The 227,275-nt window shown below is 63.6% G+C and carries 207 protein-coding genes, 2 tRNA genes, 3 pseudogenes and 1 riboswitch (2 of these 213 running past the window's edge); of the genes and pseudogenes, 118 read left to right on the top strand and 94 right to left on the bottom strand.

Features of this window, described 5'->3' with window-relative positions; translation table 11 throughout:
• On the bottom strand, positions 1-468 hold the 5' portion of the coding sequence (locus tag AWB77_RS16075) for a DciA family protein (RefSeq protein WP_061135432.1). The gene continues 18 nt to the left of window position 1, outside the view; 468 of the gene's 486 nt are visible here — the first part of the coding sequence; the start codon lies at positions 466-468; its stop codon lies off the left edge, out of view.
• Positions 469-754: 286 nt separating this feature from the next.
• Between AWB77_RS16075 and secA the strand changes: the two genes are divergently transcribed.
• From secA to AWB77_RS16055, 4 genes are all read left to right on the top strand, one after another.
• The gene (gene secA, locus AWB77_RS16070) at positions 755-3,568 is read left to right on the top strand and encodes a preprotein translocase subunit SecA (protein ID WP_061135472.1); all 2,814 of its coding nucleotides are present in this window, start codon (positions 755-757) and stop codon (positions 3,566-3,568) included.
• A 161-nt stretch (positions 3,569-3,729) separates the two neighbouring features.
• A complete protein-coding gene (gene argJ, locus AWB77_RS16065; RefSeq protein ID WP_061135431.1) occupies positions 3,730-4,971 on the top strand; it encodes a bifunctional glutamate N-acetyltransferase/amino-acid acetyltransferase ArgJ in 1,242 nt (413 codons plus the stop codon).
• 13 nt (positions 4,972-4,984) lie between these two features.
• The gene (locus AWB77_RS16060) at positions 4,985-5,848 is read left to right on the top strand and encodes an ATP-binding protein (protein ID WP_061135430.1); all 864 of its coding nucleotides are present in this window, start codon (positions 4,985-4,987) and stop codon (positions 5,846-5,848) included.
• Complete coding sequence (locus tag AWB77_RS16055) at positions 5,845-6,276, top strand: NUDIX domain-containing protein (RefSeq protein WP_061135429.1); 432 nt, start codon at positions 5,845-5,847, stop codon at positions 6,274-6,276. The genes AWB77_RS16060 and AWB77_RS16055 overlap by 4 nt, the downstream gene beginning before the upstream one ends.
• Before the next feature lie 15 nt (positions 6,277-6,291).
• On the opposite strand, the gene yacG is transcribed toward AWB77_RS16055, so the two are convergent.
• The 9 genes from yacG to AWB77_RS16010 form a co-directional block, all read right to left on the bottom strand.
• Positions 6,292-6,483 carry a DNA gyrase inhibitor YacG gene (gene yacG, locus AWB77_RS16050; protein ID WP_008342966.1) on the bottom strand — a complete coding sequence of 64 codons (192 nt, stop codon included), beginning with the start codon at positions 6,481-6,483 and terminating at the stop codon, positions 6,292-6,294.
• 64 nt (positions 6,484-6,547) lie between these two features.
• The gene (gene zapD / locus AWB77_RS16045; RefSeq protein ID WP_061135428.1) at positions 6,548-7,303 is read right to left on the bottom strand and encodes a cell division protein ZapD; all 756 of its coding nucleotides are present in this window, start codon (positions 7,301-7,303) and stop codon (positions 6,548-6,550) included.
• A 169-nt stretch (positions 7,304-7,472) separates the two neighbouring features.
• Positions 7,473-8,078: a dephospho-CoA kinase gene (gene coaE / locus AWB77_RS16040; RefSeq protein WP_061135427.1), complete on the bottom strand. Its 606-nt coding sequence runs from the start codon at positions 8,076-8,078 to the stop codon at positions 7,473-7,475.
• 16 nt (positions 8,079-8,094) lie between these two features.
• On the bottom strand, positions 8,095-9,006 hold the full coding sequence (locus AWB77_RS16035; RefSeq protein ID WP_061135426.1) for a prepilin peptidase: 912 nt from the start codon (positions 9,004-9,006) through the stop codon (positions 8,095-8,097).
• Positions 9,007-9,037: 31 nt separating this feature from the next.
• Complete coding sequence (locus AWB77_RS16030) at positions 9,038-10,243, bottom strand: type II secretion system F family protein (RefSeq protein ID WP_061135425.1); 1,206 nt, start codon at positions 10,241-10,243, stop codon at positions 9,038-9,040.
• Positions 10,240-11,406 (bottom strand): GspE/PulE family protein, encoded by a 1,167-nt coding sequence (locus AWB77_RS16025; RefSeq protein WP_061135424.1) that lies wholly within the window; start codon positions 11,404-11,406, stop codon positions 10,240-10,242. The genes AWB77_RS16030 and AWB77_RS16025 overlap by 4 nt, the downstream gene beginning before the upstream one ends.
• A 71-nt stretch (positions 11,407-11,477) precedes the next feature.
• Entirely contained in the window at positions 11,478-12,767 is a 1,290-nt protein-coding gene (locus tag AWB77_RS16020; RefSeq protein ID WP_061135423.1) for an HlyC/CorC family transporter, read from the bottom strand.
• 142 nt (positions 12,768-12,909) lie between these two features.
• A tRNA-Pro gene (locus tag AWB77_RS16015) sits at positions 12,910-12,986 on the bottom strand.
• A 40-nt stretch (positions 12,987-13,026) separates the two neighbouring features.
• Positions 13,027-14,019 (bottom strand): polyprenyl synthetase family protein, encoded by a 993-nt coding sequence (locus tag AWB77_RS16010; protein ID WP_061135422.1) that lies wholly within the window; start codon positions 14,017-14,019, stop codon positions 13,027-13,029.
• Between the two features lie 293 nt (positions 14,020-14,312).
• On the opposite strand from AWB77_RS16010, the gene rplU reads away from it, so the two are divergent.
• The 4 genes from rplU to proB all read left to right on the top strand — a co-directional run bounded on the left by rplU (position 14,313) and on the right by proB (position 17,295).
• Positions 14,313-14,624: a 50S ribosomal protein L21 gene (rplU, locus tag AWB77_RS16005; protein WP_008342953.1), complete on the top strand. Its 312-nt coding sequence runs from the start codon at positions 14,313-14,315 to the stop codon at positions 14,622-14,624.
• 25 nt (positions 14,625-14,649) lie between these two features.
• A complete protein-coding gene (gene rpmA / locus AWB77_RS16000) occupies positions 14,650-14,910 on the top strand; it encodes a 50S ribosomal protein L27 (RefSeq protein WP_061122473.1) in 261 nt (86 codons plus the stop codon).
• A 142-nt stretch (positions 14,911-15,052) separates the two neighbouring features.
• Positions 15,053-16,150, top strand: a complete 1,098-nt coding sequence (cgtA, locus tag AWB77_RS15995) for an Obg family GTPase CgtA (RefSeq protein WP_061135421.1) — start codon at positions 15,053-15,055, stop codon at positions 16,148-16,150.
• Positions 16,151-16,176: 26 nt separating this feature from the next.
• Positions 16,177-17,295 (top strand): glutamate 5-kinase, encoded by a 1,119-nt coding sequence (gene proB, locus AWB77_RS15990; RefSeq protein ID WP_061135420.1) that lies wholly within the window; start codon positions 16,177-16,179, stop codon positions 17,293-17,295.
• A 53-nt stretch (positions 17,296-17,348) separates the two neighbouring features.
• Here the strand turns inward: proB and AWB77_RS15985 are convergent, their stop codons facing one another.
• Positions 17,349-17,939 (bottom strand): CNP1-like family protein, encoded by a 591-nt coding sequence (locus AWB77_RS15985; protein WP_061135419.1) that lies wholly within the window; start codon positions 17,937-17,939, stop codon positions 17,349-17,351.
• A 118-nt stretch (positions 17,940-18,057) separates the two neighbouring features.
• Positions 18,058-18,702, bottom strand: coding sequence for an RNA pyrophosphohydrolase (locus tag AWB77_RS15980; RefSeq protein WP_061135418.1), 645 nt, complete (start codon positions 18,700-18,702; stop codon positions 18,058-18,060).
• A 246-nt stretch (positions 18,703-18,948) separates the two neighbouring features.
• Here AWB77_RS15980 and AWB77_RS15975 point away from each other — a divergent pair, with 246 nt between their 5' ends.
• Together AWB77_RS15975 and AWB77_RS15970 are read left to right on the top strand one after the other, a co-directional pair.
• Positions 18,949-20,685: a proline--tRNA ligase gene (locus AWB77_RS15975; RefSeq protein ID WP_061135417.1), complete on the top strand. Its 1,737-nt coding sequence runs from the start codon at positions 18,949-18,951 to the stop codon at positions 20,683-20,685.
• Positions 20,685-21,284: a MarC family protein gene (locus tag AWB77_RS15970; RefSeq protein ID WP_061135416.1), complete on the top strand. Its 600-nt coding sequence runs from the start codon at positions 20,685-20,687 to the stop codon at positions 21,282-21,284. The genes AWB77_RS15975 and AWB77_RS15970 overlap by 1 nt, the downstream gene beginning before the upstream one ends.
• Before the next feature lie 45 nt (positions 21,285-21,329).
• Here the strand turns inward: AWB77_RS15970 and AWB77_RS15965 are convergent, their stop codons facing one another.
• Both AWB77_RS15965 and ffh read right to left on the bottom strand, forming a co-directional pair.
• Positions 21,330-21,881: a hypoxanthine-guanine phosphoribosyltransferase gene (locus AWB77_RS15965; RefSeq protein WP_061135415.1), complete on the bottom strand. Its 552-nt coding sequence runs from the start codon at positions 21,879-21,881 to the stop codon at positions 21,330-21,332.
• A 125-nt stretch (positions 21,882-22,006) separates the two neighbouring features.
• Entirely contained in the window at positions 22,007-23,374 is a 1,368-nt protein-coding gene (ffh, locus tag AWB77_RS15960) for a signal recognition particle protein (protein ID WP_061135414.1), read from the bottom strand.
• Between the two features lie 110 nt (positions 23,375-23,484).
• Between ffh and AWB77_RS15955 the strand changes: the two genes are divergently transcribed.
• Positions 23,485-24,396, top strand: a complete 912-nt coding sequence (locus AWB77_RS15955) for a cytochrome C assembly family protein (RefSeq protein ID WP_061135413.1) — start codon at positions 23,485-23,487, stop codon at positions 24,394-24,396.
• A 28-nt stretch (positions 24,397-24,424) separates the two neighbouring features.
• Entirely contained in the window at positions 24,425-24,757 is a 333-nt protein-coding gene (locus tag AWB77_RS15950; RefSeq protein WP_061135412.1) for a PP0621 family protein, read from the top strand.
• A 124-nt stretch (positions 24,758-24,881) separates the two neighbouring features.
• Here AWB77_RS15950 and AWB77_RS35820 read toward each other — a convergent pair whose 3' ends face one another.
• On the bottom strand, positions 24,882-25,031 hold the full coding sequence (locus AWB77_RS35820) for a hypothetical protein (protein WP_157694821.1): 150 nt from the start codon (positions 25,029-25,031) through the stop codon (positions 24,882-24,884).
• 436 nt (positions 25,032-25,467) lie between these two features.
• Between AWB77_RS35820 and AWB77_RS15945 the strand changes: the two genes are divergently transcribed.
• Positions 25,468-28,485, top strand: coding sequence for a ribonucleoside-diphosphate reductase subunit alpha (locus AWB77_RS15945; RefSeq protein WP_061135411.1), 3,018 nt, complete (start codon positions 25,468-25,470; stop codon positions 28,483-28,485).
• A gap of 731 nt (positions 28,486-29,216) precedes the next feature.
• Here AWB77_RS15945 and AWB77_RS15940 read toward each other — a convergent pair.
• Positions 29,217-30,614, bottom strand: a complete 1,398-nt coding sequence (locus tag AWB77_RS15940) for an MFS transporter (protein ID WP_061135410.1) — start codon at positions 30,612-30,614, stop codon at positions 29,217-29,219.
• A 123-nt stretch (positions 30,615-30,737) separates the two neighbouring features.
• Here AWB77_RS15940 and AWB77_RS15935 point away from each other — a divergent pair, with 123 nt between their 5' ends.
• The 4 genes and pseudogenes from AWB77_RS15935 to AWB77_RS34435 all read left to right on the top strand — a co-directional run bounded on the left by AWB77_RS15935 (position 30,738) and on the right by AWB77_RS34435 (position 34,031).
• Positions 30,738-30,950, top strand: a complete 213-nt coding sequence (locus AWB77_RS15935) for a DUF3820 family protein (RefSeq protein WP_061135471.1) — start codon at positions 30,738-30,740, stop codon at positions 30,948-30,950.
• Positions 30,951-31,631: 681 nt separating this feature from the next.
• Positions 31,632-32,885 (top strand): ribonucleotide-diphosphate reductase subunit beta, encoded by a 1,254-nt coding sequence (locus AWB77_RS15925; protein ID WP_061135408.1) that lies wholly within the window; start codon positions 31,632-31,634, stop codon positions 32,883-32,885.
• Positions 32,886-32,988: 103 nt separating this feature from the next.
• A pseudogene (locus tag AWB77_RS36885) lies at positions 32,989-33,316 on the top strand (hypothetical protein).
• 31 nt (positions 33,317-33,347) lie between these two features.
• On the top strand, positions 33,348-34,031 hold the full coding sequence (locus AWB77_RS34435; RefSeq protein WP_074168895.1) for a histone H1-like DNA-binding protein: 684 nt from the start codon (positions 33,348-33,350) through the stop codon (positions 34,029-34,031).
• 237 nt (positions 34,032-34,268) lie between these two features.
• Here AWB77_RS34435 and AWB77_RS15915 read toward each other — a convergent pair whose 3' ends face one another.
• The 10 genes from AWB77_RS15915 to AWB77_RS15870 all read right to left on the bottom strand — a co-directional run bounded on the left by AWB77_RS15915 (position 34,269) and on the right by AWB77_RS15870 (position 42,485).
• Entirely contained in the window at positions 34,269-34,748 is a 480-nt protein-coding gene (locus AWB77_RS15915; protein ID WP_061135407.1) for an outer membrane lipoprotein, read from the bottom strand.
• A 17-nt stretch (positions 34,749-34,765) separates the two neighbouring features.
• Complete coding sequence (locus tag AWB77_RS15910; RefSeq protein WP_061135406.1) at positions 34,766-35,704, bottom strand: carbohydrate kinase family protein; 939 nt, start codon at positions 35,702-35,704, stop codon at positions 34,766-34,768.
• A 113-nt stretch (positions 35,705-35,817) separates the two neighbouring features.
• Positions 35,818-36,318, bottom strand: a complete 501-nt coding sequence (gene tpx, locus AWB77_RS15905) for a thiol peroxidase (RefSeq protein ID WP_061135405.1) — start codon at positions 36,316-36,318, stop codon at positions 35,818-35,820.
• A 120-nt stretch (positions 36,319-36,438) separates the two neighbouring features.
• Positions 36,439-37,755 carry a zinc-ribbon and DUF3426 domain-containing protein gene (locus AWB77_RS15900; protein WP_061135404.1) on the bottom strand — a complete coding sequence of 439 codons (1,317 nt, stop codon included), beginning with the start codon at positions 37,753-37,755 and terminating at the stop codon, positions 36,439-36,441.
• A 50-nt stretch (positions 37,756-37,805) separates the two neighbouring features.
• Entirely contained in the window at positions 37,806-38,708 is a 903-nt protein-coding gene (prmA, locus tag AWB77_RS15895; protein ID WP_061135403.1) for a 50S ribosomal protein L11 methyltransferase, read from the bottom strand.
• Between the two features lie 25 nt (positions 38,709-38,733).
• Positions 38,734-40,101 carry an acetyl-CoA carboxylase biotin carboxylase subunit gene (accC, locus tag AWB77_RS15890; RefSeq protein ID WP_061135402.1) on the bottom strand — a complete coding sequence of 456 codons (1,368 nt, stop codon included), beginning with the start codon at positions 40,099-40,101 and terminating at the stop codon, positions 38,734-38,736.
• Positions 40,102-40,254: 153 nt separating this feature from the next.
• Positions 40,255-40,728, bottom strand: coding sequence for an acetyl-CoA carboxylase biotin carboxyl carrier protein (gene accB / locus AWB77_RS15885; protein ID WP_061135401.1), 474 nt, complete (start codon positions 40,726-40,728; stop codon positions 40,255-40,257).
• Positions 40,729-40,804: 76 nt separating this feature from the next.
• Positions 40,805-41,074, bottom strand: a complete 270-nt coding sequence (locus AWB77_RS15880) for a hypothetical protein (protein WP_061135400.1) — start codon at positions 41,072-41,074, stop codon at positions 40,805-40,807.
• Between the two features lie 205 nt (positions 41,075-41,279).
• A complete protein-coding gene (locus tag AWB77_RS15875; protein WP_061135399.1) occupies positions 41,280-41,819 on the bottom strand; it encodes a TlpA family protein disulfide reductase in 540 nt (179 codons plus the stop codon).
• Between the two features lie 18 nt (positions 41,820-41,837).
• Positions 41,838-42,485: a hypothetical protein gene (locus tag AWB77_RS15870; protein ID WP_061135398.1), complete on the bottom strand. Its 648-nt coding sequence runs from the start codon at positions 42,483-42,485 to the stop codon at positions 41,838-41,840.
• A gap of 199 nt (positions 42,486-42,684) precedes the next feature.
• Here AWB77_RS15870 and mpl point away from each other — a divergent pair, with 199 nt between their 5' ends.
• From mpl to pyrF, 16 genes are all read left to right on the top strand, one after another.
• A complete protein-coding gene (mpl, locus tag AWB77_RS15865) occupies positions 42,685-44,088 on the top strand; it encodes a UDP-N-acetylmuramate:L-alanyl-gamma-D-glutamyl-meso-diaminopimelate ligase (protein WP_061135397.1) in 1,404 nt (467 codons plus the stop codon).
• Positions 44,085-44,684: a YqiA/YcfP family alpha/beta fold hydrolase gene (locus tag AWB77_RS15860; RefSeq protein ID WP_061135396.1), complete on the top strand. Its 600-nt coding sequence runs from the start codon at positions 44,085-44,087 to the stop codon at positions 44,682-44,684. Before mpl ends, AWB77_RS15860 begins: the two co-directional genes overlap by 4 nt.
• Before the next feature lie 62 nt (positions 44,685-44,746).
• Complete coding sequence (locus AWB77_RS15855; RefSeq protein ID WP_061135395.1) at positions 44,747-46,801, top strand: ribonuclease catalytic domain-containing protein; 2,055 nt, start codon at positions 44,747-44,749, stop codon at positions 46,799-46,801.
• Positions 46,798-47,646: a shikimate dehydrogenase gene (aroE, locus tag AWB77_RS15850; RefSeq protein ID WP_061135394.1), complete on the top strand. Its 849-nt coding sequence runs from the start codon at positions 46,798-46,800 to the stop codon at positions 47,644-47,646. The genes AWB77_RS15855 and aroE overlap by 4 nt, the downstream gene beginning before the upstream one ends.
• A 1-nt stretch (position 47,647) precedes the next feature.
• Complete coding sequence (gene mtgA, locus AWB77_RS15845) at positions 47,648-48,406, top strand: monofunctional biosynthetic peptidoglycan transglycosylase (protein WP_061135393.1); 759 nt, start codon at positions 47,648-47,650, stop codon at positions 48,404-48,406.
• 341 nt (positions 48,407-48,747) lie between these two features.
• Entirely contained in the window at positions 48,748-49,683 is a 936-nt protein-coding gene (locus AWB77_RS15840; protein ID WP_061135469.1) for an IclR family transcriptional regulator, read from the top strand.
• Positions 49,680-50,654, top strand: a complete 975-nt coding sequence (locus AWB77_RS15835) for a 2-dehydro-3-deoxygalactonokinase (RefSeq protein WP_061135392.1) — start codon at positions 49,680-49,682, stop codon at positions 50,652-50,654. Before AWB77_RS15840 ends, AWB77_RS15835 begins: the two co-directional genes overlap by 4 nt.
• A gap of 14 nt (positions 50,655-50,668) precedes the next feature.
• Positions 50,669-51,346, top strand: coding sequence for a 2-dehydro-3-deoxy-6-phosphogalactonate aldolase (locus tag AWB77_RS15830; RefSeq protein ID WP_061135391.1), 678 nt, complete (start codon positions 50,669-50,671; stop codon positions 51,344-51,346).
• Positions 51,343-52,119 carry an SDR family oxidoreductase gene (locus AWB77_RS15825; protein ID WP_061135390.1) on the top strand — a complete coding sequence of 259 codons (777 nt, stop codon included), beginning with the start codon at positions 51,343-51,345 and terminating at the stop codon, positions 52,117-52,119. The genes AWB77_RS15830 and AWB77_RS15825 overlap by 4 nt, the downstream gene beginning before the upstream one ends.
• Positions 52,120-52,248: 129 nt before the next feature.
• A complete protein-coding gene (locus tag AWB77_RS15820) occupies positions 52,249-53,256 on the top strand; it encodes an arabinose ABC transporter substrate-binding protein (protein ID WP_061135389.1) in 1,008 nt (335 codons plus the stop codon).
• Between the two features lie 55 nt (positions 53,257-53,311).
• Positions 53,312-54,826, top strand: coding sequence for an L-arabinose ABC transporter ATP-binding protein AraG (gene araG / locus AWB77_RS15815; protein WP_061135388.1), 1,515 nt, complete (start codon positions 53,312-53,314; stop codon positions 54,824-54,826).
• Between the two features lie 13 nt (positions 54,827-54,839).
• The gene (gene araH, locus AWB77_RS15810) at positions 54,840-55,856 is read left to right on the top strand and encodes an L-arabinose ABC transporter permease AraH (protein ID WP_061135387.1); all 1,017 of its coding nucleotides are present in this window, start codon (positions 54,840-54,842) and stop codon (positions 55,854-55,856) included.
• Between the two features lie 656 nt (positions 55,857-56,512).
• Positions 56,513-57,301: an SDR family NAD(P)-dependent oxidoreductase gene (locus AWB77_RS15805; protein WP_061135386.1), complete on the top strand. Its 789-nt coding sequence runs from the start codon at positions 56,513-56,515 to the stop codon at positions 57,299-57,301.
• On the top strand, positions 57,298-58,155 hold the full coding sequence (locus AWB77_RS15800) for an SMP-30/gluconolactonase/LRE family protein (RefSeq protein WP_374728696.1): 858 nt from the start codon (positions 57,298-57,300) through the stop codon (positions 58,153-58,155). Before AWB77_RS15805 ends, AWB77_RS15800 begins: the two co-directional genes overlap by 4 nt.
• Before the next feature lie 89 nt (positions 58,156-58,244).
• Complete coding sequence (locus tag AWB77_RS15795) at positions 58,245-59,354, top strand: aldose 1-epimerase (RefSeq protein ID WP_061135384.1); 1,110 nt, start codon at positions 58,245-58,247, stop codon at positions 59,352-59,354.
• 88 nt (positions 59,355-59,442) lie between these two features.
• Positions 59,443-60,258 carry an orotidine-5'-phosphate decarboxylase gene (pyrF, locus tag AWB77_RS15790; RefSeq protein WP_061135383.1) on the top strand — a complete coding sequence of 272 codons (816 nt, stop codon included), beginning with the start codon at positions 59,443-59,445 and terminating at the stop codon, positions 60,256-60,258.
• A gap of 15 nt (positions 60,259-60,273) precedes the next feature.
• On the opposite strand, the gene AWB77_RS15785 is transcribed toward pyrF, so the two are convergent.
• Genes AWB77_RS15785 through thiL form a run of 3 tightly spaced genes read right to left on the bottom strand, consistent with a single transcriptional unit; the run spans position 60,274 to position 62,315 of the window.
• The gene (locus AWB77_RS15785; protein ID WP_061135382.1) at positions 60,274-60,774 is read right to left on the bottom strand and encodes a CinA family protein; all 501 of its coding nucleotides are present in this window, start codon (positions 60,772-60,774) and stop codon (positions 60,274-60,276) included.
• A 28-nt stretch (positions 60,775-60,802) separates the two neighbouring features.
• Entirely contained in the window at positions 60,803-61,336 is a 534-nt protein-coding gene (locus AWB77_RS15780) for a phosphatidylglycerophosphatase A family protein (protein ID WP_208601522.1), read from the bottom strand.
• A complete protein-coding gene (thiL, locus tag AWB77_RS15775) occupies positions 61,326-62,315 on the bottom strand; it encodes a thiamine-phosphate kinase (RefSeq protein WP_061135381.1) in 990 nt (329 codons plus the stop codon). The genes AWB77_RS15780 and thiL overlap by 11 nt, the downstream gene beginning before the upstream one ends.
• 241 nt (positions 62,316-62,556) lie before the next feature.
• On the opposite strand from thiL, the gene AWB77_RS15770 reads away from it, so the two are divergent.
• From AWB77_RS15770 to AWB77_RS15760, 3 genes are all read left to right on the top strand, one after another.
• Positions 62,557-64,851, top strand: coding sequence for an NADP-dependent malic enzyme (locus AWB77_RS15770; RefSeq protein ID WP_061135380.1), 2,295 nt, complete (start codon positions 62,557-62,559; stop codon positions 64,849-64,851).
• A gap of 426 nt (positions 64,852-65,277) precedes the next feature.
• Complete coding sequence (locus AWB77_RS15765) at positions 65,278-65,772, top strand: guanyl-specific ribonuclease (protein WP_061135379.1); 495 nt, start codon at positions 65,278-65,280, stop codon at positions 65,770-65,772.
• A 4-nt stretch (positions 65,773-65,776) separates the two neighbouring features.
• Entirely contained in the window at positions 65,777-66,340 is a 564-nt protein-coding gene (locus AWB77_RS15760) for a barstar family protein (RefSeq protein WP_061135378.1), read from the top strand.
• 84 nt (positions 66,341-66,424) lie between these two features.
• Here the strand turns inward: AWB77_RS15760 and AWB77_RS15755 are convergent, their stop codons facing one another.
• Together AWB77_RS15755 and AWB77_RS15750 are read right to left on the bottom strand one after the other, a co-directional pair.
• Entirely contained in the window at positions 66,425-67,162 is a 738-nt protein-coding gene (locus AWB77_RS15755; RefSeq protein WP_061135377.1) for a 16S rRNA (uracil(1498)-N(3))-methyltransferase, read from the bottom strand.
• Between the two features lie 52 nt (positions 67,163-67,214).
• Positions 67,215-67,628, bottom strand: coding sequence for a VOC family protein (locus AWB77_RS15750; RefSeq protein WP_061135376.1), 414 nt, complete (start codon positions 67,626-67,628; stop codon positions 67,215-67,217).
• A 480-nt stretch (positions 67,629-68,108) separates the two neighbouring features.
• Here AWB77_RS15750 and tkt point away from each other — a divergent pair, with 480 nt between their 5' ends.
• The gene (tkt, locus tag AWB77_RS15745) at positions 68,109-70,160 is read left to right on the top strand and encodes a transketolase (RefSeq protein WP_061135375.1); all 2,052 of its coding nucleotides are present in this window, start codon (positions 68,109-68,111) and stop codon (positions 70,158-70,160) included.
• 48 nt (positions 70,161-70,208) lie between these two features.
• A complete protein-coding gene (gap, locus tag AWB77_RS15740) occupies positions 70,209-71,219 on the top strand; it encodes a type I glyceraldehyde-3-phosphate dehydrogenase (RefSeq protein WP_061135374.1) in 1,011 nt (336 codons plus the stop codon).
• A gap of 66 nt (positions 71,220-71,285) precedes the next feature.
• Here the strand turns inward: gap and AWB77_RS15735 are convergent, their stop codons facing one another.
• The gene (locus AWB77_RS15735; protein ID WP_061135373.1) at positions 71,286-71,675 is read right to left on the bottom strand and encodes a hypothetical protein; all 390 of its coding nucleotides are present in this window, start codon (positions 71,673-71,675) and stop codon (positions 71,286-71,288) included.
• 281 nt (positions 71,676-71,956) lie between these two features.
• The gene (fur, locus tag AWB77_RS15730) at positions 71,957-72,385 is read right to left on the bottom strand and encodes a ferric iron uptake transcriptional regulator (protein ID WP_008342866.1); all 429 of its coding nucleotides are present in this window, start codon (positions 72,383-72,385) and stop codon (positions 71,957-71,959) included.
• A 175-nt stretch (positions 72,386-72,560) separates the two neighbouring features.
• Between fur and AWB77_RS15725 the strand changes: the two genes are divergently transcribed.
• From AWB77_RS15725 to AWB77_RS15685, 9 genes are all read left to right on the top strand, one after another.
• A complete protein-coding gene (locus AWB77_RS15725; RefSeq protein ID WP_061135372.1) occupies positions 72,561-73,361 on the top strand; it encodes an outer membrane protein assembly factor BamE in 801 nt (266 codons plus the stop codon).
• A gap of 120 nt (positions 73,362-73,481) precedes the next feature.
• Entirely contained in the window at positions 73,482-74,279 is a 798-nt protein-coding gene (dapB, locus tag AWB77_RS15720) for a 4-hydroxy-tetrahydrodipicolinate reductase (RefSeq protein ID WP_061135371.1), read from the top strand.
• Between the two features lie 17 nt (positions 74,280-74,296).
• A complete protein-coding gene (locus AWB77_RS15715; protein ID WP_061135370.1) occupies positions 74,297-74,962 on the top strand; it encodes a MotA/TolQ/ExbB proton channel family protein in 666 nt (221 codons plus the stop codon).
• Between the two features lie 8 nt (positions 74,963-74,970).
• Complete coding sequence (locus AWB77_RS15710; protein ID WP_061135369.1) at positions 74,971-75,411, top strand: ExbD/TolR family protein; 441 nt, start codon at positions 74,971-74,973, stop codon at positions 75,409-75,411.
• 189 nt (positions 75,412-75,600) lie between these two features.
• Positions 75,601-78,195, top strand: coding sequence for a leucine--tRNA ligase (leuS, locus tag AWB77_RS15705; protein WP_061135368.1), 2,595 nt, complete (start codon positions 75,601-75,603; stop codon positions 78,193-78,195).
• Positions 78,195-78,797 carry an LPS-assembly lipoprotein LptE gene (locus AWB77_RS15700; RefSeq protein WP_061135367.1) on the top strand — a complete coding sequence of 201 codons (603 nt, stop codon included), beginning with the start codon at positions 78,195-78,197 and terminating at the stop codon, positions 78,795-78,797. The genes leuS and AWB77_RS15700 overlap by 1 nt, the downstream gene beginning before the upstream one ends.
• A gap of 22 nt (positions 78,798-78,819) precedes the next feature.
• Positions 78,820-79,914, top strand: coding sequence for a DNA polymerase III subunit delta (holA, locus tag AWB77_RS15695; RefSeq protein ID WP_061135366.1), 1,095 nt, complete (start codon positions 78,820-78,822; stop codon positions 79,912-79,914).
• Between the two features lie 108 nt (positions 79,915-80,022).
• On the top strand, positions 80,023-81,294 hold the full coding sequence (locus AWB77_RS15690; protein ID WP_061135365.1) for a glutamate-5-semialdehyde dehydrogenase: 1,272 nt from the start codon (positions 80,023-80,025) through the stop codon (positions 81,292-81,294).
• 12 nt (positions 81,295-81,306) lie between these two features.
• Positions 81,307-81,723 carry a CopD family protein gene (locus AWB77_RS15685; protein WP_061135364.1) on the top strand — a complete coding sequence of 139 codons (417 nt, stop codon included), beginning with the start codon at positions 81,307-81,309 and terminating at the stop codon, positions 81,721-81,723.
• Here AWB77_RS15685 and AWB77_RS15680 read toward each other — a convergent pair.
• Together AWB77_RS15680 and AWB77_RS15675 are read right to left on the bottom strand one after the other, a co-directional pair.
• A complete protein-coding gene (locus tag AWB77_RS15680; protein ID WP_157694820.1) occupies positions 81,710-83,608 on the bottom strand; it encodes a tetratricopeptide repeat protein in 1,899 nt (632 codons plus the stop codon). The genes AWB77_RS15685 and AWB77_RS15680 overlap by 14 nt on opposite strands.
• A gap of 45 nt (positions 83,609-83,653) precedes the next feature.
• Positions 83,654-84,493 carry a MurR/RpiR family transcriptional regulator gene (locus AWB77_RS15675; protein WP_061135362.1) on the bottom strand — a complete coding sequence of 280 codons (840 nt, stop codon included), beginning with the start codon at positions 84,491-84,493 and terminating at the stop codon, positions 83,654-83,656.
• A gap of 299 nt (positions 84,494-84,792) precedes the next feature.
• Between AWB77_RS15675 and edd the strand changes: the two genes are divergently transcribed.
• The 6 genes and pseudogenes from edd to AWB77_RS37445 form a co-directional block, all read left to right on the top strand.
• Entirely contained in the window at positions 84,793-86,742 is a 1,950-nt protein-coding gene (gene edd, locus AWB77_RS15670; RefSeq protein WP_061135361.1) for a phosphogluconate dehydratase, read from the top strand.
• Positions 86,743-86,801: 59 nt separating this feature from the next.
• Positions 86,802-87,434, top strand: a complete 633-nt coding sequence (gene eda, locus AWB77_RS15665) for a bifunctional 4-hydroxy-2-oxoglutarate aldolase/2-dehydro-3-deoxy-phosphogluconate aldolase (RefSeq protein WP_061135360.1) — start codon at positions 86,802-86,804, stop codon at positions 87,432-87,434.
• Positions 87,435-87,894: 460 nt separating this feature from the next.
• Positions 87,895-89,055: a DUF2827 domain-containing protein gene (locus AWB77_RS15660; RefSeq protein WP_082852666.1), complete on the top strand. Its 1,161-nt coding sequence runs from the start codon at positions 87,895-87,897 to the stop codon at positions 89,053-89,055.
• Positions 89,052-90,203, top strand: coding sequence for a DUF2827 domain-containing protein (locus tag AWB77_RS15655; protein ID WP_061135359.1), 1,152 nt, complete (start codon positions 89,052-89,054; stop codon positions 90,201-90,203). Before AWB77_RS15660 ends, AWB77_RS15655 begins: the two co-directional genes overlap by 4 nt.
• Before the next feature lie 45 nt (positions 90,204-90,248).
• On the top strand, positions 90,249-91,376 hold the full coding sequence (locus tag AWB77_RS15650; RefSeq protein WP_061135358.1) for a DUF2827 domain-containing protein: 1,128 nt from the start codon (positions 90,249-90,251) through the stop codon (positions 91,374-91,376).
• A gap of 273 nt (positions 91,377-91,649) precedes the next feature.
• Positions 91,650-99,485 (top strand): annotated as a pseudogene (locus tag AWB77_RS37445) (ESPR-type extended signal peptide-containing protein); the annotation flags it as partial.
• Here AWB77_RS37445 and AWB77_RS36340 read toward each other — a convergent pair.
• Entirely contained in the window at positions 99,473-100,378 is a 906-nt protein-coding gene (locus AWB77_RS36340) for a hypothetical protein (RefSeq protein ID WP_244158557.1), read from the bottom strand. The pseudogene AWB77_RS37445 and the gene AWB77_RS36340 sit on opposite strands and share 13 nt — an antisense overlap.
• Here AWB77_RS36340 and AWB77_RS36870 point away from each other — a divergent pair.
• Positions 100,344-101,534 carry a YadA family autotransporter adhesin gene (locus AWB77_RS36870; protein WP_244158556.1) on the top strand — a complete coding sequence of 397 codons (1,191 nt, stop codon included), beginning with the start codon at positions 100,344-100,346 and terminating at the stop codon, positions 101,532-101,534. The genes AWB77_RS36340 and AWB77_RS36870 overlap by 35 nt on opposite strands.
• Positions 101,535-101,895: 361 nt before the next feature.
• Here the strand turns inward: AWB77_RS36870 and AWB77_RS35805 are convergent, their stop codons facing one another.
• Positions 101,896-102,234, bottom strand: coding sequence for a hypothetical protein (locus tag AWB77_RS35805; RefSeq protein ID WP_157694817.1), 339 nt, complete (start codon positions 102,232-102,234; stop codon positions 101,896-101,898).
• Between AWB77_RS35805 and AWB77_RS15620 the strand changes: the two genes are divergently transcribed.
• The gene (locus AWB77_RS15620; protein ID WP_061135352.1) at positions 102,220-103,584 is read left to right on the top strand and encodes a GntP family permease; all 1,365 of its coding nucleotides are present in this window, start codon (positions 102,220-102,222) and stop codon (positions 103,582-103,584) included. The two genes, AWB77_RS35805 and AWB77_RS15620, sit on opposite strands and share 15 nt — an antisense overlap.
• A gap of 10 nt (positions 103,585-103,594) precedes the next feature.
• Positions 103,595-104,092: a gluconokinase gene (locus AWB77_RS15615; protein WP_061135351.1), complete on the top strand. Its 498-nt coding sequence runs from the start codon at positions 103,595-103,597 to the stop codon at positions 104,090-104,092.
• Positions 104,093-104,151: 59 nt separating this feature from the next.
• Here AWB77_RS15615 and purB read toward each other — a convergent pair whose 3' ends face one another.
• The 3 genes from purB to AWB77_RS15600 all read right to left on the bottom strand — a co-directional run bounded on the left by purB (position 104,152) and on the right by AWB77_RS15600 (position 107,349).
• Positions 104,152-105,540 carry an adenylosuccinate lyase gene (purB, locus tag AWB77_RS15610; protein WP_061135350.1) on the bottom strand — a complete coding sequence of 463 codons (1,389 nt, stop codon included), beginning with the start codon at positions 105,538-105,540 and terminating at the stop codon, positions 104,152-104,154.
• Between the two features lie 75 nt (positions 105,541-105,615).
• A complete protein-coding gene (gene murU / locus AWB77_RS15605; RefSeq protein ID WP_061135349.1) occupies positions 105,616-106,317 on the bottom strand; it encodes an N-acetylmuramate alpha-1-phosphate uridylyltransferase MurU in 702 nt (233 codons plus the stop codon).
• A 6-nt stretch (positions 106,318-106,323) separates the two neighbouring features.
• Positions 106,324-107,349, bottom strand: coding sequence for an aminoglycoside phosphotransferase family protein (locus AWB77_RS15600; protein WP_061135348.1), 1,026 nt, complete (start codon positions 107,347-107,349; stop codon positions 106,324-106,326).
• 227 nt (positions 107,350-107,576) lie between these two features.
• Here AWB77_RS15600 and AWB77_RS15595 point away from each other — a divergent pair, with 227 nt between their 5' ends.
• The 4 genes from AWB77_RS15595 to rsmA all read left to right on the top strand — a co-directional run bounded on the left by AWB77_RS15595 (position 107,577) and on the right by rsmA (position 113,246).
• Positions 107,577-109,967: an LPS-assembly protein LptD gene (locus AWB77_RS15595; protein ID WP_061135347.1), complete on the top strand. Its 2,391-nt coding sequence runs from the start codon at positions 107,577-107,579 to the stop codon at positions 109,965-109,967.
• Positions 109,968-110,074: 107 nt separating this feature from the next.
• Positions 110,075-111,418 (top strand): peptidylprolyl isomerase, encoded by a 1,344-nt coding sequence (locus AWB77_RS15590; RefSeq protein ID WP_061135346.1) that lies wholly within the window; start codon positions 110,075-110,077, stop codon positions 111,416-111,418.
• A gap of 4 nt (positions 111,419-111,422) precedes the next feature.
• The gene (gene pdxA / locus AWB77_RS15585) at positions 111,423-112,406 is read left to right on the top strand and encodes a 4-hydroxythreonine-4-phosphate dehydrogenase PdxA (protein ID WP_061135345.1); all 984 of its coding nucleotides are present in this window, start codon (positions 111,423-111,425) and stop codon (positions 112,404-112,406) included.
• A gap of 24 nt (positions 112,407-112,430) precedes the next feature.
• Positions 112,431-113,246, top strand: coding sequence for a 16S rRNA (adenine(1518)-N(6)/adenine(1519)-N(6))-dimethyltransferase RsmA (rsmA, locus tag AWB77_RS15580; RefSeq protein ID WP_061135344.1), 816 nt, complete (start codon positions 112,431-112,433; stop codon positions 113,244-113,246).
• On the opposite strand, the gene AWB77_RS15575 is transcribed toward rsmA, so the two are convergent.
• The gene (locus tag AWB77_RS15575; protein WP_061135343.1) at positions 113,228-113,482 is read right to left on the bottom strand and encodes a hypothetical protein; all 255 of its coding nucleotides are present in this window, start codon (positions 113,480-113,482) and stop codon (positions 113,228-113,230) included. The two genes, rsmA and AWB77_RS15575, sit on opposite strands and share 19 nt — an antisense overlap.
• 150 nt (positions 113,483-113,632) lie before the next feature.
• On the opposite strand from AWB77_RS15575, the gene AWB77_RS15570 reads away from it, so the two are divergent.
• Positions 113,633-114,889: a metallophosphoesterase family protein gene (locus tag AWB77_RS15570; RefSeq protein WP_061135342.1), complete on the top strand. Its 1,257-nt coding sequence runs from the start codon at positions 113,633-113,635 to the stop codon at positions 114,887-114,889.
• Between the two features lie 3 nt (positions 114,890-114,892).
• On the top strand, positions 114,893-118,372 hold the full coding sequence (locus AWB77_RS15565) for a YhaN family protein (RefSeq protein ID WP_061135341.1): 3,480 nt from the start codon (positions 114,893-114,895) through the stop codon (positions 118,370-118,372).
• A gap of 6 nt (positions 118,373-118,378) precedes the next feature.
• Here AWB77_RS15565 and AWB77_RS15560 read toward each other — a convergent pair whose 3' ends face one another.
• The 10 genes from AWB77_RS15560 to ydfG form a co-directional block, all read right to left on the bottom strand.
• Positions 118,379-119,443 carry a helix-turn-helix transcriptional regulator gene (locus tag AWB77_RS15560; RefSeq protein ID WP_061135340.1) on the bottom strand — a complete coding sequence of 355 codons (1,065 nt, stop codon included), beginning with the start codon at positions 119,441-119,443 and terminating at the stop codon, positions 118,379-118,381.
• Positions 119,444-119,590: 147 nt separating this feature from the next.
• A tRNA-Lys gene (locus AWB77_RS15555) sits at positions 119,591-119,666 on the bottom strand.
• A 148-nt stretch (positions 119,667-119,814) separates the two neighbouring features.
• Entirely contained in the window at positions 119,815-120,564 is a 750-nt protein-coding gene (gene ybgF, locus AWB77_RS15550; protein ID WP_061135339.1) for a tol-pal system protein YbgF, read from the bottom strand.
• Between the two features lie 36 nt (positions 120,565-120,600).
• Positions 120,601-121,107, bottom strand: coding sequence for a peptidoglycan-associated lipoprotein Pal (pal, locus tag AWB77_RS15545; protein ID WP_061135338.1), 507 nt, complete (start codon positions 121,105-121,107; stop codon positions 120,601-120,603).
• A 55-nt stretch (positions 121,108-121,162) separates the two neighbouring features.
• The gene (gene tolB, locus AWB77_RS15540; RefSeq protein ID WP_061135337.1) at positions 121,163-122,455 is read right to left on the bottom strand and encodes a Tol-Pal system beta propeller repeat protein TolB; all 1,293 of its coding nucleotides are present in this window, start codon (positions 122,453-122,455) and stop codon (positions 121,163-121,165) included.
• A 130-nt stretch (positions 122,456-122,585) separates the two neighbouring features.
• A complete protein-coding gene (gene tolA, locus AWB77_RS15535; protein WP_061135336.1) occupies positions 122,586-123,689 on the bottom strand; it encodes a cell envelope integrity protein TolA in 1,104 nt (367 codons plus the stop codon).
• On the bottom strand, positions 123,686-124,129 hold the full coding sequence (gene tolR, locus AWB77_RS15530) for a protein TolR (RefSeq protein ID WP_061135335.1): 444 nt from the start codon (positions 124,127-124,129) through the stop codon (positions 123,686-123,688). Before tolR ends, tolA begins: the two co-directional genes overlap by 4 nt.
• A 15-nt stretch (positions 124,130-124,144) precedes the next feature.
• Positions 124,145-124,822: a protein TolQ gene (tolQ, locus tag AWB77_RS15525; RefSeq protein ID WP_008342801.1), complete on the bottom strand. Its 678-nt coding sequence runs from the start codon at positions 124,820-124,822 to the stop codon at positions 124,145-124,147.
• A gap of 164 nt (positions 124,823-124,986) precedes the next feature.
• On the bottom strand, positions 124,987-125,478 hold the full coding sequence (ybgC, locus tag AWB77_RS15520; protein ID WP_061135334.1) for a tol-pal system-associated acyl-CoA thioesterase: 492 nt from the start codon (positions 125,476-125,478) through the stop codon (positions 124,987-124,989).
• 97 nt (positions 125,479-125,575) lie between these two features.
• On the bottom strand, positions 125,576-126,322 hold the full coding sequence (gene ydfG, locus AWB77_RS15515) for a bifunctional NADP-dependent 3-hydroxy acid dehydrogenase/3-hydroxypropionate dehydrogenase YdfG (RefSeq protein WP_061135333.1): 747 nt from the start codon (positions 126,320-126,322) through the stop codon (positions 125,576-125,578).
• Positions 126,323-126,528: 206 nt separating this feature from the next.
• Positions 126,529-126,627: riboswitch (ZMP/ZTP riboswitch) on the top strand.
• Between the two features lie 166 nt (positions 126,628-126,793).
• Between ydfG and glyA the strand changes: the two genes are divergently transcribed.
• The 7 genes from glyA (at position 126,794) to AWB77_RS15480 (ending at position 131,360) form a co-directional block, all read left to right on the top strand.
• A complete protein-coding gene (gene glyA, locus AWB77_RS15510; protein ID WP_061135332.1) occupies positions 126,794-128,041 on the top strand; it encodes a serine hydroxymethyltransferase in 1,248 nt (415 codons plus the stop codon).
• A gap of 18 nt (positions 128,042-128,059) precedes the next feature.
• Positions 128,060-128,542: a transcriptional regulator NrdR gene (nrdR, locus tag AWB77_RS15505; RefSeq protein ID WP_061135331.1), complete on the top strand. Its 483-nt coding sequence runs from the start codon at positions 128,060-128,062 to the stop codon at positions 128,540-128,542.
• A 161-nt stretch (positions 128,543-128,703) separates the two neighbouring features.
• Positions 128,704-129,252, top strand: a complete 549-nt coding sequence (locus AWB77_RS15500; protein WP_061135330.1) for a GspH/FimT family pseudopilin — start codon at positions 128,704-128,706, stop codon at positions 129,250-129,252.
• Positions 129,249-129,632, top strand: coding sequence for a type IV pilus modification PilV family protein (locus AWB77_RS15495; protein ID WP_061135329.1), 384 nt, complete (start codon positions 129,249-129,251; stop codon positions 129,630-129,632). The genes AWB77_RS15500 and AWB77_RS15495 overlap by 4 nt, the downstream gene beginning before the upstream one ends.
• Positions 129,629-130,417, top strand: coding sequence for a type IV pilus assembly protein (locus tag AWB77_RS15490; RefSeq protein ID WP_061135328.1), 789 nt, complete (start codon positions 129,629-129,631; stop codon positions 130,415-130,417). The genes AWB77_RS15495 and AWB77_RS15490 overlap by 4 nt, the downstream gene beginning before the upstream one ends.
• Positions 130,414-130,899, top strand: a complete 486-nt coding sequence (locus AWB77_RS15485) for a pilus assembly PilX family protein (protein ID WP_061135327.1) — start codon at positions 130,414-130,416, stop codon at positions 130,897-130,899. The genes AWB77_RS15490 and AWB77_RS15485 overlap by 4 nt, the downstream gene beginning before the upstream one ends.
• Positions 130,900-130,907: 8 nt before the next feature.
• Positions 130,908-131,360 carry a type IV pilin protein gene (locus AWB77_RS15480; protein ID WP_061135326.1) on the top strand — a complete coding sequence of 151 codons (453 nt, stop codon included), beginning with the start codon at positions 130,908-130,910 and terminating at the stop codon, positions 131,358-131,360.
• A gap of 7 nt (positions 131,361-131,367) precedes the next feature.
• Here the strand turns inward: AWB77_RS15480 and AWB77_RS15475 are convergent, their stop codons facing one another.
• From AWB77_RS15475 to AWB77_RS15460, 4 genes are all read right to left on the bottom strand, one after another.
• Positions 131,368-131,868 carry a DUF3318 domain-containing protein gene (locus AWB77_RS15475; RefSeq protein ID WP_061135325.1) on the bottom strand — a complete coding sequence of 167 codons (501 nt, stop codon included), beginning with the start codon at positions 131,866-131,868 and terminating at the stop codon, positions 131,368-131,370.
• Positions 131,869-131,886: 18 nt separating this feature from the next.
• Positions 131,887-132,267 carry a phage holin family protein gene (locus AWB77_RS15470; protein ID WP_061135324.1) on the bottom strand — a complete coding sequence of 127 codons (381 nt, stop codon included), beginning with the start codon at positions 132,265-132,267 and terminating at the stop codon, positions 131,887-131,889.
• 177 nt (positions 132,268-132,444) lie between these two features.
• Entirely contained in the window at positions 132,445-132,747 is a 303-nt protein-coding gene (locus tag AWB77_RS15465; protein ID WP_008342781.1) for an ElaB/YgaM/YqjD family protein, read from the bottom strand.
• A 254-nt stretch (positions 132,748-133,001) separates the two neighbouring features.
• Positions 133,002-134,192, bottom strand: a complete 1,191-nt coding sequence (locus tag AWB77_RS15460) for an acyl-CoA dehydrogenase (protein ID WP_061135323.1) — start codon at positions 134,190-134,192, stop codon at positions 133,002-133,004.
• 97 nt (positions 134,193-134,289) lie between these two features.
• On the opposite strand from AWB77_RS15460, the gene AWB77_RS15455 reads away from it, so the two are divergent.
• Complete coding sequence (locus AWB77_RS15455) at positions 134,290-135,078, top strand: IclR family transcriptional regulator (protein ID WP_061135322.1); 789 nt, start codon at positions 134,290-134,292, stop codon at positions 135,076-135,078.
• A 4-nt stretch (positions 135,079-135,082) separates the two neighbouring features.
• Here the strand turns inward: AWB77_RS15455 and kynA are convergent, their stop codons facing one another.
• From kynA to kynB, 3 genes are read right to left on the bottom strand one after another with little or no spacing between them, the layout of a single operon-like run.
• A complete protein-coding gene (kynA, locus tag AWB77_RS15450; RefSeq protein ID WP_061135321.1) occupies positions 135,083-135,958 on the bottom strand; it encodes a tryptophan 2,3-dioxygenase in 876 nt (291 codons plus the stop codon).
• 13 nt (positions 135,959-135,971) lie between these two features.
• The gene (kynU, locus tag AWB77_RS15445) at positions 135,972-137,222 is read right to left on the bottom strand and encodes a kynureninase (RefSeq protein ID WP_061135466.1); all 1,251 of its coding nucleotides are present in this window, start codon (positions 137,220-137,222) and stop codon (positions 135,972-135,974) included.
• A gap of 26 nt (positions 137,223-137,248) precedes the next feature.
• Positions 137,249-137,875, bottom strand: coding sequence for an arylformamidase (gene kynB / locus AWB77_RS15440; RefSeq protein WP_061135320.1), 627 nt, complete (start codon positions 137,873-137,875; stop codon positions 137,249-137,251).
• 134 nt (positions 137,876-138,009) lie between these two features.
• On the opposite strand from kynB, the gene AWB77_RS15435 reads away from it, so the two are divergent.
• Complete coding sequence (locus AWB77_RS15435; RefSeq protein ID WP_061135319.1) at positions 138,010-138,513, top strand: Lrp/AsnC family transcriptional regulator; 504 nt, start codon at positions 138,010-138,012, stop codon at positions 138,511-138,513.
• Between the two features lies 1 nt (position 138,514).
• On the opposite strand, the gene AWB77_RS15430 is transcribed toward AWB77_RS15435, so the two are convergent.
• Complete coding sequence (locus tag AWB77_RS15430) at positions 138,515-139,027, bottom strand: flavin reductase family protein (RefSeq protein WP_061135318.1); 513 nt, start codon at positions 139,025-139,027, stop codon at positions 138,515-138,517.
• A gap of 302 nt (positions 139,028-139,329) precedes the next feature.
• Here AWB77_RS15430 and msrA point away from each other — a divergent pair, with 302 nt between their 5' ends.
• Complete coding sequence (gene msrA / locus AWB77_RS15425) at positions 139,330-139,878, top strand: peptide-methionine (S)-S-oxide reductase MsrA (protein ID WP_061135317.1); 549 nt, start codon at positions 139,330-139,332, stop codon at positions 139,876-139,878.
• Positions 139,879-139,892: 14 nt separating this feature from the next.
• Here the strand turns inward: msrA and AWB77_RS15420 are convergent, their stop codons facing one another.
• The 3 genes from AWB77_RS15420 to pdxH all read right to left on the bottom strand — a co-directional run bounded on the left by AWB77_RS15420 (position 139,893) and on the right by pdxH (position 142,923).
• On the bottom strand, positions 139,893-140,954 hold the full coding sequence (locus AWB77_RS15420) for a DUF72 domain-containing protein (protein ID WP_061135316.1): 1,062 nt from the start codon (positions 140,952-140,954) through the stop codon (positions 139,893-139,895).
• 11 nt (positions 140,955-140,965) lie between these two features.
• Positions 140,966-142,180, bottom strand: coding sequence for a class I SAM-dependent methyltransferase (locus tag AWB77_RS15415; RefSeq protein WP_061135315.1), 1,215 nt, complete (start codon positions 142,178-142,180; stop codon positions 140,966-140,968).
• Positions 142,181-142,281: 101 nt separating this feature from the next.
• Entirely contained in the window at positions 142,282-142,923 is a 642-nt protein-coding gene (gene pdxH, locus AWB77_RS15410) for a pyridoxamine 5'-phosphate oxidase (RefSeq protein ID WP_061135314.1), read from the bottom strand.
• Between the two features lie 289 nt (positions 142,924-143,212).
• Here pdxH and AWB77_RS15405 point away from each other — a divergent pair, with 289 nt between their 5' ends.
• Positions 143,213-144,058, top strand: a complete 846-nt coding sequence (locus AWB77_RS15405; RefSeq protein WP_061135313.1) for a tRNA threonylcarbamoyladenosine dehydratase — start codon at positions 143,213-143,215, stop codon at positions 144,056-144,058.
• A 31-nt stretch (positions 144,059-144,089) separates the two neighbouring features.
• Here AWB77_RS15405 and trxA read toward each other — a convergent pair whose 3' ends face one another.
• Both trxA and AWB77_RS15395 read right to left on the bottom strand, forming a co-directional pair.
• Complete coding sequence (gene trxA / locus AWB77_RS15400) at positions 144,090-144,938, bottom strand: thioredoxin (RefSeq protein WP_061135312.1); 849 nt, start codon at positions 144,936-144,938, stop codon at positions 144,090-144,092.
• A 68-nt stretch (positions 144,939-145,006) separates the two neighbouring features.
• Entirely contained in the window at positions 145,007-145,906 is a 900-nt protein-coding gene (locus tag AWB77_RS15395) for a pirin family protein (RefSeq protein WP_061135311.1), read from the bottom strand.
• 178 nt (positions 145,907-146,084) lie between these two features.
• On the opposite strand from AWB77_RS15395, the gene AWB77_RS15390 reads away from it, so the two are divergent.
• Positions 146,085-146,351: a hypothetical protein gene (locus AWB77_RS15390; RefSeq protein ID WP_061135310.1), complete on the top strand. Its 267-nt coding sequence runs from the start codon at positions 146,085-146,087 to the stop codon at positions 146,349-146,351.
• Positions 146,352-146,524: 173 nt separating this feature from the next.
• Complete coding sequence (locus AWB77_RS15385) at positions 146,525-147,403, top strand: EamA family transporter (RefSeq protein ID WP_061135309.1); 879 nt, start codon at positions 146,525-146,527, stop codon at positions 147,401-147,403.
• Positions 147,404-147,422: 19 nt separating this feature from the next.
• Here AWB77_RS15385 and AWB77_RS15380 read toward each other — a convergent pair whose 3' ends face one another.
• Together AWB77_RS15380 and tsaE are read right to left on the bottom strand one after the other, a co-directional pair.
• A complete protein-coding gene (locus AWB77_RS15380; RefSeq protein WP_061135308.1) occupies positions 147,423-148,925 on the bottom strand; it encodes an N-acetylmuramoyl-L-alanine amidase in 1,503 nt (500 codons plus the stop codon).
• Positions 148,907-149,479, bottom strand: coding sequence for a tRNA (adenosine(37)-N6)-threonylcarbamoyltransferase complex ATPase subunit type 1 TsaE (gene tsaE, locus AWB77_RS15375; RefSeq protein WP_061135307.1), 573 nt, complete (start codon positions 149,477-149,479; stop codon positions 148,907-148,909). Before tsaE ends, AWB77_RS15380 begins: the two co-directional genes overlap by 19 nt.
• An 18-nt stretch (positions 149,480-149,497) precedes the next feature.
• Between tsaE and queG the strand changes: the two genes are divergently transcribed.
• The 5 genes from queG (at position 149,498) to plsY (ending at position 153,396) form a co-directional block, all read left to right on the top strand.
• Entirely contained in the window at positions 149,498-150,730 is a 1,233-nt protein-coding gene (queG, locus tag AWB77_RS15370) for a tRNA epoxyqueuosine(34) reductase QueG (protein WP_061135306.1), read from the top strand.
• Positions 150,727-151,209, top strand: a complete 483-nt coding sequence (locus tag AWB77_RS15365) for a methylated-DNA--[protein]-cysteine S-methyltransferase (RefSeq protein ID WP_061135305.1) — start codon at positions 150,727-150,729, stop codon at positions 151,207-151,209. The genes queG and AWB77_RS15365 overlap by 4 nt, the downstream gene beginning before the upstream one ends.
• Positions 151,206-152,135 carry a site-specific tyrosine recombinase XerD gene (gene xerD / locus AWB77_RS15360; RefSeq protein WP_061135304.1) on the top strand — a complete coding sequence of 310 codons (930 nt, stop codon included), beginning with the start codon at positions 151,206-151,208 and terminating at the stop codon, positions 152,133-152,135. The genes AWB77_RS15365 and xerD overlap by 4 nt, the downstream gene beginning before the upstream one ends.
• Positions 152,136-152,241: 106 nt before the next feature.
• Positions 152,242-152,733: a Cys-tRNA(Pro) deacylase gene (ybaK, locus tag AWB77_RS15355; protein ID WP_061135303.1), complete on the top strand. Its 492-nt coding sequence runs from the start codon at positions 152,242-152,244 to the stop codon at positions 152,731-152,733.
• A 36-nt stretch (positions 152,734-152,769) separates the two neighbouring features.
• Positions 152,770-153,396 (top strand): glycerol-3-phosphate 1-O-acyltransferase PlsY, encoded by a 627-nt coding sequence (gene plsY / locus AWB77_RS15350; protein ID WP_061135302.1) that lies wholly within the window; start codon positions 152,770-152,772, stop codon positions 153,394-153,396.
• A 71-nt stretch (positions 153,397-153,467) separates the two neighbouring features.
• Here plsY and AWB77_RS15345 read toward each other — a convergent pair whose 3' ends face one another.
• Complete coding sequence (locus AWB77_RS15345) at positions 153,468-153,953, bottom strand: YajQ family cyclic di-GMP-binding protein (RefSeq protein ID WP_061135301.1); 486 nt, start codon at positions 153,951-153,953, stop codon at positions 153,468-153,470.
• 100 nt (positions 153,954-154,053) lie between these two features.
• On the opposite strand from AWB77_RS15345, the gene murB reads away from it, so the two are divergent.
• Complete coding sequence (gene murB, locus AWB77_RS15340; RefSeq protein ID WP_061135300.1) at positions 154,054-155,070, top strand: UDP-N-acetylmuramate dehydrogenase; 1,017 nt, start codon at positions 154,054-154,056, stop codon at positions 155,068-155,070.
• Between the two features lie 57 nt (positions 155,071-155,127).
• Here the strand turns inward: murB and AWB77_RS15335 are convergent, their stop codons facing one another.
• On the bottom strand, positions 155,128-156,357 hold the full coding sequence (locus tag AWB77_RS15335; RefSeq protein ID WP_061135299.1) for an argininosuccinate synthase: 1,230 nt from the start codon (positions 156,355-156,357) through the stop codon (positions 155,128-155,130).
• Positions 156,358-156,517: 160 nt separating this feature from the next.
• On the bottom strand, positions 156,518-157,447 hold the full coding sequence (argF, locus tag AWB77_RS15330; protein WP_061135298.1) for an ornithine carbamoyltransferase: 930 nt from the start codon (positions 157,445-157,447) through the stop codon (positions 156,518-156,520).
• A gap of 513 nt (positions 157,448-157,960) precedes the next feature.
• On the opposite strand from argF, the gene AWB77_RS15325 reads away from it, so the two are divergent.
• On the top strand, positions 157,961-158,299 hold the full coding sequence (locus AWB77_RS15325; protein ID WP_061135297.1) for a DUF3579 domain-containing protein: 339 nt from the start codon (positions 157,961-157,963) through the stop codon (positions 158,297-158,299).
• Between the two features lie 181 nt (positions 158,300-158,480).
• Here AWB77_RS15325 and rpsT read toward each other — a convergent pair whose 3' ends face one another.
• Positions 158,481-158,759, bottom strand: a complete 279-nt coding sequence (rpsT, locus tag AWB77_RS15320; protein ID WP_061135296.1) for a 30S ribosomal protein S20 — start codon at positions 158,757-158,759, stop codon at positions 158,481-158,483.
• Between the two features lie 367 nt (positions 158,760-159,126).
• Between rpsT and murJ the strand changes: the two genes are divergently transcribed.
• On the top strand, positions 159,127-160,677 hold the full coding sequence (gene murJ, locus AWB77_RS15315) for a murein biosynthesis integral membrane protein MurJ (protein ID WP_061135295.1): 1,551 nt from the start codon (positions 159,127-159,129) through the stop codon (positions 160,675-160,677).
• On the top strand, positions 160,677-161,516 hold the full coding sequence (locus AWB77_RS15310; protein ID WP_061135294.1) for a SirB1 family protein: 840 nt from the start codon (positions 160,677-160,679) through the stop codon (positions 161,514-161,516). The genes murJ and AWB77_RS15310 overlap by 1 nt, the downstream gene beginning before the upstream one ends.
• Before the next feature lie 27 nt (positions 161,517-161,543).
• On the opposite strand, the gene AWB77_RS15305 is transcribed toward AWB77_RS15310, so the two are convergent.
• The 5 genes from AWB77_RS15305 to lpxK all read right to left on the bottom strand — a co-directional run bounded on the left by AWB77_RS15305 (position 161,544) and on the right by lpxK (position 165,414).
• Complete coding sequence (locus AWB77_RS15305) at positions 161,544-162,302, bottom strand: 3-hydroxyacyl-CoA dehydrogenase (RefSeq protein WP_061135293.1); 759 nt, start codon at positions 162,300-162,302, stop codon at positions 161,544-161,546.
• A gap of 150 nt (positions 162,303-162,452) precedes the next feature.
• Positions 162,453-163,118, bottom strand: coding sequence for an adenylate kinase (gene adk, locus AWB77_RS15300; RefSeq protein WP_061135292.1), 666 nt, complete (start codon positions 163,116-163,118; stop codon positions 162,453-162,455).
• 290 nt (positions 163,119-163,408) lie between these two features.
• Positions 163,409-164,200: a 3-deoxy-manno-octulosonate cytidylyltransferase gene (gene kdsB / locus AWB77_RS15295; RefSeq protein WP_061135291.1), complete on the bottom strand. Its 792-nt coding sequence runs from the start codon at positions 164,198-164,200 to the stop codon at positions 163,409-163,411.
• A 10-nt stretch (positions 164,201-164,210) separates the two neighbouring features.
• The gene (locus tag AWB77_RS15290) at positions 164,211-164,417 is read right to left on the bottom strand and encodes a Trm112 family protein (RefSeq protein ID WP_061135290.1); all 207 of its coding nucleotides are present in this window, start codon (positions 164,415-164,417) and stop codon (positions 164,211-164,213) included.
• Positions 164,398-165,414 carry a tetraacyldisaccharide 4'-kinase gene (gene lpxK, locus AWB77_RS15285; protein ID WP_061135289.1) on the bottom strand — a complete coding sequence of 339 codons (1,017 nt, stop codon included), beginning with the start codon at positions 165,412-165,414 and terminating at the stop codon, positions 164,398-164,400. Before lpxK ends, AWB77_RS15290 begins: the two co-directional genes overlap by 20 nt.
• Positions 165,415-165,916: 502 nt before the next feature.
• On the opposite strand from lpxK, the gene xseA reads away from it, so the two are divergent.
• The 4 genes from xseA (at position 165,917) to AWB77_RS36325 (ending at position 169,654) form a co-directional block, all read left to right on the top strand.
• Positions 165,917-167,284 (top strand): exodeoxyribonuclease VII large subunit, encoded by a 1,368-nt coding sequence (xseA, locus tag AWB77_RS15280; protein WP_061135288.1) that lies wholly within the window; start codon positions 165,917-165,919, stop codon positions 167,282-167,284.
• Positions 167,285-167,492: 208 nt separating this feature from the next.
• Positions 167,493-168,074, top strand: a complete 582-nt coding sequence (locus tag AWB77_RS15275) for a superoxide dismutase (RefSeq protein ID WP_061135287.1) — start codon at positions 167,493-167,495, stop codon at positions 168,072-168,074.
• 222 nt (positions 168,075-168,296) lie between these two features.
• Positions 168,297-169,433: an acyltransferase family protein gene (locus AWB77_RS15270; protein WP_074168894.1), complete on the top strand. Its 1,137-nt coding sequence runs from the start codon at positions 168,297-168,299 to the stop codon at positions 169,431-169,433.
• Positions 169,434-169,501: 68 nt separating this feature from the next.
• Complete coding sequence (locus AWB77_RS36325) at positions 169,502-169,654, top strand: hypothetical protein (protein ID WP_167354143.1); 153 nt, start codon at positions 169,502-169,504, stop codon at positions 169,652-169,654.
• A gap of 3 nt (positions 169,655-169,657) precedes the next feature.
• Here the strand turns inward: AWB77_RS36325 and AWB77_RS15265 are convergent, their stop codons facing one another.
• The 3 genes from AWB77_RS15265 to AWB77_RS15255 all read right to left on the bottom strand — a co-directional run bounded on the left by AWB77_RS15265 (position 169,658) and on the right by AWB77_RS15255 (position 173,315).
• Complete coding sequence (locus AWB77_RS15265) at positions 169,658-170,929, bottom strand: EAL domain-containing protein (protein ID WP_061135285.1); 1,272 nt, start codon at positions 170,927-170,929, stop codon at positions 169,658-169,660.
• A 209-nt stretch (positions 170,930-171,138) separates the two neighbouring features.
• Complete coding sequence (gene mdtD / locus AWB77_RS15260) at positions 171,139-172,572, bottom strand: multidrug transporter subunit MdtD (RefSeq protein WP_061135284.1); 1,434 nt, start codon at positions 172,570-172,572, stop codon at positions 171,139-171,141.
• Positions 172,569-173,315: a GntR family transcriptional regulator gene (locus tag AWB77_RS15255; protein ID WP_061135283.1), complete on the bottom strand. Its 747-nt coding sequence runs from the start codon at positions 173,313-173,315 to the stop codon at positions 172,569-172,571. The genes mdtD and AWB77_RS15255 overlap by 4 nt, the downstream gene beginning before the upstream one ends.
• Positions 173,316-173,483: 168 nt before the next feature.
• Between AWB77_RS15255 and AWB77_RS36865 the strand changes: the two are divergent.
• Positions 173,484-173,842: pseudogene (locus AWB77_RS36865) on the top strand (type II toxin-antitoxin system RelE/ParE family toxin).
• A gap of 323 nt (positions 173,843-174,165) precedes the next feature.
• Here AWB77_RS36865 and AWB77_RS15245 read toward each other — a convergent pair.
• Positions 174,166-175,380 (bottom strand): MFS transporter, encoded by a 1,215-nt coding sequence (locus AWB77_RS15245; protein ID WP_061135282.1) that lies wholly within the window; start codon positions 175,378-175,380, stop codon positions 174,166-174,168.
• Positions 175,381-175,711: 331 nt separating this feature from the next.
• Here AWB77_RS15245 and xdhA point away from each other — a divergent pair, with 331 nt between their 5' ends.
• From xdhA to xdhC, 3 genes are read left to right on the top strand one after another with little or no spacing between them, the layout of a single operon-like run.
• Positions 175,712-177,235 carry a xanthine dehydrogenase small subunit gene (gene xdhA / locus AWB77_RS15240; protein ID WP_061135281.1) on the top strand — a complete coding sequence of 508 codons (1,524 nt, stop codon included), beginning with the start codon at positions 175,712-175,714 and terminating at the stop codon, positions 177,233-177,235.
• Between the two features lie 17 nt (positions 177,236-177,252).
• Positions 177,253-179,616, top strand: a complete 2,364-nt coding sequence (gene xdhB / locus AWB77_RS15235; protein WP_061135280.1) for a xanthine dehydrogenase molybdopterin binding subunit — start codon at positions 177,253-177,255, stop codon at positions 179,614-179,616.
• A complete protein-coding gene (gene xdhC / locus AWB77_RS15230; RefSeq protein WP_061135279.1) occupies positions 179,613-180,119 on the top strand; it encodes a xanthine dehydrogenase accessory protein XdhC in 507 nt (168 codons plus the stop codon). Before xdhB ends, xdhC begins: the two co-directional genes overlap by 4 nt.
• A gap of 10 nt (positions 180,120-180,129) precedes the next feature.
• Here the strand turns inward: xdhC and AWB77_RS15225 are convergent, their stop codons facing one another.
• The 4 genes from AWB77_RS15225 to AWB77_RS15210 all read right to left on the bottom strand — a co-directional run bounded on the left by AWB77_RS15225 (position 180,130) and on the right by AWB77_RS15210 (position 184,525).
• The gene (locus tag AWB77_RS15225; protein ID WP_061135278.1) at positions 180,130-181,050 is read right to left on the bottom strand and encodes an AraC family transcriptional regulator; all 921 of its coding nucleotides are present in this window, start codon (positions 181,048-181,050) and stop codon (positions 180,130-180,132) included.
• Between the two features lie 80 nt (positions 181,051-181,130).
• Positions 181,131-182,117, bottom strand: a complete 987-nt coding sequence (locus AWB77_RS15220; protein WP_061135277.1) for a LysR family transcriptional regulator — start codon at positions 182,115-182,117, stop codon at positions 181,131-181,133.
• Positions 182,118-182,250: 133 nt separating this feature from the next.
• A complete protein-coding gene (locus AWB77_RS15215; RefSeq protein WP_061135276.1) occupies positions 182,251-182,910 on the bottom strand; it encodes a 2-hydroxychromene-2-carboxylate isomerase in 660 nt (219 codons plus the stop codon).
• 139 nt (positions 182,911-183,049) lie between these two features.
• Positions 183,050-184,525: a TAXI family TRAP transporter solute-binding subunit gene (locus AWB77_RS15210; RefSeq protein WP_061135465.1), complete on the bottom strand. Its 1,476-nt coding sequence runs from the start codon at positions 184,523-184,525 to the stop codon at positions 183,050-183,052.
• A 578-nt stretch (positions 184,526-185,103) separates the two neighbouring features.
• Here AWB77_RS15210 and AWB77_RS15205 point away from each other — a divergent pair.
• Positions 185,104-185,475, top strand: a complete 372-nt coding sequence (locus AWB77_RS15205; RefSeq protein WP_061135275.1) for a BON domain-containing protein — start codon at positions 185,104-185,106, stop codon at positions 185,473-185,475.
• Between the two features lie 251 nt (positions 185,476-185,726).
• Complete coding sequence (locus AWB77_RS15200; RefSeq protein WP_244158554.1) at positions 185,727-187,892, top strand: D-(-)-3-hydroxybutyrate oligomer hydrolase; 2,166 nt, start codon at positions 185,727-185,729, stop codon at positions 187,890-187,892.
• 4 nt (positions 187,893-187,896) lie between these two features.
• On the opposite strand, the gene AWB77_RS15195 is transcribed toward AWB77_RS15200, so the two are convergent.
• The gene (locus tag AWB77_RS15195) at positions 187,897-188,646 is read right to left on the bottom strand and encodes a DUF2242 domain-containing protein (protein ID WP_061135274.1); all 750 of its coding nucleotides are present in this window, start codon (positions 188,644-188,646) and stop codon (positions 187,897-187,899) included.
• A gap of 206 nt (positions 188,647-188,852) precedes the next feature.
• On the bottom strand, positions 188,853-189,200 hold the full coding sequence (locus AWB77_RS15190; protein ID WP_061135273.1) for a DUF4148 domain-containing protein: 348 nt from the start codon (positions 189,198-189,200) through the stop codon (positions 188,853-188,855).
• A 381-nt stretch (positions 189,201-189,581) separates the two neighbouring features.
• Here AWB77_RS15190 and AWB77_RS15185 point away from each other — a divergent pair, with 381 nt between their 5' ends.
• On the top strand, positions 189,582-189,872 hold the full coding sequence (locus tag AWB77_RS15185; protein ID WP_006999126.1) for a co-chaperone GroES: 291 nt from the start codon (positions 189,582-189,584) through the stop codon (positions 189,870-189,872).
• 79 nt (positions 189,873-189,951) lie between these two features.
• Positions 189,952-191,592: a chaperonin GroEL gene (groL, locus tag AWB77_RS15180; RefSeq protein ID WP_061135272.1), complete on the top strand. Its 1,641-nt coding sequence runs from the start codon at positions 189,952-189,954 to the stop codon at positions 191,590-191,592.
• A 103-nt stretch (positions 191,593-191,695) separates the two neighbouring features.
• Here groL and AWB77_RS15175 read toward each other — a convergent pair whose 3' ends face one another.
• Genes AWB77_RS15175 through thiD form a run of 3 tightly spaced genes read right to left on the bottom strand, consistent with a single transcriptional unit; the run spans position 191,696 to position 193,804 of the window.
• The gene (locus AWB77_RS15175) at positions 191,696-192,088 is read right to left on the bottom strand and encodes a hypothetical protein (protein ID WP_061135271.1); all 393 of its coding nucleotides are present in this window, start codon (positions 192,086-192,088) and stop codon (positions 191,696-191,698) included.
• A gap of 23 nt (positions 192,089-192,111) precedes the next feature.
• Positions 192,112-192,891: a DUF72 domain-containing protein gene (locus tag AWB77_RS15170; protein ID WP_061135270.1), complete on the bottom strand. Its 780-nt coding sequence runs from the start codon at positions 192,889-192,891 to the stop codon at positions 192,112-192,114.
• Between the two features lie 37 nt (positions 192,892-192,928).
• Positions 192,929-193,804 carry a bifunctional hydroxymethylpyrimidine kinase/phosphomethylpyrimidine kinase gene (gene thiD / locus AWB77_RS15165; protein ID WP_061135269.1) on the bottom strand — a complete coding sequence of 292 codons (876 nt, stop codon included), beginning with the start codon at positions 193,802-193,804 and terminating at the stop codon, positions 192,929-192,931.
• 280 nt (positions 193,805-194,084) lie between these two features.
• Here thiD and AWB77_RS15160 point away from each other — a divergent pair, with 280 nt between their 5' ends.
• Both AWB77_RS15160 and AWB77_RS15155 read left to right on the top strand, forming a co-directional pair.
• Positions 194,085-194,255 (top strand): rubredoxin, encoded by a 171-nt coding sequence (locus AWB77_RS15160; RefSeq protein WP_025527884.1) that lies wholly within the window; start codon positions 194,085-194,087, stop codon positions 194,253-194,255.
• Positions 194,256-194,617: 362 nt separating this feature from the next.
• Complete coding sequence (locus AWB77_RS15155) at positions 194,618-196,012, top strand: hypothetical protein (RefSeq protein WP_061135268.1); 1,395 nt, start codon at positions 194,618-194,620, stop codon at positions 196,010-196,012.
• On the opposite strand, the gene AWB77_RS15150 is transcribed toward AWB77_RS15155, so the two are convergent.
• Complete coding sequence (locus AWB77_RS15150; RefSeq protein ID WP_061135267.1) at positions 196,009-197,505, bottom strand: cryptochrome/photolyase family protein; 1,497 nt, start codon at positions 197,503-197,505, stop codon at positions 196,009-196,011. The two genes, AWB77_RS15155 and AWB77_RS15150, sit on opposite strands and share 4 nt — an antisense overlap.
• Before the next feature lie 30 nt (positions 197,506-197,535).
• Here AWB77_RS15150 and AWB77_RS15145 point away from each other — a divergent pair, with 30 nt between their 5' ends.
• The 6 genes from AWB77_RS15145 to AWB77_RS15120 are packed head-to-tail and all read left to right on the top strand — an operon-like array spanning position 197,536 to position 202,203.
• On the top strand, positions 197,536-198,114 hold the full coding sequence (locus AWB77_RS15145) for a YqgE/AlgH family protein (RefSeq protein WP_061135266.1): 579 nt from the start codon (positions 197,536-197,538) through the stop codon (positions 198,112-198,114).
• Positions 198,111-198,557 carry a Holliday junction resolvase RuvX gene (ruvX, locus tag AWB77_RS15140; RefSeq protein WP_061135265.1) on the top strand — a complete coding sequence of 149 codons (447 nt, stop codon included), beginning with the start codon at positions 198,111-198,113 and terminating at the stop codon, positions 198,555-198,557. The genes AWB77_RS15145 and ruvX overlap by 4 nt, the downstream gene beginning before the upstream one ends.
• On the top strand, positions 198,544-199,059 hold the full coding sequence (gene pyrR / locus AWB77_RS15135; RefSeq protein WP_061135264.1) for a bifunctional pyr operon transcriptional regulator/uracil phosphoribosyltransferase PyrR: 516 nt from the start codon (positions 198,544-198,546) through the stop codon (positions 199,057-199,059). Before ruvX ends, pyrR begins: the two co-directional genes overlap by 14 nt.
• 43 nt (positions 199,060-199,102) lie before the next feature.
• Complete coding sequence (locus tag AWB77_RS15130) at positions 199,103-200,113, top strand: aspartate carbamoyltransferase catalytic subunit (RefSeq protein ID WP_061135263.1); 1,011 nt, start codon at positions 199,103-199,105, stop codon at positions 200,111-200,113.
• A 9-nt stretch (positions 200,114-200,122) separates the two neighbouring features.
• Complete coding sequence (locus tag AWB77_RS15125; RefSeq protein WP_061135262.1) at positions 200,123-201,400, top strand: dihydroorotase; 1,278 nt, start codon at positions 200,123-200,125, stop codon at positions 201,398-201,400.
• Positions 201,401-201,402: 2 nt separating this feature from the next.
• Positions 201,403-202,203, top strand: coding sequence for a lysophospholipid acyltransferase family protein (locus AWB77_RS15120; protein WP_061135261.1), 801 nt, complete (start codon positions 201,403-201,405; stop codon positions 202,201-202,203).
• Here the strand turns inward: AWB77_RS15120 and AWB77_RS15115 are convergent.
• On the bottom strand, positions 202,172-203,026 hold the full coding sequence (locus tag AWB77_RS15115) for a symmetrical bis(5'-nucleosyl)-tetraphosphatase (protein WP_061135260.1): 855 nt from the start codon (positions 203,024-203,026) through the stop codon (positions 202,172-202,174). The genes AWB77_RS15120 and AWB77_RS15115 overlap by 32 nt on opposite strands.
• 347 nt (positions 203,027-203,373) lie before the next feature.
• On the opposite strand from AWB77_RS15115, the gene rfbB reads away from it, so the two are divergent.
• The 11 genes from rfbB (at position 203,374) to wecB (ending at position 220,088) form a co-directional block, all read left to right on the top strand.
• Positions 203,374-204,435 (top strand): dTDP-glucose 4,6-dehydratase, encoded by a 1,062-nt coding sequence (gene rfbB / locus AWB77_RS15110; protein WP_061135259.1) that lies wholly within the window; start codon positions 203,374-203,376, stop codon positions 204,433-204,435.
• 9 nt (positions 204,436-204,444) lie between these two features.
• Positions 204,445-205,338, top strand: a complete 894-nt coding sequence (gene rfbA, locus AWB77_RS15105; RefSeq protein WP_061135258.1) for a glucose-1-phosphate thymidylyltransferase RfbA — start codon at positions 204,445-204,447, stop codon at positions 205,336-205,338.
• A complete protein-coding gene (gene rfbC / locus AWB77_RS15100) occupies positions 205,323-205,874 on the top strand; it encodes a dTDP-4-dehydrorhamnose 3,5-epimerase (RefSeq protein WP_061135257.1) in 552 nt (183 codons plus the stop codon). Before rfbA ends, rfbC begins: the two co-directional genes overlap by 16 nt.
• Positions 205,871-206,761 (top strand): dTDP-4-dehydrorhamnose reductase, encoded by an 891-nt coding sequence (rfbD, locus tag AWB77_RS15095; RefSeq protein WP_061135256.1) that lies wholly within the window; start codon positions 205,871-205,873, stop codon positions 206,759-206,761. The genes rfbC and rfbD overlap by 4 nt, the downstream gene beginning before the upstream one ends.
• A complete protein-coding gene (locus AWB77_RS15090; protein ID WP_061135463.1) occupies positions 206,743-207,648 on the top strand; it encodes a glycosyltransferase family 2 protein in 906 nt (301 codons plus the stop codon). Before rfbD ends, AWB77_RS15090 begins: the two co-directional genes overlap by 19 nt.
• Before the next feature lie 39 nt (positions 207,649-207,687).
• The gene (locus AWB77_RS15085) at positions 207,688-209,844 is read left to right on the top strand and encodes a glycosyltransferase family 2 protein (RefSeq protein WP_082852665.1); all 2,157 of its coding nucleotides are present in this window, start codon (positions 207,688-207,690) and stop codon (positions 209,842-209,844) included.
• A gap of 147 nt (positions 209,845-209,991) precedes the next feature.
• Positions 209,992-210,780 (top strand): ABC transporter permease, encoded by a 789-nt coding sequence (locus tag AWB77_RS15080; RefSeq protein WP_061135255.1) that lies wholly within the window; start codon positions 209,992-209,994, stop codon positions 210,778-210,780.
• A 70-nt stretch (positions 210,781-210,850) separates the two neighbouring features.
• Positions 210,851-213,298 (top strand): glycosyltransferase, encoded by a 2,448-nt coding sequence (locus tag AWB77_RS15075; protein WP_061135254.1) that lies wholly within the window; start codon positions 210,851-210,853, stop codon positions 213,296-213,298.
• An 87-nt stretch (positions 213,299-213,385) separates the two neighbouring features.
• Positions 213,386-214,849, top strand: a complete 1,464-nt coding sequence (locus AWB77_RS15070) for an ABC transporter ATP-binding protein (protein ID WP_061135253.1) — start codon at positions 213,386-213,388, stop codon at positions 214,847-214,849.
• 15 nt (positions 214,850-214,864) lie between these two features.
• Positions 214,865-218,914, top strand: a complete 4,050-nt coding sequence (locus AWB77_RS15065; RefSeq protein WP_082852664.1) for a glycosyltransferase — start codon at positions 214,865-214,867, stop codon at positions 218,912-218,914.
• Positions 218,915-218,960: 46 nt separating this feature from the next.
• A complete protein-coding gene (wecB, locus tag AWB77_RS15060) occupies positions 218,961-220,088 on the top strand; it encodes a non-hydrolyzing UDP-N-acetylglucosamine 2-epimerase (protein ID WP_061135251.1) in 1,128 nt (375 codons plus the stop codon).
• Positions 220,089-220,110: 22 nt separating this feature from the next.
• Here wecB and AWB77_RS15055 read toward each other — a convergent pair whose 3' ends face one another.
• The 4 genes from AWB77_RS15055 to AWB77_RS15040 all read right to left on the bottom strand — a co-directional run bounded on the left by AWB77_RS15055 (position 220,111) and on the right by AWB77_RS15040 (position 225,229).
• Positions 220,111-220,506, bottom strand: a complete 396-nt coding sequence (locus AWB77_RS15055) for a GtrA family protein (protein WP_061135250.1) — start codon at positions 220,504-220,506, stop codon at positions 220,111-220,113.
• A 2-nt stretch (positions 220,507-220,508) separates the two neighbouring features.
• Positions 220,509-221,459, bottom strand: a complete 951-nt coding sequence (locus AWB77_RS15050) for a glycosyltransferase family 2 protein (protein WP_061135249.1) — start codon at positions 221,457-221,459, stop codon at positions 220,509-220,511.
• 8 nt (positions 221,460-221,467) lie between these two features.
• Positions 221,468-223,768 carry a hypothetical protein gene (locus tag AWB77_RS15045; RefSeq protein WP_063936509.1) on the bottom strand — a complete coding sequence of 767 codons (2,301 nt, stop codon included), beginning with the start codon at positions 223,766-223,768 and terminating at the stop codon, positions 221,468-221,470.
• Positions 223,769-223,831: 63 nt separating this feature from the next.
• A complete protein-coding gene (locus tag AWB77_RS15040) occupies positions 223,832-225,229 on the bottom strand; it encodes a hypothetical protein (RefSeq protein ID WP_157694816.1) in 1,398 nt (465 codons plus the stop codon).
• 165 nt (positions 225,230-225,394) lie between these two features.
• Between AWB77_RS15040 and AWB77_RS15035 the strand changes: the two genes are divergently transcribed.
• From AWB77_RS15035 to AWB77_RS15025, 3 genes are all read left to right on the top strand, one after another.
• On the top strand, positions 225,395-225,799 hold the full coding sequence (locus tag AWB77_RS15035) for a GtrA family protein (protein WP_061135247.1): 405 nt from the start codon (positions 225,395-225,397) through the stop codon (positions 225,797-225,799).
• Positions 225,800-226,143: 344 nt separating this feature from the next.
• Positions 226,144-227,172, top strand: a complete 1,029-nt coding sequence (locus AWB77_RS15030; RefSeq protein ID WP_061135246.1) for a glycosyltransferase family 4 protein — start codon at positions 226,144-226,146, stop codon at positions 227,170-227,172.
• Between the two features lie 13 nt (positions 227,173-227,185).
• Positions 227,186-227,275 carry the beginning of an O-antigen ligase family protein gene (locus AWB77_RS15025; RefSeq protein WP_061135245.1) on the top strand. 1,221 nt of this gene lie beyond the right edge of the window, so 90 of the gene's 1,311 nt are visible here — the first part of the coding sequence; the start codon lies at positions 227,186-227,188; its stop codon lies off the right edge, out of view.

Here is a 227,275-nt window from a genome sequence, read left to right as displayed (position 1 = left end):
CGCCTGATGCCGTACGGCCATGCGCGCGAGTGCTTCCTGCAAAGGCGACGGCTCGAGCGATTCGGCCAGATCATGGAGCGCCGATGCGCCCGCCTGAGACATCCGCGCCTGTTTCGGCGGCGCGGGCTCTTTCATCGATTGCGGGCGCACGCGGATCTTCAGCGCATTGACTGCCCAGCCGCGCTGCTGGAGATCGGCAAGCAGACGCGGCTCCAGATGCCGCAAACGCGCCGCCAGCGCGTTATGCGCTGCAAAGAGCGCGAGCACGCCGTCCTTGAGGAAGCCCGGCTCCACGTTCGACGCCAGATAGTCCGGCAACAGCGCGTTCAGATCGCGCTGCATCGCCGCCATTTGCTCGACGCCCGCGCGCAGCGCGCGGAAGGCATCGGTGCGGTCGAGCACGTCGGCGATGGCTTGCGGCCGGCGCGGATCGAAACCCGATCTTGAATTTGTAGAAAAGCGGCTCATTTTTTGTTTAGGCGGATGCCTGACGGAACGATTCGATTGTACGCGACGCACGCCATCGTTCCGGCCGGGCGGGCCCGCCGACGGCCTTTGCTCAAATGCTTCAACCTGTTGACTGTCGCGTTCCGCCGACGCAGGCGCGGGCACACCGACGCAAGGTCTGCCAGACTCACATGCTAAAATTCCCGATTCGATTTCACCCTATGGACTTAAGTCGCCGAGGTTCTCCGAGCCCGGACGCAGCTTGGTGCTGTGGCCCGTCCGAAGCCGCGACGCAGACACTGATCCGATGACGACCGGTTTCCTTCAGAAGATTTTTGGCAGCCGCAATCAGCGGCTGGTCAAGCAGTATCAAAAGACCGTTGCGGCGATCAATGCCCTCGAGCCGACCGTCGAGAAGTATTCGGACGACCAGTTGCGCGCCAAGACCGATGAGTTCCGCCAGCGGGTCGCGGGCGGCGAATCGCTCGACGTGATCCTGCCTGAGGCATTCGCCGTCTGCCGCGAGGCGAGCAAGCGCATCTTGAAAATGCGCCATTTCGATGTTCAGCTCATCGGCGGCATGGTCCTGCACTACGGCAAGATTGCCGAAATGCGTACCGGCGAGGGCAAGACGCTCGTCGCGACGCTCGCGGCCTATCTGAACGCGCTGTCCGGGCGCGGCGTGCACGTCGTGACGGTGAACGACTATCTCGCCCAGCGCGACGCCGAATGGATGGCGCGTCTCTACAACTTCCTCGGCCTGTCCTGCGGCGTGAATCTGTCGCAGATGGAGCACTCGCAGAAGCAGGAAGCGTACGCGGCGGACATCACGTACGGCACGAACAACGAGTTCGGCTTCGACTATTTGCGCGACAACATGGTCTACGAGACCAACGCGCGGGTGCAGCGGCCGCTCAATTTCGCGATCGTCGACGAAGTGGACTCGATCCTCATCGACGAAGCGCGCACGCCGCTCATCATCTCCGGTCAGGCGGAAGATCACACCGATCTCTACGTGCGCATGAACGCGCTGCCGCCGCTGCTCGAACAGCAGATCGGCGAAGAGAAGGCGGACGGCACCGGCGTCGAAAAGCCGGGAGACTACACGCTCGACGAGAAAGCGCGTCAGGTGTTTCTGACGGAATCCGGCCACGAAAAGGCCGAGCGCCTGCTTGCCGAGTGGGGCCTGATCGGCGAAGGCGAAAGTCTGTACGCGCCGCAGAACATCACGCTGATGCACCACATCTATGCCGCGCTGCGCGCGCATACGCTTTTCCTGCGCGATCAGCATTACGTGGTGCAGAACGGCGAAGTCGTGATCGTCGACGAATTCACGGGCCGCATGATGACCGGCCGCCGCTGGTCGGACGGTCTGCATCAGGCGGTTGAAGCCAAGGAACACGTCCAGATTCAGGCCGAGAACCAGACGCTCGCGTCGATCACGCTGCAGAACTATTTCCGCATGTACGCGAAGCTGTCCGGCATGACCGGCACGGCCGACACGGAAGCCTACGAATTCAACGAAATCTATGGCCTGGAAACGGTCGTGATTCCGACGAACCGTCCGCCGAAGCGCGTCGACAAGCAGGATCAGATCTACAAGACGTCGAAAGAGCGTTACGACGCGGTCATTCGCGACATCCGCGATTGCGTGGAGCGCGGTCAGCCGACGCTCGTCGGCACGACATCGATCGAAGCGTCCGAATTGCTGTCGGGTCTGCTCGGGCAAGCGGGCGTGAAGCACGAAGTGCTGAACGCGAAGCAGCATGCGCGCGAAGCGGCGATCGTCGCGGAAGCGGGCCGTCCGGCCGCCGTCACGATTGCGACGAACATGGCCGGCCGCGGCACGGACATCGTGCTCGGCGGCAACGTCGAGAAGCAGGCGTCGTTCATCGAAGCCGATCTGTCGATTCCCGAAAGCGAAAAAGCCGCGCGCATCCAGAAACTGCACGACGAATGGCAGGCGCTGCACGATCACGTGAAGGCGGCGGGCGGCCTGCACATTATCGGCACCGAGCGTCACGAATCGCGCCGTATCGACAACCAGTTGCGCGGCCGCGCGGGCCGTCAGGGCGACCCGGGTTCGTCGCGCTTCTATCTGTCGCTGGATGATCCGCTTCTGCGCATTTTCGCGGGCGACCGCGTGCGCGCGATCATGGATCGCCTGAAGATGCCGGAAGGCGAGCCGATCGAAGCGGGCATGGTCACGCGTTCCATCGAAGGCGCGCAGCGCAAGGTCGAAGCGCGCAATTTCGATATCCGCAAACAACTGCTCGAATACGACGACGTCGCCAACGATCAGCGCAAGGTGATCTATCAGCAGCGCAACGAACTGCTCGAAGCGAACGACGTGCAGGAAACCATCGCCGCGATGCGCCAGAGCGTGATCGGCGACGTCGTGCGCACGTTCGTGCCGGCGGGCAGCATCGAAGAGCAGTGGGAAGCGCCGGAACTGGAAGAAGTGCTGCGCAACGAATGGTCGCTCGATCTCGCCGTTCAAGAGATGATCAACGAGTCGAATTCGATCGATTCCGAAGAGATCTGCGAAGCCGTGCTCGCCGCCGCCGACGAAGCGTACGAAGCGAAGGTCGCGATGGTCGGCCGCGAGTCGTTCAGCGCGTTCGAGCGCTCGATCATGCTGCAGACGCTCGACAGCCGCTGGCGCGAGCATCTCGCCGCGCTCGATCACTTGCGCCAGGGCATTCATCTTCGCGGCTATGCGCAGAAGAACCCGAAGCAGGAATACAAGCGCGAGGCGTTCGAACTCTTTGCCGCGATGCTCGATGCCGTGAAGCAGGAAGTCACGCGCGTCGTCATGAACGTGCAGATCCAGTCGCCGGAACAGCTCGAAGAGGCGGCCGAGCAGTACGAAGAGAAGGGCAGCCATCTGGAGAACGTGTCGTTCACGCACGCGGACTACAACGCGCCCGCCGCCGAGCCGACGCCCGCCGCAGCCGCCGCGAGCGCGACGGCGCAAATGGTCAGCCAGGCAATGGCCGCCGGCGACGACATCAGCGTGGCAACGCGTCCCTCGGACGACGTGCCGAAGGTCGGCCGCAACGATCCATGCCCGTGCGGCAGCGGCAAGAAGTACAAGAACTGTCACGGCAAGCTGGTGTAATCGGCCGATGACTGCAGGAACAAGCGACGCAGCAATGCGTCGTTTGTCTTTGCAGAACTCAACAATTCACGGCGCCGGTTCCACTCAGCCGGCCGGCGTCAGTTTTCCATCAAGTGCCGGTTCGATGAGCCGGCGCGCGCAACAATCAGCGAGACGCGAACATGGCCGTCAATTTCCCCTCGATCGATCCCGCAGCGCTTCATCCTGTCGCCGGCGTCACGCTCGGTTACGCCGAGGCGAACATCCGCAAGCCCAATCGCAAGGACGTGCTCGTCATTCGTGTCGATGAAGGCGCGAGCGTTGCGGGCGTCTTCACGCAGAACCGCTTCTGCGCGGCGCCGGTAACGGTCTGTCGCGAGCATCTCGCGGCGGCGGGCAAAGGCGGCAAAGGCATTCGCGCGCTCGTCGTGAACACGGGCAACGCGAACGCGGGCACCGGCGACCCGGGCATGGCGCACGCACGCGAAACCTGCGCCGAACTCGCGCGTCTCGCGAACCTCGACGCGCAGCAGATCCTGCCGTTCTCGACCGGCGTGATTCTGGAACCGCTTCCGATCGATCGCCTGAAGGCGGGACTGCCGGCCGCGCTCGCGAGCCAGAAGGCCGCGCACTGGTTCGACGCCGCGCAGGCCATCATGACGACCGACACGCTGCCGAAAGCCGTGTCGCGCCAGGTGACGATCGATGGTCACGTCGTCACGCTGTCGGGCATCAGCAAGGGCGCGGGCATGATCCGCCCGAACATGGCGACGATGCTCGGTTTCCTCGCGTTCGATGCGAACGTTGCGCAACCGGTGCTCGACGAACTCGTGAAGCATGTCGCGGATCGCTCGTTCAACTGCATCACGATCGACGGCGATACGTCGACCAACGATTCGTTCATCCTCATTGCGTCGGGCAAGTCGTCGCTGCCGGCGATCGCATCGACGGATTCGCCCGGCTATGCCGCATTACGCGACGCCGTGACCGAAGTCGCGCAGGAACTTGCGCAACTCATCGTGCGCGACGGCGAAGGCGCGACCAAGTTCATGACGATCACGGTGGTAGGCGGCAAGGACGCGGCGGAATGCCGTCAGATCGCGTACGCGATCGGTCATTCGCCGCTCGTAAAGACCGCGTTCTACGCATCCGATCCGAACCTCGGCCGCATTCTCGCGGCGATCGGCTATGCGGGCGTGACGGACCTCGACGTCGGCAAGATCGATCTCTATCTCGATGACGTGCTCGTCGCGAAAGCCGGCGGCCGCAATCCCGAGTACAGGGAAGAAGACGGCCAGCGCGTGATGAAAAAGAGCGAGATCGCGATTCGCGTGCTGCTCGGACGCGGCAGCGCGCAGGCGACCGTCTGGACCTGCGACCTTTCGCACGATTACGTGAGCATCAACGCCGACTATCGCTCGTAAAAGCGGAAACCCGATGGACAAACTCGAACAATTTCTCACGCGCGCCGAGGCGGTACTGGCGCGCATCGAAGGCATGTTGCCGCCCGCGGCGCCCGATATCGACTGGGAATCCGCAGTGGCTTTTCGCTGGCGCAAGCGTCAGGGGCGCGGTTTCCTGCAGCCCGTGTCCGCCATTTCGCAGATTTCGCTCGACGACCTTCAAAACATCGACCGTCAGAAGAGCCTGATTCAGCAGAACACGCAGCAGTTCGTGAACAATCTGCCGGCGAACAACGTGCTGCTGACTGGCGCGCGCGGCACGGGCAAGTCGTCGCTGATCAAGGCGTGTCTGAACGCGTATTCGAAGGACGGTTTGCGGCTCATCGAAGTCGACAAGGACGATCTGCACGATCTCGGCGATATCGTCGATCTGATCGCGACGCGGCCCGAGCGCTTCATCGTCTTCTGCGACGATCTTTCCTTCGAGGAAGGCGAGTCGGGCTACAAGGCGCTGAAGGTGGCGCTTGACGGTTCGGTCGCGGCGCAATCGGACAACGTGCTGATCTACGCGACGTCCAACCGCCGCCATCTGTTGCCGGAATACATGAGCGACAACGAGACGTACAAGCACACGTCCGATGGCGAGATTCATCCTGGCGAAGTCGTCGAGGAGAAGATTTCGCTGTCGGAGCGCTTCGGTCTTTGGGTCAGCTTCTATCCGTTCAAGCAGGACGATTATCTGGCGATCGTCGCGCACTGGCTGAAGCACTTCGGTTGCGATGACGCGGATATCGAGAACGCGCGCGGCGATGCGCTCGTCTGGGCGCTCGAACGCGGCTCGCGCTCGGGCCGCGTGGCGTGGCAGTTCGCGCGCGACCGCTCGGGACGCAAGCAATGACCGGCCCGCAACCGGACATCGCGCCCGATGGCCGCAAGGTAACGGAAGTCGCCGTCGGCGTGATGGTGCAGCACGACGGACGCTATCTGCTTGCGCAGCGGCCCCCGGGCAAACCGTACGAAGGTTACTGGGAATTTCCGGGCGGCAAGCTGGAACCGGGCGAGAGCGTCGAGGCGGCGCTCGGGCGCGAACTGCACGAGGAACTGGGTATCGACGTCACCGCGTGTCAGCTCTGGCGCACGCTCGAGCACGACTATCCGCACGCGTACGTGCGTCTATTCTTCTGCAAGGTGACGGGCTGGAAAGGGTCGCCGCTCGGGCGCGAGGGGCAGGCGATTGCCTGGCAGACGCTGCCCGTCGATGTCGCGCCGCTTCTGCCCGCAGCCATTCCGATTCTCGAGTGGCTCGAAGAGGAAGAGCGCGAATAACGGCGCTTCGGGCGCTTAGTTGAGGCCGCCGCGATTATCTTCATCCGGCGGCGTTTCCTGCGAGTTTCCCGCGATCTTGTACTTTTCGGCTGCCCACGCACCGAGATCGATCTGCTTGCAACGCTCCGAGCAGAACGGGCGAAAGCGGTTTTCGGGAACCCAGCGGACATCCTTGCCGCAGGTCGGGCATTTGACGACAGTGGTCATGACGATTGCGAATCGAGTCGGTTACGGACGGTATTTGACCATATGAGGCCGAACCGCTCACGATTCAAAGGCTGCAAAGCGTCAGATGAAACGGCACGTCGACATCGACAGCGCGCGGTTTCAGATCGCCGTCCTGAACGGTGAATCGCACCCACAGCATGTACTTGTTCGCGCTCGCTTCCGGAATCACGCGGGTGTCCGGCGAAACGCGCACCTGCATCAGCTGATACGTGCGTCCGGACAGCATCTGCTGATAGCTGCCCTGCATCGCCATGACTTTCGATGACTGCCCCGATTCGCGCGCGAGCCGCAGTACGATGGCGGCCGCGTCGCGCAGTGCGAGCATCGGCATGACCCACTTCGCGATGTCCTGGCGACGCTCCTCGACGGGCAACTGCTGCCAGGCGTAATACGACGGCAGATCGAACTTGCACGTTCCACCGGGAATGATCGTGCGGCTGCGGATGCTCGCGAGCCATTCGTTGTCAGCGAGATGCTGGCCGGTCTTGCCGTGCATGTCGGTCAGACCGCCAAGCGTCTGCTCGATTTCGCCGAGCACGGCTTCGAGCGCTTCCTGTTCGATACCCGGATTGCCGCGAAACGGCGCCAGCGTTTGCCGCTGCCGCTCCAGTTCCTTCATCAGATCGGCCTTGAGATCCGTTCGGCCTGCGACTTCGGCGATCTCGAAGAGTGTCGTGAGCGCGACGTGATGTTCCCGCGCGTCTTCCTGAGTCAGAAAGAACGTGAAGCGCTCGAACAGGTCCTCGAGGCGCAACAGCGTCCGGATTCGCTCGTTGAAGGGATACTCGTAAAGGATCAAGCGCGCTCGCCTCGGCGTGGGTCGGTTGCTTCCTTGAGCGGAAGTGAGCACATTCTAATGCCGCATCCTCACCCTAGCAAATCGGGGCATATTCGCGCGGCAAACTGCCCGTTTCGACGCGAAACCGGGAACTTTCCGACGATTTCGCAAACTCAGGCGATCACGCGCTTCATGCCGAAGCGAGCGACAAATATCGCGCGTGAAGCGCGTCGACTTGCTGCGCGAGCGCGTCGCGCGTGGCGATTTCGTTGTTGATGACGATATCGTCGGCCGCAGCAAGCCGCGCCTCGCGTGACGCCTGCTTTGCCATGATCGCGAGCACCTGTTCGCGCGTGAAGCCGTTGCGCCGCATGACGCGCGCAATTTGCGTCTCGACAGGACAGTCCACCACCAGCACGCGCGAAACGCGGCTCGCCCATTCGCCGGATTCGACCAGCAGCGGCACGACGACGATGTGATACGCGCCCTGCGCGGCAAGGCGCTGGCGTTCCGTCTCGGCGCGAATCAGCGGATGCACGATGCCTTCGAGACGCGCCTTCGCGGTGTCGTCGGCGAAGACGAGCGCGCGCATTTTCGCGCGGTCGAGCGAGCCGTCCGCGGCGATAAAACCGTCGCCGAACTCGCCCGCGATCAGCGGCATCGCCACGCCGCCCGGCGCCGTGATTTGATGCGCGATCAGATCGGCGTCGATCAGCGGAACGCCGCGCGCCGCGAAGAGATCGGCGACCGTGCTCTTGCCGCTGCCGATGCCGCCGGTGAGGCCAATGCTGAACATCCGTTGCTCCCTTCGATCATCCCAACAATGCGTAGAGCGGCGTGCCGACGAAAAGCGTGATCGCACCGCCCGCCGCGAGAAACGGCCCGAATGGAAGCGGCTCCTCGAAACGCATGCGCTTGCGCCACGTCGCTACGATGCCGAACGCGGCGCCCGCGACAGCCGCAATAAGCAGCACTTGCGCGAGCGCCGACCAGCCGAGCCAGGCGCCGATCGCGGCGAGCAGCTTGAAGTCGCCGTAACCCATGCCTTCGACGCCGCGCACGAGCTTGAACAGCCAGTACACGCACCACAGAAAGACATAGCCTGCGATCGCGCCGGCCACGGCATCGTGCAGCGTCGCGAAACCGCCATCGCCGAAATTGACGATGAGTCCGGCCCAGAGCAAAGGCAGCGTCAGCACATCGGGAAGATAGCGCGTGTCGTAGTCGATGAGCCCGGCGGTGAGCAGCGTCGCGCACAGTCCGAAAGCGGCGAGCGCGGGCCACACCGGGCCGAACGCGTAAAGCGAGAGCGCCGCGAGCGCGGCTGTCGCGAGTTCGGTGAGCGGATAACGCGGGCTCACGCGCGCGCCGCACGCCGAACAGCGGCCGCGCAGCGCCAGATAGCTTACGACCGGAATGTTTTCCCACGCGCGCAACACATGCTTGCAATGCGGGCAGGCGCTGCGCGGCACGGCGAGATTGAAGCGCTCGGGGTACGCGTCCGCCGGAACTTTCGGCGCTTCGGGCGCGGCGGCGTCCACTTCCGCGCGCCACGCGCGTTCGAGGATGACCGGCAGACGATGCACGACGACGGTCAGAAAGCTGCCGATCACGAGGCCGAACACGATGACGAACCCGTACTGCACGGCGACAGGCAGCGCGGCGAACGCCGCCAGATAGGGGCTCGCGAAATGCGCGGTGGACGGATCGAACGAAGGCTGCATGATGGTCGAACGGTTGCTCTGGCCCGCGATGCTACACCACGTTGCCGAGCTGAATGATAGGAAGATACATCGCGATGACGAGGCCGCCCACGAGCGCGCCCAGCACGACAATGACGATCGGTTCGCAAAGACTCGCGAACCCGCCGATGCGCTCGTCCACTTGCCGGTCGGCGAGCGTGGCGAGATCGAGGAGCATTGCATCGAGCGAGCCGGACTCTTCGGCGACCGCGATCGGCTGCACGACGTCCTGCGGGAAGCATCCGGAGGCGCGCATTGCGGCCGCGAGCCGTTCGCCGTTGCGCAGACGCGCGGCGATATCGACGGTGGCGCGGTCGAATACGCGATTTCCGGTCGCGTGCGTGAGCGAGTCGAAGGCATCGGACAAAGGCGTGCCTGCCGAAAGCAGCGTGCCGAGCGCGCGGCTCCATCGCGCGACGGCGAGGGCGCGCAGCAGCTTGCCCGCGAGCGGAAGATGCAGCGCGACGCGATCGGCGGATTCGCGCGCATCGGGTGATCGCTTCATCCAGTTCCAGGCTACGACCGCCGCGCAGCCGAGCGCAACGGCAACCGGCACGCCGACACGCGCGACGCCATTCGAAAGCGCGAGCACGAAACGCGTGGGCGCGGGCAGCGCGGCGCCGAAGCCGTCGAAGATCGTCTTGAAGGTCGGCACCACGCCGATCAGCAAGCCCGCCGTGATCGCGAGCGACAACAGCAGCACCATGAGCGGATAAGTGAGCGCCGCGCGCAGTCTCGCCCGTTGTGAGGCGGCGCGCTCGCGGTCGTCGGCGAGACGCGCGAGCACCGTCGGCAACGCGCCCGCGACTTCGCCGACCGAAACGAGCTGACAGTACAACGCGCCGAACGCGGCCGGATGCTGCGCCAGCGCCGCCGAAAACGGCACGCCGCGTGTGATTTCGCGCGCCAGTGCGCGGACGATGCGCGGCAGGCCGCCGCCCGCCGCGCTGCCGCCCAGCAATTCGAGCGCGCCCGCGAGCGGTAATCCAGCCCGCAGCAGGCCGGCGAGCTGCCGTGTGAAGACGGTTACGTCCGCGGCCTTCGCTTTGGGCGGCGGCGCGGCGCCGAGCGTTTCGAGCGCGGTGACGATCATGCCTTCGCGCCGCAGCGAGGCACGCGCGGCGAGCGCGTCGCTGGCGATGATCTTCCCTCGCTTCGACCGGCCTTCGGCGTCGAGACCATGCCAGGCGAAGCGCTTTTCGAGCGCGTCGGACATCATTCGGCCTCCGTCGCTTCGGCCGCTTCGGCGACGCTCGTCACCCCTTCGCGCACGCGTGCGAACGCCGCATCGCGCAAGCCGGGCATGCCGCGCGACTGTGCCGCGCGCGCGATTGCATGCGTCGCCGCACGCGACACGATCAGCTCGCGAATGTCGTCGCAAACCGGCATCACCTGATGCACGCCGACGCGCCCCCGATAGCCGATGCCGTGACACGCCGGACAACCGCGCGCCTCGAACGGATGGAAGCCGTCCGCGAGCGGCAGCGCCGACCGCACGCGGCAGAACTCGCACAGCTTGCGCACGAGCCGTTGCGCGGTGACGAGCCTGAGCGCGGCAGCGAGGTTGTAGGGCGCGACGCCGATATCGATGAGACGCGCGATCGCGGCGGGCGCGTCGTTCGTGTGCAAGGTCGAGAGTACGAGGTGCCCGGTCTGCGCGGCCTTCACCGCGACGTCCGCGGTTTCGGCGTCGCGAATCTCGCCGACCATGATGACGTCAGGGTCCTGGCGCATGAACGCACGCAGCGCCACGGCGAAGGTCAGCCCGGCCTTTTCGCGCACGCTTACCTGATTGATGCCCGCGAGCTGGATTTCGACGGGATCTTCGACGGAGCACACGTTGCGCGCCTCGGCGTTGAGCATCTGCAGGAAGCAGTAGAGCGACAGGGTTTTGCCGCTTCCGGTCGGGCCGGTGACGAGGACGAGACCGTGCGGCGCGCGTATCGCCGATTCGACCGAGTGGCTTTGCGCGTCGTCGAGACCGAGCGCGGCGAGCGACAGATCGGGCGGGAGCGCGTCGAGCCGCCGCAACACGAGCTTCTCGCCGAAGAGCGTCGGAAGCGAGTTGACGCGATAGTCGCCCATCCGTCCGCCCGGCAGATTCAGGCGCAGCCGTCCGTCCTGCGGCACGCGCCGCTCGGCAATGTCCATGCGCGCGAGCACCTTGATCCGCGTGACGAACGCGTCGCGCAAATGAGGCGGCGGGCGCTTCAAGACGTGCAACGCGCCGTCGACGCGCAGGCGGATGCGCCACGCGTGCTCGGCTGGCTCGACGTGAATGTCGGACGCGCCGCGCTCGGCGGCTTCGCGCAAGGTGTCGGTCAGCAGCGAGACGGCGGGCGTCTCGTGATCGGATGCGGAATCGCGGGAAGGGGAAAGCATGGCGTCGGGCCTGGAGTCGAGATGATCCGATCATCTCGCCCGCGCACGCGGACGCCCAGTCGTCCGAATGGCTAACGCAGCGTGTGTTTCGTGGGCGCGAGCGGGCGGAAGATCTTGACCGTGCGGATCGCCTGATCGTCGCTGCGCATGACTTCGAACGTCACGTTCGCGATCTGCACGGAAACGTCGCCGTCCGGAATGTCTTCGAGCGTTTCGAGGATCAGGCCGTTGAGCGTCTTCGGGCCGTCCGTCGGCAGCGTCAGATGCAGCCAGCGGTTCAGTTCTCGCAGCGGCATGCTGCCCGCCACGATGCACTCGCCGTTCTCGTCCCAGCCGCCGCGCGAGCCGGCACCGCGCGGGATCGTCGTCGTGAATTCGCCGATCAGTTCCTCGATGATGTCCTCGGGCGTGACGAGCCCCTGCAATTCGCCGTATTCGTCGACGACGATCGCGATCCGCTGACCGCTCTCCTGGAAGTATTGCAACTGCTGGAAGACCGGCGTGCCCGCGGGCACGAAATACGGCTCGGTGAGCAGTTCGCGCAGCGTGTCGCGTTCGAGCTCCTGGTTATGCAGCGCGGAAAGCGTCTTGCGCACGTGCAGGATGCCGAGCACACGATCGATGTCGCCCTGGAAGACAACGAGCTTGTTGTGATAGCACGTCTCGAGCTGATGCAGGATCTGCTCGAAAGGCGCGTCGAAGTCGAGTGCTTCGATGCGCCGGCGCGGGATCATCACGTCGTCGACGGTGATGTTCTCCAGATCGAACAAGTTGAGCAGAATGCTGCGGTGTTTGGTCGGCATGAAACTGCCGGTTTCCAGCACGATGGTGCGCAGTTCTTCCGGCGAAATGCGCTGGTCGCGCTTGGTGCGCGTGTTGATGTGCAGCGCGGCGAGAATCGCATTGGCGAACAGGTTCACGAACCAGATGAGCGGCCGCGCGATACGCATGAGCGGCGCGAGCACGAGGCTCGCGGGCAGCGCCACTTTTTCGGGATAGGTAGCGCCGACGATTTTCGGCGCGATCTCCGCGAACACGATGATCAGGAACGCGATGACGCCCGTCGTGATCGACAGGACGAGATTGTTATGGCCGAAGGTGCGCAGCGCGATCGATGTCGTGAGCACCGGGATGATGGTGTTGATCAGGTTGTTGCCAATCAGGATCACGGAAAGAAGCTGGTCGGTTTTCGCCAGCAGGCCTTGCGTCGTGCGTGCGCGTAGCGATCCCTGGCTTGCGAGATATTTCAGGCGATGGCGGTTGAGCGCCATCATCGACGTTTCGGAGATCGAGAAGAAGCCGGAAAGGAAGAGAAGCAGAAAAATGGCGCAAATTTGCGCCCATAAGGGAAGGTTGTCCACGCGGTGATCGAGTAGGGGCGGAGATGGGAGGCAATATAACAGACGGGCGAACAAGGCCGCCCTCGGCCGCTCGGCCAACGCGAGCGGCTTGCTGCGGAAAATAAAAAACCCGCATGGCGGACCATGCGGGTTTTTTCGATTCTGGTCGGGGTGAGAGGATTCGAACCTCCGGCCTCTACGTCCCGAACGTAGCGCTCTACCAGGCTAAGCTACACCCCGAATTCGACCACCTTGGACTCCTACGACTTTTTAGTCTCGTTTAAGACTGTCTTGCCGTCGAGTAAGAACATAATTCTAGCAGGCTCTCTTTATAGATGGAAGAGGGAAATGAAGAAATCGCATTTGCCGCCGCCTGTGCTTCCTTTCGCGCGCACTCCAGCGTGTGGTCCAGCGCGCCGGATGTGGTGATTGCATGGAAGATCGTGTCGAAGCGGTCCGTGCCGCCTTGCTCGATCGCCTCGCGCGCGAGCGCCGCCTGCTCCGGCGTGCCGTGCTCCATCAGATAGATGAGCGGTAACGTGGGCTTGCCTTCGCGCAGGTCGTCGCCGGCGTTCTTGCCCATCGATTCGGGCGTGCCGGTGTAGTCGAGCCAGTCATCCATGATCTGGAACGCCGTGCCGATGCGCCGCCCGAACTCCGCCGCCGCCGCTTCGGTGCGCGCGTCCGAGCCCGAGAGCACCGCGCCGAGCTGCGCCGCCGCCTCGAAAAGCTTCGCCGTCTTGTAGCGGATCACCTGCATGTAGCGCGCTTCGTCGACGTCCGGATCGTGCATGTTGAGCAGTTGCAGGACTTCGCCCTCGGAGATGATGTTGGTCGCAACCGACAGAATCTCCATCACGCGCATCTTGCCGACGCTCACCATCATCTCGAACGAGCGCGAATACAGAAAGTCGCCGACGAGCACGCTCGCCGCATTGCCGAAAAGCGCATTGGCGGTCTTGCGGCCACGCCGCAGATCGGATTCGTCGACGACGTCGTCGTGCAGCAGCGTCGCCGTGTGAATGAATTCCACCACGGCCGCGAGTTCGTGACGATGACCGGTCGTGTCGCCCAGCGCCCCGGACACGAGCAGCAGCAACGCGGGGCGCAACCGCTTGCCGCCCGCGCCGATGATGTACTCCGAGATCTGGTTGATCAGCATCACTTCTGATGCCAGGCGCTGCCGGATGACGCGATTGACCTGCTGCATGTCCTCGGCGATCGGGGCGAGCAGTGCGGCGGCGTTGGGAGAGGAAGTGGCGGTCGACGACATGATCGGCAAAAAAGGTAATCCGGCGGATTATAAGGCGAATCCGACAGACGACGGGGTTCGGGTGTTTCGATTCGTGCGACGTCGGCGAAATTCGGATACGGTTCGCTGACTTTTCGCTTCGTTTTCGCCGAGGTTCGGCTCCGGTCCGCGCGCGGTGCCAGACGTGCGCGCATCGCCATCACACTTTGACGTCGAGCGTAACCCTATGTATAATCGCGTGTTTTCCCCGCGTGGTGCGTGGGAAATGTGAAGTTTCCCGCGCGAGCGGGAAAGAATTCTGAGTGAGGTTCTCAATGTACGCGGTCATAAAAACCGGCGGCAAGCAGTACAAAGTTGCCGTTGGCGAAAAACTTAAAGTAGAACAGATACCGGCAGACATTGACGCTGAAATCACGCTCGACCAGGTTCTCGCAGTAGGCGAAGGCGAATCGATTCAGTTCGGTACGCCGCTGGTCAGTGGGGCTTCCGTCAAGGCTACCGTCGTGTCCCAAGGTCGTCACAAGAAAGTGACCATCTTCAAGATGCGTCGCCGGAAGCACTACCAAAAGCACGCTGGCCATCGCCAGAACTACACCGAACTGCGCATCGACGCGATCAACGCGTAAGCGCATCGGTTAAGGAGCTAAGCAAATGGCACACAAAAAAGCAGGCGGGTCTTCCCGCAACGGCCGCGACTCCGAGAGCAAACGCCTCGGCGTGAAGGTGTACGGCGGCCAGGCAATCAACGCGGGCGGCATCATCGTTCGCCAGCGCGGCACGCGCATGCATCCGGGTGAGAATGTCGGCATCGGCAAGGATCACACGCTGTTCGCGCTGACCGACGGCCACGTGAAGTTCGTGACCAAGGGCGCCGCACGGAAGCACACGGTCGTCGTCGTCCCGGCAGCGTAAATCTTACGCACGGGCTTCAGGACCGAAAAAGGCCCCGCGAAGTTCGCGGGGCTTTTTCTTTGGCGGATACAAATGCAGTTGTCCGTGACCGGCACACGCAGGTCGCGGCAAAATAGAGCGAATACACGGGACGGAGCAACGCATGAAGTTCATTGACGAAGCGAGGATCGAAGTCATCGCCGGCGACGGAGGAGATGGCAGCGCGTCGATGCGCCGCGAAAAGTTCGTCCCGTTCGGCGGACCGGACGGCGGCGACGGCGGGCGTGGCGGCAGCGTCTACGCGGTCGGCGATCGTAATATCAACACGCTGATCGACTACCGGTTCTCCAAGAAGCACCAGGCGCGCAACGGCGAAAACGGCCGCGGCGCGGACTGCTACGGCAAAGGCGGCGACGACATCACGCTGCGCATGCCGGTCGGCACGATCATCTCGGATCAGGAAACAGGCGAAATCATCGCCGATCTGACCGAGCACAATCAGCAGGTCCTGATCGCGCAGGGCGGCGCGGGCGGGCTCGGCAATCTGCATTTCAAGTCGAGCACGAACCGCGCGCCGCGTCAGAAAACCGATGGGAAGCCGGGCGAGCGCCGCATGCTCAAGCTCGAGCTGAAAGTGCTCGCCGACGTCGGCCTGCTCGGCATGCCGAACGCGGGCAAGTCCACGTTCATCTCGTCGGTGTCGAACGCGCGGCCGAAGATCGCCGATTATCCGTTCACGACGCTCGCGCCGAATCTCGGCGTGGTGCGTGTCGGGCCGAGCAAGAGCTTCGTGATCGCGGACATTCCGGGTCTGATCGAAGGCGCGGCGGAAGGCGCGGGGCTCGGGCATCGTTTCCTGCGGCATCTCCAGCGCACGGGCGTGCTGCTGCATCTCGTCGACATGGCGCCGTTCGACGAAAACGTCGATCCGGTCGCGGAGGCGAAGGCGATCGTCAACGAATTGCGCAAGTACGACGAGTCGCTCTACGAGAAGCCGCGCTGGCTCGTGTTGAACAAGCTCGACATGGTGCCGGAGAATGAACGCGAGGCGCGTATCGCCGATTTTGTCGAGCGTTTCGAGTGGGATGGTCCGGTCTACGAGATTTCGGCGCTGACAGGCCAGGGCTGCGAAGCGCTCACGTACGCGATCTACGACTACATTTCGCAGCATTCGGACGCATCGCGCGCGGCGGAGGCGGAAGATCTCGCCGCCGACGTGCGCTTTCGCGACGATGCACGCGACGGCGCAGCGAAGGAATAAAAGCAACCACGAGGAGAAAGCGCACGATGCGTTCGGTCATCGCCGCTGCGAAGCGAATCGTAGTGAAAGTGGGGTCGAGCCTCGTCACCAATGACGGTCGCGGGCTCGATCATGCGGCAATCTCGCGCTGGGCGTCGCAAATCGCGGCGCTGCGCGAAGAGGGCAAGGAAGTCGTGCTCGTGAGTTCGGGCGCGATTGCGGAAGGCATTCACCGGCTCGGCTGGACGAAGCGCCCGCGCGAAATCGACGAATTGCAGGCGGCGGCCGCTGTCGGCCAGATGGGTCTTGCGCAAGTCTACGAAAGCAGCTTCGGCGCCCACGGCATCCGTACCGCGCAGATTTTGCTCACGCACGCCGACCTCGCCGATCGCGAGCGCTATCTGAACGCTCGCTCAACGCTTCTGACGCTGCTGCGTCTGGGCGCAGTGCCGATCATCAACGAGAACGACACGGTCATCACCGACGAAATCAAGTTCGGCGACAACGACACGCTCGGCGCGCTCGTCGCGAATCTGATCGAAGGCGATGCGCTCGTCATCCTCACCGATCAGCGCGGCCTCTTCACCGCCGATCCGCGCAAGGACCCGAACGCGACGCTCGTCGAACAGGCCGATGCCGGCACGCCCGAACTAGAGCAGATGGCGGGCGGCGCGGGTTCGAGCCTCGGACGCGGCGGCATGCTGACCAAGATTCTCGCGGCCAAGCGTGCGGCGCACAGCGGCGCGAACACGGTGATCGCGAGCGGCCGTGAAGCCGACGTGCTCACACGCCTCGCATCGGGTGAGATGATCGGCACACAACTCATCGCGCGCACCGCGCGCATGGCGGCGCGCAAGCAGTGGATGGCGGATCATCTTCAGGTGCGCGGGCACGTCGTGATCGACGATGGCGCCGTCAACAAGCTCACCGCCGATGGCAAGAGCTTGCTGCCGATCGGCGTCATCGACGTAAAGGGCGCGTTCGATCGCGGCGAAGTGATCGCATGCGTGAACGATCGGGGACAGGAAGTCGCGCGCGGCATCACGAACTACAGCAGTTCCGAGGCGCGGCTGATTCATCGGCGGCCGAGCGGCGAGATCGAATCGGTGCTCGGCTACATGCTGGAGCCGGAGCTGATCCATCGCGACAATCTCGTGCTCGTCTGAAACACAAACGCCCTTCGCTCGAAGGGCGTTTTCACATCGGCGCGCGGAAGCAGTCAGCGCAGATTGATGGAGCGCTGCGTGCGCTTGTATTCCATGTTGTTGACGATCTGCTTCGCGTTGCCGACGGGCAACTTGCTCGCGCAGAAGTAGTCCTGATAGAGCGCCGCCTGATACGCGTTCAACTCGCCGTTCTCGATGCGCTTGAACTCGAACGCGGAGCCCTGATCCCAGCCGTTCTGATCGTCGTTGATGCTTGCGTAACGGCGCCATTCATAAGTATCGCAACGAATGCCTTCGTAGTTGACGTTGCGCGCGCCCGCCGGGCTGGTCACGACGACCACGTATCGGATGACGCCGTCCTGGCCGACCGTAAGCGTCGTCTTGTCGACGGAAAACGAGAGCGGCGTGTTCTGCGATACGTTGAAATCGACGAGGTTGGACGCTTGCGGCAGCGGCGGCATCGTGTCGATCTTCTCTTCGGCCCACGTGGTTTTGCGGTCGAGCAGATAGGTGAACACGCCGTCGTCCTGCGTGGACGGCGCCTTGTTGCTGGAACAGCCGGCGAGCACGGCGAGCGCTGCCGCGGATGCCGCGATTACCGCGAGTGAGGCATTCACTTTCAATTGAATCTTCCCGGAGAACATGCGCGCGGGCTCGACGGCCCGCCCGGCGGAACAAAGCGAGATGGCACGGCGAGCGTGTCGCCGTGCCATCTGTCGAAGTTTGAGAGTCAATCCGTGCGAAGCGGCGAGGCGCCCGGTCTTACGACGAGCGCTGCACGATTACGTGCACTTCTTCGCTGACCGTGCATTCTGCCTGAACTGCCGCGCCGGAAGCAGTAATGGCAGGCGCTTCGATGGTCATCGTCTGAAGCACGCGCGGATAGCGCGGTCCATGATGCGCGGCGCGCTCGCCGCGTTCACCGCGGGAGTTGGTACGCCGCAGGAAGCGGGACAGCTCGGTGAGAGCCATTTGATAAACGTCGCGCTTGAACTCGATGACCGCTTCAAGCGGCACCCAATACTCGTTCCAGCGCCAGGCATCGAATTCCGGATGATCCGTCGCACGCAGGCAGATGTCACAATCGCGTCCCACCATACGCAGCAGAAACCAGATTTGTTTCTGACCGCGATAATGTCCGCGCACCTCGCGCTTGATGAACTTGTCCGGCACCTCATAACGCAGCCAGTCGCGCGTGCGACCGACAACTTTCACATGCTCCGGTAGCAGGCCGGTTTCTTCGTGTAACTCCCGATACATCGCTTGCACAGGGGTCTCACCGTATTTGATGCCCCCTTGCGGAAACTGCCAGGAATGTTCACGCAGCCGCTTGCCCCAAAACACTTCGTTGCGCGCGTTCAAGAGGATGATGCCGACGTTCGGGCGAAAGCCTTCACGATCCAGCATACAGCCACCTTCAAATCCTTTAAAATTGCTTTGATTATAAACAGTTAACGGACCCCGCGCACCGGCACGAACCCGAATTCGGGGCACGTTTCCCGGTCAGCGCGCAAGACGCTTTGCCAGCATTCCGGGAAGACGGCAAAATCTTCTCCCTTGCAAAGCCGACGACCGTTTCCGTCGTTCACCTTCGATCCGCCTGCTCCGGCGCCACAATGGCGCCGAAGCGCGCGCCGCTTTTGGATAATTTGAATGAAAGCATCCCGTTTCTTCATCGGCACCCTGAAAGAAGCTCCCGCCGACGCCGAGATCGTCAGCCACAAGCTGATGATGCGCGCCGGCATGATCCGCCGCGTCGCGGGCGGCATCTACGATTACATGCCGATCGGTCTGCGCTCGGTGCGCAAGGTCGAAGCCATCGTGCGCGAAGAGATGAACCGCGCGGGCGCGCTCGAATTGCTGATGCCCGCGGTGCAGCCCGCCGAACTGTGGCAGGAGAGCGGCCGCTGGGAGCAATACGGACCGGAACTGCTGCGTTTCAAGGATCGCCACGAGCGCGATTTCGTGATGGGCCCGACGCACGAGGAAGTCGTGACGGATATCGCGCGTCGCGATATCAAGAGCTATCGCCAGTTGCCGGTGAACTTCTATCAGATTCAAACGAAGTTCCGCGACGAGATCCGTCCGCGTTTCGGCGTGATGCGCGGCCGCGAGTTCATCATGAAGGACGCGTATTCGTTCGATAAGGACTTGGACGGCCTCGCCGAGTCGTATCGCAAGATGTACGAAGCCTATGTGCGCATCTTCACGCGCATCGGGCTCGAGTTCCGCGCGGTCGCGGCGGACAACGGTTCGATCGGCGGCAGCGGGTCGCACGAGTTCCACGTGATCGCCGAAACGGGCGAGGACGACATCGCGTATTGCCCGAGTTCGGATTTCGCCGCGAATGTCGAAGCCGCCGATGCGCTGCCGCTCATCGCGCAACGCGCCGCGCCGACCGAAGAACTGAAGAAGACGCCGACGCCCGGCGCCGCGAAGTGCGAGGCGGTCGCGCAGTTGCTGAACATTCCGCTCGAGAAGACGATCAAGTCGATCATTCTCGCAACCGACAACGAAGGCGCCGAGCCGACCATCTGGCTGCTGATGCTGCGCGGCGATCACTCGCTCAACGACATCAAGACGAGCAAGCTGCCGGGTCTCAAGGGTTATCGCTTCGCGACGGAAGCCGAGATCGTCGAGTGGTTCGGCACGCCGCCGGGCTATCTCGGCCCGATCGGCACGAAGAAGCCGGTGCGCGTGATCGCGGATCGCACGGTCGCGAACATGAGCGACTTCGTGGTCGGCACGAACGAGGTCGATTACCACACGACCGGCGTGAACTGGGGCCGCGACCTGCCCGAGCCGGAAGTGGCGGACATCCGCAATGTCGTCGCGGGCGATCCGTCGCCGGACGGCAAGGGTACGCTCGAAATCTGCCGCGGCATCGAAGTGGGCCACGTGTTTCAACTCGGCACGAAGTATTCGGAATCGATGGGCGCGACCTTCCTCGACGAAAACGGCAAGCCCGCGCCGATGCAGATGGGCTGCTACGGCATCGGCGTGACGCGCGTGCTGGGCGCGGCGATCGAACAGAACTTCGATGAGCGCGGCATCATCTGGCCGGAAGCCATTGCGCCGTTCGAAGTCGTGATCTGCCCGATGGGCTACGACCGCAGCGACGCCGTGCGCGAGCAGGCCGACAAGCTGTACGCCACGTTGCAGCAAGCGGGCATCGACGTGATCCTCGACGATCGCGGCGAGCGTCCGGGCGTGATGTTCGCGGATTGGGAACTGATCGGCGTGCCGCATCGCATCGTGATCGGCGATCGCGGGCTGAAGGAAGGCAAGCTGGAGTATCAGGGCCGCCGCGACACGGAAGCCGCGCTGCTGCCGGTCGATGAAGCCGCCGATGTGGTCATCGGAAAAGTGCGGGCCGCGCTCGGGAAGTAATGCAGTACAACTTTCTGTCCGCGACGATCCTGCTGCTGCTGATCACCGATCCGCTCGGCAACATTCCGATCTTCATCAACGCGCTGCGCAGCGTCGCGAAAGAGCGGCGTCGCGTGGTCGTGCTGCGCGAAGTGGCGATCGCCTTCGTCATTCTGCTGGTGTTCATGCTGGCGGGCGATCGCTTCCTGCGCGCGATGAATCTCACGGATGTCTCGTTGCGCATCGCGGGCGGCATCGTGCTGTTTCTGATTGCGCTGCGCATGATCTTTCCGCATCCGGATGGCGCGATGGGCGGCGACTCGCGCGGCGGCGAGCCGCTGATCGTGCCGCTCGCGATTCCTGCGCTGGCCGGGCCGTCCGCGCTCGCCACGGTAATGCTGCTGACCTCGCAAGCGCCCGGCAAGATGTTCGAATGGATCGGCGCGCTCACGGTGACGATGATCGTCTGCGCGATCGTGCTGATTCTCGCGGAGAAGATTCAGCAGTGGCTCGGCGAGCGCGTGGTGACGGCTTTCGAGCGCTTGATGGGGTTGGTGCTGGTCGCGATTTCCGTCGAGATGATGCTGACGGGCATACGCACTTTCGTGCATCAGCTATGAAAAAAGCGGCCCGCGGGCCGCTTTTTATTTCGCACGAGGACGCGCTCACGCACCTTCAGTCAACGCGCGGATCGTCGGCAGATTGCGCCAGTAACCCTTCGCATCCATTCCGCACCCGAAGACATAGCGATTCGGCACTTCGAAGCCGCAGAAATCAGGACGCAGCGGCTTCGCCTTCGGGATGATCTTCTCGCACAGCACCGCCGACAGGAACGTCTTCGCGCCCATCGCCATGATGCGGTCACGGATTGCGGCCATCGTTTCGCCTTCGTCGAGGATATCGTCGAGCACGAGCACGACGCGATCCTTCACCGACTCCGCCGGCGCCACGCGCCACTGCATTTCGCTGCCGCCCTTGATGGCATTGCGATAGCGCGTCAGGTGGATGTAATCGAACTCGAGCGGGAAGTCGAGATGCGGTAGCAGCATGCCGGTGAAAACGGCCGCGCCTCCCATGACCGAAAGCACGAGCGGGAAGTCGTCTTTCGTCGCCGCCTTGATGGCCGTGGCCATCTTGCCGATCGATGCGTTGACTTCGTCAGCCGTCACGATCTCTTCGGAGTGGCTGAAAATATGGAGAGCTTCTTCGCGATTCATAGGGAAAGCGGGGGAGAGGCTGACTTCTTAGTGTGGAAAAAAACGGCGGCGTGCGCCATATGATAAACCCGCGCTTCGTTCGACTCGGACGCCCGAGGAGAACGCGGGTTCGACAGGCGCGCGTCTCAGCGCATGCCGGGCAACATGCCTTTCATGCCGCGCATCATCTTTTGCAGATTGCCGCCCTTCAGCTTCTTCATCATGCCGCGCATCTGCTCGTACTGATTGAGCATGCGGTTCACTTCCTGAACGTGCACACCCGCGCCCGCCGCGATGCGACGCTTGCGCGCGGCCTTGATGAGCTCGGGCTTCGCGCGTTCCTGCAAGGTCATCGAATTGATGATGCCTTCCATGCGGCGCATCTGCTTTTCGGCGTTGTTCATGTCGGCGCCTTGCGCCGCCTGCTGGAACTGCGCGGGCAGTTTGTCCATGAGCGACGACAGGCCGCCCATCTTCTTCATCTGCGAGAGCTGCGCCTTGAAGTCGTTCAGGTCAAAGTCGCCGCCTTTCTTGACCTTGTCGGCGAGCTTTTGCGCAGCCTGCGTATCGACACCGCGCTGCGCTTCCTCGACGAGCGCGAGAATGTCGCCCATGCCGAGAATCCGGTTCGCCATTCGGTCCGGATGGAAGACTTCGAGGCCGTCGAGCTTTTCCGCGACGCCGACGAACTTGATCGGCTTGCCGGTGACGTGACGCACGGAAAGCGCCGCGCCGCCGCGCGAATCGCCGTCGAGCTTCGTGAGCACGACGCCGGTGAGCGGCAACGCGTCGTTGAACGCCTTCGCGGTGTTGACCGCGTCCTGACCCAACATGGCGTCGACGACGAACAGCGTTTCAGCGGGCTTGAGCAGCGTATGCAGCTCGCTGATTTCCTTCATCATCGCTTCGTCGATGCCGAGACGGCCGGCCGTATCGACGATCACGACGTCGTGAAAATGACGCTTCGCCCAGTCGATCGCCGCACGCGCGATGTCGGCAGGCTTCTGATCGGGCTCCGACGGGAAGAAGTCCGCGCCGACCTGTTCGGTCACGGTCTGCAACTGGCGGATAGCGGCGGGACGATAAACGTCGACGGAAACTGTGAGCACCTTCTTCTTGCTCTTCTCGCGCAACAGCTTGGCGAGCTTACCCGTCGTGGTGGTTTTACCCGCGCCCTGCAGACCGGCCATCAGGATGACGGCGGGCGGCGCGACGGCGAGGTTCAGTTCGGCGGCCTTGCCTTCGTAATCGCCGCCGATCACGGCCGTCAGTTCTTTCTGAACGACGCCGACGAGCGCCTGACCCGGCGACAGGCTCGACAACACTTCCTCGCCGAGCGCCTTTTCCTTCACCTTCGCGATGAACTCGCGCACGGCCGGCAGCGCCACGTCCGCTTCGAGCAGCGCGAGGCGCACTTCCCGCAACATCTCTTGCGTATTGGCTTCGGTCAGCCGAGCCTCGCCGCGCAGCGTCTTGACGACGCGCGCCATCCGTTGAGTCAGGTTATCGAGCATGGGGAAACGGTAGTGAATGCGGCCCTTTTTCAGCGCGAAACGGCGTGTCGCCCCGCATTGGCGCAAGGGAGAAAACGTCGCGATTCAAGGGCCTAGTGTAAACTTCGAACATGGATATTGTACTGTATGCCCTCACTGCGCTTCTCTACGGCGGCCTCGCCGTGGCGGGCTGGCGCGCGCATCGCCACACGGTCATCGAGCCGGCGCTGGCCGGCGTGCCATCGGGCATCGGGAGTGCGCCGGCCGTGAGGTCGAAGGCGTCCGGAATGAGCGGCGTCGGCCGCGCTCTACTATTAGTGGCGTTGCTCGTGCACGGCCTTTTGCTGCACACGACGATCTTCCCGCAGAACGCAATGATCTTCGGCTTCGCGTTCGCGCTCTCCGCGATGTTCTGGCTCGGCGCGGGCATCTACTGGATCGAGAGTTTCTTCTTCCCGCTCGACGGACTGCGTCTCCTCGTGCTGCCGCTCGCGTGCATTGCGTCGCTGCTGCCGCTCGTCTTCGGCGGCGTGCGCGTGCTGTCGTACTCCGCCGCGCCGATGTTCAAGCTGCATTTCCTGATCGCGAACATCGCATATGGACTCTTCGCGATCGCCGCGCTGCACGCCGTGCTCATGCTGATGCTCGAACGCCGCCTGCAGCGCATGCGCGGCATGGCGACGCGTCATACCGGCAGCAACTGGCTCACGAGCTGGCTCGACGCGCTGCCGCCGCTCCTCACGCTCGAAAAGCTGCTGTTCCGCCTGATAGCGGCCGGCTTCGTGCTGCTTACGCTGACGCTCGTGTCGGGCGTCGCGTTCAACGAACAACTGCTCAATCGCGCGCTGCAGTTCGATCACAAGACCGTCTTCGCGTTCCTCTCCTGGTTGATGTTCGGCGCGTTGCTCACCGCGCGCCGCATCTCCGGATGGCGCGGCCGCGCTGCGTTGCGCTGGGTGCTGGCGTCGTTCGCGGCGCTGCTGCTCGCGTATGTCGGCAGCCGCTTCGTGTTCGAAGTGCTCCTGCATCGCGCGGTCGTCTGAGCGTCTGAATCTATCGGCATTCGAATCGATGCGAAATTTCTTCTTTCTGATCGTCCTCTTTTTTCTGAGCCAGTGGCTCCTGAAGAAGCTGCGCCGCGCGAACGAGCGCGCGCAGCAGGGCGAAACGCAGTCCGGCGGCGCGACCGCGGGCGGCGCGCACGATGCGCGCCGCGCCCGCAACGGCAACGGCAACGGCGCGGCCACGAGTGCGCCGCAGCTCGCCGATCCGCTCATCCGATGTGCGCAATGCGGCGTGCATACGCCGCGCAGCGAAGCGATCGTCGTCGCGGGCGAGCGCTTCTGCTGCGCCGATCACGCGCGCCACTACGCGACTCGTCCGACCGGTCGCGACGCGCGATAAACCCGCCCGTCGATTCCACGACGAACGCCATCGCGGACTTCTTCGACGACGCGCTCGATCACGACGCGTATCCCTGGTTCGATCGTCTGCACGGCATGCGCGAGGTCGCGATCGAGCGGTCCATTCAAACCCGCCAGCGCCGCGTAAGGTCTTTCTCGTTGCGCCGCAGCAGCGCCGCGCGCGAGGCCTTGTCGTGCTTTGCATCAGCAAAAGTCAACCCCGGCAGGTCAGGCGCGAGGCAAATAAAACTTTTTGAGACTGCGAGGATGTCCACTATACTTGGTGCCGAAAGACGTACTTCGCACTATATCTTGTGTTGTTGAGGCGGCGCCCGCTCCGATGAGCCGGCGCCGCCCGCTTTCCGGCGTAGACGAAGTTTGGCGGGCCCGGGGCGATGCGCGAGGCGGTTCTCTTTGCGAGGAGAGAGGCGCCGGGCGCATCGGGCGCCAGCGAGCAGCACCGTGAAGAAGGCGAGCAAGTGAGCGCGAATTGCGTCGACCGACACCGCGCGCCAACGCGGGCACCGCATGAGACGCCAAAAACAATGCGGGCCGTAAGCGTCGCGATTCGTGTTTTCCAGCCTGCTGTATTCACAGCCTGGCCTCACCGCCAAAACATCGCGCGACTCTCATGAACGTTTCGTGACGCGCGCGGCATAAGTGATAAATCCGCGGACCATCCGCACCATTCGAACACCAGGAGTTTTGCACATGCAAACCACCGAGAACGCCACGACTTCCTTCGAAGGCGCATCCGCACAGCCGATGGGCGGTGCGCAGAACGTGGGCGCCCAGGCGCTCGCGCCGAACACGACGTTTGCCGACTACAAAGTCATCCGTCGCAACGGAAGCGTGGTGTCGTTCGAGCCGACGAAGATCGCGATCGCGGTGACGAAGGCGTTCATCGCTGTGAACGGCGGGCAGGGCGCGGCGTCGGCACGCGTGCGCGAGCAGGTCGAGCAACTGACGCAGGCGGTCGTGCGCGCGCTCGTGCGCAGCCGTCCGCATGGCGGCACGTTCCATATCGAAGACATTCAGGATCAGGTCGAACTCGCGCTGATGCGCGGCGGCGAGCACAACGTCGCGCGCGCCTACGTGCTGTATCGCGAGAAGCGCACGCAGCAGCGTTCGCAAGAGCGTTCGTCGGCGCAGAACGCGTCGGGAAGCGTTGGCGGCGTCATCAACGTGACCGACAACGGCGTCACGCGTCCGCTCGATATGGAAGCGCTGAAGGCGCTGATCGTCTCCGCATGTGCGAATCTGGGCGATGCGGTATCCGCCGAGCCGATCGTCGCGGAGACGGTGAAGAATCTGTACGACGGCGTGCCGATGTCGCAGGTCTACGACTCGGCCATCCTCGCCGCGCGCACGATGATCGAAAAAGATCCGGCGTACAGCCAGGTCACCGCGCGCATCCTGCTGCACACGATCCGCCGCGAGATTCTGGAAGAAGAAGTGACGCAAGCCGAAATGCGCGAGCGTTACGCCGAATATTTCCCGCTGTTCATCAAGCGCGGCGTCGAGGCCGGCCTGCTCGATGAAAAGCTGCAACAGTTCGATCTCAAGCGTCTGGGCGCCGCGCTCGACCAGAACCGCGATCTGCAGTTCGGCTATCTGGGCTTGCAGACGCTGTACGACCGCTACTTCCTGCACGTCGACGGCACGCGCATCGAGTTGCCGCAGGCGTTCTTCATGCGTGTCGCGATGGGCTTGTCGCTCAACGAGATCGACCGCGAGGCGCGCGCCATCGAGTTCTACAACGTGCTGTCGTCGTTCGATTTCATGTCGTCTACGCCGACGCTTTTCAACTCGGGCACGCATCGCTCGCAATTGTCGTCGTGCTATCTGACGACGGTTTCCGACGACCTCGACGGCATCTACGAAGCGCTGAAGGAAAACGCGCTGCTCTCGAAGTTCGCGGGCGGTCTCGGCAACGACTGGACGCGCGTGCGTGCGCTCGGCTCGCACATCAAGGGCACCAACGGCAAGTCGCAAGGCGTCGTGCCTTTCCTGAAGGTCGTGAACGATACGGCCGTCGCGGTGAATCAGGGCGGCAAGCGCAAGGGCGCGGTGTGTGCGTACCTGGAAACGTGGCACCTGGACATCGAAGAATTCCTCGAGCTACGCAAGAACACGGGCGATGACCGTCGCCGGACGCACGACATGAACACGGCGAACTGGATTCCCGACCTGTTCATGAAGCGCGTCGTCGAAGGCGGCGACTGGACGCTGTTCTCGCCGTCGACCTGCCCGGACCTGCACGATCTGTTCGGCGCGGACTTCGAAAAGGCATACGTCGCTTACGAAGAGAAAGCCGCGCGCGGCGAAATCAAGCTGTTCAAGAAGCTGCCGGCCGCGCAACTGTGGCGCAAGATGCTGGGCATGCTGTTCGAGACGGGCCATCCGTGGATCACGTTCAAGGATCCGTGCAATGTGCGCTCGCCGCAGCAGCACGTCGGCGTCGTGCATTCGTCGAACCTGTGCACGGAAATCACGCTGAACACGAGCGAAACGGAAATCGCCGTGTGCAACCTGGGCTCGGTGAACCTCGTCGCGCACATGGTGAAGCAGGCCGACGGCACGTACGCGCTGGATCACGCGAAGTTGAAGCGCACCATTAGCGTCGCGATGCGCATGCTCGACAACGTCATCGACATCAACTACTACGCGGTGCCGAAAGCGCGCAACTCGAACCTGAAGCATCGTCCGGTCGGCATGGGCATCATGGGCTTCCAGGACTGCCTGCATCTGCTGCGCACGCCGTACGCATCGGGCGAGGCGGTCGAGTTCGCGGATCGTTCGATGGAAGCCGTGTGCTACTACGCGTACTATGCGTCGACGGAACTGGCGGAAGAGCGCGGCCGTTACGCGACGTATCGCGGTTCGCTGTGGGATCGCGGCATTCTTCCGCAGGATTCGCTGAAGCTGCTGGCCGAGGCGCGCGGCGGATATGTGGAAGTCGATTCGTCCGAGTCGATGGACTGGCCTGAACTGCGCTCGCGCATCTCGACCTACGGCATGCGCAACTCGAACTGCGTGGCGATTGCGCCGACGGCGACGATCTCGAACATCATCGGCGTGTCGGCGTGTATCGAGCCGACGTTCCAGAACCTGTATGTGAAGTCGAATCTGTCGGGCGAATTCACGGTCGTCAACGACTACCTCGTGCGTGACCTGAAAGCGCGCGGCCTGTGGGACGAGGTGATGGTGTCGGATCTGAAGTATTTCGACGGCACGCTTTCGCGCATCGACCGCGTTCCGGCCGATCTGCGCGCGATCTACGCGACCGCGTTCGAAGTGGATCCGAAGTGGCTGGTCGAGGCGGCGTCGCGCCGTCAGAAGTGGATCGACCAGGCGCAGTCGCTGAACATCTACATGGCGGGCGCGTCGGGCAAGAAGCTCGACGAGGTCTACAAGCTCGCGTGGGTCCGCGGCCTGAAGACGACGTACTACCTGCGCACGATGGCGGCGACGCACGTCGAGAAGTCGACGGTGGCGCATGGCGCGCTGAACGCGGTGCCGTCGGGTGATGGCGGCAATGGTGCATCGGGTGCGCAAGGCGGTTTCGGCGGCGTGACGGGTGGCGCGGCATCGTCGTCGGGGACGGGGGGCTTTAATGCATCTGCTGCTGCTGCTGCTGCTGCTGCGCCTGCGCCGGAAGCTGATGGACCTGTCTGCATGATGCGTCCGGGCGATCCGGGTTTCGACGAGTGCGAAGCCTGTCAGTAACTCTTGGTTGAGTTTGGTCCGATGCGGGCCGGCATTTGGGGCGTTCTTTCTTGCCTCCGGTGCCGGTCCGTTTTCTTTTTCGCCGGATCCCGTATTGGCGTTGGTTTATTAGCACTGCCCCTGTGCGGGGCGGCACCTACTTTCTTTGCTGCTGCAAAGAAAGTAGGCAAAGAAAGCAGCTTTTCAGGCCCGCGGTCACACGCACGTTGGGTAGTTCTCTCGTCCGAGGTGGCACTCGCCTAACGAGTGTCATCGTAGGCCCAATCGGGATTGGATCGCGCACGGTCTGACGAGCCAGGAGTTTTAGGGCACCGGTTCAGCACGAAATAGTTCCAGCACTGCGCTGCGCGCTGCCGTGGGGTATGCGAGGGAAACCGATGGTGCGCGTGCGCGGTGAGATGGTGGCTTCAGGTAGAAACACATCCACACCCGATTGACCCATCGGCCGCGAAGCGGGGCCGGCGCTATTTGGTGCTGAACCAACGCGCGAGGGAAACTAGCTAGTCAGACCGTGCGCGAGCCAAGCCGCGTGATTGTGATGAGGGCACTCTTTAGGCGAGTGCCATCTGCGACGAGAGGACTACCCAAACTGCGTGTGACCGCGGGCGTATCAGAAGCTGCTTTCTTTGCTTACTTTCTTTGCAGCAGCAAAGAAAGTAAGTGCCGCCCCGCACAGGGGCAACGCAAATAGACCAATAACAAACCGGGATCCGGCGAGAAGAAAAAAACACCTATCCCCGAGTACCCCGAGAAATCTCCGTCCCGGCATCATGCGAAAGCCGCGCAGTGATCGGCATAGAGAGAAAAGAAAACAGCCCAACGACGAGAAACGCCGGCCAGAAGTCCGACCATTGCACGCTCGCATGACCGTTCAGATACTGCGAGAGCTCGAGCGTAATCCCCGCGACCGTCACGCCGAGCCCGAGCGAAACCTGCTGTACGAAGCTTGCAAGACTGGTAGCACGCCCGACATCGCGTGTTTCGATTTCCGCATACGCAAGCGAGTTGAGGCTCGTGAACTGCAACGCAGGGAAGAAGCCGCCGAGCAGCACCACAGCCCAGATCACCCACGTCGGCGTACCGGGAAAGAACGTGCCGCACGCCGCGATAGCAACGCCCGACAACGCCGCGTTATAGAACAGCGTCTGACGGAAGCCGAACCGATGCAGCACGCGCGATGCAAGCGAGCGCATGAACATGCCGCCGAACGCCGACGCGCACGTGATCGCGCCGGACTTGAACGCCGTCATGCCGAGACCCTCCTGCAGCGCGAGCGGCAGAAGAAACGGCACGGCGCCGAGCCCGATGCGAAACATCGATCCTCCAAGCACGCTCGCCTGAAATGTCGGCACGCGAAAGAAGCGCAGATCGAGCAGCGGCTTCTCCGCGCGACGCGCATGCACGACGTACAGCACGACCATCAGCGCGCCAGCGACGCACATTGCGTACGCCACGCGCTGCGGGATCAGCTCGCCGCCGACGAGCGAGAGCCCGAGCAACAGCAGCACGCCCGCACTCGCCGAGAGAAAGAAGCCAAACCAGTCGAGCCGGCCCGGATGATCCTCTCGCGAGTTGGCGATGTAGCGGTTGGTCAGCCAGATGCCCGCGATGCCGATCGGAATGTTGATGAAGAAGATCAGACGCCAGTGCAGATACGTCGTGATGAAGCCGCCGAGCAGAGGACCCGCCGCGGGACCGAGCATTGCGGGCACCGAGAGATAGTTCATCGCGCGAATGAACTCCGAGCGGCGCACGGATCGAAAGATGATGATGCGCCCGACCGGCACCATCATCGCGCCGCCGACGCCCTGAATGAAACGCGCGACAGTGAACGGGCCGAGCGATGTCGATGCCGCGCACAGCAGCGAGCCCGCGACGAACACGCCAATCGCCGTGCGGAAGACGGCGCGCGCGCCGAAGCGGTCGGCGACCCATCCACAGATCGGTATGAAGACGCCGAGCCCGAGCACGTAGCTCGTGACCGCAACCTTCAGCGTGACGGGATCGCGTCCGAAGGCGCGCGCCATTTCGGGAATCGCCGTCACGATGACGTTGGCGTCGACGCTTTCCATGAACATCGCACACGCGACGATGAGAGGGGCAATGAAAGCTTTGACGGCAAGCGGCATGTTGATTCGCGATCGACTCTTGGCGGCAAGAGCGGCGATTATGGCACCGATATGGAGCAGTCGCTGAGCGATCGCGACGCGCTGCGTGGTGCGATGAACATTCAATCGAGGAGTGAAGAAGCGATGGACCCGCAGGACCTGCAACGTCTCGTCACGCAGACGATGCCCTATGGCAAATACAAGGACCGACTCATCGCCGATCTGCCCGGTCACTATCTCGCATGGTTCGCGCGTGAGGGTTTTCCAGAGGGCAAACTCGGCCGCCTGCTCGCGTTGATGCATGAGATCGACCACAACAATCTGCGCTCGCTGCTCGAACCGCTACGAGGCCGCTGAGATCCGGGCGTTATCTCAGGCCTCTGAGAATGCTCGCATGGGCACGCTATAGGTTGTATTGCGGAGATTTGCAAGCACAAGATATTGTGGAAATACGAGACGCAGAATGCTAAACTTCGGCAACGAATTCGACGCACGCGATGAGCCTCGAAGCGCTATCGATGTTCATGTGACGAGGTGCATCGAACGACGAGAAGTGTGGCCGATGACACGCATCGAACGTCGTCGAAGATGAGCGAGAGAACATCGCGAGTCGACATATGTTTTGCATCGCATCGCGTGTCGGCGAGAGACATCGATCGATGATCGAAGCGAGTCATGCTTCGATGCATTCACGCTTCGCGGCACAGCATCGCGCCAATGCTCGCACTCGAGCGCGGCGTGCTTCGCATCATGCATCGGGCATCGTCCGCGAAGCCTTGCGCCGCAAGGCTTCGAGAGCAGCGATGAAGTCATGCGAAAGCGCGCTGCGATGTCATGGAAGCTACTCGATCAGGACCGCTTCACACACGAATCGAGCGATGCTGCATCGAGCATCGCGCACACGGCTTCGAGCCAAGTGTTGTATGCAGGTAGCAACGTCGAATCTAAATCGCATGAAAACGAGAATTTTCATGAGCAAACTCTTTTATCGCTCATGAAAAGATGGTACAAACCGATCTAAATTGATGGTGAGAATTTATGCTCAACTGGGATGACGAGACCACTGCCGTAGCTCCCTCGAGCGCATCGCAACAGAACGCGTTGCGTAACGCTCAAGGCACGACTTTCGGTACGCCGGCAGCGCAAGCTGCGGCTCATCAAGCTGCCCATCAGACTGCACAAGCGAACAACATCTTCTCCGATGGCTTCGTTCCGCCCGCAGCCGCGAATCCCGCAACCCTCGCTTCCGCAGGCGCGATCGCCGCGCAGAGCGAAGCGCGCGTCAATGTCGCCGACAAGCGCATCATCAACGGCAAGACCGACGTCAATCAGCTCGTCCCGTTCAAGTACAAGTGGGCGTGGGAGAAGTACCTCGCCGGCTGTGCGAATCACTGGATGCCGCAGGAAGTGAACATGTCGCGCGACATCGCTCTGTGGAAAGACCCGAACGGTCTGTCCGACGACGAGCGACGCATCGTCAAGCGCAACCTCGGCTTCTTCGTCACGGCGGACTCGCTCGCCGCGAACAACATCGTGCTCGGCACGTATCGTCACATCACCGCTCCGGAGTGCCGCCAGTTCCTGCTGCGCCAGGCGTTCGAAGAGGCGATCCACACGCACGCGTACCAGTACATCGTCGAATCGCTGGGACTCGACGAGAGCGAGATCTTCAACGCGTATCACGAGGTCAAGTCGATCCGTGACAAGGACGAGTTCCTCATCCCGTTCATCCAGACGCTGACCGATCCGGCCTTCACGACCGGCACGCTGGAAGCGGACCAGAAATTGCTCAAGTCGTTGATCGTGTTCGCCTGCATCATGGAAGGGTTGTTCTTCTATGTCGGCTTCACGCAGATTCTGGCGCTGGGTCGCCAGAACAAGATGACGGGCGCGGCGGAGCAGTATCAATACATCCTCCGTGACGAATCGATGCACTGCAATTTCGGCATCGACCTCATCAACCAGATCAAACTCGAAGAGCCGCAACTGTGGACCGCCGAATTCAAGGCCGAAATCCGCGAGCTCTTCAAGCAGGCTGTTGACCTTGAATATCGCTACGCTGAAGACACCATGCCGCGCGGGGTTCTCGGCCTGAACGCGTCGATGTTCAAGAGTTATTTGCGGTTCATCTGCAACCGGCGTTGCCAGCAGATCGGACTGGACCCGCTCTACCCGAACGAGGAAAACCCGTTCCCGTGGATGAGCGAAATGATCGACTTGAAGAAGGAACGCAACTTCTTCGAGACACGCGTGATTGAGTATCAAACCGGCGGCGCGCTGACCTGGGAATAATAAAAATCCAGGACGTGTTGCAGACGAAATCGATGGGACGGACGGGCAGCAGCGTGTCGCTCACGCGCGCCCGGCCGACAAGGTTTAGGAGAACGGTCGCCTGATGCAAAGTGCGCCTGATGACTTGGCGGGCCGCGTGGCCCGAATAGAAGACAGGCCTTTTGCGATCCCTGAAAAGGGAAGGGCAAACTTCCCCCCGGAAAATGCCAGCGGCAAGCTCGCTGGCTCGATCAAGCGATGGCCGGCGCCGCGGATACGCGGAGCTGACTCAATTTGGCGCGCGGTGCCTTGGGGCACGGCGCGCCTTGCCGTATTCATTAGCGTAAGCAGGTGGGATCAGCGTACGCCGATGAATAATCCGCTTCGTAGCGTGCGCTGTGAGAGGCGACGCGTGGGAAGCGGGTTTTGACGAAGGGTGTTGTTTGAACTGACTCTCATCTGAAAACCTGAAGGAGAAAAACCATGGCAGTTGCCAAGAAAAAACCCGCCGCGAAGAAGGCTGCAGCTAAGAAGGTCACCGCGAAGAAGGCCGCTCCGGCGAAGAAGGTTGCCGCCAAGAAGGTCGCTGTGAAGAAGGTCGCGGCGAAGAAAGTAGCGGCGAAGAAGGTTGCAGCGAAGAAGGTCGCGGCTAAGAAGGCTCCCGCGAAGAAGGCAGCAGCAAAGAAAGTCGCGACCAAGAAAGTAGCGGCGAAGAAGGTTGCAGCGAAGAAGGTCGCGGCGAAGAAGGTCGCGGCTAAGAAGGCGCCCGCGAAGAAGGCAGCAGCAAAGAAAGTCGCGACCAAGAAAGTAGCGACCAAGAAGGCTGCGGCGAAGAAGGCGCCTGCGAAGAAGGCCGCCGCCAAGAAGGCGCCCGCGAAGAAGGCCGCAGCGAAGAAGGCTGCTGCGAAAAAGGCTCCCGCGAAAAAGGCTGCTGCGAAGACCGCAGCCGCTGCGCCCGCGCCTGCTGCTCCTGCCCCTGCGGCGAAGAAGGCCCCCGCGAAGAAGGCTCCGGCCAAGAAGGCCGCTGCTGCGAAGAAGACTACGGCTGCCGCTCCTGCAACGACGGCAACGACCGTGTCCGCGCCTGCTCCGGCTCCGGCCGCTGCGGTCAAGACGGCGTTGAACCCGGCAGCAGCATGGCCGTTCCCGACGGGCAGCCGTCCGTAACTTCTCGCGGTACGCAACACCCAGGCACAGCGTGCTGTGTCCTTAGTCCGGGTAAGCCTACCCGGCCTGAACCCGTCGCCGGGGAAGCTCGGCGGCGGGTTTTTCGTTTCGGCGAACGGATGTGAGTCATCGTGCGCTCGCAGCGTTGGGCGGCGCCAAAAGAAAAAGCGCATGCATCGTTCGATACATGCGCTTCTCAACTTTACGGCGCGGATTCCTCCGCTGAAAGACCTTGGCTCAGTGGGTCACGCGCGTGACTCCGCCGCTCGAGAGCAGACGCACCCGCTCGCCGGCCTGAAACACTTCGCCGTTCGCCGTCTGCGTGATCGCGCGCATGTCGCCGTTGTCGAGGCGCACGGTGATTTCCAGACCGTTCTTCATTGCGACGCTGTTTTCGACCGCATTACCCGCGACGGCGCCGGCCAGCCCGCCGATGATCCCCGCGATGATCGAGCCGTTGCCGCCGCCGATAGCACTTGCCGCGGCCACGCCGCCCAGCGCACCGCCGCCGATCGTGCCGAGGCCCGTAGGCTGGCCGTTGTTCGAGCTGATCTTCACGCCGCGCACGCTTTCGACGGTCGCCATGCGCACCGTTTCCTCACGCTGCGCCTGCGACGCCGTGTAGACGTCCGAAGAACTGCTGTTATAGGCGCAGCCCGTCATTGCCACCGAGCCGACGAGCGCCATGGCCAGCGCGATACGACTTACCGTTTTCATTCCTTTACTCCAATCACTCAGAACAGGCTGCTACCGAACGCCTGCTTGAAACGTTCTTCGATTTCGGCGCGCGTCGGCGCGTAGGTTTGCGGCCCCTGATGTTCGATTTTCAACGAACCCATCAGACTCGCGAGACGACCCGTTTTCTCCCAGCCAAGCTTGTTCTCGATGCCATACAGAAGGCCGCCGCGGAACGCGTCGCCGCAACCGGTTGGATCGACCACCTGACGCGCCGCCACGACAGGAATCTCGGACGCGCCATCTTCATGATAGATCTGCGCGCCGTGTTCCCCACGCGTGACGACGAGGGCATCGACACGGCTCTTGATGTCTTCGATCGACCAGCCGGTCTTGTTGCTCAACAACTTGGCTTCGTAATCGTTGACCGCCACGTACGTGGCGAGTTCAATCATGCGACAAAGTTCAACGCCTTCGAGAATCGGCAAGCCCTGGCCCGGATCGAAGACGAACGGCACGCCCGCGCGCGCCAGTCCTTCGGCGTGTTCCCGCATGCCTCGTGCCCCGTCGGGCGCGACGATGCCGAGCGTAATGCCCTGCGCCGCGTCGGCTTGGTTCTGATGCGACTCCATCATCGCGCCGGGATGGAACGCGGTGATCTGATTGTTCGCTAGATCGGTGGTGATAAAGCATTGCGCCGAGTGCTGATCGGGCAGCACGCGCACATACTCCTTCGACAGACCAAGTGCGTCGAGCCGGTCGATATAAAGCTGCGAATCCGCCGCGCCGAGCGTCGCCATGATCTTCGGATCGCCGCCGAGCAGCTTCAGCGCATACGCGATGTTGCCCGCGCAGCCGCCGAAGTTGCGTCGCATCGTCGGCACCAGGAAGCTGATGTTCAGCATGTGCACCTGATCCGGCAGGATGTGGTCGCCGAAGCGCCCCTGGAAGGTCATGATGTTGTCGTAGGCGAGCGAGCCGCAGATGAGCGTAGCCAAGGCGAACGTCCTTTATGAATTGAGCCGGAAGAGAATGCGCATACGGCGCGCGGCGAGCATGGCACCGCGCCTCGTATGCGCGGACCGCTTCGCCGGAAGCGGTCCGCGGAGAATTACTTCAGCGCGGCGAGGGCTGCGTCGTAGTTCGGTTCGTTCTTGATTTCGGGCACGAGCTCGGAATGCAGCACTTTATTGTTCTCGTCCAGCACGACGACCGCGCGAGCGGTCAGGCCCTTGAGCGGGCCGCTCGTCACGTCGACGCCGTACGCCTGCGCGAAGTCGTGTCCACGGAACGTCGATGCCGTCACGACATTGGCGATGCCTTCGGTCGTGCAGAAGCGCTTCGCGGCGAACGGCAGATCGCCCGAAACGACGACTACGACCGTGTTGTTCAGGCCGGCGGCCGCTTCGTTGAACTTGCGCGTCGAGGTGGCGCAGGTCGGCGTGTCGAGGCTCGGAACGATGTTCAGCACCTTGCGCTTGCCCGCGAAGTTCGCGAGTTTGACGTCGCCGAGATCAGCGCCGACGAGCGTGAATTCCGACGCTTGCTGGCCTGCGCCGGGAAAGGTGCCGTTGACGTCGATGGGATTGCCGCCGAGGGTAACTTGACTCATGTTGCGCTCCAGAGAGTTGTCAGATGCTGACGGGAAAATCGCGCGTGCGCGATCCGCGAGGGTCGTGACGCGCGTCGTGTGGAACGGGAGCGGGCGGCGTCGCGCGCCTGCCCGCCCTCATCACGGGTAAAAGACCTGAACCCGGTAATTCGCGGCGACCGCATCGCCCGTATCGAGCCGGACGATGACCGGCTGCGCGCTTTGCGGCGCAAGGCCGATGGCGAATATCGTACCCGGTCGCGCGTAATCCTGCGGCCAGAGCACGCGCCGGATGGCCACGTTGTTCTTGTCGTCGAGCAGTGTGAGTTCGAGCGCCGGAAACGCGAGCGCGACGTCCGTACGGTTGCGCAGCGACAGCTTCAGTTCGAGCTTGTGCGGACCGTCGACCTGACGCAGCCCGGAACTCTCGATCTGCAGTCCGTCGATGTTGCGCGGCGGCGAAATGGTGCAGCCGAGCTGATCGCAGATTTGCGAATAGAACACGTGCGAGCCGGGCACGTAGACCATCACGGTTTCGCGTTGCCACCACGCGAGCTGCACGAGCAGCAGAAGCACGAGCAGCAGCGCGACGATGACACCGACCACGCGCCCGAGCTTGCCGGACCTCGCGTGCGCCCGCGCCGGCGCGCGCGCCTCGCGCGCTTCCCGCGATTCGCGGATGACCGGAAACGCTTCGTTCGCGCTCGTCCGGCGTGCGGGCGGGGATGGCTTTCGGGCGCCGAAGCCGGGCTCGGCGTCTTCGCGCCAGGCGGGTGTGGCGGGAGCCTCCGGCTCGGGATGCGCGCGCGGTGCGTCCGGCTGAGGCACAGGTCCGATGAACGGCTCGGCGCGATCGTCGACGGGATCGACGAACGGCGTGGCGGGCGGCTCGGCGAGCGGCGCGTCGTGATCGGCCTGAGCGGAATTGGCGGCGTCGGGATGCGGCGTGCCGACGCGAATGAACTGCTTCAGCCGGGCCGATTCCGACGGCAGCGTGGAGGACTCGTTCGCAGCATCGTTCGGCTTGGGCTCGCCGGGCGGCGGCGGCGTCCGGCTTTGCCGCGAAGCGTTGAGGAAAGCGGGATTGCCGGCGTAGACGGTGCGTTCGGTATCGGTATCGGTATTGGCCTGCCTCGGAGCGGCGCCGATTTCGAGATTGCGCGGCGCGAACGGCCGCGGCTTCGATGGCGCATCGGGCGGCGCGGTGACGTGCGCGGGCACGTCGTGATTTGCGCTCGAACTCGTCGTGGGACCGACGGCAGCATCATCGTCGATGATCGCGGCATGCTGGGCGACGCCTCCTGCCGCCGGCTCGTCGGGCAGTTCGAAGCGATGATGCGCGGCATCGAAAACTTCCTGACAGTGTCCGCAGCGCACGCGGCCATCGTGCGGCGCGAGCAGATGCGGGTCCAGCTTGAATACGGTTTCGCAGTGAGGGCAGCGGGTTGCCAGCGCCATATAAGAAGTGCCGTTGGCCTGACGGCCTGATCGTGGAGGATGGCGCTATTCTAAAGGCTTTCGCGCCGCGTTCCCGCGAGGCAGACCCAGCCTTCGTGCTCGCGCCAGACGCCGATGTCGATCCACTTCGCATAGACCGCGGCGACCTCGTCGGCCTGGCGCGCGAGCACGCCCGACAGCGCGATCCTGCCGCCCGGCTTCACCTTCGCCGAGAGCATCGAGGCCATCAGCTTGAGCGGATTCGAGAGAATGTTCGCGACGACGATATCGAATTCGCCGGCAGGGCATGCGTCGGGCAAACCGTAGGTCACGTCCGCGCGATTGCGCTCGCTGTTCTGGCGCGCCGACTCGACCGCCTGCGGATCGATGTCGATGCCGACGACCGGATCCGCGCCGCACTTCTTCGCGAGAATCGCGAGGATGCCCGATCCGCAGCCGTAATCGAGCAGAGATTGCCCCGGCTTCACCGACTGCTCCAGCCATTCCATGCAAAGGCGCGTGGTCGGATGGCTGCCGGTGCCGAACGCGAGACCGGGATCGAGCTCGAGCACGAGCGCCTCCGGATCGGGCGCGTCGTGCCACGAGGGCACGACCCAGATGCGCTCGCCGATGGGAATCGGGTCGAACTGCGATTGCGTGAGACGCACCCAGTCCTGCTCCTCGACATCGCGCACGCTGAACGCGGGCGTCGCCGCGAGGCCAATCTCGTTCGCGGCGGCGGCGAGCAGCACGTCGGGATCGGCGTCGTCGGCGAGCAGCGCCACGACGCGCGAACGGTTCCACGCGCTCTTCTCGGGCACGAGCCCCGGCTCGCCGAAAAGCGGCTGCTCGTCGGGCGTGTCGGCGTCGGCATCTTCGACGGACACCGACAGCGCGCCCACTTCCAGCAACGCATCCGACAGCGCTTCCGCGTGCTCGCGATCCAGCTCGGCGATCAGTTCCCGGTAACTCATGCTATTTCTCTGGATAGTGCGTGCTTCAGGACTCTTCGGCGACGGCAGCCTGGCGCGCGGCCAGCTTGTTCTCGAGATAGTGGATGCTCGTGCCGCCTTCGACGAACTTCGCGTCGATCATCATCTCGCGATGCAGCGGGATGTTCGTCGAGATGCCTTCCACGACCATTTCCGAGAGCGCGATGCGCATGCGGTTGATCGCCTGCTCGCGCGTCGCGCCGAACGCGATCAGCTTGCCGATCATCGAATCGTAGTTCGGCGGAACGAAATAGTTGGCATAAGCGTGCGAATCGACGCGGATGCCCGGACCGCCCGGCGTGTGCCACGACGTGATGCGTCCCGGCGACGGCGTGAACTTGAACGGGTCTTCCGCGTTGATACGGCATTCGATCGCGTGGCCGCGGAACTGGATGTCCTTCTGGCGGATCGAGAGCTTCTCGCCCGCCGCGATACGGATCTGTTCCTGCACGATGTCCACGCCCGTGATGAGCTCCGTCACAGGATGCTCGACCTGCACGCGCGTGTTCATTTCGATGAAGTAGAACTCGTTGTTCTCGTACAGGAATTCGAACGTACCCGCGCCGAGATAGCCCATCTTCTTGCAGGCGTCGGCGCAGCGATCGCCGATACGCTCGATCAGCCGCCGTGCGATGCCCGGCGCCGGCGCTTCCTCGATCACTTTCTGGTGGCGGCGCTGCATCGAGCAATCGCGCTCGCCGAGCCAGAGTGCGTTGCGGAACGAATCCGACAGCACCTGAATCTCGATGTGACGCGGATTCTCGAGAAACTTCTCCATGTACACCTGCGGGTTGCCGAAGGCGCGGCCCGCTTCTTCGCGCGTCATGTTGACCGCGTTCACGAGCGCCGCTTCCGTGTGCACCACGCGCATGCCGCGCCCGCCGCCGCCGCCCGCCGCCTTGATGATGACCGGATAGCCGATGGTGCGCGCAATCTTCACGATCTCGCGCGGATCGTCGGGCAACGCGCCTTCCGAACCCGGCACGCACGGCACGCCGGTCTTGATCATCGTCTGCTTGGCGGTGACCTTGTCACCCATCAGGCGGATGGTTTCGGGACGCGGCCCGATGAACGTAAAGCCCGATTGCTCGACGCGCTCGGCAAAGTCGGCGTTTTCGGAGAGGAAACCGTAGCCGGGATGGATGGCTTCGGCGTCGGTGACTTCGGCCGCGCTGATGAGCGCGGGCATGTTCAGATACGAAAGGTTCGAAGGCGCCGGTCCGATGCAGACAGCTTCGTCGGCCAGCTTGACGTACTTCGCTTCCTTGTCGGCTTCGGAATAGACGACGACGGTCTTGACGCCCAGCTCGCGGCACGCGCGCTGGATGCGAAGCGCGATTTCGCCGCGGTTCGCAATAAGAATTTTTTCAAACATAGTGGGTCGGCTCATCAACGGGCTCGCGCGAGCGGCCCTCGGGGATCCAATCGGCGGCGCGCGCCTCGACGCAACGAGGTCGCTCACGCGCCAACGCGGCGAAGCCGGGCGGCGACGATGCAGACCGCATCCGCCGCTCGGCCCGATGCGCCATCAGTCGCCGATCACAAAGAGCGGCTGGCCGTACTCGACCGCCTGGCCGTTGTCGACGAGGATTTCCTTCACGACGCCGGCCTTGTCCGATTCGATCTCGTTCAGGAGCTTCATTGCTTCGATGATGCACAGCGTCTGGCCTTCCTTCACCGTATCGCCGACCTGCACGAACGGGTCGGCGCCCGGCGACGGCGCGCGATAGAACGAGCCGACCATCGGCGAGGTCACGGTGTGGCCCTGCGGCGCGGCTGCAGCGGGCGCGGCGGCGGCCGGCGCACCGGCTTCGCCCGCACCGGCGAAATGCGGTGCAGCGGGCGCCTGCGCCTGCGGCGCGAACTGTTGCGGCGCCTGCATGTAGACCGGCGCGGCGTTCTTGACGATGCGAACCTTGCCTTCGCCTTCCGTCACTTCCAGCTCCGAGATACCGGATTCCGAGACGAGGTCGATCAGCGTTTTCAGTTTACGAAGGTCCATCGAAAAATCCCCTTTCAATACTTGGAGACCGGGGCTGACCCGGCACTTGACTTGATTTGTTGGGTGTTCTGACTGCTCAGCCGCGAGTCGGCGCGGCCAGCCGGCCGACGCACGCGCCCGCGCCGCGCACTTTCGCGCTCGCGCAGGCACCGTCGAAGACCACGGCGGCAGAATCGGTCGGCACGCCGGATGCGTTCGTAACGAACGCGCCTACGTGGTCGCTTTGAAGCGCGCGCCCGAACGGCTTGCGGATGACGGTTGCGGGTGCCCCACGGCGCCCGACATCGATGCTGCGGATGTCGGACTCGACGGCGAGGGGGCCAAATGGCACCGGCAGAGTTGTCATAGTCGCTTCGGGTTGTGCGGAATTCGGCGCACTTTAGCGCCGTTTAGAGAATTTTGTCTAGTTTTACCGTGCGGGCCGTCTCAAAACCGTGGGACATATTACCGCCCTGCGGCACCCGCCACTTGGAATTTCTCGCAAAAACCGCCAATTACGCTGTAACGTGCTGCTTACGCGACGCAAGCCCCTGCCTAATCGCTGCGAATTTTTACAGGTTGTCGAGCGTGTGTTTCAGTTCGGCGGGATCGACTTCGCCGAGCTTCGTCGAGCGGATCTGTCCTTTTGCGTCGATGACAACAGTGAACGGCAAGCCGCCTGCGTTATTGCCGAAGCTGCGCGCAAGATCCGCGCCGCCGAAGCCGGTCACGTAGACGGGATAGGCGACCGGCACTTTCTTGAGGAAATCGTTGACGTTCTTTTCGCTGTCGACGCCGAGGCCGATGAACGTGATGCCTTTTTTCTCGTAATCGCGCTGCAGGGCGGAAAGCGTCGGCATTTCCTTGACGCACGGCCCGCACCATGACGCCCAGAAATTGACGACGACCGGCTTGCCCTTGAACGCCGCCAGCGGCTGCGACGTGCCCGATGCACCCGGCGGCGTCGCTTTCCACAGTTGCTCGACGGCGTTGCCGCCTGGCTGCGTCGCGGCCACGGAATCGCCGCCAGTAAACAGATGGCCCGCGTAGAAACCGCCGACGGTCGCGGCGACCGCGACCACGAGGGCCGCCAGAATGCGTGTGCTTTTCATGAGCGTCCGGAAGAAAGGTCAGCCGCCGATTTCCAGCGGCGGGGCATCGGGATGATCGAGCAGCGCGCGCACTGCCGCCGCATTGGCGCGGGCGAGACGTCCCCGGCCGTCCGCGCGCACCGCGCCGCGCAGGTCATCGGGTCCGTAGAGCGCGATATGCACGCCGATCGGCTCCTCGTTGCGCACCCGATGCAGGAAACTCAACGTCTCGACATAGCCGCGTCCGGCGAAATGCCGCGTTTCGGACACGTCGTACTGTATGTTCGCGTTGAGCAGATAGATTGCGACTTCCTTCGGATTGTCGCAGAAGCATTGCAGATGGATATCGGAATGCTCGCCCGCGGTGCCGTTGAGCACCGCGCCCGTCAGATAAGGATCGAACGGCTTGAGGCGGTCCATCCAGTCGAGCGCGACTTCGCGCATGCGGCGCAGCACGGCCGGCTGACTGTCGCTCTGGAAAATCGCCTGATACTCGCGGATTTCCTCTTCGATCTGGTCGTTATCGGGCAGAAACTCGCCGCCGATCTTCGCCTCGCCGACGACTTGCCGCGCCGCCTTGCGTTTCGCGGTGGCGTAGTCGAGGCCGTCCTCGGCGATCATCCTCGCGGCGGCGATCGCGATTTCCTCGCGCACGCGCTGCGGATCGAAATGTGATTTGCGAACCATCCCGGAATGATACTAGATAAGCTCGAACGACCCTTTCGCAGGCCCGGCGCGACAAGCTCGCGGTGGCGAAAAGCGGCTAGCCCGCTCGGTTACAATATGCGCCTTCAGGCGCCTTTCTGCACGGGTTTGTCCTAAGCTCGACCCGTAGGGCGCCGTTCCTGTTTCCGCATCTCAAATCGCCCGCGCGGCGACACGGTTTATGCATATCCATATCCTCGGCATCTGCGGCACGTTCATGGGCGGACTCGCGGTCCTCGCGCGCGAGGCGGGCCACAAAGTCACCGGCTGCGACGCAGGCGTCTATCCGCCGATGAGCACGCAGCTCGAAGCGCAAGGCATCGAACTGATCGAAGGCTACGGCGTCGAGCAGCTCGCGCTCGAACCGGATCTTTTCGTCATCGGCAACGTGGTGTCGCGCGGCAACCCGCTGATGGAAGCCATTCTCGATCGCGGCCTGCCGTACACGTCCGGCCCGCAGTGGCTCGGCGAACACGTGCTCAACGGCAAATGGGTGCTCGCGGTGGCGGGCACGCACGGCAAGACGACGACGAGTTCCATGCTCGCGTGGCTGCTCGAAGACGCGGGCATGAATCCGGGCTTCCTGATCGGCGGCGTGCCGCTCAACTTCGGCATTTCGGCGCGGCTCACGGATTCGAGCTTTTTCGTTATCGAGGCCGACGAGTACGACACGGCGTTCTTCGACAAGCGTTCGAAGTTCGTCCACTACCGTCCACGCACGGCCGTACTCAACAATCTCGAATTTGATCACGCCGATATCTTCCCCGATCTCGCTGCCATCGAAACGCAATTTCATCATCTCGTGCGCACGGTGCCGGGCGTCGGGCGCATCGTCACGAACGGGCGCGATGCCGCGCTGGAGCGCGTGCTCACGCGCGGCTGCTGGTCGGGAGTCGAGCGCTTCGGCGTCGAGGGCGGCTGGCAGGCGTTGCCCGCCGAAGAGGGCGTAGCCGTCGACGAGCAGTTCGCCGTGTACTGGGAAGGCGAGCGTCAGGGCGTCGTCGACTGGCAGGTGCAGGGCGAGCACAATCGCATGAACGCGCTCGCGGCGATCGCGGCGGCGCGCTCGGTCGGTGTGCCGGCGGCGCAGTCGGTCAAGTCGCTCGCGGGCTTTCGCAACGTCAAGCGGCGCATGGAAGTAAAGGGCAGCGTCGACGGCGTCACGGTCTACGACGACTTCGCGCATCATCCAACCGCGATCGACACGACCGTCGCCGGACTGCGCACGCGTCTCGGCCAGTCCGAGACTTCGCGCATTCTGGCCGTGCTCGAACCGCGCTCCAACACGATGAAGCTTGGCACGATGAAAGCGCAACTGCCCGCGAGCCTCGCGGGCGCCGATCTCGTGTTCGGTTACGGCGCGCGCGAAGGCCGCGACAAGCTCGGCTGGAATCTGGCCGAGGCGCTGGCTCCGCTCGGCGACAAGGCGCGGGCGTTCAACGAAATCGAACCGCTGGTGAAGGCGGTCGTGGCGGTGGCGCGCCCCGGCGACCACGTGCTCGTGATGAGCAACGGCGGCTTCGGCGGCGTTCACCAGAAACTGCTCGACGCGCTATCGGCGCGTGGCGCAGGAGGACATTCGTGATTCTCTATCTGCACGGCTTTCGCTCGTCGCCCCAGTCGTTCAAGGCGCGTTTGATGCGCGCGCGCCTCGCGGAACTCGGGCGGCTCGGCGAATGGCAGTGCCCGTTGCTGCCGGTGTCGCCGTGCGATGCCGTCGCGCTGGCGGAATCGCTCGTCGCGGACGAGAAAGCGGACGACGTGACCGTCGTCGGCAGTTCGCTCGGCGGCTACTACGCAACGTATCTCGCGGAGAAGCACGGCTGGCGCGCCGTGTTGCTCAATCCGGCGGTCGTGCCGGATCGCGATCTGAGTCATTTCCTCGGCGAGCAGCCGCTGTGGCACGGCGGCGGCACGATCACCGTGCTGCCGCGCCATCTCGACGAGCTGCGTGCGCTTTCGGTCGCGTCGGTTACGCGGCCCGAGCGCTACTATCTGATCGCGGCGACCGGCGACGAAGTGCTCGATTACCGCACGATGCTCGACCATTATCCCGGCGTGCGAACCACGCTGATTCAGGGCGGCGATCATGCGATCAGCGACTTCTCGTCCTATCTCGCCGATGTCATCGCGTTTTGCGATCAGGCGCCGCCACCGTTGCGCGCGCCCGCAGCCGCCTGAGCCCAAACCTTCGCCGGTGCGCGAAAAGCGCGGCCCGGTCCACCGTTTTACGAGAGTATTGAGTGAACGTTTTCTTCGAGGAATCGGGTAGTTTCAAGGCCGGATCGGTGTTGTCGAAACAGGGCGACGCGTTCCAGGTCGAGTTGCCGGGCGGCCGGCGCGCGAAAGTGCGCGCGAAAGACGTGCTGATCGAATTCGAAAAGCCCGCCGCCGGCGATCTGATGCAGGAAGCCGACGCCATCGCGCAGGAGATCGATCTCGATTTCCTGTGGGAATGCGCGCCCGACGACGAATTTCCGTTCGCCGCACTCGGCGCGGACTATTTCGGCGACAAGTTCGGCCCTGCCGAACGCGCGGCGCTCGTCCTCAAGATGCACGGCGCGCCGGTCTATTTCCGGCGCAAGGGGCGCGGGCAGTATCAACGCGCGCCGCAGGAACAGTTGCAGATGGCGCTCGCGTCGCTCGAACGCAAACGTCAGCAGGCGCTCGTGCAGCAAGGCTACGAAGAGGAACTGAAGGCAGGCAGGCTGCCCGAGGCGCTCAAGGGCAAGGCCATCGGCCTGCTCACGAAGCCCGACAAGAATTCGATCGAATACAAGGCGCTCGAAGCGGCGGCCGCGGCGCGCGGCATCTCGCAGGCGCGGCTGATGCTCGAATGCGGCGGCATCGCGTCGCCGCGACAGTTGCATGAAGCGAAGTTTCTGTCCGAGTTCTTCCCGCACGGCATCGGTTTTCCGGCGGTGCAGCCGGCGCCGCTGCCGGAAGACTTGCCCGAGGCGCACGTCGAAGCCTTCTCCATCGACGACGTCACGACGACCGAAATCGACGATGCCTTCTCCGTCGAGCATCTCTCCGATGGCCGCGTGCGCGTCGGCATTCACATCGCGGCGCCGGCGCTCGGCATCACGCGCGGCGACACGGTCGATGCGATCGCGCGCGGCCGTTTGTCGACCGTGTACATGCCCGGCGACAAGATCACGATGCTGCCGGACGACGTCGTCGAAGTATTCACGCTCGGCGAAGGTGGGCTGCGCCCGGCGCTGTCGCTGTACATCATCGTGAATCGCGAGACGCAGGAGATCGTCGCCACCGAAACGCGCGCCGAACGCGTGTTCGTGAAGAGCAACTTGCGCCACAACCATCTCGATGAGTTCGTCACCGAGGAAACGCTCGCCGCCGGCACGGGCGACTATCCGCACAAGGAAGACATCGCGGTGCTCTGGCCGCTCGCGCAGGCGCTTTTCGAGAAGCGTCAGCAGGCGCGCGCGACCTATGGTCTGAAGCGCGAAGTGCAGCGCAACAACGATTTCAACTTCTACGTCGATGGCGAGCACATCACGATCACGCCGCGCCGCCGCGGTTCGCCGCTCGATCTGATCGTCGCGGAGCTTGCGATTCTCGCGAATTCGTCGTGGGGCGCGTTCCTCGACGATCACGGCGTGCCGGGCATCTATCGCTCGCAGCGCGGTTTCGGCGGTCCGGGCCCGAAGCGCACGCGCATGCAGACGACGCCCGCGCCGCACGAAGGCCTCGGCGTCGCGCAATATGCGTGGAGCACGTCGCCGCTGCGCCGTTACGTCGACCTCGTCAATCAATGGCAACTGCTCGCGTGCGTGCAGCATGGCGTGACGGCCAAGCTCGCCGCGCCGTTCAAGCCGAAGGACGCGGACCTCTTCGCCGTCGTGCAGGGTTTCGACGACACCTACACCGCATACGCGGATCATCAGCGCCGCATGGAATATTTCTGGTGCCTGCGCTGGCTCAAGCAGGAGAACAGGAAGCACGTTCCGGCGTCGGTCATTAAAGACGATCTCGTGCGGCTCGAAGAGATTCCGCTGATTCTGCATGTGCCAGGCCTTGGCGTGCATGCACGCGGGACGCGCGTAATGCTCGAAGTCGTATCGATCGATGAACTCACGGTCGAAGCGTCGTGCCGATTGCTCAACGTGATCGACGCGCCGTCCGCGAGCGCGCCGGCCGAGGAAGAGGAGACGGAAGAAGAGATCATCGAAACCACCGATCTTTCCGCCGAAAGCGAAGCGGAAGCGCAAGCCGAAGCCCCGCAGCCGGAAACGACCGGCGACGCGCAACCCTCTACCGAGCCGACCGGATCATGAGCCAGAAAGACCAGTACGCGGTGATCGGCAATCCGGTCGAGCACAGCAAGTCGCCGTGGATTCACGCGAAGTTCGCCGCGCAGACTGGCGAGCCGGTCGAATATGGGCGCATTCTCGGGCCGCTCGACGGCTTCGTGCGCGAGGTGAAGGCGTTCATCGCATCGGGCGGACTCGGCTTGAACGTCACCGTGCCGTTCAAGCTCGAGGCGCACGCGCTCGCGGATTCGCTGTCGCCGCGCGCGGCGGCGGCGGGCGCGGTGAACACGCTGGCGTTCGGACCCGATGGCGTGCGTGGCGACAACACTGACGGTGTCGGGCTCGTGCGCGACATCGAAGCGAATCTCGGCGTGAGCCTGAAGGGCGCGCGCATTTTGCTGCTGGGCGCGGGCGGCGCGGCGCGCGGCGTCGTGCTGCCGATCTTCGATCGCGCGCCGGCGGCGCTCACCATCGTCAACCGGACGGCGGCGAAGGCGCATCAGCTCGTGGATCAGTTCGCGCAGAACGCGGCCGATTGCGGCGTGCGCTTTTCGGGCGGCGGCGCGGACAGCATCGCAGGCGGACAGTACGACGTGATCGTCAACGCGACGGCAGGCAGCCTCGACGCCGCCTTGCCCGATTGCGACGACAGCGCGTTCGGCGCGGGCACGCTCGCCTACGACATGATGTACGGCGCGCAGCCGACCGTCTTCATGCAGCACGCAGCGAAGCTCGGCGCGCGCGCATCGGACGGACTCGGCATGCTGGTCGAGCAGGCGGCCGAATCGTTTTTCATCTGGCGCGGCGTGCGCCCGGACGGCGGCGCGGTGCTGCGCGAACTGCGCGCGACGCTCGCCGCGAAAGCCTGACATGACGACCGCGCCCGCCGGTAGCCGGGGCAACCGCGCGCCGCGCGTTCACAAAGCGGTGCGGCTCGGTCCGGCGCGCTGGATCGCGTACGGCATATCGGTGCTCGTCATCGCGTTCATCGCGACGCAGCTCTGGTTCTTCGCGCAGATCGGCGTGTGGACCGCCGTGAATCCCGGCCCGACCGCCTTCATGCGCGCCGACGCGTGGACGCTCGCGAAGACGCATCCGGGTATTTCGTTACAGCGCACCTGGGTTCCGTACGACCAGATTTCGCGCAATCTGAAGCGCGCGATCATCGCGTCCGAGGACGCCAACTTCGTCAACAACAACGGCTACGAAACCGACGCCATTCTCCAGGCGTGGGAAAAGAACAAGGCGCGCGGAAAGATCGTCGCGGGCGGTTCGACCATCTCGCAACAGCTCGCGCGCAACCTGTTCCTGTCGCGTGAAAAGAGCTACGTGCGCAAGGCGGAAGAACTCGTCATCACCTCGATGCTCGAGTTGTGGATGGATAAAGAACGCATCTTTGAGATCTATCTGAATTCAGTCGAATGGGGCAATGGCGTCTACGGCGCGGAAGCGGCGGCGCAGCATTACTTCAAGACCTCGGCGGCGAAGTTGACCGCTTGGCAGAGCGCGCGCCTCGCCGTGATGCTGCCGCGCCCGAAGTATTTCGACGACCATCGCAACTCGCCGTATCTGACGCAGCGCGCGGGCGTCATCGCGCGCCGGATGGGCGCGGCAGAACTGCCGCAATGAAATTTAGCTGGCGCACTTAAACGTCATAAAGCCCTGATTAGTCAGGGCTTTTTTGTTTTTGTGAAGCGGCCGGCTGTCAGGCTAACTCCCATTATGTGAGCATGACGATCACATATTGAATAAATCGGAGAGCCGGAACTACAATCCGGACCAAAGCCTGAACGGCACATGCGTGCGGCGGCCCGAGCAATCCGGCGCGCACGACCAAAACAATGGAGACACGTCATGCACTCGATCGCCTGTCCGCGCTCGCGGGCTCCATCGCACGATTGGCACGCTTCGCCAACGCACGCACTTGCGCGCGCCATCCGCCGCGCTTCGTGATCGACGAGAGCCTCGCCATGACCAAATTCGAGCATTCCGAAACCGACGCCGCGCATGCGCATGCGAGCGGCCCGCGCGCAAAGCACAACGGCGCGAGCGGCACGAAGCACGTGCCCGATCCCGATGCGATCGCGCTGCCGAGCGCGCTCGTCGACGTGACGCCGCAGCAGGCCGGCACGCAGACGCTCTTGCGCGGCCTCGCGATTCTCGAAGCCGCCGCGAACGGCGCGCGCGACCTGCGCGCGTTCGGCGCGGCGCTCGGCACCACGCGCAGCACGACGCACCGGCTCGTGAGTTCCCTCGTGCAGGCGCGCTATCTGCGCCAGGTTCAGGGCGGCTATCTGCTCGGGCCGAAGCTCATCGAACTCGGCACGATCGCGCTCGAACAGATGCCGCTCACGGCGGTCGCGCGTCCGCATCTGCAGGCGCTTGCCGAACATACGCACGACACGATTCACCTCGGCGTGCGCGACGGCGACGACGTTCTCTATATCGACAAGATTCCCGGCACGCGCGGGCTCGAGATGCGCTCGCGCGTCGGGCATCGCATGCCGCTCGCGTCGACGGGCATCGGCAAGGCGATGATGCTCGATCTCGAAGCGAACGCGTGGAAGAAGCTGCTCGAAGCATCGCATCGCGTGCTCGCGAAAACGAGCTTCAAGCCCGATAACCGTCCCGACTTCGACACCTTCCAGCAGCGCATGACGCGCTATTCGCAAGGCGGCTTCACCTTCGATCTCGAAGAGAACGAGGCGTCGATCCGCTGCGTTGCCGCGCCCGTGCGCGATGCGTCGGGCGCGATCGTCGCGGCGTTGTCGGTGGCGAGCACGATTCCTTATATGCCGCATGAACGCATGGAAGAACTGATCCCGGTGGTGCAGCGCGAAGCGCGCTCGATTTCCGAGGAACTCGGCTGGCGCGCGCCGCAAGCCGCCCGCAGGATCAAGCGATGAGCGCATCCGCCGCCACGCCCGCACTCGTCGCGCTCGACTGGGGCACGACGTCCCTGCGCGCCTATCTGCTCGCCGCCGACGGTGTCGCGCTCGACACGCGCGCATCGTCGGCGGGCATCATGAAACTGCCCGCGGGCGGCTTCGATCAGGCGTTCGAGGAAACCTGCGGCGCGTGGCTCGACGCCCACGCGAATCTGCCGGTGATTGCGGCGGGCATGGTCGGGAGTGCGCAGGGCTGGGTCGAAGCGCCGTACGTCGAAACGCCGGCGAACGCCGATGCGCTCGTCGCGGGCATCGTCCAAGTGAAGACGGCGCGCGGCCTCGCGGTGCACGTCGTGCCGGGCGTGCTGGAGCGCGGCGTGTTGCCCAACGTGATGCGCGGCGAGGAAACGCAGATCTTCGGCGCGCTCGCGAGCGAACCGTCGCTGGGCGCGGCGGGCGGCGCGCTGATCGGTCTGCCGGGCACGCACGCGAAATGGGCATTCGTCGCGGATGAGCGCATCGAGCGCTTCTACACTTTCATGACGGGCGAGACCTTCAGCGCGCTGCGCGATCACACGATTCTCGGCCGCACGATGCACCCCGCGCCGACGCACGACGAGCAGGCGTTCCTGCGTGGCGTCGATACCGCGCGCGATGCCGGTCATCCCGGCGTGCTCGCGACGATCTTCAGCACGCGCACGCTCGGCCTCACCGGTCAGTTGAGCGCGGAACAGCAATCGGATTATCTGTCGGGACTGTTGATCGGTCACGAACTGCGCGGCCTGAGCGAAGTCCTCGCACGCGAAAACGCCACGCTCGCGGGCAAGACGTTGCGGCTGATCGGCAACGACGCGCTCTGCGACCACTATCGCGCCGCGCTCGAGCGCTTCGGCTGCCACGACGCCGCCACGGTCGCGCACGCCACCGAGCAGGGTCTTTATGGAATCGCCGCGCTGGCCGGGCTCGTTGCGGCCAAGCGCGCGGCCTGACAAGGAGCGAAACGATGCAGCCTCCCATTACTCTGCCCGCGCCGTACGGCATGCACGCCGGTCTCGCGAAGGCGTTCGCCGCGTGTCCGCTGATCGCGATCCTGCGCGGCGTGACGCCGGCCGAAGCCGCCGATCATGGGCGCGCGCTGTACGAAGCGGGCTTTCGCATCGTCGAAGTGCCGCTGAATTCGCCGCAGCCGTTCGACAGCATCGCGGCGATCCGCCAGGCGCTGCCCGCCGATGCGATCGTCGGTGCGGGCACGGTGCTGCATCCGAGTTACGTCGACAGCGTGAAGGCCGCGGGCGGCGAACTCATCGTGATGCCGCACAGCGACGCCGATGTCGTGCGCGCCGCGAAAGCGCAAGGTCTCGCCTGCGCGCCGGGCGTCGCGACGCCGAACGAGGCGTTTCTCGCGCTGAAGAACGGCGCGGACGTGCTGAAGATGTTCCCCGCCGAACAACTGGGCCCGACGGTGACGAAAGCCTGGCGCGCGGTGATTGCGAAGGAAGTGCCGCTCGTGCCGGTCGGCGGTATCGCGCCGGACAACATGGCGCCGTTTCTGAGCGCGGGCGCGAACGGCTTCGGCCTCGGATCCGCGCTGTACAAGCCGGGTCAGGACGCGGACGTGACCGCGCGGCACGCGAAGGCGTTCATCGACGGACTGGCCGTTGCGCGAGGCGAAGCCAAATGAACCGCCTCGCCGGCAAGGTCGCGATGGTGACGGGCGCGGGACGCGGCATCGGCGCGGCGATCGCGCTCGCGTTCGCGGGCGAAGGCGCACGCGTCGCGCTCGCGGAACTCGATATCGACACGGCGCGTGCAACGGCGAAGCGTATCGCAGAGGAAACCGGCGCGAACGTGATCGCGGTCGAAACCGACGTGACGCGAAGCGCATCGGTGAAAGAGGCCGTCGCGCGCACCGAAGCCGAACTCGGCCCGCCCGACGTGCTCGTGAACAACGCCGGCATCAACGTATTCTGCGATCCGCTCACGATGACCGACGACGACTGGCGGCGCTGCTTCGCCGTCGATCTCGACGGCGTGTGGAACGGCTGCCGCGCGGTGCTGCCGGGCATGGTCGAACGCGGGCGCGGCAGCATCGTGAATATCGCGTCGACGCACAGCTTCAAGATCATTCCGGGCTGCTTTCCGTATCCGGTGGCGAAGCATGGCGTGATCGGCCTCACGCGCGCGCTCGGTATCGAATACGCGCCGAACAACGTGCGCGTGAACGCGATCGCGCCGGGTTACATCGAAACGCAACTGACGCTCGACTGGTGGAATTCGCAAGCCGATCCGAAGGCCGCGCGGCAGGCGACGCTCGATCTTCAGCCGATGAAACGGATCGGCGAGCCGCGCGAAGTCGCGATGACGGCGGTTTTCCTCGCATCGGACGAGGCGCCGTTCATCAACGCGAGCTGCATCACGGTCGATGGCGGGCGCTCCGCGCTCTACCACGACTGAACAAGGAACCACCGAAAGAATGACGCACTGGCCGCTGTGCGCCATCGACCAACAAGAAAGCGGCCACACACCTTCGTAGCGCCCGCGCGCGGGCAATTTTCGACATCGGAAAAAGTCGGGAGACAAAAAATGAAACGCAGACTGTTCCTCACGCTGATCGCCGCCGCCACGGCAACGAGCGCGTCCATGATCGCGGCACCGGTCGCGCAGGCCGCCGACGAGGTCAAGATCGGCTTCCTCGTGAAGCAGCCCGAAGAGCCGTGGTTCCAGGACGAATGGAAGTTCGCCGAAATGGCCGCGAAAGAAAAGGGTTTCACGCTCGTGAAGATCGGCGCGCCGTCGGGTGAAAAGGTGATGAGCGCGATCGACAATCTCGCCGCGCAAAAGGCGCAGGGCTTCATCATCTGCACGCCGGACGTGAAGCTCGGACCGGGCATCGTCGCGAAGGCGAAGGCCGACAAGCTCAAGATGATGACTGTCGATGACCGTCTCGTCGACGGTTCGGGCAAGCCGATCGAAGCCGTGCCGCACATGGGCATCTCGGCGTACAACATCGGCAAGCAGGTGGGCGACGGCATCGCCGCCGAAATCAAGAAGCGCGGCTGGGACATGAAGGATGTCGGCGCGATCGACGTGACTTACGAGCAGTTGCCGACCGCGCACGACCGCACGTCCGGCGCGACCGACGCGCTCGTCGCCGCCGGTTTCCCGAAGTCGAACATCGTCGCCGCGCCGCAGGCGAAGACCGACACGGAAAACGCGTTCAACGCGGCGAACATCGCGCTCACGAAGAATCCGCAATACAAGCACTGGGTCGCCTACGGCCTGAACGACGAAGCCGTGCTCGGCGCGGTGCGCGCAGCGGAAGGCCGCGGTTTCAAGGCGGACAACATGATCGGCATCGGCATCGGCGGATCGGACTCGGCGCTGAACGAGTTCAAGAAGCCGAACCCGACGGGCTTCTACGGCACCGTGATCATCAGCCCGAAGCGCCACGGCGAAGAGACGTCCGAGTTGATGTACGCGTGGATCAAGGACGGCAAGGCGCCGCCGCCGCTCACGCTCACGACCGGCATGCTGGCCACGCGTGAAAACGTCGCGTCGGTACGTCAGCAGATGGGTCTGGCATCGAACTAAAGTGCAATGGCGGGCCGTTTTCGATGAAGCGGCCCGCTGAAGAACAGGAGGCGATGTGTCAGCGACGCTGCGTTTTGACAATATCGGCAAGGTGTTTCCAGGCGTGCGCGCGCTCGACGGCGTGTCGTTCGACGTCAACGCCGGCGAAGTTCACGGTTTGATGGGCGAGAACGGCGCGGGCAAATCGACCTTGCTCAAGATTCTCGGCGGCGAGTATCAGCCCGATTCGGGGCGCGTGCTCATCGACGACAGGGAAGTGCATTTTGCGAGCGCGGCGGCATCGATTGCCGCGGGCATCGCGGTGATTCATCAGGAATTGCAGTACGTGCCGGACCTGACCGTGTCCGAGAACCTGCTGCTCGGCGCGCTGCCGAACCGGCTCGGCTGGGTCGACAAGCGCGCGGCGAAGGCGCACGTGCGCGAGCGGCTCACGGCAATGGGCGTCGATCTCGATCCGAACGCGAAGTTGCGCAAGCTCTCGATCGCGCAGCGGCAGATGGTAGAAATCTGCAAGGCGCTGCTGCGCAACGCGCGCGTGATCGCGCTGGACGAGCCGACGTCGTCGCTGTCGCATCGCGAGACGGAAGTGCTGTTCAAGCTCGTGCGCGATCTGAAGGCGGACAACCGTGCGCTGATCTACATCTCGCATCGCATGGACGAGATTTACGAGCTTTGCGACGCGTGCACGATTTTCCGCGATGGCCGCAAGATCGCGTCCCATCTCGCGCTGGCCGACGTGCCGCGCGACACGCTTGTGCAGGAAATGGTCGGGCGCGAGATCAGCGACATCTACAACTATCGCGCGCGGCCGTTGGGCGAAACGCGATTCTCGGTCAAGAACCTTCAGGGCGATGCGTTGAGCGCGCCCGCGAGCTTCGATGTGAAGCGCGGGGAGATCGTCGGCTTCTTCGGTCTCGTCGGCGCGGGGCGCAGCGAGCTGATGCATCTCGTCTACGGCGCGGACAAGAAGAAGGACGGCGACATCACGCTCGACGGCAAGCCGATCAAGGTGCGCAGCACCGGCGAAGCGATTCGCCACGGCATCGTGCTGTGTCCGGAGGATCGCAAGGAAGAGGGCATCGTCGCGATGGCGACGGTCGCGGAGAACATCAATATTTCGTGCCGGCGTCACTATCTGCGCGGCGGGCTCTTTCTGGATCGCAAGAAGGAGGCGCAGACGGCCGAGCGCTTCATCCAGTTGCTGAAGATCAAGACGCCGAGCCGCAAGCAGCGCATCCGGTTTCTGTCGGGCGGCAATCAGCAGAAGGCGATTCTGTCGCGCTGGCTCGCGGAGCCGGATCTGAAGGTCGTGATTCTCGACGAGCCGACGCGCGGCATCGACGTGGGCGCGAAGCACGAGATTTACAACGTGATCTATCAGCTTGCCGAGCGCGGCTGCGCGATCGTGATGATTTCGTCGGAACTGCCGGAAGTGCTGGGCGTGTCGGATCGCATCGTCGTGATGCGGCAGGGACGGATCGCGGGCGAATTGCCGCGTGGACAGGCGAATGAACAATCAGTGTTGAGTCTTGCGCTGCCGCAGGCGGACACCACGGCGAAGGCAGCGTAAAGAGGAGCGAAACATGGAAGCTAGAGAAAACATCGTGGGTCAGGCGACGGAAACGGTGGCGAACGCGCTGATCCCGCAAAAGAACGACAAGCAGAAGTGGTGGCAGCAGATCACGGAGTACAGCCTGATCGTGATTTTCGTCGTGATGTTCGTGACGATGTCGCTGACCGTCGATCACTTCTTCTCGATCGAGAACATGCTGGGGCTGGCGCTGTCGATTTCGCAGATCGGCATGGTCGCGTGCACGATGATGTTCTGCCTCGCATCGCGCGACTTCGATCTTTCGGTCGGATCGACGATCGCGTTCGCGGGCGTGTTATGCGCGATGGTCCTGAATGCAACGGACAACACGTTCATCGCGATCATCGCGGCGGTTGCCGCTGGCGCTGTGATCGGCTTCGTGAACGGCGCGGTGATCGCTTATCTGCGCATCAATGCGCTGATCACGACGCTGGCGACGATGGAAATCGTGCGCGGGCTTGGCTTCATCGTGTCGCACGGGCAGGCGGTGGGTGTGTCGTCGGATACGTTCATCGCGCTCGGCAGTTTGTCGATGATCGGGATCTCCCTGCCTATCTGGGTCACGCTTGCGTGCTTCATCGTTTTTGGCGTATTGCTGAACCAGACGGTGTATGGGCGCAATACATTGGCGATCGGCGGCAATCCCGAGGCTTCGCGGCTTGCGGGGATCAATGTCGAGCGCACGCGTGTGTGGATCTTTTTGATTCAGGGCGCTGTGACGGCGCTGGCGGGTGTCATTCTCGCTTCGCGGATTACTTCGGGGCAGCCGAATGCTGCTCAAGGGTTCGAGCTCAATGTGATCTCGGCGTGTGTGCTTGGGGGTGTTTCGCTGCTCGGCGGGCGCGCGACGATTTCTGGTGTCGTGATCGGGGTGCTCATTATGGGTACTGTCGAGAACGTCATGAATCTTTTGAATATCGATGCGTTTTATCAGTACCTCGTGAGAGGGGCTATTTTGCTGGCGGCTGTGTTGCTCGATCAGTTGAAGAATCGTGGGGCGCGGGATTGAGGGTTTGACGTTGATTTTTGGTGATCCCGTGTTGGCGTTGGTCTATTAGCGTTGCCCCTGTGCGGGGCGGCACCTACTTTCTTTGCTGCTGCAAAGAAAGTAGGCAAAGAAAGCAGCTACTGATACGCCCGCGGTCACACGCAGTTTGGGTAGTCCTCTCGTCCGAGGCGGCACTCGCCTAACGTGTGTCATCGTAGGCCCAACCGGGCGTGGATCGCGCACGGTCTGACACATCGCACCACGTAACGAACTGGTTCAGCACGAAAGAGCATCGGCACTGCGCTACGCGCTGCCGTCGGGTATGCGAGGGAAACCGTCGGGACGCGAACGTTCGCGCACGATCAACCCATCGGCCGCGTAGCGGGCCGGAGCTATTTGGTGCTGAACCAATGAGCCGCGCGGCGCGATGTGACAGACCGTGCGCGAGCCAAGCCCGATTGGGATTGTGAGGGCACTCTTTAGGCGAGTGCCACCTTGGACGAGAGGACTACCCAAACTGCGTGTGACCGCGGGCCTGAAAAGCTGCTTTCTTTGCCTACTTTCTTTGCAGCGGCAAAGAAAGTAGGTGCCGCCCCGCACAGGGGCAGAGCAAATAGACCAACGAGAAAACGGGATCCGGCGAAGACCTGAAGCAAACGACAAGAGAGACAACCCAAATGACAACCATCGAAAAGACGCTAGCAAAATACCCCAGCCTGGAAGGCAAAACGGTGCTGATAACCGGCGGCGCCACCGGCATAGGCGCAGGCTTCGTCGAACACTTCTTCGACCAGAACGCAAAGGTCGCCTTCTTCGACATCGACACCGACGCCGGCGAAGCCCTCGCCGACCGCTTGGGCGCTGCATTGCAGCAAGGCCAGACCCGCCCGATGTTCCTGAACGTCGACCTCACCGACATCGACGCGCTGCGCAAAGGCATCGCCGACGTAAGAGCCGCGCTCGGACCCATCGGCGTGCTCGTCAACAACGCCGCCAACGACAAACGCCACGCGATCGAAGACGTCACGCCCGAATCCTACGATGCCGGCATCGCGGTCAACATCCGCCATCAGTTCTTCGCCGCGCAAGCCGTCATCGACGACATGAAGCGCGCAGGCGGCGGCTCCATCATCAATCTCGGCTCGATCAGCTGGATGCTCAAGCAAGGCAACTTCCCCGTCTACACGACGTCGAAATCGGCAGTGCAAGGCATGACGCGCGGTCTCGCGCGCGATCTCGGCAAGTTCAACATCCGCGTGAATACGCTCGTTCCAGGCTGGGTGATGACCGAAAAGCAGAAGCGCCTCTGGCTCGATGAAGCCGGCAAGGAAGCAATCAAGCAAGGCCAGTGCATCGGCGGCGAACTGCTGCCCGCGCATCTCGCGCGCGCGGCGCTCTTTCTCGCATCGGACGACAGCGCGATGATCACCGCGCAAGACATCGTCGTCGACGGAGGATGGGCATGAAGGCTCGACTTCTCGTCGACAGCCAGTGCACGCTCGGCGAAGGCGCGACGTGGTGCGCCGCGAGCGGCCGCTTCTGGTGGACCGACATCGAAGGCAGTACGCTCTGGCGCTACGATCCGCGCGACCATTCCAGCGAATCGTTCGCGATGCCCGAACGCCTCGCCTGCTTCACGCCATGCGCCGATGCGCGTTTCCTGCTGCTCGGCCTTGCGTCGCGGCTCGCGTTCTACGAGATCGCGACGGGCGAAATCGAAACCATCATGGAAGTCGAAGCCGATCTGCCGACGCGCCTCAACGATGGCCGTTGCGATCGCGAAGGACGCTTCGTGTTCGGCACGAAACACGATGTCGACGATGCGCAGCCGGTCGGCGCGTTCTATCGGCTGAACGCGGATTTGTCGCTGGAACGGCTGCCGCTCGGAGACTGCGCGATCTCGAACAGCATCGGCTTCTCGCCCGACGGCGCGACGATGTACTACTGCGATTCTCCGACGCGCCAGATTCGCGCATGCGACTATCCGAGCTTCGATAACGACCGCGTGTTCGTCGAGTTGACGGACGCGAGCGGCGTGCCCGACGGCTCGATCGTCGATGCGGACGGCGGCCTGTGGAACGCGCAGTGGGGCGGCGCGCGCGTCGTGCGCTACGGACGCGATGGCCGCGAGACCGCGCGCATCGACGTGCCGACCGCGCAGCCGAGTTGCGCAGCATTCGGCGGCGCGGATTTCGGCACGCTGTATGTGACGAGCGCGCGGATCGGCCTCGGCGAAACCGACGCGCACGCCGGCGGCGTGTTCGTCGCGACGCCCGGCGCGCGCGGCATCGCGGAAGCCGTATTCGCGGGCAAGGCGTAACGAGAAAAAAGCGAGGCGGCGCGCAATCGACGCGCCGCCCGGCACGCCCCGGCCACGCCGGGTTTTCGCCTCTCGATGGAGCACGAGTCATGACTGTTGCGCGCACAGAGCAAAGACCGAAGCCTGCATCGACGTCCAAGGCGCAGGCGAACGCGAACGCACGCCGCTCGCGGCTGGCCGCCGCCACCGAACCGCCGGTCCGCCCCGGCCCGAGCACCGCCGTCGTCGCGATGGGCGGCCGCGATACCGAAGGTTGCATCACGCTCGCCAACGCGCATCTGCGGCTCGAACTCGCCCCGTCGCTCGGCGGCGGCATCACGCGCTTCGACTGGCGTCACGAAGGCACACTCGTGCCGATCTTCCGGCCGTGCGTCGAACCGGGACCGGACACCGATCCGAACCAGCTCGCGTGCTATCCGCTCTTGCCGTACTCGAACCGCATCGGCAACGGGCATTTTCAGTTTTCGGGGCGTTCGATCGACGTGCCCTGCAATCGCGCGGGCGAACCGCTGCCGCTGCATGGCGACGGCTGGCTGGGCGCGTGGGAAGTCGCGGAGGAAACACCGGCGTTCGTGCGACTCACGCTCGATCGCAGCGACGGCAAGCCGTACGCGTTTCGCGCCGCGCAGACTTACGCGCTCGAAGAAGCGACGCTCGTTGTCACGCTCGATGTCGAAAATACCGGCGACGACGCTCTGCCGTTCGGGCTCGGGCTGCATCCTTTCCTGATGCGCGAGGCGGACACGGAGTTGTCGGCGGCGGCGGGCGGCGTGTGGCTCTGCGGCGACGACTGGCTGCCGGTGCGCCACGTGCCGGCGCCGCCCGCGTGGCAATTCGGCGTCGCCTATCCGATGCCGTCGGAGATGGTCAACAACGCGTTCACCGGATGGAGCGGCCGCACGAGCGTGCTCTGGCCGCAGCGGCGCCTGTCGCTCACGATCGCCGCCGACACCGATTACTATGTGCTCTACGCGCCGCCCGGCGAGAGCTTCTTCTGCTTCGAGCCGGTCGATCACCCGATCAACGCGGTGAATCTGCCCGGCGGCGGCGAAGCGAACGGCATGACCGTGCTCGAACCGGGCGAACGGCTGTCGCGCGAATTCCGCTTCACGGTCGAGCGCACCGGCGAAGCGACGCGGCGTGGCAGGCCGCGCACGCGGGCAGGCGCGAAGGCGCGCGCACGCGACGCATCGCGCTGATCCGCGTTGACTTCACGCTGATGCCACGCCGGAACGCGATGCCGCGCACGTTAAAATGCGTGGCATCGACGTTCAACGAAATCCCGCCATGTCCTTCATTCAAACGCTCAACGACGCGTGGTCGCGCACGCAATCGCTGCTGTGCGTCGGCCTCGATCCCGAGCCGGCCAAGTTTCCCGCCGCGCTCAACGGCCGGCCCGACGCGATCTTCGAATTCTGCAAGACCATTGTCGATGCGACCGCGCCGTATGCGTCGTCGTTCAAGCCGCAGATCGCGTATTTTGCGGCGCATCGCGCGGAAGACCAGCTCGAAGCGCTGATCGCGCATATCCACGAGAAACACGCCGGCATTCCGGTGATTCTGGATGCGAAGCGCGGCGATATCGGCAGCACGGCGGAGCAATACGCGAAGGAAGCGTTCGAGCGCTACAAGGCCGATGCCGTCACGGTCAATCCGTACATGGGCTTCGATTCGATCGAGCCGTATCTCGCGCACGAAGGCAAGGGCGTGATCGTGTTGTGCCGCACGTCGAACGCGGGCGGCTCGGATCTGCAATTCCTCTCGACGTCCGACGGCAAGCCGCTGTATCAGGTCGTCGCGCAACTCGCGGCGCAGAAGTGGAACGACAACGGCCAGCTCGGGCTCGTCGTCGGCGCGACGTTTCCGAAGGAAATCGAAACGGTGCGGGGAATCGTCGGCGATATGCCATTGCTGATTCCGGGCATCGGCGCACAGGGCGGCGATGTCGAAGCGACCGTGCGCGCGGGCCGCACCGCGAACGGCGCGGGCATGCTGATCAATTCGTCGCGCGCGATCATCTACGCGGGCAAGGGCGACGACTACGCGCAAGCCGCCGCCGAAGCGGCGAAGAAGACGCGCGACACCATCAATCAGTATCGGTGATCCGGACGCGCGCGCTCACCGCTCGCGCTGATCCAGAAACTCCAGCAGCTTGCGCAACGCATGGGCGGCGGCCTGCGTTCTCACCTGTTCGCGGTCGCCCTTGAAATGCTGCGTCTCGATCTGCGTATGCAGACGATTGCTCCATCCGAAGCACACGGTGCCGACCGGCTTCGCCTCGCTGCCGCCCGCCGGTCCGGCAACACCCGTGATCGACACGGACACCTGCGCGCGGCTATTGCGCAGCGCGCCTTCGGCCATCGCTTTCGCGACGGGCTCGCTCACCGCGCCGTGCTGCTCGATCAGCGTCGCGGGCACGCCGATCATCTCGATCTTCGCAAGATTCGAATACGTGACGAAGCCGCGCTCGAACCACGCGCTGCTGCCGGAAATGTCTGTGATGGCGGTCGCGACCATGCCGCCCGTGCACGACTCGGCGGTGGCGAGCGTCAGCCGTTCGTCGCGCAGCTTGTTGCCGGCGCGAATCGCGAGTTGGTGAACGACGGTGTCGGTTGCCATGACGATGTTCTCGGTGGATGGATGAAAATCAGACGGTCATGCGCCAGAGCGCGATCACGAGCAGCGCGAAGAATGCCGCGACGAGATCATCGAACATGATGCCGAAGCCGCCTTTCAGACGGCGATCGAAATAACGGATCGGCGGCGGCTTCACCATGTCGAAGAAGCGAAACACGATGAACGCCCACAACTGGCCGGTGAAGGTTGCAGGCGTGACGAGCAGCAGCACGAGCCAGAACGCGACGATTTCATCCCACACGACCGGCGACGGATCCTCGGTGCCCATCTTCTTCGCGGTGAAGCCCGTGAACCAGCATCCGGCGATGAAGCCCGCGACGATCAGCGCGCCCCATTCCGCGACCGTCAGGTGCGGATTGAACACGACGAACGACACCCACGCGAAGAGCGTGCCGACCGTGCCCGGCGCGATGGGCGAAAGCCCGCTGCCGAAGCCGAGCGAAAGAATATGAAGCGGATGGTCGAGCATGAAGCGCGCGCTCGCCTTGCGCGGCTTGCTGCGCGGCGCGTTCGGGTCGCCCGCTAGCGTGGGGTCAGTCTGCATGGAAATGATCGAAGCCTTGCAACGTCAGGGAGAGCAGTGCGCCCGAAGCATCGCGCCAGGCGATTCCAGGCGCACCGGATGATTCGATTGTACCGATGCGCGTCAGCGGCACCTGCACGCGCATCGCGATATTCGCTAGCGCGTCGCGGGAAGCGGCGGGCGCGGTGAAGCACAGTTCATAGTCGTCTCCACCCGCGAGCGTGCATTGGCGGCGCGCCGCGTCGGGCAGCGCGCGCACGGCGTCCGAGCACGGCACGGCATCGGCGTCGACGATGGCGCGCACGCCCGATCGTTTCAGGATGTGCATGAGATCGCCGGCGAGGCCATCGGAGATATCGAGCGCCGCGTGCGCGACGCCGCGCAGCGCCAGGCCGAGCGCGACGCGCGGCTCGGGCCGCTCCAGCGCGCGCTGCCAGCCGGCACCTCGCGGCACGCGCCATTCGCCGCGAATCGCGCCGAGGCCCGCGCGCGCATCGCCCAGCGTGCCGGACACGTAGATGTCGTCGCCGGGCCGCGCGGCGTCGCGACGCAATGCCGCACCGTGCGGCACGTCCCCGAACACCGTGATGCAGATGTTGAGCGGGCCGCTCGTCGTATCGCCGCCGACGAGCGCGCAGTCATATCGCTCTGCAAGCGCGAAGAGGCCGTCGCTGAACGCTTCGAGCCACGCTTCGTCGGCGCGCGGCAACGCGAGCGCGAGCGTGAACGCGTGCGGCGCGGCGCCCATCGCGGCGAGATCGGACAGGTTCACCGCGAGCGCCTTGTGGCCGAGCGCGTTCGGATCGACATCGGCGAAGAAGTGGCGGCCTTCGACCAGCATGTCCGTCGAAATGGCAAGCTGGTGACCGGCGGGCGGCGCAATGAGCGCGCAGTCGTCACCGATGCCGAGCGGCGTCGCGGCCTCGTCCTGATGACGGGGCGAGGGCGCCGTCGCGCGGCGGGCAAAGAAGCGGTCGATCAGGGAAAACTCGGAAAGCATCGTCGGCGATTGAGGTTGGATTGTTGCAATGCACGATGAGAACGCAGCGCGCGCAAACCCGCGCCATATCTCGATAAAACTCGGCCGATGCCCGCGAACGCTTGCCGGACGGCCCGATCAGACGTGTTCCAGTCACGGCACTTGTAGCCGAAATGCATGGAGCGCCGTCCGAAACTGCGTCTGATTGGCGCTACAATGCGTTCGAACTTCCATTCTAATTCCCGCACTGCTAGCCCGCCTTATGACGACTGACGCCAATACCAAGTTGCGCGAAGCTGCGCTCGACTATCACGAATTTCCCGTCCCTGGAAAGATCGCGATCGCGCCCACCAAGCAGATGATCAACCAGCGCGACCTTGCGCTGGCTTACTCGCCGGGCGTTGCGTTCGCGTGTGAAGCGATCGTCGAAGATCCGCTGAACGCCGCGCGTTTCACCGCGCGCAGCAATCTCGTGGGCGTCGTGAGCAATGGCACGGCCGTGCTGGGTCTCGGCAACATCGGGCCGCTCGCGTCGAAGCCGGTCATGGAAGGCAAGGCCGTGCTCTTCAAGAAGTTCGCGGGCATCGACGTGTTCGATATCGAGCTGAACGAAAGCGATCCGCACAAGCTCGTCGACGTAATCGCCGCGCTCGAGCCGACTTTCGGCGGCATCAATCTGGAAGACATCAAGGCGCCCGACTGCTTCATCGTCGAGCGGGAATGCCGCAAGCGCATGAAGATTCCCGTCTTCCACGACGATCAGCACGGCACTGCGATCGTCGTTGCGGCGGCGATCACGAACGGGCTGAAGGTGGTCGGCAAGAGCATCGGCGAAGTGAAGCTCGTCGCTTCGGGCGCAGGCGCGGCGGCGCTGGCGTGTCTGAATCTGCTCGTCGATCTCGGCATGAAGCGCGAGAACATTTTCGTGACCGATCTGGCCGGCGTGGTCTACAAGGGCCGCACGGAACTGATGGATCCGGACAAGGAACTCTTCGCGCGCGAAACGAATGCGCGCACGCTCGCCGAAGTGGTCGAAGGCGCGGACGTGTTCCTCGGTCTGTCGGCGGGCGGCGTGCTCAAGCAGGACATGGTCAAGCAGATGGCCGCAAAGCCGCTGATTCTCGCGCTCGCGAATCCGACGCCGGAGATCCTGCCGGAACTCGCGCTCGAAGTGCGCCCGGACGCCGTGCTCGCCACCGGCCGCACGGATTATCCGAATCAGGTCAACAACGTTCTGTGCTTTCCGTTCATTTTCCGCGGCGCGCTCGATGTCGGCGCGACCGTCATCACGAAGGAAATGGAGATCGCGGCCGTGAACGCGATCGCGGAATTGGCGCGTCAGGAGCAAAGCGATATCGTCGCGACGGCATACGGCATTCAGGATTTGTCGTTCGGGCCGGAATATCTGATTCCGAAGCCGTTCGATCCGCGTCTCATCGTGAAGATCGCGCCGGCCGTCGCGAAGGCCGCGATGGACAGCGGCGTGGCGACGCGTCCGATCGAGGACATGGACGCCTACGAGCAGCATTTGCAGCAGTTCGTCTATCACAGCGGCACGACGATGAAGCCCGTGTTCCAGCTCGCGCGCAGCGTCGAGCCGGAGAAGAAGCGCATCGTGTTCGCGGAGGGCGAGGAAGAGCGCGTGCTGCGCGCGGTGCAGATCGCCGTCGATGAAAAGATCGCGAAGCCGATTCTCATCGGCCGTCCGGCGGTGATCCAGCAACGCATCCAGAAGTTCGGCCTGCGTCTTGCGCCGGGCGTCGATTTCACCGTCGTCGATACCGACCACGACGAGCGTTATCGCGATTTCTGGCAGTCGTACGCGAAGATGATGGCGCGCAAGGGCATCAGCCAGCAGATGGCGAAGCTCGAAATGCGCCGCCGCACGACGCTGATCGGCGCAATGCTCGTGCAGAAGGGCGAAGCCGACGGCATGATCTGCGGCACGGTGAGCACGACGCATCGGCATTTGCACTTCATCGATCAGGTGATCGGCAAGAAGGAAGGCGCGAAGGTCTACGCGGCCATGAACGCGCTCGTGTTGCCGGGCCGCCAGATTTTCATCGTCGATACGCACGTGAACGTCGATCCGACGCCCGAGCAGCTCGCCGAAATCACGATTCTGGCTGCGGAAGAAGTGAAGCGCTTCGGCATCGTGCCGAAGATCGCGCTCGTGTCGCATTCCAATTTCGGCACGAGCAACGCGCCGAGCGCGCAGAAGATGCGCGACGTGCTCGCGATCCTGAAAGACCGCGCGCCCGATCTCGATGTGGACGGTGAAATGCACGGCGACGTCGCGCTCGATGCACGGTTGCGCAAGGAAGTGCTGCCCGAATCGACGCTCGAAGGCGACGCGAATCTGCTGATCCTGCCGAACATCGACGCGGCGAACATCTCGTACAACCTGCTGAAGACGGCGGCGGGAAGCGGCATTGCGATCGGGCCGATCCTGCTCGGCGCGGCGAAGCCGGTTCACGTGCTGACGTCGTCGGCGACCGTGCGACGCATCGTCAACATGACGGCATTGCTGGTGGCTGACGCGTCGGCGGCGCGCTGATCGCGGCGTTGGTTGCGGTATGAGATGGCGGCGGGGCGTCCCGCCGCTTTCTATTTGTCCGGGCGAAAAAAAAGCGTGCCGCATGAACACGGCACGCCCGAGAAAAAGCACAAGGGGAGTTCTGCTTTTTACCCGCAAAAAGCAGGATCATCCGACGAGCGCGATGCCGGTGAAGCTGGCGACGAGTGAGGCGACTCGTCCAGAGGCTTCGAGATCCCACGAGTCAATTATTAGCTTTCGGAAGCTAAAAATCTCTCAGATTCGGGCTAATTCATCTGACGAAAGCTCGTTCAGAATTTCACGGCTTTGACGAAACGAGAAAAAAATTCCGATTTTCCGCGGAACGTTGCTTCGACCTGCCATTAGCGATACCCTTACATCTTTCATGGTCGTCGAATTCTGGTGTAACGCGAGGACAACCGCCTGGTGACACGCGCGAGCGCTCTTTCCTTTTTCGTCGCCTTGGGCGTCCTGTTGGGCGCGTGCGGCAAGGATGAACCGCGAAGCGGAGTTCAGGAAACGGTTGCTTCGGCGAGTTCCGCGCCGGTCTCGCCAGCGGAGCCGGTCCGCGAGCCGCAGCATAAGCAGCTCGACGCGGACGGCGGGCAGGAGCGTGACGGGCTGGCCACCGTCCACATTGCGCAGTTGCCCAGGCAGGCGGTCGCGACATTGCGGCTGATTCAGGCGGGCGGCCCTTTCCCTTTCGAGAAGGACGGCGTCGTGTTCGGCAATCGCGAGCGTTTGCTTCCGCGGCATCCACGCGGCTACTACCACGAATACACCGTTCCTACGCCTCGCGCGAGGGATCGCGGCGCGCGCCGGATCGTGTGCGGCGGCCCGAAGAAGCAGCTCGGCGATTGCTACTACTCGGACGACCACTACACCAGTTTCAAACGCATTGCGGATCAACTACGGGATTAACGGCATGAGCGACAACATCTACGCGCACGACCACAGCGTCGCGAGTGATCTTTTCGCCACCGGCGATGGCAACCTGTTTCAGCGAGTATTGCGGCTACGCATGACAGAACACGACAACAGACCCGACGACGAGACCAGGCCCGAAGAGTTCCATCCGCAAGAGGATCCGGAAGCGCTGTTCGCCACGGTGCGGCCAAACATCGTGCAGTCGATTCGTGCGTTCCGCGTGCAGGAACTCGCGGACGAGGCCAACCGCCTCGGCCAGCATTTTCTCTACGCCTATCTCGGCCAGGCGCAGAGCAAGCAGGAAGTGCTCGAGACCATCGCCACGTCGTTTCTGTTTCCCAAGCACTTCGGCAAGAACTACGACGCGCTCTACGATTCGCTCACCGAACTCGTCCACAAGGCCGGCTCGCAACCGGGCTTCGTGATCGTGCTCGAACAACTGCCGATCGCGCAGAAGTTCGACAAGGAAGGCCGCGAAGTGCTGCTCGACGTTTTCCGCGATGCGGCGGAATTCTGGGGCGAGAGGAAAGTGGCGTTCCGCGTCTTCTATTCGTTCGTTTGACCGCTCGCGCCGGCTTCGGCGCAAGCTGAAAGACAGCTCGACGGGATATCCCGCTCGGGCTGTTTTCGTTTGGGCGTCCTCGGATTACCAGCCGCCCCAGCGCGCCGCCAGCGCCGCAAGCAACGCGATGCCCGCCGTTTCCGTGCGCAGCACGCGTGAACCGAGGCCGAGCGTCGCAAATCCGGCATCGACGATTGCGTTTTCTTCGCTGGGCGAAAAACCCGCTTCCGGCCCGATCAGCACAGTGACAGGACTCGACGGCGCTTCGGCGGGCAGCGACGCAAAGCCGACTTCGGCGCGCGGCGAGAGCAGCAGGCGCAACTCGCCATCGGTGGCGGCGGGCAGACCGGCGAGCCAGGCGTCGAGATCGCGCGGCGGCGCGACTTCGGGCACGCGGTTGCGTCCGCATTGCTCGCACGCCGCACGCGTCAGCGCCTGCCAGTGCGCCTGCCGCTTCAACGCCCGATCGCCGGCGAGACGCACGACGCCGCGTTCGGCCGTGATCGGCGCAATGCCCGACACGCCCAGCTCCACCGCCTTTTCGATGAGCCAGTCCATCTTGTCGCCGCCCGCCACGCCTTGCGCGAGCGTCACGCGGTATGGCGGCTCGGCTTCGCGGGCGCTGTGTTCGTCGATGCGCGCGGTCGCTGCGCGTTTGGCGATATCGACGAGCTCGCCGCGATATTCGCCACCGCGGCCGTCGAAGAGCGTGATCGTGTCGCCGATTTGCAGACGCAGCACGTGAACGTGACGAACGACGTCGTCGGGAAGGGGATGCGTGTCGCCCACGCGAAGCGGGCCGTCGACATAAAAGCGTGGCATGAAGATTTGATCGCGGACGGGGCCGTCCGCGGATAGTGAAATGCCTGTGGATTCAGCCCAGATGCCGCGCGAGCGCCCAGCGATAGCCGTCCGGGTCCTCGATCTGCGCGAAGCGGTCGCCCCAGAACTGGTCCTGCGGCTCGATCAGCGCCTTAGCGCCGACAGCCAGCGACTGCTGAAACGTGGCGTCGACATCATCCACATACAGATAGAACGACTGCGGCGCCATTTGCCCCGCGCTCTTCGGCGTGCGCGCCTGCGAGCCGTATGCGCCTTCGGGCGCGAACATCACGATCAACTGCCCGCGATACGTCATCTCGACGTGGATGATCGTGCCGTCGTCGTTCACGCTGTCGCGCATCACGAAGCCCAGCGCCTTTTCATAGAACGCGATGCTCACGCGCGCGTCGCGCACGGTGAGATACGGAGTCAACCACGGCACGTCGGCGGGGCGGGGGTCGGTCATCGAAAGCACTCCTTGAAGCCTTGTTGCTGCAGATGGGGAACATTTTGCCACGAAGCCGTACGATCAATCGCCCGGCCGGAAACTTGCAAACCGTAGCGGCGCGCCGGACCGATTTCGACGAATGATCGTCCGGTGCCGATGCGCGTCCGCGTGTAACGTCACGCGTTGTCACACAGTCGTGACAGTGTCGTACCGATTGCGATGCATGCGGCGCGAGGCGCTTCCCTCGCGGCGCCGACGCGTGATTTGCACGGAACATGCCCGCGCCCCGGGACACCCGGCCGCACCCGGTTTGCACGCGATCCGCTGCCTTACAGACGCGTGTCAATCGGACCGGTCTGTTAGAATGACGGGCTTCCGATCCTCGTCGTTTCTCGTCGTGCCGGTCCTGAAAACGTTGCGCCCCGCGGGTCCGGCCCGAGTGAGAAGTACTGCAAGAGAAGCACCGCGGATCATTTCAGGACCTGCCCCAGACTCGACATGACGATCCCGACCTCCAGCCAGACCGCCCTCATGGCCAACGCAATCCGCGCGCTTGCCATGGACGCCGTTCAACAAGCCAACTCCGGCCATCCCGGCATGCCGATGGGCATGGCGGAAATCGGCGTCGCGTTGTGGTCGCGCCATTTGAAGCACAACCCGGCGAACCCGCACTGGTTCGATCGCGACCGTTTCGTTTTGTCGAACGGTCATGGTTCGATGCTGTTGTATTCGCTCCTGCACCTCACCGGTTACGATCTGCCGATGAGCGAGCTCAAGAACTTCCGCCAGTTGCATTCGAAGACGCCGGGCCATCCTGAATACGGCATGACGGCGGGCGTCGAGACGACCACCGGCCCGCTCGGCCAGGGCATCGGCAATGCGGTCGGCATGGCGCTCGCCGAAGCGCTGCTCGCCGCCGAGTTCAACAAGGCGGACGCGAAGATCGTCGACCATTACACGTATGCTTTCCTCGGCGACGGCTGCCTGATGGAAGGCATCTCGCACGAAGCCTGCTCGCTCGCGGGCACGCTCAGGCTGAACAAGCTGATCGCGCTGTACGACGATAACGGCATCTCCATCGACGGCCACGTCGAGCACTGGTTCCACGACGACACGCCCAAGCGCTTCGAAGCCTACGGCTGGAACGTGATCCGTGCGGTCGACGGCCATAACGTCGATGCGGTCGACGCCGCCATCGCGCAGGCGAAGAAGTCGGACAAGCCCACGTTGATCTGCTGCCGCACGGTCATCGGCAAGGGCGCGCCGACGAAGGCGGGCGGTCACGACGCGCACGGCGCGCCGCTCGGCGACAAGGAAATCGCGGCGACGCGCGCGGCGATCGGCTGGAACTACGGTCCGTTCGAAATTCCGCAGGAAGTGTATGCGGCGTGGGACGCGAAGGAACAAGGCACGCACGCCGAAACGGAATGGAACAAGGCGTTCGATGCCTACAAGGCGAAGTACGCGTCCGAAGCGAGCGAATTCACGCGGCGCATGAGCGGCGAGCTGCCCGCGAACTGGGCACAAGCGGCCGCGAAGATCATCGAGGACGCGAACCAGAAGGCCGAAACCATCGCGACGCGCAAGGCATCGCAGAACACCATCGAAGGTCTGGCGGCCGCGCTGCCGGAGCTGCTCGGCGGTTCGGCGGACCTGACCGGCTCGAACCTCACCAACTGGAAGGCCGCGAAAGCCGTGCGCGCCGCCGGTGACGCGGAAAACGCGAATCCGGAACACGCGGGCATCCAGTGGGGCAATCACATCAATTACGGCGTGCGCGAGTTCGGCATGAGCGCGGCCATCAACGGTATCGCGGTGCACGGCGGCTATCGTCCGTTCGGCGGCACGTTCCTGACGTTCTCGGATTACAGCCGCAACGCGCTGCGCGTCGCCGCGCTGATGAAGTCGCGCTCGATCTTCGTGTTCACGCACGATTCCATCGGTCTCGGTGAGGACGGTCCGACGCACCAGTCGATCGAACATGTCTCGAGCCTGCGCCTGATCCCGAATCTGCAGACGTGGCGCCCGGCCGATACCGTCGAAACGGCGGTCGCGTGGACGCATGCGATTTCGCACAACGGCCCGTCGACGCTGATTTTCAGCCGCCAAAACCTGCAATATTCGAAGCGCGACGACGTGCAGATCGCCAACATCGCGAAGGGCGGCTACGTGCTGCGCGACTGGAACGACGACATCCCCGCGCGCAAGATCATTCTCCTCGCGACCGGCTCCGAAGTGCAGCTCGCGATGGAAGCGGTCGAGGCGCTGGCGAAGGAAGGCATTGGCGCGCGCGTCGTGTCGATGCCCTGCACGAACGTCTTCGACAAGCAGGACGCCGAATATCGTGAACGCGTTCTGCCGAAGGGCGTCGCGCGCGTGGCGATCGAAGCGGGCGTGACGGATTTCTGGCGCAAGTACGTGGGCCTCGAAGGCGGCGTGGTCGGCATCGACACGTTCGGCGAATCGGCTCCGGCCGGTGCGCTCTTCAAGCATTTCGGCTTCACGGTGGAGAACGTCGTCGCAACGGCAAAGGCCGTTCTCGCCGCGTGAGCACTGACGTCAGCGAAGCAAGGTTTTTTTAAGCCAAGGAGATAGACTATGACGATTCGCGTTGCAATCAACGGCTATGGCCGCATCGGCCGCAACACGCTGCGCGCTCTCTATGAGAACGGCAAGAAGCACGACATCGAGATCGTCGCCATCAACGACTTGGGCGATGCCAAGACCAACGCGCACCTGACGCAATACGACACGGCGCACGGCAAGTTCCCGGGCGAAGTGTCGGTGGACGGCGATTACCTCGTCGTCAACGGCGACAAGATCCGCGTGCTCGCGAACCGCAACCCGGCGGAACTGCCGTGGGGCGAGTTGAAGGTCGACGTGGTGATGGAGTGCACGGGCTTCTTCACGACGAAGGAAAAGGCGAGCGCGCACATCAAGGGCGGCGCGAAGAAGGTCATCATCTCGGCGCCGGGCGGCAAGGACGTGGACGCGACCATCGTGTATGGCGTGAACCACAACGTGCTGAAGGCATCGGACACGGTCATCTCGAACGCATCGTGCACGACGAACTGCCTCGCGCCGCTCGTCAAGCCGCTGAACGACAAGATCGGTCTGGTGAACGGTCTGATGACCACGATCCACGCGTACACGAACGATCAGGTTCTGACCGACGTGTATCACGAAGACCTGCGCCGCGCGCGCTCGGCCACGCACAGCCAGATTCCGACGAAGACGGGCGCGGCGTCCGCCGTCGGTCTCGTGCTGCCGGAACTGAACGGCAAGCTGGACGGTTACGCGATCCGCGTTCCGACCATCAACGTGTCGGTCGTCGATCTGTCGTTCATCGCCGCGCGCGACACGACGGTCGAAGAAGTCAACAAGATCATGAAGGAAGCGTCGCAAGGCGAGCTGAAGGGCATCCTCGGCTACAACGACGCGCCGCTCGTGTCGATCGACTTCAACCACAATCCGGCTTCGTCCACGTTCGATGCAACGCTCACGAAGGTATCGGGCCGTCTCGTGAAGGTGTCGAGCTGGTACGACAACGAGTGGGGCTTCTCGAACCGCATGCTGGATACGGCGGTTGCTCTCGCGAACGCGAAGTAAAACTCGCGAGCGTTTCGAAATGAACAAAGCCGCTCTTCGGAGCGGCTTTGTTTTTGTGCTTCAGTTTTAGGCGAGCTTCTCGCGCAAGAACGATACGACGTAAGGCGTCGCTGCCGCCGCAACCGTCGATGCCGTCGCCGGGTCGATCCCCATGCGCGCGGCGATCGATTCGGCGATGCGCCCGGTGAGAATACCTTCGCCACCTTCTTCCATCGACTTCAGAAAGCCGTCGCCGCGCACGAGTCCGGCGGCGAACGCGGCGAAAAAGCTCTTGCCGGGATGATTGCCCATCACGCCGGCGTTCTGCTCCTCGGCGTGCGCGTGCGCGGTTTCGGCCGCGGTGCCGAGCATCTGCTGACTGTCTTCGGTGCTGAAGCCCTGGTCGGTCAATGCTTGCGTGGCTTGTGCGCCGTGCTCCGACGCGAGAAATTCCGATACGAGTTGTTGCATGTCCATCGACGCTGCTCCTCTTGATGTTCGCCAATTGCAGGGCAGCGCAAGCGGATAGAAACCTCCATCACGCACGGCCCTTGCTGAGACTGCGAACGCTTCGTGAAGTGCCGCGTTTGGACGGTTGAGAACGGGAAAACGTCGAGCGACACGAACAGTGCGCGGCGAAATGGAACTGCGATCGATCGCAGATGCGAATCGCAAAAGGTATGAACGAAACGAAACCGCCGTCCATCGTGAGAGGGACGGCGGTTTGTCAGCCTCGCGCCTGCGAAGGCGGGCGACGCTCAGTGCTTGCGATGCGGACAGTTTTCCTTCGTGCATGCGCCGTACAACGCGAGCGCATGCTCGTGGAGTTTGAAGCCGCGCTCTTTCGCGATCGATTGCTGGCGGCGTTCGATCTCCGCATCGAAAAATTCTTCGACGCGACCGCAGTCGATGCACACGAGGTGATCGTGGTGCGATCCTTCGTTGAGCTCGAACACGGCCTTGCCCGATTCGAAATTGCTTCGCGACAGCAGGCCGGCTTGCTCGAACTGCGTGAGCACGCGATAAACCGTCGCAAGACCGATATCGAGCTCCTCGTTCAGAAGGCTTCGATACACGTCTTCAGCGGTCAGATGGCGCACCGGACTATGCTGAAAAATTTCGAGAATCTTGAGGCGGGGCAGGGTCGCCTTGAGCCCGATATTTTTGAGATCGGCGGGATTGGTCATGGCTAGGCATCCCTAGAGTACAATTCAAGGTTCTCATAGTAATGCGTTTTTCCGGTTCCCGATATTCCTTGCGGATACAAGACGAATCGGACGAGAAGAGCGCGGCCTTGGAGCGCCTCGCGTGAAAGGTGAAATGTTTTCCAAATCTTTATCGAATTGCAGGGAGAGCCGTCGCATGCGGGGAACCGTGATTGCAGCAACCTTGGCCGCATTGCTCGCCGGCTGCTCGGCGTACGACAGCGTCACGCAGAAGATCGCGCAAAGCATCACACCGTATCGGATCACGGTCGTGCAGGGGAATTTCGTTTCGGCGGAAGCCGCGGCGCAGATGCAGGTCGGCATGTCGCGCGATCAGGTGAAGCAGCTTCTCGGCACACCGCTTCTGACCGACATGTTCCACGCCGACCGATGGGACTACGTGTTCTATTTCAAGCGCGGGTCCACATCGGTCGTGCAGCAGCGTGACTTCGTCGTGAACTTCGCGAGCGATCGCGTCGTGAGCTGGTCGGGCGGCGACAATCTGCCGTCGAACCTCGAACTGCTCGCGGAGATCGACGGCGACAAGGGTGTCAAGGTCGCGAAGGCCGCGCCGCCCGCGGCGGCATCGGCGCCGGTGGCGTCGGCTGCGGCGGTGACCGCGCCGGTCGGCGAGCCGTCGACACAACCGAACGCGTCGGCTGCATTCGCCGGCGATGCGAACCAGGAAGCCGCGCAGGCCGCGAACCGCGCAACGGCGCAAGTCGAAATGCCGGCGGGCCGCAATCAGTCTTCCGTGCGCGTGAACGTGCCGCAGAGCAGCGGCGGCGCGCCGGGCTCGAGCACGCAAGGCGCGAGCAACTCGCAGATTCAACTGCAGCGCCGTCCGCAGACAATCAACATTCCGGACAGCAGCGCGGTAGGCCCGGCGGGTACGTCGCCGACGCCAGCCAATTCGGGCGGCCAGGCGCAGTTCTATCTGCCGCAGCAAGGCCAGTAAGCAGTTCAGCCATCCGGCGATGAAGCCGCGCCACGTTGATCGACGCGGCGCCGCTTCATCGGCACGGCGCATCCGCATCATCCAACGCGCGTTCGCCGCGCTGTTCAACACGAGACTGCCATGAAGATCGCCATTGCCGGCGCATCGGGCCGCATGGGCCGGATGCTGACCGAAACCGTTCTCAACGATCCGGACGCGCAACTCGTCGGCGCGCTCGACCGGCCCGGCGTGCCGCAACTCGGGCAGGACGCGGGCGCGTTCCTCGGCAAGACGACGGGCGTGCTGCTCACGGACGACATCGAGCGCGTGTTCGCCGACGCCGACTACCTGATCGACTTCACGCGCCCCGAAGGCACGCTGACGCATCTCGAAGCCGCGCTTCGGCATGACGTGAAGATGATCATCGGCACGACCGGTTTCTCGGACGAGCAGAAGGCGCAGTTGAAGCAGGCGGGCGAGAAGATCGGCGTCGTGTTCGCGCCGAACATGAGCGTCGGCGTGAACGTCACGTTGAAATTGCTCGAATTCGCGGCGAAGCACTTCGCCACCGGCTACGACATCGAAATCATCGAGGCGCATCATCGGCACAAGGTGGATGCGCCGTCGGGCACCGCGCTCGGCATGGGCGAAGTGATCGCCAAGGCGCTGGGCCGTGATCTCAAGGACTGCGCCGTGTACGCGCGCGAAGGCGTGACGGGCGAGCGCGATCCGTCGACCATCGGTTTCTCGGCGATTCGCGGCGGCGATATCGTCGGCGATCACACGGTGCTCTTCGCGGGCATCGGCGAGCGCATCGAGATCACGCACAAGTCGGCGAGCCGTCTTTCCTACGCGCAAGGCGCGCTGCGCGCCGCGCATTTCCTCGAAGGGCACGACAAGGGCTTCTTCGACATGCAGGACGTCCTCGGTCTGCGTTGACTTCTGCGTTGACTCACATGGCAGCAACGGGCGTCATCCATTACCTCCAATCCGGCGATGCCGTGACGCACGCCGTCGCGGCCCTGCTCCTCGCAATGTCGCTCGCGAGCTGGTGTTTCCTGCTCGTGAAGGCGTGGGTTCTCGCGCGCGCCAAGTGGCAAGGTCCGCGCGCATTGCAGCGGTTCTGGCAGGCGGCGAGCCTGAAAGAGGGTATCGGCGCGTTGCAGCGCGCGGATCGTGAGGGTGTGTTTCTGCCGCTCGCCGAAGCCGCGTGGCGCGCGTCGGAAACCGAAATGCCGGGCGCGATGCTCGCGCGCGTCGAGCGCAGCGAACGCGTGCTGCGCGCGTTGCGTCATGCGTTGCTTCGTTCGCAACGCCGGCTCGAGTTCGGTCAGGTTTTGCTCGCATCGGTCGGCAGCACGGCGCCGTTCGTCGGCTTGCTCGGCACCGTTTGGGGCATCTATCACGCGCTGTCGAGCATCGCGGCGAGCGGTCAGGCGATGATCGAAAACGTCGCCGGTCCGGTCGGCGAGGCGCTCATCATGACGGCGTTCGGGCTCGTCGTCGCGATTCCGGCTGTGCTCGCATACAACATTCTTGGCCGCTACGTGCGGCAACTTTCCGAAGAACTCGACGGTTTCGCGCACGATCTGCACGCGTTCGTGTGCGGTCCGGCGGAGTAGACGCGGCGATGGCATTCGGCGGACTCGACAAGAAATCCGGCGGCCAGCCGATGGCGGACATCAACATGACGCCGCTCATCGACGTCATGCTCGTGCTGCTCGTCATCTTCATCATCACGGCGCCGCTGTTCACGCACGCGATCCGGCTGGATCTGCCGAAAGTCGCGTCGCAGCCCGCGCGCGAGACGCCGCAGACCATCACGCTTTCGATCGACGACGCCGACAAGCTTTTCTGGAACGACACGCCCGTCACGTTCGATCAGATGCGCGCCCGTTTCGCCGATGCGGCCAGGAGCGCGCAGAAGCCGGAACTGCATCTGCGGGCATCGAGCGCGACGCGTTACGACGTCATCGCGCAGGTGATGGGCGCGGCGCAACAGGCGGGCGTCGAGCGTATCGGCTTCGTCACGCAGCCCGCAAAGCCGCAAGCGCCGGTGCCTGCGCAATAAGCGCGCGAGCCTGCGCGCATCGAACGGTATAATCGCCATTTCCCCGTTCGGCGGGCTTTGCACGAGCCGGCAGGCCCGAATTCCGACGCCGCGCCGTGTCAGCAATGCCGCAGCGCCGGACGCGTCGCTCGCATCGTAGCGCCGGTCCTGAAGTCCGTTCCCAGCATTTGCCGAAAGCCAAACCACACCATGCACGATAAATACGTACCCGCCGACGTCGAATCCGCCGCGCAGAGCAACTGGCGCGCGAACGACGTCTACCGGACGACCGAGACGTCGGCCAAGCCCAAGTTCTATTGCGTCTCGATGCTGCCGTATCCGTCGGGCAAGCTGCATATGGGTCACGTGCGCAACTACACCATCAACGACGTGATGTACCGTTACCTGCGCATGAACGGTCACAACACGCTGATGCCGATGGGCTGGGACGCGTTCGGCATGCCCGCCGAAAACGCGGCGATGGCGAACAACGTGCCGCCGGCGAAGTGGACGTACGAGAACATCGCGTACATGAAGAAGCAGATGCAGTCGATGGGCCTCGCCATCGACTGGTCGCGCGAAGTCGCCACGTGCTCGCCGGATTACTACAAGTGGAACCAGTGGCTGTTCCTCAAGATGCTGGAAAAGGGCATCGCGTACAAAAAGACGGGCACGGTGAACTGGGATCCGGTCGATCAGACCGTGCTCGCGAACGAGCAGGTCATCGACGGGCGCGGCTGGCGCTCGGGCGCGCTCGTCGAAAAGCGCGAAATCCCGATGTACTACCTGCGCATCACCGATTACGCGGATCAACTGCTCGACGATCTCGAAGGCCTCGGCTGGCCCGAGCGCGTCAAGATCATGCAGCAGAACTGGATCGGCAAGAGCTTCGGCGTGAACTTCGGCTTCCCGTATGAAATCGACGGCGAAGCGAAACTGTTGCGCGTATTCACCACGCGCGCGGATACCATCATGGGCGTCACCTTCGCGGCGGTCGCGGCGGAGCATCCGCTCGCCACGCGTCTCGCGCGGGATAACGCGGATCTTCAGGCGTTCATCGACGAATGCAAGCGCGGCGGCGTCGCGGAAGCGGATGTCGCCACGATGGAAAAGAAGGGCGTGCCCACGGGCTTTTTCGTCACGCATCCGCTGACAGGCGCGCAAGTCGAAGTGTGGATCGGCAATTACGTGCTGATGTCCTACGGCGAAGGCGCGGTGATGGGCGTGCCGTCGCACGACGAGCGCGATTTCGCCTTCGCGAAGAAGTACGGCTTGCCGATCAGGCAGGTCGTGAGCATCGAAGGCAAAACGTATTCGACCGACGCGTGGGAAGAGTGGTACGGCGACAAGACCGCGGGCAAGCTCGTCAATAGCGGCAAGTACGACGGCATGACGACGGAAGAAGCGATCAACGCGATCGCCGCCGATCTAAAGGCGAAAGACCTCGGCGACAAGCAGATCACCTGGCGTCTGCGCGACTGGGGCATTTCCCGCCAGCGTTACTGGGGCACGCCGATTCCGATCATCCACTGCCCGAGCTGCGGCGACGTGCCGGTGCCGGAAAAGGACCTGCCCGTCGTGCTGCCGGAAGACCTCGTGCCGGACGGCTCGGGGAATCCGCTCGCGAAGTCCGAAGCGTTCCTGAACTGCACGTGCCCGAAGTGCGGCGCGGCGGCCAAGCGCGAAACCGACACGATGGACACGTTCGTCGATTCGTCCTGGTACTTCTCGCGATACAGCGCGCCCGACGCGCCTACGATGGTCGACGAGCGCACCGATTACTGGATGCCGATGGACCAGTACATCGGCGGCATCGAGCACGCAATTCTTCACCTGTTGTACTCGCGCTTCTGGACCAAGGTCATGCGCGACATGGGCCTCATCAAGTTCGGCGAGCCCGCGAAGAATCTGCTCACGCAGGGCATGGTGCTGAACGAAACGTTCTATCGCGAGGACGCGAGCGGCAAGAAGACCTGGTACAACCCGCTCGACGTCACGGTCACGCACGACGACAAGGGCCGTCCGACCGGCGCGACGCTCAATGCGGACGGTAAGCCGGTCGTGCTCGGCGGCGTCGAGAAGATGTCGAAGTCGAAGAACAACGGTGTCGATCCGCAGACGCTCATCGACCAGTACGGCGCCGATACCGCGCGCCTTTTCGTGATGTTCGCGGCGCCGCCGGAACAATCGCTCGAATGGTCGGGCGCGGGCGTGGAAGGCGCGAGCCGCTTCCTGCGCCGCGTGTGGCACTTCGCCAATGACAACGCCGAGGCGCTGCGCCAGCACGCGAAGCTCGATGCATCGAAGCTCGGCGACGCCGACAAGACGCTGCGCCGCGAAATCTACACCGTGCTCAAGCAGGCCGATTTCGACTACGGCCGGCTGCAGTACAACACGGTCGTGTCCGCCGCGATGAAGATGCTCAACGCGGTCGAAGGCGCGAAGACGGCCGGCGCCGGCGTGCTGAACGAAACCTTCGGCGTGCTCTTGCGCGTGCTGTATCCGGTTGTGCCGCACATCACGTTCCAGTTGTGGTCGGAACTGGGCTACGAAAAGGAGTTCGGCCCGCTGCTCGACGCGCCCTGGCCGAAGGTCGACGAAGCCGCGCTCGAACAGTCGGAAATCGAGCTCGTGTTGCAGGTCAACGGCAAGGTGCGCGGCGCGCTGACGGTCGCGAAGGATGCATCGCGCGAAGACATCGAAAAAGCGGCGATCGCGCACGAAATGTTCGAGAAGTTCGCGGAAGGCCGCGCCCCGAAGAAGGTGATCGTGGTGCCGGGACGTCTCGTCAACGTGGTCGTCTGATGCGCAAAACCAAGGGGGTGCATGTGACCGGCACAGTCAGCACGAGCAGGCGCTCGTTTCTCACGTTTGGCACGCTCCTCGGCGGCGCGGCGCTCCTGTCCGCGTGCGGCTTCCAGTTGCGCGGCCAGCAGGACTACGCGTTCAAGCGGCTCGCGGTCACGGGCGGCACGCCGCAGATGGTCGCACGCCTCGAACGCATGGTTCAGGGCGGCAGCGACACCGTGATCGTGAAGCCTTACGAGAAACCGGACGCGACGCTCAATCTGTCCGAGGGCACCGGCTTGCGCACGCTGAGCCTGAATGCGCAGGGCGTCATCCAGGAGTACGAGCTCGTCTTCACGCTGAACTACACGCTGCTCGGCGCCGACGGCACCTTGCTCATTCCGCCGAGCGTCATCGCGCTGAATCGCTCGATGACGTACAGCGATCAATACACGCTCGCCAAGGCACAGGAATCGACGCTGCTCTACAACGATATGCGCAACGACGCTGTCGATCAGTTGACGCGTCGTCTCGCGACCGTGCGCTCGCTGCATCCGGCGCCGGGCGAGCAGACACCGGGCGTCGCGCCGCGCGCGCCGCTGCCGGTGCCGCCGCTTTGATCGGGCGCGTCCGAACGGCATCATGCAACTGAAGCTCGACGCGCTGGAAGCGCACCTCGCGAAAGGCCCGAAAGGGCTGTACGTCGTCTATGGCGACGAGCATCTGCTCGCGCAGGAAGCGTGCGACCGCATCCGCGCCACCGCGCGCGCGAACGGCTTCACCGACCGCACGGTATTTACGGTCGAGCGCGGTTTCGACTGGAGCGCGCTCATCGGCGCGACGCAATCGATGTCGCTGTTCGGCGACCGTCAGTTGATCGAACTGCGCATTCCCACGGGCAAGCCGGGCAAGGAAGGCGCGGAAGCCCTGAAGACGCTCGCCGATGCGGACAATCCGGACGTCGTCGCGCTCGTTACGCTGCCGCGTCTCGACGGCGCGACGCAAAAATCCGGCTGGTTCACGGCGTTGCTGGGCGCGGGCGTCGCGCTGAAGGTCGATCCGATCGAGCGCGCGCAGTTGCCGATGTGGGTCGGCCAGCGCCTCGCTCAACAGGGCCAGCGCGTAGCTCCCGGCGAGGAAGGGCGGCGCGCGCTGTCGTTCATCGCGGAACGGGTGGAAGGCAATCTGCTCGCCGCGCATCAGGAAATTCAGAAGCTCGGCTTGCTGTACCCGGAAGGCGTGCTCACGTTCGAACAGATTCACGACGCGGTGCTGAATGTCGCGCGCTACGACGTGTTCAAGCTCAACGAAGCGATGCTGACCGGCGATGTCGGCCGGCTCGCGCGCATGCTTGACGGGCTCAAGGGCGAAGGCGAAGCGGCGGTGCTCGTGCTGTGGGCGCTCGTCGAAGAAGTGCGCACGCTGCTGCGCATCAAGCGGGGCGTTGCATCGGGCAAGCCGCTCGCGACGCTCATGCGCGAAAACCGCGTTTGGGGACCGCGCGAACGGTTGATCGGGCCGGCGCTTTCGCGCGTGACGGACGAGGCGCTGGAGAAGGCGCTGTCGCTTGCGGCGCGGCTCGATCGGCAGGTGAAGGGGCTGTCGGGTAGTACGGGCAAGCGTGGCAGCGAGCCGCCGCCGGATCCGTGGGCCGGCATGTTCGAACTGGCGATGGCCGTCGCGCATGGCGGCAAGCCGGCGCAGGCCGCCCCATCGCCACGCCCGCCGCGTCGCTAGGACGCTTTTGTCACACGCTGTTGCAATCGATGCAACGGCTTAGAATGAACGCATCGACGCTTCGACAGCGAGGCGGCTCAGGAAAGCGGCACAAGGAAGAGACCCACGATGAACATCGACCAATACATGACCGACCTCGGCCGCCGCGCGCGCACGGCGTCGCGCGCGATGGCGCGGGCGTCGACGGCGGCGAAGAACGCGGCGCTCGACGCGGTTGCGAACGCAATCGAACGCGAGCGCGATGCGCTCAAGCAGGCCAACGCGCGCGACCTCGCCCGTGCGCGCGAAAAGGGTCACGACGCGGCGTTCATCGACCGGCTGACGCTGTCCGACAAGGCAATCGGCACGATGGTCGAAGGCTTGCGCCAGGTTGCCGCGCTGGCCGATCCGATCGGCGAAATCAGCGGGATGAAGTTCCGCCCGAGCGGCATTCAGGTCGGACAGATGCGCGTGCCGTTGGGCGTGATCGGCATCATCTACGAATCGCGGCCGAACGTGACGATCGACGCCGCCGCGCTCTGTCTCAAATCCGGCAATGCGGCGATTCTGCGCGGCGGCTCCGAGGCGCTCGAATGCAACGCGGCGCTCGCGAAGCTGATCGGCGTCGGGCTGGCGGCGGCGGGCTTGCCGCAGGACGCGGTGCAGGTCGTCGAAACGGCGGATCGCGCGGCGGTCGGCAAGCTCATCACGATGACCGAATTCGTCGATGTGATCGTGCCGCGCGGCGGCAAGAGCCTGATCGCGCGTCTGATGGAAGAAGCGCGCGTGCCGATGATCAAGCACCTCGATGGCATCTGCCACGTCTACGTGGACGACCGCGCCGATCTCGCGAAGGCCGCGGTCATTTGCGACAACGCGAAGACGCATCGTTACGGCACCTGCAACACGATGGAAACGCTGCTCGTCGCACGCGGCATCGCTCAGCAGGCGCTGCCGTCGCTCGCGCGTGCGTTCCAGGCGAAGGATGTCGAACTGCGCGTCGACACGGAAGCGCGCTCGGTCCTCGAAGCGGCCGGGATCGCTGGTCTCGTCGATGCGACCGAAGAAGACTGGCGCACCGAATACCTCGCGCCGGTGCTGGCAATCAAGATCGTCGCCGATCTCGACGAGGCGATCGCGCACATCAACGAATACGGCTCGCATCATACGGACGCCATCGTCACCGAAGATCACGACCGCGCGATGCGTTTCCTGCGTGAAGTGGATTCGGCGAGCGTGATGGTCAACGCCTCCACGCGTTTCGCGGATGGCTTCGAATTCGGTCTTGGCGCGGAAATCGGCATTTCCAACGACAAGCTGCACGCCCGCGGACCGGTGGGCCTGGAAGGGCTGACGTCGCTGAAATACGTCGTGCTGGGGCGCGGCGAAGTTCGTCGATAAAAATCAGAACCGATGCTCTGGATCAAATCGCTGCATATCGTGCTGGTGGCTTCGTGGTTCGCGGGGCTTTTCTATCTGCCGCGCATCTTCGTCAACCTCGCAATGGAGACGGATGCCGCCGCCACCGCGCGCCTCTTGCTGATGGCGCGCAAGCTCTTTCGCTTCATGACGTTCATCGCCGTGCCTGCGCTCGCGTGCGGGCTGTGGCTGTGGCTCGTCGTCGGCATCGGCGCGGGGCAGGGCTGGCTGCACGCGAAACTCACGATCGTCGTGTTGCTGATCGCGTATCACGCCTATTGCGGGCGCTTGCTGCACACGTTTCAACGCGGCGAGAACAGGCGCTCGGACAAGTGGTATCGGATGTTCAACGAACTGCCGGTGCTCGGGCTGCTCGGCGCGACGCTGCTCGTGGTGATCAAGCCGTTTTGAGGCGTTCCCGCTCGACGAGATCGAGCACCATTTCCCCGAACACTTCCGGACGGCCTTCGAAAAAGCGCGTTACCACGTTCTTTTCGAGCATGTAGCGGCGCAGCGATTCGCGCTCGTCGTGATTGTTCGCAAGACGGACCGCCGATTCGACGTACTCGTCCACCGTATCCGCGACCAGCCAGCCGGGCATGTAGGCGCGCATGAACATTGCACCGTCGATACGCTCGAATACCTCTCGCCCCGTCTTGCAGACGCCCGGCAGACCGACCGTGAATGCGTCCACGATGCCGTTCGTGTTGCCGAACGGGAACGGGCTCAGAAACATGTCCATGTCGTTGAGATAGTTCACGTAGTCCATATAGGACTGGCCAGGCATCACCGTCCCGTTTTCCGCACCCCAGGCTTGCTGCGCCACTTTTGCAAGATGCAGCAGCGTGACGGCGTTCCCGCCGCTCGTCAGGAAGTGAAAGTGGACCGGAGTCCTGCTGCGCGCGGAGATCTCGCGGCATGCGTTCAAAAAACTGGGCGAGAGTTTCATCAGACTTGCGGCAACGCCGATATCGATGTGCCCCGGGGTTTTCTTCCGGCGGGCGCGCACGGGTTCCATGAACGGCGATGGCCGATAAGGCTGCCCGTCTCTCGGAAGCCGCAGAAGCGCTTCGCTGAAACACGCTGGATCGCCCACGAAGTCTTCCTCGACACTGACATAATCGATGCAGTCGGAATGCGTGGTCGCGGGATGTCCCAAACCGGCGATCTGCAGCGGCGCGAGCCGCATGTTGGAGACACAGAGGGTCAACAGCGACATGCCTACGCTCGGCATGTAAAGGACATCGGGGTGTTCCGACTCCGCGAACTGCCGGATCGTCATCAGTGTGCGCATGAAATCGCCGTCGGCGGGCAGTTCGATCACCTGCGTGAAGATGCTGCGTCCGTAATCGCCGATCGCGTCGGCATAGCACATCGCCACGACGTCGAAACGCGTCCGCGCAGCGGCCAACGTGGGGCCGTGAGTGCGCGCGATCGAATGGCCATCCGTGAAGGCTTCCAGCACGACGAGCATGAGTGGCCGTTCGCGCGCGGCTCGCCAGGCGGGTAGCTTGACATTTAGATCGGTCAGCGCGGTTTTCGCCAAGGTTCTACGCACGAGCTGGTTGATACTTCGCTTGATCTCATGCCGATGCTCGACCTCGGCGTAGGTGCAATGCATGTACAGAAACAGCAAGCGCTTGATTTCGATGTCCCGGACATCGTGTTGGTCTGCAAGCGCCGGGCACAACCAATCGAGTAGCGCTTCGCGATTGCGATGTGCGTCGGCGCTGCCGGGAAGTATCTCACCGGCTATCGCAATCGCCAGATTCAGCGCCGGGGCCGGGTCGGCGCGCATACACGCGTTGAAGTCCAGCGGCAGTTGCGATTCAGAATTGCAGAGGATGTTGAGTCTTTTTATCGCATCCGGAACAGGCAGTCGAACCGTTCCGTCTTCTTCGATTACTGGAAGAAACCGGCGCGTGACATGATCCGCATTCTTGAGCGGCGCCGCGCCGAGCAGATGCTGAATTAGTGAGCGGGTCCCGGCAAGTTGCTGAAACTGCGCATCGGTGAGCGTGAATTCGGTGTCTCCGAGAAGGGAGACGATGCCCGCAGCCATGCGGCTGAAGAAGCGTTCGAGTAGCCGGTTCCTATTGGGGCGCGGCCATGCGTCGGAGGGCGGCAGCAAAGTCGTCAGATCGACAAACGGACTCTCCTGGAGCAATTCGCCAAATTCGCAAAGTTGCGCGATGGCTTCGTCCGGCTTCCCGCCGTGAACGCAGGCCTCGAAGCGCTCGACGGAAAAGTTGCTGCTCATGGATGCTCCTTTGAGCGAAGGGGTGATAAACAGCATAGGCGAGCGTTGGCGTTTCGCTCGAAGGCATCGAAGCTTTGCCGCCTACACTCCCACTCGCCGCCCCTCGAGCACGTCCTTCGCTTCCGCGAGCTTTTCGGCGAGCGCCGGGCCGCGCGCCAGCGCCAGCCCGACCGCCAGAATGTCGCCGATCGCGAGATGCGACACGCGCGATGTCATTGGCGAAAAGATATCGGTGTCTTCATCGACATTGGCGAACAATCCGACGCTCGCGAGACGCGCGAGCGGCGAATTGCCATGCGTGATCGCAATGACCTTCGCGCCGCCATTCAACGCCGATTTGCACGCATCGAGAATGTCCCGCGTGCGTCCCGTATTCGATATCGCGACGACTACATCGCCCGCGCCCAGCAATGCGGCGGAGGTGGTGTACGTATGCGGGTCGGAGTATGCGACAGACGGCACGCCCAATCGAAAAAATTTGTGCTGCATGTCGAGCGCGGCGATGCCCGAGCCGCCCGCGCCGTAAAACTCGATGCGCCGTGCTTCCGCAAGAATCGCGATTGCCGCGGCGACGCTGTCCGACGACAAACTGTTGCGCACCGCGATCAGCGCGCCGATGGTCCGGTCGAGCACTTTCGCCGCGACGCCGGCGGGCGGCTCGTCGGTGCGGACGTCGCGATATACCGTGGGAACGTCCGCTGCTACGCTTTGCGCGAGACGAATCTTGAATTCACGGAACCCGGAGAAGCCGAGCGCCTGACAGAAGCGCGCGATGGTCGGCTGGCTGACGCCCGCGCGCGCGGCGAAGTCCGTCATCGACAGGTCGAGGACCTCGCGGGGCGCTTCGAGCACGTAATCGGCCAGTTTCCGCTCGGACGGACGCAGTTGCTCGCGCATGGCTTCGACTTGGGACAGCAACATCGGAATTCTCGCCTATTCTGAAATTGCTACGGACTATAGCCGACGATCGGCTTTGTACAAATACTACAAGATGGATATGTGTAGTGTTAGGGAAATCCCGAAGATGTCCATCCTAAAAGCGTTCAAGCTACATATTCGCTTAAGAAGATGAGTCAGTTTCTCGTTGAATTCGTGTAGTTTTTCTCCTAAACTCGCGAGACACGGCGACGAACCACAAAACAAGAGCAAGCCGCCGTTCCTCGCAACGTTCAACCCAATCTCAACGGCAGGCGCGCCGGGAGTGAGACGAAGGAGCATCGATGGTTTCCCCGCATTCGCAACTCAAGAAAGTCACCGATCGAATCATCGAGCGCAGCAAGGCGACGCGCGCGGCCTATCTCGCGCGCATCGACGCGGCGCACGGCCTGTTCCCGGCACGCGGCGCGCTGTCGTGCGCGAATCTGGCGCACGGATTCGCCGGTCTCGAAGGCCAGGAGAAGATCGCCATCAAGGCGGTGCGCGAGCCGAACATCGGCATCGTGTCGTCTTATAACGAGATGCTTTCCGCGCACGCGCCGTACAAGAGCTTCCCGGACATCATCAAGCAGGCGGCGCGCGAGCACGGCGGTATCGCGCAATTCGCGGGCGGCGTGCCGGCCATGTGCGACGGCATCACGCAAGGCAACGCGGGCATGGAGCTGTCGCTCTTTTCGCGCGAAGTCATCGCGATGAGCACGGCGGTCGCGCTCACGCACAACATGTTCGACGCGGCGCTGTGCCTCGGCATCTGCGACAAGATCGTGCCCGGCCTCGCGATCGGCGCGCTGCAATTCGGCCATCTGCCGACGATCTTCGTGCCCGCCGGTCCGATGACGAGCGGCCTCACCAACGACGAAAAGGCGAAAGTGCGCCAGGAGTTCGCGACCGGGCAATGCGATCGCGGCGCGCTCCTCGAAGCCGAAGCGGCGGCGTATCACGGTCACGGCACCTGCACGTTCTACGGCACCGCCAACAGCAATCAGATGCTGATGGAAGTGATGGGCCTGCATCTGCCGAGCTCGGCGTTCGTGCATCCGCATACGCCGCTGCGCGACGCGCTCACGGCCGAAGCCGCGCGCCGCGTGCTCGATCTGACGCTCGAGCGCGGCAATTACACGCCGATCGGCCATGTCGTCGATGAAAAGGCTATCGTCAACGGCATCGTTGCGCTGCTCGCAACGGGCGGATCGACCAATCACACGCTGCACCTCGTGGCGATCGCGCGGGCGGCGGGCATCGTGATCGACTGGAACGATTTCGACGAGTTGTCGCAAGTCGTGCCGCTGCTCGCGAAGATCTATCCGAACGGCAAGGCCGACGTGAATCATTTCCACGCAGCGGGCGGCGTCGCTTTCCTCGTGCGCAATCTCCTCGCAGGCGGTCTGCTGCATGAGGACGTTCAGACGGTCGCCGGACGCGGGCTGTCGCATTACACGAAGGAGCCGAAGCTCATCGACGGCAAATTGCAGTGGGTCGACGGCGCGCAGGAAAGCCACGACACGAAGGTGCTGCGCGGCATCGGCGAGCCCTTTCAGCCGGACGGCGGCTTGCGGTTGATGCAGGGCAAACTCGGACGCGGCGTCATCAAGATTTCGGCGGTCGCGCCGGAGCATCGCGTGGTGAAGGCGCCGGCCATCGTCTTCGACTCGCAGGAAGAAGTGCAGGAAGCGTTCGACAAGGGCGAGCTCAAGCGCGATTTTGTCGCGGTCGTGCGCTTCCAGGGCGCGCGGGCGAACGGCATGCCCGAGTTGCATCGATTGACGCCGCTGCTCGGCGTGCTACAGGATCAGGGCTTTCACGTCGCGCTCGTAACCGATGGCCGCATGTCGGGCGCATCGGGCAAGGTGCCGGCGGTCATTCATGTATCGCCGGAAGCGTTGCTGCAAGGGCCGCTCGGCAAGGTGCGCACCGGCGACACGCTCGTGATCGACGCGCCTGCGGGCGTGCTCGACATCGAGATCGACGCGCAGGAATGGGACGCGCGCGAGGTCGCCGCGCCATTGCATCAGGCGCAGAACGAAGCGGGCTTCGGCCGCGAACTCTTCGGCGTGTTCCGCAGCGCGGCATTGCCGGCGGAAGAGGGCGCGTCCGTGTTTGGCGCGTTGATCGGCGCGGGCGCGGCGCACGACGGGCAGGCAAAGGACGCCGGGTCGCACGAGCGCAATCCGCTTCGCGACAATGCGCGCGCCGCGGCGTCGGCGCTGAACAAGGCGCACGCGACGCATCATTGAACTTTCGAAAGACGCGGCGGGACGGCAAGACGCCGCACACAAAACAGGAGTCGCATCAAATGAAAACAGTTAGCGAGATCGTGCGTTTGGGTCCGGTGATTCCGGTTCTGGCTTTCGAAACGATCGAGCAAGGCGAGCATGTGTCGCGCGCGCTGCATGCGGGCGGCGTGAAGGTGCTGGAAATCACGCTGCGCACGCCGGCGGGCATCGGCGCGATTGAGCGCGCGAGCCAGCTGGCGGACGATATCGTCGTCGGCGTGGGCACCATCACGAAGCCCGAGCACTGTGCGCAGGCGAAGAAGGCGGGCGCGCAATTCGGCGTATCGCCCGGTCTCACGAAGGACATGCATAAGGCCGCGCAGGACGCCGGCTTGCCGCTTTTGCCGGGCGTGATGACGCCGAGTGACATCATCACCGCGATGGAATTGGGCTACGAGATCGTCAAGTTCTTTCCCGCGCAGCAAGCGGGCGGCATTCCGATGCTACAAGCGTTCTACGGTCCGTTTCCTAACCTGAAATTCTGTCCGACGGGCGGAATCACGGCCGAAACCGCCACGAACTTTCTCGCGCAACCGAACGTGGTGTGCGTTGGCGGTTCATGGTTGACGCCCAAGGCGGCGCTCGCCGCGCAGGATTGGGATGAGGTTACGCGGCTGGCGCGCGCAGCGAGCGAGCTGGCTCCGCCGCAATAAGGCTTCTTGCGCGTCGTGAAAGCGCGTTCGACCGTTTAAGCGGTCGAACGCGTTTTTTTTTGCCCTTCCTGATTTCCTCATTGGCGGCAACCTGCCGCAGTCTTTTTCATTTCGCGAAGCAGAATATTTCTAATGACTAAAACGAATGTGATTAAGACTGATCGCTCGTCATCTGAGAATCACCTAAGACTGTTCTCAATTGCTTTAGGCCGGCTGGGAATTTCATCGATCTTTCTATATATTTATATTCCAGACGTTCCTTGTATTTTTAAATGCGGAAGCGTTCAAAATTAGGGGATCCCAACGTGTTTTTTGGGAATACTCCTACCTCCGCCGACGCTGCTTGCATTTAGCACCGCCATGCCGCCCGCCGCTTAAGTCTTGGCGAGCCGCCGCGAACGAATACCGCGGGACTTCTCTTTCTTAAAGCGCAATTGTTTCTTTTCAGGGTGCAAATCCGATGACCATTCGAGTCGGAATTTCAGTCGTCACGCATCAAGGCCAAAACATCTGGCAAAACGGCCTTGGTCAAAACGTGATCTTTCTGTCGGAAGCGCTGCAAAAGCTTCCATTCATCGAGAGTGTTTCACTGATTGACGTAGGCGACCAAAACGCATTACCGCCACAAGTCGACGCCGCTTCGAAAGGCCTGCGCATTATGCGCATCCCAGAAGCGACCGATGCCGTCGACGTCATCTTTGAAATGGGCGGTGCGCTCGACACGCAATGGCTCGACCTCATGCGGGCGCGTGGCAAGAAGGTGGTCTACTACTGCTGCGGCCAGCCGTATGTCGGACTGATCGAGGCGCCGGTATTCGACAAGCCTGTACACGTCATGCGTCCCGAGCGGTACGACGAAGTCTGGCTGATGTCGAAGGACCGTCTCTCCATCCCCATGATGCGCACGCTGCACCGCTGCCCCACCCATCTCATCCCGTTCATCTGGCATCCGCAGTTCATCGAGAAACGCATTGCGGAAGTGGAAGAGCACGGTCTGCGTTTCGGCTACGAGCGCCGCTCGAGCAAGGCGGCCGATCCTGCCATTCAGCCGCAAGGTTTCCGTGTCGGTATTTTTGAGCCGAATATTTCGGTAGTGAAAACGTCGAGCATTCCCATGCTTGTCTGCGAGGAATCCTACCGTGCAGACCGTTCGAGCGTGTCCGCCATGCACGTGCTCAACGCGATGCACATGAAGGATCACCCCACGCTCGTGTACATGGCCAACTCGCTGGATCTCGTGAAGGATTCGAAGGCCACGTTCCACGGCCGAAACGACATCGCCGGCTTCATGTCCCAGTACACCGACGCCGTGGTGTCTCACCAATGGGGCAATGACCAGAACTATCTGTATCTGGACGTGCTTTACGGCGGCTATCCGCTCATTCACAACTCGCCGTGGCTGAAAGAGGCGGGTTACTACTATCCCAGCTTCGATGCACAGGAAGGCGGACGTCAATTGCTGCGCGCCTTCCGCGAGCATGACGAGAATCTCGACGCCTACCGCGCAAACGCCAAGCGCGTCATCGATTCGGTGAGCCCGTTCAATCAGACAAACCTGGATGCGCTCGCAGACCGGTTGGTCAACCTTTGTCAGGGAAGCAAGCTCGAGGTACGCGCATGAACACGCAAAGCAAATCCCGCATGCCGGAGCGGATCAATGTCGGCGTTTCGATCTTCATCCGCAAGGGCGAGCAGTCGCTCTGGGAAAACGGTATTTTTCAGAACTGTCTGTATCTCGTCATGTTGTTGCTGCGCTCGCCGCGCGTGAAGTCTACGTACCTGGTGACGGGCGGCGGCGACGGCGGCCCTGAAGACGCGAAGCGCTTCTTGTCGGACTCGCCGGTACCGTTGATCGACATGGAAACAGCCATGTCGAAACTCGACGTCATGATCGAAATGAGTGCGCAACTCAGCCGCGAATGGGCGGTGAAGTTCCGTGAGCGCGGCGGGAAAGTCATTACGATGCGCGTCGGTAACGACTACGTCATTGACATCGAACGGATGGTGTTCAACCTCCAGCACGCGCTGCTCATTTCGGGCGCGCCCTACGATGAAGTCTGGACGCTGCCCGAGTACGAAGTCTCCTGCAAGCCCTATTACGAGACGCTGTTTCGTGCGCCGGTGAAGCTGATGCCGCATCTGTGGAGCCCAGTTGTGCTCGACCGCGAAGCCGCGAAATTGCCAAACGGCCTCAAATTCGGCTACCAACCGGGGCGGAAGCGTTGGCGCGTGGGCATCTTCGAGCCGAACGTCTGCATGGTGAAAACGAGTTACATCCCGATGCTGGCGTGCGACGCCGCGCATCGTGAAAACCCGGACATGCTTGAACGCGTATGGGCATACAACACATTCAAGCTGAAGGATCACGCGGCGTTCAACGGCTTCGCGCATAGCCTCGATTACGTTAAGCACGGGCTCGGCAACTTCGAAGGACGCTTCCCCTTCGCGCAGATCGTGCCGGCTTCTGTCGACGCGGTCGTCAGTCACCAGTGGGAAAACCCGCAGAACTACGTGTATTACGAGGCGCTCCACGGCGGCTATCCGCTCATTCACAACTCCCATCTGATCGGCGATTGCGGATACCGCTATCACGACTTCGACTGCGAAGAGGGTGGACGCGCACTGCTTCGGGCGTTCGCCGAACACGATGAGAATCTGGAGAGCTATCGCGCGACCGCAAAGAAGTTCCTGCACACGCTCGATCCGGAAAACGAAGACAACGTGCGGATCTACACCGAAGCTATCGAAGCCGTCTACGCCAAGGCGTAAGTCGGAAGCCCGGCATTCGGCCGCAAGGCCACGGAGTTACTTGGAATGAAGAAATTGCGCATTGGCATCACCATCGGTCTGTTTCACGAGGCTGAGACGCTTTGGAACAACGGTATCAAGCAGAACGCGGTCTTTCTCGCTGAAGCGCTTAAGAACTGTCCGAATGTAGAGAGCGTCGTGCTCGTCAACACGACGCATGTGGCCATCACGAAACAGTTGCCTTGGGATCTCGAGCGCTGGCCCACCGTCACTTTCGACGACGCAAAAGACAACGTCGACGTGTTGATCGAACTCGGCGGCCAGATCGACGGTAATGCTACGGATTACCTGAAACGGCGTGGCGCACGGCTCGTCTCTTATTGCTGCGGATTCGAATACGTCCACGCAATGGAGTCGATCCTGTTCAACAAGCCGAGTTTCGGCGACAACTTGTTCGTCAATCAGCGGTACGACGATATCTGGATGATTCCGCAGGTCGCGAACATCAGTGCGCCGTATTTCGAGGTGATGCGCCGGCAGACAGCGCAGGTCGTGCCGTTCATCTGGAGCCCGATTTTTCTTAACGCGCGCACCGCATCGCTGCCGCATTCGGGCGAATATCAGCCGAAAGCTGGTCCGCGCCGCCTGAGCGTGATGGAGCCGAACATCAATGTCGTGAAATTCTGTCTCTATCCGGCGATGATCGCGGAGATGGCTTACCGCGAACGGCCCAACGACATCGAATTGCTTCAGGTCACGAATGCGCAGCATCTCGCTACGCAGTGCCGGGAGTTCATCGCGCTGATGAACCAGCTCGACATCGTGCGGAATCACAAGGCGGTGTTTCTCGGCCGCTTCGACACGCCGACTTTCCTTGCAGAGAAGACGGACATCATTGTGTCGCATCAGTGGGAAAATCCGCTGAATTACTTCTATCTTGAGGTGTGCTGGCAGGGTTATCCGCTCGTACACAATGCAACGTTGTGTACCGATCTCGGCTACTACTACCGAGACAACAATGTGTGCGAAGGCGCGCAGCGGGTTGTCGAAGTCATCGACCAGCACGACTCGCAAGTTGCGCAATATCGAGATAAGCAGCGTGCGTTGATCGCCCGTTATCTCCCGAATAACGCCGAGTTGGTCAAAGGCTACACTGGCCTTCTCGACGCGCTCGTCGCTAAGCCGTTGCGCTGAGCGTAGCTCGCCCGCTATCGCTTCATCGAAGGGTCTAAGACGCCATGTCTGATTAAGAAATCAGACATGGCGTATTGTGTTTCCCGAATCTTTTATTCATAGCAGCCGACGGATTTTCGCTGAAAAGGTGCAAGAAGTGTCATAGAAGTTGCAGTTTGCCAGGGCAGGTTAGTTGGTCATCCTAAATAAGATAGTTTCAATAAGTTTTTTCCGAAAAAGATGCATCCAGGAATGCATCCGTACGGTTTGTGAAAGTCCGCGTGAATTTAGGACATGTCCGCTTCATCGAGGGGGGGCTCCCCACTATTCTCTGCGGTGGTCAAAGTTGTTTCCATTTGTTTTTGTAAAAGACGCTCGTTTTTTTGTGGGTCAATTCGGTTTATGAACAAGTCATACCGCAGTATCTGGAATGAGAAAGTAGGGACGTTCGTCGCAGTCGCTGAGACGGCAATGGCGTGCGGCAAGAAAAATGCCGGTGGCGCGGTATGCAATCTGGAAGTCGGTCAGGAAGCGCTAAACGCATTCGTCGCTCAATGTGAGGACATTGGTCCGAAGAGTGTAGTACGCAAAGCGGCCGGGATCGGCGCTTCCGTTGCTCTACTCTTTGGTGGCTCGAGTGCTTGGGCAGTCGGTATGTCGGCGTGTACCGGCGCGTCAGGTTATGGGTTCAATTCGTCAGGAACTACAACCAATCCGTCTGACTGTTCGACCATCGGGGGCGGGACGCTGACCGGAGTGGTGATAGCGGGCGACGGCGCCAACTACATCACTGTCGGTGCCGACGGTAACATTAAGATGCAAGCGGCGAACCTTGTATTCAATGCCCCAACGACCTCGTTCTCTGGTGGCATCCTGAGCAATGTAGCCAACGGCGTAGCAGCCTCGGATGCGGTTAATTTCGGGCAATTGGCATCTCTCTCAGGTTCGGTGAGCACTACCGTCTCGACGATCAACTACGGCTTCACGTCGATGTCTACGGCGGTCAGTTCAATGTCGGCTGGCGTGGCTGGCGCAACGGCGAGCATGTCTACCGCTGTTGTTTCGTTGTCCACCGGCCTAAATTCGGTCTCAACCAGCGCCTCGACCGCCATCAATTCAATGTCGACGGCGTGGAACAGCCTCTCGACGACCACTTCGACTATCACCGGGTCTATGTCGACGTCGGTGGCGTCGATGTCGACCACGGTAAGTTCGCTATCTACCACGGTGAGTACTACCAGCAGCAAGGTGACGAGTCTGTCCACCAGCCTCAGTTCGCTTTCCACGTCTGCCTCCACGGGATTGAGCACGTTGTCCGGGTCAGTTTCGGTCGGGCTGAGCTCCCTTTCCACTGGGCTGAGCACTGCCAGCGGCATGGTGAGCAGTGTCTCGATCAGCCTGAGTACGATCTCGGGCAAGGTTGACAGCATGTCCACGGTTGTCAGCACGACAACCAGCGCTGTGGGAAGCCTGTCGAGCGTCGTCAGCACCGCGAACGGATCGGTCAATAGTCTCTCCACGGGTCTGAGCACCACGAATAGCTCGGTAAGCAGTCTTTCAACGGGTTTGAGTACTGTTACCAGTTCGGTGACGAGCCTCTCGACCGGCTTGAGCACTGCCAACAGCGCGGTGAGTTCCCTTTCCTCTGGTCTGAGCACGACTAACGTCGCAGTCAGTTCGCTTTCGACAGGTCTGAGCACGACCAACAGCGCGGTGAGTTCGCTCTCGATCGGCTTGAGCAGCACCGTCAGTGCGGTGAGCTCGCTGTCGTCCGGTTTGAGCACGACCAACAGCGCGGTGAATTCACTGTCGACTGGCATGAGCACGACCAACAGCGCGGTGAGCTCACTGTCGACAGGTCTGAATAACACCAATACTGTGGTGTCGAGCCTGTCGACCGCTCTGAGCACCACGACGAGCAACGTCGATAGCCTGTCCAGCGGCTTCTCGACATTCTCAGCATCGGTCTCGACCAGTGTCGGATCCCTTTCCACCGGTTTGAGCACTGCGAACAGCTCCGTCAGCAGCCTCTCCACCGGCCTTAGCACGGCGACCAGCAAGACGAACAGCCTTTCCACGGGGCTCAGCACGGTCAGCAGCAAAGCGGACAGTCTCTCTACCGGCCTGAGCACAACCGCGGTCACGGTGAATTCTCTATCCACCGGCGTAAGCACGATCAGCAGTACGGTAACTAGTCTGTCCACAGACCTGAGTTCGCTGTCATCGTCCGCTTCCACGGGCATCACATCGCTGTCGACCGGTCTGAGCACGACCAGCAGCAAGGTAGACAGCCTGTCCACCGGACTTAGCACGACCAACAGCACGGTCAGTTCGTTGTCTACCGGTTTGAGCACCACCAAGAGCACGGTCAGTTCCTTGTCGACGGGTCTGAGCACCACGAACAGCATGGTCAGTTCCATGTCCACGGGTGTGAACAGCATGTCCACGGCACTGAGCACAACCAATAGCACCGTCGGTTCGCTCTCGACCGGCGTAAGCACGGCTAGCAGCAAGGTTGACAGTCTCTCCACCGGCTTGAGCACGACCAGCAGCAATGTCTCGAGTCTGTCGAGCAGCGTGAGTTCGCTGTCGACCGGGTTAAGCACGACCAACAGCGTAGTCAGCAGCCTGTCCACCGGCCTCAGTTCGACCACGAGCAAGGTGAACAGCCTGTCTACGGGGCTGAGCACCACGAACAGTACGGTGGGCACGCTTTCCACCAGCCTGTCGTCTTTGTCGGCCTCCACTTCGACCGGCGTCAGTTCGCTGTCGAGCGGCCTGAGCACGGCAAGCAGCAAGGTGGATAGCCTCTCGACGGGTCTGAGCACGGCGAGCAGCAAGATGGATAGCCTGTCGACCGGTCTGAGCACGACCAACAGCAACGTCGATAGTCTGTCGACGGGTCTGAGCTCGACCAACAGCACGGTAAGCTCGTTGTCCAGCACGGTAACTTCGTTGTCCACAGGTCTCAGCACGACCAACAGCGCGGTCAGCAGCCTTTCCGCTGGCCTCAGCACCACGAGCAGCAAGGTGGATAGCCTGTCGACCGGCCTGAGCACCACGAACAGCAAGGTCACCAGCCTTTCGACCGGCATGAGCACGCTGTCGACCTCGGCATCTACCGGTATCGCCTCGCTCTCCACGGGCTTGAGCGCGACCAACAGTTCTGTGAGCAGCCTGTCTGCCGGCCTCAGCACGACAAACAGCAAAGTGAACAGCTTGTCGACGGGGCTGAGCACGACCGATAGCAACGTCACGAGCCTGTCCTCGACGGTGAGTTCACTCTCCACCGGTGTGAGCACGACCGGCAGCGTCGTAAGTTCGCTGTCGACAGGCTTGAGCACGACGAACAGCAATGTCGATAGCCTTTCGGCCAGCCAGGTGACGCTTTCCTCGTCGATGTCGAGCGGCGTCAGTTCGTTGTCGTCGGGTCTCAGCACGGCGACCAGCGCCATCAGCAGCCTGTCGACCGGCCTCAGCACGACCAACAGCAACGTTACGTCGCTCTCGAGCACGGTGAATTCGCTGTCGACAGGCCTGAGCACAACCAACAGCAGGGTCGGCCTTCTGGCCACCGGTCTCAGCACCACGAACAGCGCGGTCGGCAGCCTGTCGACGGTGTTGGCGGATGCGGTGATGTACGACGATTCGACCCATTCTTCCGTGACACTGGGCGGCACGGGCCATGCACCGGTGAAGCTTACGAACGTGGCCGACGGCGCAAGCAAGCTCGATGCGGTGAACTTCGGGCAGCTGACGTCGCTGTCGTCGTCCGTGTCGACGGGACTGAATTCGTTGTCGACGGCAGCTTCTACCGCGAGCGGCGACGTCATCAATTCGCTGTCCGCGTCCGTGTCCGGCAGCGTCAGCTCCCTTTCTACCGGCATCAGCACAGCCGATAGCGGCCTGAACAGTCTGTCTACGTCCACGTCTACGGGTATCAACTCGGTGTCGACGGGCCTGAGCACCGCAGCGAGCGGCGTCGATTCGCTGTCGACGGGCATGAGCACGCTGTCGGCTTCGACCTCGACGGCATTGAACTCGTTGTCCACGGGTGTGGCGAATGCCGTGATGTACGACGACTCGACGCACTCGAAGGTCACGCTGGGCGGTTCGAGCCATGCGCCGGTTACGCTCACCAATGTGGCGGACGGTGCAAGCAAGTATGATGCGGTGAACTTCGGTCAATTGAGCTCGCTGTCGAGCTCGACCTCGACGAGCATCGACTCATTGTCGACGGCTGTCTCGAACTCGAACGGCAACTTCGACTCGCTGTCCTCCAGCGTTTCGTCGCTGTCCACGGGTATCAGCTCGCTGTCCTCAGGCATCAGCTCGATGTCCGCGTCGACTTCCACGGCGATCAGCTCGCTGTCGAGCGGCGTGAGTTCGCTGTCGGCTGGCGTGAGCTCGCTGTCCGCAGGTGTAAGCTCGCTGTCCACGGGCATGAACTCGTTGTCGGCTTCGACCTCGGCAGGCATCAGCTCGCTGTCGAGCGGCGTCAGTTCGTTGTCGGCAGGCGTAAGTTCGCTGTCGACGGGTCTTAACTCGCTGTCTGGCTCGACCTCCACGGCGATCAGCTCGCTGTCGAGCGGCGTGAGCTCGCTGTCGACTGGCATGAGCTCGCTGTCGGCTTCGACCTCGACTGGGATCAGTTCGCTTTCGACGGGCGTGAGTTCGTTGTCCACGGGCATGAGCTCGCTGTCGGCCTCGACCTCCACGGGCATCAGCTCGCTGTCGAGCGGCATGAGCTCGCTGTCGGCTTCGACCTCGACGGGCATCAGTTCGCTCTCGACGGGCATGAGCTCGCTGTCGTCTTCGACCTCCACGGCAATCAGCTCGCTGTCGGCTTCGACCTCCACGGGCATCAGCTCGCTGTCCACGGGTATCAGCTCGCTGTCCACAGGCGTGAACTCGCTGTCTACGGGCATCAGTTCGCTGTCGGCTTCGACTTCCACGGCGTTGAACTCGCTGTCCACGGGCTTGAGCAACGCCGTGATGTACGACGACTCGACGCACTCGAAGGTCACGCTGGGTGGCTCTGGCCATGCGCCGGTGACGCTCACGAACGTGGCTGGTGGCAAGAGCCAGTACGACGCGGTGAACTTCGGCCAGTTGAGCTCGCTGTCGAGCTCGACCTCGGCAGGCTTCAACTCGATGTCGACGGCCATCTCGAACTCGAACGGCAACTTCGACTCGCTGTCCTCCAGCGTCACGTCGTTGTCCACGGGTATCAGTTCGCTGTCCACGGGCATGAGCTCGCTGTCGGCCTCGACCTCCGCGGGCATCAGCTCGCTGTCCACGGGTGTCAGCTCGCTGTCCGCCGGCGTGAGTTCGCTGTCGGCAGGCGTGAGTTCGTTGTCCACGGGCATGAGTTCGCTGTCGGCCTCGACTTCGACTGCGATCAGCTCGCTGTCGACGGGCGTGAGTTCGCTGTCGACGGGTATCAGCTCGCTGTCGGCTTCGACCTCCACGGCGATCAGCTCGCTGTCGACGGGCATCAGCTCGCTGTCCACGGGTATCAGTTCGCTGTCGGCTTCGACTTCGACGGGCATGAGCTCGCTGTCGGCGGGTGTGAGTTCGCTGTCGGCCGGCGTCAGTTCGCTGTCCGCAGGCGTAAGCTCGCTCTCGACGGGTCTGAACTCGCTGTCGGCGTCGACCTCCACGGGCATCAGCTCGCTGTCGGCCGGTGTGAGTTCGCTGTCGACCAACGTCAGCTCGCTGTCCACGGGTCTGAACTCGCTGTCGGTGTCGACCTCGACGGGCATCAGCTCGCTGTCGGCGGGTGTCAGCTCGCTGTCGGCAGGCGTGAGCTCGCTGTCGGCAGGCATCAGCTCGCTGTCGGCGTCGACCTCCACGGGCATCAGCTCGCTGTCGACGGGTATTAGTTCGCTGTCGGCCTCGACCTCCACGGGCATCAGTTCGCTGTCCACGGGTATCAGTTCGCTGTCGGCCTCGACCTCCACGGCCATCAATTCACTGTCGGCTTCGACTTCGACGGGCATCAACTCGCTGTCCACGGGCATCAGCTCGCTGTCCACAGGCGTGAACTCGCTGTCCACGGGCATCAGCACGTTGTCGGCTTCGACCTCGACGGCGGTGAACTCGCTGTCCACGGGCCTGGCCAATGCCGTGATGTACGACGACTCGACGCACTCGAAGGTCACGCTCGGCGGTTCGGGCCATGCGCCGGTCAAGCTCACGAACGTGGCTGACGGTGCGAGCCAGTACGACGCGGTGAACTTCGGCCAGTTGAGCTCGCTGTCGAGCTCGACCTCGACGAGCATCAACTCGATGTCGACGGCTCTCTCGAACTCGAACGGCAACTTCGACTCGCTGTCCTCCAGCGTCTCGTCGTTGTCCACGGGTATCAGCTCGCTGTCCTCAGGCATCAGCTCGATGTCGGCGTCGACTTCCACGGCGATCAGTTCGCTGTCGACCGGCGTCAGTTCGCTGTCGGCAGGCGTGAGTTCGCTGTCGGCAGGCGTGAGTTCGCTGTCCACGGGTATGAGCTCGCTGTCGGCTTCGACTTCTGCAGGCATCAGTTCGCTGTCGAGCGGTGTCAGTTCGTTGTCGGCAGGCGTGAGTTCGCTGTCGACGGGCATGAGTTCGCTGTCTGGTTCGACCTCCACGGCGATCAGCTCGCTGTCGAGCGGCGTGAGCTCGCTGTCGACTGGCATGAGCTCGCTGTCGGCTTCGACCTCCACGGCAATCAACTCGCTGTCGACCGGCGTGAGTTCGTTGTCCACGGGCATGAGCTCGCTGTCGGCCTCGACCTCGACGGGCATCAGCTCGCTGTCGGCAGGCGTGAGTTCGCTGTCGGCAGGCGTGAGCTCGCTGTCGACGGGTCTGAACTCGCTGTCGGCCTCGACCTCGACGGGTATCAGCTCGCTGTCCACGGGTATGAGTTCGCTGTCCGCGGGCGTGAGTTCGCTGTCGACGGGTCTGAACTCGCTGTCGGCGTCGACCTCCACGGGTATCAGTTCGCTGTCCACGGGCATGAGCTCGCTGTCGGCAGGCGTGAGCTCGCTGTCGACGGGTCTGAACTCGCTGTCGGCTTCGACTTCGACGGGTCTTAGCTCGCTGTCGACTGGCATGAGCTCGCTGTCGGCTTCGACCTCCACGGCGATCACTTCGCTGTCGACGGGCGTGAGCTCGCTGTCCACGGGCATGAGCTCGCTGTCGGCCTCCACCTCGACGGCGCTCAGTTCGCTGTCGACAGGCGTGGATTCGTTGTCCACGGGCTTGAACTCGCTGTCGGCGTCGACCTCGACGGGCATCAGCTCGCTGTCGGCAGGCGTGAGTTCGCTCTCCGCAGGCGTGAGTTCGCTGTCGGCTGGCGTGAGCTCGCTGTCGACGGGTCTGAACTCGCTGTCGAGTTCGACCTCGACGGGCATCAGCTCGCTGTCGACGGGTGTAAGTTCGCTGTCCGCAGGCGTGAGCTCGCTGTCGGCCGGCGTGAGCTCGCTGTCGACGGGTCTGAACTCGCTGTCGGCGTCGACCTCGACGGGCATCAGCTCGCTGTCGACGGGCGTGAGTTCGCTGTCCGCAGGCGTGAGTTCGCTGTCCGCAGGTGTGAGTTCGCTGTCCGCAGGCGTGAGTTCGCTGTCCGCAGGTGTGAGCTCGCTGTCCGCAGGCGTGAGCTCGCTGTCGGCAGGCGTAAGCTCGCTGTCGACGGGTCTGAACTCGCTGTCGGCCTCGACCTCCACGGGCATCAGTTCGCTGTCGACGGGTGTGAATTCGTTGTCGACGGGCGTGAGTTCGCTGTCGACGGGTCTGAACTCGCTGTCGACATCGACTTCCACGGCGATCAACTCGCTGTCGGCATCGACCTCGACGGGCATCAGCTCGCTGTCGACGGGTCTGAACTCGCTGTCGACGAACGTGAGCTCGCTGTCGGCCTCGACCTCGACGGGTATCAACTCGCTGTCCACGGGCGTGAGCTCGCTGTCGGCTTCGACCTCGACGGCGCTGAACTCGCTGTCGACGGGCTTGAGCAACGCCGTGATGTACGACGATGCGTCGCACTCGAAGGTCACGCTGGGCGGCTCGGGCCATGCGCCGGTGACGCTCACGAACGTGGCTGACGGTGCGAGCCAGTACGACGCGGTGAACTTCGGTCAGTTGAGCTCGCTGTCGGCCTCGGCTTCGACGGGCATCAACTCGCTGTCCACGGGCATCAGCTCGCTGTCGACGTCCACCTCGACGGGCATCAGCTCGCTGTCGACGGGTGTCAGCTCGCTGTCCGCGTCCACTTCGACGGCGATCAGCTCGCTGTCGACGGGTGTCAGCTCGTTGTCGGTGTCCACCTCGACGGCGATCAGCTCGCTGTCCACGGGTGTCAGTTCGCTGTCCACGGGTATCAGCTCGCTGTCCACGTCGACCTCGACGGCGATCAGCTCGCTGTCGACGGGCGTAAGCTCGCTGTCCTCGGGCATCAGCTCGCTGTCGGCGTCGACCTCGACTGCGGTTAGCTCGCTGTCCACGGGTATCAACTCGCTGTCCACGGGCGTGAGCTCGCTGTCGACGGGCATGAGCTCGCTGTCGGTTTCGACCTCGACTGCGATCAGCTCGCTGTCGACGGGCGTGAGTTCGCTGTCCACGGGCATCAGCTCGCTGTCGGCGTCGACCTCGACGGCGGTCAGCTCGCTGTCCACGGGTATCGACTCGCTGTCCACGGGCATCAGCTCGATGTCGACCTCGACTTCGACCGCGATCAGTTCGTTGTCGACGGGTATCAGCTCGATGTCCGCGTCGACTTCAACGGCAATCAGTTCGCTGTCCACGGGTATCGACTCGCTGTCGACGGGCATCAGCTCGCTGTCCACGTCGAGTTCGACGGGCATTAGCTCGCTGTCGACCGGTATCGACTCGCTGTCCACCGGCATCAGCTCGCTGTCCACCGGCATCAGCTCGCTCTCCACGGGCTTCAGCTCGCTGTCGACTTCGATCTCGACGGGTATCAGTTCGCTGTCGACGGGTGTGAGTTCGATGTCGACGACCATCAGCTCGATGTCGACGACCATCAGCACCGTGATCGATGACGTCACGAGCATGTCGACTTCGATCAGCTCGATCAATGGCGGCAAGGGCATCAAGTACTTCCATGCCAACTCCATCCTGATCGACTCGTCGGCGACCGGCAAAAACTCGATCGCGATCGGTGGTAATGCGAGTGCCACGGCTGAAAACGCAGTGGCGCTCGGTACCAACGCCGTGGCGGACCAGGCGAATACCGTGTCCTTCGGAAACGCGACCGACAAGCTGCGCATCACGAACATCGCCAATGGTATCGACGACAGTGACGTTGCGACGGTGGGTCAGTTGAAGGAAACGAGCTTGTACAAGGAAGGCACGAATGGCCTGCCGAAGACGGCCGTGACGTTCGACACGAAGGCAGACGGATCGACTGACTACAGCAGCATCACGCTGGGCGGGCAGAACGGTACGGCTATCCACAACGTTGCGGACGGTGTTGCGCCGACGGATCTCGCCAACAAAGAACAGCTCGATGCACTGAGCAGCCAGATCGCCCACGTTGCGGTCGGAGACGACCCGATGTTCGCCGCGGACGGTAATCGCGCAACGGAGGCCGCAGTAGCAAGCGGCACGCATGCAACGGCGAGCGGAGCGGGCGCACAGGCAACGGGTGCGAACTCGGTGGCTCAAGGTGCAGGCGCGCTGGCGAGCGGCGTCGGCGCGGTAGCGATCGGTGCGGGCAGCCATGCGACGGCGGACGACTCAGTTGCACTGGGTGCCAGTTCGGTGGCGGATCGCTCGAACACGGTGTCGGTCGGCTCGGTGGGCAACGAGCGTCAGATCACCAACGTGGCGAAGGGCGAGCAAGGCACGGATCTGGTCAACGTCAACCAGTTGAACGATGCGGTCGCGCAGTCCAACAGCTACACGGACAGCGTGGTCAACGGCATGCAGGGCGCCGTGACGGACGTGGGCCGCAACGCCTACTCGGGTATTGCCGCGGCTACTGCCTTGGCGATGATCCCGAACATCGATCAGGACAAGACGGTGTCGCTCGGCGTCGGTGGCGCAACGTATCAGGGCTACGCGGCAGCAGCCGTTGCGCTGAACCTGCGCGTCACTCAGAACCTGGTGCTGAAGGCGGGCGCTGGTTCGACCCGCAACGGCACGGTCTACGGTGCGAACGCGTCGTATCGGTGGTAAGGCGAACGTCCCGGGCCAACGCCCGGGGCGGCCGGGCGACCGTGAATCATGCGGTCGCCCGGCCGCCCAGTTCTTTAACCGATTTGGTAGCTAATTCAGATGTCTAAACTCATTCTCACCGTCTTTGCCGCCATCGGCGTGCTCTCTGCGTGCGCGACAGACACCGGCATTGTCCAAACGACGCGCAACTTGAACGTCGCCGGACAACCGCCTGCGTATCGTGTCACCTGCTCGGGCGTTCTCGAGTCGCAAAAAACGTGTATGGCGAAGGCTTCGCAAATCTGCAAGGATCAGCAAGTCGTCGTCGTTCAAGCGCTGGACAATCCTCAACTCAGGCCGGGTGGCAGCAGCGCGCGTGAACTTAGTTTCGCGTGCGCTGGAGGATCGGCTTCGAAGCCGGCGGCGTGACTTCCGACCAATGATCGAGCCTCAGCGGCTCATCGTTGTCACCAAAACCGACGTTCAATCGAACGTCGGTTTTTTCTTTTGTGTCTCGAACAGCGAAGCGATTACGCTGCAACAGACTGGCCACGGCGACCATTTCCGGGCCGACTTCCTTGCTTACAAGTAAAATTCCGTTGCCCAGCGCCGTGTCTGCGCTTGCCGGACGTTGCCTTTCTGTACAGCGCAGCGACGGCAAACGCATACATAGCGCAAAAAACCTCAACAAAATCAAGGAGGCGTTATGCCAGCCGTCCACGGGAGCATGCTGCTGCTCTACGCGGTGATCGCGATCGCGGTTCTGATCCTGATGATCGCCCGCTATAAGGTTTACCCGTTCCTCGTTCTCATGATCGTCTCCGTTTTGCTGGCCCTCGCGGTCGGCATGCCGATGGACAAGATCGTGAAGTCGTTCGAAACCGGCAACGGGAATACGCTCGGCCACATTGCCGTCGTCGTGGGTCTCGGCACGATGCTCGGCAAGATGATGGCCGAATCGGGCGGCGCCGAGCGCATCGCCAATACGCTGATCAATCTCTTCGGCGAGAAGAACATTCATTGGGCGATGATGGTCGTCGCGATCATCGTCGGCTTGCCGGTGTTCTTCGAAGTGGGCTTCGTGCTGCTGATTCCGATCGCGTTCAACGTCGCGAGGCGGACCGGCAAGTCGCTGCTGCTGATCGGTTTGCCGATGGTCGCTGGTCTCTCCGTCGTGCACGGCCTGATTCCGCCGCACCCGGCCGCGCTGCTCGCCGTGCAGGCGTATCACGCCGATATCGGCAAGACGATCGCTTACGGTCTGATCGTCGGCGTGCCGACGGCGATCGTCGCCGGTCCGCTGTTCGCGCTGATGATCCACAAGTACATCAAGCTGCCCGACGCCAACGCGCTTGCCGACCAGTTCACCCAGAAGCACGGCGACACGGAGAAGAAGCGCGATCTGCCGAGCTTCGGCATCACGCTGTTCACGATCTTGCTGCCGGTCATTCTGATGCTCGTCGGAAGCTGGGCGGATCTCGTCTTCACGCCGAAAACGCTGCCGAACGATCTTCTGCGCTTCATTGGCCAATCGGATATGGCGCTTCTGATCGCCGTGCTCGTCAGCTTCTGGACCTTCGGCGCAAAGCAAGGCTTCAACCGTGAGCAGATTCAGAAGTTCTGCGGCGAATGTCTCGCGCCGATCGCGGGTATCACGCTGATCGTCGGTGCGGGCGGCGGTTTCGGCCAGGTCCTGCGCGATAGCGGCATCTCGCAGCAGATCGTCGCGAGCGCGTCATCGGCGCACCTGTCGCCGCTGTTGCTCGGCTGGTTCGTCGCCGCGCTGATCCGTCTTGCAACGGGTTCGGCCACGGTCGCAATGACGACGGCCTGCGGCATCGTCGCGCCGATCGCGGCGGCGGCGGGCGGTCACACGAGCCCGGAATTGCTGGTGCTCGCCACCGGCTCCGGCTCGCTGATCTTCTCGCACGTGAACGATGGCGGCTTCTGGCTGATCAAAGAGTATTTCGGGATGACCGTCGGACAGACGTTCAAGACGTGGTCGTTGCTCGAGACGATCATCTCCCTGATGGGTCTGGGTTTGACCTTCGTGCTTGCGATGGTCGTGTAAGGAGAATTCGATGATTCTGATCGCAATGGGCGTGTCGGGTGCCGGCAAGTCCCTTATCGGCGAGATGTTGGCGGAGCGGCTGCATTGCACCTTCACCGACGGCGACGCGTTTCACAGCGCCGCAAACAAGGAGAAGATGCACAAAGGCATTCCTCTGACCGACGAGGATCGCTGGCCGTGGCTCAAGACCATTCGTGCGGCCATCGAGGAAAAGCAGCGCGCGGGCGAGACGGCGGTCTTCACGTGCTCGTCGCTGAAACGCTCGTATCGCGACGTACTGCGCGCCGGCGACCGCGACGTGTGCTTCATCTATTTGCACGGCACGATGGACGTGCTGCGCGAGCGTCTCGGTTCGCGTACCGGCCATTTCTTCGATCCATCGCTGCTGCAGAGCCAGTTGGATACGCTCGAAGAACCCGGCGATGACGAAGCGATCACGGAAAGCATCGAGCTGACGCCAGAGCAGATCGTGGATAACGTGCTGGAAAAACTGAAGTCGCGTAAATAAAGAAAAAGCCCCGGAAATTTCCGGGGCTTTTCACTTCTGGTTCTAACCCAAGGCCAGATTCACGCGATGCGCTTCGCCAGCTCCACCGCCTTGCCGATATACGAACCCGGCGTCATCTCCAGCAACAGCTTCTTCGCGTCCGCCGGAATCGCCAGACCGCCGATGAACGCCTGCAGCGCCTCGCGCGTGATGCCCTTGCCGCGCGTGAGTTCCTTCAGCTGTTCATACGGATTCTCGATGCCATAGCGACGCATCACCGTCTGAACCGGCTCCGCGAGCACTTCCCACGTATTGTCGAGGTCTTCGTTCAGGCGCGCCGCGTTCACTTCGAGCTTGTCGAGGCCGCGGATCAGCGCGTCGTATGCGAGCAGCGAGTAACCGAATGCGACGCCGATATTGCGCAGCACCGTCGAATCCGTCAGGTCGCGTTGCCAGCGCGAGACCGGCAGCTTGTCGGCGAGATGGCGCAGCGTTGCGTTCGCGAGGCCGAGATTGCCTTCCGAGTTCTCGAAGTCGATCGGGTTGACCTTGTGCGGCATCGTCGACGAGCCGATCTCGCCGGCCTTCGTCTTCTGCTTGAAATAGCCGACCGAAATGTAGCCCCACACGTCGCGATCGAGGTCGAGCAGGATCGTGTTCGCGCGCGCGACGGCGTCGAACAGTTCGGCCATGTAGTCGTGCGGCTCGATCTGGATCGTGTACGGATTGAACGTCAGCTTCAGCCGATTCTCGACGACATCCTTTGAAAACGCTTCCCAGTCGAACTCCGGATACGCCGACAGGTGCGCGTTGAAGTTGCCGACCGCGCCGTTCATCTTGCCGAGCAGTTCGACCTTTTCGATGCGCGTAATCGCACGCGCAAGCCGCGCCGCAACGTTGGCGATTTCCTTGCCGAGCGTCGTCGGGCTGGCGGGCTGGCCGTGTGTGCGCGAGAGCATCGGCTGCTCGGCGTGCATGTGCGCGAGCTTCACGAGACGCTCGTACACCGAGCGCAGCGCGGGCAGGATCACGTGTTCGCGCGCGCCCGCGAGCATGAGGCCGTGCGACGTGTTGTTGATGTCTTCCGACGTGCACGCAAAGTGGATGAACTCGCTGGCGCGCTCCAGTTCTGGCTGGCCCTTGACCGATTCCTTGAGCCAGTATTCGACCGCCTTCACGTCGTGATTTGTAACACGCTCGATGTCCTTGATGCGCGCCGCGTCGTGCGCGGTGAAGCGCTCGGCGAGACTGAGCAGGAACTGCTCGGACGCGTCGGAAAAGCGCGGCACTTCGTCGAAACCGGCACGCGACAATGCGATCAGCCAATGAATCTCGACCGTTACGCGATGACGCATGAACGCGGCTTCGGAAAGCCATTCGCGCAGCGCTTCGGTCTTGGCGGCGTAGCGGCCGTCGAGCGGCGAGAGCGCGGTGAGCGCAAAGAGGGTATCGGGGCGGGTATCGGACATGATTGAGGCGCAGCCGGAAGGAAAAGACGGAAGAACCGCGCATTTTACCATCGGAAGCGTCCCAATCCCCGGCGCTCAGCGGGCCCGTAGTTCTTCGTCGAGCGCCTGGAGCTGTGCAGGCGTGCCGACGTTTTCCCATCGGCCTGTGTAGAGTTCGCCGCTCGCGCGCCCGGCCGCGATGGTTTCGCGGTAGTAGGGCGTCAGCGCGCGGCGCGTGCCGGGCGCGAGATCGCGAAACATGCGCGTGTCGTAGAGTCCGATGTTGCCGAAGGTGTAGCGCGGCTCGCCGTCTAGCGCGAGCGTGCCATTTTCGAGTGCGAAGTCGCCTTTCGGATGAAACGGCGGGTTCGGCACCATCACGAGATGCATGCCGGGCGCGTCCATCGACGCGAGCTTCGAGGCGCGCTTCTGCAAGGTCGAATAATCGAAGTTGCAGAACACATCGCCGCTGACCGCGATGAACACGCCGTCGCCGATCAGATGCCGCGCCTGCGCGATGCCGCCCGCGGTCTCGAGCGCTTCAGTCTCGCGCGAATATTGCAACGCGACGTTCCATCGCGAGCCGTCGCCCAGCGCCGCTTCGATCTGCTCGCCGAGCCACGCGTGATTGATGACGATCGTTCCGATTCCCGCTGCTGCCAGACGCTCGATCTGCCACACGATGAGCGGCTTGCCGCCGGCGTCGAGCAGCGGTTTCGGACACGTATCGGTGAGCGGGCGCATGCGTTCGCCGCGACCGGCGGCGAAGATCATCGCCGTCTTCAAAGCGTGCTTCATCGTGAATTAGAAGGTATAGCCGACTTCGATCGCGCGGCCTTCCAGCGAGTCGAGCAGGCGCGCGAACGGCCACAGAGGTGCGTAGCGCTCAGCGACCTTGCGCGCATAGCCGATGAAGCGCGGCAGATCAGCGAGATATCGCGGCTTGCCATCGCGATAGTGGATGCGTGCGAACAAGCCGAGCACCTTGATGTGCCGCTGCAGGCCCATCAATTCGAGCTGGCGATAGAACTCGCCGAAATCCTCGTCGACGGGAAGGCCGGCCTTCTTCGCGCGCTCCCAGTAGTAGGCGATGCAGTCGAGCTGGAACTCCTCGTCCCAGCTGATGAACGCGTCGCGCATCAGTGATGCCATGTCGTACGTGATCGGGCCGTACACCGCGTCCTGAAAATCGAGCACGCCGGGGTTCGGCTCACACACCATCAGATTGCGAGGCATGAAGTCGCGCAGCATGAAGGTTTGCGGCTGCGCGAGCGCGCTCTGCACGAGGAGCGTAAAGGTGTCGTCGAGCGTCTTGCGTTCGTCGGCGGTGACTTCGCGGCCGAGATGACGCCCGATGAACCACTCGGGCAGCAGTTCCATTTCGCGACGAAGAAACGCTTCGTCGAAGGGTGGCAGCACGCCTTCGCGCGCCGTTTGCTGGAAGCGGATGAGGGCGTCGATCGCGGCGCGCATCATCGGACGCGCATTTTTCTCGTCGAGAACGGACATGTACGTCGTGGTGCCGAGATCGGTCAGAAGCATGAAGCCGGCGTCGAAATCCGTTTCCAAAACTTTCGGCACGTGCACGTTCGCCGCTTCGAGGAGCCCTGCGACCTGCACGAACTCGCGGCATTTCTCGGGCGGCGGCGCATCGACGGCGATGAGCGTCTTGCCGAACGCGCAATCGCTCTCGAGCCTGAAATAGCGCCGAAAGCTGGCATCGGCGGAGGCGGGCGCGAGGCTCGCGACATTCAGCCGATAGTGGCCGGCAAAGGTTTCGAGCCACGCGCTGAGTTGATTCAGGCGAGCGTCGGAGGGAATGTGCGTCATAAATTCGAGGGGCGAAACATCTTGCCATATAATACCCCACGACTTTTTTAAGCGATCCGTTTCACGCCTGGCGCCAGGCCCTGGACGACTGTGAGCGTCACCGTTCGATCGAGTGCCGTCCCTGCTCAGCAACGGACCGTCGAGTTCGCGATGGGCGCGGGACGCGGCCGCCTGCCCGGCGGCATCGGGCGCGTGGGACGCGAACGGGATCGAACCGCCACCCATACATGCCGCCACGACAGTTTCCCGTATCGAAAATCCAAGGCGACGCTCAGCCACGCAGGCGGCGGCTCGTCGTCGCGCTTCTATCCGTTCCGGGCTTGATGCCCGCTCTGGCGCACGCTCAACTCGTGGGCGACGCTGCCTATCCGCAACCGCTCGACGGCCCCGGCAGCCTGCGCCTCGCGCCGCAACTCGAAGAGCGACCGCTGCAAAGCGGCCAGCAGCCCTCGACCTTTCTCCTGAGCGACAAGGCGACCGGCACGACCGACGAAGACATGGCGGCGAAGGGCTCGGCGGAAATCCGGCGCACGGTGACGGTCATCAAGGGCGACGCACTGCATTACGACCAGGACACCGACATGGCCGATGCTTTCGGCAATGTCAGGCTGATCAACAACGGCGTGTCGTTCGTCGGTCCGGAAGCGCATCTGAAGGTCGAGGCCAACGAAGGGTTCATGACGAACCCGAAGTACCACTTCAACGTGACGGGCGGCTCGGGCAGCGCCGCGCGCGCCGACATGATCGACGACGAGCGCGCGCGCATCGATCAGGGCACGTACACCGCTTGCCAATGCGAAGCCGATCCGGCGTGGTACATCAAGGGCTCGTCGTTCGATTTCGACACCGGCGCCGAAGAGGGCATCGCGCACAACGGCGTGCTGTTCTTCCAGGGCGTGCCGGTGTTCGCGAGCCCGTGGCTGTCGTTTCCGCTGACGAGCGATCGTCGCAGCGGCCTGTTGCCGCCGACCTTCACGCTCAGTTCGACGACCGGCTTCGAAGCGACGATCCCGTACTATTTCAATATCGCGCCTAATCGCGATCTGACGGTCACGCCGCGCATCATGACGAAGCGCGGCGTGCTGGGCGAAGCGACGTATCGCTATCTGTCGCCCACGTATTCCGGCTCGCTCGACGTCAACTATCTGCCGGACGACCGCGTCACGCATTCGAATCGGTATGCGATCTTCTGGCAGCATCGCCAGAATTTCGGCAATGGTTTCGGCGGCTACGTCAATTACAACAAGGTTTCGGACAGCCAGTATCCGGAAGACCTCGGCAACGCGTCGAATCAGTTCCTGAACGGCACGCAGTTGCTGTATCAGCAGGAAGCGGGGCTGACCTACAACAACGGCCCGTGGTCCGTGCTCGCCCGCGAACAGCGCTGGCAGACGCTGCAGCCGTCCGTTCCGCCGTACGCCCGCGAGCCGCAGGTGAACGTGCAGTACAACAAGTACAACGTCGGCGGCTTCGACTACGGCGCGGAACTCGACGCGACGCGCTTCACCATCACCACGGATGGCGCGACCGACGGCAACCGGCTCTATTTCAATCCGTACCTGAGCTACGGCATCAATGCGCCCGGCTACTTCGTCACGCCGAAGGTGCAATGGCACTTCGCGTCGTATGACCTGAGCCACATCGCGACCACTCAGGTTGCGGGTTCGTCGCCGCCGGTAACGGGGCAACCCAAGAATTTCACCGAATCGATCCCGACGGTCAGTTTCGACACGGGCCTCGTGTTCGACCGTTCGGTGCGCCTTTTCGGCCAGGACTACATCCAGACGCTGGAGCCGCGGCTCTACTACGTCTACACGCCGTATCACAATCAGGATTTTGCGCCGATCTTCGATACCGCCGAAGCCGACTTCGGCCTCGCCGAGATCTACACGCCGAACACGTTCGTCGGCAACGACCGTATCGCCGATGCGAACCGCATCACCGCCGGCCTCACGACGCGCTTCATCAACCCGGCGACGGGCGACGAGCGTGCGCGTTTCGTCATCGCGCAACAGTATTATTTCCAGAGTCAGCGCGTCACGATCACGCCGGGTCAACTTCCGGATCAAGCGAAGCATTCGGACCTGATCGCGGGCGCGGCCATCAAGCTGGGCGCTGGCTTCGCTTCGGAAACCGCGTTCCAATATAATGTGGACAACAACCAGCTCGTGCGCTCGAGCATCGGGTTTGCGTTCAGTCCCGGGGAACGCAGGGTCATCAACGTCGGCTATCGCTACACGCGTTCGAATCAGACGACGCTGGTGAACGAGCCGATCAACCAGATCCTGTTATCCGGCGAGTGGCCGCTCACGAACCGTCTCTATGCCGTCGGCCGCGTGAATTATGATCTCGCGAGCCATCGTCTCGTCGACGGGCTTGTGGGCTTCCAGTACGATGCCGACTGCTGGGCGTTCGGCTTCGGCATGCAACGCTACGCCAACGGCGTGAACACGCAGGGCCAGCCTTCGTCGGGCACGCGCGTGCTCGCGCAATTGACGTTCAAGGGCTTGTCGAACGTCGACAACGGACTCGTGAGCGCATTCCGCGCGAGCGTTCAGGGTTATCAGCCGCCGCCGCCCGCGGCGCCGCCGCTTTCCCGGTATAGCGACTACGAGTGAAGCAGCAGCGAAACGCACGCGCCGATGGCCGCGCGGCGCGGCACACACGAGCAGCACAAGAACGGAAGAAGTCCGTATTTGATGGAGTATCTGTGGCAAACGTGAATATGTTTCGATCGACGGCAATTGCGGCGGGCGTGCTCGTCGGCGCGCTGATCCTGAGTTCGCCGGCCGGTGCGCAGGCGTTGTCGAATCGCAATGCGCAGGTCGCGGATTCCGTCGTCGCGGTGGTGAACGACGGCGTCATCACGCAGCGCGAACTGGAAGACCGCACGGCGCTCATCGCCAAGCGTCTGCAGCAGCAAAACGCGCCGGTGCCGCCCGCGGACCAGATGCGTCAACAAGTGCTCGATCAGATGGTCCTCGAGCGTATCCAGCTTCAAAAGGCGAAGGAAGACGGCATCGTCATCGACGACGCCACGGTCAACCGCACGCTCGCGCGTCTCGCGCAGCAAAACCAGATGACGCTCGAGGTGTACCGCTCGCGCATCGAGGCGCAAGGCGTGCCCTGGGCCACCTTCACGCGCGACGCGCGCACGGAGCTGACACTCTCGAAGCTGCGTGAGAAGGAAGTCGACAGCAAGATCACCGTGTCCGACGGCGAAGTGGCGAACTACATCGCCAGCCAGCGCGGTCCGGGCGCACGCAATACGAGCGATCTGCGTCTGCAGCACATCATGTTCAAGCTGCCGTCCGATGCGCCGCAAAGCGAAGTGGCCAAAGTTCAGGCGCAGGCCGACGCCGTGCTCAAGCAGGCTCAGGCAGGCGATGACTTCACCAAGCTCGCGAAGCAGAATTCGCAGGACACGGACGCCGGAAAGGGCGGCGATCTCGGCTTTCGCACGGCCGGTTCCTTGCCGGCGGGCATCGTGAGCGCGGTATCGACGTTGCGTCCGGGCCAGGTCGTGCCGACGTTGCTGCGCACGGACGGCGGCTTCGAAATCATCAAGCTGGTGGATCGCCGCGCGAGCCAGGGCACCGCAGCCGACGCGCCCAAGCTCGTTCAGACGCACGTGCGCCACATCCTGCTGCGCGTATCGGACGGCATGTCGGAACAGGCTGCGCGCCAGCGGCTGCTAGACATCAAGCAGCAAGTCGCGAACGGCGGCGATTTCGCCAACTTCGCGCGCACGTATTCGCAGGACGGTTCGGCGTCGCAGGGCGGCGATCTCGGCTGGATCAGCCCAGGCGAGACCGTGCCGGAATTCGAGCGCGCGATGAACAATCTGCAGGACGGCGCCGTCAGCGATCCGGTGCGAAGCGAGTACGGCTATCACCTGATCCAGGTGCTCGGCCGCCGCGACGCGGAAGGATCGGCATCGCAGCAGCTCGATATCGCGCGTCAGGCGATCGGTCAGCGCAAGGCCGAGCAGGCGTATTCCGACTGGCTGCGCGAACTGCGCGATACAGCCTACGTGCAGTACAAGGGCATCGCTGCCCAGCAGCAGTAACAGCATGAGTGCCGCCGACGTCCGACCGCTCGCCATCGCCATCACGACTGGCGAGCCGGCCGGTGTCGGTCCGGAACTGACGGCGGCGGCGCTCATGCAGGCGCGCGAGCGGTGGCCATCGGCGCATTTCACGGTGCTCGGCGATCGCGCATTGCTTGCATCACGCGCGGGAGGCGCATGGCCCGCCGCGACGGACCCGGTGCGCATCGAACATCACGCGCTTGCCGCGCCCGCCGAAGCGGGCACGCTGAACGCCGCGAACGGGCGCTATGTGCTCGGTCTGCTCGATGCCGCCATCGACGGCGCGGTGTCCGGCCGGTTCGACGCCATCGTCACCGCGCCGCTGCAAAAGAGCACAATCAACGATGCCGGCGTGCCTTTCACCGGTCACACCGAATATCTCGCCGAGCGCACGAACACGCCGCGCGTCGTGATGATGCTGGCCGGTTCGAGCGAGCGTCCGTTGCGCGTCGCACTCGCGACGACGCATCTGCCGCTGAAAGACGTGCCGGCGGCGTTGAGCGTTGACGGTCTCGTCGAAACGCTCACCATCATCGATCACGATCTGCGCGCGCATTTCGGCTTGGCCGCGCCGCGCATTCTCGTCACCGGGCTCAATCCGCATGCGGGCGAGAACGGTTATCTGGGCCGCGAAGAGATCGATGTCATCACGCCCGCGCTCGAACGCGCCCGCGCGCTCGGCATCGACGCGCCCGGCCCGTATCCCGCCGATACCTTGTTCCAGCCGCGCTATCTGAAAGACGCCGACTGCGTGCTCGCCATGTTCCACGACCAGGGCTTGCCGGTGCTCAAATACGCGACGTTCGGCGAAGGCATCAACGTGACGCTCGGCTTGCCGATCATCCGCACGTCGGTGGATCACGGCACCGCGCTCGATCTCGCCGGCACGGGCCGCGCCGATCCGGGCAGCATGATCGCCGCCATCGACGCCGCCGTCACGATGGCGCGTCACAAGCGCGGCGCCTGAGCGCGCGCATTCATTCGAATCAGTATGTCGACCAAACACCAAGGCCATTTCGCGCGCAAGCGTTTCGGGCAAAACTTTCTCGTCGATCAGGGCGTGATCGATTCCATTGTCGATGTGATCGCGCCGAAGCGCGGCGAGCGCATGGTCGAAATCGGCCCGGGTCTCGCGGCGCTCACCGAGCCGTTGATCGAGCGTCTCGCCACGCCCGAGTCGCCGCTGCACGCGGTGGAACTGGACCGCGATCTGATCGGCCGTCTGGAAAAGCGTTTCGGCGACAGGCTCGTCGTGCATTCGGCGGACGCGCTCGATTTCGATTTCGCGTCGCTCGCGCTGGGGAGCGAGAAGCCGACGCTGCGCATCGTCGGCAATCTGCCGTACAACATCTCGAGCCCGCTGCTGTTTCACCTGACGACGTTCGCGCACAAGGTCATCGACCAGCATTTCATGCTGCAGGACGAAGTGGTCGAGCGCATGATCGCCGAGCCCGCGAGCAAGGATTACGGGCGTCTCTCGGTGATGCTGCAATACCGCTACGTGATGGACAAGCTGATCGACGTGCCGCCTGAATCGTTCAATCCGCCGCCGAAGGTGAATTCCGCGATCGTGCGGATGATTCCGTTCGCGCCGCACGAGTTGCCGGACGTCGACGAGAACGCGTTGAGCGATGTCGTGAAAGCCGCGTTCGCGCAGCGCCGCAAGGTCTTGCGCAACAATCTCGGCGCCTACCGCGACACGATCGATTTCGACGCGCTAGGCTTCGATCTCACGCGCCGCGCCGAAGAAGTGCCGGTCGCGGAGTTCATCGCGCTGGCGCAGGCCGTTCAGCGCTCGAAAGCCTGAACGCCATCGGCGTCGGAAAGCAGCCTCATCAGCCGTTCGAGCCGCGCGCGCTGCTCGCGAAGCAGGCCGCGCGTGGCGCTCACCTGCTGCACGCGAGTACGCCAGTAAGTCTGTCCGAACAGCGAATTCGCGCCTTCCGCCGACAGCACGCGCTCCAGATGCCCGATGGCGGCATCGGCGCTGCCGGGCGTGTACGGGCTTCTGATCGTGGCGTCTCGTTCGAGTGTTGCGTTCATCGTCTTGTCCTCGTGTCGCGTTGAATCCGGACGAGTGATTCTGGGCGCGACGCGGGACATTCCGCGTCCCGAACCCGCAAGTTCCATCGGGACGCAATGTGTCCGGACCGGCTGCTATGATCTTCGGTCCCATCAAAAGGAGCGAGCGCCATGCGCTTCATTCACGCGGCGGACATTCATCTCGACAGCCCGCTGCACGGCCTTTCCGCCTACGCGGACGCGCCCGCAGAGATGCTGCGCAACGCCACGCGCGAGGCTTTCTCGAAGCTCGTGTCGGTCGCGATCGATGAACAAATCGACTTCATGGTGATCGCCGGCGATCTCTACGACGGCACCTGGCGCGATCACAACACGGGCATCTTCTTTTGCCGGGAAATGGGGCGGCTGCGTCGCGCGGGCATTCCGGTCTACGTGCTCTTCGGCAATCACGACGCCGAAAGCGAAATGACGAGTCAGCTTCAGTTGCCCGACAACGTCCACACGTTCTCGACGCGCAAGGCGCAGACGTTTCTTATCGACGATCTGAAGGTCGCCCTTCACGGCCACAGCTTCAAGGAAAAGGCAGTCACGACAAATCTCGTCGCGGCTTACCCGCCGGCGGTCGCGGGGTATTTCAATATCGGCGTGCTGCATACCGCGCTCGAAGGCGGCTCGATGCACGCGAGTTACGCGCCGTGCTCCGTCGCCGAACTGCACGCAAAGGAATATCACTACTGGGCGCTCGGTCACGTGCACGACTACGCGATCTGGCGGGACGCGTCGACCATCGTGTTTCCGGGCAATCTGCAAGGACGCAATATTCGCGAAACGGGACGGCGCGGCGCGGTGATCGTGACGGTGTCGGATGCGGAAGAGGTGTCCGTCGAGCGGCTTTTCATCGACGTGCTGCGCTGGGAAGCCGTCACGGTGGACGCATCGCAGGCGAGCACGCTCGATGAAGTCGCGCTCGCGATCGGACGCGCGCTCGAAGCGCTCATCGAAGCTGCGGCGTCGCCGGTGCCGCACGCCGTGCGCGTGACGATCACCGGCGCGACGCAGGCGCACGGCGCGCTCTTCGGCCTCGAAACGCAGCTGCGCGCGGAAGTGCTCGCGCAGATCGCCGCGATCAGTCACGACCGCCTGTGGCTCGAGAAAGTGAAGATCGCGACCGAGCCGCTTGCCCACAGCGAACCCTCAACCGGCCGCACCGATGCGCTCGCCGATCTTCACGGTCTGCTGATCGAAGCCGAATCCGATCCGGAGTTTCTAAGTATGTTGAAGGAGAAGCTCATCGCGCTCGCGGCGCAGGCGCCGGGCGAGTTGCACAAGTCCGTGCCGGAACTCGAGCATGTGCGCAACGGCGAACTCGCGGCGCTCGTCGCCCAAGTGCGATCGGGGCTGATCGCGCAATTGTCGGACGCGGAGTAAATCATGCGCATCGGCAGGCTCGAACTCATCCGCTACGGCAAGTTCACGGATCACGATGTCGATTTTCCGGCGGCGGAACACGACTTCCATTTCGTCGTTGGTCCCAACGAGGCCGGCAAGTCCACCATCAAGAACGCGATCTCCGAGTTGCTCTTCGGCATGCCGCACAGCTCGCCGCTCGCGTTCGTGCATCCGCAAAGCGAGCTGCGGCTCGGCGCGATGATCGAAGCGGGCCGTCAAGCGGGCGGTGAAGCGGGCGGCGAAACGTTCGCGTTTCATCGCACGAAGAGCCGCAAGGCGTCGCTATGTGCGCCGAACGGCGATGCGCTGCCGCCGGACGCGCTGGCCGCGTTCCTCGGCGCCGCCGACAAGAGCTTCTTCGAGCAGATGTACTGCCTGAATCACGAGGCGCTCCGGCGCGGCGGAGAGGCGATTCTCGATGCATCGAGCGATGTCGGACAGGTGCTGTTCCAGTCGGCGGCGGGCATCGCGAGTCTCGGCGACGTGCGCCAGCGTCTCGCGGAGGAAGCCGAGAGCTTGTGGGCGAAGCGCAAGCAGGGCTGCACGTACAACATCAATCGCAAGCAATACGACGAAGCCACCGACGAACTGAAAGCCGCCAGCGTGCGGACGGCGAAGTGGACGCGCGCGCATGCCGCCGTCGATGAGGCCGAGGAAAAAAGCCGCGAGCAGGATGCGCGGCGCGCGGCGCTCGAAGCGCAACGCGGCAAGCTCGAACGCGTGCGGCGCGTCGCACCGTATCTGAACGTGTGGCGCGAGAAGGCGGCGCAATTGCGCGAACTGGGCGATGTCGTCGATCTGCCCGCGAACGCCGAAGCCACGCTGCACGACGCGCTGAAGCGTCTCGCGGCGGCGCAGAGCGCGCTCGACGTGCATGCGAAATCTGCGGAACAGTTGCAGTCGGAACTGTCCGCGATCCGCATCGACGACGCGCTGCTCGCCGCGCAATCGCGTATTCGCGCACTCGAAGCCACGCGGCAGCGCGCGTCGAGTCACGCGAGCGACATCGCGCGGCTCGAACAGGAAGTGGCGCTGCGCCTGAGCCAGATCGCGCAGGACGCCGCGCAACTCGGCTGGCCGCAGAACGAAGAGCAAACGCGCCGCGCGATGCCCGGCACGCTCGCGCTCCAGACCGTCACGAGCCTGATGTTCGAGCGCGGCGAACTCGAACTCGCCGCGCGCAATGCGCAACAGGCCGCCGATGCCGCCGCGACGCACGTCGACACGCTGAACGCGAAGCTCGCGGCGATCGCGAGCGGCGAGGTGTCGCCGGGTCTGCGCACCGCGTTGCGCGCCGCGCAGAAGTATCGCGATACAGCAGCGGCGAGGCAGCGTCTCGACGACGCGAAACGCGATGCCCAGCAGTCGCTCGACGCGGGCATGGCGTCGCTCGGCCGATGGTCGCGGCCGCTCGCCGAACTGAAGTCGATGACATTGCCAGCGGCGGAACGCATCGCCGCGATGCGCGCGGAGCGGCAGGAACTGGCGTCGCGCGTGATGCTCGCCGTCGACCGCGCGAAAGAAGCCCGCGACACGCTGCACGCGACGCGCGCCGAATTCGACGATCTCGTCGATACGCACGATGTCGTGACGGGCGATCGCGTACAGGACGCGCGCGCGTCGCGCGATGCGGCGTGGCACGCGATCAAGTCCGGCGAGATCGCACTCGATGAAGGCGCGTCAGGTTTCGAAACGGCGCTGCACGCGGCCGACGGCCTCGCGGATCGGCAACTCGGTTCCGTGGGTCACGCAACGCGCCTTGCGGCGTTGAAGCGGCGCATCGCGAATGAAGAATCGACGCTCGCGCGGCGCGCTGACAACGTGCGCGAGGCCGAATCGGCGCTGACGACGTTCGATGACGCATGGCGCGCGCTCGCCGTGCAATCGCAGATCGCGGACATGTCGCTCGACGATGCGCCCGCGTGGATCGCATCGCGCGACAGGACGCTCGCCGCGGCGCAAACGCTCGACGCGCGCGCGGACGAACACGCGCGCGAATCCGCCGATGCAGCCGCGCGCCGCGACGAACTCGCGCGGCATCTCGATCTTCCGAATCACGCGAACTCAAACGCCGATCTCGACGCGCTCTGCGATCTGGCCGAGGCGAAGATCGCGGCCATCGACGAAGCAGCGGTGACGCGTCGCAACGTATCGGCGCAATTGGACGAAGCGCAGGCCGGGCGCGTCGCGCGGCAGGGCGCGGCGAAGGCGGCGCACGAGGCGTTCGGGCGCTGGCAGCGCGAATGGTCTGCGGCGCTCGCGAAAGCGGGTTTGTCGAGCGCGGCGGATTCGCAGGCGGCGGCCGAAGCGGCCATCGACATCGTGAAGAAAATCGGCGATCAACTGACGCAGATCGACGCCATCCGCACCGGCCAGATCGATTCAATGCGCGCGACGCTCGACGCGCTCGGCGCCGATGCATCGCAAATCGCGCGCGAACTCGACGCATCGCTCGCGGCGCTCGACGCCAACGCGATCGCGACCGAGTTGTCGGCACGCCTCGATCGCGCGTGCGGGGCGCACGCCGAACTGGAGCGGCTGAAGAAGGAACATGCGTCAGCGAGCGAGCACGTCGGTCGTGCCAGAGCCGACGTGGAAGACGCGAAGGCGACGCTGCGCCCGCTCTACGATCTCGCGCGCGTCGATACGCCGGACGCGCTTCAGGCGCTCATCGCGCAATCGCAGAAGAAGCGCGAACTGAGCGACGCCGTGGACGACGCGCGCGCCGCGCTCATCAAGGGCGGCGACGGGCTGACGCTCGACGATCTCGTCGCGGAAGTGGAGGGCACGGACATGCCGAACGTGCCGGCGGAGTTGTCGCGCATTGGCGCGGCGTTGTCCGAGTCGGTGAAAATCGCGAGCGAAACGGCGACGGCGCTCGATGCCGCGCGCCGCGAACTCGAAGCGATTTCGGGCGAAGCGAACGCCGCGCGCGCCGAGGCGAAGCGTCAGGAAGCGCTCGCCGCAATGGCCGATGCAGCCGAACGTTTCGTGAAAGTCGAGACCGCGTCGACGCTGCTGAAGTGGGCGATCGACCGCTATCGCGAGCGCCGCCAGGGCCCGATGCTTTCGCGCGCGAGCACGATCTTTTCGACGCTCACGCTCGGCACGTTCTCACGGCTCGTCGTCGATTACGATCGTCAGCCGATGGCGCTGTCCGCGATTCGCGCGAGCGGCGAGCACGTCGATATCGCCGGCATGAGCGAAGGCACGCGCGATCAGCTTTATCTCGCGCTGCGCCTCGCGGCGCTGGAAGAACATGGCGAAAAGGCGTCGGCGCTGCCGTTCGTCGCCGACGATCTCTTCATCAACTTCGACGATGGCCGCGCGCGCGCCGGTCTGCGCGTGCTTGCGCAGATCGCGAAACGCACGCAGGTGATCTTTCTGAGTCACCACGATCATCTCGTGGATATCGTGCGCGAGGTGTTCGGGCCGCGCGTCAACGTGCGCTACATGGGCTGATGCGCGTCAACTCGTCCGATAACGCTTCGCGAGCCTCGCGAAATCTTCGGCGAACTCGTCACGCAACGCTTGCGGCGCGAGAATCTCGACGCCCGCGCCGAGCGCGCGCAGCCACCAGCGCAACTTGAGACTCGGTGTGACGGTGCCCGTGACTTTCATGCGGCCGTCGGGCAGCGTGTCGATCTGCTGATCCTTCGACATCGGCGATTCGCGCAACTGATTGCCCGCGTTGCCTTCGAACGCGAGTTCGAGCAGCACCGGCGGCTCGGGCAGAAAGTCGAAGACCTGCTGCGTCTCGATGTACTTTCGCAGCTTGAAGTCCTCCGGATACGTGAACGACTCGCCCGACTCCGACACCGAGCGAATGCGATCGAGCCGGTAGAGCGTGCGCATCCATTCCGTCTCGCCTTTCTCCGGACGCGGCGCGCGATTCGGATCCTGCGCGACCATGTACATCACGCCCGCCGATTCGACCAGCGCAAGCGGCCAGAGCGTCCTCGTGCGCGGCTCGTCGCTCTGTTCGCCCTTATACGCCGCACGATATTGCACGAGCAATTCGCGCTCGAAGAACGTGGCCGTGGCGACCGTCTGGAAGATTTCGGGACGCAGCTTCGGACGAATCAGCGTGAAAGCGCCATCGACGGAATCGATCTTGTCCGCCCACGCGCGATAAATGCGGCTATCCGCCTTTTCCTGCGACAACCGCGATTCGGCGGCCTTGAAGAGCGGATCGATGTCGCGCGTCACGGCGTTCGGCAGCTTGTTGCCCGCGAAGCGCTGAAGGATGTGGAACGCGACTGCTTCGGATGCGCTCATCAGGCCGCTCACGCCTTCCTGCAAGCCGTGCAGCCAGGGCTTGCGCTGCCAGAGCAACTCGCGTCCGTTGAGCATCGATACGACGCGCGCGTCGGCTTCGAGCGCGGTCAGATGACGCTGCACCTTCTTCGTATAGCCGACGCGATGACCGCGCTCTTCGAGACGCCTGCGGATCTCAGGCGTCGATAGCCAGGCGGTCGCGTCGCGCTCGGTGGGCAGGACGCGGAGGATGGCTTCGTCGAGACTGGAGGTCATGGCGGGGCAGGGGCGGATGTGTCGGCAACGACTCCGATTATAAGAATCGATGAGACATCTTGTGTCCCGATGGCGCACGCGCCCGAGCGAATCGAGCGCGCAAAGCAAAAAGCCCGGTCGCGATGACCGGGCTTCTTACTTGATACTTGGTAGGCCGTACGGGATTCGAACCTGTGACCAACGGATTAAAAGTCCGCTGCTCTACCAGCTGAGCTAACGACCCAAAAGAGGCGAAATTATAAACTTCGATTCGCTATTCTGTCAACTTGTCTCGCTGAAGAACGCTGAAGTCTTCGAGAGAAAAATGCCCGCGGCATCATTGCGCGGGCATTCTCCTGAGAGGCGCGAAACCCGAAGCACCGAGGCTTCGCTTACTTCACCTGCGACATCTTGCTCTGCGCGGTCTGCGCGACTTCCGTACCGGAGTACTGCGAGATGATCTGCTGAAGCGTCTGCTTTGCAGCCGCCTTCTGGCCTTGTTCGATCTGGTTGTTCGCGATCGCGAGCAGCGCCTCGGGCGCTCGCGGATGCGTCGGATAGCTCTTCACCAGATCCTGCCAGATCGCCGTCGATCCCTTGTAGTCGCGCTGCGCATAGAGCGCATTGCCGAGCCAGTATCGCGCCGTCGGCTGATACGGGCTTTGCGGATACTTCGCCACGAACGCCTTGAACGACGCCGCGGCGTTCTTGTAGTCACCGTTACGGAATTGAGTCGACGCTGCGTTGAACGCTTCCGTCTCGCCGGGCTGCACCGAACCGGTCACGCCGTCGACCGTCTCTTGCTGCGGCTCGAATTTCTTCAAGCGCGAATCGAGATCGGCGTAATAGTCCTTCTGCTGCTTTTGCAGCGTCGCGACCTGATTGGCCAGATCCTCGTTCTGCCCGCGAACCGTCGCGACCTGCTGATTGAGCTGGTCGATACGGTTCTGCTGATCGAGGATCGTGCGCTGCGCGGCCTGCAACTGGCTGGACAGACTATCGGTCTTCGTGCGCAGATCGAGCACGGCTTTACGCGCTTCGTTGTCGTCGAAGACGCCGGCGTGCGCGGGCGCACTCAGCATCGTCGAGCCAATCACGCACGCGGCTGCGGCCACGCGCAGCAAGGGAAAGCGATACAACATAGGGCGACTCACCCGTAACTGGTTACGTTAAGCGAATTACTGCTGGTACACGAGATCCGCGCGGCGGTTCTGTGCCCACGACGATTCGTCGTGACCCGTCGTCATCGGCTTTTCCTTGCCGAGGCTCACGGCTTCCATCTGCGAATCGGCGACGCCCATCAGCGACATCGCACGGCGCACGGCTTCCGCGCGCTTCTGGCCGAGCGCCAGGTTGTATTCGCTCGTGCCGCGCTCGTCGGTATTGCCTTGAATCAGGACGTGACGCTCCGGATGGCTCTTCAGGTACGACGAGTGTTGTTGCAGCAGCGGCTGATAGTCGTCCTTCACGGCGTAGCTGTCGAAGTCGAAAAAGATGCTGCGCTTCGCGAGCGGGCTGTTCGGATCGTTCAGCGGGTCGATGTTGACCTGCTTCACGTCCGTCGGGTTCGGCTGCGTGCCGACTGCACCCTTGTTCTGGCCTTCGTCGAGCTTCACGCCCGAGTGACACGCCGCCAATGCGCCGACCATCGCAACTGCCAGGCCGATACGAAGTTTCGACATCATGGTACCTCTCCTTGTGTTGTAGCTGAACGTTGTATGTGAAACGTTATTGCTGGACTTATTGCATGAACGGACCCCAGGACGGCTCGCGCACCACACCGCCCTGAACTGACAAGACTTGCCGCGTGCGACCGTCGGTCGAAACGGCTGCCAACACGCCACGTCCGTTCACTTGGGTGGCGTAGAGGATGTACTGACCATTCGCCGCGAAACTCGGCGATTCGTCATGCGTCGTGTCGGTCAGCCCCGTCGCCGTGCCGGACGCGAGGTCCTGCAGATACAGCTTGAAGCCGCCGCCAGTGCGCGAAATGTACGCGAGTTGCTTGCCGTCCGGGCTCACGCGCGGGCTCGTGTTGTACGCACCCGTGAACGTGACCCGCTGGGCCGCGCCGGCGCTTTCACCCGCCGCCGGCATCTTGTAGACCTGCGGTTGGCCGCCGCGGTCGCTCGTGAAATAAATCCAGTTGCCATCGGGGGAGAAGAACGGCTCGGTGTCGATGGAACTGCCTTGTGTCAGACGGCGCAGGCCGGAACCGTCTGCGTTGACTTCGAAAATCTGCGTGTTGCCCGTGCGCGAGAGCGCGACCGCGAGCTTGCGGCCATCGGGCGACCACGCCGGAGCACTGTTATTGCCCTTCTGGTTCGACACGACCACGCGACGTCCCGTCGGCAGATCGTGGATATACACCACCGGCTTCTTCTTCTCGAACGACACGTATGCGACCTTCGTGCCGTCCGGCGACCATGCCGGCGAAATGATCGGCTCCGGGCTGGAGAGGGCGATTTTCGCGTCCTGACCGTCCGAATCCGAAATCTGCAATTGATAACGGCCGCCCGTCTGGATGACGTAGGACAGACGCGTTGCGAAGACGCCGCGTCCGCCGAGCAGCTTCGCGTAGATATAGTCCGCGATCTTGTGCGCGCTCATGCGCAGGCCGCTTTCGGCGCTGACGAGCGACAGGCCGCCGAGGTTCTGCTGCTTCACGGTGTCGTACAGGCGGAAGCGCACTTCGTACTGCCCGTTCGGCAGCTTGTTCACGCTACCCGACACGAACGCGTCCGCGCCTTTTGCCTTCCATGCGCCGAGGTCGACGGAATCCGATTCCGCGACCGGCGCACTGCCGGCGTCGATGTTCGTGAACTTGCCGCTTCTCTGCAAATCCTGGCGAATGATCGCGCTGACCTGCTGCGGCGAACTCGCTTCATTGGCGAAATTGGCCGTCGCGATCGGAAACTGGGTCGAACCGACGCCGGTCACGAGTACGTTCAACTGGGCGTGCGCGGCGGTGCCGGCTGCGATCAGGCAGGACGCGACCAGCGTTCTCAGGCCAAGCTTCGTCATCAAACTCATGCTGTATAGGTTCCAGATAAAAGCGTTTTCAGGTGTCCGCGGACTGCAGAACAGACCCGCGGCCGCACAATTCGTTCCCGCAGCTTAATGCGCGCTTTCAAGGCGTTTCCCGTCCCGGATTCATGCGGTCTCAGCTTCCCGCCGGACGCAGCGTGATGGTGAAGCGCTCGGGTGCTTTTCCATCGATATCCGTGGGCATCGGGTCTGAGTTCTGCACTGCACGCAGCGCCGCCGCATCCCATTGCTCATTGCCGCTCGAACGGGTGATGCTCGCGGACAGCAAAGTGCCCGTGGGCGAACAACGAACCGACACTACAGTTTCGAGGCCCGCGGTTTCGCCGCCCCAATGGATGTTCGGCCGCACGCGACGCTGCACCTTCTCGGCATAACCCGGCGAAGTCGCATTGCCGCCCGCGCCCTTGCCAGTGCCGCTCTTCGCTAGCCCTTCGCCGCTGCCTGCCGTGCCGCCGCCCAACTGGCCCTGCAACTGTGCGAGACGCGCCTTGCGCTCGGCATCGACCTTGGCTTTCGCTTCGGCGTCGGCCTTGGCTTTCGCTTGCGCCGCGGCCTTCGCTTTCGCGTCGGACTCGGCCTTGGCCTTCGCCTGCGCGTCGGCCTTCGCCTTGGCTTCCTGCTGGTCCTTCTGTTCCTTCTGCTCCTTGAGCTGTTCCTGCTTCTGGGCTTCGGCTTGCTGCTGCTGACGCTGCCTGTCCTGCTGAGCTTTTTGCTGCTGTTGCTTCTGAAGTTCCGCCTGACGCTGCTGTTCGATCTGCTTTTGCCTGTCCTGCATCGCCTTCTGCTGCGCGGCCTGGGCGGCGAGCTGCTGCTGACGCTTCGCTTCCGCTTCCTGCTTCGCCTCTTCCTGCTGACGGCGCTGCTCGGCAAGCTGCGCTTCGCGCGCGGCGGCTTCCTGCTGCTTACGCTTTTTTTCCTGCAACGCGATGTCCGCGTCTTCATCCTTCGCGGGCGGCGGCGCGGGCTGCACCTTGACCGGCGCAGGCGGCGGCGGGGCAGGGCGGGGCGTCGGTGCCGGCGTATCCGGAATCTCAGTCCAGATTTCCGCCTCCGCGCCCGCCGGCGTGTTGTTCTGCCAGTTGATGCCGTGATACAGGAACCAGCCGAGCAGCAGGTGCATCAACGCCGCGAGCGCGAACGCCTTGCCCGTGCCGCGCTCGCGCGGCGGGCGGTTCGGTCGCGCGGACGATGCGCGTGTCTGCCTTTGCGAAAGGGTCATTGCGATTTGACGAGCAATCCGACGCGCTTCACGCCGCGCGCCTTCATATCGGACATCACGTTCATCACGACTTCGTACTTCACGGTCTTGTCCGCGGCGATCACGACGGGCTGATCCGGATGCGATTCCTGACGATTCAGCACGAAGCTGTTGAGATCGTTCATCGTCATCTTTTGCTCTTGCGTCGCGCCGCCTTCTTCCTTGTAGCGCACGTTCATGCTGCCGTCTGCCTTGATGTTGATGACGAGCGGCGGCTGCTGCTCCTGCGGCTGCGCGTTGCCGACGGTCGGCAGGTTGATGATGGACGGCGAAACGAGCGGTGCGGTCACCATGAAGATGACGAGCAGCACGAGCATCACGTCGATGTACGGCACGACGTTAATGTCGGCCATTGCGCGGCGCGAGCTGCCGCGCATGCTGGAACGAATGGGGCCTGCCATCGCGGACTCCTTCTGTTAGTGCGCCTGACGCTGCAGGATGTTCGAGAACTCTTCGATGAAAGTCTCGAAGCGGATCGCCAGACGGTCGATGTCGTGCGCGTAACGGTTGTACGCGACCACGGCCGGAATCGCGGCGAACAGGCCGATCGCGGTCGCGACGAGCGCCTCGGCAATGCCCGGTGCGACGTTCGCAAGCGTCGCCTGCTGCACGTTGGCGAGACCGCGGAACGAGTTCATGATCCCCCAGACCGTGCCGAAGAGACCGATGTACGGACTCACCGATCCGACCGACGCGAGAAATGCGAGGTTCGCTTCGAGCACGTCCATCTCGCGCTGGAAGGCGGCGCGCATCGCGCGGCGGGAACCGTCGAGAATCGCGCCCGGATCGGTGATGCGGCGCTCCTTGCCCTTCAGGAATTCACGCATGCCCGATTCGAAGATACGCTCGAGCGCGCCGATCGTGTGGCGATTGTTCGCCGCGCTCTGATACAGCGCCTGCAAGTCGCCGCCCGACCAGAAATCACGCTCGAAACGCTCGGTCTGCGCGCGCGCGCGGCGAATGGCGAACCACTTGCGGAAGATAAAAGTCCACGACAGGAGCGAAAGCAGCAGCAGCAGCGCCATCACCGCCTGCGCGAGCAGGCTCGCGTGAACGACGAGAGAAATGATCGACAGGTCTTGTGTATTGTTCATAAAGGTCGGCTGTTTCGTCCCGAAAGGGGCGTCCGGTCAAAGCGTCATGCTTTCGTGAAATGGATGTGAATCAAACGAAAGCCGTGCGATGGCCGGCTCATCTCGTTAATGCTTCCTTTGTTCCCGAAGCGCTGGTTCGCTTCGGGGTGCGATGGGTTCATCGTTCAGGTCCGGTCCGGGTTTGCGCCGCCTGATGCCGTGGCGAGTGCGGCGTGCGGGCCGCGCCTCAAACCGTCGAGCACGGCGTCGGGGATGGCGGCCGGACGAATCGACGCGCGATCCACCGATGCGACGCGAATGTCGCCGCTCGCGAGCAGCACGCCGTCGCGCCACGCTTCCTGATGAAAATCCACCGATGCACGGCCGAGGCGCTCGATGCGGCTCACGATGCGAATGACGTCGTCGAGGCGCGCCGGCGACGAGTATTCGACGCAAGTGCGTCTCACGACGAACACGACGCCGTTCGCATCCGCGAGACGCTGCTGGTCGATGCCGCACGCGCGCAGCCATTCGGTGCGCGCCCGCTCGAAGAATTTCAGGTAGTTCGCGTAGAAGACGATGCCGCCGGCGTCGGTGTCTTCGTAATACACCCGAATCGGCCACTCGAAAATCAACGAATCACTCACCTTTGCGCCGCTCCGCTCGCGCGAAAGCATTCAGGAACGCTCCGGCTCGCATTTTGACAAATATTCATCGGCGGCATTTTACCGGAACCCGCAGCGCCGCCGCCAAATCCTTAGGCAGTTATCAGAATCAGCCGCGGTTAATTTGCAACGGTGCGAACGTCTGGGCAATCGGCATCATCTCGATTGCGTTGATGTTCACGTGCGCCGGGCGCGTGGCGATCCAGTAGATCGCGTCGGCGATGTCCTCGGGCGTGAGCGCCTGCACGTCCTTATAGACGGTTTCCGCTTTCGCGTCGTCGCCCTTGAAGCGCACGTTCGAAAATTCGGTGCCGCCGACGAGTCCCGGCTCGATGTCCGTCACGCGCAAAGCCGTGCCGGCGACGTCGGCGCGCAGGTTCAGGCTGAACTGGCGCACGAACGCCTTCGTCGCGCCGTACACGTTGCCGCCGGCGTACGGATACGTTCCCGCAACCGACCCCAGGTTGAACACGTGTCCGCGATTGCGGTCGATCATGCCCGGCAGGATCGCGTGCGTGACCGTCACGAGGCCCGTGCAGTTGGTGTCGATCATGTTTCGCCAGTCATCGAGATTGGCGCGTTGCGCGGGCTCGAGGCCGAGCGCGAGACCTGCGTTGTTCACGAGCACGTCGATCTGCGCGAACGCCTCGGGCAGCGCGGCGACGGCATTGCGGACGGCGCTTTCGTCGCGCACGTCGAGTTCGACGGGCAGAAGCGCGTCGCCGAGTTCGTTCGCCAGCGCGGCGAGCCGTTCCTTGCGACGCGCCGCCGCGATCACGCGATGGCCGCCTTTCACGAATGTGCGCGCGATGGCGGCACCGAATCCGGCCGACGAGCCGGTGACAAAAACGATCATGAGCGGACTCCGAACGGGGTGGAATGGGCAAAGCCGGATTGCACGGGAAAGCGCGTCCGGCAACGGCGCAAAGGGTACTTCCATTGATGCGCCGCGGCAAGCGAGCGCGGGTGCGAACGATCGTGCTTTATGAGCGTCCGCGCGGGCGCCGGACCGGGCTGTCGGCCGGTTGCCTAAAGCATGACAGCCCATTAAACTACAACGCTCAAACCCCGCGTGACTGGCGATAGAATCTTCGGATTCAAGGTGGAGCGACCCACCAGGAAGCGCGGAGCGTCGTTTTGCCGTTCGCCTGGGCAGCTGAGATCCGCACGCCGTCGCTGCGTTGCCGGTGGCTGTCCGTTCCGCGAAACCGGATTCTTCCTCTATCCGTCGCGTCTGGACTCCATCGGTTTCCAGCGTCTTTCGCGTCTGCTTCGAACGCGGCGTACGCGCGATCCGGTCAACCTGTTTTGATCTCACGGAAAACGTATGTTTGACAGAGCCGAAAGTACCCTCGCCAATGTCGATCCCGAATTGCTCAAGGCGATCGAGCAGGAAAACCGCCGCCAGGAAGATCACATCGAGCTGATCGCGTCGGAAAACTACACGAGCCCGGCCGTGATGGCCGCGCAAGGCTCGCAACTCACCAACAAATACGCGGAAGGCTATCCGGGCAAGCGCTATTACGGCGGCTGCGAGTATGTCGACATCGTGGAGCAGCTCGCCATCGATCGCGTGAAGCAGCTTTTTGGCGCCGAAGCCGCGAACGTGCAGCCGAATTCCGGCTCGCAGGCCAACCAGGGCGTGTTCTTCGCCGTGCTCAAGCCGGGCGACACGATCATGGGCATGAGCCTCGCCGAAGGCGGTCATCTGACGCACGGGTCGCCGGTCAACATGTCGGGCAAGTGGTTCAACGTCGTGAGCTACGGTCTCAACGAAGCCGAGGACATCGACTACGACAAGACCGAAGCGCTCGCCAAGGAACACAAGCCGAAGCTGATCGTCGCGGGCGCGTCGGCGTTTGCGTTGAAGATCGACTTCGAGCGTCTGTCGAAGATCGCAAAGAGCGTCGGCGCTTACTTCATGGTCGATATGGCGCATTACGCCGGTCTCGTCGCCGCGGGCCTGTATCCGAATCCGGTGCCGCACGCCGATTTCGTCACGACGACCACGCACAAGAGCCTGCGCGGCCCGCGCGGCGGCGTCATCCTGATGAAAGCCGAGTTCGAGAAGCAGATCAATTCCGCGATCTTCCCGGGCATTCAAGGCGGTCCGCTCATGCACGTGATCGCCGCGAAGGCCGTCGCGTTCAAGGAAGCGCTGTCGCCGGAATTTAAGACGTATCAGCAAGGCGTGATCGACAACGCGCGCGTGCTCGCCGAAACGCTCGTGAAGCGCGGTCTGCGCATCGTGTCGGGCCGCACCGAAAGTCACGTGATGCTCGTCGATCTGCGTGCGAAGAAGATCACTGGCAAGGCAGCGGAAGCCGCACTCGGCGCGGCGCACATCACGGTCAACAAGAACGCGATTCCGAACGATCCGGAAAAGCCGTTCGTCACGAGCGGCGTGCGTCTCGGCTCGCCCGCAATGACCACGCGCGGCTTCGGCACGAAGGAAGCAGAGATCGTCGGCAACCTGATCGCCGATGTGCTCGACAATCCGGAAGACCAGGCGACCATCGAACGCGTGCGCGCGCAAGTGGCCGATCTGACCAAGCGTTTCCCGGTCTACCGTTAATTCGCGAGCACACCGCCTATGCGCTGCCCATTCTGCCGACACGAAGATACCCAGGTCGTGGATTCTCGCGTGTCGGAGGATGGCGCGGCCATTCGGCGGCGGCGGCGCTGTCCCGCGTGCGACAAGCGTTTCACCACATATGAGCGTGTAGAACTCGCGCTGCCGACCGTCGTCAAGAAGGATGGCAGCCGCACCGAGTTCGACCGGCGCAAGATCGTCGCGAGCATGCAGCTTGCGCTGAGAAAGCGCCCGGTCGCCGCCGACGCGATCGATGCCGCCGCGTCCCGCATCGAGTATCAGTTGCTCGGCAGCGGCGAGCGCGAAGTGCAGAGCGAGCGTCTCGGCGAACTCGTCATGAACGAGCTGCGGCAGCTCGACACCATCGCCTTCGTGCGTTTTGCGTCCGTCTACAAGCGTTTCGAAGACGTCTCCGAATTCGAAGACGTGCTCGATGAATTCCGCCGTGCCGCGCCGAAGAAATCGACTTCGCGCAAGCGCTGATTCTTTCCGCATCGTTTCCCTCTCTGACCTGATTCCTTGCTGTTCGCTCGCTCAGTGTGCCGGGCATCGGACAGCGTGAACACTCGGCCATTCGGCTAATGGCGGCGCGCGGTTCTTATCGCTAGATTGAGCTTTTTCCGGCTCGATCCGATCGATAAGGCATGCAAATGATCCGTGCATCAAATCAAGGTTTCACGCTCGTCGAACTGTGCGTGGTGCTCGCCGTCATGGCGATTCTCGCGACGTTCGCCGCGCCGTCGTTCATCGCGTGGCAAACGCGCGATCGCGTCGATGCCCGCGCGCGGGCGCTCTTTTCCACGCTGTCACTTGCACGCGCCGAAGCCGTGAGGCGCGGCGCGCGCGTCACGCTGTGCAGGATAGATGCCGCGCGCCATTGCCTCGCGTCAGGGCGAAGTTGCGAGAACGGAGTGACGGACTGGTCGTGCGGATGGGGCCTGTTCGTCGACCGCGACGGCGTTTCCACACTACTGCGCATGCAGCCGCCGATGACGTCGATATCGATCGCTGGAACTTCGACGGAGCTCTCCTTCACGCCGCCTTCGGGACAAGTCATCGGCGGATTTCGCAGCTTCGATTTCGGCCCGCGCGGCGCCGATCCTGCCGCGCATTCCGAATCGCGCCGATGCATACGGCTCGCGGCGGGCGGCCGCGCGCGCATGACGCAAGGCGGCTGCGGAGCATCGGCATGAAGAGCGCGCAACGTGGGGATTCGCTGATCGAAGTGATGATCGCGCTGACACTCACGGCGGTGACGGCGCTCGGGATCGTCGCGGTGCAAAGCGCGCTCGCACGCGGCGAACGGGCGGCGTTGATACGCGAGCGCGCGGCGCTCATCGCCGATTCGGTCGTGGAAGGCGTTCGCGGCGACGCGGACCGTGCGGGGATCGTGTCGCAATGGCAGGCGAGGGCGGCGTCGATGTTGCCGTCGGGCGATGTCGCGATATCCGATCGCGCCGATGGCGTGCGCGTCGCGACGGTGAGCTGGCGCGCACAAGACCGGTCCGATCCGTGTGTCGAATCGCAGGCCAAGCCGCTTACTTCCTGCATCGCGGTGGCGTTCGCGCGATGACTCCACGCTCGCGCTCCTCGCGCGGCCATACGCTGCTGGAAATGACGATCGCTCTGGCGCTCGGCATGTTGATCGTGACAGCGTCGCTTCTGCTCTATCGCGGACAGCGCGACGCGTTCGATCGCGCTGCCGAAACCGCGCGCATCCACGACGCCGCGGCGATCGCGCTCGATATGCTCGGGCAGCAGATCCAGATGGCCGGATTTACGTCGAGCGCAGACGCAACCGTCGATGCGCCGCTATTCGGCTGCGCGCAAGGGCGCGTCGCCGGCGCCGACACGGCGGCGTCATGCGAATCGCTCGCGGGTCGCTCGGACGGCCTGCAGACGCGCTACGCCGGCGACGCCGTATCCACATGGCCGACGAACGCAGGCGTGCCGACGGACTGCATCGGCCAGGCTGTTTCCGATGACATCGTCACGAATCGCTTCTATGCCAAGGCCAGCAGTTCGACCGGCGAACCCGAGTTGTACTGCGAAGGCGGCGGCAAGCAGGCACAGCCGATTGTCGAAGGGATCGAGCGGATTCGCGTGACGTACTGGCTCAAGGGCGCATCGTCGGCAATGGACGCTTCGGCCATCGCGCGCGATCGCTGGCGCGATGCTTACGCCGCCGAGATTTGCGTCCTCGTGCGTGGCTCGGCCTCGCATGCCAAACGTCGAACGCGCTACACGGATTGCAGCGGATTGCCCGCTTACGTCGAAGACGGCCGCGTCCGTCAGGCGTTCTGGCGGCGCGTCGCGATCCGCAATTCGCCGGAAAACGCATCCGGAGGCGCGCAATGAAGCGACGTTCGCTGACGCGCGGAGCCACGCTGCCGATCGTCCTGATCCTCTCTTCGATGATGCTCGTGACCGCTGGCGCATGGTTGCAGACATCGCTCGTGGCGGCGCGCACGGCCGTCGCGACGCGCGAGCGCGTGCAGGCGTTTCATGCGGCGGACAGCGCGTTGATCCGATGCAGCCGAATGCTTCAACTCGCGCAGCCGTCGATGAACGCGTCTTCCAAGGACGAGCCTACGCGATGGCGCATGAAGGCTTCGTACGATGGACCGAACGCCGCCGCGATCGCGCCGTTCGCTTCGTGGCCCCATGCGCGGCGCGTCCCGCAATGTCTGATCGAAGCGTGGGCGGAGAAGTCGTATCTGATCACTGCGCGCGGTTTCGGCGCGACTGCGGATTCCGAAGCGTGGCTGCAACTTCGGATCGATATCGCCGATGGCGCGAGCACGCAACACTGGCGGCGCGTCGTCGCCCGACCGTTCTGAGGATCGATATGAAAGAGAAGGGCTTCAGTCTGCTCGAACTGATGATCGCGCTGGGCGTCGCCGCGATCATCGCGACATTCGCGATTCCGGCGTATCGGACGCATGTGATGAAGGCGCATCGGCTCGATGCCGCGTCCGCGCTGCTGCGCGCGGTTCAATTCGTCGAAACGGCGCGACTCGCGCAGAGCGCGGAGCTTGACGCATCGCCCACGCTCGATGCCGGTCTCGATCGCGTGCCGGCAAACGGAGCCGCGATATACAACGTAAGCGTGCTGCCGGAATCGCCGACGAACGGCGGTTATGCCGTCGAAGCCGTGCCGGTAACCGACGGCGCAATGCATGACGACGCGTGCGGCGTGTTCGTCATCGACGCGACCGGGCTGCGCTGGAATCGTCCGCCCGCCGCGACGACGCCGCTCGATGCCGCACAGTCGGCGTCGTGCTGGGCGGGACGAAGTTGACGCTGGGTCAGAACACTGTCGGATCGACAGCGTCGTTGGACGTCTCGGGCGCGGCGTTCTTCATCTGCTGATAGATGCGCCAGCCTTCCCATCCGGCGAGCGCGAGGCCGCCCCACTTGAGCACGGGCTTCGCGCTGCTTAAGAGCTTCGTTCTCACCGGCTTGGTGAGCACGAGCGACGCGAGCGAGCCGACGACCGGATATTGCTTGAACAGCAAGCCCATATTGCCCGAGCCGAGAAGCGAACCGAGCATGCCGCCGATGCCGCCCGCCGGCGCGCCGCGCTTGCCCCAGCGGCGCGGCCCGCGACTGCCCGGCATCAGGAAACGAAGGAAACTGAAGTGCGTGACTGAGGAACGCAGATCATGAGTGGCTTGCCGCAGTTCCATGCGCTCGACATCCGCGCGGGCAATCAGCAGTTCCTTGCGCAGCGCCCGCATGTGCGGCGTGCGCAGTTTCTGCGACTTGTGGTGCTTGGGCGTCTTGAAGGTATCGTCGTGTTGGCTCATGGCGTGATTGGCGCGAGATCAGCGGAAAGTATCGCGGTCCTTGCGGAATTCGGTGAGCGTGTCGTCGAACATGTTCGGCGCGTCGCGCAGGTTGCTTCGTGCGCGCAGGCCGCAGACGATCGCTATCAGCGCATACAGAAGCGTGATGCCGCCGAGTGCCTGCCAGCGATATGTGTCCCAGAAGAAAATGGCGATCAGCACCGTCAGCGAGATGAGCGCCATCATCGCGAGCATCATGGCGGCGAGTCCGAGGAAGAGCACGCCGATGAGCCGCTCCTTTTCCTCCTGAAGCTCGATGCCGATAAGCTCGAGGCGCGTCTCGAAGATGGCGAAGGCGGAACTCAGTATGCGTCGCAACGGTCCTGGGGACGATTGCTGCGTGGGCCGTTCTGTCGTCATGGCGTGAAGGCGAGAGGCGCGTTGGTGCCGCTTTTGTAGTTCCGGTCGGCGCGAGAAGCAGCCGGCCGGTGCGAGTGTCGAGCCGCGCGCCTGGACAAGGCGCTCGCGGTTCAGTCCAGCGCGGACCGCGACAGAAAGCGAGTTAGCAATCTGCGGGCCATTCAGTGGCGATGCTGCTTATTTGCGGTTGATCAGAAGTCCGATCACCATGCCGATGCCCGCCGCGATGCCGATGGACGCCCACGGATGTTCGTGCACGTAGTCGTCGGTGGCGCGGGCGGCTTTCTTGCCGCGCTCAATCACGACGACTTGCGCGTCGGCGGCTTTTTCCTTCGCCTGCTTCAGACGCGTGAGCGCGGTCTCGCGCAATTCGGAAGCGCGTTCACCCGTGGCGGTCGCCGCTTGCTTCAAGAGATCTTCGGCGTCAGCGAGTACTGATTTGATATCCGACATGAATCGCTCCTTATTGATTTCTGACATTAAAGACTCCAATCAGTGAGGCTACGGGAATCGTAACCAAAGATGGGATCGCTGACGAGCAGGGCACGCCCTGCAATACAAAGCCGATGCAGATTCCGTTCCTACCTCGTCAATACATCGACATCGTTCTGAATGGATTCGATCTGACCCGTAAAAGTTTCAGCGCAATTATCGAAAGTTACAAGTGCGGCGCGTAAAAAGAAGAAGGGCCGGCGCATCCCGCGCCGGCCCTTCCACATGTAAATGAAGTCTGTTCAGAAAAACGCCTGGATGCCTGTCTGCGCGCGGCCGAGAATCAGCGCGTGAATATCGTGCGTGCCTTCGTACGTATTCACTACTTCGAGATTCACGAGATGACGCGCGACGCCGAATTCATCGGAAATGCCGTTGCCGCCGAGCATGTCGCGCGCGAGCCGGGCGATGTCGAGCGCCTTGCCGCACGAATTGCGCTTCATGATCGACGTGATCTCGACGGCCGCCGTGCCTTCGTCCTTCATGCGGCCGAGGCGCAGCACGCCTTGCAGGCCGAGCGTGATTTCGGTCTGCATGTCGGCGAGCTTTTTCTGAATCAGTTGATTCGCGGCCAGCGGCCGACCGAACTGCTTGCGATCCAGCGTGTATTGCCGCGCAGTGTGCCAGCACGCTTCGGCCGCGCCGAGCGCGCCCCACGAAATGCCATAGCGTGCCGAGTTCAGACACGTGAACGGACCTTTCAGGCCGCGCACGTTGGGCAACATGTTCTCTTCGGGGACGAACACTTCGTCCATCACGATCTCGCCCGTAATCGACGCGCGCAAGCCGACCTTGCCGTGGATCGCCGGGGCCGACAGACCCTTCCAGCCTTTCTCGAGAATAAAGCCGCGAATCTCGTCGCGCCCGTCCTCTTCGAGCTTCGCCCAGACGACGAACACGTCCGCGATCGGCGAATTCGAAATCCACATCTTCGTGCCGGACAGCGAGAAGCCGTTCTGCACCTTCTTCGCGCGCGTGGTCATGCTGGCCGGATCGGAACCGGCGTTCGGCTCAGTGAGACCGAAGCAGCCGATCCATTCGCCGCGCGCGAGCTTCGGCAAATACTTTTCTTTCTGCGCATCGCTGCCGAAGGTGTTGATCGGCACCATCACGAGCGAAGACTGCACCGACATCATCGAGCGATAACCCGAGTCCACGCGCTCCACTTCACGCGCGATCAGCCCGTAGCAGACGTAGTTGAGGCCCGGGCCGCCGTACTGCTCGGGAATCGTCGGTCCGAGCAGGCCCAGTTCGCCCATCTCGCGGAAGATCGCCGGATCGGTCTTTTCATCGCGAAACGCCTGCATCACGCGCGGCTGCAGCTTGTCCTGCGCGTAAGCGCGGGCGGCGTCGCGCACCATGCGCTCATCTTCGCTCAATTGCTGATCCAGCAGGAGCGGATCTTCCCAGTTGAAACGGGCGGCGTCGGCCATGTGCTATCTCCTGATTCATCGTGAAGCGCGGGGCGCTTGACATGCGTTCCGCTAAGCGAAACAATGTTTTGCAAATCAGCTTCGAGTCTATCATCCGATGTCGACGGATTCCAATCGAAATTCCTTGTGCTCCCTGCCGCACGAGAACATCGACGAGCGTAAGTTCGTCGTCGCCCTCGCGCGCGGGCTCGATCTGCTGCGCGCCTTTCGTCCCGGCGAGACGCTGCTCGGCAATCGCGATTTCGTCGCGCGCACAGGACTCGCGAAGGCGACCGTCAATCGTCTCGCCTACACGCTGACGACGCTCGGCTATCTGCGCTTCGACGAGCCTGCCGGCAAATACGCGCTCGATACGGGCGTGCTGTCGCTCGGCTTCACGCTGCTCGCGGGCGCGGACACGCTGGAACTCGCCCGTCCGCACATGCGCTCGCTCGCGCGCGAGATCGGCGCGGCGGTGTCGCTCGGCTGCCGCGACGGGCTCGACATGATCTATCTGGAAACCATCCGCAGCGAGACGGCGCTGACGCTCGGACTCGCACCCGGCTCGCGCCTGTCGATGCTCACGAGTTCGATGGGCCGCGCGTATCTCGCCGTGCAGGACGAGGCGGCGCGCGATGCGCTATTCGACGAACTTGGCAAGAACGAAGGCGAAGCGAAGGTCGATGCCGCGCGCAAGTCGATCGAGGATTTCGTGCGCGACGGCTGCTGCTACTCGTTTCGCGAATGGCACGACGACGTGAACGCCATCGCCGCGCCGTTCCGCGATCTGCGCAACGGACGCTGGCTCGTGCTGTCGAGCAGCGGGCCGGCGTCGTCGATGGGCGAAGCGTATTTCCGCGAGACGATCGGTCCGAAGCTGAAGGCGCTGGCCGCGCGTCTCGCGTAGCCGCTCAAAGCACGGTACGCACGTGCCATAGCTCTGGAAACAGCACGACATCGAGCATCTTGCGCAGATACGACGCGCCCGCCGTGCCGCCCGTGCCGCCCTTGAAGCCGATGATGCGCTCCACCGTCGTCACATGTCGAAAGCGCCATTGACGGAACGCGTCTTCGAGATCGACGAGTTCTTCGGCCATCTCGTACAGATCCCAGTGCTGCGACGGATCGCGATACACCGCGAGCCACGCCGCCTCGACGGACGGATCGTGCGTCGTCGGCTGCGTCCAGTCGCGGTTCAGGCGCGCCGGATCGATCGCGAAGCCGCGCCGCGCGAGCAGACGGATCACTTCGTCGTAGAACGAGGGCGCTTCGAGCGTCTCGCGGACCTGCGCGAGAATCTCCGGCCGATGCGCGTGCGGCTTCAACATCTGCTCGTTCTTGTTGCCGAGCATGAACTCGATTTGCCGATACTGATGCGACTGAAACCCCGACGACTGCCCGAGATACGGACGCATCGCCGTGTATTCGGAGGGCGTCATCGTCGCGAGGACGTTCCACGCCTGCACCAGTTGCTCGAAGATGCGCGACACGCGCGCGAGCATCTTGAACGCGGGCGGCAACTCATCGCGATGCACCGCCGCGAGCGCCGCGCGCAGTTCGTAGAGCGCGAGCTTCATCCATAGCTCGCTCGTCTGATGCTGCACGATGAACAGCATCTCGTTGTGATCGGGCGAAAGCGGATGCTGCGCATTCAGGATCGAATCGAGGCCGAGGTAATCGCCGTAGCTCATCGAATCGGAGAAATCGAGCTTGGCGTCGTGCCAGCCTTTTTCCTGCGTCGCGCCTTGTGCGCCGTGGCCGAAAGGGCAGCCTTGTGTAGTGCTCATGTCGACGTTCCTCTCAGGTCACCGATGCGCGCTCGGCGAACTCGGGCGCGCGCCAGCTTTCGGTCGCGAGCACGTCGCGCAGGACTTCGACGGCGTCCCAAACATCGACGAAACGCGTGTACAGCGGCGTGAAGCCGAAGCGCAGAATGCGCGGCTCGCGATAATCGCCGATCACGCCGCGCGCGATCAGCGCCTGCATCACCTCATAGCCGTGCGGATGCTCGAAGCTCGCCTGCGAGCCACGTTGCGCGTGCTCGCGCGGCGTCGCGAGCGAAAGCGGGAATTCGCCGCAACGTTCCTCGACCAGCTTGATGAACAGATCGCTCAGCGCGAGCGACTTCTTTCTGAGCGCCTGCATGTCGGTCTGCAGAAAGACATCGAGACCGCATTCGACGAGCGACATCGATACGATCGGCTGCGTGCCGCAAAGAAATCGCCCGATGCCGTCGTCCGGGCGATACACCGGATTCATCTCGAACGGCTTCTTGTGGCCCCACCAGCCGGAAAGCGGCTGCGAGAACGCGTTCTGATGGCGCTTCGGCACCCACACGAACGCGGGCGAGCCCGGCCCGCCGTTCAGATACTTGTACGTGCAACCGACGGCGTAATCCGCGCCGACGCCATTCAGATCGATCGGCACCGCACCCGCCGAATGCGCGAGATCCCAGACCGCGAGCGCGCCCGCGCGGTGAATCGTCTGCGTAAGCGTGGCCATGTCGTGCATGTACCCGGTGCGATAGTTGACGTGCGTGATCATCGCGATGGCGGTGTGCTCGTCGATCGCCGCCGGCAACTCGGACGGATCGTCGACGAGTCGCAGCTCGTAGCCGCGATCGAGCTGCTCGATCAAACCCTGCGCGATATACAGATCGGTCGGAAAGTTCGAACGTTCGGAGACGATCACGCGGCGCTTCGGATCGCGCTCGTTCGCGAGCTTCAGCGCCGCCGACAGGATCTTGAAGAGATTCGCGGAAATCGTGTCCGTGACGACGACTTCGTCCTCGCCCGCGCCGATCAGCGGCGCCAGCTTGTTACCGAGACGCTTGGGCAGCGCGAACCAGCCCGCCGTGTTCCAGCTTCGGATCAGGCCTTCGCCCCATTCGGCGGCGATCACGTCGGCGGCGCGCGCGGCCGCGGCCTTGGGCGGCACGCCGAGCGAATTGCCGTCGAGATAGATCACGCCATCGGCGAGCGCGAACTGGTCGCGCAGTGTGCCGAGCGGATCGTCGCGGTCTAGCGCCGCGGCTTCGTCACGATGTTTCATCGAAAAGTCCATAAATGTGCGGATCATCAGGAAAGCGGGCGCAGTACGGCGCGAACCGGACTTGCATCGAGTGTCGAGAATTTGAGCGGCAGCGCGATCAGTTCGTAATCGCCGGGCACGACGGCGTCGAGCACGAGGCCTTCGAGGATCGCCATGCCGTGTGCGCGGATGCGCTTGTGCGCGTCCATCGTCTTCGAATCTTGCGGATCGAGCGACGGCGTATCGATGCCGATCAGCTTCACGCCGCTTTCCGCCAGCAAGTCGATGGTTTGCGGCGCGACGGCGGTGAAGGCGCTGTCCCACGCGTCGAGCGGCGCGTTCGCGTAGGTGCGTAGCAGAATGCGCGACGGACGATCGGCGAGATGCGCGGCGACGTGCTCCGGCATCACGAGCGGCGACGCTCCGATGCAGTGCACGACCCGGCACGCGCCGATGTAAGTATCGAGCGCGACCGCGCCGATCGGCTGGCCGTGTTCGTCGTAGTGAAGCGGCGCGTCGGCGTGCGCGCCGGTATGCGGCGATAGCGTGAGGCGCGCGACGTTGACGGGCGAGCCCGCCTCTATGCGCCACACGCGCTCGATGCCGACCGGCGTATCGCCTGGCCAGACGGGCGTGGCGGTGTCGATCGGCGGAGAAATGTCCAGAAGCGTCATGACGCGCCCTAGCAGAAAGCGTGGAGATGCGTCAAATCATAGTCGTGTCATCTGGAAAAGTGCTTGCGAAATAACCACCCAAAAGTGTCGCGCTTAGAACATAATTCGATGAAACGGGCTAGGGGACTCAAAAAATGACCGGCTTCACGCTCGATGCAACGGATTGCCGAATTCTGGCGGTACTGCAGGAAGATGGACGGATCAGTAACCTGGACCTGGCGGAGCGCATCGCGCTGTCGCCGTCGGCGTGCTTGCGCCGAATGCGGCTACTGGAAGAGGAAGGGGTGATCGCGAGCTATCGCGCGTGCCTCGACCGCGAGCGGCTCGGCATCGAACTTGAGGCGTTCGTCCATGTGTCGATGCGCAACGACCAGGAAAACTGGCACGAGAAGTTCGCCGCCGCCGTCCGCGAATGGCCCGAAGTGGTCGGCGCGTTCGTCGTCACGGGCGACACGCATTACGTGCTGCGCGTGCTGGCGCACAACCTCAAGCATTACTCCGACTTCATTCTCTCGAAGCTCTACAAGGCGCCCGGCGTGATCGACATCCGCTCGAACATCGTGCTTCAGACGATGAAAGACGACGCGGGCGTGCCGGTGGCGCTGATCGAGCAGCCGGGACGCGGCCACGCGGCGTAAGTTATTCGAGCGGTCCGAGCGTGTGAAAAGCGCCCGCCTGAAAGACGAGCGGCGCGACCTGCGCCGCGTCTTCGCGCACGCCGCAGCGTTCCACTTCGCCGACGAAGATCACGTGATCGCCTTCGTCGTAGCGGCTGCGATTGTGGCATTCGAACCATGCGAGCGCGCCGTCGAGCACCGGCATGCCGGTGTCGCCGGCGGCGTGCGAAACGCCCGCGAAGCGGTCGCCCTTGACCGTCGCGAAACGCTTGCACAAGTCGATCTGCGACGCCGCGAGCACGTTCACCACGTAGTGACTATTGGCGCGGAATACCGGCATCGACGCGGATTTCGTCGCGAGACTCCACAGCACGAGCGGCGGATTGAGCGATACCGAGTTGAACGAGCTGGCGGTGATGCCGACCAACTGGCCGCTTTGGGTACGCGTCGTGATGACCGTGACGCCGGTCGCAAACTGGCCGAGCGCGGCGCGAAACGCGGTCGGATCGAAATTCGGGGTTTTGGCGCGGGTCATTGGACAGATGAGGTGTCGTGTGCTGCCGAGCCGGCCGCGCGTCGCGCTTCAGTCGGAAGAACCTTTTCGGAAATCATGTAAAAGCTGGAGATTTGTGTCGATTCTATCGGAATCGGCAGTCGACGGCCGCCGGATGACCGTACTTGCGCAGCAAGTTTTCTGCCGCCGGGCGGCTTCGAGCGCGGCGTGCGCAAACCCAGTAAGCTCGATCCGGCGCGTGCGGCGGATTGAAGAATTGGCCGGACGCATCCATATGCACGATCCGCGGCCTCGCCGCATGCACTTGATGAGGAGCTTGCCTTATGACTCAACCCGGACTTGAGACCGCCACGCTCGGCGGCGGATGTTTCTGGTGTACCGAAGCCGTGTTCCTCGCGGTGCAGGGCGTGGAGTCGGTCGAATCGGGCTACGCGGGCGGGAAGGTGGTGAATCCGTCGTACGAGCAGGTGTGCGAAGGCGACACCGGCCACGCGGAAGTCGTGAAGGTCGTGTTCGATCCGTCGGTCATCAGCTATCGAGACGTGCTGGAAATTTTCTTCGCGACGCACGATCCGACGCAGCTCAACCGGCAGGGCAACGATGTCGGCACGCAGTATCGCTCGGCCGTGTTCACGCATTCGGACGAGCAACGCAAGATTGCGCTTGAAGTCATCGACGAGCTTCAGCGCGAGGATGTCTACGGCGGCAAGATCGTCACGCAAGTCGTGCCGCTCGACGACGACTACTATCCCGCCGAGGCGTATCACCAGAACTACTTCGCGCAGCATCCGAATCAGGGCTATTGCGCGGCGGTCGTCGGGCCGAAGGTCGCGAAGTTTCGCAAGAAGTTCGTGCATCGGCTGAAGGCGTGATGCGCTTCTAGCCTTCACGCGATCCGTGCGCGCTCGCAGTGCTCCGCGATGCCGCGCGCGAGTTCGAAGCAGGTAAGCGGCGCGGAACCTTCCGCCTTGTTGTTGGCCGCGATCACGACCGGCTGGCCCGCGATCGCATATCGCGCGGCCAGTTCGGCGAGCGCATCGCGCGTGTCGAGGTCTTCGTCGACGATTCTGTCGAACGGTTCGTACTTCGCCTTCGCCTGTTCGTATTTGAAGCCGCTGTGCAGACTCCAGCGCACGACGAGCGGCCCCATCCTGTCTTCATCCAGCAGCGCGAGCGCGTTCGCCTGACGGCGCACGTCCGGCATACGCGCGTGCACGCCGATGCAATAGCGCACATTCGCCTCTCGCAGCGCGCGGATGAAGCGCGGCGTGAGCATGACGGCATCGCGGATTTCGACCGCGTAGCACGCGTCGCCTTCGAGCGGCGGCAGCGCTTGCAGAAACGCCGACAGCCGATCGATGAAGCGCGCCGGTTCGACGATCATCGCGTCGGGCAGCGGCGAGAACTGGAACACGAGCGCGCCAGCTTTCTCACCGAGTCCGCCGATGCAAGGCGCGACGAATTCGTCGATGGCGATCTGCGCGTTCAGGAACGCCGGGTTTTCCGCGTCCGGCGTGCCGCGCTCGCCGCGGATGAAGGCATCGGTGACGGAGGCGGGCGCCTTCACGATAAAGCGGAAATGCGCGGGCACCTGCGACGCGTAGCGCGCGTATTCGGCGAGCGATAGCGGCGCATAAAACGAGCGGTCGATCGACACGCTTTTCAGAAGCGGATGTGCGCCGTAAGCAGTGAGACCGTCGCGCGAAAGCTTGGTGTTCGAGTATTCATCGCCGTAGACGATGCCGCGCCAGCCTGGGAACGACCACGTCGACGTGCCGAGATGGATCGCATCGGGAAGGCGTTTTGCAAGGGCTTCGAGTTCGGGCTGGACGGGCGCGGGGAGAACGCCGCGCGCTTTGGGTGGGTTGGGTGGCTTGGGTTGCTGCGGGACTTCGGATGGAGCGGGCGCGCCGAACAGATCGGTCTGTCCGGCCGACTCATGTTGCATGGGCTGTTGAATCAGAGCGCCTTCTCATAAATATACCGCCGCGACCACGGTAGCGTTTTCGCGCTGCGTCCCGCCTTGCGGCAGATCACCTGATAGATCGACACATCGTCGTTCTCGAACGCATACGCGCAGCCCGCGAGATACACACGCCAGATGCGAAAGTGTTCGTCGTCGACGAGATTCTTCGCCGCTGCCGCGTTCTCCTCGAAGCGGTCGGCCCAGATGTCGAGCGTGCGCGCGTAGTGCCGCCGCAGGCTTTCCACGTCGATCGCTTCCAGCCCGCCGCGCTGCATGCATTCGAGCGCGAGGCTGATGTGCGGCAGTTCGCCATCCGGAAACACGTATTTGTCGATGAACTCGCCACCGCCAAGCGACGTCTCGCCGCTGTCGGCATCGGAAGAGGTGATGCCGTGATTCATCGCGATACCGTCATCGACGAGCAGTTCGCGAATCCGCGCGAAGTACTCCGGCAGATTCTTCCGCCCGACGTGCTCGAACATGCCGACGCTCGTAATGCGGTCGAACTGCCCCGGAATATCGCGGTAATCCTGCAAGCGGATTTCGATCCGGTCTTCGAGGCCCGCCGCTTTCACGCGCTCGGTCGCGAGCTTGAACTGGTTCTCCGAGAGCGTCACGCCCACGCACTTCGCGCCGAACTTTTGCGCTGCGCGAATCACGAGCGCGCCCCAGCCGCAGCCGATATCGAGCAGGCGCTGCCCCGGCTGGACCTGAATCTTCGTGAGAATGTGGTCGATCTTCTTCAACTGCGCGGTGTCGATGTCCTCGTCGCCGTTCTCGAAGTACGCGCAGGAGTACACCATGTTCTTGTCGAGCCAGAGCTGATAGAACTCGTTCGACACATCGTAGTGGTACTGAATGGCCTTCTTGTCCGACGTCTTCGAGTGATTGAAGTAACGTCGCACGCGGGCGAGCTTGCTCGCGCTCGTCACCGTGCTCTTCGCGAGCGAATAGCCGATGTTGATGATGTCCGAGAGCTTCCCTTCGATATCGATCTTGCCCTTCACGTACGCTTCGCCGAGATTGTCGAGACTCGGTTCGAGCAGATAGGGCAGCGCGGTCGCGCTCTTCACATGCAACGTCACCTGAGGCGCGGCGAACTGGCCGAAATCGTGCTGCTGGCCATCCCACAGCACGAGGCGCGCGGGCAGATTCGCCCGGTCACGCACTTCCTCAACCCACTGCGTCAGCTTCTTCTCCCAGAACATGCTTGTTTCTCCGCGCTAAAGAAAATCAAGGTGAAGGCTCGCGCCCTCATGTTCGTTGCCGTTGCGATCTCGGTTGCTGCCAATGCCCGCGCTCTTTTGACTTACGGCGCGAGTCTCATGATTCGCCACGAATCGCGCGCATCGTCCCGCGTGTAGACGATGCGGTCGTGAAGGCGCGACGGGCGTCCCTGCCAGAATTCGATGTTGTCGGGCACGAGGCGATAGCCGCCCCAGTGCGGCGGGCGCGGCGGCGCGTCGCCATACTTCGCGATCATTTCGCGCTCGCGTGCTTCCAGCGCTTCGCGGCTTTCCAGCAGCTGACTCTGATCCGATGCCCACGCGCCGATGCGCGAGCCGAGCGGACGCGACGCATAGTAGGCATCGCTCTCCTCATCGCTCGTCTTTTCGACGCGCCCTTCGATGCGCACCTGACGCTCGAGCTCGATCCAGTGGAACAACAGGCTCGCGGCGGGATTGGCGGCGAGCTCGCGGCCTTTTCGGCTATCGTAATTGGTAAAAAAAACAAAGCCACGTGCGTCAACGCCCTTGATGAGCACGATGCGCGCGGACGGACGCCCTTGCGCATCGACGGTCGCGAGCGTCATCGCATTCGGTTCGGGCAGCTTCGCATCGAGCGCCTGGGCGAACCAGGTCTGGAACTGGCTCACGGGATCGGAATCGACGTCGGCGGAGTCGAGCGCGCCGCGCGAATAGTTTTTGCGAAGGTCTGCGAGGGTCGTCATTTTTATGCAAGCGCTACAGTCGCGTCAGTATAGCCAAGGTGGAACGATCTTGCCCTGATTACCCGTGAACGCTCGAGCGGTCCGCGCGGCAAGGCGTGCGCGGCTATCACGTTCACTGTTTCGATAAGGCAGAATACGCAATTCGCCCGCATTTTGCATGATCGACCTACCGCGATCGCTCACTCGATAGCCATCTGTAAGCGTTTCTTGATGCTGCACAACATGCGCGCATTTCGGTAGCTTTTGATTGGCTTTCAACGCTTCCTTGTTTCTCACTGAACCGCACGACATGAACGCTTCATCCGAAACCACCGCGACGCCTTCCGCCGATGAAGCCGCCGACCGCGACCGCCGGTTCGGCGGCATCGCGCGCCTGTACGGCGCACCCGCGCTCGCCGCATTCGAAAAGGCGCATGTCGCGGTGATCGGCATTGGCGGCGTGGGCTCCTGGGTGGCGGAGGCGCTTGCGCGCAGTGCTGTCGGCAGGCTTACGCTAATCGATCTCGATAACGTCGCTGAAAGCAACACCAATCGCCAGATCCACGCGCTCGACGGCAACTATGGCAAGGCGAAAGTCACGGCGATGGCCGAGCGCATCAAGCGGATCGATCCGGCGTGCGAGGTGCGCGAGATCGAAGACTTCGTCGAACCCGGCAATTTCGATGCAACGCTCGGCGGCGGTTTCGATTACGTGATCGACGCGATCGACAGCGTGCGAACGAAGACGGCGCTCATCGCGTGGTGCGTGGCGCACAAGCAGGCGCTCATCACCGTCGGCGGCGCGGGCGGGCAGCTCGACCCGACGCGCATTCGCATCGACGATCTCGCGCTCACGATTCAGGATCCGCTGCTCTCGAAAGTGCGCGGCCAGTTGCGCAAGCTGCATGGTTTTCCGCGCGGCCCGAAGGCGCGCTTCAAGGTGAGCGCGGTGTATTCGGACGAGCCGCTGATCTATCCCGAGGCGCCCGCGTGCGACATCAGCGAAGGCGCCGAGCATCTGGAAACCGGCGCGAATTACGCGGGACCGGTCGGGCTCAATTGCGCGGGTTTCGGGTCGAGCGTGTGCGTGACGGCGAGTTTCGGCTTCGCGGCGGCGGCGCATGTCTTGCGCGAAATGGCGAAACGCGCCGCCTGAAACGAATTCGAAGCCGACGATCGACCGGTGATCAGTTGATGGCCGCGCTCAGCTTGCGCCGCCAGTGCGATACGAGATCGGGCTGATTCGCGGCGAGTTCGAACACGGACAGCATCGTCTTGCGGCCGACATCGTCCATGAACGCGCGATCGCGCACGACGATCGCAAGCAGTTGCTCCAGCGCGCCCGCGTAATCGCGTCCCGCGATCAGCCGGTTGGCCAGCGCGAAACGCGCGTCGAGGTCGTCGGGATTCGCGTTCACCGCGTCGATCAACGCGTCGGCGGGCGGCAGATCGGCGGCGGCATCGGCGGCGTCGAGCTCGGTTTTCAGCGCGTTGTAGCGTGCGTCGATGCCTTGCGTCGTCTTCGGCGACAGCAGTTTGTCCTCGTCCTTCGCCTCGTCGATGCGGCGCTCCGCAATCAGCCATTCGATCAGGTCTAGGCGCGCGTCGTCATAGCCAGGATCGAGCGCGAGCGCGGCCTTGATCGTGTCGATCGCGAGCTTGCGGTTGCCCGCGGCCCACGCACCTTGCGCGATGCGGCGCTCGGCATCGGCGCCAGCGGGCACGAGCCGGTCGATGAATTCGCGCAACTGGCCTTCGGGCAGCACGCCGATGAACTGATCCACCGGGCGGCCATCCGCGAACGCGACCACGTGCGGAATGCTGCGCACCTGGAAATGCGCGGCCAGTTCCTGATTCTCGTCGACGTTCACCTTGACGAGTTTCCACTTGCCGCCGGCTTCGGCTTCGAGCCGCTCCAGCATCGGTCCGAGCGTCTTGCACGGGCCGCACCACGGCGCCCAGAAATCGACGAGCACGGGCGCGAGCATCGACGCGTTGATGACATCGTTCTCGAAAGTAGCGAGGGTCGTATCCATGCGTTTTCTCCTGGTGCTTGCGGTCGATCCCGATCACGTGGGGACGCCGCAGCCACTTCTCAAGCGCATCAGCCTTCGGGCGCGCGATTTTCGCGGCGCTGCGGCGGCAGCGGAATGAATTCGGTCTCGCCGGGCACGTGGCCCATGCGCTGTTCGCTCCACGCGGTCTTGGCCGCGTCGATCTTCTCGCGCGAACTCGACACGAAATTCCATTCGATGAAGCGCGGCCCGTCGAGCGGCGCGCCGCCGAGCAGCATCGCGACCGCGCCGTGCACGCTTTGCAGTTTTGCATCGGCGCCGGGCGCGAGAACGGCCATCTGCTGTTCGGGAAGGGCATCGCCATCGATCGACAAATCGCCGCTCACGAGATAGACGCCGCGTTCCTCATGCTCGGTGTCGAGCGTGATGGCGCTTCCCGGCGCAAATTGCGCGGCGACGTAGAGCGTCGGCGAAAACGTGCGCGTGGGCGCTTTCGCGCCGAAGGCCGTGCCCGCGATCACGCGCAGCGTCACGCCGTCGCGCTCGATCTGCGGCAAGGACGCGGCCGCGTGATGCTCGAACCCTGGCTCGGAATCCTCGCTCGCAGCGGGCATCGCGACCCAGGTCTGAATGCCGTGCATCGTCTGGCCGGCGGCGCGCTCTTCGTCGGGCGTGCGCTCCGAATGGACGATGCCGCGGCCCGCGGTCATCCAGTTGACGTCGCCGGGCACGATCTTCTGCACCGAGCCGACGCTGTCGCGATGCATGATCGCGCCGTCGAACAGATAGGTGACGGTCGCGAGGCCGATATGCGGATGCGGACGCACGTCGAGTCCGTTTCCGGGCACGAGGGTTGCGGGTCCGATATGGTCGAAAAAAATGAAGGGTCCGACGGTGCGAGCCGCGAGCGCGGGCAGGACGCGCCGCACCATGAGGCCGCCGACATCGTGTTGGTGAGGCTTCAGCAAGGTACGGGTCGTCGATGACATGGGCAGGTCTGAAGGGAGATGGCGCGCCGGAATGACGCGTGTATCCGCCGATTCTACTTGCCGATGCCGCGCGGCGCAGACGTCCCGCCGAGGCCCTCGTTTTTTTGGTGTCGCGTGCCATTTGCGCACGCGGCTTCACGCCACTTTCGCAACCTGACAATCTGGATAGGAGTTGAAAATGAGCAAGAACAAACTTTTGATCGCCATCACCGCTGGCCTGTTCGGCATCACCGCTACGACGGGCGCGTTCGCGCAGACCTCGTCGGGTAATTCGTCGGCCGCGATGGGCAACGATACGGCAGGCGCTGCCACCGACAACTCTGCCGCCACGACGCCGAAGAAGCACAAGATGCACAAGCACACGACGAAGTCGACGGCGACCAAGAAGACGCCGGCCGCCGAAACCGGCAACGACTCGGCGACGGAATCCGGCCAGAGCAAGTAAGGACCAGCTAAGGTTCTTCGCCGCATCGAAGTGAAAGCGCTCGCGCCGTTTGCCCGGCGCGGGCGCTTTTTACGCTTATCGTCCCGAATTGCGGCATTCGACAAGCCTCGCCGCGCACGCTCCGCTACACTTCACGGCTCGCTAACAGCGCGCATGACAAGAGGAGCAGGGCGATGTCGCCAAAGGATTTGCTGATCGCAGGCGTGGTCATTCTCGCGTGGGGCGTGAACTTCGTCGTCATCAAGCTGGGTTTGCACGGTGTACCGCCGATGCTCCTCGGCGCGCTGCGTTTCGCGCTCGCCGCGTTGCCCGCGATCTTCGTCAAACGCCCGCAGATTCCGCTGCGCTGGCTCTTTGCTTACGGCCTCACCATTTCGCTCGGGCAATTCGCGCTGCTTTTCTACGGCATGTATGTCGGAATGCCTGCGGGGCTCGCGTCGCTCGTGCTCCAGGCGCAGGCGTTCTTCACGCTGATCTTCGCATCGATGTTCCTCGGCGAGCGCATCCGCGCGGCGAATCTCGCGGGGCTCGTGATCGCGGCGGCGGGACTCGCGCTCATTGGCATGCGCGGCGGGCAGGCGATGACCGCCGCCGGCTTTCTCTTCACGCTCGGCGCCTCCGCGATGTGGGCGCTCGGCAATGTCGTCACGAAGCGCATGGGCAAGGTCGATCTGCTCGCGCTCGTCGTGTGGGGCAGCCTGATTCCGCCGCTGCCGTTCCTCGCGCTGTCGCTGATCTTCGAAGGCCCGGCGCGCATCGAGGCGAGTCTCGCGTCCATTCCGCTCATCTCGGTCTTCGCGATTCTCTATCTCGCGTTCGTCGCGACGATCGTCGGTTACAGCTTGTGGGGAAAGCTGCTCGCGCGCTATCCGGCGGGCAGCGTCGCGCCGTTCTCGCTGCTCGTCCCGGTGATCGGGCTGGCATCGGCGGCGCTGTTTCTCGGCGAAGGATTGAGCGCGGCGCAGATCGCGGGCGCGGCGCTCGTGATGGCGGGACTCGTGGTGAACGTGTTCGGCGCGCGGCTCGCTCAGCGCATCTTGCCGGCGCGCTGAACGAAGCACGGACCGCGCTCTACGTCATGCGGCTTTTTGCGAGCGGCGGATTCGCAGCGAAGTAGCGCTTGATGCCTTTCATGATCGCGTTGGCCATCTTGTCGCGATAGGCGTCGTCGTTCAGGCGCGTTTCCTCATCCGGATTGCTGATGAACGCGGTTTCCACGAGGATCGACGGAATGTCCGGCGCCTTCAGCACGGCGAAACCGGCTTGTTCGACCGATCCCTTATGCAGTTTGTTGATGCCGCCGATTTCGTTCAACACGAAGCTGCCGTAGCGCATCGAATCGCGGATCTGCGCGGTCGTCGACATATCGAAGAGCGCGCGATTCACGCTCGCATCCTGCGATTTCACGTTGATGCCGCCGACCTGATCCGACGAGTTTTCCTTAGCCGCCATCCAGCGCGCGGCCGCGCTTGACGCGCCATGCTCCGACAACGCGAATACCGACGAGCCGCGCGCATCGGGCGACGTGAAGGCGTCCGCGTGAATCGACACGAAGAGATCGGCGGAGACGCGCTGCGCTTTCTGCACGCGCACGTTGAGCGGCACGAAAAAGTCGGCGTCGCGGGTCATCATCGCGCGCATGTTGGGTTGGGCGTCGATCTTCGCGCGCAGCTTCTTCGCGATGTCGAGCGCGATGTGCTTCTCGTACGTGCCCTGGCCGCCGATCGCGCCCGGATCTTCGCCGCCGTGACCCGGATCGATCGCCACGGTCAGCAGACGCGTCGTGCCGGCGCCTTGCTTGGGCGCCGAGAACGCGTAGGCGTCGCTGTCGTCGTCCTTCTTCGCGATGACGGGCGGCGGCGCCGGCACGCGCGGCTTGATCGCGGGCTTCGGCGTCGTCTCGGCGGGCGCATCGCTTTGCGCATACTTCTGGAAGAACTCGTCGGTGGAATCGGGCGTCGTGGGCTTTTGCGCGGTCGCCGGGCCGGAGAGCGTCGCGGGCGGCGGGGCCGAAGGACTGGGATTGGCGCGGTCGAGCGCTTCCTGCTTGCGCTCGGTCTGCGCAAGCAGTTCCATGAGCGGATCGGGCGCGACGGCCGGATACAGATCGAACACGAGCCGATATTTATAGCTGCCGATCGGCCCGAGCGTGAACACCTGCGGCTTCACCGAGCCTTTCAGGTCGAACACCATGCGCACGACATGCGGCTGATATTGTCCGACGCGCACCGCCTGAATCTGCGGATCGTTCGGCGTGATCTTCGAGACGAGATCGCGCAGCGCCTGGTCGAGATCGATCCCGGAGAGATCGACGACGAGCCGGTCCGGTCCCTGCAACAACTGATTGGCGTTCTGCAGCGGCTGGTCCGATTCGATCGTCACGCGCGTATAGTCGCGCGCGGGCCACACGCGCACGCCGAGCACGCTGCCCGCATGCGCGAGTTTGGGTCCGACGAGCGCGAGCACGAGCGTCGAAGCGCCTGCGCGCAACACCTGACGACGACGCCAGTTGTGCGGCGCGGAGGCGCTCGATTCGATCGAATGAAATGGCTTGATCAACATCTTTCGAGACATGTCTTTCCTGTTTCGCTAAACGCCCGCGCCGTCAGCACGCGGCCTTCTTCGTTCGACATTCCTTCGTCCGGCAGCGACAGCGCGAACACGAGGTCCGGCACGCCGAGCAGGCCGCCCGCCTGTTGCGGCCATTCGACGAGGCACAGCGCGCCCGCGTCGAAATATTCGCGGAAGCCGGCATCGGCCCATTCGGCAGGATCGGCGAAGCGATAGAGATCGAAGTGATAAACGTCGAGCGGACCGCTTTCGATGACGAGCGAATACGGCTCGACGAGCGTATAGGTCGGACTCTTCACGCGGCCGACATGGCCGAGCGCGCGCAAGGTCGCGCGCACGAGCGTCGTCTTGCCCGCACCGAGATCACCGATCAACTGGACTTGCAGACCGTGAAATCGTTCAGACGAAGCGTGTGAAATGGCGAGACGCGTGGCGTCGATGGCGCGCGCGAAGCGTTCTCCGAAAGCGAGCGTCGCGGCTTCGTCGCGCAGGTCGAAGCGGCGTTCGAGTAGCGCGGCGGATAAGTCTTGCGTCGATCGTGCGGGGCTTTCGGGCATTGCTCGTAAAATGTCGTGATGAACCGATTGCCGGAACATTCCGTTGAAATCACGACTGCGTCCAGCGACGCGGCCGCTGAATCCGTTACAGAGTCTCGCGTCTTCGATCTCGATGAAAACGCGCTGGCAGAACTCGCGCAGCGCATCAAGCTGTGGGCGCGCGAGCTGGGGTTCGGTGCGGTCGGCATCAGCGATGTCGACCTGACGGATGCCGAGAAGGGCCTAAATGATTGGCTCGAAGCAGGCTATCACGGCGAAATGGATTATATGGCCAAACATGGGATGAAACGCGCGAGACCGGCCGAGCTTGTGGCCGGCACGCGACGCGTCATCACCGCTCGCATGGCTTATCTGCCTGCGCAAACGCTCGCGAAGACGGGCGATGAAAGTGTCGCGACAGCCGACGGTCAGAAGAACGACTGGCGCGCGATCGAATGGTCGCGGCTCGCCGATCCGTCGCAAGCGATGGTCTCCGTCTACGCGCGCGGCCGCGATTATCACAAGGTCATGAGGAATCGCCTGCAGCAACTGGCCGAGCGCATCGAGAAGGAGATCGGGCCGTTCGGGCATCGCGCGTTCACGGATTCCGCACCCGTGCTCGAAGTGGCGCTCGCGCAGAAAGCGGGCACCGGCTGGCGCGGCAAGCATACGTTGCTGCTCGATCGCGACGCCGGATCGCTGTTCTTCCTTGGCGAGATTTTCGTCGATGTACCGTTGCCCGTCGATCCGCATCCCGAGCACGAAGGCGCGCATTGCGGGCAGTGCACGCGCTGCATCGGCGCGTGTCCGACGGGCGCGATCGTCGCGCCGTATCGCGTCGATGCGCGGCGCTGCATCTCGTATCTGACGATCGAACTGCACGGCAGCATTCCGGAAGAGATGCGTCCGCTGATCGGCAATCGCGTGTATGGCTGCGACGATTGCCAGCTCGTCTGTCCGTGGAACAAGTTCGCGCAGGCCGCGCCGGTCGCCGATTTCGACGTGCGTCACGGGCTCGATCGCGCGACGCTCGTCGAACTGTTCGCGTGGAGCGCCGACGATTTCGACACACGCATGCAGGGCAGCGCGATCCGGCGCATCGGGCACGAACGATGGCTGCGCAATATCGCGGTCGCGATGGGCAACGCGTTGCGCGCTTCGTCGCTCGATGCGGGCGAACGCGAGCGCATCGTCGATGCGTTGCGCGCGCGTGAGCATGATCCTTCCGAACTCGTCCGCGAGCATGTCCGCTGGGCGCTGGAGCAAGCATGAAGAACACCGCATTCGATGCCGTCATCGATGCGCCTTTCGGCAAAGTCGGCATTCGTGTGGATGCGCAATGCGTGCGCGAGATCGTCTATCTGCCCGATGACGTCGAAAGCATCGTGCCCGAAACGCCGCTCGCGAAAGAAGCCGCCGCGCAAATCCGCGCGTATTTCGATGCGCCTTCGATGCGCTTCGACCTGCCGCTCGCGCTCGGCGGCACCGCGTTTCAGCAGCGCGTGTGGCGCGGCATCTCGGGCATCGCGGCCGGGCAAGTCTGGACCTACGGCCAGCTCGCGCGCGAGATCGGCAGCGTGCCGCGCGCGGTCGGGCAGGCGTGCGGCTCCAATCCGCTGCCGATCGTGATACCGTGCCACCGGGTCGTGGCTTCGGGCGGGATCGGCGGTTTCGCGCATCATCCCGGCGAAGGTTTTTATCGCAACGTGAAGCGCTGGCTGCTGGCGCATGAAGGTGTATCGATCGCATGACGAGCGCAATCACTGAAGACATACAAACGCCGCAAATGAGCGCGAGTCAGGACGCGATCGATCTCTTTTGCGATGCGCTCTGGCTCGAACACGGGCTCGCCAAGAACTCGCTCGAAGCGTACCGGCGCGACCTCAAGCTCTTCGCGGAGTGGCTCGGCAAGGCGCGCGGCAGGTCGATCGATGCGGCCACCGAAGTCGATCTGACGGCGTACGCAGCCTTGCGAAGCGGCGACAAGGCGACCTCCGCGAACCGGCGTCTCTCGGTGTTTCGCCGGTACTTCGCGTGGGCGTTGCGCGAACATCGCGTGTCATCCGATCCGACGCTCAAGCTGCGCTCGGCGAAACAGCCGCCGCGCTTTCCATCGACGCTCAACGAGGCGCAAGTCGAAGCGCTGCTCGGCGCGCCCGACATTGAAACGCCGCTCGGCTTGCGCGATCGCACGATGCTCGAACTGATGTACGCGAGCGGTTTGCGCGTGACCGAGCTCGTCACGCTGAAGACCGTCGAGGTCGGCCTGAACGAAGGCGTCGTGCGCGTGATGGGCAAGGGCTCGAAAGAGCGCCTGATTCCCTTCGGCGAGACCGCCCACGACTGGCTCGAACGTTATCTGCGCAACGCGCGTCCCGCGCTGCTTGGTCCGCGCGCCGCCGATGCGCTCTTCGTCACGTCGCGCGGCGAAGGCATGACGCGCCAGCAGTTCTGGAACATCATCAAGCGTCATGCGCTGAAAGGCGGCGTGCATGCGCCGCTCTCGCCGCATACGCTGCGTCACGCGTTCGCAACGCACCTGCTCAATCACGGCGCGGACCTGCGCGTCGTGCAATTGCTGCTCGGCCACTCGGACATTTCGACGACGCAGATCTATACGCACGTCGCCCGCGAGCGGTTGCAGAAGCTGCATCGGGAACATCATCCGCGCGGATAGCGTCGACAGCGTCATCCGCGAACGATCGTGCCACGGCTGCGCCGCACCGCACACTCGTCCGAATGGCCGATGGTGAGCGCCACCGCGCGCCGCTACAATGCGTGGCATGTCGAAAGCCAAACACGTGTCCGAAACGCCCGCGACGCAGTTTCTGCGCCGTCACAAGGTCGAGTTCGGCGAACATCCTTACGATTACGTCGAGCATGGCGGCACGGAGGAATCCGCGCGGCAACTGGGCGTCGACGAGCATATCGTCGTGAAGACGCTCGTGATGGAAGACGAGCACGCGAAGCCGCTCATCGTGCTCATGCACGGCGACCGCACCGTGTCCACGAAGAATCTCGCGCGGCAGACGGGTGCGAAGCGCATCGAGCCGTGCAAGCCTGAAGTGGCGAACCGGCATTCGGGGTTTCTCGTGGGCGGCACGTCGCCGTTCGGCACGAAGAAGGCAATGCCGGTGTACGTCGAATCGAGCATTCTGGCGCTCGATCGCATCTATCTGAACGGCGGGCGGCGCGGATATCTCGTGAGCATCGATCCGAGAGTGCTGGTCGAGCTGCTGAGCGCAAAACCCGTGCAGTGCGCGAGCGTCGATTAGAATGCGTTCCGCTCTCGTCATTACCGAAAAGACACCATGATTTTTCTGATCGTCGCCGTCGCGTCCTATTTGATCGGCTCGATTTCATTCGCCGTCGTCGTCAGTCACGCGATGGGACTTGCCGATCCCCGCTCGTACGGCTCGGGCAATCCCGGCGCAACCAACGTGCTGCGTACCGGCAACAAGAAGGCCGCGATCCTCACGCTGATCGGCGATGCGTTCAAGGGCTGGCTGCCCGTGTGGATCGTCGCGCAATTCGGCGCGAGTTTCGGCTGGGATCAGGCGGGCATCAACACGGCGGTCGCGCTCGCGGCCATCGCGGTGTTCCTCGGCCACCTTTACCCCGTCTTCTTCAAGTTCCAGGGCGGCAAGGGTGTCGCGACGGCGGCGGGCGTGCTGCTCGCGATTCATCCGGCGCTCGGTCTCGCGACGCTGCTCACCTGGCTCATCATCGCGTTCTTCTTTCGTTATTCGTCGCTGGCGGCGCTCGTTGCAGCCGTGTTCGCACCGTTTTTTCAGGTCTTTCTGTTCGGGCCGAGCCGCATTTCGCTGTCCGTGCTGGCAATGAGTCTGCTGCTCATCTGGCGGCATCGCGCGAATATCTCGAAGCTGCTGGCGGGCAAGGAAAGCCGCATCGGCGAAAAGAAGAAGGCGGTCGAATAAAGCAAAAAGCCGTTCCGGCGCTAAGCGGAACGGCTTTTTTACTTCTGGATCGGGGCTGAAGCGATAACGAATCAGTCGCGGAAGTTGTTGAAGTCGAGCGGCGTGTCTTGCACTTCCTTCTTCAGGAGCGCCATGGTGCTTTGCAGATCGTCGCGCTTCGCGCCTTGCACGCGCACCGCGTCGCCCTGAATGCTGGCCTGCACCTTGATCTTGCTGTCCTTTACGATCTTGACGATCTTCTTCGCCAGATCGCCCGAAACGCCTTTCTTCACCGTCACGACCTGCTTCAACTTGTCGCCGCCGATCTTTTCCTGCTTGCCGTAGTCGAGAAAACGCACGTCGACGCCGCGCTTGGCCATCTTGTTCAGCAGCACGTCCTTCACCTGGCCGAGCTTGAAGTCGTCGTCGGCGTAGAGCGTGAGTTCGCGCTCTTTCTGCTCGACGCGTGAATCCGAACCCTTGAAGTCGAAGCGCGTCGAGATTTCCTTGTTCGACTGCTCGATCGCATTTTTCACTTCGGTCATGTTTGCTTCGCTGACGACGTCAAACGATGGCATCTGTCTTTCTCCTTCATTGAGGCGCGCGCGCTGAGGAAGCGCGGCGCGCGCAATCGCTATAATCACGGACCTGTCGTCATTCTACCGACGCGCTTCGCTCATGTCGCTCCAGCTTCTCTCCGATTTCTCCCTGCGTCCGCACAACACGTTCGGTTTCGACGCCCGCGCGCGTCACGCGATGCACATCGATTCCGCCGACGCAGCAGCCGCACTCGCCACCGATGCGCGCATCGCCAACATGCCGCAACTCGTGCTCGGCGGCGGCAGCAATGTCGTGCTGACGCGCGATTTCGACGGCGTTGCGCTGATCGTCGGCATGCGCGGCAAACGCGTGAACGGCGAAGACGATGAAGCCTGGCTCGTCGAAGCCGGCGCGGGCGAAAACTGGCACGATTTCGTCGCATGGACCCTCGCGCACGGCATGCCCGGGCTGGAAAACCTCGCGCTGATTCCCGGCACGGTCGGCGCGGCGCCGATTCAGAATATCGGCGCTTACGGGCTGGAAATGGGCGAGCGCTTTGAGCGGCTTTCGGCCGTCGAACTCGAGACAGGCGCACGCGCGGAGTTCGATCGCGCCGCCTGCGCGTTCGGCTATCGCGACAGCTTCTTTAAGCGGGCAGGGCGCGGACGCTTCATGATTACGTCGGTCACGTTCCGTCTGCCGAAAGCGTGGACGCCGCGCGCCGATTACGCCGATGTCGCGCGCGCACTCGACGGCGCCGCGACCCCGGACGCGCAAGCCATCTTCGATGCCGTCGTCGCCGTGCGCCGCGCCAAGCTGCCCGACTGGACCGTGCTCGGCAACGCGGGCAGCTTCTTCAAGAATCCGGTCGTAAGCGCGCAAGCGTTCGAGGCGCTCAAGCAGCGCGAACCGGGCGTCGTTTCCTACCCGCAAGCGGGCGGGCAGGTTAAGCTCGCGGCGGGCTGGCTGATCGACCAGTGCGGCTGGAAAGGGCGCGGCATCGGCGGCGCGGCGGTGCACGATCGTCAGGCGCTCGTGCTCGTGAATCGCGGCGGCGCGACCGGCGCGCAAGTGCTCGAACTCGCCGAAGCCATCAGGCGCGACGTGCTCGCGCGCTTCGATGTCGAACTGGAGATGGAGCCGGTGCGCGTCTGATAACGAAAAAAACCCGCCGCGGCGGGTTTTTTTCATGTCGCAGCGTCAAGCAGGCAATCAGTCCCCGCGCTGACGGCGCGCGTTCTCCGCGATACGCATGCGCAGCGCGTTCAGCTTGATGAAGCCGCCGGCGTCGGCCTGGTTGTACGCGCCGCCGTCGTCGTCGAAGGTGGCGATGGTCTTGTCGAACAGCGTTTCCTTCGAATCGCGCGCGACGACCGACACGCTGCCCTTGTAGAGCTTCACGCGCACCCAGCCGTTGACCTTCTCCTGCGTGTGGTCGATCAGCACCTGCAGCGCGCGGCGCTCCGGGCTCCACCAGTACCCGTTGTAGATCAGCGATGCGTAACGCGGCATCAGATCGTCCTTCAGGTGGGCGACTTCGCGGTCGAGCGTGATCGACTCGATGCCGCGATGCGCCTTCAGCATGATCGTGCCGCCCGGCGTTTCATAGCAGCCGCGCGACTTCATGCCGACGTAGCGGTTCTCGACCAGATCCAGACGGCCGATGCCGTGCTTGCCGCCCAGGCGGTTCAGCTCGGTCAGCATCTCGGCGGGCGACAGGCGCTTGCCGTTCAGCGCGACCGGATCGCCGTGCTCGTATTCGATATCGACGTATTCGGCCTGATCCGGCGCCTCTTCCGGCGACACGGTCCAGCGCCACATGTCGGCTTCGGCCTCGGCCTTCGGGTCTTCCAGATGGCGGCCTTCGAACGAAATGTGCAGCAGGTTCGCGTCCATCGAGTAGGGCGCGCCGCCTTGCTTGTGCTTCATTTCGATCGGAATGCCGGCCTTTTCCGCGTAGGCGAGCAGTTTTTCGCGCGAGAGCAGGTCCCATTCGCGCCACGGCGCGATCACCTTGATGCCGGGTTCGAGCGAGTAGTAGCCCAGTTCGAAGCGAACCTGGTCGTTGCCCTTGCCAGTCGCGCCGTGCGAAACGGCCTGCGCGCCGGTCGCGCGCGCGATCTCGATCTGGCGTTTCGCGATCAGCGGACGCGCGATCGACGTGCCGAGCAGATACTCGCCTTCGTAGATCGTGTTCGCGCGGAACATCGGGAACACGAAATCGCGGACGAACTCTTCACGCAGATCTTCGATGAAGATGTTTTCCTGCTTGATGCCGAGCTGGAGCGCCTTCTTGCGCGCGGGGTCCAGTTCCTCGCCCTGGCCGATGTCGGCCGTGAAGGTCACGACTTCGGCGTCGTAGTTGTCCTGCAACCATTTCAGGATGACGGAGGTGTCGAGACCGCCCGAATAGGCGAGCACGACTTTCTTGATATCGCTCATGGTGAACTCGTGTGCGGAAAAGCCGGTGCGGCGGTTGTGCGCCGCTTCGCGTCCGCCGGGCGCGCGACGGGCATGAAAGGCGCGGAAAAACTGCTATTTTGACATCAAAAGGCCGCGTTTCCACAAATTCGGGATGCGCGGCCTTATCGCGTGCGCTGGCCTAATGGTTAAGTTTGCCGAGCAGCAGATATTCCATCAGCGCCTTCTGGACGTGCAGACGATTCTCCGCTTCGTCCCAGACGACGCTTTGCGGACCGTCGATGACTTCCGCGCTTACTTCCTCGCCGCGATGCGCGGGCAGGCAGTGCATGAAGAGCGCATCGGGATTGGCTCGCGCCATCATCTCGGCATCGACGCAATAGTCGGCGAACGCCTTCATGCGCGCTTCGTTTTCGGCCTCGTAGCCCATGCTGGTCCAGACGTCGGTCGTGACGAGATCAGCGCCGGCGCAGGCTTCGTTCGGATCGTCGAATTCCTGGAAGAACGGCTTGCTCTCTTCGGCTACGAGCGCGGGATCGAGCTTGTAGCCGAGCGGCGTCGACAGGCGCAGTTTGAACCCGAGAATCTGCGCCGCTTCGATCCACGTGTAGAGCATGTTGTTCGCGTCGCCGACCCACGCGACGGTCTTGCCGTGAATCGGCCCGCGATGCTCGTAGAACGTGAAGATGTCGGCGAGCACCTGGCACGGGTGATATTCGTTCGTCAGCCCGTTGATGACCGGCACGCGCGAGCTTTCCGCGAATCGCCGGATGATGTCCTGGCCGAACGTGCGGATCATGATGATGTCGACCATGCGCGAGATGACCTGCGCCGAATCTTCGATCGGCTCGCCGCGCCCGAGTTGCGTGTCGCGCGTGTTCATGAAGACCGCGTGGCCGCCGAGCTGGAAGATGCCCGCTTCGAACGAAAGGCGCGTGCGTGTCGAGCTTTTCTCGAAGATCATCGCGAGCGTGCGATCGTGCAGCGGATGATAGGTCTCGTAGTTCTTGAACTTGCGCTTCAGGATGCGCGCGCGTTCGAGCACGTACTCGTAATCATCGAGCGAAAAATCCTTGAACTGAAGATAGTGGCGAATTTTCTTGGCGGTCATGAAACGCAAGCGGCGGCTTCGAACCGGCCGCAGCGCACGTGCGTGAAGGCCGGACGGCGCCGCCGTCGGGAGTGGTATCGCGTTTGAGCATAAAGTATTTTGCGATGTTTGACGAGGCTGGCCAAAAGCCCGATAACCGCGCCGCAAGGCCCGTGCACGGCCCCGGATTGTCCCGGATGGACACGAGCGATGTCTGTGTGCGCTGCGGAAAAGAGGCTGCTGCTGTATAATTGCGGTCGCTCGTTTCAACAGTTCTGCAACACCCAGCAACGTTTCTCGCGCATCGCGGAAGGGTTCGCAAGAATCCGGTCGGCATGATTTTGCGCGTTCCGATTCCGCGATGGATTGCCCAGTGCTGTCGAGTCCGCCATTTCTGTCGCGGTCGCGGACGGTTCGAACAGGATCGCCCCGCGCAAGACCGTCCGGCGCCTTCGCTGCGCCTGCCCCTGCGGTTCCCTGCGTCAGGCATGTGCGTTCCGGTGCGCGTCACCGGCCGTCAAAAGGTATTGCTACATGGCTGAATCATCCCCTACCGAGTACTTCATTCAAGGCATCACCAAGAGCGGAAGGAAGTTTCGGCCGAGCGACTGGTCCGAGCGCCTGTGCGGCGTGATGTCGGGCTTCGGCCCCAAGGCGAAAGGCCCCAACGCCCGCCTGCAATATTCCATTTACGTTCGTCCGACGATGATCGGCGACATCAAGGTCGTGATCGTCGACTCGCGTTTGCGCGACATCGAGCCGATGGCCTTCGACTTCGTGCTGAACTTCGCCAAGGACAACGATCTGCTCGTGACCGAGGCGTGCGAACTGCCGCCGCATCACGGCACGCAGGCGCAGCAGCCGCAGACCTGACATCGTCGGCAATCGCCAAGTAGTACGGCCAGGAAGTTCGGCCGGGAAGTACGGACGCAAAAAAGCCCGCCGAAGCGGGCTTTTTCGTTACTGCGCAGCGGAAACAGGAAGCCGCTTCGACGAACGCCCCGATCGCGAACTCGCGAAAAGCAGGGAAGCGTCCGCCCGAAGCGAGCCGGACTTACTGGGCAGCGGGGGCCTGCAGGCCCTTGATGGCTGCAGCCAGGCGGCTCTTGTGGCGAGCTGCCTTGTTCTTGTGGACGATCTTCTTGTCCGCGATGATGTCCAGCGTCTTGACAGACGTCTTGAACACTTCGGCGGCCTTGTCCTTGTCGCCGGCTTCGATAGCCTTGCGAACTGCCTTGATGGCCGTGCGGAACTTCGAGCGCAGCGCCGAGTTGTGCGAATTGGCTTTAGCGGCCTGACGGGCGCGCTTGCGAGCTTGTGCGGAATTTGCCATGACGGTTCCTTGTCCTGTTTCTGCTGTTACTTGTCCGGAGCGCGTGGCCGGCGAAGGCCATGAATAGCCCTGACGCGGGCCGATCGAGCGCGCTGCCTTTGATCGGAAATCCCGGGAACGATTGCCCGAGAACCTCTAAAACATCGCCGGCCGGGGCCGGAAAAGACGCGAAGCCGCTCAATCAAAGCGATTTTTGGAGCTTCGAAACCCGCGATTATAGCAAGGGAATATGAGACGTGACAAGCGCGGCGTGGATTCCCCGCGCGCAGAATGATTTGATGCAATCAGTCAAATGTACGCTTCTGCCCGCCAGCAGACAGCGAAGTGTGACGGGCGCGCCGTGCGCCGCCCGTATAATAAGCGCCCCATGAATCTATTCCGAGCCCTGCTGACGGTCAGCGGCTTCACGCTGCTGTCGCGCGTGACCGGCCTGATCCGCGAAACGCTGATCGCCCGAGCCTTCGGCGCCAGCATCTATACCGACGCGTTCTACGTCGCGTTCCGTATCCCCAACCTGCTGCGGCGTCTGTCCGCGGAAGGCGCGTTCGCGCAGGCGTTCGTGCCGATTCTCGCCGAGTTCAAGAACAGCAAGGGGCACGATCCGACCAAGGCGCTCGTCGATGCGATGTCGACCGTGCTCACATGGTTCCTCGTCGTGCTGTCGGTCGCGGGCATGGCGGGCGCGAGCTGGGTCGTGTTCGCCGTGGCGTCGGGGTTGCGGCACGAGGGCATCGGCTACGCGCTCGCGGTCGAGATGACGCGCATCATGTTCCCGTACATCGTCCTCATTTCGATGACGACGCTCGCCTCGGGCGTGCTCAACACGTACAAGCAGTTCTCGCTGCCCGCGTTCGCGCCCGTGCTGCTGAACGTGTCGTTCATCTTCGCGGCGGTGTTCGTGGCGCCGCATCTGAAGATGCCGGTCTATGCGCTCGCCTATGCGGTGATCGTCGGCGGCTTGTTGCAATTGCTCGTGCAACTGCCCGGCCTCAAGAAGATCGACATGACGCCGCGCGTCAGCCTGAACTTCCGCCGCGCGCTTGCGCATCCGGGCGTCAAGCGCGTGCTGCTCAAGATGGTCCCGGCTATGTTCGCAGTGTCGGTCGGCCAGTTGAGCCTCATCATCAATACGAATATCGCATCGAATATCGGGGCGGGCGCGGTGTCGTGGATCAACTACGCCGACCGCCTGATGGAATTCCCGACCGCGCTGCTCGGCGCGGCGCTCGGCACGATCCTGCTGCCGAGCCTGTCGAAAGCGCACGTCGACGCCAATCACACAGAATACTCCGCGCTGCTCGACTGGGGTCTTCGCATCACGTTCCTGCTGGCCGCGCCGAGCGCGATCGCGCTCTTCTTCTTCGCCGAGCCGCTCACCGCGACGCTCTTTCACTACGGCAAATTCGACAACCATTCGGTCGTGATGGTCGGACGCGCGCTGGCGGCATACGGCATCGGGTTGATCGGTCTCATCCTGATCAAGATTCTCGCGCCGGGTTTCTACGCGAAGCAGGACATCAAGACGCCGGTGAAGATCGCGATCTTCGTGCTCATCATGACGCAGGTCAGCAACTACATCTTCGTGCCGATCTTCTCTCACGCGGGCCTCACGCTGTCGATCGGCCTCGGTGCGCTCGCCAACGCGCTGCTCTTGTTCATCGGGCTGCGCCGGCGCAGGATCTACGAACCTTCGCCGGGCTGGCTGCGTTTTTTCGTGCAGCTGGCCGGTGCGTGCCTGATTCTTGCGGGCACGATGCATTGGGTGGCGATCAACTTCGACTGGATCGGCATGCGCGCAACGCCGCTTTTGCGCATCGCGTTGCTGGGCGCGAGCCTCGTCGTGTTCGCCGCGCTATATTTCGGTATTCTGTCCGCAATGGGCTTCAAGTACGCCTATTTCAAGAGACGCACGCTTTGATGACGACAACGCGTATCCTCGACTACTTCTCTTCGCTGATGGCGGACGACGACAGCCTTCCGCTCACGGAAGCGGCGTTGTCGCTCGCGCAGGACGCGTATCCCGATCTCGACATGCAGGCCGCGCTTGCGGAGATCGACGAACTCGTCGTGCGCGCCCGCCGCCGCATGCCCGAGGACGCGGACGTGAAGCAGAAAACCGATGCGCTCAATCGTTACTTTTTTTGCGAGCTGGGCTTCTCCAGCAACCTCAACGATTACTACGATCCGGACAACAGCCATCTGAATGTCGTGCTGCGTCGCCGGCGCGGCATTCCGATTTCGCTCGCTGTGATCTATCTGGAAATGGCCGAGCAACTCGGCTTGCCGGTGCGCGGCGTGTCGTTTCCGGGGCATTTCCTGTTGCGCGTCGCGACGCCCGGCCAGGATCTGATGCTCGATCCGACGACCGGTCAGACGCTCTCCGAAGCGCAGATGGTCGAGATGCTGGAGCCGTACGTGCAGCGCGTGGGCGAATCGATCGGCAGCGCATTGCGCGTGCTGTTGCAGCCCGCGACGCGGCGCGAGATCGTCGCACGCATGTTGCGTAATCTGAAGGGCATCTATTTGCAGACGGAGCGCTGGCAGCGTCTGCTCGCGGTTCAGCAGCGGCTCGTGATCGCGCTGCCGAACAGCATCGAGGAAGTGCGCGATCGCGGCTTTGCCTACGCGCGGCTGGATTATCTGCGGCCCGCGCTGGAAGACTTGCAGCGGTACATCGAGATTCGTCCGGATGCGGAAGACGCGACCGTCGTCGAAACCGAGCTGCACGAGCTGCGGCAGCGCACGCAGGGCGACTGAGCCACGCTGCGCGCGCCGCGCCGGCAATTACTTCGGCTGCATGCGGATCGCGCCGTCGAGACGGATCACTTCGCCGTTGAGCATCGGGTTATCGAAAATCTGTTTAACGAGCATCGCGTATTCGTCGGGCTTGCCGAGGCGCGGCGGGAACGGCACCATCGCGCCGAGCGCGTCCTGCACGTCTTTCGGCATGCCGAGCAGCATCGGCGTTTCGAAGAGGCCCGGCGCGATCGTCATCACGCGGATGCCGCTCCTGCTCAGATCGCGTGCGATCGGCAGCGTCATGCCAGCGACGCCGCTCTTCGACGCCGCATAGGCCGCCTGGCCGATCTGTCCATCGTATGCCGCCACCGATGCCGTGTTCACGATCACGCCGCGCTCGCCCGCATCGTTCGCATCGTTGTTCGACATCACGTTCGCCGCGAGCCGGATCATGTTGAACGTGCCGACGAGATTCACCGCAATCACTTTCGCAAAGAGATCGAGTGCGTGCGGGCCGTCGCGTCCCACCGTTTTCGCCGCCGGCGCGATGCCCGCGCAATTGACGAGGCCGCACAACGCGCCGAGACTCGCCGCGGCATCGACGGCGCGCTGGCCATCGCTTTCCTGACTCACGTCGCATTTGACGAACGTGCCGGACAGTTCGTTCGCGAGCGCTTCGCCCGCGGCTTCGTTCATGTCGGCGAGCACGACCTTGCCGCCGTGCGCCGCGATGAGCCGCGCGCTCGCCGCGCCCAATCCCGATGCGCCGCCGGTGATCAGAAAGACGTTGCCTTGCATCTCCATGTCTCTTCTCCTTTTGTGTGATTCGTGCGAACGCGTCGATTGTAGCGAAGCCGCATGCTGCAAATTCGCACGACGGTCATGCGCTTTCGCGGCATAAAAAAACCCGCTCACGAGGAGCGGGCTTTCGTCGAAAACGGATTGAGCGATGCGTTACTTCAATGCATCGAACACGCGCGCGCGGATTTCATCGACAGCGCCGAGACCCGAGATCCTGCGATACTCCGGTGCCTTCAAACCATTCGGCGCTGCGCCGCTGGTGGCCCAGTCGTTGTAGTACGCGATCAGCGGCTTGGTCTGCGCAACGTACACGTCGAGACGCTTCTTCACGGTCTCTTCCTTGTCGTCGTCGCGCTGGATCAGCGGCTCGCCGGTGATGTCGTCGGTCATGTCGACCTTCGGCGGATTGAACTTGACGTGATACGTGCGGCCCGACGCCGCGTGCACGCGACGGCCGCTCATCCGGGTGATGATCTCGTCGAAGGGAACGTCGATCTCAAGCACGTAGTCGATGGCCACGCCCGCGTCTTTCATCGCTTCGGCTTGCGGCAGCGTGCGCGGGAAGCCGTCGAAGAGATAGCCGTTCTTGCAGTCGTCCGCCTGCAGGCGTTCCTTCACGAGATTGATGATGAGCGAATCCGGCACCAGCTCGCCCGCGTCCATGAAGCGCTTCGCCTCGACGCCGAGCGGCGAGCCTGCCTTGACGGCCGCGCGCAGCATGTCGCCGGTCGAAATTTGCGGAATGCCGAATTTCTCCTTGATGAAGTTTGCCTGGGTGCCCTTGCCCGCACCGGGTGCGCCCAACAGGATCAAACGCATGGTGATCTCTCCGAATCGTCTATAAACCGCTTCAAGCCGCGAGGCTGATTTGACATCCGGTGGCCTGGCTCGTGCGGGCGTCGACGACACGGCGCGCAGCCGATAGGAGACGGCGGGCACCTGCGGACAGCGGCGCAACGTTGAGCGTGGCGCTGACCGGAAGGCTCGCGCAATCGCTTGATTATGCCACGGAGCTTTACGATTGCGACCGTAATAACGCGGATAGAAAACGCCACAAGCCCCGCCAAATGGGCCATCCGGCGGGGTTTACACGGGTTGTCGCGCGGCTGTCAGTCCGCTTTGGGAAAGAGCGCCTGCACGCGTGCGAGATCGGCGGGCGTATCGACGCCGGGCGGCGGCGCGTCCTGCGTCACACGCACCGCGATACGTTCGCCATGCCAGAGCGCGCGCAATTGTTCGAGCGCCTCGGCGGCTTCGATGGGCGCCTGCGAGAGGTTCGGGAAGTCGCGCAGAAACTTCGCGCGATACGCGTACAGGCCGATATGCCGCAGCACGTTCCCGGGCACCGAAGGCAATTGTCCAAGCGCGGCGACGTCCGGCCAGTGCGGCTGCCATGCATCGCGCGACCACGGAATCGGCGCGCGCGAGAAGTAGAGCGCACGGCTTTGTGCATCGAGCACGGCTTTGACGACGTTCGGATTGAAGACGTCGGCCGGATCGTGGATCGGATGCGCGGCGGTCGCGATCGCGCATTCGGGATGCGCCGCGAGGTGATCGGCGACATCGCGCACGAGCTGCGGATCGATGAGCGGCTCGTCGCCCTGCACGTTGACGACGATGGCGTCGTCAGGCCAGTTCAGACGCGTCGCCACTTCGGCGAGACGATCGGTGCCGGTGGGATGATCCGAGCGCGTCAGCATCACTTCGATACCGTGATCGCGCGCGGCCTCGACGACGCGGTCGGAATCGGTCGCGACCAGCACATGCGATGCGCCCGATTCGCGCGCGCGCTCGGCGACGCGCACGACCATCGGCTTGCCGCCGATGTCGGCGAGCGGCTTGTTCGGCAGGCGCGTGGACGCGAGGCGCGCGGGAATGACCGCGATGAACGGAAGGGACATCGCAGCGTGCTCAGGCGTCGCCGGCGGGTTTGATCGGCTCGACAGGCGTGCCTTCGACCGTCTGGCGCGCTTCGTCGACGAGCATCACGGGAATGCCGTCGCGGATAGGGTAAGCGAGCTTGTCGGCGCTGCAGACGAGTTCCTGCGCCGCGCGATCGTAACTGAGCGGGCCTTTGCAGATCGGGCAAACGAGGATTTCAAGCAGACGTGCGTCCACGGAGTTTCTCCACAACAAGAGCGATGAGGCGCGGTCTCAGCACGGCTTGCACCGGAACGACCCAGATGCGTGCGTCGCGCCAGGCACCGAATTTTACTGCATCCTTTTCGGTGATCAGGATCGCATCGGCTTCGACGCCGGCGAACGGATTCTCGCGATACGCGTAGTGATCGGGAAACGCGCGCGTCGCAGGCGTGATGCCCGCTGCGCGCAGCGTCGCGAAGAAGCGCTCGGGCGATCCGATGCCCGCCGCCGCGACGACTTTCTCGCCCGCGAACTGATCGAGCGGACGGCGTTGATGCGGATCGTCGAGCAGCCAGGCGTCGCCCGATTCGAGTTCGAGCGCGAAGGTGTCCGGCCACGGCGGCAGCGTGCGCTCGTACGGACTGTTGATGAGCGTCGCATCGCGGCGGCGCGACATCGGCTCGCGCAAGGGGCCGGCGGGCAGCAGGAAGCCGTTGCCGCCGAGACGGTCGTCGAACACGACGAGCTCGAACGCGCGCGCGAGGCGATAGTGCTGCAGGCCGTCATCTGACACGAGGACATCGACGTTCGGATGCGCTTCGAGCAGCGCCTTCGCCGCCGCGACGCGATCCGGGCACACGAACACCGGCGCGTGCGTGCGCCGCGCGATCAGCAATGGCTCGTCGCCGACCTGCGCGGCAACTGAACGCGCGGAGACGCTCGTCGGCTTCGCGACTTTTGCGCCGTAGCCGCGCGAGACCACGCCCGGCTGGAATCCGGCCGCGCGCAGCGCCTCGACGAGTGCGATGACGGTTGGCGTCTTGCCCGTTCCGCCGACGGTCACATTGCCGACGACGACCACCGGCGCGCCGACATCGATGCGCTTGAGCCAGCCGAGTTCATAGAAGGCGCGCCGCGTCGCCGTAATTGCGCCGAAGATGCAGGCGAAGGGCGTGAGCGCCCACGCGACCGGGCCGCGCCGGCGCCATTCGCGGGCGAAGAAGTTCTCGATCGGCGGTTTGAAATCAGACATGGACCGCCTTCGCGCGCGGCGCAGTCGGGCGGCTGATCGGGTACGGCATGGCGTGCAACGGCAGCTCCTCGAGTGTCGGTCGGCGTTGGACGATGCCCGGCGTATGGCGTTCGACGCGAGCGGGCGTCGGCCGCGCCAGCCGGTGCTTGAACCCGGCACTCTAGCGCGCGCGGGCCGTGCGCGCCAGTCGCGGCGTCGCTCGAAGGCCTGCGCGGGCACGTCCGTGCGATCCGCGCGCCTGTGGATAAGTCTGTGAAGAACTCGCCGTCCGGAAACCACCGATCCACCTCAGGAAAGAGTTGCTCCGGGAATAACAGTGTTCATCGAAATTTTTCGCTGAAAAATCAGTCGCTTGGAACCATGTCACGGGCCTTTCGCGGCGTCGTCGCGCATGCCGCGGTAAGTCTTTCTGTGTGGACACTTGTTACACTCGCGTACCTTGTCCGGCGGCGTTTGTCCACTCGACATATCGTCCGCGCACCGGTTTTTATCTCGTCCAGTCATGACTCCCGATTCCCTGACGTCGCAAAGCGGCGATGCCGTCATCCCCGTTTCCGTGCTGAACCGGGCGATCAACTCGATGCTCGAACGATCGTTTCCGCTCGTCTGGGTATCGGGCGAAGTGTCGAATTTCACGCGCGCGGCGAGCGGCCACTGGTATTTCTCGATCAAGGACGCGAACGCGCAGATGCGCTGCGTGATGTTCCGCGGCCGCGCGCAATACGCCGAGTTCACGCCGCGCGAAGGCGACAAGATCGAAGTGCGCGCGCTCGTCACGATGTACGAACCGCGCGGCGAGTTGCAGCTCAACGTGGAAGCGGTGCGCCGCACGGGGCAGGGCCGGCTCTACGAAGCGTTCCTGCGCCTGAAGGCGCAACTCGAAAGCGAAGGGCTCTTCGCCGCCGAACGCAAGCGCGCGCTGCCGGCGCATCCGCGCGGCATCGGCATCGTGACGTCGTTGCAGGCGGCCGCATTGCGCGACGTGCTCACGACGCTCGCGCGCCGTGCGCCGCATGTGCCGATTGTGGTCTATCCGGCGCCGGTGCAGGGCGCGGGCGCCGGCGCGAAGCTCGCGGCGATGGTCGAAGCGGCCAGCGCGCGGCGCGAAGTCGATGTGCTGATCGTATGCCGGGGCGGCGGCTCGATCGAGGATTTGTGGGCGTTCAACGAGGAAGTGCTCGCGCGCGCGATCGCGGCGAGCGTGGTGCCGGTGGTGAGCGGCGTCGGGCACGAGACGGATTTCACCATCGCCGATTTCGCCGCCGACATGCGCGCGCCGACGCCGACCGCCGCCGCCGAACTCGTGAGTCCGCAGCGCGTGCTGCTGCTGCGCGATCTCGATCATCGGCATGCGGCGCTCGCACGCGGTTTCGGCCGCTCGATGGAGCGTCGCGCGCAACAACTCGACTGGCTCGCGCGCCGTCTCGTGAGTCCCGCCGAGCGGCTTGCGCGCCAGCGTGCGCATCTGCGGCAACTGGCGAGCCGGCTCGCGGCGGCGGGCGCGCGGCCCGGGCGCGATGCGCGCGCGAAATTCGCGCTGCTGCATTATCGATGGCAGCGCAGGCGGCCCGATGTTGCCGCCGCGCGCGAGCATCTGCTGCGGCTGGCGCAGCGAATCGGCAGCGCGCACGAGCGTCGCGCGGAACGTGAGAAAGCGTGCGTTTCGGAACTGGCGGCGCGCTTGCAGGTGCTGAGTCCGCAGCGCACACTGGAGCGCGGTTATGCCGCCTTGATCGACGCGCAGACCGGCCGCGCCGTGCGCGCGCCGAACGCGCTGAAGCCCAAGCGCCCGCTCACTGTGCATCTCGCTGAAGGCTCCGCCGACGTGCTGCTCGCGGATGTCCAGGCGCGTCTGTCGGACGAATTCTGAGCCCGGCGCGGCGCGCCGAATCGGCGTACATTTGACGTGCTCGAAGACGTTCGCCGAAGCACTTTTTACGCCGCGCAGGGCGATTCGAAAGCAATCTTGCTCATAAAGAGCACACGGTTTGCTGGGTTATCCCAACTCGCCTACAATCCATTGCTCCACGCCTCAGTCCTCACAATCCCACAATCCACATAGAAAGGAAGCTCGCATCATGGAACATACGCTCCCGCCGCTGCCGTTCGACAAGAACGCGCTCGCTCCGCACATGTCGGAAGAAACGCTCGAGTATCACTATGGCAAGCATCACCAGACCTATGTGACGAACCTGAACAAGCTGATCCCCGGCACCGAATTCGAGAACATGACGCTCGAAGAGATCGTGAAGAAGTCGTCGGGCGGCGTGTTCAACAACTCCGCGCAAGTCTGGAACCACACGTTCTTCTGGAACAGCCTGTCGCCGAACGGCGGCGGCGCACCGACCGGCGCGCTGGCTGACGCGATCAACGCAAAGTACGGTTCCTTCGACAAGTTCAAGGAAGAATTCGCCAAGGTCGCAACCGGCACGTTCGGCTCGGGCTGGACGTGGCTCGTGAAGAAGACCGACGGCACTGTCGATATCGTATCGACCAGCAATGCCGCCACGCCGCTCACGACGGACGCAAAGGCGCTCGTGACCATCGACGTGTGGGAGCATGCGTATTACATCGACTATCGCAATGCGCGTCCGAAGTTCATCGAGGCTTACTGGAATATCGTGAACTGGGATTTCGCGTCGAAGAATTTCGGTGCTTGATCGCGCGTAAGTATCGGTTGCGGCGGTCTGCGGTTTATCGCAGGCCGCAATCGAAATGAAAGCCCTCGCAAGAGGGCTTTTTCGTTGATACGTCCCGCGTGCGTGTTTTTTAGGGAACGCCGAATTCACACTCGGTCTAACGAAGTCCGGGTCGCCGAGCCGGCTTCCGATTTCCCTGTTGGCGTGACCAACAAAAACGCAAGCACGAACCAAGCGGGAACAATGACGACACGCTATCACCAACTCGATTCCCTCCGCGGCATAGCCGCATTAACGGTCGTATTCAGTCACTATTCGCAGATCGCGCCGACACGGTGGATGCAGCACGCACCCTGGCGGCTATTCACGGAAGGGCATTCCGCCGTGATTCTGTTCTTCGCGCTGAGCGGCTTTGCTTTGGCCTTGCAGATAACCGGAGACAACAAACCCGGTTTCGGCGAATTCGTTCTCAAACGCGTCTGCCGCATCTATATTCCGTATCTCGTTGCGGTTTTGATTGCCTACGCGGCCTATAGCATCCTGTACCGGTCGAATCTGTCGTGGACCGGCGAATGGGTCAATCAGGCATGGCATGCGGGCATCGACCGGCATGATTTGCTGAATCACATTTACTTCCTGATTCCATTCAGCAACAGCACGCTCGATCCGGTGCTGTGGTCGCTCGTCTACGAGATGCGTATCTCGCTGATTTTCCCGATGCTCGTCGTCATCGTGTTTGCAATGCCGCTCTGGTTTTCTGTCGCGTTGAGCGCGGCTTTATCGCTCGTTGCGTTCGGCTATTACCATCATGTGCAGCGCACGCTGATGGATGCGAGCATTCAAGGCGAATGGATGCCGACCATCCATTACATTTCGATGTTCGTGCTCGGCGCGCTCATCGCGCGATATCGCCACGCGATCACGGCGAAGCTCGCGACGCATTCTCCGCGATGGCTTTTCGGCGCATTGATAATCTGCCTCGCCGTTTATGGCCTCGTCGGCGCGGCGAATCATCATCTCGTTTCCGACGACATATTGCGCAGTTTCACCGATGACTGGTTCGTGCTTCCCGCCGTTACCGGCATTCTGATTCTCGCGATTTCGCTCGAACGATTCGCCACCATTCTCACCGCACGGCCTTTGGTATTTCTCGGCCAGATTTCCTTTAGCCTTTATCTCTTGCACTGCATCGTGCTGCTGGGCGTGCTGCATTATTTCGGCGAGTCTTATCAGCGGATGTCGCTCGTCATCGCAGCCGTGCTGATTTTTCCGGTCAGCATCGCGGGCTATTACGCAGTCGAAAAGCCGTCGATTCGGCTGGGCCGTTATCTGACGCGCGGCAAGCAGCGGAGCAGGGCGGCGCTGGGCGCGAGGCCGTAAGCCGTCGCTGCGCGCAACGGGGCGCGAGCCTAAAATGTCGGCTCGCCGTTCCGCAACGCATCCGAGTCATGAAACGCTTCGCAGGCTTATGCCTCGCGGCCTGGTCCGCCGCCGCGCTCCTCTATTTCGGCCGCCATTCCGCCGCGCTCATCGTGCTTTCCGGCGTGCTCGTGCTCGCGGGCTTCGATCTGCTTCGGCCTGAATCGGAAAACGGCGTCTGAAACCTAGCGCTGACGTGCGCCTTCCCAGTTGATGTCGACGCACAGCACCTGCAATCCGTACGGCGTCTGCGCCGCGATCGATGCCGTCACGCACAAATGCGCCTCGTTGATCGACAGATACGGCGCCGTCAGATGCACGCGCCCCGGCGAGCGTAGCGCCTCGATGAAATACGGCCGGCGCTCCCAGCTCGCGCCTTCGGAATGCAGCAGCGGACTGAAACGCTTCGCGCGCTGCGACGTGCGTACGACCGGCACGACGTTGTCGCCGATCTGCCTTCCGGCCTGATCGAGCAGAAAGCAGCGCGCGGTATCGGCGAGTTGCAGCAGTTCGCTCGTCGCGATGACGAGCGTCTCGCCTTCCATCAGCTTGACGGCCGCGCGTTCGAGGCCGCTCACGTACGGTTCGAGCCGCGCGGATTGCGCCCGCTCGCGGCCCGCGACGCGTTCGCGCGACGCCGCCGACAACGCATCCATCACGCCTGCCGCGACTTCGCTGTGCACGGCATCGACGCTCGGCTGCGCGAAGTACGCGCCCTGTACGAAATCGACGTTGCATTCGAGCGCGATCAAGGCGTCGCGCTCGGTCGCGAGGCCGCCCATCAGTACGAGCTGGCCGGACTCGTGCAGGAGCGACACGAGACGCGGCAACACGCGCTCGATATGCGAATGCTCCGTCGCCTGCTGAAGAATGCAGCGGTCGAGCGTGACGATGTCGGGCCGCAGATGCCACACGCGATCGATGTTCGAATGCTTCACGCCGAAGCCATCGAGCGCGATCAGAAAGCCCGACTTGCGCAGCGAATCGATGATCTCGGCGAAGCGCGTCGTCTCGCCGCCCGCCTGCTCGGGCACTTCGAGCACGACGCGCTGCGGCGACAAACCGATGTCCTTCAGCGACGCGAGCAGCGCATCGCCGTAGCTCGTGTCCATCAGCGCGGCGGGATGCAGGCTCAGGAAGAGCCATTCGTCGTGGCTGTCGAATGCGTTGAAGTTGCCGAGATGCAGGGATTCCGCGAGCCGGCCGAGTTCGAGCAGGTCGCCACGCCGCGCGGCCTGCGTGAAGACTTCGTGCGATGGAATGTGCCGATGCGAGTCGTCGCGCGCGCGCAAGGACGCGTGATAGCCGATCGCGCGCCGGTGCGACACCGAAAACACGGGCTGAAACACGCTGAAAACGGTGTACTCGCCGTACAGAACGGTGCGACGCGATCCATCGTCGCCGGCGACGGGGCGCGGCGGCTGGAAGCGGGGAGGGTCGAGATCAACCATGCTCATGGTGTCGGGGCGCCAGGCGAATAACTTTATCGAGACAGTTTACCGGATCGGCACCTGTCGGTTCGAGCAAAAAGCGTGCGAATTCAATATCCAAGCGGATTCGGCGCGCATTCGTGTGCGGATTGGGCGACGCGTGCCGCAGACGCGGGAGCGCACGCCGCGCGATCGTGCGCGCGGGCACCGGCGCGGTGCGCGCGCGTTCGTTTGCTTCAGTTCGATTCGGACGGATCGGGCTTTCTATGGGCCGCGCGCACTTCGGGCGCGAGCTGGCCGAAGATCCACGCCGTCGCCGCCGTGATGATGCCGACGCACAGAAACGTCGCGTGGAAGGCGGGCAGCGAATTCGTCTCCGTGACCTGCGGCAGAAGTCCCGTGAACGTCGACAGAATCGCGCCTGCGACGGTCACCCCGAGACTCATCGACAGCATCTGCACGAGTGAGAAGAGGCTGTTGCCGCTGCTCGCGCCGCCGGTGCCGAGGTCTTTCAGCGTGAGCGTGTTCATCGCGGTGAACTGCATCGAGTTGAAGGCGCCGAAGATCGCGAGCTGCACGAGCCGCAGCCAGAGCGGCTGATGCGCGCTGACGAGCGCGAAGCTCGCCATCATCAGCCCGACGACCACCGTGTTCACGACCAGCACGCGCCGATAACCATGCTTTTCGATGAGCCGCGTGACGACGCGTTTGGAGGCCATGCCCGCCGCCGCGACCGGCAGCATCATCATGCCGGCCTGAAACGGCGTGTAGCCGAGACTGACTTGCAGCAGGAGCGGTATCAGATAAGGCATCGCGCCGCTGCCGATGCGCGCGAACAGATTGCCGAGCAGGCCGACGCTGAACGTGTGGATCTTGAAGAGATCGAGCGAGAATATCGGCTGGGCGGCGCGCGTCGCGTGCAGGCCGTAGGCGACGAAGCAGCCGAACGAGAGCACGAGCAGCACGATGACGATCGCGTGCGCGAGGCCGAGATCGGCGAGGCCGTCGAGGGAAATGGTGAGCGCGACCATGCCGATCGCGAGCAGCAGATAGCCCGCGAGATCGAAGCGCGCGGTCGCGGGATTGCGGCTGTCGGGCATGTACATGTTCGTCGCGATGCAGCCGATCAGGCCAACCGGGACGTTGATCAGAAAGATCCAGTGCCACGATGCGATCTGCACGAGCCAGCCGCCGAGCGTCGGGCCGATGAGCGGGCCGATCAGCCCCGGAATCGCGACGAACGCGAGCGCGGAAAGATAGCGCTCCGCCGGAAAGACGCGCAGCACGGCGAGGCGTCCGACGGGCAGCAGCATCGCGCCGCCGACGCCCTGAACGACGCGATACGCGACGAGCGCCGTCAGCGATTGCGCGTTCGCGCAGAGCAGCGAGCCGATGGTGAACACGAGGATCGCGCTGAAGAACACGCGCCTGGTGCCGAGCTTGTCGGCGAGCCAGCCGGACACGGGAATCATCATCGCCATCGTGAGCGAGTAGGCGATGACGACGCCCTGCATGCGCAGCGGCGCTTCCCCGAGACTTCGAGCCATCGCGGGAAGCGCGGTGTTGACGATCGTCGAGTCGAGCGTCTGCATGAAGAAGCCCGTGGCGACGAGCCACAGCATGATGCTCAATGCGCGGTCGGACGGTGCAGCGGCGGTCGAGTCGGTCATTTGCGCAGTTCGGCGACGAAGTCGTAGTAGTCGTTGCGGCAGTAGGTATCGGTGAGTTCGATCGCGCGCTGATCGGCCGTATAGCCGACGCGCGTGATGAGCAGCAGCGCGTCGTGCGGCGCGATGCCCATCTGCCCAGCAATCTCCGGGCTCGCGTTCACCGCGCGGAAATGCTGGAGCGCGCGCACGATGGAAAGCCCGCGCGCATCGAGATAGCTGTAAAGCGAATCGCCGATGGTCTGCGGATCGGGGATGCACGATGCGGGGAAGGTGGAGTTTTCGACGGCCATGACGATGTCGTCGGCGAGACGCAGACGCTTGAGGCGCGTGACGGCGGCGGCGGGCGAGAGGCCGAGCTGGATGACTTCCTCGCGGTTGGCCGGCTCGATGGTGCGCGAGAGCCATCGGGAGCTCGGCTTGAAGCCGCGGCGCCTGAGCATTTCCGAGAAGCTCGACAGACGCGAGAGCGGGTCTTCGTAGCGCGGCGTGATGAAGCTGCCCGCGCCTTGTTCGCGGCGGATCAGCCCTTGCTCGACGAGCAGCGCGATTGCCTTTCTCGAGGTGATCCGCGAGACGCCGAGCGCCTCGGACAACACGCGCTCGGAGGGCAGCGCTTCGCCTGCGTTCCAGCGATTGTCGTGGATGGCGTTGGCGAGCTTGCGGGCGAGTTGAAGATAGAGCGGAGTGTCGCTGTCCGGGTCCGGGCGCAAGTCGCGCCAACGGTCTTCCGAGGTCGGGTTCATAAAGCGGACGCTAATGGGCCAAGCGGGGATTTTAAGACAAACCTCGAAGACGAAGGGACATCCTCTTCCTTATCGCGGTGAGCTTTGCAAGGCCGCAAGACGCGCCTGGCGATACCTCGCTGTGTGGACCGCAGCTTACACGATGTGATCCACGGATTACGACGTTGGATGTCGAACGTTCGCACGACCGAGCTTTTCGACGACTGGTTAGCCTCGCTGAAAGACCGGATTGCGAAGCGCCGTATCCAGGTTCGAATTGATCGGCTTCAATGGGAAATCCCGGCGGTACGAATTCGGCCGGACGTTTGCTTATCGCGTTGCGCATCGACCACGGGCGGGGATATCGCATCTACTACGTGCAGCGCGGCGAGGTTCTCGTGACCTATCGCGACCTATTGTGTGGCGGAAAATATCCACGCGGGCGCGTGACATCGTCACTTGCACTTGAAGTGAACGATGACGTCAGCCGGCCGGCCGAACAGAGCAGCGAGATGGAGACGTTAGTAGAGAAGCACACGCAGCCCTGATTGACCCAACGGCCGCGCAGCGGGCTGGAGCTATCTGGTGCTGAACCGGTCCGTCGAGCGGCGCGAAGTGGCGGACCGTGCGCGATCCAAGCCCTGTGGCCCTTTGAGGGCGACATTTAGGCGAGTGCCACCGTGGACGAGAAAACTACCCAACGTGCGTATGACCGCGGGCGTGACAGAAGCTGCTTTCTTTGCCTACTTTCTTTGCAGCAGCAAAGAAAGTAGGTGCCGCCCCGCACAGGGGCAACGCTAATGGACCACCAAGAAAACGGGATCCGGCGAAACGCGCCCGACGCGACGCGAACGCTACGCAAGCGATGAACTCAGGCCGTCGCCGCCCCACCCACCCCACGCCCGCCGCGCATATAGAGCGCCACCGACAACGCCACTGCCGCAGCGGCCGCCAGCGCGGCGAAGAGAAACACCGACCCGTACCCGAGTTCACCCGCGACATACCCCGCAAGCGGCCCGGTCAACCCGAGCGACAAATCGAGAAACACCGAATACGCGGACAAAGCCGCGCCCCGGCTGGCCGGCGGCACGAGTCCGACGGCCTCGACGCCCAGCGCCGGAAACACCAGCGCGAACCCGAAGCCCGTCAGCGCCGCGCCCGCGAGCGCGAAGGTCGGCTCGGCGGCGAGCCACAGCATCACGAGGCCCGCGCACTCGAAAGCAAACGACACGATCGCCACCCGGAACCCGCCATACGCCTTGATCGTGTTGGCGAACAGAAGCCGCGCGCCGATGAACATCGTGCCGAACACGGTCAGCGAAAGCGCAGCGTTCGGCCAGTTGTGCGCCGCGTAGTAGAGCGTGATGAACGTCGCGATGGAGCCGAATCCCGCCGATCCGAGCGCGAGTCCCAAACCATGCGGCAGCACGCGGAAGAACACGCTCCGGTACGACATGCGCTCGCCGTGCACGATGGGCACGCTCGCCATGCGCGTCGCGAGCCAGTAGCCGAATCCGCCGAGCGCGATCACGATGAGCCCGAGCGACGCGAAACCGATCGAATGATCGATCGCCACGCCGAGCGGCGCGCCGATCGCGAGCGCGCCATACGTGGCGATGCCGTTCCACGAAATCACCTTCGCGTTGTTGGTCACGCCAACGCGCCCGATGCCCCACGTGATCGATCCCGTGCCGACCCAACTCTCGCCGAAGCCGAGCACGAGCCGCGCGACCACGAGCAGCACGAGACTCACCACGTGCCATTGCGCGGCGAGTGCCGAGCCGAGCAGCAGCACGCCGCTCGCCGCGCACGCCGCGAGACCGTACAGCACGGTCTTCTTGGGGCCGAGCGTGTCGGCGGTGCGGCCTGCGAGCGGTCGCGACATCAGCGTCGCGAAATATTGGACGCTGATCGCCGCGCCCGCCATGACCGAGCCGTAGCCCAAGTCCGTATGCACGAAGCCCGGCAGCACCGCGAGGGGAATGCCAATCGTCAGATAGCAAAGGAACGTGTACAGCACGACGGGCAAAATCCGCAGCGTGACTGCGAAATCGCTCTGGGGCTGGGCGCGGGAGTCGGTGGACATAGGGAAATTGCGGGGTTGAATTCGGCGCGAAGACGTGATTCTCCCATATGTTGCGGCGCAGCGTCGCACTCGTTTTGTAACCAGCTAGGACAAAACGGCTGCCGCGACGCTCGGACGGTGTCGCTGAAAGCCTTGCCGGATAACGCTTGCGGCTCATATCGGACGAAGAGTATGTCGTTCATGCAATGCCGCCTATGGGTTATGGATTTTGGCGGTGATAGCTTTTGAACCATCGAAGCGACAGGACTAATCCGAAAAAGTCCCAAAGTCGCGAATGCCACCGGCTGCGCATCCCGCGCAACCAGCGAAAAGCATCGAAGAGCCCCGAACAATGACCCAGCCGATCCGCTTCTATCACCGCAACGCGATTCAGGAAGTGAGCGGCGCGTCGACGACGCGCACCGTACTCCAATACCTGCGCGAAGATGCACGCTGCACCGGCACCAAGGAAGGCTGCGCGGAAGGCGACTGCGGCGCGTGCACGGTCGTCATCGGCGAGCCGGACGGCGCGGGCGGCGTCGCGTTCAAAGCCGTCAACGCGTGCGTGCAGTTCCTGCCGACGCTCGATGGCCGCGCGCTCTTTACCGTCGAAGACTTGCGCCAACCCGACGGCACGCTGCATCCGGTGCAACAGGCGCTCGTCGATTGCCACGGTTCGCAGTGCGGCTTCTGCACGCCGGGTTTCGCCATGTCGATGTTCGCGCTTTACGAAAAGCACGGTCATGCGACGACGGGCTGCGCGGGCGCGTGCGAGAAGACGAAGCCGTCGCGTCAGGAAATCAGCGATGCCCTCACGGGCAATCTGTGCCGCTGCACGGGGTATCGGCCGATCATCGACGCGGCCGAGCAGATGTTCGATCACGCGCCGCTCGCGCCCGTCAACGTGCCGGCGCTCGCGCGCACGCTCGACAGCCTGAAGCGCGACGACACCTTCCACTACGAACACGCCGGCCGCCAGTTCGACGCGCCGCGCACGACCGAGGCGCTCGCCGCGATCAAGGACAAGAATCCGAACGTGCGGATTCTCGCGGGCAGCACGGACGTCGGCTTGTGGGTGACGAAGCAATTGCGCGATCTCGGCGACATCGTCTATGTCGGGCAGATCGAATCGTTCAGGCATGTCGAGACGACCGGCGACTGGATCGAGATCGGCGCGGGCGTGTCGGTCGAGCGCGCGTACAGCGAACTCGTGAAGCAGTATCCCGAACTCGAAGAGACGCGCCTGCGTTTCGCGTCGCTGCCGATCCGCAATGCGGGCACGCTCGGCGGCAACGTCGCGAACGGCTCGCCCATCGGCGATTCGATGCCCGGTCTTATCGCGTTAAATGCGCGCGTCGTGCTGCAAAGCGTCGAAGGCATGCGCGAGATGCCGCTCGAAAATCTGTACATCGCGTATCAGAAGAAGGATATGCGCGAGAACGAGTTCGTCGCCGCGATCCGCGTGCCGACGCGCAGCGGCCGCCGCGCGAAGATGCAATTCCGCGCGTACAAGCTCAGCAAGCGTTTCGACTCCGATATTTCCGCCGTGTACGCCGCGTTCAGCTTCATCCCCGACGGCGACACGATCCGCGAGCCGCGTCTCGCCTACGGGGGCATGGCCGCGACGCCCAAGCGCGCCGAACACGCCGAAGCCGTTCTCAACGATGCGCTCTGGCACGAAGCCACCGCGCAAGCCGCGATGATCGCGCTCTCGAAAGACTATCAGCCGCTCACCGACATGCGCGCGAGCAGCGACTATCGCCTCGACACGGCAAAGAGTCTGTTGTATCGATTCTGGCTGGAGACGCGTCCGCACGATCCGCTGGACAAGTCGAAACTGGATGTGCGCGCAATCGAACTGGTCGAAGCGAAGTAAGCGAAGGAGAAAAGAACATGAATCAACAAGCAGAAGCATTCATCGCCGACGCCCAATCGCTCGCGAACGAAATCGATGCATTCAAGCAGGTCCACGTCTCGCGTCCGCACGAATCGGCGCACCTGCACGTGAGCGGACGCGCGAGCTACACAGACGACATCCCGCTCGTCGCGGGCACGCTGCACGCCGCGCTCGGCACGAGCCCGAAGGCGCACGCGAAGATCGTGTCGATGAACTTCGACGCCGTGCGCGCGACGCCGGGCGTCGTCGCCGTGTTCACCGCCGACGACATTCCCGGCGTCAACGACTGCGGCCCGATCATCCACGACGATCCGGTGCTGGCGCAAGGCATCGTGCAGTTCGTCGGCCAGCCGATGTTCATCGTCGTCGCGACCTCGCACGATACGGCGCGTCTGGCTGCGCGCCGTGCGATCATCGAATTCGAAGACCTCGTGCCGATCCTTACGCCGGCCGATGCGCGTCGTGCCGAATCGTACGTGCTCAATCCGCTGAAGCTCTCGCGCGGCGACGCGCAGGGCCGCATGACGAAAGCCGCGCACCACGAGCGCGGCGCGATGAAGCTCGGCGGCCAGGAACAGTTCTATCTCGAAGGTCAGATTGCCTACGCCGTGCCGAAGGACGACGACGGCATGCACGTCTATTGCTCGACGCAGCATCCGACGGAAATGCAGCATCTCGTCGCGCACGTGCTCAACGTGCATTCGCATAACGTACTGGTCGAGTGCCGTCGCATGGGCGGAGGGTTCGGCGGCAAGGAATCGCAGTCGGGCATTTTCGCGTGCTGCGCGGCGCTCGCCGCATGGAAGCTGCTGTGCCCGGTGAAGCTGCGCCCGGACCGCGACGACGACATGATGATCACCGGCAAGCGCCACGACTTCATCTACGACTTCGAAGTCGGTTACGACGACGACGGCAAGATCGAAGGCGTTTCCGTCGACATGACCTCGCGCTGCGGCTTCTCCGCCGATTTGTCGGGTCCGGTGATGACGCGCGCCGTTTGCCACTTCGACAACGCGTACTGGCTCTCGGACGTGAAGATCGAAGGCTATTGCGGCAAGACGAACACGCAGTCGAACACCGCGTTTCGCGGCTTCGGCGGGCCGCAGGGCGCGTTCGCGATCGAATACATTCTCGATAACGTCGCGCGTTCGGTCGGCCGCGATTCGCTCGACGTGCGCCGCGCGAATCTCTACGGCAAGAGCGAGAACAATACGACGCCTTACGGTCAGACGGTCGAGGACAACGTCATCCATGAGCTGATCGCGGAACTCGAGGAGACGAGCGACTATCGCAAGCGCCGCGCGGCCATCGACGAATTCAACGCGAACAACGCGATCCTGAAGAAGGGCCTTGCGCTGACGCCGGTGAAGTTCGGCATCGCGTTCAACGTGACGCACTTCAATCAGGCGGGCGCGCTGGTTCACATCTACACCGATGGCTCGATGCTCGTGAATCACGGCGGCACCGAGATGGGTCAGGGTTTGAACACGAAGGTCGCGCAGGTTGTTGCACATGAACTCGGCGTGAACTTCGAGCGCGTGCGCGTGACGGCGACCGATACGAGCAAGGTTGCGAATACGTCGGCGACTGCGGCATCGACCGGCACCGATCTGAACGGCAAGGCGGCGCAGGATGCCGCGCGCCAGTTGCGCGAGCGGCTCGCGAAGTTCGCGGCCGAGAAGTTCGGCGGTGGCACGGTGACGCCGGCGCAAGTCCGTTTCGCGGGCGATCGCGTGATCGTCGGCGACGATGCGATTCCGTTCGGCGAGGTCGTGCAAAAGGCCTATCTCGCGCGCGTGCAGTTGTGGTCCGACGGGTTCTACGCGACGCCCAAGCTCTATTGGGATCAGGCGACGATGCAGGGCCGTCCGTTCTACTACTACTCGTATGGCGCGGCAGTGTCGGAAGTGGTGATCGACACGCTGACCGGCGAAATGCGCGTGCTGCGCGCGGATGCGCTGCATGACGTGGGTGCGTCGCTGAATCCGGCGCTCGACAAGGGGCAGGTCGAAGGCGCGTTCGTGCAGGGCATGGGCTGGCTCACGACGGAAGAGCTCTGGTGGAACGACAACGGCAAGCTGATGACGCACGCGCCGTCGACCTACAAGATTCCGACGACCAACGACATGCCCGCCGGTTTCCGCGTCGAGCTCTTCAAGAATCGCAACGTGGAGGACAGCATCCATCGTTCGAAGGCCGTGGGCGAGCCGCCGTTGCTGCTGCCGTTCTCGGTGTTTTTCGCGATCCGCGATGCGGTGTCGGCGGTCGGCGATCACAAGATCAATCCGCCGCTGAACGCGCCCGCGACGGCCGAAGAAATCCTGAAGGCGGTGAATGCCGTGAGGAGCGCGCGCTCATGATGCACGTCGTCCTGTTCGGCGCGGGGCACGTCGGCCACGCGCTCGTGAAGGTGCTCGGCACATTGCCGTGCGTCGTGCAATGGGTCGACGCGCGCGACGAACTCTTCCCCGATGAAGTTCCGGCGAACGTGCAGATCGAAGCGACGGATCTGCCCGATGCGATCGTCGACGAAGCGCCGGCGGGCGCGTATTTCATCGTGATGACGCACGATCATTCGCTCGACTTTTCGCTGACGCAACGCATCGTGCGGCGTGACGACTTCGCTTACTTCGGGCTGATCGGCTCGAAGACCAAGCGCGTGAAGTTCGAGCGGCGCCTGTTGGAGCGGGGCGTGCCGGCGGACCGGCTGGCGGAGATCACGTGTCCGATCGGCGTGGAAGGCATTGTCGACAAGGCGCCGTGGTCGATCGGGCTGGCCGTTGCCGCGCAGTTGCTGCGGGTGCGGGAGATGGGGGCGAGGTTGGGCGGGGCGGCGGTCAGGGCCGCGCATTGGGCCGCGTGAGCACGGCGCGTCAGGTGAGGCCGTTGGTCTGCCTGAACCTCCCCGGCGCGACGCCATAAAGCTCCTTGAACCGCTTGCTGAACGCCGCTTCCGACTGATACCCCACATCCGCCGCGACATCCGCGATGCTCTTCTTCGTGTGCGTGAGCATCGTGCTTGCAAGCTGCATCCGCACATGACTCAGCAGGACGAGCGGCGAGCTGTCCGAGTGCGCCGAGAACGCGCGCATGAACGTCGCGCGCGACATCGCCGCTTCCTTCGCCAGCATTTCCAGCGTCCACGGTTCGGCGGGCCGCTCCAGCATTGCGATGATCGATGCGCCCAGCCTCCGGTTCGCCAGCAGACCCAGCACGCCCGAAAGCGACGGCTGCCCGTCGAGCCACGCGCGCAGCACCATCGTGAAAAGCGCGGTCGATAACGCCGTCACGATCGACGGCGCGCCGAGTTGCGCATCTTCCGCCTCGCGGCGCATCGTCTGGACGAGCGGCCCGAGATACGGCGCCGACGCATTCGTGAACGACACATGCACGACATCCGGCAGCACGTCGATCAGGAGCGCGCGCGGCGCGTATAGAAACCGGCCGCATAGCAGATCGACGCCCGGCCGCGCTTCGCCGAAATTGCTCTTCACCGTGACCGCGCCGTTATGGCGCTTCTCCAGTTCGGCCGGCGGCGCGCCCGCTTTACGCGGCTCGATGCTGAGTACGTGCGCGTCGCCGCGCGGCAAAACGAAGATGTCGCCCGCCGATAATTCGAGCGGCGCATGACCCCTGCGCACGACGCTGCACGCGCCATCGAGTACGACGTGATACACCGCTTCGCCAGCGGGCGCAGGCTCGTGATCCAGTTCCAGCGGGCCGCTCAGCAGACAGCGAAGATCGAGCGCGCCGGTCAGGCTCGCAAGCTGAATCAGTTTGTCGAGAGCATCCATGTGAGCGGGCGGGGCAGTAGATGTCGTTCGGATAGTACCGAAGTCCCGCCGCGCGTGCCTTGCGCGTGCCCCGCGTGGGCCTATTTTGCGGCTTCGTCCAGTTCGGCGGTTTCGTCGCCCGATGCCGCCGCCGCGACTTGCTTTTTGCCCGTGAGCGCATCGGAAACGCTCGACATCAGCGTGCGCAACCAGGCGACATCCGTTGGCTGATCGGGCTGCGGCACCGAAAGCTGATAGCACTTGATGCGCGGAAACGGCACCGGCGAGTCGAGCACGGCGAGCGGGAGCATCGCCGCATAGTGCTGCGCGAAACGGCGCGGCGCGGTGAAGATGAGGTCCGATTGCAGCAGCACCTGCGGCACGAGCCCGAAGTACGGAATCGTCGTGACGATGCGGCGTTCGATGCCCGCGCGCGCAAGCCCGATGTCGATCGGATGACGCCGGCCGCCGCTGTATGGCGTCGGCGCGAGATGCGCGGCGAGCGCGTAGCGTTCCGCCGTCAGCGGCTCGCGCGCAAGCGGATGATTGGCGCGCATCAGGCAGACGAAGACATCGCTGAACAGATCCTGACGCTCGAAGCGCGGCTCGGGCTTCGTCCAGTTGGCGACCATCAGATCGATCTCGCCTTCGTCGAGCATGCGCTCGTGATCGCGCATCGGGTTCAGCGATTCGATCTCGAGGCGCGCGTTCGGCGCCGCGTCGCGAAAGGCGGCGACGAGCGTCGGCATGAAGAAATCGTTCAGGTAATCGGGCGCGGCGACGCGGAAGGTGCGGCGCGAACTCTCAGGGTCGAAGTCGCCGTGCGGCGTCGCGACGAACTCCACTTCGCGCAGCGCGCGCTGCGCGGGCGCGAGCAGCGATTCGCCGTATTCGGTCGGCACCATGCCCTGTTTGCCGCGCACGAGAATCGGATCGTTCAGGATTTCGCGCAGGCGGCGCAGCGCGGTGCTGATCGCCGGTTGCGTCTGGTTCAGCCGTTGCGCGGTCTGCGTCACGCTGCGCTCCAGCAGGAGGGTGCGCAGCACGCGGATGAGCCAGATGTCGAGTGAGTCGGCGGGATCGTTCATGGCAAGCAATTGAATTCGGGACGCGCGGGCGCGAACTCGCGAACCCTAAAGCCGAAGTAAACCGCTTATCGCTTTTTGACGCCATAGCGGACGCGCTATGCACGGCATAGGCGCGTTCGCCGGACCGCTGCCGTCAGCCGAAATCGGCGTCGCGCGGCGCGATCGGCAGTGCGCTGATGCGCTTCACCTCGGCGCCGTCGAGCCAATTCGGCGAGCGTGCGACGTAGAGCACCATCGGCAGCGTGTCCTCGCCCCAGAAGATCTGATCGTTGACGAGGAAGGTCGGCACGCCGAACACGCCCATCGATACGGCGCGGTCGTTGTTGTCGCGCAGCTTCGCCTTCACGTCTTCGTCGTCGATGCGCGTCACGCCCTCGGGCATGCCGACGTGCTCGCACAGCGCGGCGAAGCCTTCCGGCGTCGCGGGTTCGCGTCCCTCGCGCCAGATAAAGCGGAAGATTTCGCGCACGCGGGCGATGTCGCCGTTCGCCAGCACCGCGAGTCGCAGCGCCTTGCTCGTATCGAACGGATGTGCGGGCGGCATCTTGAAAGGAATGCCGAGCTGCTCGGCGCGAAAGAGCGCGTGCCGGTAGGTGAAGACGCGCTTGGATGGAATCGTCGCGGCGTGCGGCTGGCCCCAGCGGTCGAGCAGCTTCATCAACTGGACGGGAACGAGCTCGAACGGCATGTCGGGCCACTTTTCATGCTGCTCCAGCAGCAGATACGAGAAGGGCGAGATGAAATCGAAGAAAAAGTACGGCTGACCGGCGCTGCTCGAATGCGGGGCACTCATGTTCCCTTCTCCCTGAGATTTCCGTGGCTTCCCGCGCGAAGGCGCGCCTCAAGCCTCATCTGTTCGTTTTTGTCGTGTCCTGCGTGGCGGATGCGGCGCGCGGCGCCACATCGTTTTTCTCGCGCTTCTTCGTTAGATATTACGTGCTGCCTTGTTCCGTGTCTGCCCGCGAATCGGCCAGCGCCGCATCCCGTCGCGCGGCGCCGCGCGCCTCGGTTGCGTCGGGCTGCGCGACCGGCGCATGCGCGAGCCGCTGCCGCACGAACCCGATGTGCTCGCGCAGCACGTAGAACTGATCCGCGAACGCGAGCGGCATCTTCATGCGATTCACCGCCGTTTCGATCGCGTCGATGCGGTCGAGCAAGGCGTCGCGCTGCGCGGTGTCGGGACCGCTGATCGCCTCGCGTTCTATCGCAATCAGCGCGCCATACCAGCGATAGATGCGCGACTTCACCCGCCACCGATACAGCCCCGGCACGAGGCGCAGGCCCGGAATCAGCACGACGATCAGCGGCACCAGCACGACGAGCACACGATCGGCGAGACTCGCGACCCAAAAGGGCAGCGTGCGGTACAGAAAACTCTTGCCCGATTTGTAATAGCGTTCGGCGTTGTCGCTGATGCGGAATTCGTGCACGAGCGGCGCGGGAAATTCATTCGCCCGTTGCAGCAGATTTGCGCGGCCGTGCACCTCGCGCGCGGCTTCGATCAGCAGATCGGACAGCGCCGGATGCAGGCTGTCGCGCGCGACCAGTTCGGCCGTCGGCGCGATCATGTGCATCGTGCGCGGCGGCAGGTTGCGGGCGAAATCGAACGCGCCCATCGGCAGTTCGATCTCGGTCAGGTACGGAAAGCGGCGCGCGTAGGCATCGGCCTGGGCGAAATCCATGAAGCGGATGCCGGGCGTGCGCAGCAGCTTCGCCATCGTGGGCGGCTGGGCCGAATCGCCGGTCAGGAAGACGGCGTCGATCTGACTGTCTTCCAGCGCTTTCGCGGCTTCGTCGCCGGCGAGCGGCAGCAGTTCCGTGTCGCTGCCGGGTTCGATGCCGTTCGCCTTCAGCAGATTCAGCGCGAGCACGCGCGTGCCGCTGCCTTCCGCGCCGATCGCGAGCCGCTTGCCCTTGAGCTCCGACAGCCGGTTGACGACCGTTGCGCCGCGATAGAACACCGCGAGCGGCACGTAAGACACGCTCCCGAGCGATTCCAGATTGTCGTGCGTCGCGCCCGGCTTGGTCAGGCCGCCCTGCACGAAACCGGCATCGACATTCGATTTCGGATCTTCGAGGCGCGTGAGATTGTCGAGCGAGCCTTGCGTCTCCAGTATGTTGAGCGTCACGCGGTTGCGCGCGAGGATCGCCTTGTATTTCTGCGCGTTCGTCCAGAACGAACTGCCCTTCGGCCCGGCGGCGATGGTCAGCGTGCTCGGCGGCGCGGGCTGGATCAGCCGCACGGCGGCGTAGAGCGCGATCGCGCACACGAGCAGGATCGGGCCGAACGTGAGCGCGAGATCGCGCCAGGAAATCGCGACGAAGCGCGCGACGATGCGCGGCTGGCTCCGGCGTTTCGATGGGAGATCCGGATCGCGGTCCGGAGTGCTTCTTGAGGGGTCGGTCATCTCGTCGGTATTCGTGAAACTTGCGCGCCAGGGCGCGTCCGGGCGGCCGGCATGGCGTCGATGGTACATGAGATCGATCGGCGTCCGGACGGCGGCACCCCTCGCGTTCCGTGTGACAGCGATGTGTAGGTCGCGCGTGCGCTGTTGCTTGCGCGCGGCTGCACGAACCGGCTCGTCGTTAAATGTTTTGCGCTAATGGCCGCGCTGGGCTAAATTGACGTTCGCCGCCGCACGACAAGGCCCTCGCGCGCCGCAGCCCGGAATGTGGGTTCGCGGACCGCGCCAAGCAGGCGCCATGCGGCAGGACATATTCGAGCCGACGGGTGTTGACACCCGACCAACCGGCCGTGTTTTGTTTCTTTCGCCAGCCTCTCGCAGCACCGTGAGCCGCATCCGCCGGCTTGCCGCCGCCATGCCCGCGCCGTTTTCAGGCATCGGGCTCGCGCGGTCACGGTCAGCCGCTCGGTGTCGCAATTCGGCGTCGTCATTAGCCGCCCGGATTGCGGTCCGGTTTTGCAGTGCAAAACGAGCGAAGTAGCAACTGTGCGAAGTCAACAAGCGAAACAAAAGGAGAAATCATGAAAGCAGTCGATCTGTTGAAGGCGCTGGGCGTAGTGGTGTGCGTGGCCGTGGCTTCAAGCGCCTATGCCCAATCGAGCGACGCGGCCGCCACGAGCACCGACTCGGCGGCGAGCGCCAAGGCTCAGAAATCCGCGACCAAGAAGACCGACCGCAAGCTCGGCTATGACGTGCGCCGCGCGTTGTCGAAGGCACAAGGCTTCGACGTGTCGAACGTATTCGTGCGCGCACGCAGCGGCGCGGTGACGCTGACCGGCACGGTGCCGGAAGGCGGCCAGATCGCCCAGGCGGAAGAAGTGGCGAAGGGCGTGACGGGCGTGAAGTCGGTCTCCAACAAGATCACGCTCGGCGTGCAAGGCGGCGGCCAATAACACGGGTCACCGGCAACGGGCGGCATCGCGCGATGCCGCCGGCTGCGCTCGTCTCGCGAGCGTTCGAACGGGCTCCGGCGTCGTCGCCGGGGCCCGTTGTCGTTTGGCGCTTTCGTTGCCTGGATCGATTAAATCAGCAGCGACTGTCGCGCGATAAGGCGCGATACTCGAAGCATCGATCGCGCTTCACGTTGGCTTCAGATTCACTTCAGGTTGCATCACTCAATCGGAACGGATGGCGGAGACCCACAATGAAAAGATTCGCGCATTTGCCGAGTTTCCCGAGCTTGCAGGGCTTGCAGCGTTTGCAGTGCTGGCGGAGCGTGCCGCGGACGGCCGCGCTCTGCGTGCTCACGGCGGCCACGCTCGCCGCCTGTCACGGCGGCGATGACGACAATGGCGGCGGCAGCCAGCCGACCAACACGCTGCCGAGCTTCATCGCGGGTTCGGTCAACACCCAGACTTACGACGGCGTCTCCGACGATCTGCTGACGGCGGGTCTCGGCAAGACGGGCCTCGCATCGGCGACCGCGCCTTCGATCGCCAAGCCGGCCGCGCCGACGGCCGCCGAACTGCGCCGCCTCGCGATCTATTCGAACTATCGCGCGCTCGTCGATATGTCGGCGAACGGCGGCTATGGCCGCTTCTGGGGGCCGAATATCGATCTGAACGGCAACGACTCGCTCGGCGAGGGCAAGATCGCGGGCAAGGAATACATCGCGTTCGCCGACGACGGCAGCGGCGCGCAGAACGTCAGCCTGCTCGTGCAGGTGCCGACCACCTTCAACCCCGATCAGCCGTGCATCGTCACGGCGACATCGTCGGGATCGCGCGGCGTCTACGGCGCGATCTCGGCGGCGGGCGAGTGGGGCCTGAAGCGCGGCTGCGCGGTGGCCTACACGGACAAGGGCAGCGGCAATGGCGCGCAGGAAATTTCGACGACGCTCGTCACGCTCATCGACGGCACGCTCGCGAGTGCCGAGATCGCCGGGACCAAGGCGATCTTCAAGGCGAACGTGAGCGCATCGGCGCTGTCGTCGTTCAACGCGGCGTTCCCGAACCGCTACGCCTACAAGCACGCGCATTCGCAGCAAAACCCCGAGAAGGACTGGGGCAAGAACACGCTGCAGGCCATTCAATTCGCGTACTGGGCGCTCAACGACATGTTCGGGCCGGTTAACGGATCGACGCATCAGGTGCGCTACAACAAGGGCGATATCACGACGATCGCGGCATCGGTGAGCAATGGCGGCGGCGCGTCGCTCGCGGCGGCGGAGCAGGACACGGATGGCTGGATCACGGCGGTCGTCGTCGGCGAGCCGCAGATCAACCTGAACCTGCCGTCGCAGGTTTCGGTGCGGCAGGGCGGCGTGCCGGTCGGCTCGTTCGGGCGGCCGCTCGCGGACTACATGACGCTCGCCAACCTGCTGCAGCCGTGCGCGGCGCTCGCGCCAGCGGCAGCCGGCGCGCCGTATCTGACGGCGCTTCTGCCCGCCACCACGAACGCGATCCGCACGGCGCGCTGCGCAACGCTCGCCGCGAACGGCCTCGTCTCGGGCGGCAACACGGCCGCTCAGGCCACCGACGCGCTCAACCAGTTGCATCAGGCCGGTTACGAGACCGATTCCGACACGCTGCAGGCGCCGATGTGGGATTCGCAGGCGGTTCCGGCCGTCGCCGTGACTTATGGCGATGCGTACATGAAGGCGAGCGTGCTCGACAACCTCTGCAACTTCAGCTTCGGCACGACCAGCGCGGCGACAGGCGCGGCCGGCGTGACGCCGGTCGTCTCGCCGATGCCGACGATCTTCGGCACTGGCAACGGCGTGCCGCCGACCAACGGCATCAATCTGGTCTACAACGCGGGGACGACGGGCGCGGCGGATCATCGGCTGGCGACGCCCGATGCCAGCTACGCGGGCGCCGCCTGCCTGCGCGCACTGTGGACGAACGGCAACGCGACGATGGTGGACAGCGTGAACGCGATCCGCGTGAACGCAAATCTGCGCGGCAAGCCCGCGATCATCGTGCAAGGCCGCGCGGATGCGCTCGTGCCGATCAATCATGCGTCGCGGCCGTATCTCGGTGCAAATCGCGTGGCGGAGGGCAGCAAGAGCCAGCTTTCGCTCTACGAGGTCACGAACGGTCAGCACTTCGACGCGTTCCTGAGCGTGGCCGGCTTCGACACGCGTTTCATTCCGGTCCACTACTACAACATCCAGGCGCTCAACCTGATGTGGAATCACCTGAAGAACAACGCGCCGCTGCCGCCTTCGCAAGTGATACGCACGGTAGCGCGCGGCGGCACGGCGGGCGCGGCTCCGGCGCTGTCGATGTCGAATCTGCCGCCGATCGCGACGGATCCGGGCGCGAACGCGATTACGGTGTCGGGCGGCGCCGTCAACGTGCCGAACTGATCGGTCAGTGCGTCACGGTGGCCGCGGGCGCAGCGGCCGCCGACGCCGCCGGAACGCCGGATGCGCCTGCCGCAGCTTCGTCCGGGGTCTGGATCGCCGTGGCGGCGGCGGGCGTCTGCACGACGATCGGCGTCGGCGTGAGTTCGGGCGAATTCACGATGAGCGCGGGCGCGAGCGGCTTGCTCTTCACTTCGTCGGCGGCGACGGGCGCGCTACGCGGCACCGTGCTCAGACAGTGTCCCATCAGAAAGAAAAAGCGGTCGTAGAACTTGCCCGCCGGCACGGTCTCGCTGGAGATCTTGACCATCGCGTCGCTGTTCGAGCGAATCGGCAGCGACAACGAGCCGAGCACGCTCAACCCCACGCTCGCCGATGTGTCGCTCTTCTTGAGCGCGTAGCCGTCCTGCACCGCGTTCACATACGCGATGCTCTGGTTCGTCGCGTTTTCACCGGGCGTGCACACGACATGAAACGACACGACGACGTGCGTCTCTGCGCTCGGCTGGAAGTTTTTCGTGGCGTCGACGGTATCGGGCTGGCTCATCGTCGTCAGAAAGCCTTGCGATAGCAGCGCGCGGCGCGCGGCCTCGCAGGTCTCATTGACGGTGGCGTCGAAGTTGTGCGCGAACGGGCTCGCTCCGGTAGTGAAAAGCTCCTGCTGATAACTGGGCGTGACCGCGGTGCGGCCTCCGCACGCAGCCAGCGCGATGAAACCAAAAGAGGCAAAGATGAGACGCAGGGACGGCTTGAACATGAGGGCGGCGGATCCGGAATTTGTGTCAACGGCAGACACAAATTGTAGTGCGAGCGGATGGGTCGATGAAAAAGCGCAGTCTTAAAAACATCGTGTAATCCGATGCTTACGGCAAGCTGTACGCGTGTGTTGCCGTCGATTCATCGTTTCTCAAAGCGCAAAAGCCCGGCCTGAGCCGGGCTTCGAGACACCTGGAGAAGCGCCCTTTACGGACGATTGAAGTCGACCGGATTCGCCGCCGACGGACGTACGATGCGATCGAGGAAGGCGAAACGGCCCGCGTGCCCCGACGCCGACGCACCTTCGCTCACGCCGCCGAACGACGCGTTCGACACGTTTTGCTGAGCGGCCACGCGCGCTTCGGCGGCCTGGATCCCGTTGGGATAGGTGGTCTGATCTGCGGTCGGTTCGTAGCCGGCGCGTTCGAACTGGACGAGCTCGGCGTGCACTTGTGCACGAGTGACAGGACCGTCTTCGCGCGCTTGCGCAAAACCCGGCGCTGCGAGTGCGGCTGCAATGGCGATGGCGGGAACGAGTGCTTTGAACTTGAACATGATGACCTCCGGATGCTGTTTTCAGGAACGCCGCGGCGGACAAACTGTCTTTCCGTTGCTCCGTCGTTGAGATGCAGTCTAGGCGCCGCGGAACCTAGGGGAAACCCTGATACGGAGAAATCACTTTTGTCGATTCGACATTAATTCTGTCAATCGCCTTCACATTTCGATTGCTTCGCTATCGCCTTGCGAGTCTCTGGCGATTCAAACGCCCGTCTGCTTAAGCGTTTTCCCGGCTTTTACCTCCTTGAAATTGTCAAACTCGGTCCATATAATTGGCACTCACTGCACGAGAGTGCTAACAAGTTTGCCGTCTGGCGAGATTCTTCTCAAAGGACGGGTTTTCCCGCGTTTTCAGTCTCATTCAAGAGAGGAGTGTGTATGAACCTTCGTCCTTTGCACGATCGCGTCATCGTCAAGCGTCTGGACCAGGAAACCAAGACCGCATCGGGCATCGTGATCCCTGAAGCAGCCGCTGAAAAGCCGGATCAAGGCGAAGTCCTGGCCATCGGCCCGGGCAAGCGCGATGACAAGGGCGCGCAAATCGCCCTCGACGTGAAGGTCGGCGACCGCGTTCTGTTCGGCAAGTACGCTGGCCAGACCGTCAAGGTCGACGGGCAGGAACTGCTCGTCATGCGCGAAGAAGACATCATGGCCGTTCTGGTCAAGTAAGCATCCTTTTTGACAGCCGGGCTGTGCGCCGCAACGGGCAGCGCGGTCGGCTCATCGAATCGAATCAAGGAGTTGGATAATGGCAGCTAAAGAAGTCACTTTTGGCGATTCCGCACGCGCCAAGATGGTCGAAGGCGTGAACATCCTGGCCAACGCGGTCAAGGTCACGCTGGGTCCGAAGGGCCGCAATGTCGTGCTCGAGCGCTCGTTCGGCGGCCCGACGGTCACCAAGGACGGTGTCTCGGTCGCGAAGGAAATCGAACTGAAGGACAAGCTCCAGAACATGGGTGCGCAGATGGTCAAGGAAGTTGCTTCCAAGACCAGCGACAACGCAGGTGACGGCACCACGACCGCTACCGTGCTCGCGCAATCCATCGTTCGCGAAGGCATGAAGTACGTCGCCTCGGGCATGAACCCGATGGACCTGAAGCGCGGCATCGACAAGGCCGTTGCTGCTGCAATCGAAGAACTGCGCAAGATCAGCAAGCCCTGCACGACGAACAAGGAAATCGCGCAAGTCGGCTCGATCTCGGCGAACAGCGACACGTCCATCGGCGATCGCATCGCTGAAGCGATGGACAAGGTCGGCAAGGAAGGCGTCATCACGGTCGAAGACGGCAAGTCGCTGGAAGACGAACTCGACGTCGTCGAAGGCATGCAGTTCGACCGCGGCTACCTGTCGCCGTACTTCATCAACAACCCGGACAAGCAAGTCGCCGTCCTCGAAAACCCGTTCGTGCTGCTGCACGACAAGAAGGTTTCGAACATCCGCGACCTTCTCCCGGTTCTGGAACAAGTCGCGAAGGCTGGCCGTCCGCTTCTGATCATCGCTGAAGACGTCGAAGGCGAAGCACTCGCCACGCTGGTCGTCAACAACATCCGCGGCATCCTTAAGACGGTTGCCGTGAAGGCTCCGGGCTTCGGCGACCGTCGCAAGGCGATGCTGGAAGACATCGCGATCCTGACCGGCGGTCAAGTGGTTGCGGAAGAAACCGGCCTCACGCTCGAGAAGGCGACGCTGGCTGAACTGGGCCAGGCGAAGCGCATCGAAGTGGGCAAGGAAAACACTACGATCATCGATGGCGCTGGCGAAGCCGTGAACATCGAAGCGCGCGTCAAGCAAGTGCGCAAGCAGATCGAAGAAGCGACGTCGGACTACGACCGTGAAAAGCTGCAAGAGCGCGTGGCCAAGCTGGCCGGCGGCGTTGCAGTGATCAAGGTCGGTGCCGCGACCGAAGTCGAAATGAAGGAAAAGAAGGCACGTGTCGAAGACGCACTGCACGCAACGCGCGCAGCTGTGGAAGAAGGCATCGTGGCTGGCGGCGGCGTTGCGCTGATCCGCGCACGCAAGGCAATCGACGGCCTGAAGGGCGCGAACGCAGATCAAGACGCGGGTATCAAGATCGTCTTGCGCGCAATGGAAGAGCCGCTGCGCCAGATCGTCACGAACGGCGGCGAAGAAGCTTCCGTCGTGGTGGCGGCTGTTGCTCAAGGTTCGGGCAACTACGGCTACAACGCGGCAACCGGCGAGTACGGTGACCTGGTGGAAGCCGGCGTCGTCGACCCGACGAAGGTGACGCGCACGGCGCTGCAAAACGCGGCATCGGTGGCGGGCCTGCTGCTGACGACCGACGCAGCCGTCGCGGAACTGCCGAAGGAAGACGCTCCGATGCCTGGCGGCATGCCCGGCGGCATGGGCGGCATGGGCATGGACATGTAATTCGGCTTCGGCCAGTACATCGGCGCGGGCTTCGAAAGAGGCTCGCGTCATGCCAAAGAAAAAACCCGCAGCGATGCGGGTTTTTTTTCGTTCGTAACGAGCGTTACTTGTTCATCTCCTCGCGCAACTTCTGCGCGGCGGCCTTGTAGTCGTAAGTCGGATAAAACTCCGTCCGATATCCGCCCCAAGCGGTGCTCTCGATCGCGCGGTTCACCTCGCGCAGGCGGTCCGCAGGCACGCGCAGCGTCACGACCTGACCGATGCCCATCATCACATACCACGACACCACCTCGACGCCCGGCGGCGGGAACTGCTTGAAGTAGCCTTGCTCCTTCAACTGCTGGTTGATCTGCGGCAGCGTCTTCGATTCGTCGTGCTTGAGGAAGATCGTCAGCAGAAACGTGCCGTCGCCGGCGGGCGTGGCGTTCTGCGCGTGCGCGGGTGTGGCCGTAAAAATGAAAGACGCGGCGAACGTAGCCGCAAGCAGCTTGAGCATCTAGAGAGCCTCCAGAAAGAACTTCAGACCTTGTGATGAATCCGCAGCCGCTCCATCAGATGCAGCGCGTTGGGCTGCGCGTGGCTCTCGGCGGTATTGTCGAAGATGCACCAGACTTCGGGCGTCTTCTTCGCGCGGTTGTTGAGCGTGCGCGCGAGATCGTCGAGATAGGTGTAGTCGTAGGAAGACTTGTAGAGCTCGGGCGAGCCGTGTAGCCGCACATAAACGAGCGATGTGTCCGCGCGATGCTTGATCTCGCATTCGTCGGGGATCGGGTCTGCATCGACGTATGCGATGTGATGCGCCTTCAGCAACGCCGCCGCGTGCGTCGTGAACCAGCCGTGTTCGCGCGCCTCGAACGCGATCGGCAGCGTCGTGCGCGCGCGCAGCACCTTGAAGAATGTCTCCGCGACGTCGTGATCGAACGGCAGGCTCGGCGGCAGTTGCACGAGCCAGCAGCCGAGCTTGTCGCCGAGTTGTCCGGCCGCTTGCAGGAATTCGTCGAGCAGGGATTCGGTATCGACGAGGCGCGCGTCATGCGTGATCGCCTTCGGCAGCTTGACCGAGAAGCGGAACGATTCGGGCACGCTCTCGGCCCAGCGCGCGTAAGTCTGCTCGCGATGCGGCTTGTAGAAACTGGAGTTGATCTCGACGCATGTCAGCACGTGCGCATAGCGTTCCAGATGCGTGCCATCGTGCGGAAAGCTCGCGGAGACGGCGCTCGACAGACCCCAGCCCGCGCAGCCGATGCGGATTGCGCCTTGCGGGCCGGGCTTGTGCAGATGGGGCAGTCGGTATGGCATGGGCTCGCGTCGCCTCCCTTCTTATCGTGGGTCGATGTCAGTGCCGGGCCTCTCCGGGCAATCCCGTGGAATCGTCGGGCGGCGAGGAAGCCTCGCCGTCTTCGTCGGCATCGTTCGAACGCGCCCAGAAAAAACGATCGGGCAGATACGCGCCCATGCCGGGCCGGAACGCGGCGCGCGCCGCCTGGAACACGTACTCCTGCGCCTCGCGCGCGGCTTCGGCCGGCTCTTGGCCGTTCGCGAGCAAGGCGGCGACGGCCGAGCCGAGGGTATCGGTCAGGCCCATGATGCGTTGCACGCTGCGCTCCCACGTGTCCTGCCGCACGAGTCCTTCCTCGCTGTAGAGCGTGTTCACGTGACGATGCGTGCCGGTTTCCATCGCGAGCACGTACTCGCAGCCTTGCGCCAGAATGTGGGATATCGCGGAATCGAGCGTCGGCGATTCGGCGTCGCTGTCCGGCTGCGCGAGTTGCAGTAAGGTGGCGTGATCGGCAATCAGCATGGTGGTCTGCGGCACGAGCAGATCGGCGAGCGATTCGCGCAGTTCGTCGGCGGACAGCACGTGTTCGTCGTCGAGCGTGAAATCCGGCGCGAGAATCAGCGGCACGTCGTCGTAGTCGGAGACGACCTCGGCGATGGCGGACACGACCTCTGCGCGCGTCGCCGCGCCGATCTTGAACGCGGCGACCGGCATGTCCTCCAGCAACATGCGCGCCTGCGTCGCGACGGCGTCCGGGTCGAGCCCGGTGACTTCATCGCAGGTGGCGGAATCGCGCACCGCGTAGCCGGTCAACACGGTCGCGCCGTGGCAGCCCATGCTCGCGAGCGTCAGCAAGTCGGCCTGGAGGCCCGATCCCCCCGTGGGATCGGAAAGTCCGAAGGCAAGAACGATCGGTGGGGAATCGCCGGTCATGGCAAAAGCGGACATTTTGGTATTGGATTGCTTGAATGGACGATCGGCGCTGAGCGTATGCCCGCTCGGTCATGTCTGATTATGCGGCCTAATGCCGCCGGGCAGTTTTCTTTGCGCACTTTTTTCCGGCGCGCTAGCCTCGGGCGTCAGCTCGGACGCGGCGACCGTTTCGATGGATGTCACGATCGTCCGAACCGGGCAGCCTGCTTGCTAGGCATCGACACGGCAACACGGTACCATCATGTCCTAATTTCAACCGACCAATCGACTCGGCATAAGTATGGAATACAGAAGCTGGATGTGCCTGATCTGCGGCTGGATCTACGACGAGGAGGCGGGATTGCCCGAAGAGGGCATCGCGCCGGGCACGCGCTGGGAGGACGTTCCGATCAACTGGACCTGTCCCGAATGCGGAGCCCGCAAGGAAGATTTCGAGATGGTTCAGATCTGATCTTGTCGTTCTGCCGCGCCGCATGACTCGCGTCATGCGGCGCGCGTTTTTTGCGGACCGCGTTCGTCGACGACGGCGCGTGCCGCGCGTGAGGCAGCCGTCGTGCGGCTGTCGATTTTTCAAGGTATGCAGCGTCAGACGAGTTCGTTGCGGCGTTCCGGCGCCGCGCGATGTTGGCAAACAGATGTGCGAAGGGCCGCGGCGCGTCTGGTTTTCCGCATCGGTCCGATAAGGCATACGCTAAGGCATACGCTTGAAGCAGGCGAGGCAATGGCCTTCCTTCGTCTGCCGATAACGCATTTCAACCGCGTGCGACGGCGGCATCGATCTCCGCGCGCGCGAACCGGCTTGTGAGCGCTGTTATGACATCTCGTCCCGATCTGTCCGTTCCTTTCGAAGCCCTGCCCAATCCGCGCGGCGGATCGGTGCGACTCGCCGAAATGGCGCTGACCGACGCGCTGCACGCGTTCCAGCGTCAGGGCGAGACCGGTGCCGCGCTCAAACGCGCCATCGCCGCGCTGCATTCGGCGGGCTGGCTGCCTGCGCAGCGCTTCGCCGAGGCGCTCGCGCTCGTCGCGCCGCTCGGCGAGGAATCGGAGGCGAGCCATGCGCATATCGCCGATGCGATCGCCACGTTTCGCGGGGCGGTCGAGCGGCGCAATCTGCGCGAACTGTCGTGCTCGACGGCGCTCTTCGATCACTATCGCGGGCTGCATGCGCTGCTCGCGTCGCACACGCGCATCGCGCCGGTTTCCTACGACGACCTCGCGCTCGTCGGCCGCGCCATCGCGCCGGCGACCCTGCGCGGCATCGCGCCGGAGCGGCTCGTCCACACGCGCGCCCGTTACGAGGAAACGCTGCTGACGCTGCTGCGCGGTCCAGCCGAAGCCGCCTCCGATGCCTTCGCGCGCCTCGATGCCTGTCTCGACGAACTGCGCGGCCCCGATCCCTACGATTTCTGGCGGCTCGCGTCGTCGGCGGTTCGTGCGCTGCGCGAGCGCGCGCAGCGCAACGGCGGCGCGTTCGACAACACCGCCGACGTGAAGCGCCTCTACGCGCGCTTTAACCTTGTGCTCGCGGATCAGGCGCACGCGCTGTCGTACGCGCCCCGCTCGCTCGTGCGCGCGACGCTCGCGCTCCTGTGGCGCGACTTCGCGCTCTACGGCGCGGGTCCGGAAGATGCCGCGCACGTCGACGTCCTGTGCGACTACGGCCTGACGGTCGCGTGGCACGTCGCGGCGACGCCGGCATCGCAGGCGGCGTGGGAAGAGGGCGCGGTGCAGGCGGGCGAGGAAGCGTCGCGCGAAGCCGCGACGCGCGATCTCGGCGTGCTGCGCGTGAACGCGGCGGCTTACGAGGATTTCCTGCAGAGCGCGGAGACGTCGATCGACGCGCTCGTCGAACGCGGCACGCAGGCGAACGAAACCGGCATGGTCGACGAAGCGGCGGCGCTGTCGGCGGCGGACGCGTCGCATCGGCTGGGCGCGGCGGCTTGCGCGTTGGGGCTCGGGCACGTCGCCCTGCTCGCCGACACGCTCGGCCTCGCATGGCGGCGCGTCGCGCATCACGGAGAGACGCACGCCGACGGCGCTGAAGGTGCGACGCGCGGCGTCGACGCAACCGTTCCTGAGCGCGCCGCGCAGATGCTGCGTTCGATGCTGCATCAGGCGGCCGCCGGCATCGCGCCTTCCGAGGGTCGCGGATCGATCGTCGCGCTGACCGCGATGATCGAAAAGCCCGCGCCGATCACGCGCTAATCTTCGTCGGCTCCATCGGCTGGTCGCTTCTTCGCGCCCGGCCCGCGCACGACGTCATAGCGCACGAGCGTGCGCTTTCTCGCGGCTTCGTGATCGACGACCGGCAGCGGATAGTCCGCGCCGAGCGCGATCTTCGCGGCGGCGAGCGCATCGGGCTTGGCGAGCCACGGCGCGTGGATATCGCGATCGGACAATCCGGCGATTTCCGGCACGTAATGACGGATGAACTTGCCCGCCGAATCGAAATTGCGCGACTGCGTGACCGGATTGAAGATGCGGAAATAAGGCTGCGCGTCGCAGCCGCTCGACGCGGCCCATTGCCATCCGCCGTTGTTGTTCGACAGTTCGAAGTCGTTCAATAGCCCTTCGAAATAGGCTTCGCCGCGCCGCCAGTCGATGCCGAGATCCTTCGTCAGAAAGCTCGCCACCACCATGCGCAGCCGGTTGTGCATATAGCCCGATGTGTTGATCTGGCGCATTGCGGCATCGACGAGCGGATAGCCCGTCTGTCCCGTGCGCCACGCGGCGAAATTCGCGTCGGCGGCGTCGCCGGTTTCCCAGCGGATGCGGTCGTATTCCGGCTTGAACGCGCGATGATCGCCGGCCACGCCGACGTGCGGAAAATGGTGCAGCACGGAGAAATAGAACTCTCGCCAGATCAGCTCTCCGAGCCACGTCTGCGCGCCGTTGTCGCCGTGACGCTGCGCATCGTGGGCGCTGCGGGCGAGCGCGCGGATCGACATGGTGCCGTGCCGCAAATGCACGCCGAGATAGCTCGGGCCCTTTAGCGCGGGGAAATCGCGGGTGCGGCCGTAATCGGTCATACGGTCGCGGAAATCGTCGAAAAGTTCATAGGCGCCGCTCGTACCGGCCGGAAACGCCGGGCCGTGCGCATCGGGAAAGCCGAGTTCGGAAAGCGATGGAACCGTATGCTTCACGCCTGCCGGCGGTTTCGCGAGCGCGTTCAGATGATCTTCGGACGCGTAGGGTTTCAGCGCATCCGGCGTGAGCGTCGCGAGCCATTTGCGCTTGTAGGGCGTGAAGACCGTATAGGGCTTGCCCGCGCCTGTCATCACATCGTCATGATCGAAGACGGCCTGATCCTTGAACGTGAAAAACGCGATGTCCTGACTCACGAGTCTCGCCGCGACCGCTTCGTCGCGCGCCTTCGCCGCCGGTTCGTAATCGCGATTGGCGAACACGGCATTCACGCCGCATTCGCGCGCGAGCGCCGGAACGTCGTGAACAGGATGGCCGTAGCGCACGATCAGCGCGCCACCGGCCTCGCGCAGCGTGCGCTCCAGCTCCACGACGCTCGCATGGATGAACGGCACGCGCCGGTCTTTTCTGTCGAGCGGCGCGAGAATATCGCGATCGAAAACGAAGGCGCATAGCACGCGGCGGCACCTTGTAAGCGCGTGATAGAGTGCAGCATTGTCTGCCGCGCGCAGGTCTCGCCGAAACCACACCAGACCCACATCAAAGTCGGCCATCTCGCAGCGCCTTTGTTAAAATTCTGAATTATGTCCAAGACTTCCGATCGCATCAATTTGACGAATCAGTTCCTGATCGCCATGCCCAGTATGGCCGATCCGACGTTTTCAGGAACGGTGGTCTACCTTTGCGATCACACCGAGAAAGGCGCGCTCGGTCTGGTCATCAACCGGCCGACCGACATCGACCTTCAATCGCTCTTCAACCGCATCGATCTCAAGCTCGAGATCGAGCCGCTCGTTCATCTTCCCGTGTATTTCGGCGGTCCCGTGCAGACCGAGCGCGGCTTCGTGCTGCACGAAGCGGGCGAGGGCGAGCCCTATAGCTCGTCGATGAGCGTGCCCGGCGGCCTTGCCATGACCACGTCGAAGGACGTGCTCGAAGCGGTCGCGAGCGGCAAGGGCCCCGAGCGCTTCCTGCTGACGCTCGGTCACGCGGGCTGGGGCGCGGGCCAGCTCGAAGAGGAAATCTCGAAGAACGGCTGGCTCACCGTGGAAGCCGATCCCCGCATCATCTTCGACGTGCCCGCCGAAGACCGGCTGGAGGCCGCGCTCTCGCTGCTCGGCGTGTCGCGTTCGATGTTGTCCGGCGAAGCAGGGCACGCATGAGCCGCGAAGCCACGCTGCTGGCATTCGATTACGGCGAGAAGCGCATCGGGGTCGCCGTCGGCAACACGCTGACTCGCAACGCACGCGCGCTCGTCACGCTGGAAAACCGCAATCGCGATTATCGTTTCGTCGAAGTGGGCAAGCTGCTCGACGAGTGGAAGCCCGACGCCATCGTCGTCGGCATGCCGATGCATCCGGACGGCACGCCGCACGAAATGAGCGCGCTCGCGAAACGCTTCGGCAATCAGGTGAACGGCCGTTTCAATGTGCCGGTGCAATGGGTGGACGAGCGCTATTCGTCCGTCGACGCCAAAGCCGACCTGCGCGAGCGGGGCGTGCGCGCCAATGCGCGGGGCCGTTTCGATGAGATCGATGCCGAAGCCGCGCGCGTCATCCTTCAACAATATCTCGACGGACTTGCCGACGATCATGAGTTCCATTGACGCCGAGGCGCTGTACCGCGCGCTCGTCGACCAGATTCGCGCAGCGTACGGACAATCGCTCGCCGCGCCCGATGGCGCCGTGCTCGCGGGCATCTACAGCGGCGGCGTGTGGCTCGCCGAGCGGCTGGCGAAGGATCTGAACGCGCCGCACATCGGCGTGGTGAACGTGGCGCTGCATCGCGACGACTACGCGAAAAAAGGCCTGCACAGCCAGGCGCGCCCGACCGAACTGCCTTTCGACGTGAACGGCCGGCGCATCGTCCTGATCGACGACGTGCTGTCGACGGGCCGCACCGTGCGCGCGGCGATCAACGAGCTGTACGACTACGGCCGTCCGGCGTCGATCGATCTCGCGGTGCTCGCGGATCGCGGCGGACGCGAAATGCCGATCGGCGCGCGTTTCACCGGCGCGACCGTCGATGTGCCCGCGAACCAGAATCTCGTGCTTGCGCGCCGCGAGGATGGCGCGTTCGAGTTCCGCACGGAAGCGCGCGCGGGCTGACGCATTCGCATCGGCATCTTTCAGAGAAACATCCGGGATCAACATGAATACCGCCACCGAAGGCGCCGCCGCGCCCGACTCCTTTCGCTACGGCTTTCTCAAGGGCAATCCGCAGCTCACGAAAAACGGCGAGCTGAAGCACCTGTTGAGCATCGAAGGATTGCCGCGCTCCATCGTCACGCACATTCTCGATACCGCCGAGCAGTTCGTCAGCGTGACCGATCGCGAGGTGAAGAAGGTGCCGCTTCTGCGCGGCAAGTCGGTGTTCAATCTCTTCTTCGAAAACTCCACGCGCACGCGCACCACGTTCGAGATCGCGGCGAAGCGTCTTTCGGCCGACGTGCTGAATCTGAACATCAACGCATCGTCGACGAGCAAGGGCGAATCGCTGCTCGACACGATCAACAATCTCTCCGCGATGCACGCCGACATGTTCGTCGTGCGTCACGCATCGAGCGGCGCGCCGTATCTGATCGCCGAGCATTGCGCGCCGCACGTGCACGTCATCAATGCGGGCGATGGCCGTCACGCGCATCCGACGCAGGGCCTGCTCGACATGTACACGATCCGCCATTACAAGCGCGACTTCACTAGCTTGCGCGTGGCGATCGTCGGCGACATCCTGCATTCGCGCGTCGCGCGTTCGGACATTCACGCGCTGACCACGCTCGGCGTGCCCGAAGTGCGCGCGATCGGTCCGCGCACGCTGTTGCCGAGCAATCTCGATCAGATGGGCGTGCACGTCTATCACAACCTCGACGAAGGGCTGAAGGGCGTCGACGTCATTATCATGCTGCGCCTGCAGAACGAGCGCATGAGCGGCGCGCTGCTGCCTTCGGCGCAGGAATATTTCAAGAGCTGGGGATTGACGCCCGAGCGTCTCGCGCTCGCCGCGCCCGATGCGATCGTCATGCATCCGGGCCCGATGAATCGCGGCGTGGAAATCGACTCGCAAGTGGCCGACGGCCCGCAGTCGGTGATCCTGAATCAGGTGACCTTCGGTATCGCCGTGCGCATGGCGGTGATGGGCATCGTGGCCGGCAACAGCGACTAATCAATCGACATGAAGATCCAGATTCAGAACGGCACGATCATCGATCCGGCAGCCGGCACGGAAGAACGCAAGGACGTGTTCATCGCGGCGGGGCGCATCGTCGGCCTGGGCGAGGCGCCCGCGGAATTCAACGCGGCGAAGATCATCGACGCATCGGGGCTTCACATCGCGCCGGGTTTCGTCGATCTGTCCGCGCGGCTGCGCGAGCCGGGCTTCGAACACAAGGCGACGCTCGAATCCGAAATGGCCGCGGCGATGGCGGGCGGCGTGACGAGCCTCGTGTGCCCGCCCGACACCGATCCGCCGCTCGACGAGCCGGGTCTCGTCGAAATGCTCAAGTTCCGCGCGCAGAAGCTGCATCTCGCGCATGTGTATCCGCTCGGCGCGCTGACCATGGGTCTGAAGGGCGAGGCCATCACCGAGATGGTCGAGCTGACCGAGGCGGGCTGCGTCGGCTTCTCGCAGGCGGATAACCCGATCGTCGATACGCGCACGCTGCAGCGCGCGCTGCAGTATGCGACCACGTACGGCTATACGGTGTGGCTGCGCCCGCAGGACGCGTTCATGTCGAAGGGCGGCGTGGCGGCGAGCGGCGCGGTAGCGTCGCGGCTCGGGCTGTCGGGCGTGCCGGTGTCGGCGGAAACCATCGCGCTGCATACCATCTTCGAACTGATGCGCGTGACCGGCGCGCGCGTGCATCTGTCGCATCTGTCGTCGGCGGCGGGCGTCGAGCTCGTGCGCGCCGCGAAGGCCGAAGGGCTCGCCGTGACGTGCGACGTGACGATCAATCACGTGCATCTGACCGATATCGACATCGGTTATTTCGATTCGCAATTCCGCCTCGATCCTCCGTTGCGCTCGCAGCGCGACCGCGATGCGATTCGCGCCGGTCTCGCCGATGGCGTCATCGACGCGATCTGCTCCGATCACACGCCGCTCGACGACGACGAGAAGCTCCTGCCATTCGCCGAAGCGACGCCCGGTGCGACCGGTCTCGAACTGCTGCTGTCGCTGACGGTGAAGTGGGCGCGCGAAGCGAACGTGCCGCTCGCGAAGGCGCTCGCGCGCATCACGTCCGCGCCCGCCAATGTGCTGAAGCTGCCCGCCGGCCGCATCGCGACGGGCGCGATCGCCGATCTGTGCGTGTTCGATGCATCGGGCGAATGGCGTGTCGATCCGCTCAAGCTGAAGAGCCAGGGCCGCAACACGCCGTTTCGCGGCTACGAACTGCCGGCGCGCGTGCGCGCGACGGTGGTCGGCGGTCACGTCGCTTACGAGAGCCGTTGATCATGCGCTTTGCGTGGTGCAAGCTGCGGCTCGTCGTGCATTTGCTGTACGGCATGTGGATCGTTGCGATGCGCTTTCCGCGCGCGTCGGCGGCTGAGCGCAGCGAAATGAACCGCGTGTGGTCGATCGAGATGCTGCGGCTGTCGGGCATGACACTCGTCGTGCACAACGACGAAGCGCGGCTCGACAGCGGCGTGCTCGTCGTCGGCAATCACGTTTCGTGGATCGATATCTACGTCATCAACGCGTGGCGTCCGACGCCGTTCGTGTCGAAGGCGGAGATCCGCAAGTGGCCGGTGGTCGGCTGGCTCGCGCATCAACTGGGCACGGTGTTCGTGCAGCGCGAGAAGCGCAGCGACGCGAAGCGCATCATGCACGAACTCGCGGATCGGCTGATGAAGGGCGAAATGATGTGCGTGTTCCCGGAAGGCACGACCACCGACGGGCAAGCGTTGCTGCCGTTTCACGCGAACCTCTTTCAGGCGGCGGTGTCGGCGTCGTGTCCGGTGCAGCCCATCTGCCTGATGTACGAAGACGCGCACGGCAGGCAATCGACCGCGCCCGCTTATATCGGCGATATGTCGCTCAACGATTCGCTCGAAGCGCTTTTGCGCGCGCGCCCGCTCACGGCGCATCTGTATGTATGCGATGCACTCGCGCCGGGTGCGGATCGGCGGCTGCTCGCGAGCGAGGCGCAGGCTTCGGTCGACGCCGCGCTGCAGCGGATGCGCGGCGCGCCGGCGGTCGTCGAAACGACGGCGGAGCTGCCGCTCACTTCTTCATCGAGCAGCTCACCTGCGTAACCACGCGTTGCGCGGGATCGGCGGTCATGCGCACCGCCGACAGCTTGTTGCCCCACACGCAGCCTGAATCGAGGCACAGCACGTCGTTGCGGATCATGAGGCCGAGCGCGGCCCAGTGTCCGAAGACGATCGTCACGTCGCGCGTGCGGCGGCCGGGTACGTCGAACCACGGCATGTAGCCGGGCGGCGCGGCATCGGGGCCGCCGTTGTTGGCGAATTCCATCGCGCCTTCGGGCGTGCAGAAGCGGATGCGCGTCAACGCGTTGTAGATCACGCGCAGTCGATCCGCGCCCTTCAGATCATCGTCCCAGCGATGCGGCTCGTTGCCGTAGAGCGTCGCGAGCGTCTCTTTCCAGTTCGGCGCGCGCAATGCCTGCTCCAGTTCGTGCGCGAGTTCCATCGTCATCGTCGCGTCCCATTGCGGCAGCACGCCCGCGTGGACCATCAGCACGTTGTTTTCGAAATGCGCGACGGGTTTGTGGCGCACCCATTCGATGAGATCGTCGGCATCGGGCGCGGCGAGGATGTCATCGAGCGTGTCGCCTTTCTTCGGCTTGCGCAGGCCTGCAGCGACGGACAGCAGATTCAGATCGTGATTGCCGAGCACGACGGTCGCTCGCGAGCCGAGCGCGATGACTTCGCGCAGCGTTTGCAACGACTTCGGGCCGCGGTTGATGAGGTCGCCCGCGAACCAGAGCGGCGTGTCCGGCGCGGGCGCGGCTTTTTTCAGGAGACGCTCGAACGGGTCGCAACAGCCTTGCAGGTCGCCGAAGACGAGAGGGGCGAGAGAAGTGTCGATGCTGGAAGTGAGGGCGTCGGTCATTGAAAGCGATCAGTCATGTGCTACAAGCTGGAAAGAGATTATTGGAAATTATGAAGCAGGCCGCGAAGACTGTCTGTTCATATCAAATGCACGGAAGATTACTTCGCGGTTACACATTGAAACGCGATGCAACGGAAAATAGCTCGCTGTATCAAGTTGTTATCTATGTCGTCTTGGCAAGGCGTGGCCTTATAATCAGCGACTGATCCGATACGAATCGGAATTAACTTGTTCGTCGGTCATAGATTCCGCGTTAATCTTTTCAATAATTCTTTTTCGCGCAAATTCTACTGACTCAGGAATGCATCCGGTTATTCTGACTGACTAAAGCAGTAAAGAGGGCATTTATGATTCTCGTGACGGGCGGCGCCGGCTTTATCGGTGCCAATTTTGTACTGGATTGGTTCAAGACTTCGAATGAACCCGTCCTGAACATCGACAAGCTGACGTACGCGGGAAATCTCGGCACGCTCAAGTCGCTCGAAGGCGACGCCCGCCACGTGTTCGCGCGCGCCGATATTTGCGATCGCGCCGCCATCGACGCGTTGCTGGCGCAGCATCAGCCGCGCGCCATCGTGCACTTCGCGGCGGAAAGCCACGTCGACCGCTCGATCCACGGCCCGGCTGATTTCGTGCAGACGAACGTGGTCGGCACTTTCACGCTGCTCGAAGCCGCGCGCATGTACTGGAGCAAGCTGCCGGAAGACGAGAAGCAGGCATTCCGTTTTCTGCACGTCTCGACCGACGAAGTGTTCGGCTCGCTGTCCGCTACCGACCCTCAATTCTCCGAGACCACGCCCTACGCGCCGAACAGTCCGTATTCGGCGACGAAGGCCGGTTCCGACCACCTGGTGCGCGCGTATCACCACACGTACGGCCTGCCGGTTCTGACCACGAACTGCTCGAACAATTACGGTCCGTACCAATTCCCTGAGAAGCTGATCCCGCTAATGATTGCCAATGCGCTTGCTGGCAAGCCGCTGCCTGTTTATGGCGATGGCCAGAACGTGCGCGACTGGCTCTACGTCGGCGATCACTGCGCCGCCATCCGCGAGGTGCTTGCGCGCGGCGCCCTCGGCGAGACATACAACGTCGGCGGCTGGAACGAGAAGAAGAACCTCGAAGTCGTGCACACGCTGTGCGATCTGCTCGACCGCGCGAAGCCGAAGTCGAGCGGCTCTTACCGCGATCAGATCACTTACGTGAAGGATCGCCCGGGCCACGACCGCCGCTACGCGATCGACGCGCGCAAGCTCGAACGCGAACTCGGCTGGAAGCCTGCGGAAACCTTCGAAACCGGTCTTGCAAAGACGGTTCAGTGGTATCTGGACAATCAGGCTTGGACCGACGAAGTGGCGTCCGGCGAATACCGGAAATGGGTCGACACGAACTACGCGCAGCGCGCGTGAGGGGCTGACATGGCGCGCAAAGGCATCATTCTCGCCGGCGGTTCCGGCACGCGGCTCTATCCGATCACGCACGCGGTGTCGAAGCAATTGCTGCCCGTGTACGACAAGCCGATGATCTACTACCCGCTGTCCACGCTGATGATCGCGGGCATTCGCGACGTGCTCGTCATCTCGACGCCGCAGGACACGCCGCGCTTCGAGTCGATGCTCGGCGACGGCAGCCAGTGGGGCATGAACATTCAGTACGCGGTGCAGCCGTCTCCGGATGGTCTCGCGCAGGCGTTCATCATCGGGCGGGATTTCGTCGGCAATGAGCCGTCGGCGCTGATTCTCGGCGACAACATCTTCTACGGCCACGATCTCGCGAAGCAACTCGAAGCCGCCAGCGCCCGCACCGACGGCGCGACCGTGTTCGCCTATCACGTGCACGATCCCGAGCGTTATGGCGTGGTCGAGTTCGATCGTGATTTCCGTGCGATGTCGATCGAGGAGAAACCCGCGAAGCCGCGTTCGAACTATGCGGTGACGGGCCTCTATTTCTACGACAACCACGTGTGCGACATCGCCGCGGACATCGAGCCGTCCGCGCGCGGCGAACTCGAAATCACCGACGTCAACTCGCGCTATCTGTCGCTCAAGACGCTCAATGTCGAGATCATGGGGCGCGGCTATGCGTGGCTCGACACTGGCACGCACGATTCGCTGATCGAAGCGGCCACGTTCATCGCGACGTTGCAAAAGCGCCAGGGTCTCGTGGTGGCGTGTCCCGAGGAGATCGCGTTCCGCAAGCGCTGGATCGGCGAGGAGCAATTGCTCGCGCTCGCGAAGCCGCTCGCGAAGAACGCCTACGGACAATACCTGCTCAATCTGCCCAAGGACCAAGTCGCATGGCCATCCAAGTAACCGCTACCGCGCTGCCCGAAGTCAAGATCATCGAGCCGAAGGTGTTCGGCGACGCGCGCGGTTTCTTCTACGAAAGCTTCAACGCGCGCGAGTTCGCGGAGCACGTGGAAGGCGGCGTCGAGTTCGTGCAGGACAATCATTCGCGCTCGGCGAAGGGCGTGCTGCGCGGGCTGCATTATCAGATTCAGCATGCGCAGGGCAAGCTCGTGCGCGTGGTCGAGGGCGAAGTGTTCGATGTCGCCGTCGATATCCGCAAAAGCTCGCGCAATTTCGGCAAGTGGGTGGGCGTGAACCTGTCGGCGGACAATCATAGGCAGTTGTGGGTGCCGCCGGGATTCGCGCACGGTTTCGTCGTGTTGTCGGAGTCCGCGCAGTTTCTCTACAAGACCACGGATTACTGGTATCAGGCGCACGAGCGCAGCATCGTCTGGAACGATCCGCAAATCGGCATCGAATGGCCGATCGATTTCGATCCCGTGCTCGCCGCGAAGGATGCGGCAGGCAAGCGCCTCGCGGATGCGGAGACCTTCGCATGAGTTCGGCGCCGCAAGGAACCGTGCTGCTGACCGGTGTCAACGGCCAGGTCGGCTTTGAACTTGCGCGCAGCCTGCAGGGGCTCGGCAAGGTGATCGCGCTCGATCGCGGCAAGCTCGATCTCGACAATCCCGACGCAATCCGGCGGATCGTGCGCGAGATGAAGCCGTCGCTGATCGTCAATCCGGCGGCCTATACGGCGGTCGACAAGGCGGAAAGCGACATCGACGCCGCCATGCGCGCGAACGGCGAAGCGCCGGGCGTGCTCGCCGAGGAGGCGAAGCGTCTCGGTGCGGCGCTCGTCCACTATTCGACCGACTACGTATTCGACGGCACGAAGGACGGCGCTTACGTCGAAGACGACGCGGTGAATCCGCAAAACGTCTACGGCAAGAGCAAGCTGGCGGGCGAACAGGCGATCGCGGCTTCAGGCTGCGATCATCTGATCTTCCGCACGAGCTGGGTGTACGGCGCGCGCGGCAAGAACTTCCTGCTGACGATGCTGCGGCTCGGCGCCGAGCGCGACGAACTGAGCGTCGTCGCGGATCAGATCGGTGCGCCGACCTGGGCCAACACCATCGCGGCGTTGACGGCGCATGTTCTCGCGCAAGGCGTGCGCGCCGATCGGGACTGGTGGGAACAGAAGTCCGGCATCTATCACCTGAGCGCATCGGGTTCGACGTCCTGGCACGGCTTCGCCGAAGCGATCTTCGCGAAGTCGTCGCTGGCGAAGAAGCCGGCCGTGAAGCCGATTCCCGCATCGGCATATCCGACGCCGGCGAGCCGGCCCGCGAACTCCCGCATGTCGCAGCGCAAGCTCTTCGACGCATTCGGCATCGAGCCGCCTGATTGGGCCGACGCGCTCGATCTCTGCATGAGGGGGCTGTGAGTACGGGGAGCGCCACGCAACGCCCCGGCTCCGTCGTGGTGTTTTACAACCCGGACGCGGCGTGCATCGAGCGCGCGAACCGTCTGGCGAAGCACACCTGTTGCGTGGTCGTCGACAACACGCCGGATGTCGATCGCGTCGAAGGACTCGATCCCGGCGTGCGCTATCTGCCGAACCGCGACAATCTCGGCATCGCGACGGCGCTCAATCAGGGCGTCGAACGGCTGCTGCGCGAGGGCTGCCGGACCGCGCTGCTGTTCGATCAGGACAGCGAGCCCACGCTCGAACATCTCGAGGTGTTGCCCGCGCTGCTCGCGCAGTGGCGCACGGCCGGCGAGAAAGTCGCGATCGTCGGGCCCGCCTATGACGACCCGCGGCTCGGCGGCGTCGCGTCGTTCGTGCGCTTCCGACCGTTCGTGCTCGCGCGCGTGCCCGCAGAGGGCGAGCGCCCGGTGGACACCGACTTCCTGATTACATCGGGATCGTGCCTCAATCTCGATTGCTGGAGCACGGTCGGCCCGATGGAGGACGATCTCTTCATCGACTTCGTCGATCTCGAATGGTGCATCCGGGCGAAGCGCGCGGGGTATCGGCTGGTCGGCGTGCCGTGGATCACGATGGCCCATGAACTGGGCGGCGAACCCGTGCGCGTGCTGGGACGCACGTACCCGATGCACAGCCCGGTGCGCCATTACTATCTGTTCCGCAACGCCATCGCGCTGATCGGACGGGCGTATGTGCCGTGGTCGTGGAAATCGACCGAACTCGTCAAGCTGCCGTTCCGGCTCATCATCTATTCGATGATGCCGACGGCGCGCCGCATGCATGTCGCGATGGCGCTGCGCGGTCTGCGCGACGGGCTGCGCGGCCGCCTCGGAAGGCTTTGACGCGCGCGCACCACCAATCTGTCGGAGGCAAGGACGAAGATGCAACACGATGACAAGACGACAGTTCGACACGACGCCGATCGCGAGCCGGTCCGCGCGGGCGACGGCTCGTCTTCGTTCGACTGGCAGGCCCGCTGCGGCGCGCTCGAAAAGAAGCTGAAGGCCGCGCAATCGGACGCGCGGGAGTTGTCGTCGCTCAGGAACCGCGTGTTGCAGCTCGAGATCGAACGTGCGGCGCTGCTCGGCTCGGCATCGTGGAAACTAAGCGCGCCGTTGCGCCAGGCGGCGAGCGTGGTCAAGGCGCTGCGGCTCGCTGCCGCCACGTTGTCGCGTCAGGTCGAGGCGCGCGGCGGAATCGTGCCGGCCGTGAAGTATTACCAGTCGGTGCTCGGGCGCGAGGGCATGCCGGGCATGGTGGCGCGCCTGCGCCGTCTGAAGAGCGGAGCGGGATTCGCGGACGGCCCGCCGCGCGACGAGGTCTATCACGAGTGGATCGAACGCTACGATTCGATCACGCCCGAGAAGCGCCGCGAGCTGCTGACGCGCATCGAAAGGCTCGAGCGCCAGCCAAAGTTTTCCATCGTGGTGCCGGTGTACAACAGCGACGAGCGCTTTCTGCGCGAGATGATCGCGTCGGTGCGCGACCAGATTTATACCGACTGGGAACTCTGCATCGCCGACGACGCGTCCACCGATGCGCGCGTGCGCGACGTGCTCACCGAAGCGGCCGCGTCGGACAGGCGCATCAAGCTCGTCTTTCGCGAGACCAACGGCCATATCTCCGAGGCGAGCAACAGCGCACTGGCGCTGGCGACGGGCGATTACGTCGTTCTTCTGGATCACGACGACATCATCCCGCCGCATGCGCTCGCGCTCGTCGCGCTGTACATCGACCGTCATCCGGAAGGCCGCATGTTCTACAGCGACGAAGACAAGCTGAACGAGAAAGGCCAGCGCACGACACCGTATTTCAAGAGCGACTGGAACCCGCAGATGTTCCTGACGCAGAACATGTTCTCGCATCTGGGGGTGTTCGAGACCGCGCTCGTGCGCGAAGCGGGCGGCTTTCGCCGGGGCTACGAAGGCAGCCAGGACTACGATCTGGCGTTGCGCTGCGTCGACATCGCGGGCCACGATCAGGTCGTGCACATTCCGCACGTGCTGTATCACTGGCGCATCGTGCCGGGCAGCACGGCCGGCAGCGGTTCCGAAAAGCCTTACGCGCTCGTCGCCGCGATGCGCGCGCTCGAAGATCATCTGGAGCGCAACGGCATCGACGCGACCGTCGAACATCCGTACGAAGCGCTCGGCACGTTGCGCGTGCGTTATGGGCTGAAGACGCATCCGCTCGTCAGCATCATCATTCCGACGCGCGACGGACTCGCGCTCACGAAGCAATGCATCGACAGCGTGCTCGGCAAGACGCTGTACCGGGAATACGAAATCATCGTCGTCGATAACGGCAGCGTGAAGCCGGAGACGCTCGCTTATTTCGACGAGATCACGCGCACGAAGGGCATCCGCGTGATCCGCGACGATTCGCCGTTCAATTTTTCGGCGCTCAACAACCGTGCCGTGCGCGAAGCAAGGGGCGAGTTCGTCTGCCTGCTGAACAACGACATCGAAGTGATTTCGCCGGACTGGCTGAACGAAATGGTGGGCATCGCCGTGCAGCCCGGCGTCGGCGCGGTCGGCGCGTGCCTCTGGTATCCGAACGATACGCTGCAGCACGGCGGCGTGCTGATCGGGCTGGGCGGCGTCGCCGGACACATGCATCACATGCTGCAGCGCGGGCAGTTCGGCTATTTCGGGCGCGCGGTGGCCATGCAGAATCTATGGGCGGTGACGGCCGCCTGCCTCGTCGTGAAGAAGTCGGTGTACGAAGAAGTCGGCGGCCTGAACGAGGAACTCGCGGTCGCGTTCAACGACGTGGACTTCTGCCTGCGTCTCGTGAAGGCGGGTTATCGCAACGTCTGGACGCCGCACGCCGAGCTTTATCACCATGAATCGGCGACGCGCGGCTCCGACATGGACGCGGACAAGTATCAGCGCTTCGTCGGAGAAGTGCGCTGGATGGAAAAGGAATGGGAAGGGTGGCTCGAGCACGATCCGGCATACAACCCGAATCTCTCGCTCAACACCAACGTCTTGCCCTTCACGCTGGCGTCGCCGCCGCGCGTCGGGCAGTTCGAGTGACGCTTTGCATGGTCCGGTCGCGATTGACGTGCGTGTTAATATGGCCGGTTAATTTTTCGGGCCAGTCTGCTGGTGGCGCGGTCGCCGGGAAAAGAGTTTCCCTTGCGATTCGCATGCGCCGGCGAGGCCTTCTGTAGGGAATTCTCGATGCAACTTTCAGTCTGGCAGCACCGAGCGCTGTTATGGGATTTCGTGCGCCGTGATCTCGCGACCAAGTTCCGCGGCTCGGCGCTCGGATCGGTCTGGATGCTGGTCACGCCCATCCTCACCCTCGTGGTCTACTTCTTCGTTTTCAGCGTGGTGTTCAAGGCGCGCTGGTCGGCGGGCACGGCGGGCAGCAAGGAATCTGCGCTGATTCTCTTCGCTGGCCTCATCACCTATACATTCTTCTCCGAATGCTTTCTGCGCGCACCGGTGCTGATGCGCGAGAACCCCAATTTCATCAAGAAGGTCGTTTTTCCGCTGGAGATCCTGCCGATGGCGATCACGCTGTCGGCGCTCGTGAACGCCGCGATCGGCTATGGCCTGCTGCTGCTGTTCCATCTGGTCTTCGTCGGTCTGCCGCCCGTTTCGGCGCTCGCGTTGCCCGTCGTGCTGCTGCCGTTCTGGTTCGCCGTGCTCGGCGTGAGTTATCTGCTGGCGTCGCTCGGCGTCTATCTGCCCGACATCAAGCTCGCCGTGCCGCCCGTCGCGATGGCGCTCATGTATCTGAGCCCGATCTTCTATCCGATCGACATGGTGCCCGACATGCTGCGTTCGCTCGTGAGCTGGAATCCGTTCACGCCGATCCTCGAAAACGTCCGGCACGTCTTCTTTTTCGGCACCTGGCCCGACTGGACGGGCTATCTGATCCAGATGGCGGCCTCACTCGTGTTTCTGCGCGTCTGCTACTGGTTTTTCATCAAATCGAAGAAGGGCTTTCCGGACGTCCTGTGATCCTGCAAGGCGGAACCGGCGCCGATGAATGCCGGCGGGAAAAAACAATGAGTGAAGTCGGTTGATCATAATGAACACAACGAGAGCAAAAACAGGCATCGTCATCGTCACGTACAACTCGGCGGAGGTGTTCGCGCTGGCGCTCGACAGCCTGCTGCGGACCGCGTGCGACAGCGCTTTCGAGATCGCGGTCATCGACAATGCTTCCACGCCCGCGCAGCGCGAGGCGTCGCGCCGCACCTTCGACGACGCCGTGAGCCGCGGTCTCTCCGGCGTCTACTTTCAGCAGGAGAAGAACCTGGGCTTCTCGGGCGGCAATAACATCGGCATCGAGCATTTCCTCGCCGATCCGTCCGTCACGCATATCTGCCTGCTCAACAGCGACGTCATCGTGACCGATCGCTGGCTCGACTATCTGATCGAAGCGGACAAGGACGCCATCGGCCCGCTCACGAACGCGTCGAACAACGAACAGGGCATTCCTGTCGGCTACCATCTCGGCGACCGCAACAACCTCGGCGCGGGCAGCGCCGCGCTCGATCTTCCCGCGCTCGACCGCTTCGCCAAGGAACGGCGCGAAGCGTGGCTCGGCGACGTGGTCGAAAGCGACTTCCTCAGCTACTACTGCGTGCTGTTCACGCGGCAAGTCGTCGAGAAGCTCGGATTGCTCGACACGCGCTTCTTCCCCGGCGCGTATGAAGACGACGACTACTGCCTGCGCACGCTGGAGCACGGTTTCAAAATGTTCGTTGCGCGCGACGTCTACATCCATCACTGGGGCTCCGCATCGTTCGGCAAGCTCGATGCGCTCGAAGCGCAAGGATTCGCGGCCGAGAACCGGCGCCGCTTCGAGGAGAAATACGGCCGCGCGTGGCAGGACCGCACCTATCTGTCGGTGACGGCGTGGAAGCAGGACTCGATCTTCGCGATCGCCCAGCCGGCGCATCCGCCGCTGCATGCCGAAGCGCATCGTCTCTATGCGCAGCAGCTGAACAAGCTCGTCGACGGGCTCGAAAGCTACCGGACGCATCTTCTGCATCAGATCGAGACGCGCCGCTCGGTGCAGAAGCGCGATCTGCGCTCGGTCGTCTTCGGCCAGTACGAGGACGAAGAGGCTGCGCCGCGCTCGCTGGTTCCCGTGATCGAATCGATATCGTCGGAGGTGCGGCAATATCTCGCCGATCAGGGCGAAACCGCCACGCCTGAAGTCATCCAGCGTTTGCAGGCGCGCTTCGAGCGGCTCGAGCGCGACGTCGACGCGCTCGTCTCCGAGACCAAGGCGCTGCTCGCGCAACTCAACGCGATGCCCACCACGGAGCCGAAGGCCGCCGGCGGCTTCATGGACCGCCTGACCGCGCGCGTGGCGCGCGCGGCGGAGTTCCCGAGTTCGCGAGTGAGCCGCATGGCGCGATGGGCCGAGTTCGCCGACCTCTTCTTCGGCGGCAACGGCATCATGTTCGTGGCGCCTTATCCGACGAAGGCGCGCGAGCGCGACGGCTACTTCCAGCGCGTGAAGGCGATCGATTCGCTGTTCCCCGCGCGCCGCCGCGTGTATTGCGACGTGCGCGAAGGCGGCGGACCGAAGCCGTTCATCGAACGCGCGGCGCGCAGCGCGTGGGTGTTGAACGTCGCGGCCGAATCGCGCCTGCAGCGGCTCGCCGCCTGCCTGCTCGCGTGGCGTTTCGGGCGCGCTTATTTCCATAGCGTGCTGCGCATGCCCAACGCGTTCGGCCGCGCGCTCTTGCGCGTGCCGGGCATCAAATGGGTGCTCGACGTCCACGGTGTCGTGCCCGAAGAATTCCGCATGCACAACGACTTCTATTCGGCGCGCATTCACGACGACTGCGAGCGGCAGGCGGTCGAGCATGCGTCGAACGTGATCGTCGTGTCGCAAGCGATGGGCAACTATCTCTCGCACAAGTACCGCGAATTGCTGAAGGCCAACGTGATCGTGCTGCCGATCTTCGCGGTCGACGAAGGCAGCCAGGCATCGCGCGCCTACAAGAACGGCAAGCCGACCGTGATCTACGCGGGCGGCACGCAGAAATGGCAGAACGTGCCGGCGATGATGAACGTCGTGCGCGAAGGCATCGAGCGGGCCGACTGGTGGCTCTATACGCCGGACGTCGAACAGATGCGCGGCGCGGCGGCGCCCGACATCGTGCATCACCCGAATTTTCATGTGTCGAGCGCGACGCGCGCCGAACTCAACGGCATCTATCAGCAGTGCCATTTCGGTTTCATCCTGCGCGACGACATGGTGGTGAACAACGTGTCGTGCCCGACGAAGCTGATCGAGTATCTCGCGTTCGGCATCGTGCCGATCGTCGATACACCGAACATCGGCGACTTCAATACGTATGGCATGCGTTACGCGACGGCGTCCGATTTCGCCGCCGGGAATTTTCCGGACGAGCAGGAAAGAATGGACATGGCGCGTCACAACATGACGATCTGCGAGCGTCTCGTGCAACAGAAGACGAGCGGCGAACAGCAGCTCGTGAACGCGCTCGCCTGAGTCGCCGGCCGTGGCGCGCGTTGCCCTGCGCGCGCCGCGAGCACACTATCTTCAATCAGGGCAGGAGTTTCGAAAGAGAGAGCGGCTTTGGACGATTTAGCTATTCACGTTCGCAATCTGAGCAAGCGCTACGAACTGTACGCGAAGCCGCATCATCGCCTTCTGCAAATGCTGTTTCGCGGCCGCAAGCAGTTCTTCGGCGAGTTCTGGCCGTTGCGCGACATCTCGTTCGACGTGAAGAAGGGCGAAGCGGTCGGCATCGTCGGGCGCAACGGAGCGGGCAAGTCGACGCTGCTGCAGATCATCGCCGGCGTGCTGCAGGCGACGGAAGGCGAGGTGACCGTTCAGGGCCGCGTCGCGGCGCTGCTCGAACTGGGCAGCGGCTTCAATCCCGAATTCACGGGACGCGAGAACGCCTATCTGAACGGTTCGATCCTTGGCCTCACGCGTGCCGAGATGGACGCCGCGATGCCGGAGATCATCCGCTTCGCGTCGATCGGCGAGTTCTTCGATCAACCGGTGAAGCACTATTCGAGCGGCATGATGGTCCGCGTCGCGTTCGCCGTGCAGGTGCAGTTGAATCCCGACGTCCTGATCGTGGACGAAGCGCTCGCGGTCGGCGACGCGCTGTTCCAGAAGCGCTGCTATCAGCGCATCCGCGAACTGCGCGATCGCGGCGTGGCGATTCTGTTCGTCTCGCACGATATCGAATCGGTCCGGACTTTCACGGATCGCGCCATTCTGCTCGACCGTGGCCGGCTCGCGGTCGCGGGACCATCGTCGGAAGTCGTGCTCGCTTATCGCAAGCTGCTGCACGACGAGGAGAATCGCGCGAAGCAAAGCGAGATCGACGAGCACAAGGCCGCGACGAAAGCGATCGCCGCTCCGGAAGCCGTGCAAGCCGCAGCCGCCGCGGCCGATGAGACGTCGGCGGCATCCGCGGCGTCGGCGGCATCCGCGGTCAGCACCGCGGCCGAGAAGGCGATGGACGCGCCGCACGATCAGGGCAAGTTCGAGTTCGGCAGCCTGGAGGCGATGATCACCGACGTCACCGTGCTCGACGAAAACGACGAGTCGTGCGCGACCTTCTACACCGGCGACACGGTGAAGGTGGTGGTCAAGTTCCAGATACGCGAGGACATGGACAAGCTGTACGTCAACCTGCGCATCCGCAACAAGGAAGGCATCAAGATGTACTCCTGGGGCACGTTCAACCAGGACGCCGAAATGATGGCGGCCGGCCGCGACGGCTTCATCTTCTGGAACCGCAAGTTCCGCGCAGGCGAAGAACACGCGGTCGTTTTCACGATGGACGCGTGCCCGCTCGGCGAGAACTTCTACGAAGTGCAGGCGTCGCTGATCCATCAGCAGTCGATGAATTTCTCCGATCAGGCCATCCTGCACTGGATCGACGAAGCCGCGTTCTTCATGATCCGCGCGCGCGTCGACACGCATTTCTTCGGCGGCGTGTGCGACCTGCACATGCGCGCCCAATTGCAATCGGACGCGGGCAGCAATGCGCAACCCGGCGCCGAGGCGTCTCGCGCCTGAGAACAGAACGAACCTATGTCTGACGAGTTGTTGGCTTTTCTGCGTCAATGCCTGATCTGCTTCGGGCATTGCCGCGTGCTGTATGTCGGCGACGGATTGCCCGGCGCGCTGCGCGTGCTGCTCGACGCGGGTTGCGATGCATACGGCCTCGCACGTGACGAAGACGAAGCGCGCGATGCCGCGTCGCAATTCGCGCCGGGACGCGTGCATCGCCTGAACGAGGACGGCGCATGGCCCGAGGGTTTATCGGGTTTATCGGCCGATCGCTTCGACGGATTGATCGTCGCGCTCTCGGGCGCGGCGCGCGATCGCGCATTGGGCGAACTGCTCGCGCAGCCGTTCAGGCAGATTGCGGTGCTCGGCGCGGCGCACGCGGGCGCGAACGTCGTGAACCGTTTCGAGTATCGGCTTCACGCGCGCACGAAGGCATCCTGGTGGTCGCAGCCCTTGCCGCGCACGGCCATGCGCCGGTCGGCGTTTTTCGAGCGCCTGCCGCGCACGGTCGTGCAGGCACAGGAAACCGCGCCGCCGCAGGACATGCTCGCTCACAACGACTCCGCATGGCCGACCGCCTTCGCCGACACGGTCGAGGCGTGCGCCTTCGTGCGCATCGGCGACACCGTGCTCGTGCTCGATTCGAACGCGGGCAGCGCGGCGCATGTCGTCGCGCAGAACAGCGCGGCGCGCGCGGTCGCCGGTTTCGCGCCTGGCGAGGCGAGCCTCGCTTACGCGCGCACGCGCTATGGCGCGGACCCGCGCGTGTCGTTCTTCGCGGATGCCGCTTCCCGTTCCGATGAAGCAGCTTCGCTCGATGTGCTGATCGCGCTCGATTCGCAGGCGTTTCCCGCCGACGTGCTCCGCGCGGAGATCGGCCGTGTGCGTCCTGGCGGGCGCGTGATCGTCGGCATATCGCGCGAGCAGGCCGCGGCGCGGGCGCACGAAGGCGGCCTGTCGCCGCGCGCCTGGCTGCATCGAGCGTGCGGCGCGGAGGCGGCGGGCCTGCTCGCGGAGCGCGCGTTCATGTCGGCGGCGTTGCCGGACGGCGACGCGGGGCGCACGTGGTCCGAGACGCGCATCGACGAGCCGGCGGATATCGCGGGCACGCTCATTCTCGTCGCGATGCGCGATCCGCTCGCGGGCGAGGCGGCGCAGTACGTCGAGACGACGTTCGAAACCGTCGACACACCCGCTTTCAACGTGCTTGCCGACCACCGCGCGATGAACAATCCGTGGCTCTTCAAGAGCATGATCGCGATCGGCATGCGTCTCACGAACGACGATGCGCTCGACGCGCTCAACGCGCAGGTAATGGCGAGCGCGCCGCGCGGCAGCGCGGATTTCGGCGCGGCGCTGTGCGGGCACGCCTATCGCGTGCTCGGCGGCGCGAGGCCGGAGCGGGAGGTCCGCGCGTGTCTCGGCGAGATCCGCGAGTATGTCGACATGGCCGGCGACTCGGCGCATCAATTGCGATGGAAAGTGTCGCTCGCCTTCGTCGCCGCGCGGCTCGCGCAACGGCTCGGCGATTTTGCGGCCGCGGAAGACTGGGCGCTGCGCTGCGCGGCGATGGACCCGATGCCGTTCAGTCCGCTGCTCGGCACCAAGGTCGTGGCCGCGCTCGATCTCGCCGCAACGTTCGCGCTCTTGCGCGGCGACCGGCAAGCGGCCCGCGAACGGCTGAAGCAGGGTGTCGGCACGGTGCGCCGCCTGTTGTCGGGCGACTGGCTCAATGTCATCGGCAACATCGAGAAGCCGCTCAGTTTCGGTCTGCCGGAAGTCTCGCAACTCGCGGAAGGCGGCGCGCGCTGCGCTTATCTGCTGAATTTCCTCGACGATGCCGACGCGCGGCCCGGCTTCGTCTGGCAGGAGCATCGCGGTTTCTTCGAACGCATCATCGACGAGAAGAACACGCGGCTGAACGCGTTGACGGCGGGTTACGCCGTGCTCGCCGACAACGAGGCACGCCTCGAAGCGGTCGCGGACGAGCGCGAAGCCGAGCGCCTGCGCCTCGAATCGATCATTGCGGAGAGTATCGCCGAACGTCAGCGCCTCGAAGGCGTCATCGGCGAACTCAACGCGGACAGGCAGCGGCTCACGTCGATGGTCGGCGAGATCGGCCGCGACCGCGACCAGCTCGGCCATGCGGTCGCCGAACACGAACGGGAGCGGGCGAGGCTCGTGGAACTCGTCCGAACGCTGGGCGGCAATCCGGCCGCGCCCGCGCCGGGATCGGCTGGCGCTAATATCGTCGCCAGCGGCACGCGCAATCGACACCAATTGGGAATTACCTTGAACATCTGGAATGCAATCCGGCGTGTGTTGAACGGCGGCGCGGGGACGCCCGCCGCGCCGTCCGCGCCGTCCGCTTCGAACGTCGACGCCCCCGCGATCCCGCGCACGCCCGGCGCGCCGCTTTCGATCGACGACATCGTCGCGCCGTGGCTCGCCCGCTTCGATCTCGACGCGCAGCCCTGGCGCTGCACGGAGCGCGCGGCGGCGCAACTGGGCGCACAAGCAGCCGGCGCGCACGCGTCGAGCGAGGCCGATGCCCGTCTCGTGATCGTGGCCGCGTCGGAACTGAAGGCGTTGCCGCGCGATGAAACTCGCCGGATCGTCGCGCTTTTCGACGACACCGACGACGCCTACGCGCTGCGCAACGAGGTCTACGACAAGGTCGACCTGTGCATCGCGCTCGGTCCGCGCGTCTACGAGCGGCTCGCGTTGCTGCATCCGATGGTCGCCCGCGCCGATGGCGCCGCCCTCGATGCCGCGCGCCGCTTCGCCCGCGCGGGCAGCGACGGGGCGACGCTTGCCGTGCCGCCGTTCGCAGCCGATCTGCAGGGCGCGCCCGTCGTGCTGCTGCAGGTGGACAGCTTCATGGTCGGCGGCCTGGAGCGCGTCGTGTTCGATTTGATCGACACGCTCGCCGCCGCAGGATTCCAGCCGATGCTCGGCGTGACCGGCGACATCGCGCCGGAAGCCGAAGCAGAACTCAAGGAGCGCCGCTTCGCGTACGTGCGCCTGCCGTCCGAGCCCGACGCGCTGCGCCGGCTCCTGAAAGAGCGCGAGGTTGCGCTCGTCAATGCGCACTATTCGCTGACGCTCGCGGACGTCTGCGCGTCGCTCGGCATTCCGTTCGTGCAGACGGTCCACAACATGTACCAATGGCTCGACGAGCCGAACAAGCGGAAGTGGCGCCACGCCGACGAGATCACGGATTGCTACATCTGCGTGTCGGCCAACGTCGCCATGTTCGCTGATACGAACCTGCGCCTCGCGACCGCGCGCATGCTCGTGATTCCGAACGGCTGCGACGCCGCGGGCATGGTGCCGCTCGCCGCGCCCGAGCGCGATGCCGGCCTGCGCGCCGAACTCGGCCTGCCGCAGGACAGTCCGGTGTTCGTCAATGTCGCGTCGATCAATCCGGTCAAGGGACAGGGCTTGCTGATCGAGGCGTTCGCCATCGCGCACGCGGCGCGTCCCGACATCCGCCTCGTCATACTCGGCAAGCACGCGGACGCGGGCTATGCCGAGCGCCTGCGCGAGAAGATCGCGCAGCATGGTTTGCGCGATGCCGTGCTGATGCCCGGCTATCGCCCGGACGTGCATCGTTTCGTCGATCTGGCGCGCGCCGTCGTCATGCCGTCGTTCACCGAGGGCTGGAGCCTCGCGATATCGGAAGCGGTGCAGCGTCATGCGCCGGTCATCGCGACGGATGTCGGCGGGGCGCGCGAGCAGCTCATCGACGAAGCGAGCACGGTGATCGACGCCTATCGCACGGATTGGGCGAGCCTCGACGGCCCGCAGTTCTACGAAGCGATCGCCCGTGAAGACACGCTGCACGCCGTGCGCGATCAACTGGCGGCGGCGCTCGTCGCGCACGCGGACCGGCCGTTGCGTACGGCGCGCGATGCGCTGCAACGCTCGTTCACGTCGATGACGCCCGCGCAGGCCTACGAAAGGCACGTGGAGGTTTTCAAGGCTTTGCTGTACCGCAAGTCCGCTACCCCGATACGTTACGCGTCGTACCGGCCGCAGCGACAGAGCCGCCATGTTTCGACCGACTAGCGCGCTGCGTGCCGCCGGATCTCCATTCACAGAGGGTTGAACGATCATGCGTAAGAAAAAAGTCGTCGTATTCGCGGGCACGAGGCCCGAAGCGATCAAGGTCATCTCCACAGTGCGCGCGCTGCGCGATGCATCGGACGAATTCGAATCGTGCCTGTGCTCGGTCGGTCAGCATCGCGAAATGCTGATGCAGGCATTCGCCGATTTCGGCGTCGCGCCCGATGCGAGCCTCGATGTCATGGCGCAGAACCAGACGCTCGCCGGCCTCAGCTCGCGGCTCTTCACCGCCATCGACGCGTTTCTCGAAGCCGAGCATCCCGATGTCGTCGTCGTGCAGGGCGATACGATGACCGTGCAGGTCGCGGCGCTGACGGCGTTCTATCGCAAGATCAAGGTCGCGCATATCGAGGCGGGGCTGCGCAGCCGCGACATGCGCGCGCCGTTCCCCGAAGAGCTGAATCGCCGCGTCACGTCGCTCGTGACCGACGTGCACTTCGCGCCGACGACGCTATCGCGCGATAACCTGCTCGCCGAGCACGTGCCTGCGCATCAGATTCACGTGACCGGCAATACCGTCGTCGATGCGCTGTATCTGATGCTCGAGCGTCTGAAGAACGAACAGGTCGCGCTGCCGCCGCGCGTGGAGGCGGCGATTGCGGAGAAGCGGCGCATCGTGCTCGTCACGGGGCATCGGCGCGAGAGCTTCGGCGAAGGCTTCGAGAATATCTGCAAGGCGTTGAGCGAGCTGTCGCTGCGCTATCCGGAAGACCGGATCATCTATCCGGTGCATTTGAATCCGAAGGTGCGCGAGACGGTCAATCGCGTGCTGAGCGGGCAGCCCGGCATCTATCTGGAAGAGCCGCTCACGTACAAGCCGTTCCTGAAGCTGATGAACGCGAGCCACGTGATTCTCACGGACTCCGGCGGCATTCAGGAGGAAGGCCCGGCGCTCGGCAAGCCGGTGCTCGTCATGCGCGATGTCACCGAGCGACCCGAAGGCGTCGATGCGGGCGTGAACAAGCTGGTCGGTACGCGCGTGGAGCGCATCGTGTCCGAAGTCTCGCGTCTGCTCGACGACGAGAGCGCCTACCAGGCGATGTCGGCGGGAAAGAATCCGTTCGGCGACGGAACGGCGGGGCAGCAGATCGTCTCCGTGCTGCGCACGCTCGCGTGAAGATCGGCCGGGCACTGCCCGTTTACGAGCGGCTCTTGCCCGGTCGATACACCCACAGCCGCGCCGTCGCGAAGTTGACGAACATGCCGGCGACCGAACCGATCGCGACCGCGATGAGCGGCCCCGTCCCCGAGTGCGGCAGCGCTCTCATCGCGAGCACATAGGCGCCGTAGTTGCACAGGCCGCCGAACATCATCGCGGCGAGATACTCGTACCATTCGCGCCACGCGGAATGCCGGTGCCCCTTCGTGAACGTGAAGCGGCGGTTGATGCGCCACGTCACGAAGGCCGCGCACAGGAACGAGATCAGCCGTCCGGCATAGAGGCCCGTGCCGAGCGCGAGCATCGCATAGAGCACGCCGGAATCGACGAGAAAGCCGATCGCGCCGGCGATCGCGAAGCGGATGAACTGGCGCATGGTCAGCGCGGCTGCCGGCGCACGACGGGCACCGACAGATAGGCGAAATGCTTGGCCTCGTTGCGGCCGCGCGTGACGGTATCGAGGACGATGCCGCAGATCAGCAGGATTGCGCCGAAAAGCATCAGGCCGCTGCTGAGAATCACCGTGGGCACGCGCGGCACGAGCCCGGTTTCGAAGAACGTTTCGAACACCGGGATGGCGAGCGCCACCGACAGCACCGCGCACACGAAGAAGCCGGACGAAAAGAACGCGAGCGGCTTCTCCGTCTTGAAAAGCTTCAGAATGGTCATCAGGATGCGAAAGCCGTCGCGATACGTGTTCAGCTTGCTTTCGGAGCCTTCAGGACGCGACTTGTAGCTCGTCTCCAGTTCGGCGACGGGCATTCTCAGGCTCAGCGCGTGAACGGCCAGCTCGGTTTCGATCTCGAAACCCGCGGAGTGCGCCGGAAAGCTCTTCGCATAGCGGCGCGAGAACACGCGATAACCGGAGAGCATGTCGCGAAAGGTCTTGCCGAAGATCGTGGCGGCGCAGCGCGTGAGCAGTACATTGCCGAAGCGATGCCCGAGCCGGTAGGCGGTTTCCTCGTCGCTCAGACGCGAGCCTACGACCATGTCCAGATGCTTGTCGATCAGGAGATCGACGAGCGCGGGCGCGGCGAATGCATCGTAGGTCGCGTCGCCGTCGACCATGACATACACGTCGGCCTCGACATCGGCGAACATTCTGCGCACGACATTGCCCTTGCCCTGAAGCGGCACCGCGATGACTTGCGCGCCTGCTTCGCGCGCCACGCGGGCGGTGTCGTCGGAAGAGTTGTTGTCGAACGCGTAGATTTCGGCCGTGGGCAGGCTCTGCCTGAAGTCGCGCACGACGCTCGCGATGGCGGCTTCCTCGTTGTAGCAAGGAATGACGACCGCGATGCGCGGATAAGGTTTTTCGCCCGTATTCATGCGCAGAATTATTGCACACCTGCACGCGGGGACGGCCCGCCCGGCGGCGGGTCCGGCTGGTCCGGCCGAGCGCCGCGCGGCGTGCCGAAGGGCGCAACAAAGCCGATCGCCACGAGCACCCAGCCGATCACGAATGCGGTCCACGCCCAGTTCATGAACGGCGGAACGAATTCGAAACGGACTGCCGACCGTCCGGGCGGCAGCGCGACGCGCTGAAAGATCTCGCCGGTTTGTCCGATGCGCGCGGCCTCGCCGTTCACGCTCGCGTGCCAGCCGCGCATGAAGAGTTCGAGGCGCGTGAGCGTCGACGCGTTCTCGCAGTCGGCATCGACGCTATTGCGCGCATTCGCGATCAGCGTGCAGCCCGGCGCGCTGAAGTAGGGCGCGGGATTCGAAAGCTCGAACACACGCATGACCTTGTCGTCGAAGACCGGCTCGAGCGATGCATCCGGCGCGCCGGCGTGGCGGGCGAGCGATGCGAACGCGGGCAGCCCGAGCGCCTCCTTCGGCGCGAGCACGTAACGGACGCCGACGCGCCGGTACGCATCGAGATTGGCGATCAGTTGATCGGCCGCCGATGGCCCGGCCGGATCCTGGCGGCTGCTGCCGGTGAAGAGAATCGGCGGCGCGTTGCTGTCGAGATGGCGTTCGACGTAGTCGGTCCAGGCTCGCGGTATCGGCAGATCGTTGTGGTTGATCGATGCGATGCCGTAATACGCGCCGTAGTTCGGCTGCACGGGGCCGAGCGTCACGAAGCGCTGCATTCCGAGATTCTTTTGCAGGTAGCGCACGCCGTCGAGCACGACGGTTCCGCGAGACGGCGCGCTGAGCGTCGGGATCACGAAGTAGACCACGGCCTCCAGCGCGAGAAGCACGGCCAGCGCACGCCGTCGCGTTTCACCGGTGCGCGCGCGCCATGCGAGCGCGGCCATCGCCAGCACGATGACGGCGACGAAAATCGCACTGCCGAGCGCGAGCCGTCCGTGAAGACTCATGCCGTGCCGATACGTCGTCCAGATGGCGGCGACCACTGCGAGCGCGACGAACGCGACGGCGATCCTGAGCGCGCGCGATCCGCCTTCGCGGGCGACGTCGGTGAGCGCGAAACCGGCGAGCACGCATAGCGCGAACTCCCACGACGGCGGCAGATAGCGGAAATAAGCAGCGACCTTCAGCCCCGGCACGATTTTCACGATCACGCTGGAGCCGGGAAATCCGTATGAGATGCCGACGGTCACTACAACCCACAAGACGAGCGCGATGCGCAGCCCGCGATGCGCGTGCCCCGCCGCGCCGGCGAAGGCGAGCGCGACCAGCACGCAGCCCGCATAGCCGCCGACGGCGCCCCAGTAGCCCGCGTGTTCGGGAAGCTGGAAGATCGCGCCGAACGCATACGGCGCCAGCGTGCCGACGAGCAAGCCGGGACTCAGGTGAATCGACTCGAAGCCGCTGCCTTCATGTCCGCCGGTGTTGGCGAGCGGCAGGAAATCGAAGAACGGAACGAGGACGGGCGCGCTGATCGCGAGCGCCGCAATGCCGCCGATGACCACGCGCCGCAGGAAGATCCATCGATCGGCGGACGGCAGGGCGGCGCTTCGCACGAGCGTCCAGACGAGGATCAGAAGACCGTTGAGATAGGCGACTTCCGGAAAGCCCGCATAGAGCGATGCCGCGAGACCGGTCGACAGCAACGCATAGCCGCCGGCCTTCGCTCGCGCGACGCGCTCATGCAGCAACTCGATGCCGAGCAACGTGAGCGGAAGGAAGGGAATCGGATTGATGACGGCGTTCGCGAGCCACGCGTACGTGCCGTTGAATTCGAACGCCAGCGCCGCGGCGACGGCCGCGAGCTTCGAACAGCCGATCCTGCGCAGCAGCGCCCAGGTCGCAAGACCGGAGATGATCTGCAGCGTGATGTGCATGTACAACTGGCCGTTGTCGAACACGAGCAGCCAGGTCAGCGGAAAGAGCGCCGCGGCCTGCATCTCGCCGACGAGCGGCGTGCCCACACCCTCGAAGTGATTCCACCAGGGGATGTGACGGCCGAGGACATCGAGCGCGGCGCGGTGACCGAGCGCGTGGCTCGTGAACGCGATGTTCGGATCGATGGTCGGAAAGGGCGGGAAGCCGCCGAGCGGACCGGCGCGCAGACCGTCGGCGAGTCCGCCGTAGAGCAGCGCCGGGTCGGCGATAAGCAGACCGAGAAGGAGCGGCGCGCGCGCGAGAATCGGCGCGAATACCAGGATGCCGACGCACAGCAGCATGGACTTCAGGCGGTCGTCGGATCCGTCGATGGTCGTGCGGGGCATGGTCGGCGCGGTCGGAATGTGCTTCGGCAGGCGATCCTATCATCCCGGCCCGCGCGCACGGGTTTACTTCGGCATGGCGATGCCCGTGACGGCGACGATCGAGCCCGACTGGCTGACGGCCACGCGCACGACGTCCGGCGCGACGCAACGCGGGTCCGTGTAGTAAAGGAACTGTCGCGTGAGCGTGTCGCCGTAATCGACGAGCGAGAACGCACTGCCGCTGCCGAGAAAAAGCCAGAACGGAGCTACGCCTGGATCGCGCGGCGGCCGGTCCGGCGCGAAGCAGAACGTCGTGTCGTGCGCAATCCGCACGTTTCGGACGGCATTCTGAACGTCCCTGATTCCGGCTCCGTATGGCGACGACATGAAGTCGTTGCGATACGGCGTGCCGTTTTCGGTCGAATAGAAGATGAAGAGAAAGCTCAGCGACAGCAGTATCGGCGAGCGCCATTCATGCGCGCGCCAGACCGGTGCCGCGTAGTTGCCGAACAACATGAGAGCCAGCGCGATGTACGGGATCGCGAGGTAGCCGAGCGTGCGCTGGTCGCCCAGAAAAAAGAGCATCGCGAACGCGGTGACGAAGGCGCCCGCCAGCGGCAGCGTCAGCAGGTAATTGCGCCTGAGATTGACGACCGTGAGCGCGATCACAGCCGCGAAGAGCAGCCGATACCAGGCGCCGATCATGCCCTTGCTCAACAGATCGTCGTAATAGTGGGCGCGCGCGATCGAATGCGCGAGCGACAGATCGGGCTTGTAGTAGACGGGCGCGCTGTGGGAGATCGCAAGCGACCACGCGATCGTGCATGCGGCCAGCACGCCGAGCGTCGCCATGAGCGGGATGAATCGCGAAACGGATGCGCGGCGATGGCGCAACAGCAGGTAGATGCCGACGAAAATCAGCGCGAAGAGCGACGAGACGTTCGAGAACATCGCCAGCAGATAGACGAGCGCCGCGCGGATGATGCGGACGCTTCCCGATTCCACGCCGCGCACGACCGCAGCGATGAACCAGAACGAGAACAGATGAGCGATCGTGTGTTGCGAGTTCGATATCCATGACGCGTGCGGGATGGTCGGCGGCATGTAGAAGTAGATCGCGGCCGCCGCGGCGGCGATGACCGGATCGAGTTCGAAGGCGCGCAGCATCCGATAGATGAAGACACAGACGCCCGCGATAATCGCCAGATTGAAATAGAAGAAGTTGCTGCTGTCCATTCCCAGCAGATGGGAGACCAGATAGAAGTAGAGGTCGCGCGTGACGGGGCGACCGAAGTTGGTCGCGGGATCGAAGAGCGCGGAGAGCTTGATCGTCGCGTAGACGGGCCAGAACTGGAAATCGTCCTGAAAGAAGTACGACCGGCCGATGATCGTGACATAAGCCGCGAGCATCATCGCGCAGATGCTGGCGCTCACATACAGAAGCGCTTTTCTGGCCGCATCGAATCGTAACGTGTGGTTCACAAGCGGGACTCCTTTCGCGGGATGCGTGCGCGTAATCGCATTTGATTCGCGCACGCAGCCCGAAGTTCGCCCGGCGCTTCGCGCGGCCGTCGTGGACGCTGTGACACAATTGAACGCGCCCGCGGGCGCCTTTGCCCGGGCGCCGCCTCTTCAACCGGAATCGACATGCAACTCGTGTTGCTTTACTCGCTTTTTGCCGCCATCGCCACACTCGCCAACATCGGCGCGCAGGACCTCACGACGCGCGTCTACGACGGCCCGTACCATATTTTGCTGTCGGTGTTCGTGGGGACGGGCGTCGGTCTCGTCGTGAAATATTTGCTCGACAAGAAATGGATCTTCCGCTTTAAGGCGGAAAACGCGCGCCACGACGCGACCATGTTCACGCTCTACGTGAGCATGGGTCTCGTGACGACCGCAATTTTCTGGGGCGTGGAATTCGGCTTCAACCACGTCTTCGGCACGGCGCAGATGCGCTATGTGGGCGGGTGTATCGGCCTGGCGATCGGGTATGTGATCAAGTACCGGCTCGATAAGCGGTACGTGTTCCGGAGTTTTTCGCGCGCCTGAAGGGAAGCGCGGCACGCTGCCCGGCGGTATGTGATTTTCTGTGGAAAATCAACTTGTTGCGTTCGATCGCTGTCTTTGCGCCGTTTTCGTCCAGTAGAATCATCGCCGCCGAACCGCGGACGAAGCGGCGAGACCCCAGCGAGATTTCGTGGGCGGCCCAACCGCTTTCAATCCTCGCCGGCTAGACCGCCGCTATGTCGCGATCGCACGGCGGCTGTCTTGATAAGTCATCCGAAATAGACATCGCGCTTGCGCCAACTCGAGCTTTTACCGAAATCGCTCATTCGTCGCTGATGTGACGATCGTTCACTGCCCGTCAGAGCGGGCCAGCTCCGCTGTTTTTCATGAAGCACCAGGTCATACACGTTTTCAACGGATTCCTCAGCCCTTACGGAGGCAGCGAGCTCGAAGCGCTCGCGCTCGCAGATCAGCTTCGCGAGCAGGGCGAAGTCAAGCTATGGGCGACTTCTACGCGCTGTTCGGTCCCGCTGTGCAAGCAGCATGGGATCGAGCGCATCACGCTCGCGCACGCGAGCCGCCGACGTGTCGGAACGGGACCCGGCACGTTCTCCGAAGCAGACACCTTCGTTTTCGTCGGCGCGCACTGGCGCAACAAATTGTGGCCATTCGTCGTGCCCCGTCCGCGGCGGCTCATCTACGTGTTCAACACGTTCCATCCGAAGATTCTCGCGATGACGTCGCAACATCCGGCGCTGCTGCGTTGGCCCGAAACCGAATACGTGTTCATCTCCGATTTCCAGAAGACGCTGCTCGGTATGCCCGGCGTCGTGCATCCGTCGCCGATCGACATCGACTGCTTCACGCCCGCGAAGCGGACAGCGAACGCACGGCCGGTGATCGGCCGGCTGAGCCGCGACTCGCTCGCCAAACACGATCAGGAAGATCTGGCGCTGTATCGCGAATGGACGGAGGCGGGCGCGCGCGTGAAGCTCCAAGGCGCGACATGCCTCGCGGACCAGACCGGAGCGGGCGCGCATCTCGAACTCACGCCCGAAGGCGCCATGGCTTCAGCCGATTATCTGCGCTCGCTCGACGTTTTCTATTACCGCACGGGCAGCCACGTCGAAACGTTCGGGCGCGTGGTGTTCGAGGCTATGGCGTGCGCGCTGCCGGTGGTTTGCCATCGACGCGGCGGCTACGCGGACAGCATCCGGCACAACGAGAACGGCTTTCTTTTCGATACTGCGGAAGAAGCGCGGCAAATGATGCGCCAACTTCTGCAACAGCCGGCATTGCGCGCGCGAATCGGCGCAAACGCGCGACGCACCGTGGAAGAACTGTATTCACGCAGCGCGCTGGCGTGCCGCTCGCAGTTCTATCACGGCCATGCGATGGCGCACGAGACCGACTGAGGCGAGCAGACACATGGCATTGACGCTCTTCGATCCAAGCGGCCCGGAACGTACGATATCCTGGCCGCTGCTGCTCGCGCGATGCTCGGCTGTGCTCGCGCTC

Origin of the sequence: Caballeronia fortuita (genome assembly GCF_001544835.2) — a bacterium.
Classification (GTDB): domain Bacteria; phylum Pseudomonadota; class Gammaproteobacteria; order Burkholderiales; family Burkholderiaceae; genus Caballeronia; species Caballeronia fortuita.
Note: the sequence above shows the minus strand (reverse complement) of the source record. Positions and strands in the feature narration are given on the sequence as shown.

Bases quoted from the DNA above. Each gene is read 5' to 3' on its own strand.
- secA (WP_061135472.1), top strand. From the start codon at position 755: ATGACGACCGGTTTCCTTCAGAAGATTTTTGGCAGCCGCAATCAGCGG.
- argJ (WP_061135431.1), top strand. From the start codon at position 3,730: ATGGCCGTCAATTTCCCCTCGATCGATCCCGCAGCGCTTCATCCTGTC.
- AWB77_RS16060 (WP_061135430.1), top strand. From the start codon at position 4,985: ATGGACAAACTCGAACAATTTCTCACGCGCGCCGAGGCGGTACTGGCG.
- AWB77_RS16055 (WP_061135429.1), top strand. From the start codon at position 5,845: ATGACCGGCCCGCAACCGGACATCGCGCCCGATGGCCGCAAGGTAACG.
- yacG (WP_008342966.1), bottom strand. From the start codon at position 6,483: ATGACCACTGTCGTCAAATGCCCGACCTGCGGCAAGGATGTCCGCTGG.
- coaE (WP_061135427.1), bottom strand. From the start codon at position 8,078: ATGTTCAGCATTGGCCTCACCGGCGGCATCGGCAGCGGCAAGAGCACG.
- AWB77_RS16035 (WP_061135426.1), bottom strand. From the start codon at position 9,006: ATGCAGCCTTCGTTCGATCCGTCCACCGCGCATTTCGCGAGCCCCTAT.
- AWB77_RS16030 (WP_061135425.1), bottom strand. From the start codon at position 10,243: ATGATGTCCGACGCGCTCGAAAAGCGCTTCGCCTGGCATGGTCTCGAC.
- AWB77_RS16025 (WP_061135424.1), bottom strand. From the start codon at position 11,406: ATGCTTTCCCCTTCCCGCGATTCCGCATCCGATCACGAGACGCCCGCC.
- AWB77_RS16010 (WP_061135422.1), bottom strand. From the start codon at position 14,019: ATGTCGTCGACCGCCACTTCCTCTCCCAACGCCGCCGCACTGCTCGCC.
- rplU (WP_008342953.1), top strand. From the start codon at position 14,313: ATGTACGCGGTCATAAAAACCGGCGGCAAGCAGTACAAAGTTGCCGTT.
- rpmA (WP_061122473.1), top strand. From the start codon at position 14,650: ATGGCACACAAAAAAGCAGGCGGGTCTTCCCGCAACGGCCGCGACTCC.
- cgtA (WP_061135421.1), top strand. From the start codon at position 15,053: ATGAAGTTCATTGACGAAGCGAGGATCGAAGTCATCGCCGGCGACGGA.
- proB (WP_061135420.1), top strand. From the start codon at position 16,177: ATGCGTTCGGTCATCGCCGCTGCGAAGCGAATCGTAGTGAAAGTGGGG.
- AWB77_RS15985 (WP_061135419.1), bottom strand. From the start codon at position 17,939: ATGTTCTCCGGGAAGATTCAATTGAAAGTGAATGCCTCACTCGCGGTA.
- AWB77_RS15980 (WP_061135418.1), bottom strand. From the start codon at position 18,702: ATGCTGGATCGTGAAGGCTTTCGCCCGAACGTCGGCATCATCCTCTTG.
- AWB77_RS15975 (WP_061135417.1), top strand. From the start codon at position 18,949: ATGAAAGCATCCCGTTTCTTCATCGGCACCCTGAAAGAAGCTCCCGCC.
- AWB77_RS15970 (WP_061135416.1), top strand. From the start codon at position 20,685: ATGCAGTACAACTTTCTGTCCGCGACGATCCTGCTGCTGCTGATCACC.
- AWB77_RS15965 (WP_061135415.1), bottom strand. From the start codon at position 21,881: ATGAATCGCGAAGAAGCTCTCCATATTTTCAGCCACTCCGAAGAGATC.
- ffh (WP_061135414.1), bottom strand. From the start codon at position 23,374: ATGCTCGATAACCTGACTCAACGGATGGCGCGCGTCGTCAAGACGCTG.
- AWB77_RS15955 (WP_061135413.1), top strand. From the start codon at position 23,485: ATGGATATTGTACTGTATGCCCTCACTGCGCTTCTCTACGGCGGCCTC.
- AWB77_RS15950 (WP_061135412.1), top strand. From the start codon at position 24,425: ATGCGAAATTTCTTCTTTCTGATCGTCCTCTTTTTTCTGAGCCAGTGG.
- AWB77_RS15945 (WP_061135411.1), top strand. From the start codon at position 25,468: ATGCAAACCACCGAGAACGCCACGACTTCCTTCGAAGGCGCATCCGCA.
- AWB77_RS15940 (WP_061135410.1), bottom strand. From the start codon at position 30,614: ATGCCGCTTGCCGTCAAAGCTTTCATTGCCCCTCTCATCGTCGCGTGT.
- AWB77_RS15935 (WP_061135471.1), top strand. From the start codon at position 30,738: ATGGACCCGCAGGACCTGCAACGTCTCGTCACGCAGACGATGCCCTAT.
- AWB77_RS15925 (WP_061135408.1), top strand. From the start codon at position 31,632: ATGCTCAACTGGGATGACGAGACCACTGCCGTAGCTCCCTCGAGCGCA.
- AWB77_RS34435 (WP_074168895.1), top strand. From the start codon at position 33,348: ATGGCAGTTGCCAAGAAAAAACCCGCCGCGAAGAAGGCTGCAGCTAAG.
- AWB77_RS15915 (WP_061135407.1), bottom strand. From the start codon at position 34,748: ATGAAAACGGTAAGTCGTATCGCGCTGGCCATGGCGCTCGTCGGCTCG.
- tpx (WP_061135405.1), bottom strand. From the start codon at position 36,318: ATGAGTCAAGTTACCCTCGGCGGCAATCCCATCGACGTCAACGGCACC.
- AWB77_RS15900 (WP_061135404.1), bottom strand. From the start codon at position 37,755: ATGGCGCTGGCAACCCGCTGCCCTCACTGCGAAACCGTATTCAAGCTG.
- prmA (WP_061135403.1), bottom strand. From the start codon at position 38,708: ATGAGTTACCGGGAACTGATCGCCGAGCTGGATCGCGAGCACGCGGAA.
- accC (WP_061135402.1), bottom strand. From the start codon at position 40,101: ATGTTTGAAAAAATTCTTATTGCGAACCGCGGCGAAATCGCGCTTCGC.
- accB (WP_061135401.1), bottom strand. From the start codon at position 40,728: ATGGACCTTCGTAAACTGAAAACGCTGATCGACCTCGTCTCGGAATCC.
- AWB77_RS15880 (WP_061135400.1), bottom strand. From the start codon at position 41,074: ATGACAACTCTGCCGGTGCCATTTGGCCCCCTCGCCGTCGAGTCCGAC.
- AWB77_RS15875 (WP_061135399.1), bottom strand. From the start codon at position 41,819: ATGAAAAGCACACGCATTCTGGCGGCCCTCGTGGTCGCGGTCGCCGCG.
- AWB77_RS15870 (WP_061135398.1), bottom strand. From the start codon at position 42,485: ATGGTTCGCAAATCACATTTCGATCCGCAGCGCGTGCGCGAGGAAATC.
- mpl (WP_061135397.1), top strand. From the start codon at position 42,685: ATGCATATCCATATCCTCGGCATCTGCGGCACGTTCATGGGCGGACTC.
- aroE (WP_061135394.1), top strand. From the start codon at position 46,798: ATGAGCCAGAAAGACCAGTACGCGGTGATCGGCAATCCGGTCGAGCAC.
- mtgA (WP_061135393.1), top strand. From the start codon at position 47,648: ATGACGACCGCGCCCGCCGGTAGCCGGGGCAACCGCGCGCCGCGCGTT.
- AWB77_RS15840 (WP_061135469.1), top strand. From the start codon at position 48,748: ATGACCAAATTCGAGCATTCCGAAACCGACGCCGCGCATGCGCATGCG.
- AWB77_RS15835 (WP_061135392.1), top strand. From the start codon at position 49,680: ATGAGCGCATCCGCCGCCACGCCCGCACTCGTCGCGCTCGACTGGGGC.
- AWB77_RS15830 (WP_061135391.1), top strand. From the start codon at position 50,669: ATGCAGCCTCCCATTACTCTGCCCGCGCCGTACGGCATGCACGCCGGT.
- AWB77_RS15825 (WP_061135390.1), top strand. From the start codon at position 51,343: ATGAACCGCCTCGCCGGCAAGGTCGCGATGGTGACGGGCGCGGGACGC.
- AWB77_RS15820 (WP_061135389.1), top strand. From the start codon at position 52,249: ATGAAACGCAGACTGTTCCTCACGCTGATCGCCGCCGCCACGGCAACG.
- araH (WP_061135387.1), top strand. From the start codon at position 54,840: ATGGAAGCTAGAGAAAACATCGTGGGTCAGGCGACGGAAACGGTGGCG.
- AWB77_RS15805 (WP_061135386.1), top strand. From the start codon at position 56,513: ATGACAACCATCGAAAAGACGCTAGCAAAATACCCCAGCCTGGAAGGC.
- AWB77_RS15800 (WP_374728696.1), top strand. From the start codon at position 57,298: ATGAAGGCTCGACTTCTCGTCGACAGCCAGTGCACGCTCGGCGAAGGC.
- AWB77_RS15795 (WP_061135384.1), top strand. From the start codon at position 58,245: ATGACTGTTGCGCGCACAGAGCAAAGACCGAAGCCTGCATCGACGTCC.
- pyrF (WP_061135383.1), top strand. From the start codon at position 59,443: ATGTCCTTCATTCAAACGCTCAACGACGCGTGGTCGCGCACGCAATCG.
- AWB77_RS15785 (WP_061135382.1), bottom strand. From the start codon at position 60,774: ATGGCAACCGACACCGTCGTTCACCAACTCGCGATTCGCGCCGGCAAC.
- AWB77_RS15780 (WP_208601522.1), bottom strand. From the start codon at position 61,336: ATGCAGACTGACCCCACGCTAGCGGGCGACCCGAACGCGCCGCGCAGC.
- thiL (WP_061135381.1), bottom strand. From the start codon at position 62,315: ATGCTTTCCGAGTTTTCCCTGATCGACCGCTTCTTTGCCCGCCGCGCG.
- AWB77_RS15770 (WP_061135380.1), top strand. From the start codon at position 62,557: ATGACGACTGACGCCAATACCAAGTTGCGCGAAGCTGCGCTCGACTAT.
- AWB77_RS15760 (WP_061135378.1), top strand. From the start codon at position 65,777: ATGAGCGACAACATCTACGCGCACGACCACAGCGTCGCGAGTGATCTT.
- AWB77_RS15755 (WP_061135377.1), bottom strand. From the start codon at position 67,162: ATGCCACGCTTTTATGTCGACGGCCCGCTTCGCGTGGGCGACACGCAT.
- AWB77_RS15750 (WP_061135376.1), bottom strand. From the start codon at position 67,628: ATGACCGACCCCCGCCCCGCCGACGTGCCGTGGTTGACTCCGTATCTC.
- tkt (WP_061135375.1), top strand. From the start codon at position 68,109: ATGACGATCCCGACCTCCAGCCAGACCGCCCTCATGGCCAACGCAATC.
- gap (WP_061135374.1), top strand. From the start codon at position 70,209: ATGACGATTCGCGTTGCAATCAACGGCTATGGCCGCATCGGCCGCAAC.
- AWB77_RS15735 (WP_061135373.1), bottom strand. From the start codon at position 71,675: ATGGACATGCAACAACTCGTATCGGAATTTCTCGCGTCGGAGCACGGC.
- fur (WP_008342866.1), bottom strand. From the start codon at position 72,385: ATGACCAATCCCGCCGATCTCAAAAATATCGGGCTCAAGGCGACCCTG.
- AWB77_RS15725 (WP_061135372.1), top strand. From the start codon at position 72,561: ATGCGGGGAACCGTGATTGCAGCAACCTTGGCCGCATTGCTCGCCGGC.
- dapB (WP_061135371.1), top strand. From the start codon at position 73,482: ATGAAGATCGCCATTGCCGGCGCATCGGGCCGCATGGGCCGGATGCTG.
- AWB77_RS15715 (WP_061135370.1), top strand. From the start codon at position 74,297: ATGGCAGCAACGGGCGTCATCCATTACCTCCAATCCGGCGATGCCGTG.
- AWB77_RS15710 (WP_061135369.1), top strand. From the start codon at position 74,971: ATGGCATTCGGCGGACTCGACAAGAAATCCGGCGGCCAGCCGATGGCG.
- leuS (WP_061135368.1), top strand. From the start codon at position 75,601: ATGCACGATAAATACGTACCCGCCGACGTCGAATCCGCCGCGCAGAGC.
- AWB77_RS15700 (WP_061135367.1), top strand. From the start codon at position 78,195: ATGCGCAAAACCAAGGGGGTGCATGTGACCGGCACAGTCAGCACGAGC.
- holA (WP_061135366.1), top strand. From the start codon at position 78,820: ATGCAACTGAAGCTCGACGCGCTGGAAGCGCACCTCGCGAAAGGCCCG.
- AWB77_RS15690 (WP_061135365.1), top strand. From the start codon at position 80,023: ATGAACATCGACCAATACATGACCGACCTCGGCCGCCGCGCGCGCACG.
- AWB77_RS15685 (WP_061135364.1), top strand. From the start codon at position 81,307: ATGCTCTGGATCAAATCGCTGCATATCGTGCTGGTGGCTTCGTGGTTC.
- AWB77_RS15680 (WP_157694820.1), bottom strand. From the start codon at position 83,608: ATGCTGTTTATCACCCCTTCGCTCAAAGGAGCATCCATGAGCAGCAAC.
- AWB77_RS15675 (WP_061135362.1), bottom strand. From the start codon at position 84,493: ATGTTGCTGTCCCAAGTCGAAGCCATGCGCGAGCAACTGCGTCCGTCC.
- edd (WP_061135361.1), top strand. From the start codon at position 84,793: ATGGTTTCCCCGCATTCGCAACTCAAGAAAGTCACCGATCGAATCATC.
- eda (WP_061135360.1), top strand. From the start codon at position 86,802: ATGAAAACAGTTAGCGAGATCGTGCGTTTGGGTCCGGTGATTCCGGTT.
- AWB77_RS15660 (WP_082852666.1), top strand. From the start codon at position 87,895: ATGACCATTCGAGTCGGAATTTCAGTCGTCACGCATCAAGGCCAAAAC.
- AWB77_RS15655 (WP_061135359.1), top strand. From the start codon at position 89,052: ATGAACACGCAAAGCAAATCCCGCATGCCGGAGCGGATCAATGTCGGC.
- AWB77_RS15650 (WP_061135358.1), top strand. From the start codon at position 90,249: ATGAAGAAATTGCGCATTGGCATCACCATCGGTCTGTTTCACGAGGCT.
- AWB77_RS36870 (WP_244158556.1), top strand. From the start codon at position 100,344: ATGTCGACGACCATCAGCTCGATGTCGACGACCATCAGCACCGTGATC.
- AWB77_RS36340 (WP_244158557.1), bottom strand. From the start codon at position 100,378: ATGGTCGTCGACATCGAGCTGATGGTCGTCGACATCGAACTCACACCC.
- AWB77_RS15620 (WP_061135352.1), top strand. From the start codon at position 102,220: ATGCCAGCCGTCCACGGGAGCATGCTGCTGCTCTACGCGGTGATCGCG.
- AWB77_RS15615 (WP_061135351.1), top strand. From the start codon at position 103,595: ATGATTCTGATCGCAATGGGCGTGTCGGGTGCCGGCAAGTCCCTTATC.
- purB (WP_061135350.1), bottom strand. From the start codon at position 105,540: ATGTCCGATACCCGCCCCGATACCCTCTTTGCGCTCACCGCGCTCTCG.
- murU (WP_061135349.1), bottom strand. From the start codon at position 106,317: ATGAAGCACGCTTTGAAGACGGCGATGATCTTCGCCGCCGGTCGCGGC.
- AWB77_RS15600 (WP_061135348.1), bottom strand. From the start codon at position 107,349: ATGACGCACATTCCCTCCGACGCTCGCCTGAATCAACTCAGCGCGTGG.
- AWB77_RS15595 (WP_061135347.1), top strand. From the start codon at position 107,577: ATGCCGCCACGACAGTTTCCCGTATCGAAAATCCAAGGCGACGCTCAG.
- AWB77_RS15590 (WP_061135346.1), top strand. From the start codon at position 110,075: ATGTTTCGATCGACGGCAATTGCGGCGGGCGTGCTCGTCGGCGCGCTG.
- pdxA (WP_061135345.1), top strand. From the start codon at position 111,423: ATGAGTGCCGCCGACGTCCGACCGCTCGCCATCGCCATCACGACTGGC.
- rsmA (WP_061135344.1), top strand. From the start codon at position 112,431: ATGTCGACCAAACACCAAGGCCATTTCGCGCGCAAGCGTTTCGGGCAA.
- AWB77_RS15575 (WP_061135343.1), bottom strand. From the start codon at position 113,482: ATGAACGCAACACTCGAACGAGACGCCACGATCAGAAGCCCGTACACG.
- AWB77_RS15570 (WP_061135342.1), top strand. From the start codon at position 113,633: ATGCGCTTCATTCACGCGGCGGACATTCATCTCGACAGCCCGCTGCAC.
- AWB77_RS15565 (WP_061135341.1), top strand. From the start codon at position 114,893: ATGCGCATCGGCAGGCTCGAACTCATCCGCTACGGCAAGTTCACGGAT.
- AWB77_RS15560 (WP_061135340.1), bottom strand. From the start codon at position 119,443: ATGACCTCCAGTCTCGACGAAGCCATCCTCCGCGTCCTGCCCACCGAG.
- ybgF (WP_061135339.1), bottom strand. From the start codon at position 120,564: ATGTTGTATCGCTTTCCCTTGCTGCGCGTGGCCGCAGCCGCGTGCGTG.
- pal (WP_061135338.1), bottom strand. From the start codon at position 121,107: ATGATGTCGAAACTTCGTATCGGCCTGGCAGTTGCGATGGTCGGCGCA.
- tolB (WP_061135337.1), bottom strand. From the start codon at position 122,455: ATGAGTTTGATGACGAAGCTTGGCCTGAGAACGCTGGTCGCGTCCTGC.
- tolA (WP_061135336.1), bottom strand. From the start codon at position 123,689: ATGACCCTTTCGCAAAGGCAGACACGCGCATCGTCCGCGCGACCGAAC.
- tolR (WP_061135335.1), bottom strand. From the start codon at position 124,129: ATGGCAGGCCCCATTCGTTCCAGCATGCGCGGCAGCTCGCGCCGCGCA.
- tolQ (WP_008342801.1), bottom strand. From the start codon at position 124,822: ATGAACAATACACAAGACCTGTCGATCATTTCTCTCGTCGTTCACGCG.
- ybgC (WP_061135334.1), bottom strand. From the start codon at position 125,478: ATGCTTTCGCGCGAGCGGAGCGGCGCAAAGGTGAGTGATTCGTTGATT.
- ydfG (WP_061135333.1), bottom strand. From the start codon at position 126,322: ATGATCGTTTTTGTCACCGGCTCGTCGGCCGGATTCGGTGCCGCCATC.
- glyA (WP_061135332.1), top strand. From the start codon at position 126,794: ATGTTTGACAGAGCCGAAAGTACCCTCGCCAATGTCGATCCCGAATTG.
- nrdR (WP_061135331.1), top strand. From the start codon at position 128,060: ATGCGCTGCCCATTCTGCCGACACGAAGATACCCAGGTCGTGGATTCT.
- AWB77_RS15500 (WP_061135330.1), top strand. From the start codon at position 128,704: ATGCAAATGATCCGTGCATCAAATCAAGGTTTCACGCTCGTCGAACTG.
- AWB77_RS15495 (WP_061135329.1), top strand. From the start codon at position 129,249: ATGAAGAGCGCGCAACGTGGGGATTCGCTGATCGAAGTGATGATCGCG.
- AWB77_RS15490 (WP_061135328.1), top strand. From the start codon at position 129,629: ATGACTCCACGCTCGCGCTCCTCGCGCGGCCATACGCTGCTGGAAATG.
- AWB77_RS15485 (WP_061135327.1), top strand. From the start codon at position 130,414: ATGAAGCGACGTTCGCTGACGCGCGGAGCCACGCTGCCGATCGTCCTG.
- AWB77_RS15480 (WP_061135326.1), top strand. From the start codon at position 130,908: ATGAAAGAGAAGGGCTTCAGTCTGCTCGAACTGATGATCGCGCTGGGC.
- AWB77_RS15475 (WP_061135325.1), bottom strand. From the start codon at position 131,868: ATGAGCCAACACGACGATACCTTCAAGACGCCCAAGCACCACAAGTCG.
- AWB77_RS15470 (WP_061135324.1), bottom strand. From the start codon at position 132,267: ATGACGACAGAACGGCCCACGCAGCAATCGTCCCCAGGACCGTTGCGA.
- AWB77_RS15465 (WP_008342781.1), bottom strand. From the start codon at position 132,747: ATGTCAGAAATCAATAAGGAGCGATTCATGTCGGATATCAAATCAGTA.
- AWB77_RS15460 (WP_061135323.1), bottom strand. From the start codon at position 134,192: ATGGCCGACGCCGCCCGTTTCAACTGGGAAGATCCGCTCCTGCTGGAT.
- AWB77_RS15455 (WP_061135322.1), top strand. From the start codon at position 134,290: ATGTCGACGGATTCCAATCGAAATTCCTTGTGCTCCCTGCCGCACGAG.
- kynA (WP_061135321.1), bottom strand. From the start codon at position 135,958: ATGAGCACTACACAAGGCTGCCCTTTCGGCCACGGCGCACAAGGCGCG.
- kynU (WP_061135466.1), bottom strand. From the start codon at position 137,222: ATGAAACATCGTGACGAAGCCGCGGCGCTAGACCGCGACGATCCGCTC.
- kynB (WP_061135320.1), bottom strand. From the start codon at position 137,875: ATGACGCTTCTGGACATTTCTCCGCCGATCGACACCGCCACGCCCGTC.
- AWB77_RS15435 (WP_061135319.1), top strand. From the start codon at position 138,010: ATGACCGGCTTCACGCTCGATGCAACGGATTGCCGAATTCTGGCGGTA.
- AWB77_RS15430 (WP_061135318.1), bottom strand. From the start codon at position 139,027: ATGACCCGCGCCAAAACCCCGAATTTCGATCCGACCGCGTTTCGCGCC.
- msrA (WP_061135317.1), top strand. From the start codon at position 139,330: ATGACTCAACCCGGACTTGAGACCGCCACGCTCGGCGGCGGATGTTTC.
- AWB77_RS15420 (WP_061135316.1), bottom strand. From the start codon at position 140,954: ATGCAACATGAGTCGGCCGGACAGACCGATCTGTTCGGCGCGCCCGCT.
- AWB77_RS15415 (WP_061135315.1), bottom strand. From the start codon at position 142,180: ATGTTCTGGGAGAAGAAGCTGACGCAGTGGGTTGAGGAAGTGCGTGAC.
- pdxH (WP_061135314.1), bottom strand. From the start codon at position 142,923: ATGACGACCCTCGCAGACCTTCGCAAAAACTATTCGCGCGGCGCGCTC.
- AWB77_RS15405 (WP_061135313.1), top strand. From the start codon at position 143,213: ATGAACGCTTCATCCGAAACCACCGCGACGCCTTCCGCCGATGAAGCC.
- trxA (WP_061135312.1), bottom strand. From the start codon at position 144,938: ATGGATACGACCCTCGCTACTTTCGAGAACGATGTCATCAACGCGTCG.
- AWB77_RS15395 (WP_061135311.1), bottom strand. From the start codon at position 145,906: ATGTCATCGACGACCCGTACCTTGCTGAAGCCTCACCAACACGATGTC.
- AWB77_RS15390 (WP_061135310.1), top strand. From the start codon at position 146,085: ATGAGCAAGAACAAACTTTTGATCGCCATCACCGCTGGCCTGTTCGGC.
- AWB77_RS15385 (WP_061135309.1), top strand. From the start codon at position 146,525: ATGTCGCCAAAGGATTTGCTGATCGCAGGCGTGGTCATTCTCGCGTGG.
- AWB77_RS15380 (WP_061135308.1), bottom strand. From the start codon at position 148,925: ATGTCTCGAAAGATGTTGATCAAGCCATTTCATTCGATCGAATCGAGC.
- tsaE (WP_061135307.1), bottom strand. From the start codon at position 149,479: ATGCCCGAAAGCCCCGCACGATCGACGCAAGACTTATCCGCCGCGCTA.
- queG (WP_061135306.1), top strand. From the start codon at position 149,498: ATGAACCGATTGCCGGAACATTCCGTTGAAATCACGACTGCGTCCAGC.
- AWB77_RS15365 (WP_061135305.1), top strand. From the start codon at position 150,727: ATGAAGAACACCGCATTCGATGCCGTCATCGATGCGCCTTTCGGCAAA.
- xerD (WP_061135304.1), top strand. From the start codon at position 151,206: ATGACGAGCGCAATCACTGAAGACATACAAACGCCGCAAATGAGCGCG.
- ybaK (WP_061135303.1), top strand. From the start codon at position 152,242: ATGTCGAAAGCCAAACACGTGTCCGAAACGCCCGCGACGCAGTTTCTG.
- plsY (WP_061135302.1), top strand. From the start codon at position 152,770: ATGATTTTTCTGATCGTCGCCGTCGCGTCCTATTTGATCGGCTCGATT.
- AWB77_RS15345 (WP_061135301.1), bottom strand. From the start codon at position 153,953: ATGCCATCGTTTGACGTCGTCAGCGAAGCAAACATGACCGAAGTGAAA.
- murB (WP_061135300.1), top strand. From the start codon at position 154,054: ATGTCGCTCCAGCTTCTCTCCGATTTCTCCCTGCGTCCGCACAACACG.
- AWB77_RS15335 (WP_061135299.1), bottom strand. From the start codon at position 156,357: ATGAGCGATATCAAGAAAGTCGTGCTCGCCTATTCGGGCGGTCTCGAC.
- argF (WP_061135298.1), bottom strand. From the start codon at position 157,447: ATGACCGCCAAGAAAATTCGCCACTATCTTCAGTTCAAGGATTTTTCG.
- AWB77_RS15325 (WP_061135297.1), top strand. From the start codon at position 157,961: ATGGCTGAATCATCCCCTACCGAGTACTTCATTCAAGGCATCACCAAG.
- rpsT (WP_061135296.1), bottom strand. From the start codon at position 158,759: ATGGCAAATTCCGCACAAGCTCGCAAGCGCGCCCGTCAGGCCGCTAAA.
- murJ (WP_061135295.1), top strand. From the start codon at position 159,127: ATGAATCTATTCCGAGCCCTGCTGACGGTCAGCGGCTTCACGCTGCTG.
- AWB77_RS15310 (WP_061135294.1), top strand. From the start codon at position 160,677: ATGACGACAACGCGTATCCTCGACTACTTCTCTTCGCTGATGGCGGAC.
- AWB77_RS15305 (WP_061135293.1), bottom strand. From the start codon at position 162,302: ATGGAGATGCAAGGCAACGTCTTTCTGATCACCGGCGGCGCATCGGGA.
- adk (WP_061135292.1), bottom strand. From the start codon at position 163,118: ATGCGTTTGATCCTGTTGGGCGCACCCGGTGCGGGCAAGGGCACCCAG.
- kdsB (WP_061135291.1), bottom strand. From the start codon at position 164,200: ATGTCCCTTCCGTTCATCGCGGTCATTCCCGCGCGCCTCGCGTCCACG.
- lpxK (WP_061135289.1), bottom strand. From the start codon at position 165,414: ATGTCTGATTTCAAACCGCCGATCGAGAACTTCTTCGCCCGCGAATGG.
- xseA (WP_061135288.1), top strand. From the start codon at position 165,917: ATGACTCCCGATTCCCTGACGTCGCAAAGCGGCGATGCCGTCATCCCC.
- AWB77_RS15275 (WP_061135287.1), top strand. From the start codon at position 167,493: ATGGAACATACGCTCCCGCCGCTGCCGTTCGACAAGAACGCGCTCGCT.
- AWB77_RS15270 (WP_074168894.1), top strand. From the start codon at position 168,297: ATGACGACACGCTATCACCAACTCGATTCCCTCCGCGGCATAGCCGCA.
- AWB77_RS36325 (WP_167354143.1), top strand. From the start codon at position 169,502: ATGAAACGCTTCGCAGGCTTATGCCTCGCGGCCTGGTCCGCCGCCGCG.
- AWB77_RS15265 (WP_061135285.1), bottom strand. From the start codon at position 170,929: ATGAGCATGGTTGATCTCGACCCTCCCCGCTTCCAGCCGCCGCGCCCC.
- mdtD (WP_061135284.1), bottom strand. From the start codon at position 172,572: ATGACCGACTCGACCGCCGCTGCACCGTCCGACCGCGCATTGAGCATC.
- AWB77_RS15255 (WP_061135283.1), bottom strand. From the start codon at position 173,315: ATGAACCCGACCTCGGAAGACCGTTGGCGCGACTTGCGCCCGGACCCG.
- AWB77_RS15245 (WP_061135282.1), bottom strand. From the start codon at position 175,380: ATGTCCACCGACTCCCGCGCCCAGCCCCAGAGCGATTTCGCAGTCACG.
- xdhA (WP_061135281.1), top strand. From the start codon at position 175,712: ATGACCCAGCCGATCCGCTTCTATCACCGCAACGCGATTCAGGAAGTG.
- xdhB (WP_061135280.1), top strand. From the start codon at position 177,253: ATGAATCAACAAGCAGAAGCATTCATCGCCGACGCCCAATCGCTCGCG.
- xdhC (WP_061135279.1), top strand. From the start codon at position 179,613: ATGATGCACGTCGTCCTGTTCGGCGCGGGGCACGTCGGCCACGCGCTC.
- AWB77_RS15225 (WP_061135278.1), bottom strand. From the start codon at position 181,050: ATGGATGCTCTCGACAAACTGATTCAGCTTGCGAGCCTGACCGGCGCG.
- AWB77_RS15220 (WP_061135277.1), bottom strand. From the start codon at position 182,117: ATGAACGATCCCGCCGACTCACTCGACATCTGGCTCATCCGCGTGCTG.
- AWB77_RS15215 (WP_061135276.1), bottom strand. From the start codon at position 182,910: ATGAGTGCCCCGCATTCGAGCAGCGCCGGTCAGCCGTACTTTTTCTTC.
- AWB77_RS15210 (WP_061135465.1), bottom strand. From the start codon at position 184,525: ATGACCGACCCCTCAAGAAGCACTCCGGACCGCGATCCGGATCTCCCA.
- AWB77_RS15205 (WP_061135275.1), top strand. From the start codon at position 185,104: ATGAAAGCAGTCGATCTGTTGAAGGCGCTGGGCGTAGTGGTGTGCGTG.
- AWB77_RS15200 (WP_244158554.1), top strand. From the start codon at position 185,727: ATGAAAAGATTCGCGCATTTGCCGAGTTTCCCGAGCTTGCAGGGCTTG.
- AWB77_RS15195 (WP_061135274.1), bottom strand. From the start codon at position 188,646: ATGTTCAAGCCGTCCCTGCGTCTCATCTTTGCCTCTTTTGGTTTCATC.
- AWB77_RS15190 (WP_061135273.1), bottom strand. From the start codon at position 189,200: ATGTTCAAGTTCAAAGCACTCGTTCCCGCCATCGCCATTGCAGCCGCA.
- AWB77_RS15185 (WP_006999126.1), top strand. From the start codon at position 189,582: ATGAACCTTCGTCCTTTGCACGATCGCGTCATCGTCAAGCGTCTGGAC.
- groL (WP_061135272.1), top strand. From the start codon at position 189,952: ATGGCAGCTAAAGAAGTCACTTTTGGCGATTCCGCACGCGCCAAGATG.
- AWB77_RS15175 (WP_061135271.1), bottom strand. From the start codon at position 192,088: ATGCTCAAGCTGCTTGCGGCTACGTTCGCCGCGTCTTTCATTTTTACG.
- AWB77_RS15170 (WP_061135270.1), bottom strand. From the start codon at position 192,891: ATGCCATACCGACTGCCCCATCTGCACAAGCCCGGCCCGCAAGGCGCA.
- thiD (WP_061135269.1), bottom strand. From the start codon at position 193,804: ATGACCGGCGATTCCCCACCGATCGTTCTTGCCTTCGGACTTTCCGAT.
- AWB77_RS15160 (WP_025527884.1), top strand. From the start codon at position 194,085: ATGGAATACAGAAGCTGGATGTGCCTGATCTGCGGCTGGATCTACGAC.
- AWB77_RS15155 (WP_061135268.1), top strand. From the start codon at position 194,618: ATGACATCTCGTCCCGATCTGTCCGTTCCTTTCGAAGCCCTGCCCAAT.
- AWB77_RS15150 (WP_061135267.1), bottom strand. From the start codon at position 197,505: ATGGCCGACTTTGATGTGGGTCTGGTGTGGTTTCGGCGAGACCTGCGC.
- AWB77_RS15145 (WP_061135266.1), top strand. From the start codon at position 197,536: ATGTCCAAGACTTCCGATCGCATCAATTTGACGAATCAGTTCCTGATC.
- ruvX (WP_061135265.1), top strand. From the start codon at position 198,111: ATGAGCCGCGAAGCCACGCTGCTGGCATTCGATTACGGCGAGAAGCGC.
- pyrR (WP_061135264.1), top strand. From the start codon at position 198,544: ATGAGTTCCATTGACGCCGAGGCGCTGTACCGCGCGCTCGTCGACCAG.
- AWB77_RS15130 (WP_061135263.1), top strand. From the start codon at position 199,103: ATGAATACCGCCACCGAAGGCGCCGCCGCGCCCGACTCCTTTCGCTAC.
- AWB77_RS15125 (WP_061135262.1), top strand. From the start codon at position 200,123: ATGAAGATCCAGATTCAGAACGGCACGATCATCGATCCGGCAGCCGGC.
- AWB77_RS15120 (WP_061135261.1), top strand. From the start codon at position 201,403: ATGCGCTTTGCGTGGTGCAAGCTGCGGCTCGTCGTGCATTTGCTGTAC.
- AWB77_RS15115 (WP_061135260.1), bottom strand. From the start codon at position 203,026: ATGACCGACGCCCTCACTTCCAGCATCGACACTTCTCTCGCCCCTCTC.
- rfbB (WP_061135259.1), top strand. From the start codon at position 203,374: ATGATTCTCGTGACGGGCGGCGCCGGCTTTATCGGTGCCAATTTTGTA.
- rfbA (WP_061135258.1), top strand. From the start codon at position 204,445: ATGGCGCGCAAAGGCATCATTCTCGCCGGCGGTTCCGGCACGCGGCTC.
- rfbC (WP_061135257.1), top strand. From the start codon at position 205,323: ATGGCCATCCAAGTAACCGCTACCGCGCTGCCCGAAGTCAAGATCATC.
- rfbD (WP_061135256.1), top strand. From the start codon at position 205,871: ATGAGTTCGGCGCCGCAAGGAACCGTGCTGCTGACCGGTGTCAACGGC.
- AWB77_RS15085 (WP_082852665.1), top strand. From the start codon at position 207,688: ATGCAACACGATGACAAGACGACAGTTCGACACGACGCCGATCGCGAG.
- AWB77_RS15080 (WP_061135255.1), top strand. From the start codon at position 209,992: ATGCAACTTTCAGTCTGGCAGCACCGAGCGCTGTTATGGGATTTCGTG.
- AWB77_RS15075 (WP_061135254.1), top strand. From the start codon at position 210,851: ATGAACACAACGAGAGCAAAAACAGGCATCGTCATCGTCACGTACAAC.
- AWB77_RS15065 (WP_082852664.1), top strand. From the start codon at position 214,865: ATGTCTGACGAGTTGTTGGCTTTTCTGCGTCAATGCCTGATCTGCTTC.
- wecB (WP_061135251.1), top strand. From the start codon at position 218,961: ATGCGTAAGAAAAAAGTCGTCGTATTCGCGGGCACGAGGCCCGAAGCG.
- AWB77_RS15055 (WP_061135250.1), bottom strand. From the start codon at position 220,506: ATGCGCCAGTTCATCCGCTTCGCGATCGCCGGCGCGATCGGCTTTCTC.
- AWB77_RS15050 (WP_061135249.1), bottom strand. From the start codon at position 221,459: ATGAATACGGGCGAAAAACCTTATCCGCGCATCGCGGTCGTCATTCCT.
- AWB77_RS15045 (WP_063936509.1), bottom strand. From the start codon at position 223,768: ATGCCCCGCACGACCATCGACGGATCCGACGACCGCCTGAAGTCCATG.
- AWB77_RS15035 (WP_061135247.1), top strand. From the start codon at position 225,395: ATGCAACTCGTGTTGCTTTACTCGCTTTTTGCCGCCATCGCCACACTC.
- AWB77_RS15030 (WP_061135246.1), top strand. From the start codon at position 226,144: ATGAAGCACCAGGTCATACACGTTTTCAACGGATTCCTCAGCCCTTAC.